Here is a 228,157-nt window from a genome sequence, read left to right on the forward strand (position 1 = left end):
CGCCTCGGCCCACGTCGCCTCGGCCCACGTCGCCTCGGCCCACGTCGCCTCGGCCCACGTCGCCTCGGCCCACGTCGCCTCGGCCCACGTCGCCTCGGCCCACGTCGCCTCGGGTCGTGTTGCCGAAGCGGTCGCAGCGGTTCTTGGCCTTCGAGACGACCTCGATGGGCCTGGACCTCAGCCATCGGGCAACTCACGGACCTCAGGCACTTCGAGGGTGTCGGCCGATGGGCAGGCGTCGGGCGGGTTGCGCGAGGCGGCTGATGCGCAGGCGTTGGCGGGGCGGGTGGCGGGGGCGTTGCGTGGGCGGGGGGCGTTGCTGGTGCTGGACAACTGCGAGCACGTGATCGACGAGGCAGCCGACTTCGTCGGGATGTTGCTGGCAGCCGCACCCGACGCCCGAGTGCTCGCGACCTCCCGCGAACCCCTCAGGCTCACCGGCGAACACCTCTGGCTGGTCCCCCCTCTCACCCTGCCCAGCGAGCCACCGGAGCGCGACGGCTTCCACCAAGCCGCAACAACCAACCCGCGGGCAGCCGGTGACGCAACGCCGAGCGGGCCAGACGGCGCCCGGCCGACGAGTAGCGCCGTCGAGCTGTTCGTAACCCGGGTGCACGCGTCGGCGCCCGGGATCGCACTCGACGACGAGGCCGTAGCGGTGATCTGCCGACGCCTCGACGGCATCCCCCTGGCTCTGGAACTGGCCGCGACCAGGGTCCGCGCCCTCGGCGTACGCGAGGTGGCCGCACGGCTGGACGACCGGTTCCGCATGCTCGGCGCCGGAGCCAGAGACGCCCCCGCCCGCCAGCGCACCCTCTGGTCGGTGATCGACTGGAGCTGGGAGCTCCTGGACGAGGAGGAACGCCTGGTCCTGCGCCGCCTGGCCGTACACGCCGACGGCTGCACCCTGGAGGCGGCCTCCGCCGTGAGCGGCTTCGACGCGGCCGCCCCGCTGGCCCAGCTGGTCGACAGATCCCTGGTCACCGTGGTCCACAACGCCGACGCCCCGAGGTACCGGCTCCTCGAATCGGTGGCCGCCTACTGCATGGAGCACGTAACCACCGACGACCGGCTGCGAGAACGCCACCGCGCCTATTACGTGGACCTGGCCGAACGCGCCGAGCGCGAACTCCGCGGCCCGGACCAGCGCAGGTGGCTGGCCAGACTCGACGCGGAGTCCCCCAACCTCCGCCTGGCCCTGGACGGCGCCCCAGCGGATCTCGCCCTGCGCCTGGTGGCAGCCCTTTCCTGGTACTGGTTCCTCCGCGGCCGCCTCAGCGAAGCCCGCCGCTCCCTCGCCATCGCCCTGAACACCCCCCACGAGGGACAAACGACGACCCGCGGCAGTGGATCCGACGACCAGCCCACCCACACCGCAGCCGCTGCCCGTCCCGCAGGCACCACCACACGGGGCGAGCCGACGGGCACCCACGAGGAGGCCGCGAAGGGGAACGCCCAGCGTGAGACGGCCACCGCACCCGGCGATCAGCCCCATCACGAGGCCACCACTCACGAGGGTGCCCTTGCGCCCGACGAGGTCGCTGTCCCCGACGGCGTCGCCCGTCACAGAAGGGCCGCCACGTCCGAGGAAGGCGCCACGCGAGAGGGAGCTGCCTCGCTGAGTGAGCGGCCCACCGCGGACGAGGAGCAAGCCGCTGGGGACGCCGTCGGCGCAAGGCACGACGCTGCGGACGCCGTCGGCGCAGGGCACGAGGTTGGGGAGGCCGTCTCCCTTGCTGGGGGCACTGGCGGTGCAGGGTTGCGGGTTGGGGTTTTGGGGTGGTTGGCGGGGATTCGGGGGGCGCTGGGGGAAGTGGTTGACGAGGCGGTGGGGGATCCTCGGGGTGAGTGGTTTCTGGCGCATGTGCGCTGGGCCTATGGGGACTTCGCCGTTCATGAGGAGCGGGTGGACGCCGTAATCCAGAGCAGCGACGACCCCTGGACCATCGCCGCTGCGCTGAGTACGAGGGCCAGGCTGGTTATGGCGCGCGGGGATCTGGCTGCCGCGAGACGCGATGCCGAGCGGGCGCTGGGTATGTTCCGGGAGATGAGTGACGCCTGGGGGCAGGTGGAGGCCGCTGAGGGGTTGAGCGCGCTCGCTGAGATCACCGGCGACTACGAGCGGGCCGAGAGCCTGCGCACCGATGCGCTCCGGCTGGCCGAGGAGCTTGGGCTGTGGACCAAGGTGTCCTTCACGCTGGCGAATCTTGGCAGGGTGGCCATGTTGCGTGGTGACTATCCGCGCGCTGAGGAGCTTCATCACCGGGCGGCCAAGCTGGCCGCGGAGCAGTCCTATCGGTCGGGGCAGGAGTTCGCCGAGGTGGGGCTGGGACTGCTGGCCAGGCGGCAGGGCAGGCTCGATGAGGCGGAGCATCGGTTGCGCGCGTGGCTGGGGTGGTTGGGTGAGGTGAAGGGTGCTGCGGGGACGGCGTTCATCCTGGCGGAGCTGGGTTTCGTCGCTGAGCAGCGGGGTGATGCGGAGGCGGCGCTGGCGTTGCAGCTCGAAGGCCACGCTCAGGCGGAGGCCACGGGCTCACCGCGGGCGATCGCTCTGGCCTTGGAGGGGTTGGCGGGCGCGTACAGCCTCGCGGCCCACCACCTCGCGACAACCACCAACCCCGTGCACCCGCGAATCACATCCCCACACGGCCAGGAAGCAAGCGAAGCGGCCGAGCACCCGCAGGAAGTGACGGCACCGCAAGCGGAGGCATCCCACCTGGAGAGCTCCGAAGCTCTGGGGGCGGTGGATGGAGCCCAAGGAGTGGCCGGGCCTGGAGAGAAAGCGGCCCATGAACACCAAGCACCTCGGAGAAAGGGGCGCGAGACGGTGGACGCGCCCCAAAGGAAGGGGCGCCAGGCGGGGGACGCACCGCAGAGGGAGGGGTATCAGACGGTGGACGCACCGCCGAGGGAGGGGCGCCCCTCGGTGGCTGCGCTTCGGGGGAAGGCGGTTGAGCTTCTCGAGCAAGCCACCCACCTGAGAACGTCCGTAGGCACCCCCCTGGCGTACGGCGAGCGGGGCGATGTAGCACGAATCCTGGCGCGCCTTGAAACGATTCGCGACGTTTGAGCGAATCCCCCCTGGGGGGCTGCAACTTCAGCGATGCCCTGTTCGTCGATTAAGTAGCGACACGGGGAGGCCGGTTGTATCCACAGGCTCGGCGGCGACGCAGTTTCGCCCCCTTCATCATCGCCATCATCCTGGCCGGCGCCCTGATCGTCGGCCTCCGCATCCTGTTCGGCATGACCAGCGACGAACCATCCAAGCCGGACGAAACCAAACGCCTGGCCTGCGGCAACGACGGCACCCAGCTCCTCATCGCCGCCTCGTCGGAGAAGGCCGAGCTGCTGCGTAAGATCGCCAACGCCTACAACGGCACCAAGGTCAACGGCCGCTGCGCCGACGTCGTCATCGAGTCCAGGGCCAGCGGCGCCATGGTCGCCCTTGCCGCCGCCGGATGGGACGCCAACAAGGACGGCCCCAGGCCGGACGTCTGGACCCCGGCGAGCAGCAACTGGCTCAACCTGCTGCGCCAGCGCCTGGCCGCCGCCGACAAACCGGCGCTCATCGCCGACGACAACCCCTCCATCGCCAGGACGCCCCTGGTCCTCGCCATGCCGAAGCCGATGGCCGAGGCGCTCGGCTGGCCGTCCAAGAAGATCGGCTGGAGCGACGTCCTGGACCTGTCGGACGACCCGAAGGGCTGGGCGAAGTACGGTCACCCGGAGTGGGGCAAGTTCCGCCTCGGCAAGACGAACCCCAACTTCTCCACCAGCGGACTCAACGCCACGATCGGCGCGTACGTCGCCGCGACCGGCCTGTCCGGCGACCTGTCGGAGAAGAACGTCGCCGATCCGAAGGTGCGCACGTTCGTCCAGGGCGTGGAGCGCTCGATCGTGCACTACGGCGACACGACGCTGACGTTCCTGTCGAACCTGCAGCGCGCCGACGACGCGGGCGCGGGCCTGACCTACATCTCCGCCGTCACCGTCGAGGAGAAGTCGGTCTGGGACTACAACCAGGGCAACCCCACGGGCGACCCGAAGACGCTGAACAAGCACCCCAAGCCCAAGGTCCCGCTGGTGGCGATCTACCCGAAGGAGGGCACGTTCCTCAGCGACAACCCCTTCGCGGTGCTCAACGACGTGGACCCGGCGAAGAAGGCCGTGGCGGCCGACTTCCTCAAGCACCTCCAGCAGCCACAGCAGCAGGAGCAGTTCGCCGACTTCGCCTTCCGCTCGTTCGACGGCAAGACGGGCAAGCTGATCACCCAGGAGAACGGCCTGCTCCCCAAGGAACCGGCCATCACCCTCAACCCGCCCGCGCCGAACGTGCTGGACAAGGTGCTGCAGAGCTGGGCGGAGCTCCGCAAGCCCGCCAACGTCCTCATGGTGATCGACACCTCGGGCTCGATGGGCGCCGACGTGCCGGACACAGGCAAGAACAAGCTGCAACTGGCCCAGCAGGCGGCGATCAACGCGTTGCCGCAGTTCGGCAAGAACGACAAGGTCGGGCTCTGGCTGTTCTCGCTCAAGCGCGACGGTGACAAGGACTACCTGGGCCTGTCCCCCATGGCGCCGATGACCAAGGAGCACGCCACCGACCTGCGCCAGCGTATCGAGGACCTGGTCCCCGAGGGCGGCACCGGCCTCTACGACACCGCGCTGGCCGCCTACCAGGAGGTTCTCAAGTCGCAGAGCGGTGACGCGATCAACGCGGTGGTCTTCCTGACCGACGGCAAGAACGAGGACAACAACAGCATCTCGCTGGACAACCTGCTGCCCGAGCTGCGCAAGGAGCAGGGCGCGGACACCGTCAGGCTGTTCACGATCGCCTATGGCGAGGACGCTGACCTGGATATTCTCAAGCAGATCTCGCAGACGACCAACGCGGCGGCTTACGATTCCCGCAAACCTGGAAGTATCGACCAGGTGTTCACAGCGGTGGTAAGCAACTTCTAATGTCCCGATTCACCGATGAGCTACGCGATCCCTGGGGATTGCTCCTGGGCGCGACCGCCGGAGGCGCCGCGTGGGCCGTCAGCGTGCACCCGGCCGGCGCGGCCTTCGTCGGCGTCGCCGTATGGCTGACGAAGGCCGGAATCGCCACGTTCCAGCGCAAACCTAAACCACAGCTGCGGGTCACCCCGGGCAGCAGCGAGGCCGACTGGATGCGCAGGGCGACGATCGCCGCCGAGGCGTTCGCCGACATGAGCGCGGCGATGGCCGAGGGCCCGATCGCCGAGCGGGTCGTGCTGATGCGGCCCAAGGCCGACGACGCCATGGCCACGCTGCAACGGCTGGCCGAGCACGCCTCGCAGACCGGGACCGCGCTCGGCAGGCTCAACCCCGGCTTCCTGCAGAACGAGCACGACCGGCTGCAGCACCAGCGCCGCATGGCCACGCCCGAGGTGGCGGCCGAGCTCGACCGCTCGCTGGCGTCGCTGAACTCCCAGCGCGAGGTCTTCGAGCGGCTCTCCAGCACCAGGGCCAGGCTCATCGCCAGGCTGGAGTCCGGCACGCTCGGACTCGAAGGGCTGGTCGCCCGGGTGGTGGAGCTGTCGGCGATGTCGGCGACCGGTTCGCTGGAGCGTACGAAGGCCCTGGACGAGCTGGCGGGCGAGCTCGAAGGCATCAGGCAGGGCCTGCACGAAACCGAAGAGATCACGCGCAGAGCGTTGGACCAATAGGAGCCCCCATGCTGAAGGTCATTCGCCGGGCCTGGCGTTACATCGTCGCGGCCCTGTCGGGCAGGCTCGACGAGCTGTCCGACCCGCGTATCCAGATCGAGCAGGCCATCCAGGAGGCCAAGGAGCAGCACCAGCGGCTGACCCAGCAGGCGGCGGCGGTGATCGGCAACGAGCGCGAGCTGGAGATGAAGTACGCCAGGGCGATCGAGGAGGCCGAGAAGCTGCAGGCCAACGCCCGGCAGGCGATCATGCTGGCAGAGCAGGCGAGTACGGCGGGCGACGCCCAGAAGGCGGCCTCCTACGAGGACTCGGCCAAGGCGTTCGCCTCCAGGCTGGTCGCGGCCGAGACCGCGATGGAGGACATGAAGACCATGCACGGCCACGCCAAGCAGGCCTCGGCGCAGGCGCGGGCGGCGGTCGAGAACAACGCGATGGCCCTGCAGAAGAAGATCGCCGAGCGGATGCGGCTGCTGTCGCAGCTCGACCAGGCCAAGATGCAGGAGCAGCTCAACAAGGCGATGGGCGACCTGACCGGCCTCACCCCGCAGGGCGAGACGCCGACCATGGACCAGGTGCGCGAGAAGATCGAGAAGCGGTACGCCAGGGCGCTGGGTGAGGCCGAGCTGAGCTCGAACTCGGTGGAGGCGCGCATGATCGAGGTCGAGCGGGCGGCGATCGACGTCGAGGGCGCGGCGCGCCTGGAGGCGATCAAGGAAAGTATGCGGCGCAAGGAAGTCGAATAATCCGCGCTGGTTTCTACGTCTCCTATAAAAGGAGGAGACATGAGAGATCAGCGAGTGGACGACTACATCGACGCCCTGCCCTCCTGGCAGCGGGACATCTGCCAGGAGGTGCGGGCGCTCGTGCACGAGGCGGATCCCGAGGTCGAGGAGACCATCAAGCGCACCCGCCAGCCGTACTTCGTGCTGAAGGGCAACATCTGCGCGTTCCTGGCCGCCAAGGACCATGTGAACATCTTCATGTACGACGGCGCGATCGTCCCCGACCCCGAGGGGATCATCACGGCCGGGCACGGCAACAAGACGGCCCGTACGGTCGCCTTCAAGGAGGGCGAGGAGATCAACAAGCCCGCCCTGCTGGCGATGTTCCGGCAGATCATCGCGAACAACCGAGCGGGCGGCTGGCGGAAGCTGAAGCAGACGTCGCCATAATGGCCGGATGACTGTTATGACCTGGATTGCTCCGGAGGTCGACCGCAGGGAAGGGTCGCTGGTAGCTCAGGAGCGGGAGATGCTCCAGGGGTACCTGACCTGGTTTCGCGAGTCGATGTTGATGAAGTTCGCGGGGCTGACCGGGGAGCAGCTCGCCCAGCGGTCGGTGCCGCCGTCGGCCATGTCGTTGCTCGGGCTGATCCGGCACATGGCCAAGGTCGAGCGGACCTGGTTCCGCATCAGGTTCGCCGGCCAGCCCGTCGCTCCCCTGCACGCGGGCAAGGACATCGACTTCGACGAGGTCGCGCCCGAGGACGCCGAGCGGGAGTACGCGCTCCTCATCGAGGAGATGCGACTGGCCGACGAGGCGGTGGCGGAGGCGTCACTTGACGACCGGTTCGTTCACAACGATGAGGAGTATTCGCTGCGCCTGATCTACCAGCACGTGATCGGCGAGTACGCCCGCCACACCGGCCACGCGGACTTCCTGCGCGAGCAGATCGACGGCCTCACGGGAGCCTGAGGTCGGCCACCAGGGCGGCGCGGCTGGGACCTCGAGACCCCGCGAAGATGTGGTCGATGCGGTGCCCACCCCAGGTGGGCGACGGTGTTGAAGTCCCCAGCCAGTACGGCGGGCCGCCCGTCGGGCACCCGCTCCAGGACCTGCCGCACCTGCCCGTGCCGGACGGCGTCCAGGTCAGGCGTCACCGGCTCGCCCCGGTCGAGCGCGCCGCACACGTCGTCCAGGTGGTGCGAGACGACGTCCTTGCCGCCGATCTCCACACCCGGGGTTCCAGGTGAGGAGGCGCGTCAGGCCTTCACGGCGCCCGCGATGGCGTCCACGATGTAGCGCTGGGCGACCACGAAGATGATCACGATCGGGGCCAGCGAGATGATCGCCCCCGCGCACAGCAGGGTCCACTTGGTGGAGGTCTCGCTGGTGAAGGCGTAGAGGCCCACGCCGAGCGTGCGCAGCTCCGGCTTGCCCAGCGTGAACACCAGCGGCAGGAAGAAGTTGTTCCACGAGCTGATGAAGGTGAACAGGCCCAGCGTGGCGGCCATGGGCTTGGCCAGGGGCAACATCACTCGGAAGAACACCACGTTGTACCCGGCCCCGTCGACCCTGGCCGCCTCCTCCAGCTCGCGCGGCATGGCGGCGAAGTACGCCATGAACATGAACGTGCCGAACACCAGCCCGCCGCCGACCTGGACGAGCACCACCGACCAGAGCGTGTTGAGCAGCCCGAGCGCCTTCACCAGGTCGAACACCGGGATGATCGTGTAGCCGTGCGGCAGCAGGAAGGTGACCGCGATGACCGCCATCAGCGTCTTCCTGCCGGGGAAGGTCTGCCTGGCCAGGGCGTACCCGGCCATCGCGGTGAAGAGCAGCGTGAACAGCACCGTGCACCCCGCGATGATCACGGTGTTCAGGAAGTACGTGCCGAAGCTGGCCTTCTCCCAGGCGTCGGCGTAGTTCTCCCATCGCACGGTCGGCGGGGTGAGGCCGAGCCCGGTGTCCAGGAAGTCCATCGGCGTCTTCAGCGAGCTGCCCACCGCCCAGAGGAAGGGATAGACGTAGGCGAAGCCGAAGCCGAGCAGCATCACGTGGGTCATCGCGCGCTTCACGCGGCCCTCCTTCTACGCATCGCGCGCATCGACAGGAGCTGGCCCAGGGTCAGCACCAGCAGGATGAGGCCGAAGAAGAACGAGGCGGCCGAGGCGTAGCCGACGTTGGGCTCGGCAGCGGACGCGCCGCCGCCGAGGCTGCCGCCGAACGCCTGGTGGTAGATGTAGGTGTTGACCACTTCCGACGCGTAGTACGGCCCGCCGCCGGTCAGCACCATGACCAGGTCGAAGACCTGGAGGCTGCCCAGGATCGACAGGAACAGGATGACCAGGCCGACCGCGCGCAGCCCGGGAATCGTGACGTGTCTGAACAGCGCCCACCGACCGGCGCCGTCGATCTGGGCCGCCTCGTAGTGCTCCTTCGGGATGGTCTGCAGCCCGGCCAGGAAGTAGATCATGTTGTAGCCGAGCGTGTTCCAGATGCCGATCGCGATGACCACCCAGAGCACGAGGTTCGGGTTGCTCAGGAAGTCGATCGGCTGGTCGGTCAGCCCCATCGCCTGGAAGGGCGTGCTGATGGTGTCGCTGAAGTTGGCGAGCATCAGCTTCAGCACGATGCCGACGATCGCGATCGAGGTGATCGCGGGTAGGAAGTAGAGAGCCCGGTAGAACGTGCGGCTGCGCAGCTTGGGGTTGTTGAGCAGCAGGGCCAGCGCGAGCGCCAGCGCGAGCTGCACGGGGACCAGGACGACGGTGTAGATCGCGGCGTTCTTGAAGGAGTTCCAGAAGAACTCGTCGGCGATCACCGCGCGGAAGTTGTCCAGGCCGATGAAGTCGGTGGGGTCCCCGAGGCCGTTCCAGTCGTAGAACGTGTACCCGAGCGAGGCGAAGATCGGGTAGATCGTGAACACCGCCGTGAGCACGACGAAGGGCGCCAGGTAGATGTACGACCAGCGGTTCTCGCGGATCTTGGACATCACTTGGGCTGGATGTACTCGGGGATGTCCCACTTGTAGGGCTGCATCAGGTCCCAGTCGGCGAAGACGTAGTCGTCCTTGCTGACCTTGTGTCCCTTCTTCTGCGCCTTCTCCAGGGCGTCGACGAAGGACTTCTCCTCCTTCTCCCCCAGCTCGGCCAGCGCGGAGTTGAGGTCCTTGATCTGCCCGTTGTAGTAGCCGGTGGTGATGGCGTTGAAGTCGGGCAGGACCGCCTTGGGCGCCACGTTGACCATGGCCGGGTTGCGCAGCGCGGGGTGGGGGCCGGGGATGATCAGCTTGGTGGTCTCCACGAAGGCGGCGAACGGCGGGAAGTCCACCTTGCTGGCGTCGTTGGCCTCGGGGTGCACCGAGATCCCGCCCTTGAGCTCCTGGACGTAGCGCGCGCCCGCGTCCTTGCCCGTCCACCACCTGAACCACTCGAACGCCTCGTCCGGGTTCTTGGTGGTGGCCGAGATGGCCAGGCTGTAGCTGGTGGCGCCGTGGTAAAAGGAGCTCTTCTGCTGCCCGTCCGGGGTGATGAGCGAGGTGAGCGAGTAGTCGGTGAAGCCGAGCTCGCTCCAGCCGACCTGGTTCCACACGCCGCCGACCGTCATGCCGAACTTGCCGCGGGCGAAGTGCTGGCGGGCGATCTCGTCGTCGATGCTGAGCGCCTGCGGGAAGATGAAGCCCTTGTTCTTCCACTCCTGGAAGAGCTGGAGGAAGTCGGTGAGGATCCGCTCCGAGCGGAAGGTGAACTTGCCGGTGCGCGGGTCCATGCCGCCGGGGAACCCGCCGGCCGTCGAGGTCGGGATGCCCGCGCAGGCCGTGAAGAGCTCGGCCCACCAGGGGATCATGGCGAAGGCGCTGTTGCCGAAGCCGATCCCGTGGACGCTGCCGTTGCTCTTCTTGGTGATCTGCTCGGCGAAGAGCGTGACCTCCGCCCACGTCTTCGGGATCTTCACGGTGCCGTCGGCCTCGACCAGCCCGGCGTCCTTGAAGACCTTGTTGTTGATGTAGAGCTGCAGCCAGGGCGAGTTGCCCGTGTACGGCGCGGAGTAGATCTTGCCGTCTGCGGCGTTGACGCCGTCGACGAAGGAGTAGGGCGGGAAGGTCTTCTGCCAGTCGAGCGTGGCGTACTTCTCCAGGGACAGCACCTGGCCGGCCTCGATGTAGTCGTCGAGCTTGCCGTTGGGGACCATGAAGACATCCGGGGCGTTGCCGCCGCGGAAGGCCAGGTCGATGACCTTCTCCAGGTCGCCGCTCTGCTGGATCTGCCGCTTGATCATCGCGCTCGGGTGGGCGGCCTGGAAGAGCTCGATCTCCTTCTTGATCCAGGACTCCTGGGCGACCATCTGGTCCCAGTGGACGATGCTGGCAGCACCCTTGCCGCCACCGCTGGTGGCGGGGCTGGAGCCGCTGCTCGTGCCGCCGGAGCAGGCGCCGAGCGCGGCCAGGCCGCCGACACCGGCGATGCCGGTGAGAAATGCACGCCGATTCATGGAGATTCCTAACGGTTGGGGGGTGCCGTCGAGGCACGCACGATCAGCTGGGGTGAAGGGGTCTCCGGCCGGGTCTCGTTGCCGTCGATCTGGGCCAGCAGCAGCTCGGCCGCTGACGCCCCGATCGACACCGGGTCCTGGCGGACGGTGGTCAGCGGCGGGTGCAGGTGCGCCGCCTCCGGGTTGTCGTCGAACCCGGTGATGGACAGGTCGCCGGGCAGGCTCAGCCCCGCCTCGCGGGCCACCGACATGCCCGCGATGGCCATCAGGTCGCTGGCGTAGACGATCGCGGTCGGCTGGTGGACGAGCAGCCGCCTGGTCGCCGCCGCGCCGCCGTCGCCGGTGAAGTGCCCGGCGTCATGCAGTACGGCAGGCAGCCCGTTGGCCGCCATCGTCGCGCGCCACGCCTCCAGGCGGGAGGCGGAGTGCGCGTAGGCGGGGGCGCCCTCGACGAACGCGATCTTCCGGTGGCCGAGCCGTACGAGGTGGTCGACGGCGGCGGCGATGCCGTCGCCGTCGCGCACGCCCACGGCGGGCAGCCCGCCGAAGTCGGCGGTGGCCGGGCCGACGGCGACGGTGGCGAGGCCGAGCTCGCCCAGCAGGGCTGGCCGCTGGTCGTCGGCGCGGATGTCGAGCAGGAAGGCGCCGTCGATGCGCCGCTCGGTCACCAGCCGGCGGTAGCACTCGGCCTCCACCTCGGCGTCCTCCCCGACGACCTGGAGGACGAGGACGGAGCCGCTGCCCGCGAGCACGGTCTCGACACCGCCGAGGAACCCGGCGAAGAACGGGTCGACGGCCAGCTGGCGCGGGTCGCGCGCCAGGATCAGGCCGACGGCGAACGCCCTGGACCTGAGCATGGCCCTGGCGTGGATGCTCGGACGCCAGTTGAGCGACGCGGCGGCCAGCTTGATGCGCTGCCGGGTCTCGTCGCTCACGCCCGGTTTGTCGTTGAGCGCCAGGGACACGGCGCCCTTGGAGACCCCGGCCAGGCGGGCGACATCGGCAATGGTGGGTGGGGTTCCCGATTCTCCCGACACATGTCCTCCGGTCCCTGATGACTTACTAAATGCATTTAGTAGTGCCAGTGACGGGATCATGTCAATAGGCCTAGCGGTTGGCGGGCTTGGCGGGTTACCTTCCGATTCGGACCCAAACGAAGGGACATGTATGCGGCGTCACATGCTTCGCGCAGTCGCGGTGCTGGCAGCCTTGGCGGTGCCTTTAGCCTCGGCTGTGCCTGCTCAGGCCAGCCCCGTCTCCGATGCGTTCGCGCACATCCTCACCAAGGCCGTCAAGCCCGACAACGTCCGCAAGCACCTCACAAAACTCCAGCAGATCGCCGACGCCAACGGGGGCACGCGGGCCGTCGGCACCCCCGGCTACGACGCCTCGGTCGCCTACGTGGGCGACAAGTTGCGCAGGGCGGGTTACCGGGTCAGCTACACCGACGTCGAGTTCCCCATCAGCTGGGAAGAGCTGGCGCCACCGGTCTTCGAGCAGGTGTCGCCGACGCCCAAGACCTACACGGTGCCGACCGACTTCGTCACCGTGCAGTCCTCGGGCAGCGGCGACGTCACCGCGCCGATCACCGTGGTCGGTCCGACCGTGCTGCCGCCCTCACCCACGCCCAGCGCGCACGCCGGGTGCGCGGCCGCCGACTTCGCCGGCTTCCCCGCTGGGAACATCGCGCTGATCCAGCGCGGCACCTGCCCGTTCGTGCAGAAGGCCGACAACGCCAAGGCCGCCGGTGCGGGTGGCGTGATCTTCTTCAACGAGGGCCAGCCAGGCAGGACCGACCCGTTCGTCTTCGACATCGGCGAGTGGCGTTACGGCTTCCCCGTCTTCTTCGCCAGCTTCACCGTGGGCAACGAGCTGGCCTCCTCGCCTGGTGCGGTCGTGCACATCAAGGCGACGACCAAGACCGTGACGGGCAAGGCCAAGAACGTGATCGCCGACAGCCTGTTCGGCAACCCGAACGAGGTCGTCATGGTCGGCGCGCACCTCGACAGCGTCCCCGAGGGGCCGGGCATCAACGACAACGGCTCCGGCTCGGCGGCGATCCTGGAGACGGCGCTGCAGATGAGCCTCTTCCCGGTCAAGAACCGGGTGCGCTTCGCGTTCTGGGGGGCTGAGGAGCTGGGGCTGCTCGGGTCCGACCAGTACGTGAAGGGCCTCTCGCAGGCCGAGCGGGACAAGATCCGGCTGTACATGAACTTCGACATGGTCGCCTCGCCGAACTACGGCAACTTCCTGTACGACGGGGACGACTCGGACGCCGTGGGCTCGCCCGCCGGGCCGCCCGGATCGGACGCCATCGAGAAGACGCTGGAGAAGTTCTACACCAAGAAGAACCTGCAGTTCGAGGGCACCGACTTCAACGGGCGCTCGGACTACGGCGCGTTCATCGAGGTCGGCATTCCTGCCGGTGGCATCTTCACCGGCGCCGAGGTCGTCAAGACCGCCGCGCAGGCGGCCCGTTATGGCGGTACGGCAGGCGTCGCGTTCGACCAGTGCTACCACGAGGCGTGCGACACGCTCGCCAACATCAACATGACGGCGCTGGACTTCAACTCGGACTCCATCGCCAACGCTACGGCCACCTACGCCTTCGACCTGACGGGCATCCCCGACAGGAACGCCGCCAAGCTGGCCGCAACCACCACCTCACCCACCCGAGCAGGCGTCTCCTAACCCGCCCCCAAAGAGCCTCACCCCCAAGGACCCAAACCACAAAGGACCCTAGAACCCCAAGGGAAGATCCCCACGTCAGGGACGGCCCCCTCCTGAGGGGCGGACCCTTCTGGGGGCGGGCTCAAGGGGGCGGGCCCTAGAGGGTGTGGTCTGGGCGGTTCGGTGCTCCCGGCAACCCGCCGGGAGCACCTCCCAGCGCCGGTACGGCGAGCACCCCGTACGGCGGCGCCCGGCGCGACGTGTGCGGCGCCCAACCCGGCGACCACGGGAAGCGGAGGGAATGCGCCGTGACGGCGAGGAGCCACGCGCCCGATGACCGTCACCCTGGACAGACGACCACCCACGACGGCGGTTGGCGCGAACCCCGGCGAAGCCGTACACAATGGTTTGTTATGGATTTACACTCGCAAACCCGCCTTCTGGTCCGCCAGAAGGTCACCATGATGGTGAACCGATACGTCGTACACACTGAGAACCCCGACGGCTCGGAAGGCCCCATGGTCGCCTTCGCCGAGCAGAAGCGCATGACCCTCAAAGAGCAGGTCACCCTCTTCACCGACGAGTCCAGACAACGCCCGCTCGCCGCCTTCAAGGCACGCAACGTCATCGACCTCGGCAGCGGCTACGACGTCACCGACGAGTCAGGCCGCCCCATCGGCATGTTCCGCAAGAACTTCGGCCAGTCCCTCGTCCGCTCCACCTGGCACCTAGAACAGCCCGGCCTCGGCACGGTCACCGGCCAGGAACGCAGCATGCCGATCGCGCTCCTGCGCAGGTTCGTCGACTCCCTGTCCTGGCTCCCCTACCACTTCGACTTCGGCGACGCCTTCTCCGTCGACAAGAAGTGGGGCCTGCGCGACCGCTACGTCGTCGACATCCGCGACCCCCGCGTCGACCGCCGCCTCGTGATCGCCATGGCCGTCGCGCTCGACGCGCTGCAGTCCCGCTGACCTAGCGGACGGGCAGCTCGTACACGCGGCGCACGCTGCTGCCCGTCGCGCTCACGTCCGCGCCGTAGACGTGCAGCGAGACGCCGATCTCGTCGCTGGTGTTGCGCACCATGTGGATGTCCCCGGGCGGCGCGAACCCGCTGACCTCGCCCGGCTTGTTGGCGGCACGCCCGATCTCCACCAGATGGTCGCCCATGTCGCGGTAGAGCGTCTCGTGCTCCACCCCGCTCAGCACCCCGAACGCACACCACGCCAGGTGATCGTGGATCACCGTCTCGCTGCCCGGCTGCCACACCACGGCCACGACGGAGAACTCCTCCTGCGTGTACAACGGGAACGACAGGTAACTACCGGGCACGCCGTTCCGCTCCTCGTCGGTGAGGATGTCGAGCGTCGGCAGGTTGTCGCGCAACATGTCCGCGACGGCGAACGCCGTCTCCCGTCCGGGCAGGCCGCGCTTCACGATCTCGGCAACGCCGGAGACGATCTCAGCAAGCCCCGGCCTGGTCAACGTGGCAGTCATGTTCATATGACCACCCTGCTATGGTTCGATCCATAGGTCCAACAGAAGTATTCGGGGTTATCTATAGATATGCTTGATGTTGTACGGCTCCGCGTCCTCGTGGCGGTCGCCAGGACCGGCTCGCTGACCGCCGCGGCCAAGGAGCTCCACTACGCCCAGCCGTCCGTCAGCCACCACCTCTCGCGCCTCGAAGCCGAGACCGGCGCCAAGCTGATCCAGCGGGCCGGGCGCGGCATCCGGCTGACCGAGGCGGGCCGGCTGCTCGCCGACCGGGCCGCCGAGATCATCACGCGGCTCGACGCCGCCTCCGACGAGCTCGCCGCGCACGTGGGCCTGCGTTCTGGCCGGGTACGGCTGGCCGCCTTCCCCTCGGCGCTGGGCACCTTCGTCCCCGAGGCCGCCAAGCGCCTGGCGCTGGACCATCCAGGGCTGCGGCTGAACCTCACCGAGACCGAGCCCCCCGAGGCGCTCCGCCTGCTGCGCGCCGGGCGGGTGGACGTCGCGGTGATCTTCCGCTACGACGACACGGCGCCCGAGGACGGCGACATCAGGACGATCCCCCTCTTCGACGACCCCAGCTACCTGGTCTCGCCCGACGAGACCTCGGCCGACCTGGCCGACCACGAGGAGTCGTCGTGGATCGCCGGGTGCGACCGGTGCAGGAGCCACCTGCTCGACATGTGTTCCCGCGCCGGGTACGAGCCGTTGATCAGCTTCACCAGCGACGACATCGTGGCGGTGCAGGCGCTGGTGGCGGCGGGCATGGGCCTGACGGTCCTGCCCGGCCTGGCCCTGCGCGCCCACCGCAACCCGGCGGTGCACACCGTCGAACTGCCCGGCTCCACCCGCCACGTCTACGCCGCGGTCTACGGCGACCCGCCGGACCCCCCGGCGACCGCGGCCCTCCTGGACGCCCTCCACTGAAAGCACGCAACAGAAGGACGCCTCACATCGAGAGCCCCAAAGAGGGGCCGGAGGGTTCTAAAACCCCTTGAGTGCGTCCCTAATATGGGCGGTATGCCGGATCTCTCAACGCTCGCGCTGTTCTGCGCAGCCACCCTCGCCCTGCTCCTGGTTCCCGGTCCAGCCGTCGTCTACATCGTCACCAGGAGCGTCGCGCAAGGCAGGGGCGCCGGGCTGGTCTCGGTGCTGGGGATCCACCTGGGCACGCTCGTCCACGTCCTGGCGGCGGCCCTGGGGATCAGCGCGCTGCTGGCCGCCTCGGCCACTGCGTTCACGATCGTGAAGTACCTCGGCGTCGCCTACCTGGTCTACCTCGGCGTGCGCGCGTTGCTGCGCAAGGACGGCGGCGACCTCGTGGAGCTCAAGGTGCACTCCAAGCGCCGCCTGTTCTGGGAGGGCTTCGTGGTCAACGTGCTCAACCCGAAGACGGCGATCTTCTTCCTGGCGTTCCTTCCGCAGTTCGTCGACACCGGCGCGCCCGTCGTGCCGCAGATCCTGCTCCTCGGCGCCGTCTTCACCGGGATGGGCATGGTGTCCGACGGCGCCTTCGCCTTCCTGTCGTCGGCGCTGGCCGGGAAGCTGCGCTCGTCAGACCGGGCCAGGCGACGGCTCGACGTCACCAGCGGCCTGGTCTACCTGGGGCTCGGCGCCTTCCTGGCCACGTCCAAGAGCTAGCTCGCGCGCCCACCGGTAGTCGGCCTTGCCCGCCGGTGAGCGGACCATCTCGTCCACGAACGCGTAGGTCCTCGGCACCTTGTACCCGGACAGCAGGCCCCTGCAGTGCGCGTCGAGCTCCTCGATGGTCGTCGAAGCACCGGGGCGCGGCTCCACCACCGCGGCCACCCTGCTGCCCCAGCGCTCGTCGGGGATGCCGGTCACCACGGCGTCGAACACCCCGGGGTGGCCCTTGAGCACCGCCTCGATCTCCTCGGGGAAGACCTTCTCGCCGCCGGTGTTGATGCACTGCGAGCCGCGGCCGAAGATGTTGACCGTGCCGTCCGCGTCCACGGTGGCCAGGTCGCCGGTGAGCAGCCAGCGGGTGCCGTCGGCGTCGGTGACGAACGTCTTGGCGCTCTTCTCCGGGTCCTTGTAGTAGCCGAAGGCGATGCGTCCCGGCTTGGCCACCGTACCCAGCTCGCCTGGACCCACGGGGCGTAACTTCTCGTCGAGTACGGCGAGCTTGGCCGTGGCGTTCGGCTGGTAGCGCAGGCCCTTCTCCGGCGAGGAGCCGGACAGGCCGGAGGCCGTGTAGCCGGACTCGGTCGAGCCGAAGCTGTCCATGATCATGACGTTGGGGAGCAGCTCCTGCAGCCGGTCGCGGACAGCGCCGGTCAGGATCGCGCCGGTCGAGCTGACCACGAACAGCGAGGAGACGTCGTAAGGGTGCTCGGCGAGCGCCTCGGCGAGCGGTCTGGCCATGGCGTCGCCGGTGATGTTCATCGTGAACACCTTCTCGCGCTCGACGGTGCGCCAGACCTCGTGGGCGTCGAACTTGCGCACGTAGACCATGGCTGAGCCCATCCACCAGGCGATGAACGTGGCCATCTGGGCGGCGCCGTGCATCAGCGGGGGTGCTGCCATCATGATCATCGGGTTGGCCTTGGTGGCTTCCTCGATGACGTGCTCGGGGGTCTCGCGTGGCTCGCCGTACGGGTTGCCGCCGCCGAAGGCCATGAACAGGTCCTCCACGTGCCACATCGCGCCCTTGGGCATGCCGGTGGTGCCGCCGGTGTAGATGATGTAGATGTCCTGGCCGCTGCGTGGGGGGAAGTCGCGGGTGTCCGGCTGGGCGGCGATGGCCTGGGGGTAGGCGCCTACGCTGAGCAGGTGTTTCAGGGTGGGCACCTGTGGGGCCACCGCCTGCACGCGGTCCTCGAACTCCTCGTCGTAGATCAGCGCTACCAGGTCGGCGTCGTTGTAGAGGTAGAGCAGTTCTGCCTCTACGTAGCGGTAGTTGACGTTGATCGGCACGGCCCGGATCTTGAGCGCGGCCAGCAGGCCTGCGACGTACTCGACACCGTTGTAGAGGTGCAGCCCGATGTGCTGTCCGGGCTCGACGCCCTGGGCCAGGAGGTGGTGGGCCAGGCGGTTGGCCTCGGCGTCGAGCTCGGCGTAGGTCCTGCGCTCGTCACCGCACACGATGGCGACCCGGTCGCCGATCGTGTCCGCGAGCGCCTCGAACAGATCGGCGTGGTTGAACTCCATCAGGGCCCTCCTCGGCGAGGCCGCATGTCTGCGGTTGAGGGGTTGAGGATCGGGGGCTTGGGTTGGCGGTCGTGGGGGGTGCGGGTCCCGGATCCGGGGTTCGGAGGTCGGGCCCCGGATCCCGGGGTTGGGGGGGTGGGCCCCCGAAGACGGATCCCACCCGGGGGGCGGGTCGGGTCCAGGGGGCCGGGGGCGGGGTCGAGTCCAGGGGGCCGGAGGCGGGGGCGGAGGCGGGGAGCGGATCCCGCCCTGGAGAGCGGGTGGGTCTGGGTGGGTGAGGCTGAGGTCTGAGGTAGGGGTCTGAGGTGGGTGGTGGGTGGGGGGCTGAGGTGGGTCAGGGTTTTTCGGAGCCGACGATCCACATGGCGAAGAACTGGGCTCCACCGCCATACGCGTGGCCCAGCGCCGTCCTGGCGCCGTCCACCTGGTGGTCCCCCGCCATCCCCCGCACCTGCAGTGCCGCCTCGGCGAACCTGATCAACCCCGAGGCGCCGATCGGGTTCGAGGACAGAACGCCGCCTGAGGCGTTCCATGGGATGTCGCCGGACAACGCCGTCGCACCCCCCTCGGTGAGCTTCCAGCCCTCGCCCTCGGCGCAGAACCCCAGGTTTTCCAGCCACATCGGCTCATACCAGGAGAAAGGCACGTAGACCTCCGCCACGTCGATGTCCCGGCGCGGGTCGGCGATCCCCGCCTGCCGGTACACGTCCGCCGCGCAGTCCTTCCCGCCCTGCGGGCTCACCGTGTCCCGCCCGGCACGGAAGATGGGTTCCGACCGCATCGCCGTACCGTGCACCCAGGCGGGCGTCCCCGTCACAGCGGCCTCGGACGACAGCACCATCGCGCAGGCCCCGTCACTCGACGGGCACGTCTCCAGGTAGCGGATCGGCTCCCACAACATGGGCGTCGCCTCGACCATCTGCCGGTTGATCCCGGGGATCTTGAGGTGCGCGTAGGGATTCTTGAGCGCGTTCTCCCGGTCCTTGACCGCGACCAGTTGCCCGATGTGCGAAGGGGCCCCCGAGCGGCGCATGTACTCGCGGATGTGCGGCGCGAAATACCCCCCGGCCCCCACCACCAGCGACGTGCCGAACGGCAGGTGCGTCGACAGCGCCCAGGTGGCGTTCGACTCCGACTGCTTCTCGTAGGCCACCACGAGCACCCGCTCGTGCACCCCGCCCTGGATCAGCGAAGCGCCGACCAGCGCGGTCGACCCGCCGACCGAGCCCGCGGTGTGCACGCGCATCATCGGCTTGCCCGCGGCGCCCAGCGCGTCCGCCAGGTACGCCTCGGGCATCATCACGCCCTCGAACAGGTCGGGCGCCTTGCCGATGACGACCGCGTCGATGTCCTTGAAGGTCAGCCCGGCGTCCTCCAGCGCGCGCAACGCGGCCTCGCGCACCAGCCCGGCCATGGACACGTCGCGGCGTTTGGTCGTGTAGTACGTCTGCCCGACCCCGATGACCGCACAGCGATTACCCATCAGGACTCCAATACCGCGACGAGGTTGTGCTGGAGGCAGGGGCCGCTGGCGGCGTGCGCGACGGTCCTGGCGGCCGTGCCGTCCATGATCGGACGCGCCGCCTCGCCCAGCCGGATGAGCCCGGTGGCCATCACGGGGTTGGCGGCGAGCGGCCCGCCGGACGGGTTGATCGCGGTCTCCTGCGGGAGCTCCAGCGCCCGGCGCAGGATGACCTCCTCGTGCGCGAACTGCGCGTGCAGCTCGGCGACGTCGACGGGCCCCTTGCCGACTCCGGCCGCCCGTCCAGCGTCGGCCGCCGAGGTCGACACGGCGAGGTCGCGCATGCCCAGGTAGTGGGGTTCGATCCGGTGCGCGATGCCCCTGATGTAGGCGGGACGCTCGCACAGCTCGCGCGCCCGGTCCCCGGCCGCCAGGACGATGGCCGCCGCGCCGTCCGTGATGGGCGGGTCCGGGTCGGTGTCGTCGAGGTCGAGCGCGTAGGGGTTCTCCCTGCCTGCCGTACGGCTGCGCCTGACGATCTCGGCGAGCTCCTTCTGGTCGGCGCCCAGCGCCGAGGCCTGGAGCGCGGCGAAGGAGAGCTGGTCGAGGCCGAGCGGCTCCAGGTAGTAGGGGTCGAGCTGCAGCGTCATGATGCTGCGCAGGTCGCCGAGCGACGACTTGCCGAAGCCGTAGACGAGCGCGGTGTCGATGTCGCCGTGCTGCAGGCGCACCCACGCCTCGTACAGCGCCCACGCTGCGTCCATCTCGACGTGGCTCTCGGAGATCGGCGGCCACGCGCCGAGCGCGTCGAGGGCGGCGACGAAGGAGAACGGCGCGCCCGCCAGGTAGTCACACGAGCCCGAGCAGGTGAAGCCGAACTTCGTGAGGCCCGTCTGCTCGCGCACCCCGTTGAGCACGGGGAGGATGAGCTCGGTCTCGTTCAGCCCGGTGTCGTGGTCGCTGTGCACGGTCTGGGCGAAGGCGACGATCGCGACGTCACGCATCTATAGCTCCACGTCCGGCTCACCCGACGGGGTGAACCATTTGATGTTCGACATGGACAGCGTCCGGTCCTCCTCGGGCACCCACTCGGCGCGCACCCGCATGCCCTGGCGTACCTGATGGGCGGGGACGCCGCCGACCAGGGCGATCATGGGGATGTCCGCGCCGTCGAGCAGGATGTAGGCGCTGACGAAGGGCACTTCAGGGGCGCGCGGGTCGGGCAGGTTGTTGATGGCGAACGTGGTGATCGTGCCGGTGTCCGGCAGCTCGACCTCGTCGGTGATCGGGTTGCCGCACTGGGGGCAGGAGGCGCGGTAGGGCACGTAGACCTTGTCGCACGTCGTGCACCGGCATCCCAGGAAATATCCGTTCTTGACGGCTTCCAGGAACTTGGTGAGCGACTGCCCGGCCTTGAGGCGATATTTCGTGCTTATCGGTGACACGATCTTCGTGACTTCGGGGGCGAAGTGCGAGATGTCGGAGATGTGGCCGCGGGTTGTCTCGCGCCAGACGGGACGCACGCGGGTCCCAGGAGGAAGGACCTTCGCGTCCACCGCGTGCACCAGCGCCGTGTCCGCGCCGTCGAGCTTGATGAGCGCCCAGGAGAACGGGCGGTCCAGGGGATGCTCCTCGCGCGGGGTCTCCACCCAGGCCGAGGCGGTGACCGTACCCGCAGGTCCGACCTCCACCCACTCGTCGGTCACCGGCTCGCCGGTGGCCGGGTCGTACTCCAGCGCCGGGACCAGCACCCTGCCCTCAGCCGTGCGCACCCCGAAGATGCGCCGGTCGCGTAACTCGGTGAGGAACCTGCCGATCACCGGGCCCGTGGTGCGGGTGTACCCGCCGGGAAATTCCAGGACATGATCAGCGGTGAGCTCAGATGGCACGGTCGTGGCCCTCCCAGTACGGCGCGCGCAGCTTGCGCTTGAGGAGCTTGCCGTTGGGTTCGCGCGGCATCTCCTCGATGAAGTCGATCGTCTTGGGCCATTTCATCCGCGCCAGCCGTCCTTCCAGGGAGGCCAGGATCTCGGCGGCCAGCTCCGGTCCAGGATCCGAGCCTGGCGCGGGCTCGACGATGGCCTTGATCTGCTCGCCCCACTCCTCGTCCGGGATGCCGAAGACGGCGACGTCGGACACCTTGGGGTGGATCATGATCTCGTTCTCGATCTCGGCCGGGTAGATGTTCGTGCCACCCGAGATGATCATGTCGGCCTTGCGGTCGCACAGGAACAGGAAGCCGTCCGCGTCCAGGTAGCCGATGTCCCCGACGGTGAAGTGGTCCCTGAGCCGGTTGGCGGCCGTCTTGTCCGGGTCGCCCTTGTACTCGAACTGGACGCCCATCATCTTCATGTAGATCGTGCCCGGGGTGCCGGTGGGAACGGGTTCCATGTCGTCGTCCACGATGAGCAGCTCGCTGATCGGCCACGCGCTGCCGACGGTCCCCGGGTGCGCCTTCCAGCCCTCGGGCGAGGCGATGGTGCCGCCGCCCTCGGTGGCCGCGTAGTACTCGTAGATGCAGTCGCCCCACCAGTCGAACATCGCCCATTTCACCGGAACGGGACAGGGGGCGGCCGCGTGAATCATCCACTTCAGCGATGACAGGTCGTACTTTTTCCGTGTTTCGTCGGGCAGAGCCAGCAACCGCTTGAAGTGCGTCGGGACCATGTGCGAGTTTGTGACCTGGTAACGGTCGCACAGGCGCAACGTCTCCTCGGCGTCCCACTTGTCCATGTAGACGAGCGTGTGCCCCATGTGCAGGGCCGTGCCACCGAACTGGGTGACGGCCGTGTGGTAGTTGGGCGAGGTGACCAGGTGCGCGTTGGGCTGGCCGGGCGTGATGCCGAACAACGTGAGCAGGAAGGTCATCAGCTCGGCGCCGTCGTCCGGGTCCATGCCGCTCAGCTTGCGCCGGACGCCCTTCGGCTTGCCCGTGGTGCCCGAGGTGTAGTGCATGGCGGCGCCGGCCGTACGGTCGCTGGGCGCGTCCGCCGGATGGCCGTCGAGGAGCTGTTCGACCGGCGTGAACCCGTCGATCGCGCCGAAGGAGAAGCGCCGCGCCCCCTCGATCGCCTCGGCGCCCCTGGCCCCCTCGGTCGCGTAGCGCTCGTGGACGAAGAAGGCCTTCGCCTCGCTGTCCTCCACGATGTAGGCGATCTCGGGGCCGGTGAGGTGCCAATTGATCGGCGTGTAGTACCAGCCCGCCTGCAGGGCGGCGAGGTACAGGACGAGGCCGTCGACGCCGTTCGGCACCAGGCCGCTGATGCCGTCGCCGGGCTCCAGGCCAAGGGAGCGTAAAGCGTGGACGAGCTGGTTGGCGCGGGCGAGCAGGTCACCGGCGCGGTGTTCCGTCCCGTCGGGATCGACGGCCGCGATCCACTCGGGATCCGCCTGTGCCAGCCTCCAGAAACCGAGCGTGCCCATCGGAGCTCCCTCATGGCGGGGATAAACAGGAACCTGTTCTCATTCGCAGCCGCAGACTAACCCGCGAGCTTGTGGCCTAGCAAGCGCTTGATCGAAGCAGCCTCTACGGCGATGCCGTACCCTCCTTGCCACTCCCTCTTGATGCACATTCGTAATGAATTGGTCAAGAAACTTGGCTTATGTCCGTTTTAGTTACTTCTGTGACGTTTGTTGCGAGATGATGCTCAGCGCGAGACGGCGTGTTCCCGAGCCACGGGGGTCTCCTGAACCCCGCGCCGTCTTGTTCGATTGGGAGAAAATGCGCTTCAACAAGTCCCTCGCGGTGGCCGGAGCACTTGGCCTCGCCGTACTGACCGCTGGTCCCGCGCTCGCCGAGCCGATCCCCTCGGATCTGACCGCCGAGACCGCCACCCCCGACCTGAAGGCCCCGGAGACTGCGGAGACGCAGGCCCCCGAGACGGCCGAGCCGGAGTCCACGAAGACTCCGGACAGCAAGCCCTCCAGGGAGACGCAGGAGACGGCCAAGCCGAAGCCGTCCGAGTCGAAGCCCCCGGTCAAGGAGGAAGTGAAGCAGGAGGGTTCCATCACCCTCAGCGACACGACCGCCAAGCCCGGCCAGGTGATCAGGGTGCACGTCACCTCCACCAAGGAGGACATCACCCAGGTCGTGTCCAACGCGACCAACCCCAACCGGGTCGACAACATCCCGTCCGGTCGCAAGAGCTACTCCTTCGACATCCGCGTCGCGGACGTCACGGGTTCGCACCCGGTCGACGCCTACTTCGCCGACGGCTCGCACGCTCGTGCGATCCTGACGGTCGCCAAGGACGAGGCCGAGGTGATCAAGCCGTCGTTCGGCTTCGACACCCAGAAGGTTCCGGCTGGCGGTGAGTTCAACGTGCAGGTCGGGGGCGACCTTCGCGCGAAGACCGTCACCATCACGTCGAAGCTGATCCCCGGCGGGTCCAAGACCGTCACGCTGGAGGACGCCGGCAAGGGCAGGGGCACCGCCCGTCTGCACGTCGCCGTTCCCGGCACCACCAAGGCTGACAAGTACGCCATCAGTGCCGACTTCGGCAACTACGGCGGCACGATCAACAGCTCGGTGGACGTCACCGGTCCCGAGATCAACGAGCCTCGCCTCGGCATGAGCTCCTACGAGCTCAAGCCCGGCCAGACGGTCACCGTCGACGCCGTGGGCAACCTCGACGCCGGAGAGGTCATCGTCAGCTCGGACGCCTTCCCGCAGGTGTTCACCAAGCAGCTGAAGGACATGGGCAACGGCCTCGGCCGCGCCACCTTCGACGTGACGATCCCCGCCGACGCCAAGGTCGGCACCTACGACGTGCGCGCCGACTTCGGTCGCTTCGGCAAGGCGCAGGGCACGTTCAAGGTCGTCGCCGACGTTCCGGTCAAGTACGGCATCACGGTCTCCCCGCGCGCCGTCGACGCCGACGGCTACGTCCGTTGGACCCTCACGGGCAAGGCGTCGGACGCCGAGATCACGTCGCCTGCCTTCGATGCGATCACCAAGGTCAACCTGGGTGCCACCCAGAGCGACATCGTCCACATCAAGCCCAAGGTCGCGCCTGGCACCTACCCCGTGTACGCCGTCTTCACCGACGCCAACAGCAAGCGGGTCGGTTCCGCCGAGACCACCGTCACCATCAAGGGTGAGGTCGCGGCCCCGGTCGTGAACCTGCGCCTCGAGCCCGGCACCGTCGCCCCCGGCCAGAGCTACTTCGCCGGCGTGACCACCAAGAACATCAAGCCCGGCACCTGGGTCACCTTCAAGGACCCGGGCGGCAAGAAGTTCTACGCCAAGCTCGACGGCTACGGCTCCGCCCGCGTCAAGCTGACGGCGCCGAAGGACACCAAGCCCGGCCGCTACACCGTCTCCGCCACCGTGGCGAACAAGACGGTGTACGCCAAGGTGACCATCGCCGCCAAGGCGAAGATCAACCTGCACCTCGACCCGAACAGGGTCAACGCGGGCGGCAACTTCATCGCCTACGTCGCGACCAAGAACGTCAAGCCCGGCACCTGGGTCAGGATCACCGACCCCGAGGGCAAGAAGTTCTACGTCAAGCTCAACCGCGCAGGTGTGGGCGGCAAGAAGTTCCACGTGCCCGCCGGCACCAAGCCAGGCAAGTACTGGTTCACCGCCGAGGTGAACGGTGCGAAGGACGCCGAGAAGCTCGTCGTCAGGCCCCGCTACTCGGCGCAGGGCGCGGCTTACACCCCGCTCGGCGGCGCGGCGACCGGTGGCGGCATCGCCCCGGCCGCTGAGGGCACCAGCAGCCTGGGCGGCGTGGCGCTCGGCGGCCTGCTGATCGCCGGTGGCGCGGGTTCCGCGCTGTTCGGCCGTCGCAAGGTCAACGAGGGCTGAAGTCGGTAACGGGGAGGGGTACGGCGAGAGCCGTACCCCTCCTTTCCAACAGGGGGAGCAGCGATGAAACGCGAGATGTCCACCGTCGTGGCGGCGACGCTGGTGTTCTGCGGCGGCCTGGCGATCGCGGGCAGCCTGCGTGACCAGCCGAAGCCCGCACAGGCAGCGGTGACCGTACAGGCACCGCCACCCATAAGCGCGCCGCTGTTCACCGAGGCGGTCAACGCGCTCGGCAAGTCGGCGCCGACGAGCCTGACGATCCCGGCGATCGGCGTCAAGAACGCACCGATCAGCCCGGTCGGCCTCAACGCCGACCAGAGCGTCGAGGTGCCGCCGCTGTCGAAGCCGAACCTCGTCGGCTGGTACAAGCACCGCCCCACCCCCGGCGAGCAGGGCGCAGCCGTACTGCTCGGCCATGTCGACGGGTACGGCAAGCCAGCCGTCTTCTACAAGGCGCACACCCTCAAGGCGGGCGACACGATCTCGGTCAAGCGCAAGGACGCCTCGACGGCGACGTTCTCCGTCGACTCGCTGGAGCGGGTGGACAAGGACGCCTTCCCCACCGACAAGGTCTACGGGGCAACGGACGCGGCGGAGTTGCGCCTGGTGACCTGCGGCGGCGAGTTCGACGCGGCGACCGGTCACTACAAGGACAACGTCATCGTCTACGCCCACCTGGTGAACTAGCGCTCGCTTGGTTACGCTGAGGCGCATGGAACTTCTGCCGATCAGCACCCCGCACTGCCGGATCGAACGCGACGGCCACGTCGTGACCGTCACCATGGACAGGCCGGAGGCGCGCAACGCGCTCTCCTCCGACATGCTGGTCGGCCTGGCCTCCGCCTGGGCGTACGTCTCGCAGGAGCAGGACGTGCGCGTCGCGATCCTCACCGGCGCGAGCGGTACTTTCTGCGCTGGCGCCGACCTCAAGGCCATGGGTTCACCGTCGAGTGATCCAGAGGTGCAGGCGCGGGCCGCGCAGATCCCCAACTTCCACTGGAAGGGCCTGCTCCGCGAGGAGCTGCCGACCAAGCCCATCGTCTGCGCGGTGGAGGGCTACGCGGTGGCGGGCGGCACGGAGCTGCTGATCGGCACCGACCTGCGCGTGGTCGCCGAGTCCTCGACGCTGGGCCTCTTCGAGGCGAAGAGGGCCCTGTTCCCCATGGGCGGCGCCGCGATCAGGCTCCCCCGCCAGATTCCCTATTGCCACGCCATGGACCTGTTGCTGACCGGCCGCTCCATCACCGCGGCTGAGGCCCTGTCGATGGGCCTGGTCAACAAGGTCGTCCCGGACGGCCAGGCCCTGGCAGCGGCGAGGGAGCTAGCCGACGACATCGCCTCCTCGGGCCCGCTCGCCGTCCAGGCCATCCTCCGCACCTACCGCGACACCCTGGGCCTGCCCGAGGTGGAGGCCCTGAAGGTGTCGGACGAGCTGGGCTGGCCCGTGATCGGCTCCGAGGACGCCCGCGAGGGCTCGCGGGCGTTCAAGGAGAAGCGCTCAGCCCTCTACCAGGGTCGATAGCCGCTCCGTCGCCTCGACGTACTCCTCGATCAGGCCGAAGACGACGTCCTTGGTCGAGCGGACCTGGTTCATGGTGCCGATGATCTGCCCGGCCGGGAAGGTGGCGAGCTCGGCCGCGTCGGAGCGGCCGATCCTGCGCAGGGCGTCGGACACCAGCATGAACTGCAGGGGCATCGGCAGCGTGCCCGGGGAGTCCTCGGCCTCCCAGGCCTCGGTCCACTCGTTCTTGAGCAGCCGCGCGGGCTTGCCGGTCCAGCTCCTGGAGCGGACGGTGTCGCGGGAGGTGGCCTCCAGGATGCGCTGCTTGGCCATCGCCGGGGTGTCCGCCTCCTCGACGGTCAGCCAGATGGAGCCCGTCCACACGCCCTCCGCGCCCAGGGCCAGGCCCGCGGCCATCTGGCGGCCGTTGCCGATGCCGCCCGCCGCCAGGACGGGGACGTCGACGGCGTCGACCACCTGCGGGATCAGGACCATCGTGGAGATCTCGCCGGTGTGGCCCCCGGCCTCGGTGCCCTGGGCGACGACGACGTCCACACCCACCTCGACCTGCTTCAGGGCGTGGCGCGGGGTGGAGGCGAGGGCGGCCACCTTGACGCCGTGCGCGTGGGCGAGCTCGACCACGTCGGCGGGGGGCGGGCCGAGGGCGTTGGCGAGCAGGGCGATGGGGTGGCGCAGGGCCACTTCGACCTGCGGGCGGGCGGTGGCGTCCGTCCAGCCGAGGAGGACCTTGCCCGAGTCGGCAGACCCGAGCTCGGGCACGCCGTGCTTGGCGAGCAGGTCGTCCACGAACTGCCGGTGACCGGCCGGGATCATGCCCTGGAGGCGGCCGACGAGCTCCTCAGGCGCGAAGTCGGCGCCCTCGTAGGAGGCGGGCATGACGACGTCCACGCCGTACGGCTTGCCGTCCACGTTGGCGTCGATCCAGTTGAGCTCCACCTCGAGCTCTTCCGGCGTGAAGTAGAGGGCGCCGAGCACGCCCATGCCTCCCGCGCGGCTGACGGCGGCGACCACGTCGCGGCAGTGGGAGAAGGCGAAGATCGGGAACTCGATACCGAACATGTCTGTGACACGGGTCCGCATGCGCCCGACGATACGACCGCCCCATGGCAAACTGCAACGCGTTCTAGTCTAGAACATTCAGTCTGTTCCGGGTTTTGGAGAACGCGTTCTAGCGGGGCATGCGGCGCCAGATCGCGCGCGGCAGCAGTTTCATGACGGCGAAGACCCAGCCGAGCTTCGCGGGCACCCAGACGCTCGCCACGCCGGAGCGCAGCGCGGCCACCGTGGCGTCGGCGACCTCGCCGGGCGTGCAGGCCATCGGCGCGGGCTTCATGCCCTCCGTCATGCGGCCGATCACGAAGCCGGGCCGGACGACCAGGACACTGGCCCCCGAGCCGTGCAGGGCGTCGCCCAGGCCCTGGCCGAAGCCGTCCAGGCCCGCCTTGGTCGAGCCGTACACGAAGTTGGCCCTGCGCACCCGCGCGCCCGCCACGGACGAGAGGACGACGAGCGTGCCGTGGCCCTGCTCGCGCAGGACGCGGGCCGCGTGCAGCCCGACGGACACGTGCCCGCCGAAGTTCACCGCGACCGCTTCGGCCGCCGCGGCCGGGTCGGCGTCATAAACGTCCTGGGTGCCGAGCACGCCGAAGGCGGAGATCACCACGTCGAGGTCCCCGACCAGCGCGACGGCCTTGTCGAACACCTCCCGGTGCGAGTGGACGTCCAGCGCGTCGAAGTCCAGCACGTGGACCTCACCGGCCAGAGAGGGCGCCTCGAGCGACCGCCCGGCCAGCACCACGCGGGACGCGCCCAGCCGCTCCACGATCGCGAGGCCGATCTCGCTCCTGCCGCCCAGCAGCAGGACCGTGTCGACCGCGCCCAGGGAGTTCTTCACAGCCGCAGCCTCCTGCCCAGGTCGGACTGGAACAGTCCGTGCGGATCGACATCGTCGCGGATCGCGCGCCACTCCGCCAACCGGGGGTAGGTGAGCGGCATCAGCGAGGCGGGCATCCGCGAGTCCTTGGCCAGGTAGAGCCGCCCACCGGCGGCAGCGACCCACTCGTCGAACGTGTGCAGCAGCCGCGCCAGCCCCGGCTGCCCGGCGGGCACGTCGAAGGCCAGCGTCCAGCCCGGCGTCGGGAACGACAACATCCCCCGCGACCCAGCGCCGAAGCGCTTGAGCACCGGGACGAAGGTCGGCATCCCCCGCAGCCGCCCCACGATCGCCCGCAGGGTCTCCTCGGCGCCGAACGGCACGACGAACTGGTACTGCACGAACCCCCGGGGCCCGTACATCCGGTTCCATCCGTCGATCCCGTCCAGCGGGTGGAAGAACGGCGAGATTCCCTGAAAAATCGTCTTACGCCGAGGCGCCTTGTAATACCAGGCCAGGTTGAACGCCTCCACGGTCGCCCGGTTGAGCAGCCCGTTCGGCGCCCACGGCGGCGCTGTCAGCCTGGTACGCGGCGCGAACTCCAGCGACCCCCGCTCGACGTGGTCGCCACGCGTCAGCACCCCTCGCCCGCGCCCCCCGATCAGGTCGATCCAGGCGACGGTGTAGCGGTAACGATCGTCTCCTGAGCTCAGCGCGGCCAGCGTCTCGTCCAGGTCGCGGGTGCGCTCGACGTCCACCCGCATCAGCGCGCTCCCGATCGGCACGCAGGCAAACTCCGCCGAGGTGACGACCCCGGTCAGCCCCATCCCGCCCACGGTCGCCCAGAACAGCGGGTCGTCCTGCCCCAGCCGCCTGGCCTGGCCGTCCGCGGTGACCAGGGTGAGCGCGCGCACGTGCGCGCCGAAGGAGGAGTCGCGGTGGTGGTTCTTGCCGTGCACGTCGGCGGCGATCGCCCCGCCCACGGTCACCTGCCTGGTGCCCGGACTGACCGGGACGAACCAGCCGCGCGGCACCAGCGCGGTCATCAGCTCGTGCAGGCTCACCCCGGCGTCCGCCGTCACCACGCCGTCGGCGAAGCTCCACGACGACAGGCCCGTGCAGTCGAGCACGAGACCGCCGGAGTTCTGCGCCGCGTCGCCGTACGACCTGCCCAGGCCCCTGGCGACGACCCCGCGCGCGCTCGCCTCGACGACCAGCTTGCGCACGTCCTCGCAGGTGGACGGGCGTGCCACCGTGGCCGGGCTGGGCGACGTGCGGCCCCAGCCAGTCAGAAACGTCATGTCAGATAGATCCCCGCGACGACCAGCAGGACCTGGGCCGCGATGAAGACCTGCAACGGCCGGTCACGCAGCACGAGCTCCTCCGGTTCCTCTCCCACACCTCTGTCGACGAGAAGACTATGCCGCAGCACGATCAGGACGAAGGGGACGATGCTCAGCCCGTAGAAGAGGCTCGGGTGTTCGTTGAGCGCCCACAGGCAGTAGGTGACGATCATCGCGCCGGAGCACATGGCCCTGACCGAGGCCAGGTAGGACGGCGAGTAGGCGGCCAGCGTGGCCCGCGTGCCGTTCGCCCCCTGGGCGCGCAGCTCTGCCTCGCGCTTGCCCGCCACGATCTGCAGCGCGCCCAGCGAGAAGACCACCAGGAACCAGCCGGTGACCGGCACGTCGACCGCGACCGCTCCGGCGAAGGCCCTGATGACGTGGCATCCGGCGACCGCGACGAGGTCGACGACCTCCTGGTGCTTGAGCCAGAAGGTGTAGGAGAAGGTGAGCACGAGGTAGCCGGCGACGACGGCGGGCAGCTTCCACGACCCGGTCAGCGCGGCTGTGGCGGGCGCCAGGGCGACCAGCACGACGCCGGCGACCCTGGCCTGCCGTACGGAGATCACGCCCGCTGCGATGGGACGCAGCCGCTTGCGCGGGTGGCGGCGGTCCGCCTCGACGTCGGCCGCGTCGTTGAGCAGGTAGGACCCGCTGGCCGCCAGGCAGAACGCGACGAAGGCCACCAGCGCCCCGAAGAACCCCGGCCAGGTGGTCAGCACCCCGGCGGCGGCCGGAGCGCCGAAGACCAGCAGGTTCTTGATCCACTGGACCGGCCTGGCCGCCCGGACGAAGCCTCGCAACACGGACCACGAAGCCGCCGGCCGAGCGGCCGGCGGCTGGGTGATCACGCTGTCAGAACCCATCAACCCTCGCGTCGCCTGCGCATCATCAGGACGCCGCCCACGATCAGCACCAGGCCCAGGACGACCAGGACCAGCGGGATCGTGGTCTTGATCAGCCCGATCTGGCCCTTGCCGTCAGAGGCGGCCTTGACGAGCGAGTCGACGGTGGCCGGGGTCATCATCGCGGTCGCGACGAACGCCTTGGAGCGCTCGACGCCGTCCGCGGACTTGAGGACCTCGTTGCGCTGCTGCTCCTGCTTGACCGGCGAGCCGGTGACGGGCTCGATCCACAGGGTGTTCTTGCCGGTGTACAGGTGGTCGAGCTGCACGTCGCCCTCGTCGGGCATGTTGAAGACCGAGGCGGGAGCCGTCACGGTCTCGAGCTTGGTCTCCGGGATGTCCTGCTCGAACTTGTAGACCGCCAGCCCGTTGACCTGGTCCTCGCCGACGTACTTGGCCTCGAAGGCCTTGCCCGTGGTGGAGTTGAACACCTTGTAGGGCTTCTTCTCCACGTCGAAGGGGAACTTGTAGATCTGCCCCTCCAGCGTGACCGGGGTCTTGTCGATGCTGACGCCGCAGCAGTTCATGCCGACGCCGGTGTACTTGTCGAAGGCGCTGCGCCGCTCGGAGAAGCTGACGTCCTCCTTGTGGTTGGTGACGTCGCGCACCGCGGTGAACTCGTCCCACACCACCCGGCTGCCCGAGGCGGCGGCGACGTCGCCACGGGTGGTCACGGTGATGTCGAGGTCGCCGGTGAGGACTTTGAGATCGCCCTTGCTGAAGTATTGGGCCGACTTCGCCTCAAGCTTGGCGACGCCGTACTGATTGGGCTTGGCCGCGATGAGCGCCGTCCCGATCTGGAACCGGACGAGCGGCCCTAGCACGAGTAGGAATGCTCCGAGACCTAGGAGCACGATTCCCGCACGGCGCATGGATCCTCCTGGAGGGGCTCAGTGGGGGGATGCTGAGACGAGCGCCCGATATGTACTGAAAACAAGTTCTACTGCGCGGTAATGTTAATGCGGCCTAGTGATCCACGTCACCGAGGGATGCGAAATAGTGACCGAAACAGGTTCTAGGTTGGCGCCTCTCGATGGTGTCCGGGCCCTGGCCGCCTTTGCCGTGCTCGTCTTCCACGTCGCCATGGAGTCCGGCGCGGCGCTGGAGAAGGGGTTCTTCGGCGGGCTGCTGTCCCGCGGCGAGATCGGGGTGCCGATCTTCTTCACCCTGTCAGGCCTGCTGCTGTACCGCCCTTGGGTGAGCGAGGTGCTGGAGGACGGCAGGCGCCCGGAGACGCAGACCTACCTGTGGAAGCGGTTCTTCCGCATCATGCCCGCCTACTGGCTGGTCGTCGCGGTCGCGCTGCTGCTCTGGGGCGAGGCGCACCGCACCGACCCGTGGACGTGGGGCGAGATGCTCCTCCTGCTCCACAACTACGACATCGAGCACTGGTGGTACGGCCTGGGCCCGCGCGGCCTCGGCCAGATGTGGAGCCTCAGCGTCGAGCTGGCCTTCTACCTCACCCTGCCGCTGATGGCGTACCTGCTGCGCCGCTTCGCCCAGCGCGGCGGCGGCGACGTGGCCAGGCGGGCCAAGCGGCTGCTGATCGGTCTGGCCGTCTTCGCCGCGCTCTCCTTCGTCTACACGATCTTCGAGTTCTACCCCGACTACCGGCCGTGGATGAACATGTGGCTGCCGCGCTCGTGGACGTTCTTCGTCCCGGGCATGGCGCTCGCCGTCATCTCCGTCTGGGCCAAGGTCGAGGACGGCCCGGCCAGGCGGATCGTCGCCGCGGTGTCGTCCTCGTGGGGCACCCTGTGGCTGATCGCGGCCCTGGCCTACGTGATCGCCGCCACGCCCGTCACCGGGCCGCGGTTCGTGGGCATCGACGGCGTCTGGACGGCGGTCAGCGAGCTGCTGCTCTACTCGATCATCGCCTTCAGCCTCGTCGCCCCGGCGGCGCTGCTGCAGCCGGGGCCGTCCACGGTCGGCAGGCTGCTGGGCGGCCGCGTGATGAGCTATCTCGGCCGCATCTCCTACGGCGTCTTCCTGTGGCAGTTCGTCGTGCTCTACCTCTGGTACGACTTCACCGGACAGCAGCCGTGGCAGGGCAACATGCCGGTGAACCTGGTGGCCGTCCTGGTGATCACCGTGATCGTCGCCCACCTGACCTACCAGTACGTCGAGGAGCCCGCCAGGCGGCTGATCCGCTACGTGCCTCAGCGCGGGGCGGGGCCAGGCTCGCCGAAGGCCACGGCCCTCAAGCAGAAGGTCTGAGGGCGCCACGAGGTCGGCGTGATCGTCATGCCCTTGCCCACCCCGTCGTGCGGCACGTAGAACAGCGCGCCCATCGGCGTGGTGGCGGGCAGCTCGGCCGCCTTCCTGACGCCGCCCAGGTCGACGGCGACGGTGACCGGCTCTGAGCTGACGTAGCCGAGCACCGCGACCGGCATCGGCCCGCCGTACGACTCCACGGGGAAGACCTTCGACTGCGCGTAGCACTTGGGCGTCGCGTCGAAGAACGGCAGCACCCGGACGACGGGCACGAGCCTGCCGTCGTCGCCGAACACGTACGGAGAACCGGTCGGGCGGGGGTTGAGCATCTTCTCCTTGACCCCGTCAGGCGCGAGCGGCGACAGCACGTAGGAGGTGAGCCTGCGGTTGCCGTTCCACGGCAGGACGATGCTCTCCGGCACCGGCCGCGAGAAGATCTCCGCGTTCTCCGGCGCCGCCGCCAGCGAGGTGCGCGCCGCGTCGAGGTAGGCCTTGACCCGGTCGCCGCTGAGCGTCTTCTCGTAGCCGTTGATGGAGATCAGCGACGCCACCAGGAACGCCGCCGTCAGCAGCGCGCCGACGATCGGCAGCGAGTTGGGCAGCCTGCGCCGGACGGCGTCCGGCTCGTCCTTGACCGGCATGGCGGCCAGCGCCAGGCAGATGGCGAAGACGAGCGCCGCGTCGGCCACGTAGCGGGTCTCGGCCCCCACGAGGTCCCAGGCGGACGCCCTGGCCAGCACGGTGGGCACGGCGTCCGCCGCCACCACGTACCCGGCCAGCACGAACCAGGCCCGCCAGGCGCGCCTGCGGTAGAAGCAGGTCACCGCGATCAGCGCCCCGATGACCACCCAGGCCGCGATCACCGCCAGTGTCGTGGGGTCCGCCAGCCCGCCGTTCGGCGTCACCCCGCCCCAGCGCAGCGGCCCGCCGACGGCGCCGGTCGGGAACGTCTGCCCGAGCAGCCGCCTGACCAGTCCAGGCACCACGTCGGCGTTCGGCGCGTTGAGCGCGTCGGCGCCCGTGGTGTCGCGGCGCAGCAGGTATAACGCCGCGTACCCGGCCAGGACGAGGCCGTGCACCCACCACACGGGCCTGCGCAGCTCGGCCAGTGCCGAGCGCCACCACATCCCGGTCCCCAGGAAGGCGCTGCTGAGCGCGAACACCAGGAAGGGGATGAAGACCCCCTTGGTGGAGAAAGCCATCCCCACGATCGTCCACAGGACGCTCAGCCACCGCCCCCTGCCCGTCTGGACGTACTTGACGTGCGCCGCCAGCGCGGCCACCACGGCGAGCTGCAGCGGCACCGCGTTGAGCGCCGCCGACCACCAGCTGAGCGCGGGCACGGTGAGCGGAGCGAACACGTAGACCGTGAGGACGGCGAGCACGCCGAACCGGTCGCCGAACAGCCGCCGCAGCAGGACCAGCATCATCCCCGAGGCGGCCGCCTGGATGGCGAGCATCACGACCGAGACCAGCGACCAGCTGTAGGGCGCCATCCTGGTCAGCGCCCACACCAGCGCCAGCGCGCCGGGCATGAGGTGCCCCTTGTGCACGTGCGTGAGGTAGTCCCAGGTCAGGCCGGTCCTGTCGGCATCGGCGACGAACAGGAAGTCGTCCTCGATGAAGTAGGCCTTGCCCAGCACGCTCGCCTTGAAGGCCAGCGAGATCACGATGAGCACGATGCCGAAGGTGATCACCGGCCCGGGGCGCAGGGCGGGCAGCGTGATCTGGAAACTAGTGGTGCGCTGCTCGTCGACGGTCACAGCCCCTCCTTCGTCGGGGCTGTGACCAAGGTGCTGTGTTTATTTGTTCTTTCGCTCTGCTCATTCACGGTTACTCCTTAGTAGGCTCCGGCGCGTGGAGACCCCAGAACGCTTCCGCGCGGATCTTGCGAGGTCGGTGCGGCTGCTGCGCGCCTTCCGGTTGGAGCAGAGCGACCCGGACTTCTTCTACGGCACGCTGGCCAGGGACACGGTCGCGCAGCTCAGCACCTACACCGACCTCGACGGCAAGACCGTGGTGGACGTGGGAGGCGGCCCCGGCTACTTCACCGAGGCGCTGAGCGCGGCCGGGGCGCGCTCGGTGTGCATCGACTGCGACGCGGGCGAGCTGCAGTTGCACCGCGACGACATGCCCGACGGGGCGATCCTGGGCAGCGCGCTCGACCTGCCGCTGGCAGACGGCTCCGTCGACGTGTGCTTCTCGTCCAACGTGCTGGAGCACGTGCCCGACCCGCTGCGCATGGCCGACGAGATGGTCAGGGTGACCAGGCCGGGCGGCGTCGTCTACCTGTCGTACACGATCTGGCTGTCGCCCTGGGGCGGCCACGAGACCTCCCCGTGGCACTACCTGGGCGGCCACCGCGCCGCCCGGCGCTACGCCGCGAAGAACGGCAGGCCGCCCAAGAACGTGTTCGGCGAGAGCATGTACGCGGCGAGCGTCGCCAAGCCGCTGGGCTGGGCCAGGCGCAACAGGGACGTCGAGATCCTCGATGCGATCCCCCGCTACCATCCCCGCTGGGCTCGCCATGTCGTGCTCCTACCTGGCATCCGCGAGATCGTCACCTGGAACCTGCTCCTCGTGCTGAGGCGCAGGTGAGGTCCGCCTGCTGAGCCAGAGCCCGGCGGCTATGCAGGCGATTCCGAGGACGGCGCCGCCGATCGGCACGATGATCTCCAGCCAGAGGATCCACCGCTGGTAGGCGGCCGCCGCCTGGAGGTTGTTCGCCACCTGCTGTTCCTGGGTCTTGAGCTGCGCGTCCAGCCGTACGACCTGGCCCTGGCCGTCGTCGGAGGTCAGCGTCTCCTTGAGCTGCTCCTCGGTCTTGACGGGCATGCCGCTGTCCGGCTCCACCCAGATCGTGCGGCGGATCTCCACCTGGCGCCACACGTGCGTCTCGCCGGGCCCGGTGAGGCCGAGCGTGCGGCGCGGCAGCGAGGTCACGTCGCCGAACGGCACGCGTTGCTGGAGGGTGCGCTGCTGGAACCGGTAGGTGTCCACGCCCCTGACCCGCTCGACGCCGTCGAAGATCGCCGGGACGGGCTTGCGCAGGCGCAGGTCGTAGACCTGGTAGTCCTTGGGCTCGGTGCTGAACGGCCAGCGGAGCGCCTGGCCGGACTGGACGGCCCTGTGGTCGTCGTCGACGTACTCGCCGCAGCAGTTGACGATGGCGCCGGTGCGCCGGTCGAAGGCGACGCGGCGCTCGTGGTAGTCGAGCCGCCTGCCCGACTCCGTCTCCAGGGAGTTCGACTCCACCCAGACGGCGGTGTCCTCGTCGCCCGCGAGGGGATCGCCCAGCACCCAGCGCGTCATCACCAGCGGACCCGTACGCGTGCGCAGCGTCTCGGGGTCGAGGAAGGTGGCCGACTTGGCGTAGGTCCTACTGAGCGCCTGCTGCTCCAGCGGCAGCCGGAGCACCTGGTCGTGCAGGACGAACCGCATCATCGGGATCATGGTCAGCAGGAAGGCGCCCATCGCGATGAGCGGGAGGGCGGCGCGCCTGCGGTCGATGACGAGTTTCATGGGCGCGGCACGGCCAGTCCGACGGTCACGTCGCCCGCGCAGAACCCGGTTCCGGCCAGCACGACCTTGTCGAGGTTGTCGGGGACCTTCAGGAAGATCTTGCCGATGCCGCTCTTCAGCGCCAGGTCCGTGGGCCGGTCCCCGATCCACAGCGTCACGGTCGTGTCGCTCCTGGCCGAGTAGCCGATCCTGACCAGGGTGCCCTCCCGCTTCGGCGCGGTGTTGAACAGCGGCACCCCGGTCTGCCCGCCGAGCGAGGGCCAGCAGCGGTCCATGGTGGGCGCCTCGCGGCGCTCACCCCAGATCTCCGCGTCGCGCAGCTTGCCCTGGTCGTCGAAGACCATGCCGCGCAGGGCGGGCGGCTGGGCGTACATCTGGGCCCGCACCTTCTCTGAGGCCAGCGGGGCCAGCAGCCGCGAGGTCTGGCTGTAGAGGCCGTAGGAGGACGGCACGACGTCCGGCGGCACCACCCGGTCGTAGACCGACGCACCTGCGGGCAGCTCGGCCAGCGCGGCGCGGGCGTTGTCCAGGTAGTCGTAGCGCCGGTCGGCGCCCATGTGGGTCTCGAAGATCGTCACCGAGGCCAGCGAGGCGGCCAGGAACCCGCCGAACACCACCCCGGAAGCCCCGAACACCAGCTCCCTGGACGGGAGTTTCCGCCTGTACGGCCTGGCCTCGCCGTCCAGGGGCAGCAGCACCAGCCCGAGCACGAGCGCCAGCACCGGCATCGCGTCGGCCACGTAGCGCGAGTCCGTCCCGGCGAACGCGCCCACCAGGTGCACCCGTCCCCAGAGCACCGGCGCCAGGTCGGCGACCAGCAGGTAGCCCAGCAGGATGCCCCACGCCTGCAGGGCGCGCACCCGGTGCAGCGAGGTGACGAGCACCACGGCGCCCAGGACGACCAGCGAGATCACCACGGCGATCGCGGGCGCGGACGTCACCCCCCAGTCGTTGCCCGCGAACCACTGCCAGGGCCCGCCGACGAACGTGGTCGCGAACGTCCTGCCCAGCAGCGCCCAGGTGAACTCGACGGCCGCCTCGATCGACGGCACACCCGTGGTGCTGGGCACCGACATCGAACGGAGCACGTAGAGGACGGCGAACCCGGCCAGCGCCACGACGTAGGCAGCCCAGGCCACCGCGTAGCGGCGCAGCGCGGTGCGCAGCCCGCCGAAGTAGACGACGGCCAGCGCGAACAGCAGCAGGGGCAGCGCGAACGCCTTCACGAAGGTGAGCAGCCCGACCAGGATCCAGAACGTCGCGGCCAGGACGTGCCTGACGCGCCGGTTGCGCAGGTACATCCAGTGCGAGGCCACCGCCATGGGGATGGCGACCTGCAGGAAGACGGTGTTCAGCGCCGCCGCCCACCACACCAGCACGGGCACGGTCAGCGGCGCGAACAGGAACACGGCCAGCGGCACGAGCGTCGCGGGCCGCCGCCCGAAGATCACCCGCAGCATGCGGTAGACGGCCAGGCAGCCCAGCGCGTGCACGACCAGCGTGCTCCCGGCCGCCAGGCCCCAGCTGTACGGGCCGAGCCTGGTCATCACCCACGTCAGCAGGAAGCTGATCGGCATGAACTGCCCGAAGTGCACGCGGGTCAGGTAGTCGAACGACAGCCCGCCCTCCATGGCCCGCGCGACGAACTCGTAGTCGTCCTCCTTGAAGAAGGAGTGCTGGACGACCTCCGCCTTCCACGCCACAGCCAGGGCGATGAGCAGCATCGCGGTGAGGAACACCCCGTGATGGCGGGCCCACAGCCCCAGCCTGACGAGCGGGGCCGGCACGGTCAGAACCACGCCGCCCTGCGCGCTGCGCTCCGTCGTCTCGGTCATCGCACGCCTCCAGAAGCCAGGGCAGGCGCCGCCACGACGGGCTGGACGTGCAGCGGCTCCCGGTCGGCCGGCACCCACGACAGCAGGTAGCCGAGCACGGGGAGGCAGAGCAGTTGCGAGAGCAGGTCCGTGACGGCTCTGCCGTCCAGGAAGGAGCCTACGGCCAGGCTGAGCGCGGCCAGCAGGAACAGGCCGATCGCCACCGGGCCGCTGAGAAGCCACAGCAGCAGGCGGCGTCGCCGCTTGGGACGCACGTGCGCGGCCAGCCGCTGCGGGCGTACGGCCGCGCCGACCAGGAAGCAGCCCGTGACGACCACGAGCCCGGCGGGCCCGCCGACCCAGAAGCCGAACAGCGCGGCCAGCACGGACACCGAGCGCACGCCCAGCTTGGCGGGCACAGCAGGAGCCAGGCGGCGCCGGTGCCTGCGCCCGAACGCCAGGGCGACCACAAACAGCACGAGCACCCCGCCGCCCGCGAGCGTGGCCCGGTAGGGCGCGTCGGGGGTGTAGGTCATGGTCACCTTTCCCGCCGCCCCCTCGGGCAGCACCCACGCCTGGCGCCAGCCGTCCAGCCGGACGGCCGCCAGCGGCACGCCTTCGAGCGTGGCCTGCCAGCCGGCGTTGAAGTTCTCGTTGACCACCAGGTAGGAGTCGCGCTCTGCCTTCACCTCGACGGTGCGCTCGCCCTCGCCCCACGCGCCGACCTTGACAGGTTCGAGCTTGGTGGCCTGCTGGGTGGCCGCGCCGGGCACGCGGCCCACGACGGCCGAGTCGATCCTGTAGGGGTCGAGCGGCGGGACGGACAGCCGGTTGGGCCCGGTCACCAGGTAGGCGCCCTGGCAGGCCTCGAAGGCGAGCGGCTTGCCGGTCACCACGTCGTTGAGCGTGCCACCGACGATCTTGGTGTTCACCGAGGTGCCGTTGACCTCCAGGGTCGGCCCGTACCCGCACGGCAGCCGCAGCTGGAACCCGCCGAGCGCGCCGAGCTTCCTCACCCCGGGGATGCTGATCTCGGCCACCTCCACCGGCCGGTTGCCCAGCGTGGTGAACTCCAGCGTGATCTTCTTGGCGCGCATCGGCGGGAACGAGATCCGCCCGCCCTCGCCGACCCACGCCTCCCGCGTTCCCCCCTCTGACCGTACGGTCACCCGCACGGGCGGCGCGCCGAGGTAGGAGTCGGGGAACAGCAGCGCGAGCCCGGCCAGCTCCTTCTGCTTGGCGAGCTCCACCGTGAGCGTCGGCCTGGCCTGCAGGGGATCGGCGAACCACACCGTCTTCGGGTCCCCGTCGAACGCCCAGCGCCCGCCGGCGGCGCCGTCAGCCACGGCGGTCGAGGACGCCTTCACCGTAAGCGGGTCCCTGGGCAGCGTGGTGAGCCGCTCGATCGTCTCCCTGTCGGTGAGTACGGCCTGGCCGGAGATGAGCGTGTCGCCCTGCGCCGAGGAGACGAAGGTGCGGTCGAAGCCGTGCCCGTCGTCGCCGAGGATCTCCTGCCTGTTGGAGCAGCTCCAGCTCAGCGAGCCCTTGACGCACCCGGCGACGTCGCCCTGCCTGCTCAGCGAGACGGTCGCCTGCTCGTCGCCCTGGTCGGGGTCGGGCACGACGACGCTGCGCCCCGGCTGGACGCCTGGGATGACCAGCTCCTTGATCCCGACGCGGCTGCCGAGCTCGCTCTTGGGCGCGTAGGCGGTCCTGGTGACCTTGACGCGCAGCTTCCTGATCTTCCCGGCGGGCAGGGCGAGGTCCTGGGCGTCGCCGGTCGGGCGCACGGCCTGCCGTACGGTGCCCGCGTCGGTCTCGACGAGCACCTCGGTGGGCGGCGGGCCGATGACGGAGTTCTCGAACGAGATCCGCACGTAGGGGATCTCCATGGGTTCCTGCAGGTCGACCTGCAGCCACTCCCCCACTGCACCGTTCCATCCCGAGGAGCGCCAGCTCGTCTTCTCGTCGCCGTCCAGGGCGGCATAGGGCTGGTGGCCCTGCTCCCTGGTGTTCGGCATGGCGCTGACGTCGGACTCCGAGGTGGAGGCCTTGACGCCCTGGATCTGGAAGTAGATGGCCGAGGAGACGTACCTGCGCCAGGCGGGTTCCACCACGTCGTTGATCGTCGCCGTGCCGCGGAACTTCTCGTCCTGGGTCATGGTCGCGCTCGAGCTCTGCCGCAGGTCGCTGAAGGCCACCTCCCTGCGGCGCAGGGTGTCGGTGACGACGGTGTCGTAGCGCGGGATCTTCGCGGCGCCCGGGTCGTCGCCGACGAGCACGGGCCGGTCGTCGGTGAGCAGGCCCTGCTCGGCGAGGGTGAGCAGCGCCTCGGGCGCACCGGTGACGCGCAGGGGGCGCCTGGCGTCGAGCGTGCCGACGAGCGGCGCCGGGTCGGTGACCTCGTAGACCTCGACGGCCGAGTAGGGCTGGTCGAGCCAGCCGGCGGCCTTGCCGTACTGCAGCTCGCCGACCAGCGCGCCGAAGCCCTGCACGGGCCTGATCCCCGGGGAGTCCGCGATCGCCTGGTGCACGCGGATGGGCCAGGCCGTGCCGATGGTGTTCCTGTCCAGGTCGTTGCGCACGACGAGGTATTTGACGCCCATGCGGCGCAACGTGCTGGTCAGGCCGGCCGAGCCCTTGCCCGCGGCGAAGCGGTCGTCGATCGCCGCGGTCAGCCTCGACACCCCGGCGGAGCCCCAGGGCACGATGGTGTGCGTCGCCCAGCGGGACTGCAGCAGCGGCTGGAGGGGTTCGTCGAGCGGGCGGCCCCACAGGTACTCGCCGCGCTTCGAGCCGGGGACGGCGAGCACCATCCCGTCGCCGGTGTGGCGGTCGAGCCAGGAGATGGCCTGCTTCCAGTAGTCGGGCACCGAGGAGAAGCCGCCCGCCGGAGCCAGTCCGGCCGACAGGATCGGCAGGCAGGACAGCGTCAGCAGGCCCGCGCCGGCCGCGACCAGCGGGGTGCGCCACCGCACCCGCACGCCCACGAGCAGCCCCGCGACGCCGAGCGCCAGCGGCAGCCGGATGAGGGCGTCGAACTTGTGCACGTTGCGGAACGCGGCCAGCGGGCCGTTCATCAGCTCGACCATGAGACCGGCCTGCGGACCGGCGATCGCGCTGATGTGCCCCGTCGTCACGATCGCCACCCCGGCGACCGCGCTGACCAGCAGGAACGTCCGTTCTGGCAGGCCTCGCCTAGCCAGGCCCGCGATGCCCATCCCGGCGACGGCCGCGGTGACCACAATGAGCCAGGCGCGCGCCGACTGCTCGTTCGCGCTCGGCAGCCACACCTGGCCGTCGACGCTGAGGAAGGAGAGCCAGCTCGACGTGCCGCGCAGCACGTTCGTCAGCGAGGTGACGCTGGTCGTGGCCGAGGCGCTCTCGATGTAGGGCAGGAAGGAGAAGGTGAACTTGCCGAGCAGCAGCAGCGGGATGAGCCACCACAGCGACACCGCCGCGACCAGCGCCAGCCACCAGGCGATCAGCCTGCGCTTGCGCGGGCCGCGCGCCCTGGTCAGCAGGTAGAGCAGCGGCACCACCAGGACGGCCAGCTCGGCTGCCGCGTTGACCCCGCCGCAGAACACGAAGGCGACGGCGGAGAGCGCGGCCGCCCGCCGGGGCGACAACTCGCCCTTCGCCCCCTTGACCAGCGGTAGGAGGATCCACGGGAGGATGGCGCTGGGCAGGAACTCCGAGGAGTTGATGCCGATCAGCGCCTGGGCGTGCGGCGCCAGCGCGTAGGCGAACCCGGCCAGGCAGCGGGTGGCCGACCCGCCGATCCCCATGGCCCTGGCCAGTTGCACGACGCCCAGGAAGGCGGCGCACAGCACGAGCGACATCCACAGCCGCTGCACGCTCCACGCGGGCATGCCGAGCTGCAGCCAGAGGCTGTAGAACGGGCCCATCGGGAACAGGTAGCCGTAGGCCTGGTTCTGCAGGTGGCCGAAGTAGTTGCCGTCCCACAGGTGCAGCGCCCTGCCGAGGAAGCCGAGCGGGTTGACCGCCATGTCGATCTTGGTCTCAGAGATGATCTTCTCTGTGGCCGTGTTGTACGCGATGGCGGCAAGGAGCAGGCAGCAGGCGAAAAGCCGCAAGCGGTGCTTGACCCGAGCCTCGAAGGGCTCGGCCGACTCACCCCGACGAGCTGGCGAGTCAAGGGTCACTGAGGCGCTCCGGCACGGCGATCTAGGAGTTCTTTCGCGATAAGTCCGGTAATGCTAGCTCCAGTCCTTCCCCACGTAAATTCCCCTGCCCACTCACGGCAGGCCCGCGCCACCTCCGCCCTGCGCCTCGGGTCCTCGAGCTCCTTTAACGCACGGTCGACCACGTCGCAGAGCCGCTCGCCCTCGCCGACCAGCCAGCCGGTGACGCCGTGCCGTACCGAGTCGCGCAGGCCGCCGACGTCATAGGCCACGGTCGGTACGCCGAGGGCGGCCGCCTCGATGACGGTCAGCCCCCAGCCCTCGAACTCCGAGGCCGTGACGTGCAGCCTGGCCGCGCCCAGCAGGGCGGCCTTGTCTGCGTCCGCCACGTAGCCGTGCAGGTGCACGCGGCCCTTGAGCGCGGGCTCCGCCGCCTGCTCGGCCAGCGGCCCCAGCTCCGGGCCGCGGCCGACGACGTGGACGTGCAGGCCGGGACGGCTCTCGGCGAGCTCCGCTGCCAGCTCGGCGACCTGGTGCACGCGCTTGTGCCTGATCAGGCGGCCGACATAGATGATCATCGGGTCGCCCTGGGCGGCCACGTCGTTGGCGACCGGCGTCGTCGCGTTGCTGCCGTTCGGCACGATGCCGATCGGCGCCAGCCAGCCGAGCCGCTCGCGGATCTCCTCCTTGGAGGACTCGGAGACGGTGATCGTCGGGCGGTTGCGGTAGAGCAGGCGCGCGACCGGGCCCTCGATGAAACAGCCGATCATCGCCAGCCAGCGCGGCAGGAAGACGTGGAACTGACGGTGGTGCACGTGGTGGATCAGGCTCAGCACCACGGTCGAGCGGCGCACGACCAGCGGCGAGAAGAAGGGGATGCCGTTCATCGAGTCGATGACGACGTCGAACCTGTTCCTGCGCAACATCAGCCAGAGCGGCACCAGCAGGTAGACGAGGTAGCAGTTGCCCATGCGGCGGAGGTCGATGCCCTCACGCGACTCGGCGCGCGCCTGGCCGGGCTCGCGTCCGGTGACGAAGGTGACCGCGGCGCCCTGCGCGAGGAGGTGGCGGCAGACCTGCCAGGCGTACTCCTCCGCGCCTCCGGCGGCCGACTGGCTCGGCTCGCGGAAGTTGAGCATCGCCACGCGCACGCCCTGCAGCATGGGCAGCGCGCCTCCCGCGTCCTCCATGCTGATTCGCGGCCGTGGCACAGTCGGCAGGACCGGAGAGGGATCCGCGCTCCGACGGGTGAGAGCCACGCTCGCTCCTTGCTGTCCGGGGCTTTTTGGGCATGGCGAAGCCACGCGCCGTACTTATGGCAGGGGAAGAGGTAGGGGTTAACGGGTGCCGTAGTTGTACAGGGGCGCGTTCGGTGGTGCGGGAACGGGCGAAGCGACATTCACCACCGCGGCCGAGGCGCCGACAGCCAGTACGGCTCCGATCACGAGGGCAATGATCACCTTGAGCACAGCGTCTCCTTCCAAACTGGGGTGGCGCAGTGTGCAGAGGCTAGAACGTGATACAGGTCATAATCCACACTCTTCGTCAAACCGTGATAAAGCAAGTTACCCTCTGGTAAGTCACGAAATCTGACGTTACTGCAGCTCAACGGCGCAACAACAGCACCTCTCGACCCTCGAAAATTGGGTCCCAGGTGGGGAGCATCGACCGGAACATGTTCTCGTTTTCAACGACCAGCACGTAGCGCACGCCTGCGGCGTCGAGCGCCTCGGCGAGGTGGCCGGTCGCCATCGCGGCGCCGATGCGGCCACTGAGCGGATCCTCGCCGCGCACGGTCAGCCTGGTGCCGTCGGATCGGCCTACAAGCAAGGAATCGTTCCAGATCACCTGGCGGGCGAACAGCTTGGTGGCGGGATCGAGCATGATTCGCCCGCCGTTCCAGGCGAAGGCCCGGTGCGCGCCCCACGGCAGCGAGAGGAGGGCGCCCGGGGTGGGGTCGTCGTTGACGATGCGCTGCACCTGGCGCCAGTCGTCGGGGTAGTCGACCGCCGCCATGCTGCCGAAGGCGCCCAGGGCGAAGGTGGGGAGGACCAGGAGGGGTACGGCCAGCGCCATCGCACCCGCTCTGGGCACGAGGGCGGCGAAGCCCATGGCGGCGGCGAGCACGAGGGGGGCGAGGTAGAGCTGCCCGTCGCGCAGCGGCCCGAAACCGGACCACAGCCCGATCAGGCCCTTCGGTACGGCAGGCCACAACGCCCCGACCACCGCGACCCCCAGCCCGACAACGGCCGCGACCGCCAACCCCGCCCACCACGAGGGCCGCTGCCCCCTCTTTGGAGGCGACCCCTCTCCGGAGGGCAACCTCTTCATGGGGGGTGTCCCCTTCATGAAGGGTGATCCCTCCTCGCGAGGGTGGCGGCGGAGGGCGGCGAAGCCGGTGAGGGCCACCAGGGCGAGTGTCAGGCGCGCTGTGGCCAGCCACCAACCGTCCTGACCGGGAACCCCTGCCTGGGCGTTCCAGATGCCTCCCAGGGACAGCAGGCTGCCCACCACGCCGAACGGCCCGTCGGCCCGCGCCGCGAAGGCGTCCACCCCCGCCGGGTCCGTCACCGCCGGAGAGGCCAGCGCCGGGACCAGCCACGGCAGGCTCAGCACCACCATGACCCCCACCGCCCAGACCGCCCGCCACCCGCGGAGCAGCAGCGCCACAGGCAGCACGGTGAGCGCAGAGACCAGCATCGCCTGGAACCCGCCCACGGCGGCGGGCAGCAACGCCACCGCCAGCCGTACGACGGAGAAGGGACGGGCGGCGACCGCCTTCACCGCCCACGGGAGCCCGGCCACGCCGAGCAGCAACGCCCACTGCCCCAGGAGCAGTCGCTGGGCGAGGTAGATGTTCCACGCGTAGAAGACGGCGGCGGCCAGCCGGGGCACCGTACGGCCGGACGGCACGAGCGCGGCGGCCCCACTCGCCGCCAGCACGAAGATCGCGAGCAGCAGCCCCTTCTCCACCAGCGGCGAGGGCAGCACAGAAGAGAGCAGCGCCGCCACCTGGTCGCTGGGCACCGCACGCGGAAATCCGCTACCGGGGAGCACGAAGGGCGGGTCGGGCACGAAGACCAGGTCGTACCGGAGCACGAACCCCGGCAACAGCGCGGGCCCCAGCGCGAGCACACCGAGTGCCAGGCCGAGCAGAGCAGGCAGCAGCACGGGGAGACGCCCGGGGAGGCTCGGGGCCAGGCGGCGGGAGAGCCGAGGACGCGCCGTCATCACCACCCCCGCATGTCCTGGAAATTTGCAGACATGCGCAGGTTAGCGGCCCGGGAGCGATACCCGGGCCGCCCCAACCGCGCTCAGTCGCGCGGCAACCCCAGCATGCGCTCGCCGATGATGTTGAGCTGCACCTCCGTGGTGCCGCCGTAGATCGTCATGGCCCTGGTCGCGAGCACCGCCCGGTTCCAGTAGCCGGGGTCACCCAGCTTCACGTCCGCTGCCACGACGGAGGCCGCGCCCTGAAGGCTCACCGCCGTCTCCGACACGTGCTGCGCGTGCGACGTCGACAGGAACTTCCGCACCGAGGCGTCCGCCCCGGGCTCGGCCCCCGCGAGCTGCTTCAGCGTCACCCGGAGCGACAGCGCGTTGATGGAGTGCCCCTCGCAGATCACGTGGGCCAGCTCCACCTCCTCCACCGGCGTCAGCGTACGGCCGAGCCGTGAGACCAGCCCGAGCAGGTCGGGCACCGACGACCCGGTGCCGCCCGACCCGGAGGACAGCGAGACGCGCTCGTTGGACAGCGTGTTGCGCGCCACCCGCCACCCGTCGTTGACCTCGCCGACCACCAGGTCGTCAGGCACGAAGACGTCGTCGAGGAAGACCTCGTTGAACAGGTTCTCCCCGGTCATCTCGGTGAGCGGCCTGACGGTGACGCCCGGCCCCTTCATGTCGACCAGGAAGTAGGTGATGCCGTCGTGCTTGGGCTTGGAGGAGTCGGTGCGGGCGATGCAGATGCCCCACTCGGCGACGTGCGCGACGGACGTCCAGATCTTCTGCCCGTTGAGCTTCCAGCCGCCCTCGACGCGCTCGGCCTTCATCTGCACGTTGGCCAGGTCGGATCCGGCGCCGGGCTCGGAGAAGAGCTGGCACCAGATCATCTCGCCGCTGAGCGTCTTGGGCAGGAAGCGCTCCTGCTGCTCGACGGTGCCGTAGGAGGCGATGGACGGCACGACCCACGCGCCAATGATCATCTGAGGCAGCTTCACGCGGGCTGCCTTGAGCTCCTGCTGGATGAGGACCTGCTCCAGCGGCTTGGCGTCGCGGCCCCACGGCTTGGGCAGGTGCGACATGACGAACCCGCGCGTGGCGAGCGCGCGCTTCTGCTCCTGACCCTCGAGGGCCGCGATTTCGGCGATCTCGGCGGCGATCCCGGCACGCAGCGTCTCCGCGTCGTCGGGGAGCTCGACCTCCATCTCCCGAGACACCCCCTGCAGCGCGAGCGCGGTCACCGAGGCGGCCCACTCCGACGAGGAGCCGAGCAGGGCGCGCAGGGTGAGGGCGCGGCGGTAGTAGAGGTGCACGTCGTGCTCGAAGGTGTAGCCGATGCCGCCGAACGTCTGGATCGCGTCCTTGGCGCACTGCACGGCCGCGTCCGGGGCCATGACCCCGGCGATCGAGGCGGCGAAGGACAACTCCTTGCCCGAGGCGCGCGTGGCGTCCCAGACCGTGGCCCTGGCCTGCTCCAGCGCGACCAGCATGCGCGACAGCTTGTGCTTGATGCCCTGGAACTGGCCGATCGGCCGCCCGAACTGCTCGCGGACCTTGGCGTACGCGGCAGCGGACGTCACGCACCACGACGCGAGCCCGACCGCCTCGGCGCCGAGCAGGATCGCGGCGAGGTTGAGCACGTCAGGACCCTCGACGCCGTCGAGCACCCGGTCGGCTGGCACGGTGACGTCCGACAGCTCGACCTTGGCCACCGCGCGGGTGATGTCGAGCGACTTGACCGGCGTCACGGTGGCGGCGGAGGCGTCGACGGCGATCCAGTCCTCGCCCTCGTCGGTGAACACGGGGAGCACCAGGATGTCGGCGAGCGCGCCGCCCAGCACCGGCTCGGCCGTACCGGAGACGACCAGGGAGCCGTCCTCGTTCCGGGTGCCGTTCAGCGCGGACGCCAGCGCAACCGCGCCGGTCACGGAGCCGTCGGCGAGGCCGGCGAGCAGGCCGTGCTGCTTGGAGGCGTGGATCACCGCGCTGGCCAGGACGGTCGGCACGTAGGGGCCGGGCGCCATCCTCTCGGCCAGCGCCTCGATCGCCACAGCCGTCTCCAGCAGGCCGTAGCCGGAGCCGCCTGACTCCTCCGGCAGGTGCAGACCGAGCAGGCCCTGATCGGCGAGCCCGGACCAGAACGCGGGGCGCCCCCCGGTGTCGGCCCGCACCACTTCGGCGGGGATGTTCCGTTCGGCCCAGCCGCTCACAGAATCGCGGAGCGCCTCGTGCTCCTCGCTCAAACCGATCGCCATGTGTCCATCCTCCAGCGGGGTTCCCGTAGTGCCAGAACCATATTCTAGAGGATACTTCTATGCGAGACGTAGACGCCCTTCCCAAAGACTTCCCAACAACGCGGGACCTCTCCCGGAGCCCAACAGAATGACCCACCCCCTCACAGAGGTGCGGCGCGGATGCGTCCATGGTCTTTCTGGCAGAGCTCTACATTGGTCTTTCTGACAGGGCTCTACAGGGGACGTAGCCCCTCGACGAGGGTGTTCAGATCGCGCCAATGGTCCTTGCCCGAGTCCGGGATCGTGGCCAGCACCATCGCGGGCTTGGTCTTACCCACTTCGACCACCGCGACCACGGCCTGTGAGGTCTTGTCGCCGTAGGAGACCTCGAACCCGAGCACCCACCCCGTCCCCGTCGCGAGCTTCTGTGAAGCGTTCCACGTGACGTCCGAGTCGGCCGGGAACTGCGTGCGCACCGCCCACTGCGCCGCCCGAGCCGCCAGCGCGCGGTAGTCGGCCTCGCTGGACGGCTTGGCGGGCGTCGCCCCGGGCAGCATCGCCGAGGCGATCATCGTGTGCGGCTGCGCGACCTTCCCCGACCGCTGCGCGATCGTGAACGGAGCGTACGACTTGAGCTTCCACGGCTTCCCCAGCCGCGGATACTCCACCTTGGACTTCTTGTCCGAGACCGTCCCCACGACCTTGGTGGCCGTCCCGGGCAGCGCGGCCAGCGGCACGCCGGCGGGCACCGGCGGCAGATCCGACCCGGGCACGCTCTCCGAGGCCGCCCCCGACTGCGAGATGCCGACCGCCTTGGGCTTGTCGCCGGAGAAGAGCGTGAACACCAGCACGACGGCCAGCACCGTCACCAGGATCGCGCCGACCAGGTAGGCGGTCTTCATCGAGACGTCGCCGAGGCGCCTCTTGGGAGGCGGCGGCGGAGGCAACGGCGGAAGCGGCGGCAGCGGACGCGGGATCCTGACCGTCTCGTCAGCGGGCAGGACGACGCGCTGGAACGGGGTCGTTGGGGCCTCGTAGGAGGGGTGGTAGGGCTCCGGCCCGGTGTTGTGGTCGCCCATGAAGTTGAGATTACGTCACGAGAAGTACCTCTTTGTGAATAGAACGACATTCTGTAGGGTCCCTCGCATGAGGGGCTTCTACGAGATCGCCGCCGCCGACCCCAGCCGACCCGCCGTCCTCAGGCCGGAGGTGTCGTACGGCGAGCTGCTCGCCAGAGCCAACCGCGCCTCCAACGCCATGACCGAGCGCGGCATCGGTCCAGGGGACGCCGTCGTCACCGTCCTGCACAACGGCCTCGACGCGCTCACCGTGATGCTGGCCACCTACCAGCTCGGCGTCTACCACGTGCCGGTCAACTGGCACTACACCGCCGAGGAGATCGACTACATCGTCGCCGACTGCGGCGCGAAGCTGGTCGTCACCGGCGAGCTCCCGCTGTCCGGCGACGAGGAGGCCCCGGAGCACCGCCGCGCCGGGTCGATGATGCTCTACACCTCGGGCACGACCGGCCGCCCCAAGGGGGTCCGGCGCAGGCTGCTCGACCTGACCCCGGAGGAGCTGCACCCGATCCTGGTGCGCAAGAGCTACCGGCACTTCGGCCTGCCGTTCGGCGGGGTGCACCTGGTGTGCTCGCAGCTCTACCATTCGGCACCGTACGGCCAGGCCATGATGGCGCTGCACTCGGGGCACACGATCGTGGCCCCCGAGCGGTTCGACGCGTCGCGGACGCTCCGTGACATCGAGGCGTTCGGAGTCACCAATGCCTTCATGGTGCCGACGATGTTCCACCGGCTGCTCGCCGTACCGGATCGCGAGAAATACGACCTGTCATCGCTCACCCACCTCTACCACGGGGCCGCGCCGTGCCCGCCCGCGACCAAGCAGGCGATGATCGACTGGGTCGGGCCCGTCGTGTGGGAGTACTACGGCTCGACCGAGGCCGCCGTGGCCACGATGGTCTCCTCGGCGGAGTGGCTGGCCAGGCCGGGCACCGTGGGCAGGGCCATCGACGGGATGCGGTTCGTCATCGTCGGCGACGACGGCGAGGAGGCGGCGCCCGGCCGGCCTGGGCTGGTCTACATCGGCGGGATCAACCGCTTCCAGTACCACAACGACCCGGCCAAGACCGCCGACGCGATGCGCGGGCAGGACTACACGCCGGGCGACATCGGCTACCTCGACGACGACGGCTACCTGTTCCTGCTCGACCGCAGGACGGACCTCATCATCTCGGGCGGCGTCAACATCTACCCGGCCGAGATCGAGGCCGTGCTGCTGGAGCACCCGTCGGTGGCGGACGTGGCGGTGATCGGCGTGCCGGACCCTGAGTGGGGGCACAAGGTCGTCGCCCTCGTGCAGCCGTCGGGAGAGGTGACCGAGGGGCTGACCGCGGCGCTGCTCGCGCACTGCGAACCCCGGCTGGCCAGGCTGAAGCACCCCCGGGTGATCGAGTACCTGGAGAGCCTCCCGCGGACCCCCACAGGCAAGCTGAGCAGGAAGAACGTGCGCGAGGCGTATCTTTCTGGGTAGGTAACGCCGCATGTGGAGGACTTGCGCAGCCATCGCGCTACTACTCGTCGCGGGTTGCTCGGCGCCCGCACCCACCGCTGCCACGCAGACGCCCTCGGCCTCCGCCCCGGCGGTCGAGCCGCAGTCGCTGGAGGCGGCCTACGAGCAGGTCATCACCCAGGTGCTCCCGTCGATCGTGCAGATCACCACGAAGGTCGGGCTCGGCTCCGGCATCGTCTACGACTCGGCAGGGCACATCGTCACCAACGCACACGTCGTCGGGGAGGCGACGGAGATGGAGGTGACGCTCGCCTCCGGCGGTACCGCGCGCACCGCGAAGCTCGTCTCGTCGTTCCCGCAGGGCGACCTCGCAGTGATCAAGGTGGACGACCCCAGCGGGCTGCGCCCGGCCAAGTTCGGCGACTCGTCGAAGCTGAAGATGGGCCAGATCGTGTTGGCCATGGGCAACCCGCTCGGCCTGTCCGGCAGCGTCACCAACGGCATCGTCTCCGCGCTGGGCCGCACGGTCAGCGAGCCGCAGGGCGAGGGGTCGCCCGGCGCCACGATCCAGAACGCCATCCAGACCTCGGCAGCCATCAACCCGGGCAACAGCGGCGGCGCGCTCGTCGACCTGCTGGGCCAGGTGATCGGCATCCCGACGCTCGCGGCCACCGACCCCGAGCTCGGCGGCGGCGCCGCCCCCGGCATCGGCTTCGCCATCCCGAGCAACACCGCGACCGACATCGTCGGCCAGATCATCAAGGACGGCAAGGTCACCAACAGCCACAAGGCCGCGCTCGGCATCAGGGGCATGACCGTGGCCGGCGCCGACGGCTCCCCAGCGGGCGTCGGCGTGGCGCGGGTGGAACCGGGCAGCGGCGCCGAGCAGGCGGGCATCAAGTCGGGCGACGTCATCACCTCGGTGAACGGCACGCCGACGCCGACCATGCAGGCGCTGTCCGAGGTGCTGTCCGGGCTGCAACCAGGCGACCAGGTCAAGGTCGAGCTCACCCACCCGGACGGCTCGACGGACACCGTCACCGTGACGCTGGGCGAGCTGAAGGTCGAGTGAGCCCTGGCACCAGGGCCGCCGTCACCGCCAGCGAGGCGACGGCGGCCAGCGCCATGGTCGGCGGCACCGGCAGCACCTCCGCGACCGTGCCGGTGAGCGCGGCCGCCAGCGCCTGGCTCGACTGCATGCCGCTGCCCGCCAGCCCGAGCGCCTGACCGCGTATCGCCTCGGGCACTGCGGCGACGTACCACTCCTGCGTCCCGAGGTGCCCGGCGAAGCCGAACGAGGCCACCGCGACCAGCACCGCGCCGAGCCACGGCCCCGGGCTCAGGAAGAAGACGAGGTACGGCACGCCGAGCAGGACGTAGAGCGGCGTGGCGAGCCTGACCCGCTGCTCCGGCGTCGTCCAGCGGCCGATCACCAGGTCACCGGCGAGCATGCCGCCCGCCGCCGCCATGAACATCACGCCCGCGTGCTCGCCCGCGAAGGGCACGTAGAGGGCCTCGGCGCCGACGATCAGCCCGTTGGGCACCCACTGCACGAGCAGCAGCCGACGCAGGCGCCGGTCGGCGAGCAGTTCCCTGACCCCGGCCATGGACGGCCGCGCCGTCGAGCGCGGCGCCCGCCGCCGCAGCCCCGCGCGGAAGACCACGGCCAGGACGACCTCCAGGACGGCGGCAGCCCACAGCCCGGCGCGCGGCCCGACCAGGGCGAGCAGCAGCCCGGCCCCGCCGAACCCGGCGATCTGCATGCCGCCGACCGCCAGGTTCAGCGCCGACCTGCCCAGCACGTACCCGTTGCCCGGCAGCACGTCGGCGGTGAGCGCCATCCCGGTGGCCCGGCTGACGGCGTCGAAGAACCCGGTGGCCATGACGACGGCGAGCGCGCCCCAGATCGGCAGCGCGCCCGACGCGACCAGGGCCAGTGAGGCGGCCCGCACCAGGCACCACCCGGCGAGCACGGCGCGCGGCGGCAGCCGGTCGGCCAGCGAGCCGAGCACCACCGATCCGAACGCCTGGGGCAGGAACCCGGCCAGATACGCCATGGCCGCCAGGAAGGGCGAGCCGGTGTCGGCGTAGACGAGCGTGGACAGGCCGAGCGTGGCCATGGTGCCGCCCGCGACGCTGAGCGTGGTGCCTGCGAAGAGGGTCCTGAACTCGCCGATGGCGAAGACTTCGCGATAGGTCCGCATGGGTCAGAGGCTCGTACGGCCCGGCCCGCGCGGGCTATTGTTTCGTCGGGAGGCGAAAGTGGCCTACTTGGAGTGCACTCCGGAGGACCTCGCCAGAACCAGGTTCGGCCTGTCCCCGATGTCACAGGTCGTCGGCGCCATCTGGGCGCTTTCCGGCCACGTCGCGCCGGGCATCGCCCCGTGGACGGCCCGCGTGCGCGACCGCTACCTCGCCCTGCGCGCCGCCGACCCGGTGCTCCACGCGCTGGAGCGGCTGCTCGGCTACACCGACTACGTCCCCGACTTCTTCTGCGTCCCGCCGTCGAGCATGGCCACCACCTTCGAGGAGGAACTGCGTGCCGTACGGCTGACGCCCTTCTCCCGCGAGCGTGCCGACCTCGTGCTGGCCCACGGAGGGCGGCCCTTCGACACGGCCTTCGACGAGCCAGGCCGGGTGGCCGACGCCTTGGAGACGGTCTGGCGCGAGCTGCTGGCCCCCGGCTGGCCCAGGCTGCGCGCCCTGCTGGAGCGCGACGTCGTGCAGCGGGCGGGCAGGCTCTCCGTGTACGGCTGGGAGCGGGTCTTCTGGTCCCTCGACATCGACATGGTGACCGAAGGCGACAAGATCCTGCTCGGCAAGGACCACGGCCAGCCTCGCCACGTGCTGGGCGGGGTCGGTGTCGTGCTCATCCCCAACGTGTTCGGGATGCGCTGCCACTACCTCGACCCGCCGCGCGCCTACGGCCACACCTACCACGCGCTCGGCGCGGCCGCCCTGTGGGAGGACGACGCACCGGCGCCTGGCAGCCTGGTGGCGCTGCTCGGCAGGGGCAGGGCGACCGTGCTGCAGGCGCTCGACGCGCCCGCGAGCACCAGCCAGCTCGTCGCCCGCCTCGGCATGACGCTCGGCGGCGTCGGCGACCACCTCGCGGTGCTGCGCAGGGCCGGTCTCGTGACGCGCAGCCGCAGCGGGCGCAACGTCCTCTACGCCCGCACCCCGATGGGCGACGCCCTCATCGACCACACCTAGCGCAGGCCGGGCGGGTGATCCGGTAGTAGGCGACCGACGCGACGGCCAGCCCGATCCCCCACAGCACGTAGCCGGGCACGGCCACCCACATGAACGCGGGCTCCTCCAGCGCCCCCTCGACCGTCTCCCGGATCATCTGCGTCATGCCGACCCCGAAGTAGGCCAGCAGCGCCACCGCGATCGCGAACCCGGGCCCGACGACCAGCCAGCGCGGCACCCGCCGTCCGGCCAGCGGCAGCACCCAGCGCGGCCAGACCTTGCCCCACCCGTGCGCCAGCGCCAGCGGCAGCAGCACCCCGCCGAGCAGGAAGCCCGCCTCGAAGACCAGCAGGGCCGGGCTGTCGGTGTAGGGGATGCTCACCCCCATGGTCGTCTGCGCCACGATCCTGATCAGACACCCCGCCACGGCCGCGTAGGCGCCGGCGTAGGCCCAGCGCGGCGTCGACTCCAGCCGCGGGATCCCCACGCACCGCCCGCACCCCTCCCGCGTGCGGCGCATCCACGACAGCGCCGTCGCCGCCGTGAGCAGCCCGACCGACAGGCACGCGCCCCTGCTCAGCAGCCCGGGAACGTCCTGCGGGATCCCCAGGCCGGGCAGGATGCCGCCGACCACGTCGAGCAGGAACATCGCCGCGGCGGAGACGAGCCCGATCCCGATCAGCCAGGCGGCCACGATGAGCACCCTGCGCCCACCGCTCGCCCGCAACCCGGCGACCACGGCCGCGGCGGCGACGCACAACACGATCACCAGCCAGGCGGGGAACGTAAGGTCCCGGCCGAACACCCAGGCGGGCGCGTGCCCAGCCGCCCAGTAACCCTGCAGGCCCGCGTAGGCGAGCGCGCCGACCAGTGCCGCACGCGGCACCCAGACCATCCATCGCGTCATGCCTCCACCCTCGCGCGGGCACGCGCGCGTAGGCTCACCCGCGCTGGGGAGGCGCCTCCCCCTACGGGGTGAAGATGATCTCGACGCGGCGGTTCCTGGCCCGGTTGGCCGCGCTGGGCCTGCCGTCGACCACGTTGGGAACCCTCGGCTTGGCCTCGCCGTACCCCTTGGCCTCGAAGGTCAGTCCTGGCAGGAGAACGGCCAGCTCCCGCTGCACGGCCAGGGCCCTGCGCTGGGACAGGCTCACGTTGTAGGCGTCTGCGCCCTGGTCGTCGGTGTGGCCCTCGATCCTGACCGTGCCCGCCGTCCTCACCTTCCGCGCCACCTGCTTCAGGCGCAGCTTGGCCTTGGGCGTCAGCACCCACTTGTCGAGGGCGAACAGCACGTCGCTGGTCAGCGCGACGGTGACCTCCTCGCCCTCGGTGGACTCCGTCTCGCTGCCGTCGAGCGAGTCGACCACGGCGATGACGTCCTCAACGGGGGCGACGACGTCCTCGACGGGCGCGGTCGGGTCGGCGCCCACGAGGAGGCTCACCGCCAGGACCAGGCTAGGAAATCGGAACATCGGTGAACACACCCAGCACTCGGAGATCCACGTTGACCTTGGTGACGTCCTGCGGCGGGGCGGCGAACGTCGCGTGGTGGGAGAGCATCTCGCCCGGGTCGGTGTAGACCTCGTAGTCGGAGCACAGGCACTTCGACCTGGGGTAGGTACCGGTGCGCGCGACGCGGTAGATCTTGCCGTTGGCGGTGTCGACCAGATTGACTCCGGCGACGGTCAGCCCCATGTCGTCCATGCCCATGCTGCTGGTCATCTCCCAGTTCTCGCTGCCGACGTTGGTGACCGTCCAGGTGAGCGTGGCCAGCTTGCCCTCGCGCTTGAGCCCGGTGATCTTCACCTCGAGCTCGGTCTTGCCCGACTTCAGCTTCCGCTGGGCGATGGCCTTGCCCTGCTCGGGCTGCGCGGTCGCCTGCTCCTTGGGCGGAGGAACCGTCGTGGCCGCGGTGGTCACGGCCTGCTTCTCCTCGCCGCTGCCGCCGCTCTGCGGCTGGCCGGGGAGCATCCCGCAGCCGGTCAGCGCAGCAGCCAGTACGGCCAGCGCCAGCGTCCTTCGCATCGTGTCGTCACCTTCGGTCGTCGGATCTCGCGAACGCGCTCGACGTTAGGCGGCCGACCTTCAGGATCCGTATAGCCCGCTATATCCGCAGACCCCGGCGGCGTCGGGCCTCTCGCGCCAGCGTTTCCGCCGCTGCCCGCCCGCGCCCATCACCGAGCCTGTCAAACTCTCCCATAGCGGATGTAACCGCATCAACCGCCCCATCTACCTCATCCGCATCAAGGTAGGCACCCGCCTGGACGAGCAGGGCGTGCGCCCGCCCCCGCCGGTCGCCGTGCCCGGTGAACGCCTCCAGCGCCTCCCCTGACGCCGCGACCGCCTCGTCCGGCCTGCCCTCAGCACCGGCGACCCGCGCGAGCACCAGCAGAGCGGCGGCTGCGGGCAACACGTCGCCGAGCCGCCTGCTGATCTCCAGGCCCCGCCGCGCGCACGCACCGGCCTCGGCCGTACGCCGCGCGTCCAGGTGCAGCCGGGACAGGTCGAGCAGCGCCTCCGCCTCGCCGCGCGGATCGCCCAGCTCGCGGTAGGCGGCCAGACCGCGCTCCAGGAGCTCCCGATCTGCTCGTACGGTGCCCAGCGCGCGCAGCGCGTCCGCCCTGCCGCGGGCGTCGGCCGCCGCTTCGAAGACGGCCAGGCACCTGACGAAGCAGCGCTCGGCCTCGCCGGTGCGCTCCTGGGCCAGCCGCACCAGGCCCAGCCGGTGGGTGACCCTGGCCAGTTCCACGCCGTCGACCAGCGGCTGGGCGGTCTGCAGCGCCATCGCGGCCGCGTCGAACCTGCCCTCGATCCTGTGCAGGTCGGCCAGGGAGCGCAGCAGCAGCGCCTCGCCGCGCCGGTCACCTGCCGCGCGGGCGGCGTCCAGGCCGGTCGCGGTGGTCTCCTGCCAGTCGTCGTGATGGGCTCCGAGCTCGAAGAACGGGGTCAGGTAGAACGCCAGCCGCCAGGCGGGCTCGTGCAGACCGGCGCGGTGCAGGTCGGCCACGGCCGCCACCAGGAACCTGCGCTCCGCAGCCAGCCAGCGCGCTTCGGCGGTGAGGCGGGTGGTCTCCAGCCGCTGCTGCTCCGCGGTCCTGGCGACGGTCAGGCCTGAGCCTGGTTCCGCGGGCAGGAGCGTGGCTCTGGCTCGCCTGGCCCGGTCGAGCAGCTCCCCGGCGAGCCCGTCGAGGACCGCGCGCGGACCGCCGTCCTCCTCCGCCAGGCGTTCCGCCGCGTAGAGCCTGGTCAGGTCGTGCCAGCCGTACCGCTCCTGGCCTGCGGCGTCGAGGCCGCGCGACTGCAGCAGCCCGGCCTCGACCAGCGCCTCGGCCTCCTTGCCCGTGATCCACGAGGCGAAGTCCTGCGCGGTGAACGCGCCCAGGCGGCGCAGCAGCCGCTGCTCGCCGGCCGTCAGCCCCTGGTAGCCGAGGGCGAGGCTGCTCCTGACCGCCAGGTCGCCCGCGCTGAGCTCGTCGAGCCTGCCGCGCTCGTCCGCGAGCCTGCCGACCAGGTGCGCGAACGTCCAGCCCGGCCGCCTGGCCAGGCGCGACCCGGCGATGCGCAGCGCCAGCGGGAGGCGTCCGCACAACTCGACCAGCCGCTCGGCCGCCTCGGGCTCCGCGCCCGTACGGTGCCCGCCAGCGACGGCGGCGAGCATGGCGAGGGCCTCTTCCCGGTCCAGCACGCCCAGCTCGTAGGCGCGGGCGGCCTCCAGGCCGTAGAGAGGGTTGCGGCTGGTGATCAGGGTCAGGCTGCCCTGGCCGGTGGGCAGCAGGGGCCGCACCTGGGCCTCGTCCCTGGCGTCGTCGAGGATGACGAGCAGGCGGCGGGTGGCGGCGAGGCTGCGGTAGAGGCGCACCCGATCGTCCAGCGCGGCGGGGATCGCGCCCTCGGAGGCGCCCAGGGAACGCAGCAGATCCTCGAGCACCGAGCTCGGCGTCCTGGACCCCAGCTCGGCGAACAACTGCGCGCCGGGAAAACCCTGCTGCCCGGGTGACGCGTGCGGGTCGGTGGAGCGGCAGTGTTCGGCGGCGGCGTGGATGACGAGGGCGGTCTTGCCGGTGCCCGGAGGGCCGTGCACCACGAGGTGGACCGGTGCGGTCCCCTGCTGGGCGCGGATCCACGCCAGGGCGTCCCGCCGCCCCTCAAAATCCGAAATATCCGGCGGCGTCTCGTAAAGCTCTACCTGCGGTGAACCGTCCAGCACGCGCTGATGCGCCTCCTGGAGCTCCTGCCCAGGCTCCAACCCCAGCTCGTCCACCAGGATCCGCCGCGCCTCCCGATAGGCGCCCAGGGCCTCCGACCGCCGCCCGCCCGCGTCGAGCGCCTCGACCAGCCGCGCCCAGGCCCGCTCGCGCAAGGGATAGGCCCCCACCAGCGCCCGCAACTCCCCGACCAGCTCGGCTCCCCGCCCCAGCCGCAGGTCGAGCGCGATCCGCTCCTCCTGCGCCGTGAGCCTGAGCTCCTCCAGCGGTACGGCGTGCGCCCTGCGCAACTCCACCGACTCCACGTCGTCCAGCGCGGGCCCGCGCCACAAGGCCAGGGCCTGACGCAACCCCTCGGCCGCCTCGCCCAGCAACCCGGCGTCCCGCGCCCGCCGCGCCTCCCGCACGAGCCGCTCGAACCGGTGCGCGTCCACCTCCAGCGGGTCGACGTCGAGCACGTAGCCGCCGGGCACCGTCCTGATGCCCGCGACCAGCTTGCGCAACGCGCTCACGTACACCCGCAGCACCGCCTCGGCCGAGGCCGGCGGCTCGTCGCCCCACACGTAACCCGCCAGCCTGTCCAGCGTGACCAGCCCGCCCGCGTGCAGCATCAGCGCGGCCAGCACGGCCCTGTGCTTGGCCGGGCCGGGCGACGGCGCCAGCGGACCGAGGACCCCGTTCATCCCTTGACCGGCTGCACCGTGAACTCGGTGAACCGCACGCGCAGCGGGTTCGCGTCGCCGGGGGCGGCGTGGACACCGGTCAGGCCGGAGGCGTACGGATGGTCGGCGTCGGCCGCCTGGCCCACGACGTCGCCGCCGACCGTCATCCTGAGCGTGACCCGCTTCCCGTCCGCCCGGCACTCGGCGGCGATGCGGACGTCCTTGGCGGCCTTCACCTTGGCCGGGCCGTACAGGACGGTGGGCTTGCCCCCGGCGACGCGCTTGGTGATGGATGCCTGCCCGTCGGCGGTCACCGCGAACTCGTAGCGGTCGCCGCCGCCCGTGCCCCTGCACCACACGCCGAAGTCGCCGGAGCCCGCCTCCAGCCTGGCCCGCGCGGCGACCACCACGCCCTCGCCGGGCTCGGTCAACGGGGCGGACTTCCACAGCCGCCATCCCGGGTTGGCGGTCAGCAGGTAGGCGTTTCCCGAACGCTGCGCCGTACCGCCTGCCGTCGCCCCCACGGCCCACGCCTCGCCGAACCCGGCCCGATAGGGCCACTCCTGCCGCGCCTGCCAGAGGACCACCGCAGGAATGGCGACCGCTAAGGCGGCGACCCCCGCACCCACGGCCCAAGGCCACTTCCTTCGACGGCGGGCGGGGGGTGGCCGGTCATCGGCCGGGGCTCCCGAGGTCCAGGTGCGCTCCACCACCTGGGTGGCGGACTCCGGGCTCGGCTGGCCGCCCACCAGCTCGGCCAGCAACTGCTGCGCTGTCGGGCGGCGCGCCGGGTCCTTGGCCATCGCCCACTCCACCAGCCCGCGCATCCGCTGGTCGAGCCCGTCGAGCGCGGGCCCGTCGTTGACTATCCGATAGAGCACCTCGGCCGGCGCGCCCCCGCCGAACGGCAGCCGCCCGGTGCCCGCGAACGCGATCACCCCGCCCCAGGCGTACACGTCGGTGGCCGGGCTCAGCGCCTCGCCGCGCACCTGCTCGGGCGCCATGAACGCGGGAGTCCCCAGGATCGCCTGGCTCGCGAGGCTGTCGGCGTCCACGAGCTGCGCGATGCCGAAGTCGATCACCCGCGGCCCGAGCGGCGACAGCAGCACGTTGGACGGCTTGAGGTCCCGGTGGATCACCCCGGCGCCGTGAATGGCGTGGAGCGCCGTCGCGATCCCCACCGCCAGGGCCTCCAGGTTCGACCCCTGCAAGGGCCCCTGCTCGCGTACGGCCAGCGCCAGGTCGGGCCCCTTGACGTACTCCGTCACCAGGAAGGCGAGGTCGCCGTCCATGCCCGAGTCGAGCACCGGCGCCGTGCAGAACCGCGCCACCCGCCGCGCCGCCGCGACCTCCCGCTCGAACCTGCGGCGGAAGGCGGGGTCGCGGGCCAGCTCCGGATGGATCACCTTGACGGCGGCGAGCCCACCGGTGGGAGTGGAGGCCAGGTGCACCTCGCCCATGCCGCCGCGCCCGAGCACCCGCGGCAGCGTGTACCCGCCGATCACCCGGCCTTGAGCGTTCATCGGGCCTACCCTAGCCAGCCCAGGTCCGCTTTATCCCCGGGGTGTGACCAAGCCGGACTCGTAGGCCAGGACCACGAGCTGAGCCCGGTCCCGGGCGCCCAGCTTCACCATCGCCCGGCTCACGTGGGTCTTGGCGGTGAACGGGCTGACCACCAGGTGCGCGGCGATCTCCTCGTTGGACATGCCGAGCCCCACCAGCGAGACGATCTCGCGCTCGCGGTCGGTCAGCTGGCCCAGCCTGCCCGGCGGCAGCGAGACCGACGGGCGCGCGACGAACTGGTCGATGAGCCTGCGGGTGATCGTGGGCGAGAGCAGCGCGTCGCCGCGCGCCACCACCTGGATCCCGTGCAGGAGGTCGGCCGGGTCGCTGTCCTTGAGCATGAACCCGGCCGCCCCGGCGCGCAGGGCGTTGAAGACGTACTCGTCCAGGCCGAAGTTCGTGAGGATCACCACGCGCACGCCGTCCAGCCGCGGATCGGCGGCGATCAGCCTGGTGGCCTCGATGCCGTCCATCACCGGCATCTGGATGTCGAGCAGCACGATGTCCGGAACCAGCTCGGCGGCCCTGTCCACGGCCTGCCGCCCGTCGGCCGCCTCGCCGACCACCTCGAGGTCGTCCTCCGCCTCCAGCAGGGCACGGAATCCGGCTCTGATGAGCGCCTGGTCGTCGGCCAGCAGGACGCGGATCATGCGGCCACCCGCTCGGTGGGGAGCCGCGCCAGCACCCGGAACCCGGCGGCCGCCGGACCCGCCTCAATGGTGCCGCCGAGCGTGTCCACCCGCTCGCGCATCCCCGTTAGCCCGATGCCCGGCGAGCCGGGAACGGTCTCCCCGTCGTCTTCGACGCACACGACCAGCTCATGCGTGCCGTACTCGACCAGCACGGACGCCTCGGCGCCCGGCGCGTGCCGCGACACGTTCGTCAGCGCCTCCTGGACGATCCGGTAGGCGGCCTGCTCGACCTCCACCGGCAGGGTCTGCGGCTCGCCCTCGACCCGCAGGCTCACCCGCTGCCCGGCCGACCGCATCCGCGTGACCAGCTCCGGGAGGCGGCCGAGGGCGGCGCTGTCGTCGCGCAGCACCTCCAGCGTCTCCCGCAGCTCGCGCATGGCCTCGCCGCTGGCCTCCTGGATCGCCGACAGGGCGGGGGCGACCGGCTCGCCGCGCTTGCCCGCCAGGTGGACGGCGACCCCCGCCTGCACCTTGATGACCGAGATCGTGTGCGTCAGCGAGTCGTGCAGCTCCCTGGCGATGCGCAGGCGCTCCTCCCCCGCCCGCCGCAGCGCCATCTCCTCGCGCGTACGCTCCGCGTCCGTGGCCCGCTGGTCGGCCTGCATCAGGGCGAAGCCCATCGCGACGGCGGCCACGAACCAGCCCGTGACCAGGGTGCCGCCCTTGAACGCGGCCAGGAGCGTCTGCCCGGCCAGCAGGTAACCGGCGACCATCCCGACGATCTGCAGGAGCGCCGCGATCTGCGCCGCCCTGCGGTGGCCGTGCCGTACGGCGCTGGTCAGGGTGATCAGGGCGGGCAGCCCGGCCGTCAGCTCCGGCTCCACCAGCAGCACGTACGCCAGGGCGACCGCGGTGGTCAGCGCCAGGACCTGCACGGGGAAACGCCGGTGCTCGGCCAGCGCCGCAGCGCCGACCGCCATCAACGCGTAGCCGCCAGGGCCGCTCACGCCGTTGAGCGCGGCGTAGGCCACCATCACCACGCCGACTACCAACGCCACCAACAGGTCAGGCCTCTTCATGCTGGCAAAACTACGCCAAACCCGGCACGAGGCGCGTCGTCCGCCGGTGCTACTCCCAGGGGAGTACACGGAGCCTCTGCAGGCAGGACGACTCGGCGGCCCCGCACGGCGAAGGTTATGGCCATGGACAACTTCACCGGACCCATCCACTACCCCAGCTCCTCCGGCTACGACCGCGCAAGGCTGCCCTGGAACCTCGCGGTGAACCCGCGGCCGGCGATCGTCGCCGAGGCCGCCAACGTCGCGGACGTCCAGGCAGCCGTGCGGGCGGCGGAGAAGCGTGAGCTTCCGCTGTCCGTCCAGGCCACCGGCCACGGCACCCTCGTCCCCTACACCGGGATCCTCCTGACGACCTCCCGGCTGAACCAGGTGCGGATCGACCCGCACCGCAGGGAGGCGCTGGTCGGCGCCGGTGCGCTCTGGTCCGACGTGATCGCCGCCGCCGCGCCGTACGGCCTGGCCCCGCTGTCCGGCACGCCCTGGATCGGCGTGACCGGTTACACCACGGGCGGCGGCGCCGGCTGGCTCTCCCGCAAGTACGGCCTGGCCGCGGACAGCCTGGTCAGCGCCCAGATCGTCACCTCGGACGGCGAGCTGCGCCGGGCGGAGGACGACCTGCTGTGGGCGCTGCGCGGCGGCAGCGGAAACTTCGGCGTCGTCACCGAGCTGACCCTCCGTCTCTTCCCCGTCGACCGCGTCGTGGCCGGGATGACCTTCCACCCGATCGACCGGGCGCCCGCGATCCTGGCCGCCTTCGATGACCTGGACCAGCCGGACTCCCTGAACACCGCGGTCATCCTGGCAGGGCCCACGGTGATCATCCGCACGGTGGCCGTCGACGGCGCGGAGCGGGCGCTGGAGCCCCTGCTCGCCGCGGCCGGAACACCTCTCCAGGGCGGCCTGGCCCCGATGACCTTCCAGGAGGCGGGGACGGCGCTCGCCCCCGAGCACCCGCCGACCGCGATCCACAGCCGGTTCGAGATGGTCGAGCGGCTGCCCGTCGACGCGCTGCTCGGCTCGGCCGCGCAGGGCATCGAGATCCGGCGCTGGGGTGGCGCGATGGGCCGCTCGGACAGCCCGGCCGGCGGCAACCTGGCCGTGCCGTTCTCCGTGATGTCCAGCGAGCCCATGGAGGTGCCAGGCGCGACCGGCGGCACCTTCCTCAACTTCCTGATGGATCCCGAGCGGACCGCCTCCGCCTACAACGCCGCGGACCACGCCCGGCTGCGCGAGCTGAAGAAGTGGTGGGACCCCGACGCCCTCTTCCGCCCGAGCCACTTCCTGGGGGAATGATGCCTTTCCTGCACGTCACTCCGGTCGACCCCAAGCACGCCACCGGGGTCGTCGCCAAGGTCTACCGCCAGCAGGCGTCCGACGCAGGGCTCAAGCGCATGCGGCCGCTGATGGCCCTCTCGCCCGTGCCCGAGCTGATGGCCGCCACCTGGTCGCTGCTCCGTGAATCATTGATCGCCGGTCCTGTGTCCAGGACCGAGCGGGAGGTGGTGGCGCTCGCGGTGTCCCGCGCCAACCAGTGCCAGTTCTGCGTGGCGGCGCACACCATGTTCCTGCACGCGACCGGTGACCACCGGCTGGGCGAGGCGATCGCACGCGGCGAACGCCCCACCTCCCCGCGCCAGGCAGCCTTGTTCGACTGGGCGACGTCGGGGGTCGGCGCCCCGCCGCCGGAGCCCGAGTTCGTCGGCACCGCACTGGCCTTCCACTTCATCAACCGGGTGGTCTCCGCGCTCCATACTCCTGACGTACTGCCCGGCGGTCTGGAGCGCTGGCGCTCCGTCCGCACCGTGGCCGGCCGCGCCATGGGCCGCGCGGCCCGCAAGAGCTTCCGCCCGGGGGACTCCCTTTCACTGCTGGCCGTCCGCCCACGACCGCCCGCGTGGGCGGGCGACTCCCCGGTCGGTACGGCTTTCGCCGCCCTGTCGCAGATCGCAGAACGCGGCGCGGACCTGGTCGCCGACGCTTCCCTGGTCCGGTCGGAGGCCGCCGAGTGGGCGGGCAAACACCCGCCCCTGACCCATGGCTTCCCCGGCGAACCAACGACCAGACTGGCGACGCTGGCCGCCCTGGCCCCATACCGGATCACGGACGCCGACGTGAACGCGTGCGGGCTCGGCGAGGCGGACTTAATCCGGCTGCTGGCCTTCGGCGCGATCACCACGGTCCGTCAGCACGAGCCGGCCGTGCGCTGACAACACAAGAACGCCCCTGACCGCACGGTCAGAGGCGTTCTTGTCACAGTGGAGCTGGCGGGCTTCGGCAAGCACGCAGTGCTATGTTGTGAGCGCCTTGTCGAGCTACGGGCTCGATGGGGTCCTGATAAGCGGGTCGGCTGGGCCGGGCTGTTGGCACTCGCTCGAGATACGAGCAACAGAGGTGTCGATGGTCATGGGTTCGATTCCCACAGCGCATGTCAACGTGCGCACGCCCGGCGGTCTCCACACGTTCGGCGCGGAGACCGTTGCGCCTTCCTTCGCCTTCGATGGCTCAGTAATGTCGTCCTATGGCACGAGTGCGAAATTTGGCCACACGCAGCCAATTCGTGAACGTACAACTGCCTGTGGCCGACCTGCGGTCACTCATCGGCTCGGCGACAGGCCGAATTCTCCGCCCCTCCTGGCCCGATCCGGAGGTCGGGCAGGAGTTCGTCCAGGGCGTGGGCGCGGTCAGGAGCCTGCCCGGGGCGGGAATGGCAGCCCCTGGATGGCGAGGAGAGCGGACCTACATTGACGCGTCGCGACTCGTCCGGTTCACGCCTGACTGGTTTGATCGTTCGGCCGTCTGGATCAAACCGACACATCGGCGCCTGCTCGGAGCCGGCATTGCCTGGCGTGTTGATCTCGGCATGGTCGTCAAGTGGCGCGAGGGAGTTGGCCCACGCACGGCCAACGCGCTCGCGACCAGGGTGCTTGGCCTGCCGATACGCATCGGCGAACTGGACCGCTCTCTCGCCGAATCCGGCAGGGTGCTGACCACCGAGCTATTGGCGCGGACCACTCACGCGGGTCACGTGCCGGACAGGCGATGGATGGTCGCCGGGCGCCCGCTCGTCCTCATCAACGAGTACGCAATCGGCCACGGCACATTGAAGATCGTTACGGCTCCGGTGAGCTGGAACAACCGACCGATGTCCGTGTTTGTCCTGCGCCGCGGTGCCTACTATTCAAGCGACGTCCGAGGACTGCGCCACGCGCTCTGGCGGGCTTATCAGGAGCTGGAGACTCTGCGCCTGGTGCTCCGGGCGTGGCGCTCGCAGCAGGTCGAGTTCGACCCCAAGCGCCTACGCGACTATCTCGCACCACAGCTGAAGTTGCTCTCGAAGCGAGCGAGAGACACCTATGACCAACCCACGCTGCTCGGCATCGCAGCGGAGGCGTCCGGGTTCGACGTCGGCGACCTCGAGGCTCTCGCCGTCGATCTCGGGCGGGAGAGCAAGGGCATAGTACGCAGCCTCAAGAACGTGATCACCACGTTGGAGGTGGCCAAGCGGGAACGAGATACGCCGAAGACGATCAACTTCCTCTCTGTCCAATGGAGGGCTCGTATGCAGGGCGACAGCTACACCTTTCACGACAAGGCAGCCGGAGTTTTCGGCCACGACAACTCCGTCTCTGGCGGAACCTTCACGGCGGGAGACACCTCGGTATCGGCACTGGACGAGCTCCTGACCGCCATCGCTGGACTGAAGGCACAGCTAGCACCCGAGCGCGCCGAATTCCTGGAGGAGGCGGCGCAGGAGCTGAGAGCCACGGACGACCCTCGACGAGTTGAAACGATCTTAGAGCGGATCGGCGGAATCGCTGCCCTGGCGGGAACCGCAGGGACCGCAGTCATCGAAGCGGTGCAGTCAGTAGCCGGAGCGCTGGGCATCGGCCGGTAGGAGCCGCGCGAAATAGCGGGCGACGTCCACAGCGGGTGGTTGACGAACGGGAGGGCATACGCGGGTGTCGGCAAGCCCGTGGTGCGCGGAAACAGTCCCTTCCTGGAACAGGGACGCAGCTAAGGTCTCACTCCGTCTGTGTGCACCCACGGACGCGGAACCGCCCCCTACCTAGCGGTGTATCCGCAGGTAGGAGGCGGTTCTTCACAGTGGAGGTGGGGGGAATCGAACCCCCGTCCTTCAACCCCAAGGCAGGGCTTCTCCGGGCGCAGCCTGCTTAACGTTTTCTCAGCCCCGGTGCTCACGCAGGCGTGTCACCGACGGGCTCAGCCACTGTTAGATTTCCCGCGAGTCCCCGTGGCCGGGGCTAACGGTTGAGCCTTCTAGCGATGCCAGGTCCTGGGCCGAAGGCGAGCTCAGGCTGACAGTGTTTTTCTCGCTGCTTAGGCGGCGAGACCCAGGGAACCCTGGGACACAGTGCTCTTAGAATTGGCACTTATTGGTTTGCGGTCACAGGATTAACGAGGTTATGTCCGCAGTCCTCGGCCCGCTTCACCTGACTTGCAAGGTCAAAGTCGAAGCCAGTCACCCCCTGTGGAATTGTCAACACGGTCCCGAAGGACCGAGCAACAAGACGATACAGGTGACAACGCGGCGAGCGCCAACTCAATTCCCGTGGACACCGGTAAAACCCCAGGCCCGTCGCCGTAACGGCGGCCGGCCACGTGCGGGTCAGCGGCCGTGCCCCTGGAGGCCCTCAGCCACATGTGGCGGGTGGGCGTCCCACGGCTCCGCCGTACAGAAAGATAACCCCGAACCCCGGAGAGGCGGCAAGACGCGCACACTCCCCGGGGCGACCGGCAGGGTCGAGCCGGTCCGGACGGCAGGACTTCCCCCGAGATGAAGTCCTAGCCCATCACGGCGACTGAGTCCGCAACCCCCCGAGCGGGCCCAGTCACCCAGTAAGACGCAGCGGCAACCCGCAATAGTTGCTCGGTGTGACTAATATTTCACTGAGAGCTACGAAGTCCCGTGAAGAACCGTCCGGCCAGCACAGCGGGGTCGGCGTTCTCCGCCAGGATCGCGATCGCCACGTCCCCCTGCCACCCCACGAACCACGACTGCGGCTTCGCCGCGTCCACCGGCCCCGCCACGATCCCGTGCACCGGCTCCCCGGGCGCCGTGGCCAGCTTGGCGCTGCCCGACGTCACCCCCGCCCGCATCATCGCGGTCAGCGTCGTGCGGACCTCAGGCGACAGCGGCCGCGTGCTCGGCTTCGTCGCGGGCACGACCTCGGCGGTGGCGTCCGGGCTGGTCGGGTTGGTGACCAGCAGCGGCGGGTGCCACGTTCCAGCGGCGACCGCCCCGGCGACCAGCGCCATCGACAGCGGCGAGACCTGCACGCTCTGCCCGGCGATCGCCCTGGCCTTGTCGGCGTCCGACGCCAGGCCGGGCACCTCGCCGCTGAACGACTTCAGCGGCAACGTCCACGGCACCCCGATGCCGTAGCGCGCCGCGCTCGCGGTCAGCTCGCTGGTCGGCACCCTGCGGGCGAGCGCGGCCAGCCCCGTCACGCATCCGGCGGCGAAGTTGCCGGTGAACGTCCTGGGCACGGTGGTGAGCGCGGTCTGCTGGAACCTGGCGCCGCCGACCGTGCGCTCGGCCGGGCACGGCAGCTTCTGCGACGGCTTGACCCCGGCGCCGAGCAACGCGTCCGCCGCGATGATCGAGAACGCGGTGCCCGCCGGGTAGTGACCGGCCAGCGCGTCCTTGTCCTGCTTCAGTCCCTTGGTCGACACGGCGAGGATCTCGCCGGACGCCGCGCTCACGGCGACCAGCGCGCTCGACTCGGTGTCGGCGAGCGCGGCGTCGGCCGCCCGCTGCGTGGAGCTGTCGATGGTCGTGTCGACCGGCCCGTTCGTCCTGCCCGGCCAGCTCTTCAGCTCGGCGGCCTCGTCGCCCGTCTTCAGATCGAGGGTGATCACCCTGGTCTGCGTGGAGCCGGTGAGATGGTCCTGGTAGGCCTGCTGCAGCCCGCTCTGCCCCACGGAGTCTCCGGCGCGCTGCGGCCCGCCGAGCCGCTGCTCGCTCTCGGCTGTGAGCGCGCTGACCTTGCCGACGATCTGCTCGGGCGCCAGCGGCGCGACCGGCTGCGGCTGGTTGTGGATCACGATGCCGTCGATGGCCCGCAGATCCTTCTCGATCGTGCGGAACTTGGTCCGCCCGAACGTCGCCAGCGGCACGAACTCGCCGGGCGGCGAGGACCTGACCCTGCTCAGCAGCCGGTCCTGGGCGAACCCCGTCACCTTGGCCAGCTGCGCGCACACCTGCGCCGGATCGGCCTTGAGCGCGCTGGGCGTCACCCCGGCCACGTAGAGCGTCGCGTCGCCCTGGAGCGGGTCGCCGTTGCGGTCCTGGATCGGCTGGCGGCCCTGCGGCTTGATGTCCACGGCGAACCGCTGGCCCTCGTGCAGCTGCGGGTGCAGCACGCTGGGCGACCAGCGCACCTTCCACTGCCCGCCGACCAGGTGCAGCGGCAGCGCGCCGTCATAGGCCCACAGCGGGTTGTTCTCCCCCAGGTCGACCTCGGCCTTGAAGGCCGCGCTCGTCCGGTCGCCGTCCGCCTTGATCGACTTGATCTTGAAGCGGAAGGAGGCGGCGTCGAGGTCGAGCTTGGCGTCGGCCAGCGCCTTGCGCACCACCGCGGGATCCCCGTCCGTACGGCTGGCCGCCAGGTCGTAGTCCTCGCGCTGCCAGCCCACCAGGAAGTCACGCACCGCGTCGTGCGGCGAGGGCTCCTCGAAGCAGGCTGTCAGCGTCATGGCCGCCGTCGTCAGCGTGACGGCGGCGGCCAGGGTCCTGCGGGTGCGGCTGCTCATTTGTTGCGCTGTCGCAGCACTCGGGCCATTTCCCGCTTGGCCTGCTGCTCAGCCAGGCTCTGGCGCTTGTCCCAGTCCTTCTTGCCGCGCGCGACGGCGATCTCGACCTTGGCCCTGCCGTCCTTGAAGTAGAGGGTGAGCGGCACGATGGTGAGCCCTCCCTCCTTGGTCTTCGCGGCGAGCTTGTCGATCTCCTTGCGGTTGAGCAGGAGCTTGCGCTTGCGCTTGGCGGTGTGGTTGGTCCACGTGCCCTGGGCGTACTCGGGGATGTGCACGTTGAACAGCCACGCTTCGCCGTCGTCGATGCTGGCGTAGCCGTCGACGAGCGATGCCCTGCCCTCACGCAGGGACTTCACCTCTGTGCCCTGGAGCACGAGACCCGCCTCGAAGGTGTCCTCGACGTGGTAGTCGTGCCGGGCACGCTTGTTCTGGGCGATGACCTTCCGCCCGGTCTCACGTGGCATGCCTCGACCTTACCGGGCGCCGGAGCAACGAGCAGGGCCGGAGAGAGCGAGCTTGCCATGCCAACGGAGGCCCGTCGGGAGTGCGACCATAAACACGGTCAGACCCTGAGGTAACGACGAAGTGTGACAAAGGACGCGAGCACACAGATGACCACACCGATGATCATGATGTACACGATCGTCTGCGCCACGGCGTCCCACCCGAGGGGCGTCCCCGCGTTGATGTAGGCCTGCACGCCGTCGAAGAGGAAGACCTTGGCCACGATGAGCGTAATGGCGGCCAGCACGCCGCCGATCATGCCGGCGATGACGCCCTCCATCACGAAGGGCAGCTGGATGTAGAGGTTCGACGCGCCGACCAGCCGCATGATGCCGGTCTCCCTGCGCCGGTTGAACGCCGACAGCCGCACCGTGTTGCCGATGAGCAGGATGGCCGCGACCACCAGCGCACCCGCCAGGATCATCGAGGCCAAACTGATCTTGTCGAGCAGCTTGAAGAACTGGCTGAGCAGGTCCTTGTGGTCCTTCACCGCCGCGACACCCGGCTGGCCGACGATCTGCTGGACGAGCGCGGCCGAACCGTTGGGGTCGGCGAGCTTGATCCGGAAGGAGGTCGGCATGTCCTCGGCCTTGGCCACGGAGGCCATGGTCTTGTCGGCCGTCTCCAGGTAGTTCTTGTACGCCTGCGCCTGGTCCTCGTAGATGACGTTCTCGACGCCGGGCATCTTCTTGAGCGCCGCCTGAAGGGTGGAGGTCTGCTCGTTCGAGATGCCCTTGCCGTTGCACGCGGGCATCGGGGCGGCCTTGTTACAGAGGAAGACTGATACTTCAACCTTGTCGTACCAGAAGTCCTTCATGAGATTGACCTGCTTGCCGACCAGCAGGCCGACGCCGAGCATCGCCATGCCGACGGCCACGGTCATCACGACCGCGATCGTCATGGTCAGATTGCGACGGAGGCCGATCCAGACCTCGGAAAGGATGAAGTTCGCCCGCATGTTCTGTCTGTAGCTCCCTGTCAGTACGCCTGGCCGTAAACGCCACGCGACTGGTCCCGGACGATCTTGCCGTCCTCCAGCTCCACGACCCGTTTGCGCATGGAGTCGACGATGGCCGCGTCGTGCGTGGCCATGACGACCGTAGTGCCGGTCCTGTTGATCCGGTCGAGCACCTTCATGATGCCGATGCTCGTCGCGGGGTCGATGTTGCCCGTCGGCTCGTCGGCCAGCAGGATCATCGGCCGGTTGACGAACGCGCGGGCCATGGCCACACGCTGCTGCTCGCCACCGGACAGCTCGTCGGGCATCCGGTGCGCCTTGCCCTCGAGGCCGACCAGCTCGATGACCTCGGGAACCACCTTGCGGATGAACCGCCTGGGCTTGCCGATGACCTCGAGCGCGAACGCCACGTTCTCGTAGACGTTCTTGTTCGGGAGCAGCCGGAAGTCCTGGAACACGCAGCCGATGCGGCGGCGCAGGTGCGGCACCTTGAAGTTGGACAGGCGAGCCAGGTCCTTGCCGGCGACGTGGATCGCGCCGGAGTTGGGCCGCTCTTCCTTGAGAATCAGTCGCAGGAAGGTGGACTTGCCCGATCCCGAGGGACCGACGAGGAACACGAACTCACCCTTGTCCACGTCAACCGAGACGTGGTCGAGGGCGGGCCTGTTCTGGTTCACGTAGACCTTGGTGACATTATCGAAATGGATCACGAGAGCATCACGGCATGCCAGTCTAGGGGTCAGGGCGGAAGCAAGGGTGGCACATGCCCACTTCCTGCCGCGGCCCATCGGGGGCGTCCATCTTTACTAATGATCGACGTTCCGATTGGCCAGAGCACAGTCTAGGGGGAAGACTGGCATGGAACGTCCATAACAGAAACAAAACGATTGTGTTCTAGACTGGGGACGACATGAGTTGCGAACACCTCGTATGCGCCCAGTGTGCCCATCCGGTCATCGAAGGCCGGTGCGCGCTCTGCCGCGCCAACCGTGAGCGCATGCACCAGCACGGTGGCATCTCACCCACGGTCGTCGTCGCGGCGCTGCTGACGTTGCTCCTGCTCGCGCTGGTGCTCAAGCACCTAGTTGGCCTCTGACTCCTGGCGGCGCATCCAGCGGATCTCGCTCTCGATGAACTCGTCGATGTCGCCGTCGAGCACCGCTGACGGGTTGCCCGCCTCCGTGCCCGTGCGCAGGTCCTTCACGATCTGGTACGGGTGCAGCACGTAGTTGCGGATCTGGGTGCCCCACGAGGTGGTGGAGGCGCCGCGCAGCTCCGACATCTTCTCCGCCTCCTCCTGCCGCTTGCGCTCCAGCAGCTTGGCCTGCAGCACGTTCATCGCCGAGGCGCGGTTCTGCAGCTGGGAGCGCTCGTTCTGGCAGGAGACCACGATGCCGGTCGGGATGTGCGTGATGCGCACGGCCGAGTCGGTGGTGTTGACGCCCTGGCCGCCGGGACCGCTGGAGCGGTAGACGTCGACGCGCAGGTCGTCCTCGTTGATCTCGATGTGGTCGGTCTGCTCGACGACGGGCACGATGTCCACACCGGCGAACGAGGTCTGGCGGCGGCCCTGGTTGTCGAACGGGCTGATCCGCACCAGGCGGTGGGTGCCGTGCTCGCCGCGCAGCGTGCCGTACGCGTAGGGGGCCTTGACGGTGAAGGTGGCCGACTTGATGCCGGCCTCTTCCGCGTAGGAGGTGTCGTAGACCTCGGTGCCGTAGCCCTTGCGCTCGGCCCAGCGCAGGTACATGCGCAGCAGCATCTCGGCCCAGTCGGCCGCGTCGACGCCGCCGGCCTGGGAGTTGATCGTGACGAGCGCCTCGCGGGCGTCGTAGGGCCCGGACAGCAGCGTGCGGACCTCCAGCGCGCCGATGTCGGAGCGCAGCGAGGCGAGCTCCTTGTCGGCCTCCAGCTTGGTGGCCTCGTCGTCCTCCTCGGCCGCGAGCTCGTAGAGGACGGTCAGGTCGTCGACCCGGCTGACCAGCCCCTCGACGCGGTTGAGATCGGCCTGCAGGTGGGACAGCTTGCTGGTGACCTTCTGCGCGGCCTCGGCGTCGTCCCAGAGGTCGGGCGCGGCAACCTGCTCCCCCAGCTCCGCGATCTGCTTGCGCATCGCCTCGAGGTCGAGCACGTCCATAATGCTGCGGAGCGTGCCGCTGAGCTCGCTGATCTCTTCTGCGGGATCGATGACTGCCACGTCTCCTAAGGGTACGCGACCCATGCACACCCCATAACATGGCGAGGTGCGTGCATACGGTCAGTGGAGAGTGCTGGCGCTCGCCGGTCTCCTGACCGTCGCGGCGTGTACCAGCAGTTCGGAGGGGTTGCCGACCCCGGTCGCCGCGGCGACGAGCGCGCCGGCCACGCCCACTCCAGCACCCACGGAACCGCCCGTCACTCCCACGGAGGCGGCGGCGGTCTTCGCCGAGTACATCGCGTCGGACGACCTGCTGCGCGCCGCGCTGCGCGCCGACCAGAACCTCACCGCCACCCTCAAGGACGCCCTCGACCTCACCTCCGGCGCCCAGGCCCAGCTGGTCATCGCGGCATACCAGCTGACCGGCTACAAGCCGCCACGGCACACGTGGGGGCCGCCGAGGCTGGTCGTGCCGAAGCTGGATCCCGGCAGCGCGATGCCGTGGTTCACCGTGCTGACCAAGCGGGACGGCAGGGAGGCGATCCTCACCTTCGCCAAGTCGCCCGACTGGCGGCTGAGCTCGCTGACGCTGCTGGAGCCCGACACGGTGCTGCCCGAGGTGAAGATCGACGCCGACGGTTACGCGGAGGCGCTGCCGCTGGACGACAAGAGCGTGCTGATCAGCCCGAGGTTCGTGTCGTCGCTGCACGCGTCGGTGGCCGAGTCTGGTCCGAAGGGGATCACCGGCGAGCTGATCGCGCCTGGGCTGTACACGACGAAGATCGCCGAGCAGATCGAGGCGGCCAGGGAGAAGGCCAGACGGATGGGCCAGGGCTTCGGCTACGACTCGATCTTCACGGCGGGCGACTACCCGATCTACGCGCTGCGCACCACGGACGGCGGCGCGCTGGTGCAGTACTCGCTGACCCGCACGTCCACCACGACGAACGACGTGGACCCCAAGGGGCCGGGCGTGCCGATCCCGGAGGCCATCCAGCGCCTGCTCCCGCCCGAGCGCGCGGGCGAGCCGAAGCAGACGGCGCAGCACCAGCTCAAGGTGTTCGAGACGCAGCAGTACACCGCCTCGATCCCGCCCGCTTCCTCGGCGACCGGCCAGGCCGCCGTCCTCGCCCACGACTCCGCGATCACCCGCGCGTCGGCGGACTAGGACCCTTTTCCCGTACGGCGGAGCCGGCGGACAGCCACCCGCCGACGCCCCTTCCCGCCGCAGCACATTGGCAGGCGCCGCAACAGCCTTCCCGCCGCTACATCGGTGCGTGACGCACCGATGTAGCGGCGGGCGCACGTCGGCGGGTGGCGATCCCCTGGCCTGCCGTACAGGAAAGGGGGGTTATGCCTCCGTGTGGGGCAGGCTCGTGGCGGACACCAGGGTGCGGATCGCGCGCAGCGCGACCGAGAGCGTGGCGAGGTCGAAGTTGTCGCTCTCCCAGATCTCCGACAACGTCTGACGAGCCCGCCCGACCGCCGCCGAGTTGGCCTCCGACCACCGCGCCAGCCGCTCCTCGGGCGACAACCCGGGCGTGCTGTGCGCCAGCACGTCCCGCGTGAGCGACGCGTGCGCCGCATACAGGTCGTCACGCAGCGCTGAGCGCGCCATCGCGTTCCACCGGTTGTCCCGGGGCAGCGCGATCACCCGCTCGCGCAGCCGCGCGAGCTGCAGCCGGTCGGCGAGGTCGAAGTACACCTCGGCCACCTCGTTGACCGGACGCCCGGTGAGCGAGGACACCTCGACCAGGTCGAACGTCGAGTAGGCGGGCACCATCGCGGCCACCCGCTCGGCCAGCTCGACCGGCACCCCGCGCCCGACGAACGCGTCGCGCCGCTCCTCGAACGCCTGCAGATCCGGCCCGGTGAGCAGCTTGGGCATGTGGGTGAGCAGCCCGTTGACGCCCTTGACGAAGAACCCGACGGACCCGGCCAGGTCCAGCGGCGGACGCCGGTTGCCCAGCAGCCACCGGGAGCCGCGTTCCGCCAGCTTGCGCGCCTCCAGCAGCATCGCGAGCTGCGTGGAGGTGTCGACCTTGTTGTCCAGCTCCTCCACCGCCCTGGTGAAGCTGGGGAAGTCGAAGACCTCCCTGGACACCAGCCAGGCGCGTACGATGTCGGGCGCCGAGGCCCCGGTCTCCTCGCCCAGGCGGAACATGAACGTCGTGCCGGTGGAGTTGACCAGCTCGTTCGTCACGCAGGTGGTGATGATCTCGCGGCGCAGCGGGTGGGCGTCCATGTAGGTGCGGAACCGCTCGCGCAGCGCCGACGGGAAGTAGGACACCAGCCAGGAGGCGAGGTAGGGGTCGTCTGGCAGGTCGGAGTCGAGCAGCTCGGCGTCCACCACGAGCTTGGTGTAGGCGAGCAGCACGGAGAACTCCGGCGCGGTGAGCCCGAGCCTGGCCTGGCGGCGCTCGGCGAGCGTCTTGTCCGAGGGCAGGAACTCCAGGTCGCGGTTGACCAGCCCCTCCCGCTCCAGCTTGCGCAGGTAGCGTGCGTGGATGTGGAGCATCTCCACGGCCTGGGCGCGGGCGGCGGCCAGCACCACGTTCTGCGCGTAGTTGTCACGCAGGACCAGGTCGGCGACCTCGTCGGTCATCTCCATGAAGACCTGGTTGCGCTGCTTGTCGGTGAGCTCGCCGTCCCTGACGACCTCGTCCAGGAGGATCTTGATGTTGACCTCGTGGTCGGAGGTGTCCACACCGGCGGAGTTGTCGATGAAGTCGGTGTTGACCAGCCCGCCGGCCAGGGCGAACTCGATGCGGGCGAGCTGGGTGAGGCCCAGGTTGCCGCCCTCGCCGACCACCTTGCAGCGCAGCTCGTTGCCGTTGACCCTGAGCGAGTCGTTGGCCTTGTCGCCGACGTCGGCGTTCGACTCGGTGGACGACTTGACGTAGGTGCCGATGCCGCCGTTCCACAGCAGGTCGACCTCGGCCTTGAGGATGGCGTTGATCAGGTCGTTGGGCGCCATCGAGGCGTTCTCGACGCCCAGCAGCGCGCGCGTCTGCGGGGAGAGCGGGATCGACTTGGCGGTGCGCGGCCACACGCCGCCGCCCGCCGAGATCAGGTCGTGCGCGTAGTCCTCCCACGAGCTGCGCGGCAGCGCGAACATCCGCTGCCGCTCGGCGAAGGAGGCGGCGGGGTCCGGGTCGGGGTCGATGAAGATGTGGCGGTGGTCGAACGCGGCGACCAGCTTGATGTGCTCGGAGAGCAGCATGCCGTTGCCGAACACGTCGCCGGACATGTCGCCGATGCCGACCACGGTGAAGTCGGTGGTCTGCACGTCCGTGCCCGTGGTGCGGAAGTGGTACTTGACCGACTCCCACGCGCCGCGCGCGGTGATGCCCATGGCCTTGTGGTCGTAGCCGATCGAGCCGCCGGAGGCGAACGCGTCACCGAGCCAGAAGCCGTACTCCTTGCTCACGCTGTTGGCGATGTCGGAGAACGTCGCCGTGCCCTTGTCTGCGGCGACCACCAGGTAGGTGTCGTCGCCGTCGTGGCGCACGACGTCCGGCGGCGGCACGACCTGGCCGTCGACCAGGTTGTCGGTCACGTCGAGCAGGCCGGAGATGAACATCCGGTAGCAGGCCACGCCCTCGGCCAGCACGTCCTCGCGGGTTCCTGAGGCGGGCGGGCGCTTGACCACGAAGCCGCCCTTGGACCCGGTCGGCACGATGACGGTGTTCTTCACCATCTGCGCCTTGACCAGGCCGAGGACCTCGGTCCTGAAGTCCTCCATGCGGTCGGACCACCGCAGCCCGCCGCGCGCGACCTTGCCGAAGCGCAGGTGCACGCCCTCGACCCGGGGCGAGTAGACGAAGATCTCGTACTGCGGCCTGGGCAGCGGCAGAACGCTGATCGCCTGCGGGTCGAACTTCAGGGAGATGTACGGCTTGCGCTTGCCGTCCGCGTCGCGCTGGTAGTAGTTGGTGCGCAGCGTGGCCTGCATCATCTCCAGGTAGGCGCGCAGGATGCGGTCCTCGTCCAGCGAGGCGACCTCGTCGAGCGCGCCGAGGATCTCCTCGGACAGCGCCTCGGACAGGTCGGTGCGCACGTCGTCGGGGCGCTTGGGGTCGAGGCGCGCCTCGAACAGCCGCACCAGGAGCCTGGCCAGCTTCACGTTGTGGGTGAGGACGCGTTCCATGTACCGCTGGCTGAAGGTGCTTCCTGCCTGGCGCAGGTACTTGGCGTAGACGCGGAGGATCTCCACCTGCTCCCAGGTCAGCCCGCCCAGCAGGATCAGCGCGTTGAAGTTGTCCGCCGTGGCGTCGCCGCGCCACAGGGCGGCCAGGCCGTCCTGGAAGAGCTTCTTGAAGCCGTTGCGGTCGACGTCGGCGGACGGCGTGTAACGCAGGCCGAAGTCGTAGATCCAGGCGTCCTTGGTGGCCGGGTCGTTGTCGCGGTCGATCTCGTAGGGGCGCTCGTCGACCACCTCGACGCCGAGCCGCTGGATCAGCGGGAGCATCTTCGACAGCGACACCGCTGAGCCGTGCTTGTAGATCTTGAGTCGGCGCTCGCCCTCGGTGGCGTCGTACGGCTCGTAGAGGTTGATGCCGATCTCGTCCTTGCCGACCAGCGACTCCAGGCGCTTGAGGTCCACGACCGCCATCTTCGGCGGGAAGTCGGCCTTGTAGCCCTCGGGGAAGGCGTTCTGGTACTGCCGGGTGAGGGCGGGGGCCTCGTCCTCGGAGGTCATCTCGGCGATCGCGGTCGCCAGGTCGTCCTCCCACGAGCGGGTGACGGCGGCCAGGCGCGACTCCAGCTCCTCCACGTCCACGCTCGGCGGCGGCAGCGGCCTGCCGCGCTCGCCGCGCACCACGACGTGCAGCCTGGCCAGCGCGGACTCGCCGATCATCGCGCTGTAGTCGAGCGTGGTGCCGCCCAGCGCCTTGATCAGCAGCTCCTGCATCTTCAGCCGCACCTTGGTGGTGTAGCGGTCGCGGGGCAGGTAGACCAGGCAGGAGATGAAGCGGCCGTAGTCGTCGCGGCGCAGGAACAGCTTGACCTGCTTGCGCTCGCGCAGCCTGAGCACGCCGAGCGCGATCGGCAGCAGCTCCTCGGTGCTGGTCTGGAAGAGCTCGTCGCGCGGGAAGGTCTCCAGGATCTCGATGAGGTCCTTGCCGTCGTGCGAGTCGGCGGTCAGCCCGGCCAGGTCGAGCACGTCGGCGAGCTTGCGCCGCAGGACCGGGATCCTGGAGATCGACTCGTTGTAGGCGACGTGGGTGAACAGGCCGAGGAAGCGCCGCTCGCCGATCACCTCGCCGTCGGGCGAGAACAGCTTCACGCCGACGTAGTCGAGGTAGGCGGAGCGGTGCACGGTGGCCCGCGAGTTCGCCTTGGTGATGATCAGCAGCTGCTTCTCGCGCGCCTTGGCCCGCAGCTCGGCGGGCAGGGAGGAGAAGCTCTCGGAGGAGACCCTGTCGTCGCGCAGGATGCCGAGCGCGGCCCCTGGCACGGCCTTCAGCGTCTCGCCGTCCGGGCTGTCCTCAAGGCGGTACTCGCGGTAGCCGAGGAAGGTGAAGTGCCCGTCGGCGAGCCAGCGCAGCAGGTCGAGGCTGTCCTCGACCTCGGCGGGCTCCAGCGGCGGCGGGTTGATCGACAGGTCCTCGGCGGTCTGTACGGCCAGCGCGCGCATTTTGGCGAAGTCCTCGACCGCGTGCCGTACGTCGGACAGCACCCGCTGGAGGTCGGCCTCCAGCCGCTGGAGCACCTCGGGGTCGGCCTGGCGGTCGATCTCGATGTGCATCCACGACTCGACCAGCATCTGGCCGGTGACGTCCTCCATGCCGCGCCCGAGCATGCGCCCGGTCATGTCGCGGCGCACCCGCATCTGCGGGTGGACGATCAGGTGGGTGCCGATGTCGTGCCTGTCGAGCTCCATCGTCACCGAGTCGACCAGGAACGGCATGTCGTCGGTGACCACCTCGACCACGGAGTGGCCGGGCTCCCAGCCGTTCTCCTCAAGCGTGGGGGTGTAGGCCCGCACGACCGCCCTGCCCTGGGGGCGGACCTCGGCCAGCTGCTTCTGCGACATGGCCGGGCCGTACACGTCGACCGGGTTGCGGTCCAGGAGGTCCTCTGGCGCGACATGCCGGTAGTAGACCCGGAGGAAGGCGAGGGCCTCCTCGGGGCTGACGTGGTCGTTGCCCACGGCGCACCTCTGTGCTGCGCGCTGGAGCAGCTCGTCCTTGGCCTCGTCGAGCGGCATTTCGCTCTCACTCCTTTGTGAGGGTTTGCCATAGTTGCGGCTGGTCATAGCCAGCCCCTTAGTTCCCACAGCAGGGGGTAGTAGTGCAGGCGCGTCCGACCTCGCAGGTAGGGCGCGCCGGTCGAGCCACCTGTGCCCGACTTGGTGCCGATCTGCCGTTCGACCATCTGGACGTGACGGGTCCGCCACAGCGCGGCGGTCTCGTCGTGCGTCAGCAGGTCTTCGGCCAGTTGCCACAGGTCGTCGTGCGTCCTGCGATCCCTCGCCACGGCCAGCAGCGAATCCATGATCTCCTCGTCGGAGACCGCGAACCCGCGCTGGGAGAGGGCGGTGAGGTAAGCATCCCACAGGGTGGGTTCCCGCAATCGCCCGCCCAGCCTGGCGAGTTCCGTGTCGGAGGCGTCGCGCAGCCTGGTCAGGTAGCTCTCGTCCTTGGCGCCGGAGAGGAACTCCAGCTCGCGGAACTGCACGGACTGGAACCCGCTCGCCGGGGCGAGCTTGGCCCTGAACTCCATGAAGTCCTGAGGCGTCATCGTCTCGAGGACCTCGACCTGCTCGATCAGCACCCGTTCCACCGCGTGCACCCGCTTGAAGAGGTGTTTCGCGTGCCACAGTTCGCCGTCGAACATGGCCTCGCGGGCGCCTTCCAGCTCGTGCAGGAGCAGCTTGAACCACAGCTCGTAGACCTGGTGGATAGTGATGAAGAGGAGCTCGTCAGGGGCCTGTGACTGCGGGAGTTGCTGGGCGAGCAGTTCGGGCAGCCGGAGGTAGCCGCCATAGGACAGACGGCCGCCCTCCTCGCCGAACTGCCTGTCGGGGGGCATGGTCGCATTACCGTCGACCCCCACAGGGCGCACCTCCCCCAAAATTGCCCATTAGCCGGGCATACCGATACCACCCGAAAAGCGCACGCGCGTCAACGTGACTCTTCGGCCGTGGTGGGGGAATGCTTGAGATCGTCGAGCTGCTCGGGGACCTCGGCGAGCTCCTTGAGCTCGGCCTGACACCGCTGGCACGTGTCGAGATGACGTTCGAACGCCTCGTTCTCCTCGTCGTCGAGGACACCGAGCGCGTAGGCAGCCACCTCTTCATGCATCAGCCGGCTACCCCCTTCTCCCGCAGCTGTTCACGGAGAGCTCGAATCCCGTAGTAGAGCCTCGATTTGACCGTGCCCGGCGGGATCCCCAGAATCTCCGCCGCTTCACTTATCGTACGGTCCCTGAGGTAAGTCTGCTCGATGACTTCTCGGTGTTCTTCGCTGAGGCTGCGCAGCGCGTCCGCGACCACGATGGCCGACAGCGCGCGGTCGCATCCGTCGGGGACGGAGACGGTGTCGGCCTCTGGGGGCTCGACCTCGGGTGGCCTGGCGCTTCTGCGGCGCCGGCCGTCGATCACGATGCGGCGGGCCACGGTAAGCAGCCACGCCCAGATGAGGCTCGGTTCCCAGTGCAGCCTTGCCGAGTTACGCCAGGCCCTGACGATCGTCTCCTGCACGACGTCTTCGGCCCATTGGAGATCGTTTCCGGTGGACTTGCGCACGTGACGTAACAGCGGGCCGCGAAACTCCTGGTAGAGCACCGCTATGCGATGTTCTGCCTCGGCGTCCGCACTCTCGAACCTGCCGTCGAGGTGACCTAGCACGGGGCACATCTTTACACCTTCGTTATCACTCCGGTAGTCACTCCGATAACTCCAGTCATTTCTGACTATCTCACCCCATGAGATGAACCGCCCCACCTGACTCCGCGTACCTCCGACCATGCACGTGCTTATGGTCGCGCCCGCTTCGCTCCTCGTTGGCTCGTCCCTCGCGCTCTCGTCACGAGCTCCTGCGCTCCGGCTTCTCTCCCGCCGCCTCGGCCTCGGGGAAATCCTCATGGCCGCGGGCTTCGCATTGGCGGCGACCATCACCATCCTGCTGGTCATCCCGCCCACGGGCACGCAGGGCCGGTCCGGGTGGACGCAGGCGGAAGGAGGTCCGCTCGGCCCCGCCGACCGCGACCTGCTGGCCAAGGTACGGCAGGCCGGGCTCTGGGAGATCCCCACCGGCCAGCAGGCCCAGCAGCGGGCGAGCAGCGAGAAGGTCAAGGACGTCGGCATGCACCTGGTCGAGGACCACACCAAGCTCGACAAGGTCACCAGGGAACTGGCGGCCAGGCTCGATGTGGTCCTGCCCAGCCAGCCCAACGCCGACCAGCAGGGCTGGATGGCCCAGCTCTCCGCGGTGACCGGCACCGCCTACGACAGGGACTTCGCCAACTTCCTGCGCCTGGCCCACGGCAAGGTCTTCACCGCCATCGCGGCGGTGCGCGCCGGAACGCGCAACGACGAGATGCGGCGCTTCGCCACGCAGGCCAACGCGGTCGTGCTCAAGCACATGACGCTGCTGGAGTCCACCGGCCTCGTCGACTTCGACAGCCTGCCAGAACCCCCCACACCCTCACCTGTTCCTGTTGCGGCAGAACCAAGGAGAGAGAACCCATGAGGAGATCCACACGCATGGCGGCGGCGCTGTCCGCGCTGGCCATGACCGCGGGCGGCCTGGTGTCCGCGGCCGTGCTCGTGGCCACCCCCGCCAGAGCCGACCACTGCGACCCGGCCAAGCAGGGTACGCAGCAGCAGGCCCAGCCCGACCAGCAGAACCAGCAGGACCAGCAGGACCAGCAGGACCAGCAAGATCAACAGGGCCAGGGCGGCGGAAGAGCCGCACCGAGCCCCGCCCCCAGTGCGACGCCGACGCCCAGCCGTACCGCCTCCGAGGAGCCGTCACAGCAGCCGACGACCCAGGACCCGACGCAGGAGCCGACAACGGAGCCCACGGCAGAGCCCAGCCAGCGACGGCGCCCCACCCCGTCACCGAGCGCCAGCCCCACGGCCAGCCCGAGTGCCAGCGCCGACCACGATGACGAGTGCGCCGACCTCGGCCCGTTCGTCACCGACTTCGTCGACATCCGCCGCGTCCAGCCCAACGGCACGGGCCTGAGCGGCGGCAGGGGCTCGTTCGTCTCCGAGTGCGGCACCAACCGCAACGGCCACAACAACCCCGACAACTTCATCGTCGCCCCCGGCGTCAGCAACGGCGCCCACCACCTGCACGACTACGTCGGCAACCTGTCCACCAACGGCTTCTCCACCGACCAGAGCCTGGCCGCGGCCGGAACCACGTGCCGGTTCAACGACCGCTCCACCTACTTCTGGCCCGTGCTCAGGGACCGCAAGGTCGACGACAACGTCCAGGACCCCGACGGCAACGTCGGCCGGGTGCTCAGGCCCCGATCGGTCACGCTGGTCTTCCGCGGCAACCCCGGCAGCAGGGTCGTGGCCATGCCGAGGTTCCTGCGGCTGATCACCGGCGACGCCAAGGCCGCCACGAACGGCGGCGCCAACGCCCGCGCCCAGTGGACGTGCACCGGGTTCACCAACCGGATCACCACGCAGTATCCGCTGTGCCCGCGCTTCAGCCAGGTGATGCGCATCCTGGACTTCCCGAGCTGCTGGGACGGCCAGAACACCGACAGCGCCAACCACCGCACCCACGTCCTCTTCCCCGAGCAGAGCGGCGCCTGCCCGCAGGGCACCAGGGCGATCCCGCAGCTGCGGATGATCCTCACCTACTCGGTGCCGCAGGGCCCGTCGTTCGCGGTGGACGCCTTCCCCGAGCAGAAGCACAACCCGATCACCGACCACGCGGACTTCGCCAACGTGATGCCTGACCGGCTGATGGCCTTCGCGGTGAACTGCATCAACCGCGGCCGCCGCTGCTAGCAGCGATCTCTCCCGGGCAACGCCCTCAACCGAACCCCTGGGAGGATCACATGCTCCACAGACGACAACCGCGCCACGCGCCGTCGAAGCTCGACTCCAGGAACATCCGCCTGGGTCTGAGCGCGTCGGGCACGGCCGTCCTGCTGTCGGTGTTCGCGCTGACCAGGTCCGAGCGCGGCATCCAGCTGCTCGGCGACGCCATGCGCTTCCTCGACTTCTACCTCGGCGTCTTCGCCCTCGTCTGCCTCACCGTGACCGTGGCGGCCGGGCTCATCGCGACGGAACGGGTCTTCCTCTCGCCGCCCAACCGGGTCAGGGCCCAGTTCGCGCACCGCATGGCCGCGGCGTCGGCGATGGTGTTCCTGGCCGGTCACCTGGCGCTCAAGTTCAGCAAGGGCTCGGCGCTCGGTACGGCGGCCACCGCCCTGCTGGCGGTGGTCGTGGTCACGGGCTTCCTGCGCGGCAGGTTCGCCGGTACGGCCCGCCCGTGGTTGTGGCGGGTGCTGCACGGCGCCGCCTACCTGGCCTGGCCGGTCGCGATCCTGCACGGCCTGAGCGCCGGTCGCGCCCCGGCCGGCTGGGTGGCGTGGTCGTATGTGGCGTGCCTGGCCGCCGTGGGCTCGGCGCTCATGGTGCGCATGGCGGCCACGCTGCTGCGCCCGCCCGCCGTACCCGAGCCTGTCGAGGCGCCGGAGGTGGCGGCTGCCCCGGCTGAGGCCGCGCCGGACCTCGTTCAGCCCATCAGCCTCGCCGACTACAGGAGGGCCGGATGATCCCGCACCGCGTGCCGCACGTGCTCAGGCTCGGCCCGGCCAGGTTGACGGCCGGGCTCGACCACTGCAGGCGGCTCGACCTGCCCGCACACAGGACCATCCACGGCGAGCCTGCCGCGCGCGACCTGGAGAACCTGCTCGCGCAGGTCGACGAGGTCGACCTGCGCGGCAGGGGCGGCGCGGCCTTCCCGTTCGCGCGCAAGCTGCGTGCGGTGGCCGAAGCTGCGGGCGCGCGCGAGAGCGTCGTGCTGGTCAACGCCGCCGAGGGCGAACCGGCCAGTTCCAAGGACGAGATGTTGCTGGTGCGCACGCCGCACCTGGTGCTGGACGGCGCGATCCTGGCGGCCGAGGCGCTGCACGCCCGCGAGGTGGTCGTCGCGACCGCCGAAGGCCACGTGGGCGAGGCGTCGATGGCCGCCGCCGTGGCAGAACGGCGGGCGGCGACGATCGCGGGGGCTTCGGAGAGCCACCTGCGGATCCGGGTGGTCGGGCTGCCCGAGCGGTTCATCTCCGGCGAGGGCGGCGCGCTGGTGCGCGGCGTCAACGGCGAGGAGGCGATGCCGCCGGGCAGGAAGAAGCGCGCCGCGCACGAGGGGGTCGACGGGCTGCCCACGCTGCTGTCCAACGCGGAGACCTTCGCCCAGCTCGCCGTACTCGCCGAGCTCGGGCCGCCCGGCTACGCCGACGTGGGCACCGCGCGCGAGCCGGGGACGCTGCTGCTCAGCGTGAGCGGCGGCGCGGCGGTCGAGGCGGTAATCGAGGTGAGCGCGGGCATGCCGCTGTGGGGGGTGCTGGAGCTGTGCGACGCGGACGTCGGCGACGGGGTGCTCGTCGGCGGTTACCACGGCGCGTGGCTGGGGCCGGAGGCGGCGCGCGACGCCGTGATCTCGCGGGAGGGCATGAAGCTGGCCGGTGGCGAGCTGGGGGCGGGCATCATCGTGCCGCTCGGCTCGTCGACGTGCCCCTTGGGCGAGTCGGCGAGGATCGCGACCTACCTGGCGGCGCAGTCGTCCGGGCAGTGCGGTCCTTGCCGGCTCGGGTTGCCTGAGGTGGCCAGGACGCTGTGCGCCCTGACCGACGGGTCCGGGTCCGCCGACGCGGTACGGCGGGCCGTGCGGGCGGTGGAGCGGCGGGGCGCGTGCTTCCATCCGGACGGCAGCGCCAGGTTCGTGCTGTCGGCGCTGGACGTCTTCGCCGACGACATCGCCCTGCACCTGGAGCACGGCTCGTGCGGGCGGCCGGTGCGTGGGGTGTTGCCGTTGCCTGAGCCGGAGGGCGAGCCCGAGTACCGGCTTGACGTCGACTGGACCCGCTGCGAGGGCCACGGGTTGTGCGCCCATCTGCTGCCGGAGTTCGTCGACCTGGACGACTACGGCTTCCCGTCGTTCCGCAACGTCCCGGGCTGGATGGCCAGGGACGCGCGGAGAGCCGTGGAGATGTGCCCCGCCCTGGCCCTCCGCCTCGCCACCCAACCCGCCTGACACCACCCCTCTCGTGCGTCACACACCCGGGCGCGCTGGCTCAGGTCCTTTTGGAGCGTCCAGGAAGCCCCACAGAGGAGACCCTTCACTTCTTTTGAGGGGAGGTGCGTGTGGGAGGTGTTGTTAGGGCCATCAGCCCGTGAGGTGGGGTTGGGTCAGGCGGTCTGGGTGATGGCGAGTTTCCTCGCCAGCCGCAGCCGGTAGGCGTCCAGGATGACGGCGACGAGGATCACGAGACCCGTGATGATCTGCCGTTCGAAGTCGGACACCCCCATGAGAAGGAGGCCGTTGGTAAGGACACCGAGGAGGCACGCGCCCAGGAAGGTGCCGATCATCGAGCCGCGGCCGCCCATCAGGGAGGCCCCGCCGATCACCACGGCCGCGATGGCGTTGAGTTCGTAGCCCTGCCCCAGGATCGGCGAGGCGATGTTGAGCCGCGCCATGTAAAGGATCGCCGCCACCCCCACGGTGAACCCCGCGATCACGAACGCGGCGATCTTGACGCGGGAGGTCCTGTGCCCCGACAGGCGCACGGCCTCCTCGTTGTTCCCCGTCGCGTAGATCAACCGCCCGAACACCGTACGCGAAAGGACGAACCACCCCACGGCGACCAGCACCGCCGCGACCCAGAACACCGCGGGAACCCCGGCGAGCGTGAGCGTCCCGAAGTCGTTCAGCGCGGGCGGCAGGTCGTAGATCGTCGCCGCGTCCGTGTACCGCTCGGCCGCACCCCTGGCGATGTTCAACATCGCCAGGGTCACGATGAACGAAGGCACCCGCCACCGCTCCGAGATGAACCCGTTGACGAACCCCACGATCCCGCCCACGACCATGCTGAGCAGGATCCCGAGCAGCAACGTTCCGACCGACCCCGACCCGGCCATCAGCGTCCCGGAAACCACCGCGCACAACGCCATGGACGACCCGACGGACAGGTCGATCCCGCCCACCAGGATCACGAACGTCATGCCCACGGCGAGCACGGTGTTCAGCGTGATCTGGGTCATGATGTTGCGCAGGTTCTGCTCGGTGGCGAAGCTGGGCGCAGCCGCCACGAAGAAGGCGGCGAGCAGCACCAGCGCCACGCCGATGCCCGCCTCTCCGAGCACGAGCCTCTTGATCATTGTGTGTCACCGTTCTTGAGATAGCCCGAGTAGGCCAGCGTGAGGATGTGCTCGGCGTCGAAGTCCGCGCGCTCGACGGAACCGGCGATCTTCCCTCGGGAGAAGACCAGGATCCGGTCGCAGATGCCCATCAGCTCGGGCAGGTCGGAGGAGACCACGAGCAGCGCCTTGCCCTCGGCCGCCAGGCCGAGCAGCAGCTCGTGGATCTCGTACTTCGCCCCCACGTCGATGCCGCGGGTGGGCTCGTCCACGATCAGCAGGTCGGAGCCCGCGTTGAGCCACTTGGCCAGCACGACCTTCTGCTGGTTGCCGCCGGACAGCGTGCGCACGTGCTGCCCGACCCCGGCGGACCGCAGGTGCAGCCGCTCCCCCAGCGCTTCGGACACCGCGCGTTCCTTGCCGAAGGACAGCAGGGCGCCGCGCAGCTTGGCCAGCGTGACGTTGGCGCTGATCGGCAGGTCGAGGACGAGGCCCTGCGACTTGCGGTCCTCGGTGAGCAGGCTGACGCCGTGCCGTACGGCGTCCTTGGGGTGCTTGATCCGCACCTTCTTGCCGAACAACGCGATATTTCCGGAGACGGCTTTGTCGGCGCCGAAGATCGCCCGCATCGCTTCCGTACGCCCGGAGCCGACCAGCCCGGCGAACCCGACGACCTCCCCCCGGCGTACGGCGAAGCTGAGCGGCCCGTCGAACCCGGCGACGCGAAGGTCGTCGACCCGCAGCGCCTCCTCGCCAGGCGACCGGTCGGGCAGCGGCGGGAACTCCTGCGCCAGGTCGCGCCCGACCATCGCGCGCACCAGGTCGGGCGCCGTGACGCCCGCCATGGTGCGGCTCTCCACGCTGCGCCCGTTGCGCAGCACGGTGACCCGGTCGGCCAGCTCCAGCACCTCCTGCAGGTGGTGCGAGATGTAGACGATGGCCACGCCGCGCTCGCGCAGGTCCTTCAGGATGCCGAACAGGCGCCCGGCCTCCCTGCTGGTCAGCGTCGCGGTCGGCTCGTCCATGATCAGCAGCTTGCAGTCGACGGACAGCGCCTTGGCGATCTCCACGAGCTGCATCTGCGCGATGCCGAGCCGCTCGACGAGCGTGTCCGGCGAGACATTCAGCCCGACCTGCTCCAGCAGCGCGGCGGCGTCGGCGCGCAGCTTGCGCCGGTCGACGACGCCCGCCTTGCGCGGCAGCCGGCGCAGGAACAGGTTCTCCGCGACCGTCAGGTACGGCAGCAGCGCCAGCTCCTGGTGCACCACCTGGATCCCGGCGGCCAGCCCGTCGGCGGCGCTCGACGGGGCGTAGGCGACCCCGTCGAACTCCATGGAGCCGCCGTCCGGCGGCTGGATCCCGGCCAGGCACTTGACCAGCGTGGACTTGCCCGCGCCGTTCTCGCCCACGAGGGCGTGGATCTCGCCCTCGTGCAGTTCGAGGTCGACCCCGTCGAGCGCCACCACACCGGGGAAGCGCTTGACGAGTCCGGTGACCTTCATCATCCGACGTTGTCCTTGGTGATGAGCTTGATCTCGGTCTTCTGCCAGCCGCTGAAGTTCTCGCCGCCGATCATCTTCATCGCGAAGTCGATGCCGTAGGAGGCCTGCTGCGCGCCGAACTGGTCGAGGGTGGACACGACGGAGCCGTCCTTGACGTACTGCTGGATGGCCGGGATGTTGTCGAAGGCCGCGACCTTGATCTGGCCCTTCTTGCCCTGCTCCTCGATCGCCTTCAGCGCGCCGAGCGCCATGTTGTCGTTGGCGGCGAGCACGCCCTTGATCGTCGGGTGCGCCGACAGGAGGTTGCCGAAGACGGTGTGCGCCTCGTCGGTCTCCCAGTGCGCGGTCTTGGAGTCGACGAGCTTGAGCCCGCCCTCCTTGATCGCGTCCTCGAAGCCGGCCTTGCGCTGGGCGGCGTTGGCCGCGCCCGGGTTGCCCTCGAGGATGATCACTTCGGCGTCCTTGCCGAGCTCCTTGGCCAGGACCATGCCGGACTGCTTGGCGCCGTCGCGGTTGTCCGGGCCGACGAACGGCACCTTGTCGGCGATGCCCGCGCTCTTCATCGCGGCCTCTTCGAGCTGGACGTCGATGTTGACGACCTTCACGCCCGCGTCCACGGCGCGCTTGAGCGGCGCGATGAGGGCGCGGGAGTCCGCCGGGGCGATGACGACGGCCTTGGCACCCTGGGTGACGCACTTCTCGACCGCGGCGACCTGGTTGTCGATGTCGGTCTCGTTCTGGATGCCGGTGACCTGGAGGGTGAGGTCGCCGCGCTTGGCCGCGTGCTCCTCGGCGCCCTTCTGCATCTGCTGGAAGAACTCGTTGGCCAGCGACTTCATCACCAGGCAGACGGCGGGCTTCTCGCCGGGCTTGGCGGCGGGCGCGCTGGCCGTGGTGCCGCCGCCCTCCTTGCCGCAGGCGGTGAGCGCGAGTGCCAGGCCCGCGACGGCGATGATCTGCTTCTTCATGGGGGTGATCTCCTTCTAGAAGGGCACGCCGGCCCGGAGGACGACATTGGCGTACGGCGTGGCCTCGCCCGTCCTGACGACGGCTCTGGCCTGGCCGGTGAGTTGCTTGAGCTGTTCGTGCGGAATGCGCTCGGCATCCGGCAGGAAGCCGGGCGGAGCCTCCGATGCCACGTAGGAGTGCTCGACGACGAGCTCCCGCCTGATGGCGTCGAGCACCGGATGGAACCCCGGCTCGCCCCTGCGCCAGACGAGGTCGACCGTCTCCACGCCGGAGGGCACCGGGAGGCCCGGGTCGGCGACGACGATCAGGTCCGTGTGGCCCATCGCGGTGATGATCTGCAGCAGGCGCGGGTGCCAGAGTCCGTCACGACGCATGGTGGAGGAGCCTTTCCACGTCTTCTCCGGTGGGCATGGCCGACTGGGCGCCGTGCCCGGTGGTGGCCAGCGCTCCTGCGGCGCAGGCGCGGGTCACCGCCTCGCGAAGGGGTTGCCGATACGTATAGCCAAGGGCGACCTGGGCGCAGAAAGTGTCTCCAGCGCCCACCGCGTCCACCGCCTGGACCTGGAACGACGGCACCTCCATCACGGCTCGGTCATCGGCCTCCGCCGCGATCGCACCGCGCGCTCCCAGCGTGATCACCGCCGCCTTCGGGCCGAGCGCGAGCAGCGCCGTCGGGTCGGCGGCGCCGCACAGGCTGACGGCCTCGCTCTCGTTCACGACGAGCAGGTCGACGTGGCGGAGCAGGGACTCAAGACCCTCCTGGTACGGCGCGGCGTTGAGGATCACGGGGATGCCCCCGGCGCGGGCCTTGGCCGCGGCAGCCGTACAGACCTCCAGGGGGACTTCGAGCTGCAGGAGCAGCGCGTCGGCTCCGGTGAGGTCGAGGTCGCGGACGTCCAGGTGGCCGTTGGCGCCCCGGGCGACGGTGATCATGTTCTCGCCGCCCTCCTCGACCACGATGAGCGCCATCCCGGTGGATTCGCTGCCGATGGAGACCTGGGAGACGTCCACGCCTTCCCGCCGGACGGCCGTCAGGAGCTCGGGCCCGAAGTCATCACCCACCCGGCCGACCAGCCGCACCTTCGCGCCGAGCCTGGCGGCCGCGACCGCCTGGTTGGCTCCCTTCCCCCCGGCCGCCTTCCGGGCGCAGGGCCCGGAGACGGTCTCTCCCGGCGCCGGCAACCGCGTGACGGGCACCGTCAGGTCGACGTTGAGTCCACCCACGACGACGAGCTCGACCGCCTCACGCATCGTCGACACCGCCGACCGGGTCCGGACAGCCGCAGGAGCCGCGCCGGATGAGCGTGGCGGGCAGGATGACCCGCTCCCCCACCGACTGGTCCTTGATCTGCCGGGCCAGCAGCTCCACCGACTGCCTGCCGAGCTGCTCCAGTGGCTGCCGCATCGTGGTGAGCGCGGGCACCGTGTAGGAGGAGGCGGCGATGCCGTCGAAGGAGCAGATCGCCACGTCCCCCGGCACGGTCAGCCCGAGCTCAGCGGCCGCGCGCATCACCCCGAACGCCTGCTCGTCGCTGGTGACGAAGAGCGCGTGCGGCCGGTTCTCGCGCGACAGCAGGTCGCGCCCGCTGAGGTACCCCTGCCTGCGCCCGAACGGCCCGTGCGCCAGCGGCATAGCGGAGGGATCCAGCCCGGCCTCGGAAAGCGCCCGCGCCCAGCCCGCCACGCGGTCGACGGTCGGGTGGATGCCGACCGGCCCGGCGACGCAGCCGATGCGACGGCGGCCGTGCTCGATGAGGTGGGTCGTCGCCTCGTGGGCGCCGCCCTCGTTGTCGATCAGCAGGTGGCTGGCCGGCACCTCGTCGAGCTCACGGTCGAGCACGATGCACGGCACGCCTGAGGCGGCGAGCAGGGACCGCCAGGTGCGGGGACCGTGGGCGGGAATCAGGATCAGCCCGTCCACCTGGCGGTCGATCAGGGTGCGGACGTAGGCCGCCTCGCGCTCGTCGTCGTCCATCGCGTTGCCGAGCAGCAGGGTGAGCCCGTGCTCGAAGGCGACGTCCTCGATCTCGCGGGCCAGTTCGGCGAAGAACGGGTTGGCGTTGTCGGGGACGACCAGGCCGATCGTGTGCGTCCTGCTGGTGCGCAGCGAGCGGGCCACGGCGTTCGGCCGGTAGCCGAGCTCGTCGATGGCGCGCAGCACCCGCTCCTTGGTGTGCGGGGCCACGTTGCGAGGGCCGTTGTTGAGCACGTAGCTCACCACGGCCTCCGAAGTGCCGGCCAGGCGAGCCACATCGCGGCGGGTGACCAATGGGGGACGTCCTATCTACTCGTGTTGACCGACACCTTGAAGGCGCTCGGCAGGCGTTAGCAACACGTGTAGATGGAGTGTTACAGGGCCGTTATCTGCAGGTATCCGACCGATCACGAAGCAGTCACTCATCGGACTCGACCGTTGTGCAACGGCCGTTGATGGCGCACATTCGGGACATTTCTACACGAGTTGAAGGGACCGCCATGCGGGTTCTCCCGATCGCCGCCGCACTCCTCCTGACCGCGGCCTTAAGTCCTCCCGCGCAGGCCACGGCGGCCGCGCCCAAGCCGAAGGTGATCATCGACGCCGACATGGGCGAGCTGAACGACGACGCCGTCGCCATGTTCATGCTCACCGCCAGGAAGCAGGTCGACATCCTCGGCGTCACCATCGTCGCGGGCAACACCTGGGCCGAGGAGGGCACCGCCTACGCGCTGCGGCAGTTGGAGCTCATCGGCCGCCAGGACATCCCGGTCGTACCCGGCGCGGTCGAGCCGCTCATGCCGGGCAGGCTCGACGGACTCAAGGGCGAGAACCACCTGTACGGCAAGGCCCCCTGGACCGGCGCCTTCGAAGGCCCGCGCCCACCCTCGTACACGCAGCTCGCCAGGGAGCCCTACAAGGGCTACGCGAAGACCAGGCCGCTGACGACGAAGGCGGCCGAGTTCATCGCCGACCAGGTGAAGCGGAACCCCGGCGAGGTCACGCTGTTCGCGATCGGCCCGGCGACGAACGTGGCGCTGGCCGTACGGACCCATCCGGAGATCGTGCCGCTGGTCAAGGAGGTCATCTACATGGGCGGCGCGTTCGACGCGCCGGGCAACGTGACGCCGGGGGCCGAGTTCAACTGGTGGTTCGACCCCGAGTCCGCCAAGATCTCGGTGCGCACGCCGTTCAGGAAGCAGACGATCGTCCCGAACGACGTGGCGATGAAGGTGCCGTTCACCAAGGCGGAGTACGACAGAGTCGTCGCGGGCGCCTCGACGCCGGTCAAGGAGATGTTCAAGGACCTGCAGAAGGGCCAGCAGACCTACGTCTGGGACGCGATCACCTCCGCGATCTTCCTGGACCGGTCGCTGATCAAGAAGTCCGAGGAGCGCTACGTCGACGTGGACGCGGGCATGGGCCCCAACTACGGCCGCTCGCTCGGCTACAACCTGGGCGAGTTCAACGCCCCTGCCAACCCGGCCGGGACGCGGAAGGCGACCATCGTCTTCGACATCGACAAGAAGCGCTTCTGGGACCTCTACGTGGACCGGATGCGCAACCAGTAATAGGACTGTGACCCAACCGCCGGGACCGTTGCGTCGTCTCACAGACCATGAACACCCGGCGCCAGTTCCTCCTGCTCCCCCTGGTCGGCGCGCTGGCCGACCCGCCGCCCGACTGGTCAGCCCTCCGCCGCGCCCTCAAGGGCACGCTCGTCCGGCCGGGCGAGGCCACCTACGACGCGTCGCGCCGGCTGTTCAACCCCGCCTTCGACCGCGTCAGGCCGAGCGCGGTCGCCTACTGCGCCACGCCCGCCGACGTCTCCACCTGCCTGACGTTCGCGCGCAAGAACCGGGTGGGGATCACCGCCCGGTCCGGGGGCCACTCCTACGCGGGCTGGTCCACCGGCACCGGGCTCGTGATCGACGTGTCGAGGCTCAACGCGGTGAGCCACTCGGGCGGGCGCGCCGTCGTCGGGGCGGGCTCCAAGCTGATCGACGTCTACGACAAGCTGGGCAGGCAGGGCGTGAGCATCCCGGCGGGCTCGTGCCCGTCCGTGGGCGTGGGCGGGCTGACGCTGGGCGGCGGCATCGGCGTGGTCTCCAGGAAGTACGGGCTGACCTGCGACGCCCTGGAGTCGATCCAGGTGGTGACCGCCGACGGGCGGGTGCTCACCTGCGACGCCGGGCACAACGCCGACCTGTTCTGGGCGTGCCGTGGCGGGGGCGGCGGCAACTTCGGTATCGCCACGTCGTTCACCTTCCGCACCCATCGCACGCGGGACGTCACGGTGTTCTTCCTGCACTGGCCGTGGGCCAAGGCCTCGGCGGCGCTGAGGGCCTGGCAGTCGTGGGCGCCCTCGGCCCCGGACGAGCTGTGGTCGAACCTGCACCTCAAGCGGGAGCGCGCCGGGCTGGACGTGATGATCGGCGGGCTCTACGTGGGCGGGCAGGCGGCGCTCGACCGGCTGCTGAAGCCGCTGGTGGACAAGATCGGCCCGCCCTCGTCCCGGTACGTGAAGCCGAAGTCGTACCAGGCGGCGATGATGGTGATGGCGGGGTGCTCGGGCAAGACCGTCGCGCAGTGCCGTACACCGGGGCGCGAGTCGTTCGTCGCCACGTCCCACCTGGCCTTCAATCGGTTGTCCGCCGACGGTGTGAAGGCGCTGGTGGCGCGGGTGGAGCGCCCTGGACAGCACGCGGTGCTCCTCGACGCGATGGGCGGCGCGATCGCCCGCGTGCCCGCGTCCGCCACGGCCTTCCCGCACCGGTCGGCTCTCTTCACCGTGCAGTACTACGACGGCGGCACCGACCGCACCTGGATCCGCGGGGCACGCGCGTCCATGAACCCCTACCTGGGCGACCACGCCTACGTGAACTACATCGACCCCGACCTGCCCGAGTGGCGCAGGGCCTACTACGGCGCCAACGCCGACCGCCTGGCCGCCATCAAGTCAGCCCGCGACCCCGACCGCCTCTTCAACCTCCCGCAGAGCCTCTGACCTCGGCAGCGTGACGAGCACGTCAAGCCCGCCCTGCTCGCCCGGCCGGGCGTCGAAGGCGCCACCGTGGGCCTCGGCGATCGCGCCCACGATCGACAGCCCGAGCCCGTGTCCCCTGCGCGGGACGACAGGGCCGGTGTTCCGTACCCTGAGCGTCGCCCGGTCGCCGTCGGCACCCGTCTCGACGTGGATCGTGCCGCCCTTCCTGTTGTGGTGGGCCGCGTTGTGCACCAGGTTGGCCGCCAGGCGGTCGATCAGGTCGGGGTCGCCGTCCAGCGCCGCCCTGCGCAACCGGCTGGTGACCCGGATGCCCAGCTGCTCAACGTGCGGGTGCACGGCGATGATCGCGTCCCGCGCCGACGCGGCGAGATCCACCTCCTCCAGGTGTTCCAGGCGCTCGCTGCGCGCCAGCATGAGCAGCCCGTCGACGAGGTGCTCGTGGCGCAGCGTCGCCGAGTGCACCCGGGCGGCCATCGTGGTGAGCGAGGCGACCGTCGGGTGGGGGTCGGCCAGCGCCACCTCGACGGCGGCGCGCTGCAGCGCCAGCGGGGTGCGCAGCTCGTGCGAGGCGTTCGCGGCGAAGCGCCGTTGCGCGTCGAAGGCGTCGGCCAGCCGGTCGAGCATCGCGTCGAAGGTGTCGGCCAGCTCCTTCAGCTCGTCCTGGCGCCCGGTCATGGCGATGCGCTCGTCCAGGTTGCGCGTGGTCAGGCGGCGCGCCGTGGCCGTCATCCGGCGCAGCGGGCGCAGCACCCGCCCGGCGATCAGCCAGCTGGCGCTCACACCGAGCAACGCCGTGATCGCGAACACCGCGATCGAGGTGCCGAGCAGCTGGTCCTCCAGGGCGAGCGTGCCCTGCGCGCGGACCCCGCTGATCATCGGGACGGGACCGGACGTCCGCATGTCGATGACGTTGATGGAGTGCTTGGTCACCACCAGGTTGACGACGATCGGCGCCGTGGCCGCCAGCAGGAACAGCCCGCCGAACAACATCGTCAGCCGGACCCTGACATCGACTCTCATGCGTCCGCCCACAGCTGGTATCCGAGTCCCGCGACGGTCCTGATCGGCTGCGGTTCTCCCAGCTTGCGCCGCAGCCGCATCACGGTGACGCGCACGGTGTTGGTGAAGGGGTCGGCGTTGGCGTCCCAGACCCGTTCGAGCAGCTCCTCGCTGGTCACGACCGTTCCCCGCGCCGCGAGCAGCACTTCGAGGACGCCGAACTCCTTGTGGGTGAGCGGCAGCCAGCGCCCCGCCCGCATCGCCGTCCGCCTGCCCGGGTCGACCACCAGGTCGCCGAGGTGGAACACGGGCGGTACGGCTGGCGCCGTGCGCCTGGCGAGCGCGCGGATCCTGGCCACGAGCTCGGCGAACGCGAACGGCTTGGGCAGGTAGTCGTCGGCGCCCAGCCCCAGCCCCGAAACCCGGTCGCCGATCGCGGCCGCCGCCGTCAGCATGAGCACCTTGGTGTCCGAGCCGCCGTCGACCAGCCTCCTGCACACCTCGTCCCCGTGTACGGCGGGCAGGTCGCGGTCGAGGACGAGCACGTCGTAGTGGTTGACGCTCAGCTGCTCCAGAGCGGCTGCCCCGTCGTAGACGGCGTCCACGGCCATGCCCTCGCACCGCAGACCTTCCAGGATGATCTCGACCAGCTCCGCCTCGTCTTCGGCGATGAGCACGCGCATGCGCTCATCGTGACTCTCCCTGCATAACGCCCGCGTAACACGGCGTGCGATGCGGGTGTTACGTCGTGATCCGTACAACTGCTGGCATGAGACACCACACGCTGATCCTCCTGGCGGCCCTGGTCACGGCCTGCTCCGCGCAGTCCCCCGCCTCCGCGCCGAGCGACGCCCGCGCCGGGTTGCTGAAGTACGCCCAGTGCATGCGCAGTCACGGCATCGCCAACTTTCCCGACCCCGAGGGCACCCAGGTCGGCGTCAAGGCGCAGGCGGGCAGCGACCTCGACCCGAAGTCGCAGCCGTTCATCGCGGCCGACGCCGCGTGCAGGCACTTCATCCCGGCGCGCCAGGGCGACCCGGCGAAGCTGAAGGCGGAGGCGCTGAAGTTCTCCGCCTGCATGCGGAAGAACGGCTACCCCGACTTCCCCGACCCCAACGCCGACGGCACCCTCGACCTCAAGGTGCAGGGAATGGACTCGCCGCAGTACAAGGCGGCCGTGCAGGCGTGCGAGAAGGAGAAGCAGTGAGCACCCGCACCCGCCTGGCCGTCGCGGGGGTCGTGGTGGCCGGGGTTCTGGTGGCCGGGGCGCAGTTGCTCGCCGACCGGCCCGCCGCCGAGGTGGTCAAGCCGCCGGCGACGAGCCTGGTGACGATCTCCCGCGGGGACCTCTCCGTGCACCTGAACGTGACCGGCTTCCTGGGGTACGCCGGGGCGGGGCAGATGACCAACCACGTGGCGGGGATCTACACCTGGCTGCCCGCCTCCGGGGCGCTGGTCAAGCCGGGCGAGGTGCTCTACCGGGTGAACGGGACGCCCGTCGTGCTCCTGGAGGGGTCGGCTCCGCCGTACAGGGGGCTGGGGAAAGGGGACAGCGGCGCCGACGTCAAGCAGCTCAACGCGGCTCTCGCCAGGCTCGGTTACGGGACGGACCCCAGGTCGAAGCGGTTCAGCGCCGCCACGGAGGCGGCCGTCAAGCGGGGCGTCGCGCCGAGCGGGCGGCTGGAGCTGGGGCGGGCGGTGTTCCTTCCCGGCACCGTACGGGTGGCGCGGGTCCAGGGGGTCGCGGGCGGCGGCGCCGTACCCGGGCAGCCGGTCATGACCGTCACGGGCACCAGCAGGGTCATCCAGGTGAACCTCCCGGCAGGGCAGCAGGCCTACGTCAAGGCCGGTGACACCGTGGTCGTCACCCTGCCGGACGGTCAGCCGGTCGACGGCAAGGTCACCCAGGTGGCGGCGGTGGCCATTCCACCCTCCCAGGAGACGGGCCCCGACGCGCTCGTGCCCGTGGAGATCGCGCCGAGTGACCCGGCGAAGACCGGGACGCTGGACCAGGCGCCCGTGCGGGTGGCCATCACCACCGAGACGACGCCCGACGCCCTGTCGGTGCCCATCAACGCGCTCGTCGCGCTGGCGGGCGGCGGGTACGCGGTCGAGGTGGTGGGCGGCGGCGGGGCGCGCAAGCTGGTGACCGTCACGCCGGGCATGTTCGACGACGTCGAGGGGCTCGTCGCGGTCAGCGGCGACCAGCTCGCCGAGGGGATGCGAGTGGTGGTGCCCGCCGCATGAACGTCCTGGAGCTGACCGGAGTGTGGCGCTCCTACCCGGGCGAGCCGCCCGTGCACGCGCTGCGCGGCATCGACCTCGCCGTCGAGGAGGGCGACCTGCTGGCTCTCATCGGCCCGTCCGGCTCGGGCAAGACGACCCTCCTGCACATCGCCGGCACCCTCGACCGCCCCAGCTCGGGCACCGTGCGCATCGCGGGACAGGACCTGTCCGAGCTGCCCGACAAGGGGCTCGCCGCGCTCCGCGCCCGCCGCATCGGGTTCGTGTTCCAGAGCTTCTTCCTCAACGAGCACGAGAGCGCCCTGGACAACGTCGCGACCGGCCTGCTCTACGCGGGAGTCGAGGAGCCCGTACGGCGAAGCCTGGCCGCTGAGGCGCTGGGACGCGTGGGGCTCGCCCACCGCGCCGGCTTCCTGCCGACCAAGCTGTCCGGCGGCGAACGCCAGCGCGTCGCGATCGCCAGAGCCCTGATCGGCTCGCCCGCGATCATCCTGGCCGACGAGCCGACGGGGAACCTCGACAGCGTCACGGGCGCCGGCATCGTCGAGCTGTTCCACGAGCTGCACGACGACGGCGCCACCATCGTCGTCGTCACCCACGACCGCGACCTCGCCGACGGCCTGCCCAGGCTCGTGGAGATGCGCGACGGCCTGATCCACCGGGAGAGATCGTGAACGAGCTGATCAAGATCGCCGCCTCGGGGCTGAGAGCCAGGCGGGGGCGGGCGTTGCTGTCGGCGCTCGGCATCGCGATCGGGGCCGCCGCGATGGTCGGCGTGCTTGGCATCTCCGCCTCCTCGCAGGCGGGCGTGCTCGCGCAGATCGACGAGCTGGGCACCAACCTGCTCACCGCCCGCCAGGGGCAGAACTACGTGGGCGAGAAGGCCAGGCTTCCTGCCGTCGCGCCCGGCATGGTGGCCCGCATCCCGTCCGTCACCGCCGTCACGTCGGTGGCGCGGCTGGCGGCCCACGTGTACCGCAACGACCACATCCCCGCCATCCACACCGGCGGGCTGACCGTCGAGGTGGCCGAGCCCTCCTTGCTGTCCACGCTCGGCGGTGCGTTGCGCGCCGGTCAGTTCCTTTCCGGCGACCTGCCCGAGGTGGTCCTGGGCGCCTCGGCGGCGGCCAACCTCGGCATCGACCGCATCTATCCGGGGGAGCGGGTGTGGCTCGGTGACCACTGGTTCTACGTGAAGGGCATCCTCCAGCCGTTGGCGCTCGCGCCGGAGCTGGACGGCGCCGCGCTGGTCGGCCCGGCCGCCGCGCGGCGGCTGCTGGGCCACGACGGCACCCTGACCGCGATCTACCTGCGCTCGGACCCCGAGCGGACGGCGGCGGTCCAGGCGCTGCTGGCCCGCACGGTCAACCCGAACCGGCCCAGCGAGGTCTCGCTCTCCCGCCCGTCCGACGCGCTGGTCGCCAGGGCGGTGGCCAAGACCGCCTTCGCCGGGCTGTTCCTCGGCCTGGGGGCGCTCACGCTGGTGGTCGGCGGGGTGGGGGTGGCCAACATCATGGTCATCGCCGTGCTGGAACGCCGGTCGGAGATCGGCCTGCGCCGCGCGCTGGGCGCCACGCGCGGCCAGATCCGCGTCCAGTTCATCGCCGAGGCCACCCTGCTGTCGGGCGCGGGCGGCCTGGCCGGATGTTGTGCGGGGGCTCTGGTGGCGCTCGTCTACGGTGTCGCGCGGGGGTGGGCGGTGGTGGTGCCCCTTCCCGCGCTGGGGGGAGCGCTGGGCGCGTCGCTGGCCATCGGCGCGGTGGCGGGCCTCCTGCCCGCCATCCGCGCCGCCCGCCAGGACCCGACGACCGCTCTGCGCACCGCCTGACTACGGGGTGACGCCGAAGAGGGGGAGGCAGGCGTCGAGGCCCTGGACGGTGATGTCCGTCCTGGGCTTCCACGCCGCCCTGTCGAGACGGAAGCGCCGCAGCACCGCCGCAGCACCCTTGCGGTTGTGCATGGTGATGCCGTCTTCCGCGTACCCGAGCTTCCTGGTCACGCCCAGCGAGGCCGGGTTGTCGGCGAACGCGTCCGTCGTCGCGTACTCGGCGCCGAGCCCATCGAAGGCCAGGTGAAGGACGGCAGCGCGCATCTCGGTGCCGATCCCGCGTCCCTGGAACTCCTTCCCGATCCACGAGCCGGTGTTGACCTCGCGCTTGACCGCGAAGTCCGCAGCGGCGAGCTCCTGCGTGCCGACCACCTGGCCGTCGACGACGACCACGAACCCGCACGACCAGCTGTCCGGCTTCCACTCGCCCCACTTGCGGAACTGGTACTGCAGCGTGCTCAGCGCCCGCTCGGCCGGTTCGCCGTCGGTCCAGGGGAAGGTGAACGGCATCGCTCCCGCGTCGTGCACTCCCGCCGCGGCCCGGTCGGCCAGCTCGTCGAGATCTGCCAGAGAGGGGTGGCGCAGCTCGAGGGCAGGGGTGGTCACGGTAAGCGCGGAAAGCGGCCAATTACGCATACCTCGGCATTGTTCCAGTTCAGGGGGTGAAGAAGCGAAGGATTTCCGGGTTGGCCATGGCGTCCGGGTTGGCCGCCTGCTCCACCGGCGTACCCAGGAGGATCTTCCGCACCGGCACCTCCAGCTTCTTGCCCGACAACGTCCGCGGGATCCCGGGCACCTCGATGATCTCGTCGGGGACGTGGCGCGGGGAGAGCTCCTCGCGCAGCGCCTTGCGCAGCCCCGAGACCAGCGCGTCGTCCAGCGACGACCCCTCCGCCAGCGTGACGTACAGCAGGAGCCGCCCGTCCTGCCCCAGCTGCCCGGTGTCGATCACGAGGCTGTCGGCGATCTCGGGGAAGCGCTCCACCACCCGGTAGAACTCGCTCGTCCCCATCCGCACGCCACCCCGGTTGAGAGTCGAGTCGGAGCGGCCGTAGATCACGCACGAGCCGTCCTCGTTGATCTTGATCCAGTCGCCGTGCCGCCACACGCCCGGGTACTCGGCGAAGTAGCTGTCGCGGTAACGCGCACCCGACGGGTCGTTCCAGAACATGACCGGCATGGACGGCATGGGCGCGGTGAGCACCAGCTCCCCCACCTCGCCGAACACCGCCTTGCCCGAGGGATCGAACGACTCCACCCGAGCCCCGAGCGACCGGCACGAGATCACCCCGGCGTGCACCGGATGCACCGGCGTCCACCCCACGAACCCCGTGCACACGTCAGTGCCGCCGGAGAACGACCCGAGCGGCACCCCGGGCAGGTGTTCCGCGAGCCACGCGAACCCCTCGGGGGGCAGCGGCGACCCGGTGGACCCGATCCCCTTGACCGACAGCCCGGTGGGCCGCGCCCCCGCCTTCATGGAGGCGATGATGTACGGCGCGCCCACCCCGAAGTAGGTGACGCCCTCAGTGGCCGCCAGCTCCCACAGCTCCACCGGCGCCCCGTCGTACAGCACCGGCGTCGCCCCCACCAGCAGCGCGCCGACGAGGTAGTTCCACATCATCCAGCCCGTGGTGGTGTACCAGAAGAACACGTCCCCCTCGCCCAGGTCCTGGTGGAACGTGAGCGACTTGAGGTGTTCCAGCACCACCCCGCCGTGCCCGTGCACGATCGGCTTGGGCAGCCCGGTGGTGCCGCTGGAGTAGAGGATCCACAGCGGGTGGTCGAACGGCACGCGCTCGAACTCCAGCGGCGCCGCCTCCGAGCGCAGCGCCTGCCACGACTCGCCACCCACCCACACGGTCGCCTCCAGCGTCGGCAGCGCGGCGGCGATCTCGCGCACGGCAGCCGAGCGGTCGAACCACTTGCCGTTGTAGGAGTAGCCCTCGACGGCGACGAGCACCTTGGGCTCGATCTGCTGGAACCTGTCCACGATGCTGGGCACGCCGAAGTCGGGCGACCCGGCCGACCAGATCGCGCCGAGCGAGGCCACGGCCAGGAAGGCGATGAGCGCCTCGGGGATGTTCGGCAGGTATCCGGCGACCCGGTCGCCGCGCCCCACGCCGAGCCTGACGAGCCCGGCCCTGACCCTGGCGACCTCGTCGCGGAGCTCGTCCATGGTGAGCTCGGAGCGCTTCCCGTCCTCGGCGCGGAAGACCAGCGCGGTGCCCGAGGGACGCTTCAGCGCGTTCTCCGCGTAGTTCAGTGAACTTCCGGTGAACCATCTGGCCTCGGGCATCGTCCCAGAGATGACGGGCCCGTCACCACGCTCACCGACCACGCCGAAGTAGTCCCAGATGGACGTCCAGAACTCCGCCGGACTGTCGACGGACCACTGCCACACGTCCCGATACTCCGAGCGGCCGATACTGTCGAAGTATCGAGTGATCCGGGTGGGTTCACCCGTCGGCTCCCAGAGCAGCGCACCTTCAGCAACCATGTGTCCATCCTGTCCTCGACCTCGGGGAAAGTCATCATCGCCCACCACATATCGGGCTACCCGCGTAGGTGGTCCACCGCCATACGCGCGGCCGTGCCGATGACCGCGTCCACGCGCGGCTGGTTCAGCGCCGGGCTGAAGGCCCGGGTGTAGACCGCCACCGCATAAGACCGGCCGTCGGGATATTCGACCACCCCCGCCTCGTTGCGGATCGTCGGGAGCGAGCCGGTCTTGCCGCTGACCGCCACGTCGTCGTACGGAAAACCGGACGACAGCCGGTGCGGCCACACCTGCAGCCCGAACAGGCTGCGCATCCACGCGCACGCCGTGCTCGACGCCGCTCTGTCCGCCCAGATGAGGCCGAACAGCCTGGTCGTCTCCCTCGCCGTGGACCGGTTGGTCGTCGCCGGGTTCAGCGCACGCAGCGACGCCAGCTCGTCGAGGTTGACGAAGGGCCACGAGTGCCCCGCGTCCTCCTCCATACCCGCGAACATCTCGCGGACGTTCTGCACCACCCTGGTGGTGCCGAGAGCGAAGCCGGTCAGCATGGCGTTGACCGCCTCCAGCCCGACGCGGGCGGCGAGCACGTCGGCCGCGGTGTTGTCGCTCACTGTGATCATGAAGTAGGCCAGGTCGCGCAGCGAGAGCGTGGCGTCGTCCAGCAGCGCGGAGACCCCGGTGGGGCCGGTGACCCGGTCGGCGTCGCCCACGGTCACCCGCTCCGCCCAGTCCAGCACCCCGCTGTCGGCCTGCCTGGCGAACTCCACCAGCAGCGGGACCTTGAAGATCGACGCGGTCACCACCGGCTCGTCGGCCCGATAGGCCACCTCGTCACCGGTGTGCAGGTCGACGGCGTGCAGCCACCCGGCGACCCCGGCAGCCCTGAACACGGCGCTCAGATCCAGTTCGCTCATGACAGCAGCCCAGGCCTTCCGCTGACGCGCCGCGCCGGCGCGGCCCCCTCGTCAGCCATCCCCGCACTCTCCTTCAGCGCCCGTACGGCTGCCGCCTCGAACTCCTCCGTCATGGGCGTGGCCGTACGCCAGGCGGTCGAAACGCGCCACGCGAGCGGCGAGCCTAGCAGCGGCCGCCAGACGACTCCCGGCACCTCCGCCCGCTCGCCGAACGCGACCGCCGATCCGGCCACGACCAGGCCGAGCCCGATGCCGTGATGCACCCGTTCCGGCAGGAATCCCTGGCGCCTGCACTCGGCCAGCGTCTCGGCGTGCAGCCCTGGTTCGCCGTCCATGGGCAGCATCACCAGCTCCCGCCCGGCCAGGTCGGCCAGGTGCACGTCGGCCGAGCGGACGAGCGGGTCGTCGGCCGCCAGGAGCACGCCAGGCGTCTGGACCAGGGTCCTGCCGAAGCTGAGCGCGGGCGCGGTGACCGGGTGGCGCACCAGGCCGACGTCGATCGCGCCCTCCTCCAGCGCGGTGACCTGGTCGGCCGTCCAGATCTCGACCGGCGCCAGCCGTACGGCGGGGTCGTGCTCGCGGAAACCGGCGACCAGGGCGGCGATGACGGCGGCGGCCAGGTCGGGCGGGACGCCCACGCGCAGCACCGCGCCGTCGCCCTGCCTGAGCAGGTCGCGCAGCCGGTCGACCCTGGCCACCACCTCCCGCGCCTCACCCAGGAGCAGCCTGCCCTCCTCGGTCAGCCTGACCTGGCGGGCCGAGCGGTCGAACAGCTGCACGCCGAGCTCGGCCTCCAGGCGCTTGATGCGCTGGCTGAGCGGCGGCTGGGCCATGCCGAGCCGGATCGCGGCGCGGCCGAAGTGAAGTTCTTCGGCGACCACGGTGAAGTACCTGAGGTGCCGAACCATGTCCATGACCAGGGATGATATCCGAATTCATATACATAGATGGTCAATATCCGTATTGGACATTAATGTCGGGTCTCTGATGTCCTCTGGGCCATGCGACTACGGTTCATCATGGCGGGGGTCCTGGTCACCGTGCTGGTGGCGGGGGGCGTGATCTGGCTGTTGCGCGACCAGCGGTCGGCCGAGGCCGACTTCCTCGCCGCCTGGGAGAAGAACGACTACGCGACCATGCGCACGCTGGTCAAGGACCCGCCGAAGGACTTCGACAAGCAGTACGAGCGGTTCCGCACCAAGCAGAAGCTCACCTCGGCCCGCTTCGAGCTGATCGAGGACGACCGCTTCCGCGCCACGCTGAAGGGCGCCGTCGACTGGAGCTACGAGGGGCGGCTGCGCCTGGACGAGCCCTGGACGCCGGCCGACATCCACCCCGACCTGACCGCAGGGCGCTCGTTCGAGGTCGTCACCAGGAAGCCGGAGACCGCGCCGATCACGGCGTCCGACGGCTCCCGCATCGACGGCAGCGACGTGCCCGGCTCGGTGCAGCAGCTGGCCGAGGGGCTCAGGGAGACGTTCGCGGCCCGGCTCACCGGGAGCGCGTCGACCAAGCTGAACCTCCTCGAAGCGGGCAAGCTCGTGAAGACCATGGCTGAGCGCGGCAAGACCCAGGGCAAGCCGCTCAAGACGACGATCGACCTGACGGTGCACAGGGCGGGCGCCTCGGCGCTCGAAGGGGTGACCAAGAACGCGTCGCTGGTGGCGCTGCGCCCCTCGACCGGCGAGATCCTGGCCGTGGTCAACAAGCCGGGCGGCTTCAACCGGGCACTGCTCGGCAAATACCCGCCGGGCTCCACGTTCAAGGTCGTCACCGCGTCGGCGCTGGTCGCGGGCGGGGTGGAGCCGGACAAGACCGTCTCGTGCCCGCCGGAGCAGAACATCGGCGGCTTCCCGTTCCACAACGCCGGATTCCACGACTACGGCACGCTGTCCTTTCGCGACGCCTTCGCACACTCGTGCAACACCACGTTCGGCTCCATGGGCGTGGAGGAGCTGGGCTCCTCCCGGCTGGGCGAGGTGGCCGCCTCGTTCGGCTTCGGCGCGCCGATCACTCCTGGTGTGCCCGCCGTACGGGCCGAGTTTCCCGAGGCCAAGGACGACACCGACCTCGCCTCCGCCTCGATCGGGCAGGGCCGGGTGCTGGCGAGCCCCCTGAACATGGCCACGGTCGCCGCCGCCATCGCCGACGGCACCTGGCGCCCGCCGCGGCTCGTCGCTGCCGACCTGGTGCCCGACGGCGGCGCGGCGCCGCGCAAGCTGGAGGCGTCCGTCGTGCGCGCCCTGCGCTCGCTGATGCCCGCGGTCATCTCCGAGGGAACCGCGCACTCGGTGCGCTTCCCCAGTGGTACGGCGGGCAAGACGGGAACGGCGGAGTACGGCGAGGGCAAGGAGCCTCCGGCGCACTCGTGGTTCATCGGCTACAAGGGTGACCTGGCGTTCGCCGTGATCGTGGAGGGTGCGGGGGCGGGCGCTGCCGTGGCGGCCCCGGTCGCCGCGCGGTTCCTGGCGGGACTTGAGTAGGGGGTACTCAGGCGTCACGGAAGGGGCCGACCCTACCTTCCGTCCCATGAGAAAGCTGATTCCCCTCGTGGTGTTAGGCGTATTGGCGGGCACGGGCGTGGCGAGCGCCGCCACGACGACGGACGGCGTGATCTACGCCTGTGCCGCCAAGAGCACGGGCACGGTACGGATCGTCGCCAAGGCCACCAGGTGCACGAGCAAGGAGCGGAGGCTCTCGTGGAACGAGCGCGGCCCCGCCGGACCTCAGGGCGAGCGCGGCAGCGACGGCCCCAAGGGCGAAAAGGGCGACAAGGGCTCCGACGGGGCCTCTGCCCCGCAGCCACAGAAGACCGCGCGCGAGGTCGTGGAGAAGACGCTCAACCTGAAGGTCACCAAGATCAACGAGAAGCTGTCCTGCCCGTCCGGCATGGTCGCCACCGGTGGCGGCTACGCCCTCGACGGTGTCGCCCCCGACCTGCAGCTCTTCTACACCAACGCCCCCGTCGTGGAGAACGGCGTCGCCACCGGCTGGAACGTCGGCATCTACAACCGCCAGACCACCGGCATCACCCCGCCCACCGGCAAGATGTACGTGATCTGCGAGACGGCCTAACCGGCCTTGCGGTCCACCGGCGAGGTGAGCCCGGCGACGGCTGCCACGACCTCCGAGGCGTTCGACAGGTCGGGCAGGACCACGTCGGCGCCCGCCTCGCGCAGCTCAGCGGCCATGGAACGGCCGGACGCCACCCCGATCATCGCGGCCCCGCCGATCCTGGCGGCCTGCACGTCGCGGGTGGAGTCGCCGATGACGACGGTGTTCGCCGAGGTGAACACCCCGCCGAAGCGCGTCTTGGCCCGGCCCTGGGCGACCTGCAGCAGCGTCGCCTTCGGGTAGACCTCCTCGCCGTAGCCGCCGATCTCGAAGTCGATGTGCCGGTCGAGGCCGAACGCCTTCAGCTTGTGCACGGCGTTGCTCTTGATCGTGCCGGTGAGCACGGTCTGGACGACTCCGTCGAGCCTGGCCACCGCCTGCAGCGCGTCCTTGGCCCCTGGCATCATCCTGCCCTCCTTGCCCAGCCGCTTGCGCCGGTCGGCGAAGGCGAGCGCGAGCGCCGACAGGAACCTGGGCAGGTGGTCGTCCTCCGACTTGATCCCGTTGACCGCGAGGGTCTCGAAGATGATCTCGGAGTCGGGGCGGCCCATCGCGGGCGCCAGCTTGACGAGAGGACGCCCGGTGACGACGCGGAACGCCTCGGCGTAGGCGTCCCGGGTGACGATCGCGACGTCGACCAGGGTGAGGTCGACGTTCCAGAGCACTAGGCGGTTGATGGCAGCCTCCTGGGGGTTCTCGCCCAGGGTACGGCTATCGCCGGGCCAAATGCTGCTGCGCGGGCGATTCAGGCATGGTTGAGGGCATCTGCGAGGGTGTCGACGACCGGGAAGCCCACGGTTTCGAGTTCCTGCCTCGTCGTCATGCCGCCGGTGTAGAGGACGGCCCTGGCGCCGACATGCCTGGCGGCGATGCCGTCGTCCACACTGTCGCCGATCACCAGGATCTCCTGGGGGCGGACGTCCATGGCGGCGAGGTGCATGGCCATGTGCTCGGCCTTCTCGCCGCCCATGCCGCCCAGCAGGCCGTCGACCCTGGTGAAGTAGGGCTGGATGCCGAACGCCTCGATCGTGGGGACCAGGTGGGCGTGGGGGGCCATCGAGCAGAGCGACTGGGTGCCCGTCCACTCCTTGACCAGGCGTTCCGCGCCTTCTGCCAGGCCGCAGGTGGTCATGAGGCGGAAGTAGGCCTCGTGGAAGCCGTTGTCGAGGGCTTCCCATTCGCCCTCGTTGAGCGGGCGGCCGAGCATGCGCTCGTAGGCGACCCAGATGGGGCGCGTGTAGACGGCGCGGAAGTCGTCTGCGGTGAGTTCGGGGAGTTCGTAGGTCTTGAAGACCTCGTTGGTCGCTCCTACCACGGCGTCGATGTCGTGGAAGAGGGTGCCGTTCCAGTCCCAGACAATATGTGTCGTCATCTACTACAGCGTATCGCGGCGGCGTCCCGCGAACGCGAACCCCACACCCTGCGGGGGTACACCCCTTCTTGGGCGGCCACCCCTCTCACGGGGCCACCTCCTCACGGAGATGACCGCCCCTTTGGGGTGACCGTCCTTCTAGAAGCGCCAGGGAAGGGCGCCCGGGAAGAAGCCCCCACGGGGCAGCCCCACCCCTCCCCCAAAAGAAGCGCCCCGTCAGAGGGGTGGCCCTCTTTGGAGAGTGTCTATGGGTTCTACGGGTGGGTCAGCCGCAGGCGCGGCCGGTGGTGCCCGCGCCGTGGTTGACGCGGCCGGTGCCCAGGCTCACCGTGGCCTTGGCCCACGCGCACACCCCGCTCGGGGCGTACACCATGTCCCCCCAGTGGTGCCCGCCGTTACCGGCCTTGTACACGAACGACGCGCTCTTCTTGCTCGTGCTCACCGTGATGCTGCCGGTGCCGTTCTTGGCGACCCACAACTCACCCCAGTTGGTGCCGCACTTGCGCGAGTAGAACAGCTTGACGACCCCCAGCGGATCGCCCAGCTCGTTCTTCAGATAAGCCTTCTTGCCCGTGTACACCTTCGTGTCGGCGCACCCGGACCGATAGGGGTCCTTACCGGCGAGTGAGTTCGCATTCGCCGGCGCCGCCAACACCGCGATCGACGCAACCGCCGCGACTGCTACTACTCGGATCTTCACGTGGAACCGACTCCTTGATCGGGGGTCTTTCGTTCCCGCGCGATCTTACCGAGATGTGTCAAGAACGTCAGGAATCTCCTGGGTCGCATACCAGAGCAACTCATGCGCCTCAGCACCATCCACCGTGAACCGGGCGTCATCATCCCCCGAGTCGGCGGCAGGCAGCGCAGCGACGGCCGCCTCGATGTCAGGAGCCGCATACCCGTCGTCCACGTGCACGGCGGCGACCTTCGCCAGCGGGATCGACTCGGCCAGCCGTACCCGCCCACGCTCCTCCAGGTCGACCCCCACGGTCAGCCCCGCGTCCGGGACCTCGACCGCGATCACCACCCGGCGCGGGGCCGCCTCGACGCCGTCGGCCCGGTCGGCGGCCAGCATGCGCAGCGAGGCCCTGGCGGCCTCGGTCAGCGCCACGTATTCAAGCTCCTCGGTGTCACCCGAGGCGTACCACTCGGTCAGCGCGGGGGTCACCGCGTAACCGACAAGGGGGGCCGGGCCGAACTCACCAGCGGCGACGGCCTTGGCCAGCGCGGGGATCGTACTCGGCAGATAGACGCGCATCACGAACCTTTCACAGCAACGGGAGACCTATCATGCCCGTCGCAGCGACAGCCGGAGGAGAGACTCGAGCTCTGCGATGGTCGTGTCCGCGTCGCGGTGGTGGATTCCGGCGATGCCGAGCGCCCTGGCCGCCAGGATGTTGGCCTCGATGTCGTCGATGAACACGCATTCCGTGCCCGCCAGGCCGACCTGGTCCAGGGCGTGGGTGAAGATCCCCGGCTCCGGTTTGCGCATGCCGACCTCGCCGGAGATCACCACGGCGTCGAACAGCCCGCCCCACTCCTCGCGCGGGTAGTCGTTGGCCCAGGAGTTGGAGAGCAGGCACGTCCTGACGCCGTTGGCGCGCAGCTCGCGGAGCAGGTCGTACATCGCGTCCACCCGGGCGAACCCGGCGAACATCCTGGTCAGCAGGCCTTCTGCGACGGGGTTGCCGCCGTCGAGGGTCCTGAGCCTGGCGGCCAGGTCGCGCTCGAAGTCGGCGGCGCTCAGCTCGCCGCGTTCGAGGGCGTGGATGAGGTTGGCCTCCTGGCCCTCGTAGGCGTGGTGGACCAGCTCGCGCATCACGCCCTTGTAGTGGGCCGCGTCGATGCGGTCGGCGCTCAGCCAGCCCGCGATGGACTCGGTGAGCCCGGTGGTGAGCACGCCGCCCCAGTCGATCAACACACCCTTGACCATCACAGTGCACACCTTACATAACCCCCTTTTCGGACGAGACATATCGCTAGTTAGGGTGAGATTCCGTTACCCCCTGAAGGGACACGCCCTTGCCGGACGTCTTCCAAGCCCCCGGCCCCGAGCTGTTCGAGCTCGGTCCCCTGATTCCCGGTGGCCCTGAGTGGCTCACCAAACCCGTCCTCCTGGCGCTGCTCGGCTCGACGGTCGTCGTCGGCTTCTGCTGGGCCGCGTTCGCCAATCCCAGGATGGTCCCCCGCGGACTGCAGAACCTGGGCGAGTACGCCTACGTCTTCGTACGAGACCAGATCGCCAGGCCGTTCCTCGGCAAGGACGCGGAGCGCTGGATGGGCCTGCTGCTCAGCATCTTCCTGCTGGTCCTCGCCTGGAACCTGATGGGCGTCGTGCCGCTCCTGCAGTTCCCCGTCGCCTCGCACATCGCGTTCCCCGCCGTGCTCGCGATCACGGTGTACATCATCAAGATCTACCTGGGCGCCAAGCACCACGGCCTGCGCCGCTACCTCGCGGACATGCTCTTCCCGGCCGATCTGCCCAAGTGGGCGCACGGCGCCTACGCGCCGATGATGTTCGCGGAGTTCTTCATCACGTCGCTGTTCACCCACGCCGTCCGCGTCTTCGCGAACATGTTCGCCGGGCACATGTTGCTGGCGTTCTTCAGCTCGGTGGGCTTCTGGTTCCTCTTCGAACGGCTCACGCCGCTCGGTGTGGGACTCGGGGTCCTCGGGGTGCTGATGACGATCCTGATGACCGCGTTCGAGTTGTTCATCATGGCCCTGCAGGCGTTCCTGTTCGCCATGCTGGCCTCGATGTTCATCGGCTCGGCCATCTCAGGCGAGCACTAACGGCTCTCGCGCACGATCCGGGCGGCCAGCTTGCGGTGCTCGGCGGATCGCACGACCTTGGCGGCCTCCTGCACGGAAGCCGGGGCCGCCGAGGTCAGGATCCCGCGCCGCTCCTTGAGCTTGAGCAGGCGGGTCACCGACTGGTCGAGCCGCTCCTTGGAGATCCTGCCCGACTTCACCGCTGCCAGCACGGCGTCGTACGCCTTGGGCAGGTTGTTGGGCATCAGCAGCAGATCGGCCCCGGCGAGTACGGCACGCACCGCGATCTCGCCGTCGTTGTACTTCGTGCGCGCCCCGCCCATGTTCAGGGCGTCGGTGGAGATGACGCCCTTGAAGCCCAGCTTGTCGCGGAGCAGCCCGGTCAGGATGGTCTTGGACAGCGTCGCCGGATCCCCGGAGGAGTCGAGCTTCGGCATCACGATGTGCGCCGACATGATGACGTCCGTCCCCGCCGCGATGGCGGCCCTGAACGGCGGGGCGTCGAGCTTCTCCCACTGCGCCCTGGTGTGCTTGATCACCGGGAGCCCGGTGTGGCTGTCGGTGTTGGTGTCGCCGTGCCCGGGGAAGTGCTTGGCCGTACTGGCGACCTTCGCGTCGTCGAAGCCCTTCACGGCCGCGGCGACCATCTTGGACACCTCGGCCGGGTCGTTCCCGTAGGCGCGCTTGCCGATCACCGGGTTGTCCGGGTTGATGTTCACGTCGGCGACGGGCGCGAAGTCGAGGTTCACCCCGAGCGCCCGCAACTCCTCGCCGGTGGCTTTGGCGGCGGCGCGCGAGAGCGACACGTCCTTGGTCGAGCCGATCACCGAGGCGCCGGGGAAGGTGGTGATGAGCGCGGCCATCCGCGAGACGAGGCCGTTCTCCTGGTCGGTGCCGACGAGCAGCGGCACGCCCCTGGACGCCTTCTGCATCCCGTTGGTCAGGCCGATGACCTGCTCGACGGTCTTGACGTTCTCCGGGAAGAGGATCGCGCCGCCGAGGTGGTACTTGCCGATCACCTTGGCGGGGGTGGCCGCGCCGTACCGCGCGTTGTTCTCGCCGGAGACGGTGTCGGCTGCCGTGCCGTACAGGACGGGCATGAACAGCTGGCCGACCTTCTCCTCGTCGCTCAGCTTCGCCAGCACCCGCTCGACCCCGCCGGCCTGCGCTGGCCTGGACTCGGGGGCGGCCGTCGTCGGGTCGGGTCGCGGTGGTGAGGCCACGCCTGCCGCCTGCCCGCCGGAGGCGCAGGCGCCGAGTACGGTCGCCATCGCCAGGAGCCCTGCTGCGCGGATGCCTCGAACCATGCCCACCACGCTATCCATGGAGAGGCGTGCTCGAACCACTCTTTGCCCGATCATGGCGATTCCTGCGAAGATCACCTATATGCGCACAGTTCTCGCGGTGCTGGCCCTGATGGCGCTCGCGGGCTGCTCGGCACCACCGCCCGCATACCTCCTGACCGACCCGGCCACCTGGCCGCTGGCCAAGCTGGACGCGGTCCCGGCCAAGCTGCCCGACACCGGCGTGCGCAGGACCGGTGTCACGAAGGCGATCGCCACCATCGAGGTCGGCGGCCACGACCTGGTGGCGTGGGTGCACACCGCGGGCGTCTGCGGCCTTTCCGACAAGGGGGGAACCAGCATGTGGTTCGACCTCACCACGAGCGAGGGCCAGACGGGCTACACGAGGGACGCCAAGGACCGCCAGGTCTTCCGCGGCCCCGACGAGCCGATGGTGGCGGCCTCCTCCGAAGGCAGCGTCATGGTGAGCTGCGGCGTGAACAAGATGCTCGTCCTCGTCACCACGGGCGAGACCTCGATCAGGACCACGGGCAGCGTCACGGCGAAGGTCGTCCACGGCCAGGTCGCCGCGGTGATCGCGGACAGGGCCACGAGGGACCGCGCCCTATAGCGCACCCACATCCAACGTATAGCCCCGATCCCTACGCTCTGCCGTCATGGCGTACGAAGACGGCGGCGGCGGTGGGGGCGCCTTCGCGCCGATCACCTACAACAGCTCGGCGGACGAGGCCGCGGCCAAGCGCGCCGCAGCGCGGAAGTTCGACGAGTGGGCGGGCCTGGTGGGCTCGTTCGTCAGCGAGGTCAACGGCAGCCTGGAGCGGGACGGCCAGCGGGTGTGGATCGGCCCCTCCTCTGAGCCCTTCTTCGCCGAGCTGCGGAACTACTCCAAGAAGATCCCCGGATACCGGAATCCCTACCTGGACACCGCCGCGAACCTCCGCAAGTCCGCCGAGGTCCTCGAAGACCCCAAGAACCGGAACACCTGACGTGACCGAGTACGTGGGCATCCACCCCGAAGGCGCCAGAGCGCTGATCACCGCCATGAACAGGGCCAGGAACCTGGTCTCCGACAGCTTCCTGGCCGAACTCAAGCAGCAGCTCGGCGTCGCCCAGTCCGACGCGGTCCTGGAGGCGCAGGCGTCCTACGCCGTCTACCAGCAGTACCGCACCTTCCTCGACACCTACACGCGCGACCTCCAGTGGCGCATCGAGGTGATCACCGGCTCCCCCGGGGCCACCGTCCAAGGCGAGATGATCTACGGCAACGTCGAGTTCGCCAACGCCAAGCAGGCGGCTGAGCAGGGAAAGAAGGACTGCGAGGAGTTCACGGCGATCTGGGAGAAGGCGGAGCAGACCGGCGACTACGGCCCGGTCTTCGCCTACATGGACTCCCACCAGAAGCAGCTCACCGACCCCGAGTACGCTGCCGCCTTCCTCAAGGCGCTGGGAAAGGAGAACCTGAAGAACCTGCTGGACAAGCTGACCGTCCTCTACGCCCCGGAGGCCTACGGGCTCTCACCCGAGCAGCTGGAGGCGTTCAAGAAGGGCATGGGCCCCCTGGCCAACGCGATCAAGGCCGCCAACGACCCGGAGATCAACGACTACATCACCGCCAACTGCAGCTTCGACGCGCTGTCCGCCCTGATCGAGTCGGCGGACTTCAGCGACGACTTCGTCGCCGCCGCCATCGTGACCATGGCGCCGCACCTGTCCTCGTCCACCACGGTCAACGACTGGAACTCCGACCGGATCATGGCGATCCTCGCCGGGAACCCCGAGGTCCTGGCGCGCGTCCTGGCCGACGAGAAGGGCGCGGAGATGCTGCTGCGGGAGAGCCTGATGGCCGACCCCGCCTACCGCGACGCGATCACCAAGGCCCTGGACAAGGCGCTCGACCAGACGACCGACAGCCCGACCGTGCTCTCGCAGGCCTGGGCGAACGTGCTGAAGGTGGGCTCGCAGGACTACTTCCAGGACATCATGGCCAAGGACCACGACCTCGCCCAGATGCTCACGGACAACTTCGTGCCCTTCCTGGAGTACGCGGGATATCTCCAGGTCGTGGCCACGGGCGACACGGACCTGCTGAAGAAGATGCAGCCGCCGGGCGGTCCGTTCCTGCCGAAGACGGTCGATCCCAAGACGATCGCCGACTTCCTCGGCGCCGCCGTACGCCATCCCGACCTGGCCGAGACGCTGGGCAAGAAGGCACAGGAGATCTCGGAGAAGAACGGCCTCTACACCTACATGAAGGAGCGCGGGGTCGACGGGGTCACTGGCGACCCGGTGTTCGTGCAGAAGCTGGCCACCGAGTTCGCGCTGACCAGCCTGCTGCTCGGCGCCTACCAGTCGGCCGACCTCGACGAGCTGCAGGACGACCAGGACCGCAAGGCCACTTACAACGCGCTGTTCGGCTTCACCCTCGGCATCTTCACCGGACCGGCGGGAACGCTGGGTGGCTCTGCCATCGGCACGGCCGCCGCGCCGTGGATCGACAAGCTGGCCGAGGCCGCCGCGGGCAAGACCAAAGGTGTCGACCCGGCCAAGCAGATGGAGGCGGCTAAGGAAGCGTTCATGCAGCAGTTCGGCGCCACGCTCACGGAGCTGGGGGGAGGCTCCCTGAGCGAGGACCAGCGGAACGCGATCATGGAGCTCGCGGTCGGCAAGTTCGAGTCCATGTACCGCGAAGCCATGATGAACCAGTACTAGAGCCCCAGCTCCGCCAGGGCGGGCAAATGTTCACGAGCCGCCGCGCGGGCCTCTTCCGGAGTAGCCGAGGCCCGTGCGGCTCCAGCGGCCGCGCGGCACTGGTCCAGCGTGTGCCGCGCCAGCACGGCCCGTACGGCGGGCAGCGCAGGAGCGCCCATCGACAGCGACGAGACGCCGAGCCCGACGAGGACGCAGGCCAGCGCCGGATCGGCGGCCGCCTCCCCGCACACCCCGCACGGCTTGCCGTGCGTGCCGACGGCGAGCGCGACCAGGTCGAGCAGCGCCGGTTGCCACGCGTCCTGGAGCCGGCTCAGCGCGCCCACCTGCCGGTCGGCGGCGAAGGTGTACTGGGCCAGGTCGTTGGTGCCGATCGAGAAGAAGTCGACCGCCGGAGCCAGGTCACCGGCGCGCAACGCGGCGGCGGGCACTTCGATCATCACCCCCGCGGAGGGCAGCCCCGCCGTACGGCAGGCGTCGGCGAACCACCGCGCCTCCTCAGGCGCGGCCACCATGGGCGCCATGACCTGCAGGTCGGCGGGGAGTCCCTTGTGCGCGCGGGCCAGCGCGGAGAGCTGCGACCGCATCACCTCGGGAAAGATCCGGAACATGCGCAGCCCGCGCTCCCCCAGCGCCGGATTCGGCTCGTCGCTCGACGGCGGCAGGAAGGCCAGCGGCTTGTCCGCACCGGCGTCCAGCGTGCGCACCACGACCTTGCCGCCGGGGAACGCCTCCAGGACCGCCCGGTAGGCGTCCTCCTGCTCCTGCTCGGTCGGCGCGGTGGCCCGGTCGAGGAAGAGGAACTCGGTCCGGTACAGCCCGACGCCCTCCGCGCCGTTGGCCAGCGCCGCCTCCACGTCACCGGGCCCGCCGACGTTGGCGAGCAGCGGGACGGCGTGGCCGTCCTTCGTGGCCCCCGGGCCGGTGACCTCCGACAGCAGCGCCAGGCGCGCCTCGGCCGCCCGCACGGCCTCGCCGACCTCGTCGTCGGACGGCTCCAGCCGTACCTCGCCAGAAGCGCCGTCGACCAGCAGCCGCGTACCCGCGGGGATCGCGGTCGCGCCGGGACAGGCCACCACGGCGGGAACGCCGAGCGCCCTGGCCAGGATCGCGGTGTGGCTGGTCGGCCCGCCCTCCTCGGTCACGAAGGCGGCCACCACGTCCTTCGACAGCAGCGCGGTGTCGGCCGGCGCCAGGTCGCGGGCGATGAGGACGTACGGCTCAGCCGCGTCGGTGGGCACGCCCGGCATGGGCAGGCCCATGAGCACGGCGATCGTGCGGTCCCTGATGTCGTCGAGGTCGGCGGCGCGCTCGCCCAGGTAGCCGCCCGCCTTGGTCAGCAGGTCGCGGTATTTGCCGAAGGACTCGTAGACGGCGCGCTCGGCGGAGACGTCCCGGTCGATGAGCGACTTGACGCCCACGATCAGTCCCGGATCGCGGGCCATGAGGGCCTGCGCCTCCAGGATGTCCCTGGCCTGGCCGCCCGCGTGCAGGCCGCGCGCCTCCAGGTCGCCGGCGACGTGGTCGAGCGCCGCCATGGCGCGCTGCTTCTCCTGGCTCGCGTCACCGTCGTACGTGGCGCCCTCGGGGGGTTCGGGCACCGACGCGGCCAGGATGTACGCGGGGCCGTGCCCGATACCCGGGCTCACCCCCACCCCCCGCCGCGTCATGGCGCTGACGCGATCTTCGCGAGCTCGTCCAGGAGCTCCTCGGCGCCCTCGCCCTCGCCCCTGATCACGATGGTCTCGCCCTGCCTGATGTCGAGGCCCATCACGGACAGGATGCTCTTGGCGTTGACCGGGCTGCCGCCGACCTTCTCGACGGTGACCTCGATCGCCGACTTGGTCGCTGCCTGCACGAACGTCGCCGCCGGGCGGGCGTGCAGTCCGACTTCCGCAACGACGGTGACCTTGCGCTCGGCCATGAAGCTCCTCCTAGGTGATAAACCGGTCCAGACCAGCTGAACCCTACGCGAATGGCGGCCAGTCAACTGAAGTCAGGTCGGCCACTACGAGGTCGGCCTGGCCGAGCTCGTCGTGCGTGTGCGTCGTCGCCACCCCTACGCACCTCATACCCGCCGCCTTGGCCGCGGCAATCCCGGCCAGCGAGTCCTCGAAGGCCACGCACTCGTACGGCGGAGCCCCCAGCTTCGCCGCGCCGAGCAGGAATCCCTCAGGGTCCGGCTTGCCCCTGTCCACGTCCTCGGCGGTGACCAGCACGTCGAACAGGTCGCGGATCCCGACCATGCCGAGCCGCTCCTCGGCCCACGGCCGCCTGGCCGAGGTGACCAGCCCGATCGGTGACCCGTGCGCGGCCACCTTGCGCACCAGCTCGGCCGCTCCTGGCACGGGGACGATCTCCGGCAGGCCGGGATGCTCGCCGTACCCGAAGACCTCGTCGATGAGCTCGTCGACGTCCTCACCAGGGAAGACCTCGGGGATGACGTCAGGCCCGCGCCGGCCCATGAAGACACGCACGTCCCGCTGCACGCCGTGGTTGTCGAGCAGCATCTGCCACATGGCCATGCTGCGCGCCTCGGTGTTGATCAGCGTGCCGTCCAGGTCGAAAAGGGCTACTGCCACTGGAAGAGCTCGTCCCCGAAGTGGACCGCGCCCTCGGCGAGGTCCGTCACCGACGCGGCTGACGCGTCGAGCGCCACCACCGGGCAGACCGGCGACCGGCCGCCCGCCTCGATCTTGCCCGGGTCCCACGCGACCACCGGCTGGCCCGCGCTGACCCGATCCCCCTCCGCCGCCAGGAGCTGGAACCCCTCGCCCTTGAGCTGCACCGTGTCGATGCCCAGGTGCACCAGCACGCCCTTGCCGTCGTCCCCCACGATGACGTAGGCATGTGGATGCAACTTCATGATTTTTCCCGAAATCGGGGCAACGGCCTTGCCCGGACTCCTGGCCGGATCGATCGCCGTACCAGGGCCCACCATGCCTGCCGAGAAAACCGGATCAGGCACGGCCGACAACCCGACCGCTGCCCCCTCAACCGGGGCCAGAACACTCGTCATTGATCCCCCTGACCACACCGAGCGCCCGCGCCCTAGCCGATGATGTCCTCGATGTCGCTGGCGATCGTGTCCGCCTCGGGACCCACGACGACCTGGACCACGTTGCCCGCGGCCATCACGCCGTGGGCTCCGGCGGCCTTCAGGGCGGCCTGGTCGACCTTGGACGCGTCGTGCACCTCGGTACGCAGTCGCGTGATGCAGGGCTCGATCTCGATGATGTTGTCGGCACCACCGAGCCCGGCAATGATCGCGTTCGCATCAGCCGCCATGCGGTCCTCCTCGCTCGTGACTCTGTGACCAGGCTAAACGACGCTCTGTGATCAGTCCGTCTGGGTCACCTTGTTGAGGCCGCGCGGCGCGTCGGGGTCGATGCCCAGGCGGCGGGCGAGCGCCTCGGTGAGGAGCTGGCCGGGGACGATCAGGCCCATCGGGGCGACCCACTCGGGCAGGTCGGGGCCGTTCAGCGCGGCCGTACCCGCCTTGGCCAGGCCAGCGCCGCCACCGATGGTGTAGGCGGCGGCTCCGGCGGCGACCACGCGCTCGGCCAGCGCGACGGTGCCCTGCAGGGTCGGGCTGTTCTCGGCGGCGACCAGCAGCGCGGGGGTGTCCTCGTCGACGACGGCGATCGGGCCGTGCAGCAGGTCGGCGTAGGACAGGCCCATGGCGTGCAGGTAGCAGGCCTCCTTGAGCTTGAGCGCGGTCTCCAGCGCGGTGGAGAAGGCCAGGCCGCGTCCGGACACGACCACGCCGGGCTTGTCGGCCAGGCCCTCGACGACGGCGTCCAGGTCACCGGGCTCGGCGATCAGCTTCTCGACCGCGTCCGGGACTTTTTTAAGATCATTTGCGTCCACGTCCGCGCCCAGACCCAGGGCGAGTACGGCCAGCGCGGCGAGCTGCGTCGTGTAGGTCTTGGTGGCGGGAACCGCCTTCTCCTCGCCGGCGAGGGTGACCAGCGCGAGGTCGGCGGCCTGGGCCAGGGGGCTGTCCGGTCCGCCGTTGGTGACGCCGATGGTCTTGGCGCCGCAGCTCTTGGCCCACTCCAGGGTCTCGACGATCTCCTCTGTCCTGCCGGACTGGGAGATGGCGACGGCCAGCACGCCGTCCAGGTCGAGCTTGCGCTTGTAGGTGGTCGCGATCGACGGCGCGGCCAGCGCCGCGAGCCGCCCCGCGTGCGATTCGACCAGGTAGCGGCCATAGACTGCGGCATTGTCGGAGGTGCCGCGCGCGATGAACAGGAGCTGGCGAGTCTGCTCGCCGAGAGCCTTCACCTCGCCGACCCTGGGGAGCAGGTCGTCCAGCGTGGCCCGCAGCGCAGCCGGCTGCTCGGCGATCTCGCTGCGCATCTTCGTCGTCATCTCGCGCCCATCCCTTGACTCGCATTTCCGAAATGTGGTCTAGTCCGGACTAGACCAGTACGAACCATACTTCATCGAATTGGACATTTCGAGAGGAGGATCCGTGGCACACATCGATCCGGACAGTCCGGTGCCCAAGTACTTCCAGCTGCGAGAGATCCTGCTCGACCTCATCGACAGCAACGAGCTCAGCATCGGCGCGGCGATCCCGTCCGAGCGCGAGCTCTGCCAGCGCTTCGGCCTGTCCAGGATGACCGTACGGCAGGCCGTCGACCACCTCGTCTCCGAGGGACGCCTGCACCGCGTGCCGGGCAAGGGCACCTTCGTCGCCCGCCCCAAGATCGAGCTGGCCCTGCAGCTCACGTCGTTCACCGACGACATGCGGGCCCGCGGCATGGTCCCAGGCTCGCGCGACCTGGACCGCAGGATCGTGCGCGCCAGCGCCCACCTGGCCAAGGAGCTGGGCATCCAGCCAGGCGAGGAAGTCCACTTCATCGAACGGTTGCGCACCGCGGACGGCGAACCGCTGTCGATCGAGCGGGCGCACATCCCGGTCAAGCTCGCCCCCGACCTCGGCGACCAGGACCTTTCCGACACTTCGCTCTACGGGCTGCTCGAAGCGCGCTACGGTCTCGTCATGGACGCCGGCGAGCTCACCATCGACGGCGGCATCGCCGACCCCAGCGACGCCGACCTGCTGAAACTTCATCGTGGCGGAGCCGTGCTGCTCCTGCAGCGCCGGTCCTTCTCCGGCGGGGTCTGCGCCGAGCTGGGTGTGTCCACCTACCGCGCCGACCGCTACCAGCTGCGCACGATCCTCGAGATGCCGTCGCGACGCGGCTGACCCCCCTGTTCCCCCCTTCTTCGCTCCCGGAGGACCCCCGGTGAACGAGACCGCCGTGATTCCCTCGCCGTTCGCTCGCGTGATGTCCGTGTTGCAGCGGCTCGGCCGGTCGCTCATGCTGCCCATCGCCGCGCTGCCCGCCGCGGCCCTGTTATTGCGCTTCGGCCAGCCCGACATGCTCGGGGCCAACGGCCCCGAGCCCGGCGGCCTGGCCGACGTCGCCGGTTTCACCTGGCTGACCCACGTCGCCGAGGTGCTGGCCGCCGCGGGAGCGGCCCTGTTCGAGAACCTGCCGATGTTGTTCGCGGTCGGCGTCGCGATCGGGTTCGCCCGCAAGTCCGACGGGTCGACCGCCCTGGCCGCCGTGGTCGGCTACCTGGTCTTCGACCGCGTCACCAAGGTGATGTTCTTCGGCTCGGCCATCAGGGACACCGTCGTCATCAAGCAGTTGGAGGGCTCCGGGTTCAAGGAGATCGTCAACTACGGCATGCAGAACCCCACCAGGGTGCTCGGCGGCATCCTGATCGGCCTGGTCACCGCCATGTTGTGGCAGCGCTTCTACCGGATCAAGCTGCCCGCCTGGCTCGCGTTCTTCGGCGGGCGGCGGTTCGTGCCGATCATCACCTCGATCGCCGCGCTCGTGCTCGGCGTGCTCATCGGCTGGCTGTGGCCGGTGCTCGGCGAGTGGATTCGCAGCGCGGGCGAGGCCCTGGCCGGGGCCGGCGCGCTCGGCACCGGGCTCTACGGGCTGTTCAACCGGCTGCTCATCCCGCTCGGGCTGCACCACTTCGTCAACTCGATCGTGTGGTACGTCGTGCCCGAGTGCACCGTCGGCGGCAAGACGCTCGGCGGCGACTGGAACTGCTACTTCGGCGGCGACCCCAACTCCGGGGAGTTCATGGCCGGGTTCTTCCCGATCATGATGTTCGCGCTGCCCGCCGCCGCGCTCGCCATGTGGCGCGCCGCTCCCCCGCACAAGCGGGCCACCGTGGGCGGCATCATGCTGTCTGCCGGGCTCGCGTCGTTCGTCACCGGGATCACCGAACCGATCGAGTTCGCGTTCATCTTCGTCGCGCCGCTGCTGCTCGTCGTGCATGCCGTACTGACCGGGCTGGCCATGGCGATCACCACGCTTATCCACGGGCAGCTCGGGTTCGGGTTCTCTGCCGGTCTCCTGGACATGCTGCTGAACGCCGGCAAGTCGAACACCCACAACCTGGTCGGCATCCTGATCCTCGGGGTGGTCTACGGGGTGGTCTATTACGTCGTGTTCAGCTTCCTGATCAAACGGTTCAACATCATGACGCCTGGTCGCGAGCCCGACGACTGAGTTTCGTGAGGGCGGGTCGGCGGTAGATACCGGGCATCCCCCGATCATGATGTCGGGGGGACAGTGGGATGAGCGCATCGACCGTCGCGAACGGGCCGGGCTTCGGTTCTTCGGCCTTCGCCGTGCTGCAACGCATCGGGCGCTCCCTCATGATGCCCATCGCGGTGCTCCCCGCCGCGGGCCTGCTGCTCCGCTTCGGCCAGAACGACATGTTGGGCTCGAACGGACCCGCCCCGGGCGGTCTGGCAGACGTGCCGGGATTCGCCTGGTCGGCGAACGTCGCCGAGGTCTTCGCCGCTGCGGGCGGTGCCCTGTTCGACAACCTCCCGATCCTGTTCGCGATCGGCGTCGCCATCGGATTCGCCAAGAAGTCCGACGGCTCCACCGCCCTCGCCGCCCTTGTCGGCTACCTGGTGTTCGACCAGGTGGCGCGGCACATGTTCTTCTCGTCGAGCAGCGAAGCGATCAAGGCGAAGGTGACGCTGACCCTGCAGGACGGCAGCACGGTCATCAACCAGGCCGCCGGAGCCCAGCCCACCGGCGTGCTGGGCGGCATCCTCATCGGGCTGACGGCCGCGTTGCTCTGGCAACGGTTCTACCGGATCAAGCTTCCCTCCTGGCTGGCCTTCTTCGGGGGTCGGCGCTTCGTCCCCATCGTCACCGCGGCGACCGCGATGATCATCGGTGTGGTCATCGGCCTCATCTGGCCGCCCATCGGCGAGGGGCTGACCCGCTTCGGCGACTGGCTGGCCACCAACTCGGTGCTCGGCGCAGGCGTGTACGGCGTGGCCAACCGTTTCCTGATCCCGCTCGGCCTGCACCACTTCATCAACTCGATCGTGTGGACCGTGATCCCCGAGTGCACGGTCGACGGCGTGCGCGCGGCAGGCGACCTCAAGTGCTACGCGATCGGCAACCAAGGCTCCGGCATCTTCATGACCGGCTTCTTCCCCGTGCTGATGTTCGCCATCCCGGCAGCCGCGCTGGCCATCTGGCGCGCGGCCCCCAAACACAAGCGGGCCGCGGTGGGCTCCATCATGATCGGCGGCGCGCTCACGGCGTTCGTCACCGGGATCACGGAGCCGGTGGAGTTCGCGTTCATCTTCGTGGCGCCGGTGCTGTTCATCGTGCACGCATTGCTCACCGGGGTGTCGATGGCGCTCCTCGCGTTCCTGGACACGCGGCTGGGCTTCAGCTTCTCCGCGGGCGGGATCGACATGCTGCTGAACGCGAGCAAGTCCAACACCTGGGGCCTGCCGCTGATCATCCTGATCGGCATCGGCTATTTCGCCCTCTACTATGTGATCTTCAGCTTCCTCATCCGCAAGCTCAACATCATGACCCCCGGTCGCGAACCCGACGAGGACGCTCCCACCGCCTAATTCTGTCTCCCCACACTGTCCAAATCGCCGGTGCCGGTGCGTCGGACAGGTAGTGGAGTCGAGGAGGCACGGTGCCCGAATACATGCTGCTGTTGTACGCGCCTGACGCCGACGATGACCGGGACCGGTGGGCGGAGCTGCCACTCTGGCTGGAGGTGACCGAGAGCCTGCGCGAGGCCGGGGTGCTCGTCGCCAACAGCCCCCTCCATCCGGTCGCCAGCGCCACCACCGTGCGGGTGCGCGACGGCGGGACGGAGCTCACCGACGGGCCGTTCGCGATGACCAAGGAGGTCCTCGCCGGCTACTACCTCCTGGACTGCGTCGACCTCGACGAGGCGCTGAGGCACGCGGCGCGGCTGCCGACGGCGCGCCACGGCTCCGTCGAGGTCCGTCCGGTCATGGGTGAGCTGCCCGGGCGGACATGAACGATCCCGCCGCGGCAGCCCTGAGCACCGTGTTCCGCGAGGAGCGGGCGGCCGTGCTGGCGACGCTCATCCGGCAGGTCGGTGACTTCCAGCTCGCCGAGGACGCCGTGCAGGACGCGTTCGCCGCGGCCCTCACCGCCTGGCGGCGCGACGGCGTTCCCGACCGGCCGGGGGCGTGGATCACGGTCGCCGCCCGGCGGCGGGCCGTCGACCGCCTGCGCCGCGACAAGTCGATCGCCGACCGGGCCGAGCGGCTCGCCCGGCTCACGCATCAGGAGCAGCCCGCGATGGAAGAGGACCGGTTACGGCTGATCTTCACCTGCTGCCATCCGGCGCTGGACGTGTCCGCCCAGGTGGCCCTCACCCTGCGCACGCTCGGCGGCCTGACCACGACCGAGATCGCGCGCGCCTTCCTCGTCGCCAAGCCCACGATGGGCAAGCGGATCGTCCGGGCCAAGCGCAAGATCGCCGACGCGCACATCCGCTACCGCGTGCCGTCCGACGAGGAGCTCCCGGCCCGGCTGCGCGGCGTTCTCCGCGTCGTGTACCTGATCTTCAACGAGGGTTACTCGGCCAGCGGGGGCGAGCACCTGGTCCGCGCCGACCTGTGCGGGGAGGCGATCCGCCTCGGACGGCTGCTGGGCGAGCTGATGCCCGGCGACACCGAGGTGCAGGGGCTGCTGGCGCTGATGTTGCTGCACGACGCGCGCCGCGCCGCCCGGGTGGACGCGCGCGGCGACTACGTCGCCCTGGAGGAGCAGGACCGCGAGCTCTGGGACCGCGAGCGGATCAGCGAGGGACTGCGCGCCCTCGCGCGGGCGAACCGTCCTGGCCAGTACCAGCTGCAGGCGGCGATCACCGCCCTGCACCTGCGGACGCCGGAACCCGACTGGGCCGGGATCGCGGAGCTCTACCGCGCTCTCGCGGACCTCAGCCCGTCACCGGTGGTGGAGGTCAACCGCGCCGCGGCCGTCGGGTTCGCCCACGGGGCAGATGCCGGTCTGGAGCTCCTTGAGCCGTTGCTGGCCGATCCCGCCCTGGAGAGTTACCAGCCGCTGCACGCCGCGCACGCCGAACTCCGCAGGCGGTCAGGCGACCGGCCGGGAGCGGAAGGGGCCTACCGGCGGGCGATCGAGCTCAGCGCCAACCCCGTCGAACGCGCCGAACTCGAACGGCGGCTGGAGTCCCTGTCCAAAGAGGTGTTCGTGCCGCGACGTATAGACGACGCATCACGACATCGAGGAGGACGACATGACTGACGACGTGGGCACCGTGGTCGAGGCGGTGACGAGAGCGTGGGCGGACAACGACGCGGTGGCGTTCGCCGGGCACTACGCGGAGGAGGGGACCGCGATCCTTCCCGGGTTCCACCTGCGGAACAGGGCGGAGATCCAGGCCAGCATGGGCGTCGCGTTCGACGGGCCGCTCAAGGGTTCGCGACGGCGGCACCTGGTGCGGAACGTGCGGTCGCTGGGCGACGACACCGCCGTCGTGATCAGCAGGAGCAGCACTCTGTTCCCCGGCGAGACGGAACCTCCGGCCGATCGGTGGTCCATGGCGACATGGGTCCTGTCCCGACGTACCGGACGGTGGCTCATCGAGGCCTACCACGACTGCCCGGCCACCTGATGGGCCGGCTAGCGGGCAAGGTGGCCCTGGTGACGGGCGGCAGCCGAGGGATCGGCGCGGCGATCGCCCAGCGGCTGGCCGCCGACGGCGCGGACGTGGCGCTCACCTACGCCAGCGCCGTGGACAAGGCGGAGGCGGTCGCGAAGCGGATCGAGGCGGACGGCGGCCGGGCGCTGGTGCTCAAGGCCGACAACGCCGATCCGCAGGCCGCCGTCGGGGCGGTCGAGGAGACGGTACGGGGGCTGGGCCGTATCGACATCCTCGTCAACAACGCGGGGATCTTCACCGGCGGGCCGCTGGAGCAGATCACCCTGGAGGAGCTGGAACGGATCCTCGCCGTCGACGTCCGGGCGGTGTTCCTCGCCTCCCAGGCCGCCGCACGGCACCTGCCCGAGGGCGGACGGATCATCACCATCGGCAGCGCTCTCACCGAACGGGTCCCCGCTGAGGGCATGACGCTGTACGCGATGTGCAAGTCGGCGCTGACCGGCCTCACCAAGGGCCTGGCCCGTGACCTCGGCCCACGGGGGATCAACGCCACGCTGATCCTCGGCGGCCTGATCGACACCGACATGAACCCCGCCGACGGGCCCGCCGCCGGGTTCTTCAGCGCCGTCACCACCCTCGGGCGGTACGGCACGGCCGAGGACATCGCGGCGACCGTCTCCCATCTCGCAGGGGACGGCGGCCGCTACATCACCGGCACCGCGATCGCCGTCGACGGCGGCTTCGCGGCCTGACCCCGCATTAGTGATCATCAGGAAGGAGGTATCAGGACCGGAAAGAATCATTCGGGGCGGTCAGGGGATCTTGGGAAATGGACTGTAACGCCAAACCGTGTCTGGTTTGCCCACTCCAACTTCCGCCGGCCTTTCACCATCAATGCGGGCGAAGGCCTGCCTCAGGACGGAAAGTTGGTGGCTGATGTATTTCTCAGGGGGGCCGAAAACTCCTAGTACCGACCGCATTTCCTTCGGTACAGGAGGCCAGAATGTCCCCCCGACTTCCGCACATCTCCGTCGTCCCCGCACCTGAGCCGCCCTACGACGACGACCGCGGCCCCACCCCGGCGCGTCCGCACGTCCAGGGGTCGCTGGCGCTCGCCATCGACCCTCCGCAGCCGCTGGTCTGGGGTGCGCCAGGGGCGATTCCCGACGAACGGCGGCTGCGGTCGCTCGGGCAGGCGCTCGCCGAGGTACTCGCCGGTCGGCGTCCCCCGGAGAGCGTCGCCGACCGGCTCACCGAGCAGGCCTACCGCGAGCTCCTCCGCGCCGGGCGCATGATCGACGCCAAGCGCGGGCCGTTCGCCGGGCTCCCCCACGTCAAGGAGCCCAGGGACGGGGCGATCGAGATGTGCCTGCTGATCCACTGCGGGGAGCGCAGCCACGTCCTGGCGCTCCGGCTGGAGCGCCGCGGCGTCCAGTGGCTGTGCACCGACTTCGAAACCGCCTGACCGCTCTCTCCACACCCGAGATGAGAGGTCCTTCTGTCAGGAGCTCTGGGAGCACCTGGCAGAAGGACCTCGGCGGTTTCCGGGGTCAGAGGACCTTGAAGGCGAGGTGCCTGCCGCGGCCCTGGCCCAGGGCGAGGGTGAACCACAACGTCATGAGCTGGTCGAGCAGGTCGTGCTGCCCGGGTCCCAGGTAGACGGGGTTGAGCCCGACTGCGGTGATGACCTGTTCGACCGTCTCGCGGTCGTCGGCGTCGGCGGAGTAGAAGAGGTCGGCCACGACCCCGTCGAAGACGGGTTCGGCGAAGTTCTCCCAGCCGAGCGCGTTGAAGGCGCGGGCATAACGGGCCCCGGGCGCCAGGGCGGCGAAGTCGGCGGCGCTGTGTCCAGGACCGTCGCCGAACTTGTTCGCGGTGTCGATGACGACCTTGCCGTCGAGCTGTCCTGCGTGGTCACGGGCGAAGTCCGCGACCACTTCGCCGGGAATGGCGACGATCACGACTTCAGCACCGTCCAGCGCCTCGTGCACTGACTTCTCCGGCGTGCGCGATCCGTAGCGGACGTCGTGTCCGGCCGCGGCGAGCGCCTTGCCCAGGGTCCTGCCGACGTTTCCCGTGCCGATGACTGCGATGTCCATGGGTACTCCTTGGTAGGTCAAGCGCGGGCGGTGAGCCGTACGACCGGGTACTCCCGGTCGGACTTGCCCTGGTACTTCGCGTAACGGGGTGAAGCGGCGGTGATGACCTTCCACGCCTCCTCGCGCTCGGCGCCTTCGAGCACGTGCGGCGTGACCGGCACGGCCTCCTTCCCCGGCAGCTCGACGGTCGCGCGGTCGGGGCTGCCCATGAGGTTGAGGTGCCAGTCCGGGTGCGTGGTGGTGCCGCCGGACGCGACGACCAGCCAGCCGTCCTTCCCGTCGCCGAACCACGCCACCGGCGTCTCGCGCGGCTGCCCGCTCCGGCGTCCCACGGTGTTGAGGATCAGCACCTCCATGCCCATGAACTGGCCGTGGCCGCGGCGGATCTTGCGGTTCAGCCGGGAGTTCATCCGATGCTGCATCCACCGCGAGAACGCGCTGTGCCCGCTTCGACGCTTCTGATCCTGTGCCATCTGCTTGCCTCCGGTCTTTCCGCGTTGACGTTTTTCACGCTAGATGCGGCGCGATGGCGGGCGCTTCTCCATTCCTGACCCATTGGAGACCCGCCTCTTTCCTGCGTGAGACCAGACTGGAGGCACGGACGAATACTTCCGCTATGCGCCGACGATGCGGCTGGATAGATCACCAACCGAGTCCGCGTAATACACCGACCCTTCGAGATGGAAAGCGATCTGCCGTACGGACCACCCCGCGCCGGGCGAGCGATCGAGCTCGTCCTCGGTCAGGGCGTCGAGCCGTACCGCCCAGATCTGCGCCAGGCGCGTCAACCGGCTGCGTGCCTCGTCCACATCCAGCTCGGTGAACGGCGCCAGGTCCGCCTCTGTCGTGATCATCGAGGCGTGCCAACGATCCTCGTACGGCTCCCGCCCGGCCAGCCGCGCCTCGACCTCGGCCAGGTGATCGACCAGATGGTCGGCCACGCGGCGGATGGCCTTGTGCGGGGTGTAGACGCGGTCGTCGACGTGGCGCGGCTGGCCGTCCCAGTGCACCCAGGTGGGGGCGAGGTTGAGCACGTGATCGACCATGCCGGTCACTACGGCGGCGGGCGAACGGTCGTCCGTACCGGGAATCTCTTCAGCCATCTTGATCTCTCCTAGACCTGACGTCCTCTGTCCCGGCCAGCCTAGGAACGAACTCCTTCGACCCCCGTCGAAGTGTCACGGCGCTTCGCCCGCCCGCCCTCTGAACGGGAACGCCAGGAAGCGATCGTCCTCGCGGTGGCTGCAGTCGTTGCTGCGGTCAGCAGATCCTTCCCATCCGCAGTGCGGCTGCCGGGACGCTGGTGCCGAGGGCGCTGGGCGATCGGGGCGCCGGTAGCGTTGTGCGGCGTGATGCGTGCTTGGGTACTGCCTGTCCTGCTTGTGGTCAGCGGGTTGCTCCTGGCGATCTCCCTGGTGGTCAGGGGGTCTCCCGTCGGCGGTGCCGTACTGCTGCTGGGGTTCGTCCTGCTGGCCGGGGTGAACTCGCCGCTGGCGTTCCCCCGGTCGGTCAGTGCGGCGGAGGCGCAGCGGCTCAGTGCCGTGGACGGGCTGCCGGTCGTCTATTGGCGGGCGGGGTGCAAGTACTGCCTGCGGCTGCGGTTCCGGCTGGGGGCCGGGGCCGGGCGGCTGCACTGGGTGAACATCTGGAGCGACCCGGCCGGCGCGGAGGTGGTGCGGTCGGTCAACGGGGGTGACGAGACGGTGCCGACCGTCGTGGTCGCGGGCCGTCCCCATGTGAACCCCGACCCCGCGTGGGTGCGTGGGCTACTCACCCCACGATCTTGACCTTGACCACCGGCTCGCCGAACACGAACTTGCCGGTGTTGCCGCCGGTGTACTCGGCGGTGATGGTGTAGGTGCCGTTGGGGACGTTGCCGATGGTGTAGCGGTTGCTGGTCTGGTTGACGACGCAGTTGGACCTGGCGAGGCTGCTGTCGGCGCGGTTGCTGCCGGCGAACATGCCGCCGGAGGAGGCGGCACGGAAGGTGATCCTGCTCAGCGGGTCGATGCCGTTGCCGCCCAGCTCGAACCCGTCGCCCCGGCGGGCGGTGATCGTGGCGACGCCGTAGCGCTGGTCGTTCTCGAATCCGGACATGTAGTTGAAGCCGGAGACGGGGTAGATGAAGTAGGCGTGCCCGAGCGTGGCGCAGGTCGCGGCGTGGACGGGCGCGGCAGTCAACGCCACACCGCCGCCGAGGACGAGGGTCAGGGCGAGGGCGGCTGAGGTGCGGTTCATGGCGGGCTCCTACGGGTTCGCGGTGGTGAGTGACACCGTGAAGGTAGGCGCAGGACCTGCCCAGCTTCGCCGCCATCTAATGCCCGATCGCCACCCACTCTCCACCCACCGACCCGTGCCCGTCCCCCCTCAGCCCCTCCAGGCCACGGCCCCCTTCCCACTAGGCCATGACCGCCACGCAACCCCGGCCTCTTCCGCCCTCGCCCCCTCCCCTCCATCGGGCCATATCCGCCGCATAGCCCTGGCCCCTCCGCGCTTGGGCCCTTCCCGGTCGCGGTCCCTTTCTTCGACAGGGACGACCTCATGTCATCGGCTCCCAAGGCCCCGATCCCCCGCGCGAGCCACAAGGGTCAGTTGCTGTGAGCGCCAGCCCTTCGCCTCCACCAACAGCCCGTCATGTCACAAAACGATGGGGCCCGGCGTCATATGGGCGACCCACTGAAGGAGCCCTCATGCCGACCACGACCGATGACGTCCGCCCGGACCCCGCCACCGAAGCGTTCGTCGCGCACCGCAACCTGCTCTTCACCGTCGCCTACGAGATGCTCGGCTCAGCCGCCGACGCCGAGGACGCTCTCCAGGAGACCTGGCTCCGATGGGCCGACGTGGATCTCGACACGGTCCGCGACCAACGCGCCTACCTGGTACGGATCACCACCCGCCAGGCCCTCACCCGCATGCGCACGCTGAAGCGGCGCAAGGAGTCCTATGTCGGCCCCTGGCTGCCGGAGCCACTGCTGACCGCCCCAGACGTCGCCGACGACGTCGCGCTGGCGGACAGTATCTCGATGGCGATGCTGCTCGTCCTGGAGACGCTGACACCCACCGAGCGAGCGGTGTTCGTGCTGCGCGAGGTGTTCGACCTGTCGTACGACGAGATCGCGGAAGCCGTCGACAAGAGCCCTGCAGCGGTCCGGCAGATCGCCCACCGAGCACGGGCACACGTCGCAGAACGTCGCCCACGGGACGTGGTTTCCTCGGCCGAGACGCGGGGAGCGCTCGCGGCCTTCCAGCGGGCGATCCAGACGGGAGACCTGCAGAGCCTGCTCGACGTACTGGCCCCGGACGTGGTGGCGTTGACCGACGGCGGCGGCGTCAGGCAGGCGCAACTCCAGCCCATCATGGGGGCCACGAACGTGGCCGGATTCTTCGCCTCCACCGCAGTCCGGTCGGGTGCGGACCTGTCGCTGGAAGCAGCGCAGGTCAACGGCAGCCCGGCACTGATCGTGAGACTCGGCGGGGAGATCGAGGGCGTGGTGGCGATGCGCATCGAGTCCGGCCTGGTCACAGGGCTGTACGTCGTACGCAACCCCGAAAAGCTGTCCCGCCTGACCTGGGAGACAGCCGTCACCCGCTAGGCGTTCTCCCAGACCGAAACATGGCTCCTGCTCTCACTGGTGAAGGCTGCACGCCCCAGTCAGCCCAGCGCTCACGCAGGGTCATCCCAGCGATCCGCGCCATGAGATCCACCCTGTCCACACCCCTGAAGAACCCGCCACCCGATTCATGGCGTACAGGTCCTCCGCCTTCCCGAGGGCCGGGCAACCCAAGGGGGTCTCACGGCTGGCGGCCAGTCCCGGTCGCCAGCCGCCAGCCGTGGTTCCTTGACGGCGCCTCACACCGCCGCACATCCTCGCCCCGCCCGGTGAGTGTCAGAGGGCTACGGGCCGCCGTCGCCTTCGTGGTCGCCGACGTAGCAGTTGGTGCAGTTGGCCTTGGAGGTGGCCGGTGCGTCGTGGGGCCACAGGTCGTCCAGGACACGAAACCCTTCTGAGCGCAGCACCTCGGCGGTCTCGCCCACGGTGTAGATGCGTCGCGTGGACAGGAGGATCTCGGGGTTGTCGTTGGGGGTGTGATGCACGAAGCTGCCGTAGCGCTGACAGTGGTGGTGATACTCCACGCTGTACAGGAAGAAGGTGTCCCAGGCCGCATCTACCGGCGCTGAGGGCGACAGTGCGCGTGAGGGGTTCCGGGCGGCGACGGTCACGAAGATCAGAGCCTGGTCCAGCGCCCTGCGCGCCGTCAGGAGGGCAAGGTCGTGCGTGCTGACGATGCGGGCCACGATCCGCTCAAACAACCGCTCAGCAGCCTGAACGTCACCGGGGTGACGGGGATCTTCCAGAAGCCCGACACCGGTCCGCAGGCCCGTCGTTGGCGTCATGGGGCAGACATCCTCTCTTTTCGCTGGATCGGGGTGGGACGTCAGGCCGCGAACTCGGTGATCGGCGCGGCCGGTCGCAGGTCGAAGACCCTGACGATGAGCTGATGGGCCAGCGTGTAGGGCAGTAGGGAGGTGTCGGTGAACCGCACCTCCACATTCCGCCGCACCCCGGCGACCCACGGCCGATAGACATCGCCCAGCACACCAACCGGGACAGCACCGCCCGCTGAGAAGACCGTGGTGGAGGCGTCTTCGAGCTGCGGGCAGGAGCCCAGCGCGTCCGGGATGCAGGCCCAGCAGGTGGGCGGGGCGTTGGTGATGATCGCGCCCGGCTGCTCCTCATCCCACCGAAACACCTTCTCCGTCATGATCCACGGATACCGGCCTTGGCTATCCCTGGCGGGCTTGCCACACACCTGACACCACAACCTGGCCATGCACAGCCACTGACGACGAGTGTTCAACCTGCGCCACTGCGGCTGGCCCTTGTGGTTAGTGCGAACGCGGGCGCGCAACACGCCGTCCACCCAATCGCCCGGCTTGGCCGCCTGATAGCTGAGCTTGACGCCGCCCGAGCGACCCGCCACGAAACAGATCGGATCCTCCACCAACTCACCGCTGTAAGCGACCACGTAAGGCACCGTGATCCGGGGCTGATGCACCAGCGTCGCGTCCGACGTCGTCACGTCGACCCCCTACGCCGAGTCCCCGACGAGAGGCACACCGTCAGCAGCCGCCCAAACGAGGAGGTCTCTCGGCTGGCCAGATCAGCAGCCTCCCGCGTCCACAAGACCGGCGGCGGGTCTGCCGGCACTGGACCTCGCTCGTCCAGTTCCTCAGCCGTAAGATCACCAACGCTCCAGACACCAGCGTCGGGAGGACTAGGTCTTAGCTGCCCGGAATACATGCCCCGACGGTAGGACCAGGATCGCTCCGGACTCCAGGGTGTTGCAGACTATTGCAGCAACTCATCTCTTGCTCGGATGATCAAACGTCGCGCGCCTTCCTCGAACTCGGCAGCACGCCGCATCTGCTCGAATACCGCGAGGTAAATCTGTATCTCTTCGGCGCGGATGATATCGAGAGCAGCAGTGAGCGTTTCCACCTTCACCAGCTGATCATCGAAGATCCAGAAAGCCGTTTGCGTATGCGCGCCCAGGCCCGCACCGGCAGGAATGATTCCGATCCAGACGTTCGGCAGGGACATCGCGGCGAGAACGTGGTCCAGTTGCTCCGCCATGATCTCAACCGACCCGACGCGTGTCCTTAACGCCTGCTCTGCCAGCAGAAACGTGAAGCGGTGCTTTCCGTCTTGGAGCACACGCTGGCGGGCCAGGCGGGCTTCCGTGGCTGCTTCACGATCGTCAGGAAGATCCAGAAGCTGGGCCCAATAGGCCATGCTCTCGAGGGAGTAACGTGCGGTTTGCAGCAGACCAGGGATGCTCCAGTGCTCATGAACGCGGAAGAGCAGGGTGCGCTCATACAAAGGCCCGATGTCCTCTTGGAGCCGCCGGAGGCCTGCACGCGCCTGCTTGCGCCATTCGCGATAGAGGGAGTCCGCCGCGCGCGCCTGAGTGATGAGCGAAGCGGCTTGATCTGCTACTCCGCACACCTCACACCAGGCTCGCAGCTCACCATCGGTGGGAACCTGGTTGCCGTGTTCTGCGCGGCTGACCTTCGTGAAATGGATGCCAATCGCAGCGGCCAACTCCCGCCCTGAAAGACCTGCGTCCAAGCGGATTTCCCGGAGACGGTTACCGAAGGCTCTCCGAGCCTGTTGCGCTGAGCTGGGCACTTGATGAACTTATCGGCTCAGTCGAGCTTGTACTGCTCGTGCGGGATGCCCAGCGGCCATACGGCATCGAACGCGGCCTTGCAGAGCCGTAGGTCGGCCGGTTCGGTGGATGTGACGAAGTCGATGATCTGGCCATTGCCCGCGTAGTTGTGGAACACCACCAAGCGGTCGTCGAAAAGCCAGAAGTCGTTGCCGGGAAAGGCGATGGAGGAAACGAGTCGCCGCGGAACCCAACGCACTTCTGAACCAGCGTCGATGTGGGGTTGCATGATGCTGTGGGACCACCGCTGATAGTCGCTCAGCGGCTCCCCGATCACGTGGGCGCGCCGAAACGACTTACCTGCTTGCGTCCCTTCCCGGACAAGGTCACACCAGTCCTGGAGCCACGCCAGGTCGTCAGGCTCCCCCGTGGCCCATTTGGCCATGTGCGGAAGTTCGATGGCGGTTCCATAGGAGTCTCGCATCTCCAGATGGATCGCGGTTCGCTCGAACTGGGTGAACAGCGCGTTGAATTCCTCGTAGTCGAGGCTCATTGGCCCTGCTCGTCGACGTCTTGCTCTCTGAAGAAGAACGGCACCATCCGGTCGGGCAGTTCTACGACCGTTTCGTGCGCCGGGATGTTCATCAGGCCAAGGACCTCGGGATCATCCACGATCCATCCCTGGACCAGCCAAGATCCACGATCGGTTTTGTAGAGGGTGGGCGAGCCTTGCGGCTGGGAATCGGGGTCTACCGCTATCCGTGTGATCTTCACAGCCACTCCTAGCGGTTGCAGGATGTTGCAGGCTTCTGCTTGATGGTGCGCTCGGATGGGGGTGTGGTCAACCCCTACGACAACGACCAACGAGAAGCCCAATCAGCTGCCTGTCTCTCAGAGAACCCAATGGCGGCGTGGGCTTGAACCGCGTCCCGTGCAAGCAGCCCATCGCCCATGGGCATCGGGGCTGTTGGGTGGGCTCCCGAGGGCCAGCCTGGGAGGTGGCTGGCGGGTGGGCGTAGTTGGGGGTCCGGGGGCTTGCCCCCGGCGGGGGGCTTGGGGGGCTCGGCCCCCCAATAAGGCCAGCCCGAAGCCCACTCGCGCGAAGCGCGCAACCAAGCGAAGGCCCATGCCCTCCCGTACAGCAAAAGGCCCCTGTATCCCGAAATAGGGGGATACAGGGGCCTCTGGCTGTGCCGTGGTTAGGCGTCCACGTGCTTGGGGTCGCCGTGGCAGCGCTTGTACTTCTTGCCCGACCCGCAAGGGCAAGGCGCATTACGCTCGACGTTGCCGTAAGCCGCACGCTCCGCCGACGTGGTCCGTACGCTCGTGTGCTCCACCTCGCCCGCCTCGCCGGGAGCGGTGTACTGCAGCTCAGCCGGACGCTCAGGCCCACGCAGCCCCCGCGCGATGATGTTGCGCGTCTCCGCCATCATCGCGTCCTCCTCCTCGACGATCGGGTTCGTCTGAACCTCGACCTCGATGTTGAAGAGGAAGCCCACCGAGTCTTCCTTGATGCCCTCGAGCATCGCGGAGAACATCTCGAAGCCCTCGCGCTGGTACTCGATCTGCGGGTCCTTCTGCGCGTAGGCCCGCATGCCGATGCCTTCGCGCAGGTAGTCCATCTCGTACAGGTGCTCGCGCCACTTGCGGTCGAGCACCGACAGGATGACCCGGCGCTCGAACTCGCGCATGGCCTCGGAGCCGAGCTCCTCCTCGCGCTTGTCGTAGGCGCGAAGGGCGTCTTCCGTCACCCGCGTGGTGATGAGCTCGGCGGTGAGCTCCTCGCGGCTGCCCGCCTCGCTGACGAGGCCGTCGACCGTGATGGCGATCGGGAAGAGCTCGCCGAAGGCCTTCCAGAGCTTGTCGAGGTCCCACTCCTCCGCGAAGCCCTCGGCGGTGGCGCCGGCGACGTAGCCGCTGATGACCTCGCCGACGAAGCCGCGCACCTGGTCGTGCAGGTCGGCGCCCTCGAGCACCTGGCGGCGCTCGCGGTAGATGACCTTGCGCTGCCGGTTCATGACCTCGTCGTACTTCAGAACGTCCTTGCGGATCTCGAAGTTCTGCTGTTCGACCTGGTGCTGGGCGGAGGCGACGGCCTTGGTGACGATGCCGGACTCGATCGGCTGGTCGTCGGGGATGTTCATGCGGAGCATGATCCCCTCGACGCGCGGCGAGTTGAACAGGCGCATCAGGTCGTCGCCGAGCGACAGGTAGAAGCGCGACTCGCCGGGGTCGCCCTGGCGGCCGGCGCGTCCGCGCAGCTGGTTGTCGATGCGGCGCGACTCGTGGCGCTCGGTGCCGAGGACGTAGAGACCGCCGAGCTCGACGACCTCCTCGTGCTCGGCCTTCGTCGCCTGGCGGGCCTTCTCCAGGGACTCGGGCCAGGCCTTCTCGTACTCTTCCGGCGTCTCGATCGGGTCGAGGCCGCGGTTGCGCAGCTCGATGTCGGCGCGGAACTCGGGGCTGCCGCCGAGCTGGATGTCGGTGCCTCGGCCGGCCATGTTGGTGGCGACCGTGACGGCGCCCTTACGGCCGGCCTCGGCGATGATCGCAGCTTCCCGCGAGTGGTTCTTGGCGTTGAGCACGTCGTGCGGGACGCCCCGGCGCTTCAGCGCCTTGGACAGCCGTTCCGACTTCTCCACCGACGTGGTGCCGACCAGGACGGGCTGGCCGTGCAGGTGGCGCTCCCTGATGTCCTCGACCACCGCGTCGAACTTGGCGTCCTCCGTACGGTAGATCAGGTCGGCCTGGTCCTTGCGGATCATCGGCCGGTTCGTCGGGATGGGCACGACGCCGATCTTGTACGTCTGGTGGAACTCGTTGGCCTCGGTGGTCGCCGTGCCGGTCATGCCGGACAGCTTCTCGTAGAGGCGGAAGTAGTTCTGGAGGGTGATCGTGGCGAGAGTCTGGTTCTCGTCCTTGATCTTCACACCCTCCTTGGCCTCGATGGCCTGGTGCATGCCCTCGTTGTAGCGGCGGCCGTGCAGGATGCGGCCGGTGAACTCGTCGACGATGAGGACCTCGCCGTCGGCGACGATGTAGTCCTTGTCCTTCTTGAACAGTTCCTTCGCCTTGAGGGCGTTGTTCAGGAAGCCGACGAGGTGGGTGTGCTCCGGCTTGTACAGGTTGTCGATGCCCAGCCAGTCTTCCACCTTGGCGACGCCCGCCTCGAGGATGCCGACCGTGCGCTTCTTCTCGTCGACGACGTAGTCGCCGGTCGACTCCTCGCCGGGGTTCTTCGCCTCGACGCCCTTGCGGAGGCGGGGAACCAGCTTGGCGAACTCGGCGTACCACTTGCCGGACTGCTCGCCGGGGCCGGAGATGATCAGCGGCGTGCGGGCCTCGTCGATGAGGATCGAGTCGACCTCGTCCACGATCGCGAAGTTGTGGCCGCGCTGCACACACTCTTCGAGCGACCAGGCCATGTTGTCGCGCAGGTAGTCGAAGCCGAACTCGTTGTTCGTGCCGTACGTGATGTCCGCCGCGTACTGCTTGCGCCGCTCGTCGGGGTTCTGCCCCGACAGGATCATCCCGACCTCGAGGCCGAGGAAGCGGTGCACGCGGCCCATGTTCTCCGCGCCGACCTGGACCAGGTAGTCGTTGACCGTGATGACGTGGACGCCCTTGCCGGCCAGCGCGTTGAGGTAGGTGGGCAGAGTACAGGTCAGGGTCTTGCCCTCACCCGTCTTCATCTCGGAGATGTTGCCCATGTGGAGGTTGGCCCCGCCCATGATCTGGACGTCGAAGGGCCGCTGCCCGAGGACGCGCCGGGCGGCCTCGCGGACCGTCGCGAACGCTTCGGGAAGGAGATCGTCGAGGGTCTCGCCGTCGGCGAGGCGCTGCTTGAACTCATCGGTCATCGCGCGCAGTTCGGCGTCGGTCAGACTCTTGAAGTCGTCCTCAATAGAGTTGACCTGGTCGGCGATCCGCTTGAGCTTGCGGAGGGTCTTACCCTCGCCGGCACGCAAGATCTTGTCGAGAATGGCTGCCACTTTATGTAAAGCTCCTCGCAGGTCTACCCCGGCGGCGCCGCCAGGAGGAGAGGCCGAGACATACTTCCCCGTTGCCATCGTAGGCGGTCCTGCTACCAGACACAGCCACTCGGCGAGCAGGCCGCTGGACCCTTCTGGGACAATGGGCTTTCGGCAGAGCGTATGCCGATGTACACCGATCTCGCACCATTGACAGGGCGAGGCGGGAAAAGAGTGGAGGGATTGGCCATGGCGGACGGGGCAAACCTGGGCAGCCACGGCGGACGTGCGTCATCGTGGCTCGCGGTCACCGTCATGCTGCTCGGCTTCATCGTGGGTGGCGTCGGTCTGACCGCCGCGAGCACGGCGATGATCTGGGTCGGCGTGGGAATCGTGGTGGTGGGCGGGATCCTCGCCCTGGTCTTCGACATCGTCTCCGACGTGGTCATCGACGCTCCTCGGGTTGGGATGACGACCGAGGAACACCGCTAAGCAGGCTTGTTTCACCCGATGGGCACCGGTGGTCTCCGCCGGTGCCCATCGTGCTCTTCACGTACGGCGGGCCGCCGCCGATTTCGCGCACGGCGATGTTCGCGCAGAGCGTCACCCGCACAGGGCGTCACTCGTACGGGGCGTCACTCGTACGGGGCGTCACTTGCGCAGGGCGGTTTTCGCGCAGGGCGTCTTTTGTGTACGGCGGTGCCGTACAGAATCGCGCCCGGCTTGGCCGTACGGTCGCCCTCCGGTTCTGTCGGTCGGCGTCGCTAGCATTCGCGGCATGGTGGAAACGGACCTCTCGGCAGCCGAGGCCCGCAGGGTCGTCCTGGGCGCGCAGGGCTTCATCGGGGCAGAGGCGCGCAAGGGCGGCGCGCACGCGATGCTGCGCAAGCTGGGCGCGGTCCAGCTCGACACGGTCTCCGTGCTGGCCAGGTCGCACGAGCTGGTCGCCTACGCCCGGCTCGGCGCCGTCGGCAGGCGCCACGTCGAGACCGCCTACTGGAACTCCCCGGCGCACAGCTTCGAATACTGGTGCCACGCCGCGTGCATCCTGCCGGTCGAGCACTGGTCGCTCTATTCCTTCCGTCGCCGCGCGTTCCGTGAGCGCAAGCAGCGCTGGCACGCCGTGCCCGACGGGGTGGAGAAGCTCCTCGACCAGGTCCGCGACAGCGGCCCCGTGACCACGGCCGACGTCGGCGGCGCGCGCAACGGCGGGCCCTGGTGGGACTGGTCGGCGTCCAAGATCGGCCTGGAATGGCTGCTGGACATCGGGGAGCTCGTCTGCGCCCGACGGGTGGGGTGGCGGCGCGTCTACGACCTGGCGGAACGCGCGATCCCTGCCGAGCATCTGGCTGAGGAGCTCACTGACGAGGAGTGCATCGTACGGCTGACGCGGATCGCCGGGCGGGCGCTCGGGGTGGCGACCCGGGGGGATCTGGTGGATTTCCTGCGGGTGACCAACCGGTACGCGGCGCTGGTGGACGCGGCGCTGGAGAGCGGGGCGGCGGGGCTGGTGCCCGTGCGGGTGGCCGGGTGGCCGGAGGTGCGTAAGAGCCCGCACAACGCTTGGGCGGATCCGGCCGCGTTGGAGACGCCGGTGAAGGGGCGGCATCGGACGACGCTGGTGTCACCCTTCGACTCGCTGATCTGGCATCGGGGGCGTACTGAGCGGGTGTTCGGGTTTTCTTACACGATGGAGCTCTATGTGCCCAAGGAGCGGCGGGTGCACGGGTATTTCACGATGCCGGTGCTGGCTGGGGGGCGGTTGATCGGGCGGGTGGACCCGGCTCGGGACGGGACGACGTTCGTGGCTCGGCAGATCGGGCTGGAGGAGGGGGTGACGGCTGCGGGGGCCGCTGAGGCTGTGCGGGATGCTTTGTGGTCGGCGGCTGCTTGGGTCGGCTGCGACTCCGTCCGCGTGGAGCGCGCGGACCCGACGCTGAAAACCCTCCTCGAAACGATCCCGTAGCCACGGCAGCGCACGTCTGCGGGGCCCCTTGATCGTGCACGCCTGCTGGCGGCGGTCGGCACACGCGCCCCGTATTGGGCTTCTGCGTGTGAAGGCAACCCCACGGCGCCGATGACTCCACTATCTCCCGCACCGACGCCTCCACCCGCACAACGCGTAGGTCGATCTGCGCGAGTGGGCTATCGCCGCTTGTGGGCGGGCCACGACCCGGCCCCACCTCACTGAAATGACGCCCAGGGACGACGGACGAGCAGTGCCTGCGATGGCCAGCCACAGCAGGACCGGGGGTGGGCGGGCGGAGGGCGGGTGGGTGCGGTTTGGGGGGTGGGCGGAAGGGGGGTGCTAGGGAGAAACCCTGGGGGAGGGTGGGAGGTCGGGGTTAGGTGATTTCCAGCATGCGTTCTCGGACCGCGTAAACCACAGCCTCCATCCGCGAATGCAACTGCAGCTTGTCCAGGATGTTCCGCACGTGGTTCTTCACCGTGTTCTCCGAGATGAACAGCTGCTTGGCGATCTCCCGGTTGTTCATCCCCTTCGCCACCAACCGCAGCACCTCCATCTCCCTCTCCGTCAACCGAGGCACAGGAAGCTGCGGCGGCCGTTCGGCCTCCTTGCGGGACATGTTGGCGAACTCGGTGATCAACTTCGCCGCCATGGCCGGGTTGATCAGCGACTGCCCCTCATGCACCCCCCGCACAGCGTCCGGCACCTCGTCGATCTGGACGTCCTTCAGCAGATACCCGGTGGCCCCCGCCTTGATCGCCTCGAAGAGGTCCTCCTCCTCGTCGCTCACCGTCAGCATGATGATCCGCGTGCTCGGCACCGAGGCCTTGATGCCTCTGGTGGCCTCGATGCCGCCCTGCCTGGGCATGCGCACGTCCATCAGCGCGACGTCCGGCATGAGGCGGTCGGCCATCTCGACCGCCTCCTGGCCATCGCTGGCCTCACCGACCACCTCGATGTCCACCTCCGCTGCCAGCGCCAACGCGAGGCTGCGCCGGATCAACTCGTGATCGTCGACGATCAGCACTCGGATGGGCTCACGGGCCTCGTCTGGCTCGGTCACGCGAACTCCTGACAGGTCGCGCAACCGAGACAGCTTCGCTCGCTCACGTCTCCTCCTCGTGGGGGGCCAGAGCCGTTGAACCGCCATGATGGCACGGGTTTCGCGGTCCAGGGTGGTCGAGAGGATCTTCAGATCCGGCGGACTAGGGCTCGACGAGCCGCAACACGCCGTAGTTGTAGCCGCGCCGGTTGTACACGACGCACGGCTGACCGCTCTCCTTGTCACGGAACAAGTAGAAGTCGTGGCCGACCAGCTCCATCTCGAGGAGAGCCTGGTCGATGGTCATGGGTTCCGCTTCGTGGAACTTTTCCCGCACGACGAGCGGGCCGTCGCCGTCCATCTCGATGGCGACGAGGTCGTCGTACTTCTTGTCGTCTGGAAGGATCTCGGGCTCTGCCGGTTCCGGCACGATCTGTGCTGCCGCCGGCGGAGGCGGAGTTTCGGAGAAGAACTCGGAAAGGGAAGGGGTTCCGTGGTTGCCATGGTGGATCTTGCGCCGGTCGGCGATGCGGCGCAGCCTGCCTTCGAGCTTGTCGAGGGCGATGTCGAGTGCGGCGAATCTGTCGTCGGCCGAGGCCTCCGCCCTGACGGCGGGACCGCGGGAGTGGATGGTCAGCTCGACGCGCTCGCGCTGATCGGCGAGGCGCGGGTTGCGTTCCTTCGACACCTCCACATCGACTCGGATGAGCTTGTTGTCCAGACGCTCGATCCTGGCCAGCTTGGTCGTCACGTGGTCTCGGAACCGGTCACTCACTCCTGTGTGCCGGCCCTTGACGATGATGTCCATGCAACAGCCCCCCTTCGTCTAACGACTGAGAAAGAGCACCGGTAGACGGGTGCGGTCTCGTGTCTGCCTTTCTGTCACAGGTACCCGCTTCCCAAACCCTGTCACCAGCAACTCCATAGGCACCCGCTCGGCCGACCTGGTCTTCGACCCCACATCCGCCTGCTGAGGGGTTCGCAGCTCTATTGCCACTACTGCCCTTCTCTCCTGACGGGGGACATCTGGACCCCCGGGAAGGCAGGACTTATCCCTAAACCGCACCGTGATCGGTCGACAAAGAGTCGCCTTACGTGGACCGTTTTGCCTGCGGCTGGCATCGGCTAGCAGAGCCGGGAGCCCCGGCCCTGCGCAACCACGGACCCGAACGGGTGCCATGTCAGAACGCTATCCGCATCCAGGGCGAATGTCAGCCTGAGGGTCGACCAAAGGATCACGTTCCGTGATTTTCCGAGGTGGGAGACCGTAGGCGAGATGTCCACATAAGCGGGTGCGAATCCCATATGCGTGCGCATCTTCGAAGGACTGAGCTGGGAGTGGGACACCAACATGTGGCGACGGAGTGAGAGAACAGAGTTGGATCTCCCTTTACCGACAGTAATCACAACGTTTTCAAGATCTTCGGCGTGTCGCGGCGATCGTGACGGCCAGCCGTACATCCACCCCTTCCACCCGAAGCGCCCTGGCCGCCTCGGCCAGGGTCGCGCCCGTCGTGACCACGTCGTCCACGATGACCACGGGCGGCGCTGAGCGGCCGCTCAGCGCCGCGACCGCCCCCTCCGCGCACCTGAGAGAGGACGCGAGGTTGGCGGCCCGCTGCGTGGCGCTCAGCCCCGCCTGATCGGCCACCCGCCGCGCCTGCACCAGCGCGGGCACCAGCGACGCGGGCCGCCCGAGCGCACGGAGATGCCGTACGGCCAGCGCCGCCAGCCTGCCCACCGGGTCGTGCCCGCGCGCCCGCAGCGTGCGGCGCGAGCTCGGCACCGGCACGATCAGTGGCGGAGCGTCGAGCAGGGCGAAGGCCAGCAGCTCGGACAGCGGCCCGGCCAGCACGGTCCTGCCGCGCTCCTTGTAGGCGACGATCGCCTCGCGGATCGTCCCCGCGTACTCGCAGGCCGACAGGCATTCGGGCAGACCCGCGGGCGCCGGGGAGGGCATGCGCCTGGCGACGGCGACAGCCGTACAGGAAAAGCAGACGGGAGCCCCGGCGGCGCCGCAGCCCGGACAGCGCTGCGGCAGGGCGAGATCGAGCAGGGCGGCGAGCACGAAAGCAGCCTGCCGAGCGGGACCGACAAAAACGGGACCGGCAAAAAGGCGAGAAGGTCAGCCGGACGGGAAGAGCGGCATCCCCTTGATGTCAGTGATCTTCTTGACCTGCTCCCAGTCCTTGCCGTCCTTCCACTCCAGGAGCGCGCCCTGGACGCTGTTCGGATCCTGGACGCCCGCCAGCAGCCGGTTCCCCGAGGCCGCGATGATCTTGGTGTTCTTGTCCGGCTGCGGAGTGACCGACTCCGTCGTCCCCTCGGCGAGGTCGATCTTCTTGACCGCGACCCCCGACTTCGGCAGGTCCACCAGGACGTACAGGTGGGTGGAGTCGCTCCAGGTGATGCTGCGGATGGTCTGGTCCGGCGTCACGGTCAGGACGGGCTGGAAGTTGCCGATCATCTGGCCGTTGTAGGCGCCGACGCTGACGTGCCCGCCGTTGGAGTCGAGGGTGACGGCCGCGACCCTGACACCGTCCCTGGCCGGCTTGAGCTGCTGCACGCCCGACTTGAGGCTGGGCGCGGCGATCGTGATGACGTGCTGCTGCTCCTTGGGCCGGTAGACGATCACCTCGGAGGTGCTCTTGTTCACCGTCCACAGGGTGCCGTCCCTGTTCCAGACGGGCGGGGTCAGGTCGGCACCCTTGATCCACTCTTCCCAGCGCGCGTCGACCGTGGTGCCCGCGACCCAGATCCCGCCCGACTTGCCCCTGGCGGCGACGAACGGCTGGTTCTGCGAGATCGCGTAGTCCTCGTAGAGGTCGGACTTCTGGCCCGCCGGGCCCTCCACCGGCTTGCCCGGGTCCTTGTCCTGCTCCGCGTAAAGGACGCCGCCGTCGACGTAGTAGGCCTGACCCGGCGTGTCCGGCGTGTAGGCGCCGGCGTCCTGGGGGTTGACCGTGAAGGATGGCTCACCGCCGACCGTCACCTCGATCGTCTTCCCCTTGGCGATGTCGTTCAGCGACCCGGCGAGCTGGGCGCGCAGCGCCCCCTCGTCCTGCGAGTCCACATGGAAGCCCGGAGCGAAGTCCATGACGATGCGCTCCTCGACCTCCTTGACGGAGTCGAGCCGCGCGCCCTGCGGGATGGCGCTGTGCACCGCCCCGGCCAGCGCGGCGCTCGGGCCCTTGATGAGCCGCTCGACGATGGTCCTGACCAGGTCGACCTTGGGGTCGATGCGCAGCCACACCGGGTCGGGGACGACCAGGTCGGCGGCTCTGGCCCGGTTGAGGTAGTAGAGGTTCGTCTGCCGGTAGGCCCGCTCCAGGTCCGCCTCCGACAGCACCAGCCCGTCGAACACCTCCGACACGCGGAAACTGTCGCCGGACTTCACCAGGCTCAGCCTCGTGTTGAACGGCTGCTGCTGCGTGGGGACGTACCTGCCGTCCTCGAACAGGTCGGCGACCTTCTTGCCGGAGATCTCGACGACCTTGACCGGCGAGTTGGGCGGGGTCTCGGACTCCTTGATGTTCACCTGGTCGAGCACCGTGATGGGCACGTTCGGCTTCCAGGTCTGCTGCTTCTCCTGCGTCAGGTACTTCTTGAGCACCTGCCACGACGGGTCGTCCACAGCGGCCATGGCGGCCTGGAGCCCCTGCACGACCTGGGTGGGCACCCAGCCCGGCTGCGGCGACGTGGCGATCATCCGGTGGTACGGCTTGCTGAGCGGCGCGGCGGGTCCCTTGGGCAGTTCCGTGGTCGGACCGCCACTGGAGATCACCGCGCAGCCGGAGCTCAGACCGGCCGCCAGGAGCACGACGAGCCATCTACTCCGCATGTGCCACCTCGTCCCCCGTGGCCGGCGAGAGCACCGGCGTGATGTGGCCGCGCCAGGTGCGTCGCATCTCGACCTCCGGCGGCACCAGCGGCAGCGGCGAGCCCTTGAGCTCGGACCCGGCCAGCCTGGGCAGCGAGAGCCTGAACTGCGAGCCGTCCCCCGGCGAGCCCCACGCCTGCAGCCAGCCGCCGTGGAGCATCGCGTCCTCGCGGGAGATGGCCAGGCCGAGCCCGGTGCCGCCGATGGTGCGCGCCCGCGACGGGTCCGCGCGCCAGAACCGGTCGAAGACCATCGTCTCCTCGCCGGGCTTCAACCCGACCCCGTGGTCGCGTACGGCTACCGCCACGGCGTCCCTGTCGGCGCCGACGGTCACCACGATGTCCCTGCCCTCGCCGTGCTCGATGGCGTTGAACAGCAGGTTGCGCAGGATGCGTTCGACCCGCCTGCTGTCGACCTCGGCCAGGCAGGGCTCGTTGGGCAGGCGCAGCTCGAACCGGGTGCCGTGCCGTTCGGCCAGCGCCTCGGAGTCGCCGACGGCGCGCAGCACGACGTCGCGGATGTCGGTGGAGTCGAGGTCGAGCGTGGCCGCTCCTGCGTCGTAGCGGCTGATCTCCAGCAGGTCGGCCAGCATCGACTCGAACCGCTCCAGCTGTGCCTGCATGAGCTCGGCCGACCGGGACGCCATCGGGTCGAAGTCCTCGCGCGCGTCGTAGAGCAGGTCGGCCGCCATGCGCACCGTGGTGAGCGGGGTGCGCAGCTCGTGCGAGACGTCGGAGACGAACTGCCGCTGGACGTGCGACAGCTCCTCCAGCTGGTGGATCTTGAGCGCGAGGTTGGCCGCCATCTCGTTGAAGGAGGTCGCCAGGCGGGCGAGGTCGTCCTCGCCGCGCACCTTGAGGCGCTCGTCGAGGCGGCCCGAGGCCAGCCGTTCCGCCGCCTGTCGGGCCAGCCGTACGGGCGTGACGACCTGGCGGGTGACCAGGAAGGCGATCGCGACGAGCAGCAGCACCAGGCCGGCGCCGACGACCACGAGGATGCCTCTGACCGAGTAGAGGGTCTCCTCCTCGGCGGTGAGCGGGAAGAAGTGGTAGATCTCCCTGATCGGCCCGTAGCTCTGCGCGAACACGCCGGTCACCAGCGTGAGCTGCGGCTTGGACTCGCCGGGGACGTTCAGCAGGGTGCGCCAGTGGCTGATGACGTTCAGCTGGTTGTGCTGGTGCTTGACCTCGAGGTCGCGCCTGAGCCCCTCCGGGATGTCGGCGGGGGTGATGCTGCCCGACGCCTGGCTCTGCCCCGGCTCGGTCGGGTTGAGGATCATGACCTCGTAGCTGCGGTCCCAGTCGCTCTGGTCGCTGCCGGTCACGGCCTCGATGGCGCGGTCGAGCGCCGGCCTGGCCGCGTCCTTGCCGCCTTCCGTCTTGGTGGTGCCGAGCGGCTCGTCCAGGATCGCCATGATCTGGACCTTGTCCGCCTTGGCGTCCTTGATGGCGGCAGCCGTACGGCCGCGCACCACGGTGTCGTTGATCTGCTGGAACAGGAAGACACCCAGGACGGCGACCACCGTCGCGGAGACGAGCAGCGTGCTGGTGATGACCTGGAGCTGCAGCGAGCGCCGCCAGGTGCGGCGGAGCTTGCCCGCCACCCGCCGCGCACGCCGACGGATTCCGCCAAGAATCTGGCGGAATGTCCTTCGACGGCGCGGTTTCGGGGGCATGGAGGTGATTTAGGCGGGTCCGGCCTTGTACCCGACACCACGGACCGTCACGACGATCTCGGGGTGCTCGGGGTCCTTCTCGATCTTGGCGCGCAGCCGCTGGACGTGCACGTTGACCAGGCGGGTGTCGGCGGCGTGCCGGTAACCCCAGACCTGCTCCAGCAGCACCTCGCGGGTGAAGACCTGGCGCGGCTTGCGGGCGAGCGCGACCAGCAGGTCGAACTCGAGCGGGGTGAGGTTGATGGTCTCCTCGCCACGCTTGACCGAGTGGCCGGCCACGTCGATGGTGATGTCGCCGATCTGCAGGATCTCGGGCGTCGGCTCGTCCGTACGGCGGAGCCGCGCGCGGACCCGGGCGACGAGCTCCTTCGGCTTGAACGGCTTGACGATGTAGTCGTCAGCACCCGACTCGAGACCGAGCACCACGTCGATGGTGTCGCTCTTGGCGGTGAGCATGACGATCGGAACCCCCGACTCAGCCCTGATCCTGCGTGCGACGTCGATGCCGTCGGCCCCCGGCAGCATCAGGTCGAGCAGGACCAGATCCGGGCGTGTATCCCGGAACGCGTCGAGGGCCTTGTCGCCGTCGGAGACAAAGGATGGTTCGAAGCCTTCTCCGCGCAACACGATGCCAAGCATCTCGGCGAGAGCAGCGTCGTCGTCGACGACCAGCACGCGACCTTTCATGGCCCCTCATTCGTTCTACGCATTGTGGGACATACCCGCACGATTACTGAAGGTTACCCTTGCCCTGGTCATGGATGGGACGTGACGTAACGTTCAGCACAGTAAAAGCTGAATTTTAGACTCGATGGGACGACCGCAATCTCAGTCTGCGGTAACGGGTCATGATTCGGCCATCCCCGAGGGAGATCCTTGACCTGAATCGTCCGGGAATGCCGTCAAGATGCCACGGGGAATCGCCATCGCCCGACCGCGAGACCCCAATGAGTCCCCCACCATGCCAGGATTGGGATATGTCAGACGGTCACGGTTCAGCGCCCGAGACGCCGCCCCCGGGCTGGGCGGCCGAGCAGCCTCCGCCCTATGGCGCTCCCCAGTGGGCCGCGCCGGGTTCGCAGCCGCAGATGCCTCCGCCTGGCCAGCAGCCCCCTCCCCCGCCGCCCGGCCAGTACCAGTACCAGCAGCCACCGCCGCCGCCGGGTTACGGCTACATGCCGCCGCCCCCGCCGCCGCTGCGCCCCGGCATCATCCCGCTGCGCCCGCTCGCGCTCGGCGACCTGCTCGACGGCGCGATCAAGCTGATCCGCTCCAACCCGAAGGCCGTGCTCGGCCTGTCCGCCGTCGCCGCGCTGCTCGCCGCCATCCCGGTGGCCATCGGGCAGGCGCTGCTGCTCGGCGACATGGGCAGCCTGCTGACCGACCCGACGACGCCCGTGCCCGACATGGAGAGCACCTACGGCATGATGATCGGCTCCTACGGGGCCACGTTCCTGTCGATGGCCATCAGCTTCGTGCTGGTGACGCTGCTGACCGGGGTCATCACCAGGATCCTGGGCCGCGCGGTGTTCGGCGGGAAGATCACCGCCGGTGAGGCGTGGAACCTGGTCAAGGGGCGCGTCGGTGCCCTCTTCGGCGTGGTGGCGCTGCTCGCGGCGATCATGCTCGCGCCGCTGGTCGTCATCATCCCGCTCTTCGTCGCGCTCACCACGGCGCTGGAGGGCGGCTCGGGGGCGGCGGGCGCCGGCGGGCTGCTGCTGCTCGTGGTGGTGCTCTACATTCCCTACGCGTTGTTCTTCAACACGCGCTTCTCCTTCGCCACCCCGGCCGTCGTGCTGGAGGGCAGGGGTCCGATCGACGCCATGAAGCGCTCCTGGAACCTGGTGACCGGCGACTTCTGGCGGGTCCTGGGCATCCTGCTGCTCACCGCGCTGCTGGCCGGGCTCGTCAGCAGCGTGCTCAGCGTGCCGTTCACGCTGATCGGCACGTTCGCCGGGATGCTCGGCGGCGGCTCGACCGCCTCGGCCGTCGTGTCCGCCATCATGATCGCCATCGGCACCACGCTCGGCGCGATGATCACCTACCCGCTGCAGGCGGGCGTCGCCGGGCTGCTCTACACCGACAGGCGCATGCGCAGCGAGGCGTTCGACCTCGTGCTCCAGACCGCCGCGATCGAGCAGCAGCGGCAGGGCTGGGTGCCGGCCACGGCCGACGAGCTCTGGCACCCGTCCAACGCCGCCCGACAGTGACCGTCACAGCGCCGATCGGCCGGGACGAGGCCCAGCGCCAGGCCGCCGAGGAGCTGGCCAAGCCCGGCTACCAGCACGAGTCGTTCGTCGACACCGCCTTCCGCCACGTCCAGCAGTTCCTCGGCGACCTGTTCGACTCGGCGGCGGGCGGTGGCTCGGCCGGCGGGGTCATCGCGGCCGTCGTGATCGTGCTGGTCCTCGCGGCGATCGTATTCGTGATCGTCTGGAGCCTCCGCAAGACCTCCAGGGGTACGGCGGGCAGGGGCGGAGAGCTGTTCGGCGCCCAGGCCATGACCGCGGCAGAGCACCGGGCGGCGGCTGAGGCGCTGGCCGCCGAGGGCCGCTGGGGCGAGGCCGTACAGGAACGCCTGCGGGCGATCGCCCGCGACCTGGAGGACCGCGCCCTGGTCGACGGGGCGCCGGGCCGTACGGCCGACGAACTCGCCACGGACGCGGCGCGTGCGCTGCCCGCCTTCGCCGGCGAGCTGGCCAGGGCCGCGCGCGACTTCGACGACGTCACCTACGGCGGCGTGCCCGGCACGCCGCAGGCGTACCAGGTCATGAGCGCGCTGGACGAGAAGCTGCGCCAGGCCAGGCCGGTGGCGCTGACATGAGCGTCTCCACCTCCCCCACCGCCCGCTCGGTGTGGCGCGGCGCCCGCGGCTCGGTGCTGATCGGGCTGCTGGTCGTGCTCGTCGGCGTCTTCGTCGCCCTGGTGACCGGCGGTGGCGGCCCTGCGCGGCACCTCGACCCGCACGACGCCAGCGTCGTCGGCGGCAAGGCGCTCGCCCAGTTGCTGCGCGCGCGTGGCGTCCAGGTGGACCGGGCGGACTCTGTCGGCAGGGCCGAGGAGCTGGGCCGCGAGAGCGGCCGCCTCCTCCTGGTGAGCACCACGAGGGGCTACAGCTCCGAGGACCAGGCCCGGCTGACCAAGATCCCCGGCGCTCGCCTGACCGTCGGCGCGAACCCCGATCTCGACCTCGGCGAGCCTTCCGTGCGCAACCGCTCCAGGGAGCCGAGGTGCGACCTGGAGGCCGCGCGGCTGGCCGGGAGCGCCTACATGGGCGGCTTCACCTTCAAGGGCGCCACGTGCTACGACGGCACGCTGGTCCGCCAGGGTGCGCTCACCGCCGTCGGCAGCGGCGAGTTCATGACCAACCTGCGCCTGGCCGAGGACGGCAACGCCGCGCTGGCGCTCAACCTGCTGGACGGCGTGCGCGCCGTCACCTGGCTGGTCGAAGCGCCGCCCAGCGGCGAGCTGGCCGGGCCTGAGGGCAAGACGCTCACCGAGCTGATGCCGCCGAGCATCCCCTGGGCCGTGCTGATGGCCGTGCTCGCCGTCCTCGTCACCGCGTTCTGGCGGGGCAGGCGGCTCGGTCCCGTGGTGACCGAGCAGCTGCCCGTGGTCGTCCGGGCCGCGGAGACGGTCGAGGGCAGGGGCAGGCTCTACCGGGCCAGGCGGGCGCGCGGCAGGGCGGCCGACGCGTTGCGCGCGGGTGCGCTCGACCGGATCGTCCCGAGGCTGGGGCTGGCCTCGGGGGCCGGGCGCGAGGCCGTGGTGTCGGCGATAGCCGTACGGACCGGTCATGACCCTCGCCAGATCGGCGACGCCCTGTACGGCGGGCCACCGGCCGACGACGCGGGGCTGGTGGCGCTGGCCGGATATTTGGACTTCTTGGAAAGGACGGTTGTGACCCAGTGAGCATGGATCCTGTGGAGACGACGCGCGTGGCCAATCGCGGCGACGCGGCCCGCGAGGCGCTCGGGACGTTGCGCGCCGAGGTGGCCAAGGCCGTGGTCGGCCAGGACGCCGTCGTGACCGGGCTGGTGATCGCGCTGCTGTGCCGTGGGCACGTGCTGCTCGAAGGCGTGCCTGGCGTGGCCAAGACGCTGATGGTGCGCACGCTGTCGGCGGCGCTCGCCCTCGACTTCAAGCGGGTGCAGTTCACGCCCGACCTGATGCCGGGCGACGTGACCGGCTCGCTGATCTACGACGCCAAGACGGCCGAGTTCGAGTTCCGCGAGGGGCCGGTCTTCACCAACCTGCTGCTCGCCGACGAGATCAACCGCACGCCGCCCAAGACGCAGGCGGCGCTCCTGGAGGCCATGGAGGAGCGCCAGGTCAGCGTGGAGGGCTCGGCGCGGCTCCTCCCCGACCCGTTCGTGGTGTGCGCGACGCAGAACCCGGTCGAGTACGAGGGCACCTACCAGCTTCCCGAGGCGCAGCTCGACCGGTTCCTGCTGAAGCTGACCGTGCCGCTGCCGCCGCGCGAGCACGAGATCACCGTGCTCGAACGGCACGCGCAGGGCTTCGACCCGCGCGACCTGTCGCAGGTCAAGCAGGTCGCCACCGCCGACGACCTGGCCGCGGGGCGCGAGGCCGTGGCCAAGGTGCACGTGGCCCCCGAGGTGCTCGGCTACATCGTCGACGTGGCCAGGGCGACCCGGCAGTCGCCCTCGCTGCAGCTCGGCGTCTCGCCCCGTGGCGCGACGGCACTGCTGGCCGCCGCCCGCGCGTGGGCGTGGTTGTCCGGGCGTCCCTACGTCACGCCCGACGACGTGAAGGCGCTGGCCAGGCCCGCGCTGCGGCACCGCATCCAGCTGCGGCCCGAGGCCGAGCTGGAGGGCGCCACCTCCGACGGCCTGCTCGACGGCATCCTGGCCTCGGTGCCGGTCCCGCGCTGATGGTGCTCACGGGGCGCGCCGCGCTGGTCGCGGCGATCGGGGTCGTGGTGGTGCTGCTGGCGCCGGCGCCCGGCTTCGCGCTGGCCGGGTTCTGCCTGCTGCTGGCCGCAGCGATCGTGGTGGACCTGGCCTTCGCCGGCGCGGTGCGCCCGCTGGCGTTCCACCGCTCTGGCGACACCCTCGTACGGCTGGGCCAGCGGGCGACGGTCGAGCTCCTGGTGGAGAACCCCGGTTCGCGCCGGGTGCGCGGCCTGCTGCGCGACGCCTGGCCGCCCTCTGCCGGCTCGTCGCCGCGATCGCTGCCCGTGGACGTTCCCTCGGGCGAGCGGCGCAAGCTCGTGGTCACGCTGCATCCGACCAGGCGGGGCGACCGGGCCAGCGTCGCGGTGACCGTACGGTCCATGGGGCCGCTCGGGCTGGCGGCGCGGCAGGGCAGGCACAGCGTGCCGTGGTCCGTACGGGTGCTGCCGCCGTTCCTGTCGCGCAAGCACCTGCCCTCGCGCCTGGCCAGGCTGCGCGAGCTCGACGGGCAGCATCCCGCGCTGGTGCGCGGTCAGGGCACCGAGTTCGACTCGCTGCGCGAGTACGTCGTGGGCGACGACGTGCGCTCCATCGACTGGCGGGCCACCGCGCGCCGCCACGACGTGGTGGTGCGCACCTGGCGGCCCGAGCGCGACCGGCGGGTGCTGATCGTGCTGGACACCGGGCGCACCTCGGCGGGCCGGGTCGGAGCGGCGCCCGTGCCGCTGGCCGGGGCGCAGCCGAGCGGCGGCTTCCTGTCGCCCACCAGCGCGCTGCCCGCGCCCGGCTGGCCGCGCCTGGACTGGTCGATGGACGCGGCGCTGCTGCTGGCCGCGCTGGCCGCGAAGGCGGGCGACCAGGTGGACTTCCTCGCCTACGACCGCGCCGTGCGCGCCTGGGTGGCCGGAGCCTCGCGCACGGAGCTGCTGTCGACGCTGGTCAACGTGATGGCGCCGATCGAGGCCTCGCTGGTCGAGGCGGACTCGGCCGGGATGGTGGCCGCCGTGCTGTCGCGGGCCAAGCGGCGCTGCCTGGTGGTGCTGCTCACCGACCTGAACCCGGCGGCGCTGGACGAGGGGCTGATGCCGGTCCTGACACAGCTCTCGTCCCGCCACCTGCTGCTGGTCGCCGGGGTGTCCGACCCGCGCGTGGCGGCGATGGCCGCCACGGCGAACAGCACGCCGGAGGAGGTCTACGACGCCGCTGCCGCCGAGCACGCGGCGGGCGAGCGTCGCAGGATGACCGCGCGCCTGCGCAGGCACGGCGTCGAGGTCGTCGACGCGCCTCCAGAGGACATCGCGCCCGCGCTGGCCGACGCCTACCTCGCGCTGAAGGCGGCCGGCCGCCTCTAGACCGTGGGCGCGAGGTCCGGGGCGCGTTCGAGGTCGCCGGTCTCCTGCTGCTGCTCCGCCCTCCTGCCGAAGTAGATGACGTAGGTGAGGAAGGCGGCCCAGGCCACGAAACCGATGCCGACGCGCGCCCACGTCGGCAGGCCGGACGGGGTGACCAGCGCCTCGATCAGGCCGGACACGAACAGCACCACGACCAGACCGAGCGCCACGCTGATCACCGCCCTGCCCTGCTCGGCCAGCGCGTCCAGCCGCCTGCGCGGGCCCGGGTCGATGACCGTCCAGCCCAGGCGCATGCCGACGGCCGCCGCCAGGAAGACGGCGGTGAGCTCCAGCAGGCCGTGCGGGGTGATCAGGCCGAAGAAGATGTCGAGCTTGCCGCGCGAGGCCATCAGCCCGCCGGACACGCCCACGTTGGCCGCGTTCTGGAACAGCACCCAAGGGATCGGGATGCCGAGGAAGATCGCGTAGATGATCACCTGCGCCGAGACCCAGGCGTTGTTGATCCACACGCGGCTGGCGAAGGAGGCTGCCGGGTTCTCCGAGTAGTAGTCGGCGAAGTCGTGGTCGACGAGCTGGGTGATGTCCTCCTGCGAGGCGATCGCCGCCTGCACGTCCGGGTTCCCGGCCACCCACGCCCCGATCACCCAGGCCACCGCCAGACACGCCAGCGTCGCGCCCAGCCACCACCAGCGCGCCCGGTAGGCGACCACGGGGAAGGAGACGGTGAAGAACCTGACGAACTCCCGCCAGGCGGGCGCGTGCGCGCCCGTCACCGCCGACCGCGCCCTGGCGACCAGCGCGGACAGCCGCCCGACCAGCAACAGGTCGGTGGAGGCAGAGCGCACGATGGACAGATGCGTGGAGACCCGCTGGTAGAGGTCCACGAGCTCGTCGACCTCCGCCCCGGTCAGCGACGAGCGGCGCTTGACGAGCTGCTCCAGCCTGTCCCAGGCAGGTCGGTGTACGGCGACGAACGCATCTATGTCCACCAGGCTAGGCTGCCACATATGTCGGAGGTCGTGACCGGGGATGCCGTCGTCGTCGAGGTCAGGGTGGCGCAGTTGCCCACCAGGGCGGTGGCGCTGTTCATCGACATGGTCCTGCAGGTCGTCGTGCTCGCCGGAACGCTCATCCTGCTCGGCCTGTTCGCCGTCTTCTCCGACCCCGCCATGTTCGCAGCCGTCGCGATCCTGCTGGTCGTGCTGGTCACCATCGGCTACCCGGTGCTGGTCGAGACGCTCACCCGCGGGCGCAGCCTGGGCAAGCTGGCCATGGGGCTGCGCGTGGTCAGCGACGACGGCAGCCCTGAGCGGTTCAGGCAGGCGATGTTCCGCGGTCTGGCCGGGTTCGTGGAGTTCTGGATGCTGTACGGAGCACCCGCGCTGATCAGCTCGCTGGTATCGCAGCAGGGCAAGCGGCTCGGCGACGTCTTCGCCGGGACCATCGTGATCTCCGAGCGCGGCCCGGCGGCCTCGACGACGCCTGCGGTGATGCCGCCGCAGCTCGCGCAGTGGGCTTCCACGCTGGAGCTGTCGCAGCTGAACTCCGAGGTGGCCGCGGCGGCGCGTCAGTACCTGCTGCGGTGGCACCAGCTCTCGCCCGCCATGCAGTACGAGATGGGAGTGCGGATCTCGACGCAGGTCGCGGCCGTCGTGTCACCCGCACCGCCGCACGGGGTGCCGCCGCACGCCTACCTGAGCGCGGTGCTGGCCGAGCGGCGGCGGCGGGACGAGGCACGGCTGGCCTCGCGCTCTTCCTACGCTCACCTTTCTCAGGGACCGTCCGTTCAGGCTTACGTGCCGCCCGTTCAAGCGCCTCCGCCCGGGTTCGGGGCTCCCTTGGCGGCTCCGCCGTACCCTCAGACGCCTGTGACGCCTGAGGGGCCGCGGACCACGCCGGGCGGGTTCGCCCCGCCGGTCTAGTAGGCGTACTGCGTCTGGGTGTTGAGCACCTTCAGCCTGACCTTGGCCGCCGGGTCGGTGCGGCTGTCGGAGATCTTCAGCACGTCCAGGCCCTTCTGGATGTCGCTGCTGTAGATGTAGCCGTTGTAGTAGTACGCCGACCACGAGCCGCCGAGGTCGCGCGGCTTGAGCGGGCCGCGGTCGAAGAAGCCGATCTCCTTGGCCTTCGTGGAGTCGGTGAAGTCCCAGATCGACACGCCGCCCTGGTACCAGGACTGGACCATGATGTCGCGCCCCTTGACCGGGATCAGCGAGCCGTTGTGCGCGACGCAGTTCTCCGCGTTCGTCTGGGCGCGCGGGATCTTGAAGTAGCCCTTCTGGACCAGCTCGCCCGCCTCGATGTCGTAGATCGCGTCGGCGCCGCGGTGCGGGCCGACGGTCTTGTTGCACGTGGCGGAGCCGCCGCCGCCGAGCTCGTCGGTGAAGACGACCTTGGTGCCCGCGTTGTTGAACGTCGCGGAGTGCCAGAAGGCGAAGTTGTCGTCGGTGACCCTGGCGGTGACCTTCGGGTGCTCGCGGTCGGAGATGTCCATGAGGATGCCGTCGCCCATGCAGGCGCCCGCCGCGAGGTTCTTCTTCGGGAAGACCGTGATGTCGTGGCAGCCGCTGGTGGGGGCGAGCAGGCCGTTCTGGGTCTCGTTGCCGCCCTCGGGGAAGAGCACGGGGGTGGAGACGACCTTGGCTGCCTTGGGCTTGTCCAGGGGGACCTTGACGATGGAGATCTTGTCGTGCGGGGGCTTGCACTCGGGGAAGATGTCACCCGGCATGTACGAGGACACGTACAGGTAGACCGACTTGCCGCGCTTGTCGGGCACCAGCGTGTGGGTGTGCGAGCCGCAGGCGGTCTCCACGGCCTTGATGTACTTCGGGCGGGACTTGTCGGTGATGTCGAAGATCCGGATGCCCTCCCAGGAGGACTTGTCCGTCGTGGATCCGGCGTCGCTCCTGCAGGAGTCGCTGGTGCGGGACTCGTCGACGGACAGGAAGAGCAGGTTGCCCTTCACCGACACGTCGTTCTGGGCGCCTGGGCAGGCGACGCGGCTGACCACGGTGGGCTTGGCCGGGTTCCTGATGTCGTAGATCGTCAGGCCCTCGTAGTTGCCCTGGTAGGCGTAGTCACCCTGGAAGGCGAGATCGGTGTCGTAGGCCTCGGTGTCGGCGAACGGCGCCTTCTTGGGGACGTTGGCGACGTGCTTGACGTTGGGGCTCGTCTGGACGCCGTCCGCGGCGCCGGCGGGGGTGGCGGGGGCCAGCAGGACGAGCGCCGCTCCAGCCAGCGCGAGCACGCGGCCGAGGGATGACGCCACAGGAACCTCCGTACAGGGGAATTTTGAGCGGATCCCACTATGTCAGGATCTCAACCCCAAACGCGCCGCCATCACCACTCCGCATAACCCCTCCAGAGAGGAGACCCTCCCCTCCCTGCTCCTCTTTACGAGAGGAGAGGTGCTCTAAGGACCCCAGCCCCGCAGGGACCTCCAGAGGTAAGGCCCTAGCACAGTGATCCCGAGGGCGGGCGGGCTCCCCGGGGGCGGGGCTCGGGATAGGGGATCCCAAGGCCCGTGAAAAGACCTCAACCCCCTGAGGACCCGAATGCCGGGTTCTTAGGGGGTTGAGATCCCTGGGGGGGTTAAGGGGTGGTCAGTTGTGTCCGTGTCCGTAGCGGACCTGGGTCTGCGCGTTCAGACGGTCGAGCTTGACGCTCCGAGCCTGGTTCGTGCGCGGGTCGTTGAGCCGCAACACATCCAGCCCGAGGTTGAAGTCCGACCCGTAGATGTATCCGTTGTAGTAATAGGCAGACCAGAACCCACCATCCAGCGGCGGCGCGGTGTTGTCAGGCCCACGCTCGAAGTAGGCGATCTCCTCCGGGTGCGCCGAGTCCGTGAAGTCCACGACCGAGACACCACCCTGGTACCAGGCCTGGACCATGATGTCCCGCCCCTTGACCGGGATCAGCGACCCGTTGTGCGCCACGCAGTTCTCGGTGTCGTCCTGATGCCTGGGGATCTTGAAGTAGCTGCGGAACTGCAGCTGCCCACCCGCGATGTCGTAGTAGGCGTTCGCCCCACGGTTGGGCCCGATCGCCTCGTTGCAGGTCGCCCGCGTCCCCCCACCGAGCTCGTCGGTGAAGATGACCTTGGTCCCGTCGTTGTTGAACGTCGCCGAGTGCCAGAACGCGAAGTTCTGGTCGTCCCTGACCTGGGCCGTCACCCGCGGGTGCTCCCGGTCCGAGATGTCCATGAGGATGCCGTCACCCATGCAGGCGCCCGCCGCGATGTCCTTCTCCGGGTATGCCGTGATGTCGTGGCAGCCCGTCGTGGCCGAGGTGCGGTCGGGGTACGGCAGGCTCGGCTCGCCCGGGTTGCCCCCGTCCGGGAAGATCACCGGCGTCGAGACCACGGCAGCGGCAGCCGGGTTCGCCAGCGGCACCTTGATGATCGAGATCAGGTCGTGCGGCACGTTGCAGTCGGGGAAGGTCGCATTGGGGTTGTAGGAGGAGATGTAGAGGTAGACGTTCTGCCCCGTCTTGTCGGGGACCAAGGTGTTGGTGTGGGATCCACAGTTCGTCTCGACCGACTTGACGTACCGGGGGTTCGCCTTGTCGCTGACGTCGAAGATCCGGATGCCCTCCCACGACTCCTTGATCGACGCGCTCTGCGACGTGCTGTTGCACGAGTCGTTGTTGCGCGAGGAGTCGACGGACCCGAACAGCAGGTTGCCGTAGACGGACATGTCCATCTGGCCACCGGGACAGACCACCGAGCTGACCAGCGAGGTCTTCTTCGGGTGCCTGATGTCGTAGATGGAGAAGCCGGAGTAGTTACCGACGTAGGCGTAGTCGCCCTGGAAAGCCATGTCCGTGTGGATGTCGGCGAGCGCGGCCGGCTTGGGCACGTTGGTCACGTGCTCGAAGTTGGGGCTCATGACGATCTCACCCGGCGCCGGGATGTCCGCCGCCATGGCGGGCAGGCCGGTCGCGGCTAAGACGACTGCGGCGCCGAGCGCGGTGAGGGCTCTGCGGGGGGTGAACACTCAGATCCTCCTAAAGGGAACATAAATATACGCATCCTGACTCGGGAGTCGACAAAGAGCTAGGGCGCAATCTGTCAATTTTCATACGTATATGACCTCTTTGCACGGGTCGTCCCGGTGTTCTAGAGTGCGCACTCTCGACAGACCCGGTCAGGAGGATCAGGTGCGCGCCGCGCTCATCGTCATCGCGGGCACGGCGATTGCCCTCAGCGGGTGCTCAGCCGACCCGCCCCCGGCCAGGCAGGCTGACTCCACCGCGCCGGTGATCGCCCCTGGCAAGCCGGGCGAGGAAGCCAAGACGCTCTCGCCGGGCGAGGCTGCGACAGCCGTACCCCCCGACAAGGCCAACGCGGCCGACGTGACCTACGTCCAGGACATGATCGTCCACCACCGGCAGGCCATCGACATGGCGCTCCTCGCGCCGTCGCGGGCGCGGGCGGACAAGGTCAAGCGGATCGCCGCGCGCATCCAGGACGCGCAGGGGCCCGAGATCCAGTACATGACCTCATGGCTGGAGCAGCAGGGCCAGAAGGTGCCCGACCACCACGCGGGACACGAGGGAATGCCGGGCATGGCCACGCCCGAGCAGATGGAGCAGCTCAAGGCGGCCACCGGCGACGCGTTCGACCGGCTCTTCCTCACCCTGATGATCGCCCACCACCGGGGTGCGATCGAGATGTCCACCAAGGCCATCACCACCGGCTCCCACCAGCGGATCAACGAGCTGGCCACCGAGGTCGGCGTCGAGCAGACGGCGGAGATCCGCCGCATGCAGGACATCCAGGCGGCGCTCTAGGAGCCCACCCGCCACGAGTGCAGGTATTCCTCCTGCTCGTCCGTCAGCAGGTCGATCGAGATCCCGGTCGCGGCCAGCTTCAGCCTGGCCACCTCCACGTCGATCTCCTCGGGTACGTCGTAGACGCCGGGCAGCAGCCGCGACCGCTCACCGGCCAGCCAGGCCACGGCCAGCGCCTGGGCCGAGAACGACATGTCCATCACCGCGGCAGGATGCCCCTCGGCCGCGGTGAGGTTGACCAGCCGCCCCTCGGCCAGCAGCAGCAGGCGCCGCCCGTCGGCCAGCACGTACTCGTCGGTGTTGGGCCGCACCCCGCGGTGCACCTCGACGGCCAGGTCGTCCAGCGCGCGCACGTCGATCTCGACGTCGAAGTGCCCGGCGTTGGCCAGGATCGCGCCGTCCTTCATGAGCACCAGGTGCTCGCCGCGGATCACGTCGCGGTTGCCGGTGACGGTGATGAACAGGTCGCCGGTGAGCGCCGCCTCGTCCATCGGGCGCACCTCGTACCCCTGCAGCGTGGCGTCGAGCGCCTTCACCGGGTCGATCTCGGTGACGATCACCCGGGCGCCCAGCCCCTTGGCCCGCTCGGCCACGCCGCGCCCGCAGTAGCCGAACCCGGCCACCACGACCGTGCGGCCGGCCAGCATGAGGTTGGTGGCGCGCATGACGCCGTCGAGCGTGGACTGCCCGGTGCCGTAGCGGTTGTCGAACATCCGCTTCGTCCGCGTGTCGTTGACCGCCACGACCGGGAAGCGCAAAGCGCCCTCCGCGGTCATCTGGCGCAGCCTGATGATGCCGGTCGTGGTCTCCTCGCAGCCGCCGCTGACGTGATCCAGCAGGTCGGTGCGCTCGGTGTGCAGGATGTTGACCAGGTCGCAGCCGTCGTCGAGCACGAGGTCGGGCCCGACGTCGAGCGCCTGGTGGATGTGCCGGTAGTAGGTGGCCCTGTCCACCCCCGCCCTTGCGTGTACGGCGATGCCGTACGTGCCGAGCGCCGCGGCGACGTCGTCCTGCGTGGACAGCGGGTTGGACGCGGCCAGCGCGATCTCCGCCCCGCCCGCCTTCAGCGCGCCCATCAGCACGGCGGTCTCCGCGGTCACGTGCAGGCAGGCAGCGATCTTCAGCCCCTCCAGGGGCCGCTCGCCGGCGAACCGCACGCCGATGGCCGACAACACGGGCATGGACCGCCCGGCCCAGGCGATGCGCTTCTCTCCTGCCTCAGCCAACCCGTCCATTTATCCCCTTTACCCAGAAGAGCCCCGCACGGCCGCGCGGGGCTCTCTCGCTACCGGAAGTAGATCAGTAACGGTAGTGGTCGGGCTTGTACGGGCCCTCGACATCCACGCCGATGTACTCGGCCTGCGCCTTGGTGAGCTCGGTGAGCTTCACGCCCAGCGCGTCGAGGTGGAGGCGGGCGACCTTCTCGTCGAGGTGCTTGGGCAGCACGTAGACGCCGATCGGGTATTCGTCGGTCTTGGTGAACAGCTCGATCTGCGCGATCACCTGGTTGGTGAAGCTGTTCGACATGACGAAGGAGGGGTGCCCGGTGGCGCAGCCCAGGTTCATCAGGCGGCCCTCGGCGAGCACGATGATCTGCTTGCCGTTCGGGAACTTCCAGGTGTGGACCTGCGGCTTGACCTCGGACTTCTCGATGCCCGGGATACGCGCGAGCCCGGCCATGTCGATCTCGTTGTCGAAGTGGCCGATGTTGGAGACGATCGCGTTGTGCTTCATCTTCGCCATGTGGTCGGCGGTGATGATGTTGAAGTTGCCGGTCGTCGTCACGAAGATGTCGACCAGGTGCACGACCTCGTCGAGCGTGGTGACCTGGAAGCCGTCCATGGCCGCCTGCAGGGCGCAGATCGGGTCGACCTCGGTGACGATGACGCGGGCGCCCTGGCCCTTGAGCGCGTCGGCGCAGCCCTTGCCGACGTCGCCGTAACCGGCCACGAGGGCGACCTTGCCGCCGATGAGGACGTCGGTGGCGCGGTTGAGACCGTCGATGACGGAGTGGCGGCAGCCGTACTTGTTGTCGAACTTCGACTTGGTGACCGAGTCGTTGACGTTGATCGCCGGGAACAGCAGCGTGCCCGCCTTGAACATCTCGTACAGGCGGTGGACGCCGGTCGTGGTCTCCTCGGTGACGCCCTTGATCTGCGAGGAGATCTTGGTCCACTTCTTCTCATCGGTGACCGTGCGCTTGAGCAGGTCGATGATGATGTGCCACTCCTCCGGGTCGTCCTCGGTGGCGGAGGGTACGACGCCGTTCTTCTCGTACTCGGTGCCCTTGTGGACCAGGAGCGTGGCGTCGCCGCCGTCGTCGAGGATCATGTTCGGGCCCTCGCCGCCGGGCCAGGTGAGCGCCTGCTCGGTGCACCACCAGTACTCCTCCAGCGTCTCGCCCTTCCAGGCGAAGACCGGGATGCCCTGCGGGTTGTCCGGGGTGCCGTTGGGGCCGACGGCCACGGCCGCGGCCGCGTGGTCCTGGGTGGAGAAGATGTTGCAGGAGACCCAGCGCACCTCGGCGCCGAGCGCGACCAGCGTCTCGATGAGGACGGCTGTCTGGATGGTCATGTGCAGGGAGCCCATGATCTTGGCGCCGCGGAGGGGCTGCGAGGCCGCGTACTCCTTGCGCACCGACATGAGGCCGGGCATCTCGTGCTCGGCGAGCAGGATCTCCTTGCGGCCGAAGTCGGCTAGTGAAAGGTCGGCGACCTTGAAGTCCATCTGTTTACCCCTCGCATCACGTCGTTGTCGCGTTGAGTTTAGGCGCGACTTGACCAAGGTCGCATCTCCAAGTGCTCGAAACTGACGTAAGAATGTAAGAATGCGAATCACCGAGGCCGCAAAGCGGCTGGGGATGTCTCCGCGAATGCTCCGATACCGGGAGGCACTGGGCCTCCTGCCGCCCGTCAGGGAGCGCGGCGCCCACCGCCGCTTCGGCGACGAGGAGCTCGCGGCCGTGGCCCAGGGCGTGGAGCTGGAGCGGCGCTTCGACATCTCCCCCGCCGAGCTGGCGTTCGCGCTGCGGGTGATGAGCGAGCCCGCGGCGGCTCAGGCCGTACGGGAGTTCGGGTTGCGGATCGGGCGCATCCAGGCCCCGAGAAGAGCCCTCGACTTCGAGAAAGAAAAAGCGCTCCGGCTGTTGTCCAACAGACCATGAAGGAACTCATGATGGCCGCCGTCCTCGCGCTGTCGCCCGTCTCGACCCCCACCACCGTCAAGGTCTACTTCTCGGCCGACCAGGAGATCCCCGGCAAGGTCGTCGCCGTCGAGAGGAAGGCGCCGCACGGCGGCGTCGCCAGGTTCGCCGTCGAGCAGCTCATCAAGGGCCCCACCCAGGCGGAGAAGCGGCGCGGCCTGCACTCGGAGCTGACCGGGCGGATCCGCGGCCGGTCAGACTGCGGCGCCGACTTCCAGCTCAAGATCAGGTCGGGTACGGCGACGCTGCGTTTCTGCCGCACGGTCTGGGGCTCGGGCGTCGGCGGCGACGCGCGTGCCCTGCACAGCATCGACGCGACGCTCAGGCAGTTCCCGTCGATCAAGAAGGTCATCACGCTCGCCAAGGACGGGCGCTGCCTGTTCGACGAGACGGACGCGGGGACTTCGTGCATCACCGGGCACGAGTAAGTCACTCGAAAGAGTGACGCTGACCTGCGGGTAGCCTCGCCACTATGGCAGCCATGGACACGAGCCTCAACAACGCATGGGCCTACGTCAGGGGCTTGCCACAGGCGGACCTCGTCATCGCGGCCGCCCTCGCCTTCGTCGGCCTGGTGCAGCCGGGATACGGCGCGCCGCTGCCCGCGCACCTGCTGGGGGTGCTGCTCGCCACCCTGCCCCTCGCCCTGCGGCACCGCCAGCCGTACATCGCGGTGTTCCTCCCGCTCACCGGGCCATTCCTGCTCGTGTCGACCGGCGAGAGCGTGTTCACCATGCCCGTCGCGGTCTACCTGGCGGGAATGCTCTGCTTCTACACGCTCCTGCGCCAGCTCAGCAGGCAGCAGGCTTGGCTGCTCGGCATCCTGGCGGCCTTGGGCTGGCTCGCGGTGGCGGCGTTCGACACCCTGCGCGGCGGGCTGACCCTCGACCTCGGCGACCTCCTCGGCACCCTGTACGGCTCCGCGTTCTACCTCGGCGCGGCCGTGGCATCGGTGGTGATCACGCTCGTCAGCGACCTGCGGCGCACCCGCACCGAGGTGACGCAGGCCAAGGCCGTCAACGTGGAGACGCTGCGCGAGCAGGCGGCCATGGCGGAGCGGGCCAGGATCGCCCGCGAGATGCACGACGTCGTGGCGCACTCGATCTCCATGATCGCGGTGCGCGCGGAGTCCGCGCCGTACACGCTCGACAACCTCGGCGACGCGGCCAAGGAGGAGTTCGCCGAGATCGCCGCCGACGCCAGGACGACGCTCAGCGAGATGCGGCGGCTGCTCGGGGTGCTGCGCGCCGACGTCAAGACCACGCCGGAGACCGCGCCGCAGCCGGGGCTGGCCAGGCTCGGTGAGCTGATCCAGCAGCACGACGGCGAGGTGGACCTCGACGTGGTCGGCGAGCAGGCGTCGCTGCCGCAGGCGGTCGACGTGTCCGCCTACAGGATCATCCAGGAGTGCCTGGCCAACGCCAGGAAGCACGCTCCCGGGTCGCGGGTGTCGATCGAGATCGCCTATCGCCCCGGGCTGCTGGCGATCCGCGTCGCCAACGACGGGCCGCCCGCCACGGTCGCCGAGGGCGGGCACGGGCTGATCGGCATGCGCGAGCGCGCCCTGTCCATGGGCGGCTGGTTCAACGCCGAACCCATCGCTGGCGGCGGCTTCCTGGTCAAAGCGGGCCTCCCCCTGGAGTGAAGGACCTGGCGCGCCGGGCAAGGCCATACCGGCGCGCCTTGAAACCACGCCCGGCGCCGGACGCCCCGCTGTTGCGGCGCGCACCCCGTCCGGCGCGTGCCATGAAAGAAGGACGGCCACCCGCGTCGGCGGGTGGCCGTCCCCTGGCCTGCCGTACTTACTTGGTCGTAGCCCTGTCCAGGTCGGGCTCCAGATAGATGACCCTGGCGATCGGTACGGCGGCGCGGATGCGCTGCTCCGCCTCGTCGATCCCCCGGGCCACCTGGGCAGCCGTGTCGTCGTGGTCCACCGCGATCTTGGCGGCCACCAGGAGCTCCTCGGGGCCCAGGTGCATCGTCTTCATGTGGATGACCCGCGCCACCTCCGGCGCGTCCTCCAGAGCCTTGCGGATCTGGTCCTCCACCTCGGGTGTAGCCCCCTCGCCCAGCAGCAGCGACTTCGTCTCGATCGCCAGGATGACCGCGATGATCGCCAGCAGCACGCCGATCATCAGCGTGCCGATGCCGTCCCAGACGCCGTTGCCCGTGACGACCGCCATCGTGACGCCGAACAGCGCGAACACCAGACCGAGCAGCGCGCCCAGGTCCTCCAGCACGATCACCGGCAGCTCCGGCGACTTGGACCTGCGGATGAACGACACCCACGACTGCTTGCCGCGGACGAGGTTCGACTCCTTGATCGCGGTGCGGAACGAGAAACCCTCGGCGATGATCGCGAAGATCAGCACGCCGAACGCCCAGGCCGGGGAGTCGAGCGGGTGCGGGGTGATGATCTTCGTGACGCCCTCGTACAGGGAGAAGGCCGCACCGATCGTGAACAGCACCACGGCGACCACGAAGGCGTAGAAGTAGCGCTCACGGCCATAGCCGAACGGGTGGGACTTGTCGCCGACCCGCTGCGCCCGCTTGCCGCCGATGAGCAGCAGGAGCTGGTTGCCCGAGTCGGCCACCGAGTGGATGCCCTCGGCCAGCATCGACGAGGAACTGGTGAAGAACGCCGCCACGAACTTCGCTACCGCGATCGCCAGGTTCGCGGACAACGCCGCGATGATCGCCTTAGTGCCGCCGTTCGCGCTCACCGGTCTACTCCACTCAATAGCTCTGCAAATCCCGAAGTGGGATCTTATTGGGAAATTCTGGCGGCAAGCTCAGTGATCGCCGACACCGGGGTCGGGTCGATGCCGTAGCCGAGCGCCAGGTAGGCGCTGGCGTAGTCGCCCAGCTCGATCAGCGTGGCCAGCCGCTCGACCGGGTGCTCGCCCTGCGTGGCCAGCTCGGTGACCGGCACGCCGCGGTCCTGCGCCATCCGCATGGCCGCCTCGCGCCGCCTGGCCACCCGCGGGTGCTCGTCCACGTCGCGCAGCAGCACCAGGCGCAGCGCGCGCTCCGCCGTGTCGGCGAAGATGTCGCGCTCGGCGAACGGCCCGTCGAACAGCGACACTCCGGGCACGTCGCCGAGGAGCGCCGGATATTTCGCGTTCATCTCCAGCTGCGCGGCCATCCGCTCGGCGGCCACGGCGGCGACCGGCGAGGAGCCCCAGATCATCGGCACGCTCTCGGCCAGCTCCATGGCCAGTGTCTTGCCCGGGTTGATGAACGACTCGCTGGACGGCCTGCACCGGTGCGCGACGTCCTCCAGCGACTTCGCGACGTTCTCGAACAGGTCGGCGCCCGCTTCCACGAGCCGGAGCGACGCCGCGGCCATGATCAGCGGTACGGCGAGCAGCCACAGGTTCGCCCGCTCCTGCCCCGTGACGGGCACCGGCACGAACAGCCCTGACCCCTGCGTGGCGATCGCGTTCAGCGGCGAGTCCGGCTTGCCGACGGCCAGCAGGAACGCGCCCCGCCGTACGGCCTCGGAGGCCACGGCCAGCGACTCCTCGGCGTCCGAAGCGGCGATCACCAGGTCGGCGGCGCCCACCCAGCCGGGCAGCGCGTGCGAGCGCACGGTCACGAGCGGGATCGGCGTGCCGCGCCCGCAGACGGCGGCCAGCAGGTCGCCGGCGATCGCCGCCGTGCCCACCCCGGCCACCGCGACGGCCCTGGGCCTGAGCTGCTCGGCCACCCCGGCGACGCCGCCCTCGACGGCGCTGCGGTAGCCGGTGCGCACGTGCGCGGCCGCCGAGGCGATGGCGGGCAGCATGCCACCCGCGTCGGCCTCGCTCAGATAGGTCTGATCGTCGAGCCGGTCCGGCTCGAAGTTCACGGCCGCCTGGCCTCGTCGACGAGCAGCACCGGGATGTCGTCGCGCACGGGATAAATCAGGCCGCAGGACGTGCAGGCCAGCTCGTCGGCTTCGAGGTCGGCGCGCAGCGGGGACTTGCACGCCGGGCAGGCCAGGATCTCAAGCAGCCAGTCGTCGATCTTCACTTCGCATCTCCTCTTACGACGGCGAGGACTTCGTCCCTGATCGCCGTCATCGTGCTCTGCTCCGCCGCTTCGGCGTTCAGCCTGAGCAGCGGCTCGGTGTTGGACGCTCGAAGATTGAACCACCACCCGGACCCCGTGACGGTCAGGCCGTCCAGCTCGTCGAAGGTTCCGCGATCGGCGAACACCCGCCGGACCGCCCCGAGCGCCGCGCCCTGGTCCGGCACCGTGCTGTTGATCTCGCCTGACGCGTGGTAGCGCGAGTAGGAGGACAGCAGCTCCGACAGCGGCCCGTCCTGCTCGCCCAGCGCGGCCAGCACGTGCAGGGCGGCCAGCATGCCGGAGTCGGCGAACCAGAAGTCGCGGAAGTAGTAGTGGGCCGAGTGCTCGCCACCGAAGACCGCGCCGGTGCGGGCCATCTCCGCCTTGATGAAGGAGTGGCCGACCCTCGTGCGCTCCGGCTTGCCGCCGTGCTCGGTGACGATCTCGGGGACGGCGAGCGAGGTGATCAGGTTGTGGATGATCGTCGAGCCGGGGTGCTTGGCCAGCTCGCGCACGGCCACCAGGGCAGTGATCACGGACGGCGAGACGGACTCGCCGCGCTCGTCGACCACCCAGCAGCGGTCGGCGTCGCCGTCGAAGGCCAGCCCGATGTCCGCGCCGGTCTCCAGGACCGCCTTCTGCAGGTCGCGGATGTTGTCCGGTTCGAGGGGGTTGGCCTCGTGGTTGGGGAAGGTGCCGTCGAGCTCGAAGAAGAGCGGCGTCAGCTCCAGCGGCAGCCCGTCGAAGACGGCGGGGACGGTGTAGCCGCCCATCGCGTTGCCCGCGTCGACGACGACCTTCAGCGGGCGGATCGCGCTCAGGTCGACCAGCGTGCGCAGGTGGTCGGCGTAGCCCTGCAGCAGGTCCTTCTCGACCACGCTGCCGGTCGGCTCGCCGAGGTCGGTTCCCAGGAGTTCGGCCGCCCTGTCGCGGATCGCGGTGAGCCCGGTGTCCGTACCGACGGGGACGGCGCCCGCGTGGCACATCTTCATGCCGTTGTACTGGGCCGGGTTGTGGCTCGCCGTGAACATGACGCCGGGCAGGTCGAGCGAGCCGCTGGCGTAGTAGAGCAGGTCGGTGGAGCCCAGCCCCGCGTCGATGACGTGCACGCCCCTGGAGACGGCGCCGCGGATGAAGGCCCTGGACAGTGGGACGGACGACTCGCGCATGTCGTGCGCGACGACGCAGGACTCGGCGCCCGTGACCTCGGCGAAGGCAGCACCCACGGCCTCGGCGGCAGCCTCGTCGAACTCGTCAGGCACTACGCCACGTACGTCGTAAGCCTTGAAGATCCTGGCGAGATCGCCCACCTGCTTGTGGCGCCGCTCCGCGTCGCTGCTCGTTCGCTCGGACCCGGTCTCTTCCCTCGTCACTCCGGTCGCTCCGCTCCCTGCGTTCCTCAGTCCAGAGACCGGCGCTCACTCGCGGCTCCGCCCTAGGTCGACTGCTGGTAACCCCGACCCTACCGGTCGCGCTGCTGCTGGGCGGACCTCAGGACACGCAGATGGCCGCGACGGCCGACCTCGACACCTTGACCGACGGGCTCCTGGCCGCCGGACGGGGTGGGCCTGGCCGCCTCCCTGACGGCGTTGGCGAGCGCCTCGAGGTCGTCGGAGCTGGGCGAGCTCCCGTCGGTGGGCAGGCGCACGACCTCCCACCCGCGGGGGGCGGTCAGCCGCTCGGCGTGTTCTGCGCACAGGTCATAGCAGTGTGGCTCGGCGTACGTCGCCAGGGGGCCCAGAACAGCGGTCGAATCGGCGTATACGTACGTGAGCGTGAAGACGGCAGCCTGGCTGCAGGCGGTGCGGGAACAGCGGCGGACGGGGCTCACGGAGGGACCGTATCTGCTAAGCGTGCCAGGCGCCACTACCTGAGCGCTCTTAACGAGCGTGTCGCCACAATTCGGACACCTGTCACAGCATTTCCATCAGCCTGTACCGATGTCGGCACCCCCTAAACTCGAAGAGTGACACCAAAGCGCGGCCCCCGGCGCCGTGACCGGCACGGTCGTGGGCTTCGCGGCCCGCTGGCCCCTTCCCACGTGCCCATCGCCAGATCCCGCAGCGAGCGCTTCGACGACCTGGTCCTCGACGCCGTCGACCGCCTGCGCCCGCAGTGGGGCAAGCAGCTGGCGGCGGTGGAGTTCGCGGTGGAGGACGTGCCGCCGCTCGACGAGCTGGGCGACGGTCCAGGACGCATCGGCACCGACCCGATCCCGTTCGGCCGCGCCGACGCGGCGGCCGGGGCCGACCCGGCCTCGGTGGTGGTCTACCGCCGTCCCCTCGAAGCCCGCGCCCGCGACCGCGACACGCTGGGCGCGCTGGTCCACGACACGGTGGTCGAGCAGGTCGCGACCTTGCTGGGCCTGTCCCCGGAGACCGTCGACCCCGGCTACGACGACCGCCGCTAGGGCAGCACGACGGCGGGGTCGGCGGTGAGCGTGGGGAGCATGGCCCAGGTGCGTCCTGGCGCCAGGGGGCTCACGGTGAGGAGCAGTCCTGACTTGAGGCGTTCCTCGGTGACCCTGGCGCCGTAGACGGTTCCGGACACCGGGGTGACGACGACGCCGAAGTCGCCCTTGGCCGTCAGCTTCACGTTCTTGGTACGGCCGGCCGCGACGTCGACCTCGAAGGGCTTGCCACCGGGCACCACCTCCACCCGCACCTTCCCGGCCGCTCCCGGCGCGGTCAGGACGAGCTTGGAGCCCTTGCCGTTGTCGGCGACCACGCTGCCGAGGTCCAGCGGAGCCGTACCCGCGGTGAAGGCCACGTCCTGCGACGCGCCCGTCCCCGTGGCGACGACCCCGGCCACGACCGGCTGGTCCGAGGTGAGGACCAGCGCGGCAGACTGCCCGCCCAGGCCGGTCGTGACGTCGAGCGCGGCCACGGAACCCGCGGGCACCTCCAGGGTCTCGCGGCCCTTCATCGCGTACGACGAGTCCTCGCTCACCACCTTGATCGACACCACCGCGTCCGCCTCGCCTGGCGCGGCGACCAGCAGCTCGCGCCGCCCGCCGCCCCCGGGTACTCCGGGGACCACCAGGCTGGTGGCGGGGGGCGTCGAGGAGGGCAGCCAGTCGACGCCCTTGCCGCCGTAGGACGCCCTGGCCGCGACGGCGAGCCGTCCCGTCGTGGTGACCACGCCGACGGCGAGCACGTCGGAGGAGGGGGCGAGCGTCTTGAGGTCGACCGCCCGGTGCTCGCCGGGAGCGATCACCACACCGGCGGCCTTGTCGCTGAGCACCGGCCCCTCGGCCGCGTAGAGCAGGATGTCGGCGATGGCCGGGGCGCGGTCGGCGTTGGTGAGGTGCAGTACCACGTCAGCCGTCGCTGGACCAGGGCCGATGAGCCACGTGGTGGCCGCGGGCTCGGCGCAGCGGACTCCGGCCAGGCCGCGGTCCTTGCCGGACGTCTCGCGGACGGTGTAACCGGCCTCCAGGGTTCCCGGGCCGGAAACCGGTCCCTTGACCGCCTTGCGTACCAGCGCGCCCTGCTGGAACACGCTGACCTTCTGCCCGGCCGGCGGGCAGGCGACGGTGACCGACTCGACGGCCACCTTGCGCGGGCCCGGCGGCTGCGGCCGCGCCGGCGCGGGCCTGGTGACGTAGGCGACGCCGTACAGGCAGCCGAGAGCGATGAGGACCAGCAGGAACAGCCCGAACCTGTTCTCCACGAAGCCCTTCACGCGGTCACCAGCCCGGCGGCGGCCCGCTCCTCCACCGGTCGCGCGCCCGGCGCGGCGAGGATGAGGACGAGCAGCACGAGCGCCGCCTGCGCCCACAACCACGGGACGTGCAGCGGGTTCTGGGGTGGCGCGTGGATCTGCGCGGGCGGGTCGGCGAGCCGCCACAGCCCGCCGACCTCGGACAGGCTCATCCGGACCAGCGCGGGCTGCGAGTCGAGCGCCCTGGCGAGCGCCGGGTCGACCGGCGGGGCGACCGCCACGAACGTGATGCCCGCCGCGCCCAGCGCCGCCGCGTCGTCGCCGCCGCGCCCGGCGACGAGCCCGGATGCGGCCGTGGCGACCCGGGCGCTCGCCTCGGGAGCGGTCGCGAGCTCGGACTCCCCCAGCAGGGGCGTACGGCCGTGCAGGACGGTGAAGGAGTGCCCGCGCAGGACCAGCGTGCGCTCGCCGTGCCGCGTCTCGACGGCCGCGAGCGGCGGCATCACGTCGGGCGCGTCGCCGCCGAGCGGTCCGCGCACGCCGTTCGCGATCCAGAACCCGGCGGACAGCAGCGGCGTGGTGAACGCCACGGTGACGACCACCATCGCCCCGAACCGCCGGACCCCTCCAGCGGCGCGCAGCTCGGGCAGGCGGTGCGCGGTCAGCGCGGCGAGCACGAGCAGCCCGGTCGCCGCGAACGCCAGCGGCACTCCCGGCCAGGCCCGAGCGCCCTCGACGGTGACGCGGCTGGCCAGGATCGCGACCAGCACGCCGTACACGCCGACGCCCCAGCCGATCGCGACGATCATCCGCTGGCGCCGCATGAGCAACGCGGCCAGCGCGGCCGCGATGAGCCCGGCGGTGACCCAGTACGGCGGCAGCCCCGGACCTCCCGGGCTGAACGTCAGCAGCGACTCGCCGGGCAGCGCAGAGTCGACCAGCTCGGGCCGGTGCAGCCCGGCCTCCAGCAGCAGGCGCTGCGGATCGCGCACCAGACCGGCGAGCCAGGGGCCGAGCAACGCGACCGGTACGACCAGCGCGATCGCCATCGAGGTCACCACGCCCCGCCGTACCCCGCCGAAGGCCACGGCGGCCAGCACGCCCAGCACCGCGAACAGCGGGTAGACCAGCGGGACGAACGCCGTCCCCACGGCGAGCAGCAGGCCGAGCCCCCAGGCTGCGCGCCTGCTGCCCGACAGCAGGCTCGTGCCCAGACCCGCGTAGACCGGCAACAGGACGAACACCACGGCGGTGCCCAGCCGTCCTGACGCGATCGCGCCGGTCGCGACGGGCAGCAACGCGTAAGTGGCGGCCAGCCAGAGCCGCGCCGAGGGCGCGGGGACGATCCTGCGCGTGGCCAGGTATGCGGAGACGCCGGCCAGCGGCACGCAGCCGAGCAGCAGCACGGACACCGCCAGCCACGTCTTGCCGAAGGCCAGCGTGGACAGCGCGGCGAGCACCGCGACGTACGGCGGCGCCCACTCGGTCGAGCCGAGCCCGACGTCGTGGAAGCTCTCGGTGTAGAAGCGCCACAGGTCGGCGGCGTCGCCGGTGACGGGGACGAGCGCGCCGCCGCCCAGCCTGGCGCCGCCGAGGACGCCGCGCTCGGCGACGACCGTGATCGCGGTGAGCGCGAGGACCAGCAGGACGCCTGGGCGGCTCAGCGTGCGCTTGACGAACCCCTCGTCCGCCGGGAGCTCGTCCTCCGCCTGGTGGCTTCCCTCGGCGGGTCCCGTGCCCGCGATGAGATCCTGGATGAGGTCACTCAGCCGCCTGAGGGTCGCCCCCCTCGGCGTGAGCAGCGTCTTCACGACGAAATATCCGGCCTTGCGGCCCTTCCTGCGCCGCCTGCGCGCCTTCATCAGCCGGAACGGGTGCGCGAGGATCGAGCCCAGCGCGCCCAGCTCGTCCAGCGCGTGGCCCGGCTGCTTGGTGACCAGGAACACCAGCGCCTTGACGATCGAGCTGACGACGTTGCGCGGCAGGGCCAGCATCAGCGCGCCGAGAGGCAGGTTCGCGAGGACGGTGAACATGCCGTTGCGCCGGTCCAGCCTGCGCGGATGGTCGCCGCTGACCGTGATGCGCCGCCGCCTGCGGGCGGCAGCCTCCGCGTGCCAGGCCACCGCCCCCGGTACGGCCAGCACCTTGAACCCCGCGTTCCGCACCCGCCAGCACAGGTCGAGGTCGTCGCGGAAGAGCGGGAGGAACGGGTCGAGCCCGCCGACGCGCTCCCACACGTCGCGCCGGATGAGCATGCCCGCCGTGGAGACGGACAGGACGTCGCGCACGCCGTCGTGCTGGCCCTGGTCGAACTCGCGCGGCTCCAGCCCGGTGTCGCGCCGTCCCGTCAGGTTGACGGTGGCGCCCACTTCGAGCAGGACCTTCCTGTCCAGCCAGTCGCGCAGCTTGGGGCCGAGGACGGCCGCCTTGGGGTCGCGTTCCGCCGCGGCGAGCAGGTGGGCCAGCGCGTGCCTGTCGGGGGCGCAGTCGTCGTGCAGGAGCCATAACCAGTCGGTCTCGGGGAGCTTCTCCACCGCGGCGGACACGGCCTGGCCGAAGGAGGTCGAGCGCGGCAGCCTGAGCACGTTGTCGTGGCCGAGACCGTGGCCCAGCAGGTCGGCCGAGCCGTCCGTGCTGCCGTTGTCGACGCCGACGGCGACGTCCACGGGCCGGCTCTGCCGGCGCAGGGCCGTGACGGTCTCCACCAGCCAGCGTCCGCCATCATGGGCGACGATGACCGCGGTGACGTGGGGCTGGGACATCTTGCTCCAGGGGGTCGCGCAGGCGCGCAACACCATACATGCAGAAAAAGGGTCACACAGATGTGTGACCCTTTTTCCGCAATATCTCTAAACGGCTGCCCGCTTGATCCGGCGGCGTTCCCGCTCGGACAGGCCGCCCCAGATGCCGAACCTCTCGTCGTGCTCGAGCGCGTACTCCAGGCACTCCGCACGCACCTCGCAGGTCCGGCAGACCTTCTTCGCCTCTCGGGTGGAACCACCCTTCTCCGGGAAGAACGCCTCCGGGTCAGTCTGCGCGCACAACGCACGCTCCTGCCAGCCGAGTTCTTCAGCCTCAAGCTGATCCTGTGCGATGACCAGATCGGTCACTGCACACCTCCCTGCCGCCCGCCCGCAATGGAGCCCCCCATGGACGCCTTCCGTCTTACCCACCCAATGGAAGGCGTAACAACATGGCTGTAATTACACGCGCGTACCGTGCGTGACGTCAAGCGGCATGCCGGTATCCGGGGAAAGACCAGCTCGCCCCGGTGTGCATGTGATGTGGTGTTCAAGCCAGGTTCCATGGGGTGAGCCTGACTCTGTTCATCGCTCTCAGCGGTCGGAACCGTACCAGGGACGGCTTGACGCCCTCCCGTGGCTCACCTTCTCTCTAGCTTTGCTTTGCGAGATCATTACCTGCGCGGATCGGTGTTCGGGGTGTAGATGGCCGTCGGATCTATGGGGTCGTCGCCGGGGTCGTTGAGCGCGTCTCCGCGGAACATCGACGGGTCCAGACGCATTGTTGACTCGGCGGCCTCGTGATGTTGAGGCTGGTACCCCTGCTGCTGGTTCTGCTGGGGGTGTCCGAACGGGTCGTCGTACGACCTTGACTGGTGCTGCCCGGTGTAGTCGGGCACGCGCAGGTCGGACGGCTGCTGGTGGGCGCCCGACTGCTGGTAGCTCTCCGCCTGCTGGTAGGCGTCGAGGATCTGCTGGGAGCGCGGGTCCACGGGCGGGTCGGGCTCGTGGTACGGCGTCGCGTATTCCTGGCCCGAGTAGCCGGTGAACGGCTGGCCGCCCTGGAACGCGGGGGGCTGCTCGTAGTAGGCCTGCTGGTTGTTCTGGTCCTGCTGGGGGTACGGCGCGCCGGGGGCGGTCTCGGAGGGCTGGTACGGCTGGGCGTACTGGCTGTCGGGCTGGGGGGCGTAGGCGTTGGGCAGGGTGCCCGCGGGGGTGTAGCCGTTGCCCTGGTACGGCTCGGCCGGGGGGTATCCACCGGGCTGGCTGTCGGCCGGGGTGTAGCCGTTGTCCACGGGGGCGTAGAGGCGCGGCTGGCTGTCGGCGGGGACGTAGGGGGGCGGGGTGTAGCCGCTCTCCGGCATCGTCTCGGACGGCGCGTAAGCACTGGGAGCCTCGGGCGCCGGGTAGGCGCTGGGGGTGTCCAGCGGGTTGTAGGCGCTGGGCGTCTCTACCGGACTGTAGGCGTTGGCGGCCTCAGCCGGGCTGTAGGCATTGACGGCCTCAGCCGGGTTGTAGGCGTTGGGGGCCTCGGCCGGGGTATACGGACTCGGCGTCTCTACCGGGGCATAGGCGCTCGGAGCCTCCGCCGGGTTATACGCGGCGGGTGCCTCCGGCGGGGTGTACGCGTTGAGGGTCTCCACTGGCGGGAAGGCGCTGGGGTTCTCCTGCTGGGCGTATGCGTTTTCCACGGGCGCGTAACCGCCGGGGGCGGGCAGCGTCTCAGCGGGCGCGTAGAGCTGCTGCCCGGTGTGGAACTGCGGCTGCTCGGCGTGCGGTTGCTGCTCGGCGTGCACCGGCGCCGGGGGCAGTGCCGCCCTGGGCTGAACGACCTCGGGCTGCTGAACAACGGGCTGCTGCTGCTGAACAACAGGCTGCTGCACCGCCGCCTGTGGGACGGGCGGCTGCTGGACCGGCGGCTGCTCCTGCGCGCCGAACCCCGGAGGCTGCTGGCCATACCCGGCCTGCTGGTCGGGCTGGCCGTATCCGGGCTGCTGGCCGTACACGGGCTGTTGCTGCGACGGCGGCTGCTGACCATAGGCAGGCTGCTCATTACCGGGCTGACCAAAGGCGGCCTGACCGTTGCCGGGCTGACCAAACGCCTGGCCGTTGGCGGGCTGGGCGTAGGCGGGCTGTGCCGGTGGCTGGCCGTACGACGGGTCCTGCTGGCCGTAGCCCTGCTGCACGAACCCCTGCGGCGGCACGTACCCCCCGGGCACGCCGTACGTGGGCCGCTCAGGAAGCGCCTGCGGCAGGAGGTACATCAGCGCGACCCCCGCCAGCGCGAGCTGCGTCCCCCCGTTGAGCAGGCTCTGGATGATCCCCCAGAAGCTCGACGCCGCGAACAGCGACAGGATCAGCCCGACCGCCCCGAGCAGGATCCCGAGCGCGAGTCCCGCCGCCGCGCCGTACGTGATCATCTTGGCGCTCTTGGTCGGCTGCCCGAACCTGGTGCACACGATCACGGCCCCGACCAGCAACGCGGTGTTGATCGGGTGGGACGGCCCCACGAGCCAGCCGGAGCTTCTTTCGGCGAAGGACAGCGCGGAGTCACCGGACAGCGATCCACCGACGGCCGCCAGGATGTCCGCCGCCACGCTGGCGAGCATGATCCAGGCGGCCGGTTCTCTCAGCCGAGCAACGTCGATTTTGCTCACAACTACCCCCAACGAACCCCTTTGGTCCGGAGTGGAGTTTGCCACATCACCGACTTTGACGGCGGGAGTCCCAGCAACCTCATCTATCCCAATTGCGTGCAATCACCTCACATATCGGGATATTGCAGGCGATGAGGGTGTCCGCAGGCGAGCTTGTCGGAGGCCGGTGCAACACTGGTGACCATGCGAATCGTGTCCCTCGCCGGTGGTATCGGCGGCGCCCGCTTCCTGCGCGGCCTGCGCGCGGCGGCCCCCTCAGCAGAGATCACCGTCATCGGCAACACCGGTGACGACATCACCCTTTTCGGGCTGCGCGTGTGCCCTGACCTCGACACCGTCATGTACACGCTGGGCGGCGGCATCAACGAGGAGCAGGGGTGGGGGCGCGAGAAGGAGACCCACGTCGTCAAGGAGGAGCTGGCCGCCTACGGGGTCGAGCCGCAGTGGTTCGGGCTGGGCGACCGCGACTTCGCGACGCACATCGTGCGCTCCCAGATGCTCGAAGCGGGGTTCCCCCTGTCCCAGATCACCGAGGCGCTGTGCGCGAGGTGGCAGCCGGGCGTCCGCCTGCTCCCCATGAGCGACGACCGCTGCGAGACCCATGTGGTGATCACCGACGACCGCGGGCGGCGCGCCGTCCACTTCCAGGAGTGGTGGGTCCGCCTCCGCGCCTCGATCCCCGCCGAATCCATAGCCCTGATCGGCGCGGAAACCGCCAAGCCAGCCCCAGGCGTGTTGGAAGCGATCGAGGAAGCCGACGTAGTCATCCTCCCCCCCTCCAACCCGGTGGTCAGCATCGGCACAATCCTCCAGATCCCCGGCATCCGCGACGCACTGCTCCCCAAGACCGTCGTAGGCGTCTCCCCCATCATCGGTGGCGCCCCGGTCCGCGGCATGGCCGACGCCTGCCTGACCGCGATCGGCGTGGAGACGAGCGCCCAGGCGGTGCTGGACCTTTACGGCGCGGACCTGATCAACGGGTGGCTGGTGGCGGAGGAGGACGCCGAGGTTTCCCTGGACGGCGTCGTGGTCCAGGCCCGCCCGCTCCTGATGCACGACCCCGACTCCACCCGCGCCATCGCCGAAGCCACCCTCACCCTGGCCAACTCCCTGAACCCTTGACCACCCCACGCACGAGGGGCCGCCACGCGCGAGTCTCCCAACCGCGCTCCTCTCAAGCGCGGGGCCACTCAACCGCGGGGCCTCTCAAGCGCGGGTCTCCCAAGCGCGGGGTCTCCCAAGCGCCGGTACGGCGAGCAGGGGCGACGGTGGAGCCCGGCGCAACGCGTGCGGAGGGAAACCCGCGTGGCGCGGCGCGGATGGATGTGAGGCGTGGGCAGCGATGCCCGGGAAGCACACGCGTGAACGGCGTGTTGGAAAGCGCACGTGGGAGTGACGTGTGAAGCGGCGCGCTCGGTAGTGCTCGCCAGGCGCGAAGCGCTCCCGGGGCGGCACGTGAGTGCCTCCCCGACAGCAGCGAAAGCGCACCAACAGGAGCACGGTGACAAGACAGCATGGACGAGCGAGGAGAAGCTGTGAGCACCACAGAAGGTCGGTTGGAGATCTTCGGGATAAAGGGCATCGGCGAAGTACGCCCAGGTGACGACATCGCCACCCTCCTCAAAGACACCGACCTCCAAGACGGCGACATCCTCGTCATCACCTCCAAGATCGTGAGCAAGGCGGAGGGCCGCATCCGCCAGGCCCCCGACCGCCACTCCGCCATCATGGAAGAAACAACCCGCGTAGTAGCCAGACGCGGCGACACCGTCATCTCCCAGACCAGACACGGCTTCGTCATGGCCGCCGCCGGTGTGGACGCCTCCAACACCGAACCAGGCACCGTACTCCTCCTCCCAGAAGACTCCGACGCCTCAGCCCGCAAGATCAGAAAGTCCCTCCCCGCCACCGTGGGCGTCATCATCTCCGACACCTTCGGCCGCCCCTGGCGCCACGGCCTCACCGACGTCGCCATCGGCGCCGCAGGCGTCCAGCCGCTCGAGGACTTCCGCGGCGGCGTCGACACCCACGGCAACCCGCTCAGCGCCACCGTCACCGCCCTCATCGACGAGATCGCCGCCGCGGCCGAGCTGGTCAAGGGCAAGCTGTCCGGCGTCCCGGTAGCGGTGGTACGCGGGCTGAGCCACCTCGTCACCCCAGAAGACGGCCCAGGCGTCCGTCCGCTGATCCGCCCGGCGGACGAGGACATGTTCAGGTACGGCTCCCGCGACGTCGTCCAGGCCCGCCGTACCGTCACCGACTTCACCGACGCCCCCGTGGACCACCAGACGGTACGGCGAGCCGTGTCGGCAGCGCTCACCGCCCCGACGGTGGACGGCGAGGTGCCGTGGCGACTCGTCCTCGTCGACTCCCCCGACGTCAGGTCAGCCCTGCACCCCGCCCCCTACCTGGCGGTCCCATGCCTGGTGGACGGCGTCCGAGACCGCGACACCCGCGTCGCCCTGCTGGGGGCAGCCGTGGAGAACCTGCTGATCCAGCTCGCGATGGAGGGCCTGGGCTCGTCCTGGACCCCGAAGGACCCCCGGGAGGTCGCCGCGCTCCTCGACCTGCCGGAGTCGTGGGAGCCCATGGGCGTCATCGCCATCGGCCACCCCGCCACCCCACCCGCCGACCACCCACCCGCCGACCCCGAGCCGTACCTCCTCACCCGCTGACCCCGCGCCACCAAAAGGACGCCCAGCAGGATGACCTCCCGCACCCTCACCGCGAGCGCGCCCAGACCCCTTCAGGGAGGAGACCCTCCCACCTCTGCCCTTCTCTCCCCGTGAGGTGAGGAAAGGGAGCCCTTGAAGAGAAGGGAATGTCCTCCGTAGGAGGGTTCAACAGTTCGGGTGGGTCCGCCGTCTGAGGAAAGACAGCAAAGACGGAAGGGCGACCACCACGTGGATGACGACGCGCGGTTCGCGGAGTTCGTCGCCGAGCGGGCCGACGCATTACTGCGCTACGGCTACGTCCTCAGCGGCAACCCCCACGACGCGGCAGACCTCACCCAAGAGGCGCTGATCAGGCTGCACCGCGCCTGGCCCAGGGTGCGCAGGAAGCAGGACCCCGAGAGCTACACCCGCGTCATCATGGCCAGGCTGCACATCAGCACCTGGCGCCTGCGCAGAAGAGAGCGCCTCGCCTGGGACCCGCCCGAGAGCACCCACCTGGACGCCCTCCCCTCGGACGTGGAGCGCGACCTGTGGCTGGCGCTCAGGGATCTGCCGAAGAAGCAGCGCGCCGTCCTGGTCCTGCGCTACTACGAGCAGCTCACCGACGCCGAGATCGCCGGCGTCCTGGGCATTTCCCGCGGCACGGTGCGCAGCCACGCCTCGCTGGGACTCGGCAAGCTGCGCGACACCGTCGCCCACCCCAAGACCTCCAACGGGAGCCCGCGATGAGCCTCGAAGACGACCTCCGCCGCACCCTGGGGTACGCCGCGGGTCAGGCCCCTCAGGCCCCGGCAGACCTGAAAGACCACGTCGTCAGAAGGTCGAAGCGCCGCAAGGCGAGGGGCACCGCGTTGCTGGCCGCCGCCGCGGTGGTCATCGTGGCGGGCGGGGCCGCGTTCGCCGTACGGACCGCGGGCCAGCAGGACAGGGCTGCCGTTCCCGCACCCACAGAAATAGGCATCGAGAAAGTGTGGCCGCACGCGGTGTGGAAGATCCCGGCGAAGCTGCCCGGCATCAAGAGATACCAGCCGCGCCGCTTCATCGACGACCACAGCGTGCTGCTGGAGACCGCCGACGCGATCTACGCCTGTGACTTGGAAACCGGCCAGGTGCGCAAGATCGCCGCGATCCCCACCCCGGATGCCAACGAGTTCACCATCGGCGCAGGCAGGGTCGTGTGGCAGACGTTCGGGGGCCGCAGCCGCTTCTGGTCGGTCCCGCTCGAAGGCGGCGAACCAGCGGAGATCCGTACCGACAAGCCGATCGACGGCATGGCGGACGAGCTCGAAGTGGTAGGTGAGAAGCTCGCGTTCTCCCTGTTCGACGGCGGCGTCTTCACCGTGCCCCTGACCGGCGGCGAGGTGGACCCGATCAAGGGCGCGGAACGCGACCACCTCATGGCCTGGCCGTGGGTGGGTACCTCGCGCGAGTACGCGCCGAACGTCGAAACCACCTTCGCGGAGATCCACAACGTCGAGACCGGCGAGCGAAGCAAGGCCGTCATCCACCCAGGCGACCGATATGTCCGGTGCTCGAGGAAGACCTGCACAGGCCTGGCAGCAGGCAAGAAGCCATTCATCCGTCAAAGGGATGGCTCGCGACAGCGGGAGCTGCCCCAGGCGCCGACGATGGGCATCGCGGCCGACCGCTTCATGACCGTCTGGCGGGACGGGAGGAACGGCCAGGAGCTCCTGGACCTGTCCACCGGACGCAGGGGTGACCTCGGCATCCGCCGCGACACCCCCAAAGGCCCGCCGGTGTCCGTCCATCCAGGGTTGGGCGACGGCCGCATGATGGCTTACCCGCTCAAGGACACGTACGTGATCATCGACCTGTCGAAGATCTAGGGCGACTTGCAGGTCGGGTGGCAGAGGCGCCGGGCGAGCGCGGCGAGGAAGACGTCGATGATCTCACCCGGCTGCTGCGCCACGTGCAGAGACCCGTTCGTCGCCGAGCTGATCTCGGTGAGCCCCGCCTTGTCCACGTCGCTCCCGAAGGCGATCATCACGATCTGCACCGGCTTGTCGGGGTCCCACTCCTTGCGTAGCTGCGCGAGCAGCTCCTGCCGGGTGAGCCCGCCCCCGTCGTCCTTGCCGGCCGTGATGACCAGCAGCGCGTTGTTCATCCGCTCGTCGTACTTCGCGGTCACCCGGCGGAACCCGCTGAGGATCGTCGAGTACAACGAGCTGTTCAGCGCCGAGTGCGCCTTGAGCGAGGTCGTGAGCTGGTCGAGCTTGCTCCGCCTGATGACCTGCCCCCGCTCGGGCTGGTCGACCGGCCCGAGCCCCACCCACTCGTGGTAGCCGGTGGCGGGCTCGAGCTTCTCGGCGAACTCCCACATCCCCATGTGCGTGGAATTGGGGAAGAGCTGCAGCCCCAGCCGGGCCGCCTGCAGCGCCACGCTCAGCCGCGTGGCCCCCTTCTGCCCGGTGATCGGCTCGGCCATGTGCTTGGACGTGTCCGCGATCACCAGGATGTTGGACGGCGGAGCCAACCGGCTCCACGCCTGCAGCGCCGCGTCGATGTCCTCCGCCGACACCGACGGCCGCGTCTTTGGCGTCTCCGTCGGGATCTCGGGGCCGGGCGAGATCGGCCCCTGTGTCCCGTCGCCCGAGCGGAACCCGGCCCGCCGTACCATCTCCTGCGCCTGGGCCCCGCGCAGCCAGTCGGCGAACACGGTCGAGGCCTCGGCCACCGCGGGGTCGGTGGCGGTGACGACGTAGGGGTAGTCGAGGTTGATCGTGCCCTCGCGCGGATGCAGCGCCACCACCGGGTCAGCCGAGGGCTGAAGGTTGTGCGTCCACACCGACTGCTCGGGCACGATGACCACGGGACGCTGCCAGAACCCGCGGTCGTCCACCGCGGCCAGCATGCTGCGGTAGTCGGGCGCCGATCCCGCCTGCGCCCAGCGCACGAAGGCGGTCAGCGCCTTGTCGGCCGCGGGGCCGCTGCCGACGACGTCGCGCGCCGCCGCCACAGTCGCGATCCCCGCACCCGCCAGCGACGGGTCAGGCACGCGCACCACGTCGGGCTCCCCCGAGGTGGGCAGCAGCCGGCCGCGGATGGTCGAGGGGAACACCATCCGCCAGTTCATCTCGGTCTTGCTGACCGCGAACTTCTGGGCCAGCGACGACCGCGTGGCGAACACCAGCGGCGACGTCGCCACCACGCTCTCCCCGGAGGGCAGCGAGCCTGCGCCCTGCTTGCGCGCCAGCCTGATCCAGGCGGAGGAGTCGGCGATCCAGCCGTCCGGCCGCTCCCTAAGCACCCCGGCCTTCTCCCCGATCAGCGTACGGAGCACCGTCGCGGGCGGCTGCTCGGTCACCTGGACCAGGATGCACCGCCCGCCCACCGAGGTCTTCGTCTCGTTGAAGGTCCCCGCCGCCTCCATGGCCACGGGCGCGACGTCCACCGCCGCGGCCACGCTGACCAGAACAGGCTCTCGTGCGCTGCACAGCGCTCCGCCCCCGCCGAGGAGGACGACGAGGGTGGCCGCGACGATCGCGACCACCGTCAGCCCGGCGAGCACGCCTCGCTGGAGTGCCTTCCTCCGTCGCTGCTCAAGGTTGAGCGCGGCGCGGTGTCGACCCAGCCGCACGGTGAAACCTCTCTCCACGGGAGAGTTGATTGTCCCAGCAACTCCCGTATTAGACGCAAGGGGTACTAGAACTTGTTATAGGAAGGGATCGAAGCACGCTCCGGCAGACTCCGTCACTCGCCGCGGACGCCGCGAGCCGCTCCTCGGACGGCACGCCGTACTCGGTCGTCCGCTGCCTGATCACGCGGCCGGTGGGGGCGGCCATCGCGCGGATCTCGCTGATCGTCTTGTAGGAGCCGTTCTCCGACCCGGCCATGCGGCTGATCGTCTCCTCCATGAGCGTGCCACCGAGGTCGTTGACCCCGCCCTGGAGTACGGCCCGGCAGAGGTCGTCCTGCAGCTTGACCCACGAGCACTGGATGTTCTTGATCGCGCCGTGCAGCAGGATCCTGGCCAGCGCGTGCACGGCCCGGTTCTCGTTCGCCGTGGGCCCTGGTCTGGCGATGCCGGCCAGGTAGATGGGCGCGCTGTGGTGCACGAACGGCAGCAACACGAACTCGGAGAACCCGCCGGTCTCCTGCTGGATGCTCCTGATCAGCTTGATGTGCTTGACCCAGTGCAGGTGGTTGTCGACGTGCCCGTACATCATGGTGGACGTTGTCGGGATGCCGACCTTGTGCGCCGTCGTGATGACCTCGACCCATTCGCGGGTGGGCAGCTTGCCCTTGGTCAGCACCCACCGCACGTCGTCGTCCAGGATCTCGGCCGCCGTGCCGGGCAGCGAGTCCACGCCCGCCTCCCTGGCCGCGATCAGCCAGTCCTCGATGGACAGGTTCGTACGGCTGGCGCCGTTGATGACCTCCATCGGGGAGAACGCGTGGACGTGCATGCCCGGCGTCCTGGCCTTGACCGCCCGCGCGATGTCGAAGTACGCGGTGCCCGGCAGGTCGGGGTGGATGCCGCCCTGCATGCACACCTCGGTCGCCCCGGCGTCCCAGCCCTCCTGGGCGCGGTCGGCGACCTGGTCGAGAGAGAGTGTGTAGGCGTCCGCGTCGGTGCGCCGCTGGGCGAACGCGCAGAACCGGCACCCGGTGTAGCAGACGTTGGTGAAGTTGATGTTCCTGTTGACGACGTAGGTGACGTCGTCGCCGACGGCCTCCCTGCGCAGGTGGTCGGCGATGCGGGCGAGCTCGTCGAGCGCCTCCTCCTCGGCGCCGAGCAGCGCCACCGCGTCGTCGTCGCTCAGCCCGGCCGGGTCCGCCTCGGCGCGCTTGAGCGCCTGGCGCAGGTCACCGGGGATCGCCGACGACGCCGCGGGCAGGCGGTCACGCAGCGCGTCCCAGTCGCCGTAGACGTTGTCGAAGTCGTCGCGCCGGTCGTTGGTCCTCCCCGAGGTGTCCACCTCGACGTGGAGGTCCACGCGCCCGGACGCGGCGAAACCGCCGTCGGGCTCCTGCCACGGACGGCCTTCGAGCACGGCGTCCTCGCGGGCGAGCCCGGTGGCGGGGTCGGCGAGCGCCTGGACGTGGGCGAAGAGCCGGGGGTCGAGCCACGGCTCACCGGCCTGGACGTACTCGGGGTAGATCGTCAGCCGCTCGCGCAGCGTGAACCCCTCGGTCAGCGTGCGGGCCGCCAGGTCGTCGATCTGCGGCCAGGGGCGCTCGGGGTTCACGTGGTCGGGGGTTAGCGGCGAGACACCGCCCCAGTCGTCGATCCCGGCCCTGACCATCAGCGAGAACTCGTCGCCGATGAGGTTCGGCGGCGCCTGCACGCGCATCTTCGGTCCGAGCACGAGGCGGGTGACGGCGATCGTCGCGGCCAGCTCCTGGAGGTCGGCGTCCGGCATGCCGCGCATGGCGGTGTCCGGCTTGGCGCGGAAGTTCTGCACGATCACTACCTGGATGCCGCCGTACTCCCTGGCGACGCGGCGGATCGCGAAGATCGACTCGGCGCGGTCCTCGATGGTCTCGCCGATGCCGATGAGGATGCCGGTGGTGAACGGCACGTTGGACCGGCCGGCGTCCTCCAGGACGCGCAGCCGTACGGCGGGGTCCTTGTCGGGCGAGCCGTAGTGCGCCTCGCCCTTCTCCTCGAACAGCCGCCTGGACGTCGTCTCCAGCATCATGCCCATCGACGGGGCGACCGGCTTGAGCCGCTGCAGGTCACGCCAGGTGAGCACGCCGGGGTTGAGGTGCGGCAGCAGGCCGGTCTCCTCCAGGACGCGGATGGCCATGGCTCTGACGTACGACAGGGTGTCGTCGTAGCCGTGGGCGTCGAGCCACTCGCGGGCCTGGTGCCAGCGGTCCTCGGGGCGGTCGCCGAGGGTGAACAGCGCTTCCTTGCATCCCATGGCCGCGCCCTGCCTGGCGATCTCCAGCACCTCGTCGGGGCTGAGGAAGGGGGCGGGGAGCTTGCCTGGGGCGGTGGCGAAGGTGCAGTAGCCACACCTGTCCCTGCACAACCGGGTCAGCGGGATGAACACCTTCCTGCTGTAGGTGATGACCCCCTCCCGCCCAGCGGCCAGCAACCCGGCATCACGGACGCGGGAGGCATGGTCCAGGAGGGTGTCCAGGTGTTCACCTCTGGCCTGCAGCAACACAGTGGCCTCGGTGACGTCGAGGGTCTTGCCGTCTCGGGCACGGGCAAGGGCGCGGCGGAAGGCGGAGTCGCTGACAACAGTCATGCCCCGCAGATTACGTCCCCCTGGGTTTCCCCACCGCACCCAGGTCCCACCCCACGGAACACCCAGCCCCTCCGCCACCCCACGAAAACCCGAAAGGTTGTGGGGCTAGAAGGAGCGGTAGTCGCGGGCTGGGACGCGGGGGCCGCGGGCGGGTGGGCGGATGCCGGTGAGGCCGATGAGGATCGTGGCGCGGTGCCGGTGCCCCTCGTAGGGGGCCAGCAGGCGCATCATCTCGTCGTCGTCGACCTTCTGGCCGGTCAGCGCGTAACCCACGTGGTTGGCCAGGTGGTAGTCGCCCACGCTCACCGCGTCGGGGTCGCCGAAGACGCGTTGCCGTACCTCCGCCGACGTCCACACCCCGATGCCCGGCAACGCACGCAAGAGCCGGTCGAGCTCCTCGGTGGAAGGGGCCGCCTCCAGCTTGGACACGTGCCACGCCGCCGTGGCGATCGTGCGCGCCCGTACGGCTTCCGCCCCCGCCTTGTGCCAGTGCCACGAAGGGATCTGCCGCCAGACGACGGGCTCAGGAATCACCCGCATCCCCTCCGGCGCAGGTCCAGGCGCGGGCGTGCCGTACTGCCACAGCAGCCACCGCCAAGCCCGATGAGCCTCGCGGATCACGACCTTCTGCTCGAGTACGGCCGGCACCAGGGCCTCCATGACCAGCCCCGTCCGGCCGATCCGCAACCCCACGTGCTTACGCGCCACATCCCGCAAAACCTCGTGTTTCACGGAAAATCCGGAAACGTCGTCAAAAGCCCCCAGTAACCCCGGCATCCCGTCCAGCAACCAGGAAGCCCCAGGCCCCCACGCCTGCCCCAGCACCGAACCGGCCGTCACGCACACCCGCAACGTCCCAGGCCCGTCAGGCGTCCGGGACGCCAGCCACACCGACCCGTCGTTGACAGCGCGAAACGTGGGATCCCCACCCCCGTGGCGCCGAGGCGCGAGCACCATGCCCACGTCCAGCGCCCACGACGGCGTCCACGTCCGCGAGAGCACTAGACGTCGCTGGAGTAGCGAACCGCACACTCGGGAAGCTCGACCCCCGGCCACACCCGGACCCCGGCCTGCAGCTCGTTGCCGGAACCGACCACGGCCCCGTCGCCGATCACCGCGTCACGCACGACGGCTCCCGCGCAGATCCGCGCCCGGTCGCCGATCACCGAGTCGGTGACCGACCCCGCGACCACACACGCGTCACCCACCACGCTGCCCACCACCGAGGCCCCTGCCTCGATCACGGAGCCCCTGCCGACCGTCGACCCGCCCATGACCTTGGCCTCCGGCGAGATGACCGCGCCGGGCAGCGCCAGGAACTCCCCGGAAGGACCGGGAAGCGCGGGCGAGGCGAGGCGGCCGAGCACCAGGTCGCGCGAGCCCTTCACGAACGCGGCGGGCGTGCCGACGTCGAGCCAGTAGGTGCGGTCGGCGTAGCCGAGCACCAGCGCCCCGTCGTCGATCAGCCCGGGGAACGTCTCGCGCTCGACGGACACGACCTCGCCGGCCGGAATGCCGTCGATCACCGACCGGGTGAACACGTAGCACCCGGCGTTGATCCGGTTCGTCACCGGGTTGGGGGTCTTCTCCAGGAACGCGGTCACCCGCCCGGACGGATCCGTCGGCACGCAGCCGAACCTGGACGGGTCGTCCACCTCGGTCAGGTGCAGCGTCACGGCAGCGGAGCGGTCCACATGCTGACGTATCTGGTCACCGATGTCGTGCCCGGACAGGATGTCGCCGTTGAGGATCAGCACCGGGTCGTCCGGCGCGCTGGTCAGCGCCTGCGCGGCGTTGCGGATCGCACCGCCCGTGCCCAGCGGCGTCTCCTCCGTCATGTAGTGCAGCGAGAGCCCGAACGAGGAGCCGTCGCCGAAGACGGGCTCGAACATGGACGCCTTGTAGGAGGTGGCGAACACGATGCGCCGCACGCCGAACGAGCGGGCCCTGGCCAGCTGGTGGGCCAGGAACGGCACCCCCGCGGTGGGCAGAAGCGGTTTCGGCGTGCCCAGCGTCAGCGGGCGCAGGCGAGTGCCCTGCCCTCCTACCAGGAGGATCGCCTCGAGGTCTGGCAAAGAGCTCTCCATCACTCCGTGAGGTTACCTAACTATTCGACTGCACGTTGATAAGTGAGGAGATGTGCCTCGGCCGAGGCGTCCCAGGTGAATTCCCTCGCCCTTGCCAGCCCCGCCTCGCTGAGCTGTTTCCTGCGTTCGGCGGAGGCGAGCAGCTGCCCGAGCGCCGCCGCGATGCTCCCGGCGTCCGGCTCGGTGTAGGCGACGGCGTCGCCCCCGACCTCGGGCAGCGAGGTGCGGTGCGTGGTCAGCACGGGCGCGCCGCACGCCATCGCCTCCAGCACCGGCAGCCCGAACCCCTCGCCGCGCGACGGGAACGCCACCACGACCGCGCCGCCGAGGAATCCGGCCAGCTCGCTCAGCGACAGGTACCCGGGCCTGACGACCTTCACGGTCGCCTCCACCTCGCGGCACGCGGCGTCGACGTCCTCCTCGTGCACGCCGCCGCCGATCACCAGCGCGGGCGGGTCGTCGAGGTGCTTCACCGCGCTGGCGAACCCCCTGATGAGGTTGGGAACGTTCTTACGCGGCTCCAGCGCGCCGAGGAAGGCGACGTACGGCCGGCCGTGCAGCCCGTAGCGCGCCGCGACCGTGATCTTCTCCACCTCGCTCGGCCGGTGGAAGAGCGCCTGGTCCACGCCGTGGTAGGCGACGTCGATGCAGGTCGGGTCGGCGGCGAGCACCCGGACGAGCTCGTCCCTGGTGGCCTTGGACGGCACGATGACGCGCCTGGCGTGCCGCGCCGCCGTACGGGTCGCCGAGCGGAAGAAGGCGGCTTTGTCCGGGCTGTGCACGTCGGGGTCGGTGAACCAGGTGACGTCGTGCACGGTCACCACCGTCGGCAGCCCGGAGCGCAGCGGCATCGAGTAGTGCGGCGCGTGGATCACCTGCGCGCCCACCTGCCTGGCCAGCAGCGGCACGCTGGTCTGCTCCCACGCCAGCCGCGCGGCCCTGTTGGTGATCGCGACGGGCCCCGGCATGATCCGCGCCGAGGGCGCGATCCGGCCATAACGCTCGGCGTCCGCCCGCTGGCACACGACGGCGAGGTCGGCCCCCGCCCGGCCGAGCGCTCCGACCAGCCCGTCCACGTATCGGTTGAGAGCGCCGCGGTCCGCAGGAACGGCGGCCGCATCGATGATCACCCGAGGCACCACGAAGATCTCTCCCCTCAAGACCTTGCGTTCCCATTACTCTATGGCGAGCCTCCCCAAAAAGGTGGGGCAAATCACACCGTGTCGCGCTCCACAGTTTTGCGCGCGGCGAGCCCCGCGATCCCCGCGCAGATCAGGTCGCCGACGATGATGACGATGCGCGAGCAGAGGGCAGCCGCGATCGCCGAGCCCCGGTCGAGCACGGGAGCGAGCACCGCCACCATGGCCACCTCGCGCACCCCGGCCCCCGCCGGCACCACGAAGGTCATGATGCCCAGACACCAGGACAACGCGAACGCGCCGACGCAGAAGACCAGCCCGGCGTCGACGATGAAGTAGAGGCTCACGCCGTAGGCGATCCAACCGGCCAGCGCCCACACCAGGGCGGTGAGCATGCCGCGCCTGGTGAGCGGGCGCTCCAGCGGCTCGCGCTTGAGCTTGCGCAGGCCGAAGCCGATCACCCGGTTGATGACCTTGGGTTCGAGCAGCACGAAGATGACCGGGAGCAGCAGGAGCAGCCAGCCGTACTGGTCCCAGCCGAGCGTCACCAGCGTGACCAGCAGGCCGCTGGCGAGCTGGATCGGCATCATCAGGAAGAAGGCCGCCGCGCTCCGCGACCGGGGAACGCCCAGGTCGCGGCCCATCTCCATCTGCGCGAGCACGGGCCAGACGGCGCCGGGGATGTATTTTCCGAGCTGCCCGACGAAGAAGACCTTGGCGCCCTGCCGTACCGACAGCGGGGAGCCCAGGTCGGAGAGCAGCGTGCGCCACGTGAACATGGCGCCGAGCAGGGCGACGATCACCGCGGCCAGCGAGCCCGCCAGCATCGGCCAGGTCAGGCGGCCGAAACCGGCGACCACCGCGTCCCACTGCGAGGCCACGGCCCAGGCGCCGAACCCCAGGGCGACCAGCAGGAACCCGGCGCGTACCAGCTTCTTGGTCACTGGACGCGCTCGGGTGGCTGGGGCAACGCGACGCCGCGCGGCCGGCGCGGGTTCTTCGTGGCCACCCACAGGTAGGTAGGCACGAGCGGCAGCATGAGGCGCAGCACCGCGCGCGGGGTCCTGGCGAGTACGGCCTGCGCGATCCGCCCGACGGCGCCGGGGAACAGCTCGGACCCGGCGAACCGCGTGGGCGCGGCGAGGACGGGGATCGAGTAGTCCCACACGTGGAAGGCGCGCAACATCCTGCGCAGCCCGCGCCTGGTGCGGAACCGCTCGTAGTAGTGGTCGGCGCGACCCGAGGCGCGCACGTAGCGGTCGGCGAGCTTTTCCGGCAGGTAGGACAGGAACGGCAGCTTGTAGTGCGGCTCCATGATGCCCAGCTTGTTGCCCAGGCCCAGGTAGAGGACGCCGTCGTCCTTGAGCACCCGGTGCATGTCGGCGACCACCGCGTCCGGGTCGACCACGTGCTCGTAGATGTGGTTGAAGACCAGCACGTCGATCGACTTGTCGGGGAACGGCAGCGCCGTGCCGTCGCCGCAGACGAACGCGACCCGCTCGCCGAACCGGTCGGCCGCCTTGCGCAGGCCGGGCACGTCGATGTCGACGCCGAGCGTGTGCCCGGCACCCGCCCCGGCCAGCTCGTCGGCGATGAACCCGGCCGAGCACCCGACGTCGCCGACGGTCAGCCCGTCGAGCGGCCCGTGGAAGTGCTCCAGGACCGCGATGATCTTCGCGGCCTTCCTGCGGCGCTTCTGCTCGTCGAGCATCGCCGACTGGAACTCGGAGTACTCCAGTTGCGCGACCCGTTCCTTACTCACCCCGCAACACTACCGACGTCAATCGTTCGCCAAGCCGCCCTTAGGCACCGTGACCGCTCACCGGAGGGGGCAAAGTGCCACTTTTCTACGCGATTCGCAGCGATTTCCTCGACATCGCCACACACCCAGGACGTGCCGATCGACGTACGGGTTCGGCCCGCCGTTCGAAGCCGAGAGGAGACTGGTGGCGATTGCCCTGGTCGTCTGGTCCTTCCTGGTGAACAGGGGTTAGCGTGAGCGGGTGCTCAGACGCCTGTTAAGGATCGTGCTCGCCCTGGTCGCTCTGGGCTTTCTCGGGTACGGCATAGCCAGGAACTGGACGGACACCGTCGCGGCCCTGTCCAGCCTGTCCCCGTGGGCGGTCGCCGGCGCGTTCCTCGCGGTGCTCGTCGGGCAGTTCTGCATGCTCCTGGCCTGGCGTCAGGTGCTGGCCGGGCTCGGCTCGCCGCTGCCGGTGCGGGTGTGCGGGCGGATCATGTTCGTGGGCCAGCTCGGCAAGTACATCCCCGGCTCCGTCTGGGCCTACGCGGCCATGATGGATCTCGGCCGCGACCACGGCAGCCCGCCCCGCCGTACCTTCGCCTGCATCTCGCTGGCGCTGGTGATCAACCTCGGCGTGGCGCTCTCCATCGCCGCGGCGACCGCCTACCAGGCGTTCGCGCAGGCCTGGTACCTGCTGCTGCTCGTCCCCGTGATCATCGTGTGCCTGCATCCCCGCGTGCTCACGTGGGGGCTCAACCTGGCGTTGCGCATCGCGCGGCGCGAGCCGCTGGACACCGTGCTGCCCGGCCGTTCCGTCCTGACCGCCGTCGCGTGGACGGTGCTCGGCTGGTTCGTGTACGGCCTGCACAGCACGCTGCTCGTCGGGCGCTGGGACCTCTACCTGGTCTGCACCGGCGCCTACGCGTTCGCGTGGTCGACCGGGCTGCTGGCGTTCTTCATCCCGGCGGGCGTCGGGGTGCGCGAGGGCGCGATGGTGCTCGTCCTCGGGCCCATCGTCGGCGCCGGGCCCGCGCTGGTGGCGGCGATCGCGTCGCGCCTGGCGTTCACCGCGGCAGACCTCGCGGCCGCGGGGATCGCCGTGCTGCTTCAGAGGCCGAGCAAGACCTTGACGTACGAGTCCCAGAACGGCTCTGGGTCGACCGCCTTGACGCCCGAACGCAACCGCTCGGGCTCGCCCGGCGCGTAGAACCGCTCGATGGCGTCCCTGAGCGCGCCGACGTCGTCGGGGCGGACGAGCAGCCCGTCGACGCCGTCCGTCACGTGGTCGGCCAGCGCGCCGACGCGCGTCGCGATCACCGGGACGCCGTGCTCGTGGCCGAGCCACACGTTCTGGCTGGCGGTGGCGCTGCGGTACGGCAGGACCAGGGCGTCGGCGTTCGCGAACAGCCCCTGGACGTCCTCGGCGGGCACGTAACCGGGCCTGAGCTCGACGCGGTCGCCCAGGCCGAGCTCGGCGACCAGCGCCTTGGTCTCGTCGAGCCCGCCCCAGAACTCACCGGCCACGGTGAGCCCCACGCCGTCGGGGAGCGCCCTGAGCAGCAGGTCGAGCCCCTTGTACGGCCGGACGATGCCGAAGAACAGCAGCCTTCTGTGGATCTGCGAGGATCGCGAGGCGTTCGTCGAGGGCAGGTGCGGGGCCATCGCGGCGACCTTGACCGGGGTGCCGGACAGGCTGAGCGCCACCTCTTCCTGCAGGCCGCTGTGCACGAGCACGCCGTCGACGCGCTTCAGGAGCGCCCGCATGAGGGGCTCGTCCCACGGCTTGCGCTCGTGCGGCAGCACGTTGTGGCACAGGGCGACCGTGCGCGCCTCACCGGCTATGCCGTACAGGATGCCGAGGTAGGCGGGGACCTGCACGGGGCTCAGGACGGCCAGGATCACCAGGTCGGCCTTGCGCAGGCGGCGTCCTGCCGCGACCCAGCCGCCGGGCTTGCGCCAGTCGAGCTTCCTGAGCGTCTTGGGGTAAGGGGTGCACTCGGGCGCGTCTATCGTCTGCTGGCCCGGGTAGAGGAAGCCCGGGTACTGCCTGTTCCACGACTCGATCACCACGTCGTGGCCCTGAGCGGCCAGCCGATGCGCCAGCTCGGTGGTGTGCTGAGCCCCACCGCCCTTGTAGGGGAAGGTGGGGCCGACGATCGCGATTCTCATGGTCGAGTCCGCCTCACCTTGCACCATCCCATCGGACGGGCTGATGTCTGTGTCCGGTTCGACTCCCTCTCCGCTCTCATTCGCCGCGCGACCTCACGATCAGGTCGGCGAGCAGCGCCACAGACCCGATCAGCAGGCCGGACAGGAAGATCATGACCGTGCTCGCCGGGAAGTAGAACGGGTGCCGGACCATGTCCACGATGCCCTTGACGAACCCGATGCCGACCAGCCACAGGGCGGGCGGCATGAGCACCTTGAGCGGGTTGAAGTACATGATCATCCGCAGCACCTGCAGGATGTAGCGGTAGGCGTCGGAGACGAAGCTGAACTTCGACGTGCCCGCCCGCTTGGCGTAGTCGATCGGCAGGTAGTAGATGTCGTGCTGGTTCGACAGGAAGCTCAGCGTGATCGTCGTGACGCACGAGAACCCGGGCGGCAGCAGCCGCAGGTAGGGCCGCGCCACCGACTTGCGGAACGCGCGCAGCCCCGAGTTGAGGTCGGGGATCTTCTGCCCGGCGAGCTTCTCCGCCACCTTGCGGATCACCCACTTCGCCGGGACCCGGAGGATCTTGTGCGACCCCTCCTCCGTCGTGCGCGCCCCGACCACCTGGTCGATCGTGAGGTCCTTCTCCAGGATCTGGACCAGCTCGGGGATGCGCTCGTTCGGGTAGGTCATGTCGGCGTCGGTCCACACGACGATCTCGCCGCGCGCCTCCTGCGTGCCGATGCGCCGGACCGTGCCCGAGCCGCCGTTGCGGTGGAAGGCGCGCACGCGCATGTGCGGGTAGCGCGGGGCCGCGTCCTCGAGCCTGGCCAGCGTCTGGTCGGTCGAGCAGTCGTCGACGGCGACCAGCTCGTAGGTGTAGCCGCTGGAGTCCATCGCCTTGGTGATGCGCTCGATCTCGTCGATGACGTGATCCTGCTCGTTGTAGCACGGCAGGACGATCGTGACGTACGGGGCGTTTTCCACGGCGGTTCCACTCTCAGGCGTGCTCACGACGGTCGAGGCTACCCTGCCTGGCCGATGACTACCGCGTGACCAAGGATACCGGCCGATCAGGATGCCTCGATGAGCGTGACGACGGCCACGCCCGGCATGTCCTTCACCGCCTCGCCGACGGCCCGCGCACGGGCGGGATCGTCCACCTTGACGTAGAGCGCTTCGAAGGAGTCGCGGCCCGGACCTGCTCCCATGAGCTTGTTCCTGAACGCCTGGTCCTCCAGATAGACCTCCTCCACGTTGTCCAGCCTCTTCAGCGCGGCCGCGATCGCGTTGCGCTGCTCCAGGGTGGCCGCCTGGTTCTTGCAGACGCCAGGCCAGTCCTTCGCACACAGCCCGACGAAGACCTGGGCCTTGCCGCGCCAGAAGTGGGGACCGTTCGCGAAGACCTGCGCCACCCCGGGGACGCCGCTCACCTTTTCCCGCAACACCGCGATGTCCTCAGCGCGACGCACCTTGCCCCTGAAGGAGCCGCCCTCCGGCGGTTCGCCGACCTCGCGCCAGGGCGAGATCACCAGGGCACGCGTCTCCTCGCTGCTCCGCGCGTAGGTCACGTACTCAAAGGACTCAACCTGAGGCAGCCTCCCAAGCAGCTCCTCCACACTCTCCCGCACTGTCACCTCACCCTGCGGACAGACAGCACAGAGCGCCACCTCGAAGTCCAGGACCGCCGGAATCGGACCGTCGGGCGGCGGCACGGGTAACAGCGACCGCTTGAACGTGGCCACCCCGGCAATCACCACAACCACCGCAAGCAGGACCACCCCTATGAGGACGCCCACCAGCCGAGCATGCTCCGCCAGCCACGGCCCCAGCCGCACCTCCCGCTCCGGCCCCTCATCCCCAAACCCCAACTCCTCGTACGACACAGCGCTGAATATCGCGACAAAGGGAATGAGGCGTCAATGGACGATGGACATCCAGACGTTCACGGTCAGGGTCCAGGTGCCGTTCGGGGGTTCGGTCAGGGAGCGTTCGTCCTGCTTGGTCACCAGGTTCATCACGTGCGCGGGTGAACCGTACGGTGCCACCTGGTCGTCCTGCGCCGCCAGGATCACCGGGGTTCTGCCTGCCTCGCGGATGCGGGCGGCCAGACGGTCGACGTCCGCCGCCGGGGCCACGTCGCTGCCGTCCTCGCGCTTCACCTGCGCGGCGGGCAGGTCGCACATGCCGCGGACCAGCTGCGTGAAACGGTCCCCGGTCACGCGTTCCACCAGCAGCACCGAGCCGTCGCGCGGCAGCGCGGCGCACAGGGAGCGCACCGCGGCCACCTCGCCCCGCTCGACCGGGCTGAAGGCCGTGCCGATCGAGGTGATCGCGGGCGGCACGAGGATCAGGACCGTGCCGATCCCGGCGAGCCACTGCTGGGTGCGCGTGCCGTACCCCATCCTGCGCGCCTTGTCGCGCACCCACCCGAGCCCCCACACGGCCAGCAGGATCAGCCCGGGGATGACCAGCGGCACCAGACGCCGCGAGGCCCACGGCTGGTCGGGGGTGATCTCCGGCCGCAGCAGCGTGGTGACGGTGGTCCACCCGATGACGGCCAGCGGCAGCAGCCACTCGAACGACGCGCCGTTGCGCAGCAGCCGCCTGGTCAGCACTGCGGCGCCGATCGTCGCGAGCACCACGACCGGCACCCCGACGTACCAGATCACCCAGTAGAGCGAGTCCTCGAAGTAGAGCCGCGTCCCGTCCACGGGCAGGCGGTTGGCCGCCTGCGTCTTCTGGATGAACTCGTAGGTCAGCCAGTCTTCCTTCGTCGTGGGCGTGCGCCGCACGGTCTGCACCCAAGGCCGTACGGCGAAGCCGACCATCACCAGCGCCACCAGCGCCGCCCCGAGCTCGGGCACCCGCCGCGGCACCCTCAACCGCGCCAGCCGCGGCGCGAGAGCCGTACCCAGGAGCGTCAGCACCAGCACGGCGCCGCAGATCAGCAGCAGCGGCACCACGGAACGCGACAGATAGTTCAGGTACGGCCGAGCCAGCAGGTAAGCGGCGAGAAACCCCAGCCCTGCCCCCACGGCCAGCCCGCCCATGAGCGAGGCCCCGCGCCGCCTGGCGATCAGCAGCCCGGCGAACGCCACGACGGGCAGGATGTCGCGCAACCCGTCCACCCTGACCAGCACGGCCATCCCGAACACCAGCCCGGCCAGCCCGTAGTCGAGCCGCGACCGCGCCTCGTGCACCAGCGAGAGCCCGCCGACCAGCAGGATGAGCGACGGGATCTCGCTGAAGGTCGTCCGCGAGGTGTAGAGGATCGGCAGGCTGATCCCGAACGCCAGCGCGGCCACCGGAGCCCACCGCGGCCCGGCGAGCCGGGCGACCGTACCGGAGAAGACCAGGACGGCGAGCGCGCCGAGCACGGCCGGGCCCAGCACCAGCCCACCCAGCCAGTCGCCCACCGCGAACAGCAGCGGCGGCCCCGGCATGAACTGCGGCACCACCGCCCCGCCGAAGTCGTAGAACCCGACGCTGCCGAAGATCAGCGACGGGTCCGCGCCGCCGAACGCCGCCGCCTGTGTCGGGATCGGCAGTGACCCGTGCCGAGCGATCCACGCCGTGTACTGCGCGTAGGTGGCCGGATCGCGCCTGACGATCAGTTGCTCGCTGTGCATCAGCAGGTTGAAGACGAGGGAGCCGCCGGCGACGGCCAGCACCCCCGCGACGTGCCAGGCGGTCGCGTCGACGATCTCCGGCAGCCGGGGCAGCACGGCCCGGCACAGCAGCCCGACCACCACGAGCCCCGGCAGCACCGCCCAGGGCGAGAACCAGCCGAGCAACAGCAGCGGCAGCCCGGTGATCAGCCATCCGGCCACGGCGAGCACGGGCAACACGCTCGCCACGGCAAACACCCGGCCGGCCGTGGGTCTGCGCATCACGATCGCGAGCGTATCCAACGTCGGTGACAACACGCCGATGCGACGCCGTTCCCGGTATGGCCGGTAACGTACGGCTGGTGAGGAGGCACGGGTGGTTCCTTGGCGTCCTGGGCATCGGTGCGCTCCTTCGGGTCGTCACGATGCTCGGCTACCGCCCGGCGTTGTGGTTCCCCGACTCCTACACCTACATCGTCACGGTGATGCGCCCCAGGCCCGACCTGGTGCGCCCGGCCGGATACTCGATGTTCATCAAGCTCTTCGAGCCGTTCCACAGCTTCGCCGTGGTGACCGCGGTCCAGCACCTGCTCGGGCTGGCGACCGGCGTGCTGATCTACGTGGCGGCGCTGCGCACGAAGCGCTGGATCGCGACGCTGGCCGCCGTGCCCGTCCTGCTCGACGCGTACCAGATCGAGCTGGAACACCTGCTGGTCTCCGACACCCTCTTCCTGTTCCTGGTCGTGTGCGCCGTCTTCCTCGCCTTGAGGACAGAGCTTTCCTGGCGTACGGCTCTCGCCATCGGGCTGCTCCTGGCAGCCGCCTCCCTCACCAGGACCGTCGGGCAGCCGCTGATCCTCCTGCTGGCCGCCTGGCTGCTCGTGCGGAAGAAGGTCAGGCTGACCGGCGTGATGCTGGCTGCCGCACTGGTCCCGATCGTGGCCTACGGGGCCTGGTTCTACGCCACCTACCAGCGCGTCGGCATCGTCGGCGCCAACGGCGTGTTCCTCTACGCGCGCACGATGTCGTTCGCCGACTGCGCGAGGATGCGGCCGCCGCCCGACCTCGCGGTCCTCTGCGACCCGCGCCCGCCCTCTGAGCGGCCGCCGTCCCAGGAGTACGTGTGGTCGCGCGACTCGCCCCTGGTCAAGCTGCCCGGTGACACGTTCACCGCGCACAACGACGCGCTGGCCGGGCGCTTCGCCAGACTGGCGATCATGAGCCAGCCGCTCGACTACGCCGGATCGGTGCTGTCGGAGCTGGCGCGCACCTTCACCTGGGGCCGTCCGGTCTATCCGGATCTGGAGATCTACACCTATTACCAGTTCCCCGCCGCCACGCCGCCCCCGCCTGGACGGCACGCGGCCCAGCTCGGCGTCGAGCTGGCCGGGAAGTACGAGCAGGGCGACATCTCCACCCAGGTCGTCGAGCCCTTCGCGGGCTGGATGCGCGCCTACCAGTCCTTTGCGCGGCTGCCAGGGACGCTGCTGCTGGTGATCGTGCTGGCCCCGCCCGTGGTGTGGGTGGCGCGCAGGCGGCGCGGCTCGGTGCCCGAGTGGGTGCTGCCTTGGACCGGCGCGGTCGCATTGCTGGTCATGCCGCCGATGCTGGCCGAATTCGACTACCGATACGTCCTGCCGGCCGTACCCCTGGCCTGCCTGGCGGCGGCGCTCTGCACCCGAGCTCCGCGGGATTCGTAAAGTCTGGCACCTGGTTATTCCACGAAATGTCCGGGTCTGAGTATGCTCTGTGCCTGGAACATCACGCCTGGGTCACGGTCGATTCCACCGATCATGGCTCCGGGCACGCTGTACGTGACCTAGTCTCGTGGCGCGATGTGCGAACGACCCTGCCAGCGTGATACGGCCTGGCTCATCTCCGGAGAAGGAGGCCGTGTGGAGCGCAACTGGCCAGGTGAGGGGGGCATATGAGTGACCACAGGAGCGTGTCCGTCCAGGACCGCAGAGTCGCGCCGACGGACCCGGGCCACCGCTCGTCACGCCGGGCCTCCTCGCCCCCTCCCCCGCCGGACGACCCCCCGCGTGGACGCCGCAGCGGCGGCTCCGGCGGCGGCAAGATGCGGGTCTTCGCCTGGATCAGCATCGTCCTCACCGCCCTGCTGGTCGCCGGGTCGCTCACCGGATACGCGCTCGTGCGCAACACCCTGGGCGCGATCAACAAGAAGGGCTTCAAGGAAGACCTGATCAACAACGTGCCGAAGAACGCCACGGGCGCTCTCAACGTGTTGATCGTCGGTTCCGACACCCGCGAGGGCGACAACGCGAAGTACGGCCGCGACGCCTCCAAGGACGTGGGGTTCGGCAAGCGCACCGACACGATCCTGCTCATGCATATCTCGCCCAACCGCGACAACGTGCAGGTCCTGAGCTTCCCCCGCGACTCCATGGTCAACATCCCGCGGTGCAAGGACCCGAAGACCAAGACGATCATGAACGGCCGGCTGGACATGATCAACTCCGCCTACAACTCGGGCGGCATCTCCTGCACCATCGAGACCATCCAGACGCTGACCCAGATCCACATCGACCACTACGTCGAAGTCGACTTCAGCGGCTTCAAGAGCATCATCAACGCCATCGGCGGCGTCTCCATGTGCTTCAAGCAGCCGATCGACGACAAGAACTCCAAGCTGCACATCACCGCGGGCAACCACAAGCTCACGGGTGAGCAGGCGCTGGCGTTCATGCGCCTGCGCCACTACGGCGACGGCAGCGACCTGTCCCGCATCACCCGCCAGCAGCAGCTGCTCAGCAAGATGGTCCAGCAGGTCACCAAGGACGGCCTGCTCGGCAACCCGACCAAGCTCCTCGACATCGTGAGCAAGGTCGCGACGTCCGTGACCATGGACCCCGACCTCGGCGACGACCCGCAGAAGCTGATCAGCATCGCAGGAAGCGCCAAGTCGCTGTCCGCGAGCGGCGTCAAGTTCATCAAGATCCCCGTGACGGCCTACCCCGCCGACCCCAACCGGGTGATCTGGCTGCAGCCGGTGGCCAACGAGCTCTTCCAGCAGATCTCCCAGGACATCGAGGTCGCGCAGCCCACGCCGACCGCGACGAGCAAGGTGACGATCAAGCCGGAGCAGGTCAGGATCCAGGTGCTGAACGGCTCGGGCAAGGTCGGCGAGGGCCAGCGGGTGGCCGACCTCCTGACCAAGCACGGGTTCACCGTCGAGAGCGTCGGCAACGCGGCGGACGCCGGCGGCGCCAAGGTGGCCACGACGAAGGTCCTCTACTCGCAGAAGTCGGCCGGTGACGCCGACTTCGCGTCGGTGGCGGCGGCCAAGCTCAGCGGCACGGTCACGGCCAGCGCCAAGAAGGTCAAACCGACCGAGTCGCACGACTACGTGCCGACCGCGGGGGTCACCCCGCCCGAGGGCACCAAGCCCGCCACGTCAGGCCCGATCGTCCAGGTGGTCATCGGCGCCGACTTCAGGGGCGTGCGGGTGCCGACGGTGGTCTCCAAGACCGTGCAGAACAACACCGTCACGGCTGACACCAAGAACATCTGCGCCTGAGTCAAGGCGGGGACCGATCACCAGAAAAGCCGCGATCACCTCAGAGTTCCCTGTGTAACAAGGGTTTCTGAGGTCTCTCCCGCGACATGCGCGTCAGCTACGGATAAGGTTGTCGGGTCGGCGAGACGGGTTCGCCTGACGCTGTCAAGGCGTCTGTCAAGCTCGCTTCGCCGGTGCACCCCCCGGCCCCGAGCGAAGCTGAGCAGCCCTCCGTGACTGACACGCGCACCCCTCCCCCGATCGCGGCAGAGCCCTGGCCGAAGCCGGTGGCCAGTCCGCTGTGGGACGAGAACACCTCGCCGGAGGGGTTGCAGCCGCCGCCGCAGAAGCGGGTCCGCGAGCCGTACCTCGACAACGTGAAGTTCCTGCTCATCGCGCTGGTCGTGGTGGGGCACTCGCTGGTGCCGACGCTGAAGACCAACTCCTCGTCGTCGCTGTACATCTTCATCTACACCTTCCACATGCCGCTGTTCGTGATCATCAGCGGCTACCTGTCGAAGAACTTCTGGAACTCCACCGCCAAGGTCAACAAGCTGGTCGACACGTTCGTCGTGCCGTACGTGATCGTCGAGGTCGGCTACGCCGCGCTGCGGTTCGCCGTCGGGCAGAAGTGGAGCCTGACGATCATCGACCCGGCCTGGCTCAACTGGTACCTGCTGGCGCTGCTGTTCTGGCGGCTGTCGACGCCGGTGTGGGGGCGGATGAAATACTCGATCCCGGTGGCGATAGTCATCTACCTGTTCGCCGGGTTCTCCCAGATCAGCGGTGACTTCAGCATGGACCGCTTCTTCGGGCTGCTGCCGTTCTTCGTGATCGGCCTGTGGCTGAAGCCGGAGCACTTCGAGCTGATCAACCGCAGGTGGATCAAGATCGTGGCCGCCGTGGTGCTGGTCGGGGCGGCCGGGGCGGCGATGTTCCTGTCATGGCGGGGTGTCAGCCTCGACCCGCTCTACTTCAAGCACAGCTACAAGGACCTCGGGCTCAACTGGTGGAAGGGCCTGGGCATGCGCAGCGCGCTGCTGGTGGCCGCGCTCACCATGTCCGCGGCCGTGCTCGCGCTCGTGCCGCGGCGCGAGACCTGGTTCACCGACCTCGGCACCCGCACCCTCTACTGCTACCTGCTCCACGGCATCATCGTCCTGGTCGCCAAGGACCAGGGCTGGCTCGACTTCCCGTGGCTGCACGGGCCGCTCGGCGTGCTGGCCATCTCCTCCAGCGCGTTCGCGCTGGCGATCGTGTTGTGCCTGCCCGAGACGCGCACCGTCTTCAAGTGGATGCTGGAGCCCAAGCTCACCTGGCTCTACAGGCGACCTTCTGGAAGTTAAGCGGCAGTTCCGCCCGCATTAACGTCGCGGAATTGCTGGGCGCTCAGCATCGACATATGCGGGTATGCGTCGCCACCACCGTCCACCACCCCGAGGACGCCCGGATCATGCATCGGCAGATCAGGGCGTTGCTCGACGCGGGCCACGAGGTGACGTACGTGGCCCCCTTCACCTACTTCAACGTCACCCCGATGCCGCCGATCACCCCGATCGACGTGCCCTACCGCGGCAGCGGCCGGTCGGCGCTGCGGCGCGGGGTGCGCGGCGCCGACCTCCTCATCGTGCACGACCTGGCGCTGCTGCGGTCACTGCCGTTCCGGCGGCCGCCCGTCGTCTGGGACGACAGGGAGAGCGCGCCGAGCTTCGCCAGGTCCAGGGCCCGGCGGCGGCACCACCTGCTCGTCGCGCCCGAGGCCACCCAGGTGTCCTCCGCGCCGCCCAAGCCGGGCGACACGCGGCTGGTGCACATCGGGCGGCTGTCGGCAGAGCGCGGCGTGAGCGAGCTGATCGGCGTCGCGGAACGGCTGATCCCGCACGGGATCCGGCTCGACCTGATCGGCGCCGCCGACCCGGCCATCCGCCCCTTGCTGCGCGACGCGCAGCGGGTGGGGCTGCTCGACTGGTTCGGCTACGTCCCCAACCGCCACGCCCTCCGCATGGCCGAAGGCGCCCTGGCCGGTCTGTCCCTGGCACATCCCGAGGTCGAGGGTGCGCCGACGAAGGTGCTGGACTACATGGGACGCGGGCTGCCCGTGATCACGACCCCGCAGGCGGCGCCGCTCGTCGAACGTGCCCGGTGCGGGCTCGTCGTGCCGCTGGACGTGGACGCGGTCGTGCAGGCCGTGCTCGACCTCAAGGAAGATCCGGTACGGCGGGGCGAGATGGGGGCGCGGGGGCACCTGGAAGCCAGCCTGCACCACCACTGGCCGGACCACGCGCCTGCCTTCGTGGCGGGGATGGAGGAGTGCGCTGCGCCTAGGGACGTTCGAGGTCGAAGGCCAGATCGGCCAGCCGCACGGTACGCACGCGTGGGTCCTCGATGAGCTTGCGCAGGTCGGCGACGTTCTCGTCGGTGACGAAGGCGTAGGCGAGACCGTCCTTGGCCGCCTTGCGCAGCCGGGCGAGATCCAGGTCGAACCTGCGCAGATTGGGCTCGTCATGATCCTGCAGCTCGCCGACCCAGGCACGGAAGCCGGACAGCGCCGTCTCCTCCAGGAAATCCCAGGTGATGGGCACGGATCCGGTCCTGACCTCGTAGGCGACGCGCTCGGCGCCCGTGCCCGCCTGGACCAGGAAGTCGCGGAACGCCTGGTCTGCCATCGGCTGCGCCAACTCCACCACGGCCAGCGCGTTCATGTCCTGGGGCAGCCTCGCCAGCACCTTGCGTATGTTCTCCCTCCTCTGCAGGGTTCCGCCCACGTTGGCCAGCATCGTGGTCAGGTCGGTGTTGCCGAGCTGCGCCCACGGCAGCTCTTCGACCCGCCCGAAGAAGTTCTGCCGCACCTCGTAGGTGGAGCCCCCGCCAACGTTGAACGCGCCTATGGCGCGGATCGGCTGGGCGGACACCCGCAGCGACATCGACAGCGGGCCCACGTCGCAGCACGGCTCGATGTCGAGGTGGTAGGCGGGCTTGGCGATCTGCAGCGCCGTGCCCAGCACCTTCTCCATGCGCTCCTCCCTGTCGCCCCTGGTCTGCAGCAGGCGGAGGCCGCCGATCAGCATCACGGCCACCACGGCGAGGGCGAGCGCCGACGTCAGTGCTGTCCTGAGCACACCGCGCCGGACGGCCCTGCGGGTCTTCTTGGGGTCGAAGTCGGGGATCATGTTCGTTCTCCGTACAGGTCGGCGAAGGCGGCTCTGGCGCGCCACACGGCGGTCTTGACAGCGGCGGGGGACTTGCCGGTCATCGCGGCCACCTCGACCAGCGAGAAACCCTCGAAATACACCAACGTGAGCAGCCTGCTGTGCTGCTCCGGCAGCCGGGCGAGGGCGTCGCGGATCTCCAGCGTCTCGATGGCCAGCGACGGCACCCCGAGCTCGTCCGCGTCCGGCAGCGCCAGCTCCTTGCGGCTGCGCCGTACGTGGTCGACCAGGACGTTGCGGGCGATGGTGAGCAGCCACGCGGCCGGGTTCTCCCCGCGCCACCCGAGCAGCGCCCTGGTCGCCTTGACGAACGTCTCCTGGGCCAGGTCCTCGGCCAGGTGGGGGTCGCGGGTCCTGCGCAGGAGGAACCCGCACACGAGCGACCAGTGCTCGCGGTAGAGCTCCTCGATGATGATGGCCTCCGCGCTCTTACGACAGTCACATCACACCAGACGGGATCCGGCGAGGAATGGTCACACGGCTTTCCGGTTGATGTACTGGTCTCATGGCATCGCATCTGATCCAGGGCCGTACGGTCACCATGCCCGTCAGGATTCGCGACGCGACGGTCTGCAGCGCCATGTACCCGGTCAGAGCGGACGCCGCCCGTGCGGTCATCGCCTACTCCGGGCTCGACGTGGCCGAGATCTTCCCCGGCAAGGGCGTCTGCGTGCTGGTGTTCGTCGACTACCGCGACGGCGACCTGGACGCCTACCACGAGTTCGGCGTCGCCTTCCTCACCCGCCCGCCGGGTTCCTCCGGTTCCGTCGGGCTGTCCGATCTGCGGCACGCCGGGGCCTTCGTCCACTGGCTGCCGGTGGACCAGCGGTTCACGCTGGAGGCCGGGCGGTCGATCTGGGGCTTTCCGAAGGAACTGGCCGACATCGATCTACGGCTCAGCTCGCCGTACAAGCGTTGCATCGTCCGTAAGGACGGGCGGCTGGTGCTCGACCTGCTCATCAAGCCGGGTTTCCCCGTCCCGGCGGGTGGCTCGTCGGCGCCCATGACCGCCTATACGCACCGGGACGGTGTCACCCAGCACATTCCCGCCCAGATGGCGGTGCGTGGCACCCGGATCCGGCCGGGCGGGGCGCTGATCCGGCTCGGCAACCATCCGATCGCCAAGGAGCTGAGCGAGCTCGGCCTGCCCAAGCGCGCCCTCCTGACCACCACGTCGACGCACGCCACGATGGCGTTCGGCGCGGCGGAGCCGGTCTAGGTCACCAGGAGAGCCTCCGCTCCCACCGGCTGGAATCCGGCGGCCAGGAAGGCGCGGACGCTCGCGGCGTTGCCCGGGGCGATCTGCGCCCAGAGCGGCTCGCCGACGTGCCCGCGCGCCGCCTTCGCGAGCGTACGGCCCAGCCCGCGCCCGTGGTGCGTCTCGTCGACCTCGACCGCCACCTCCCACCGCCCGGCCACCCCGCGTCCGACGGTGACCATGCCGCCGTCGCACGTCCACACCCGCACGTCGTCGCGGTAGCTCCTGGCCCGCACGACCCGCGGATGCCCGTGGTCGACGACCTCAGTTAGAGGGACATCTCCCTCGAGAAGCGGTGTAGCGACCATGAGCAGGTCGACGTTGTCCACATGACGCCCGGTCTCGATCTCCAGCGCCCGCAGGAACCTCGGCCCGAGCGGCGCGGACAGATCGTCATCGGGAAGCTGGGCGAGGACCCAGGCCGGGTCGAGGTCCGCGAAGATCACGCTGTGCCCGGTGAGCGCGAGCACCCCGAGGTCACGCGGCGACGGCTGCCCCACCACCGTCACCGTCCCGGGCAGCTCGGGGAACGATCCGTTGGCCACGTTCGCGAAGATCTCAGTCAGCGTCTCCATCCTGACATCTCACCAGGCGTCGTACGGCTTCCGCGAGATCGGGCAGCGCCGCCGTCGCGCCGAACGTGAGGCGCACGTAGTCACCGGGAGCCTCGGCGGCGAAATAGCGATCCCCCGCACTGACGGCCACGCCGTACCGCCTGGCCGCCCCGGCAATGCGGACGGCGCTCGACGGCGCCCTGGCCCACAGGTGCAGCCCACCGGCAGGGACCCGGGTGACCGTCCACGACGGGAGGTCGCGGGCCACCGCGGCCGCCAGCGCCACGGCCCGCTCACCCAGCGCCGTGCCCAGCGTCCGCACGTGGCGTTCCCACGCGGGCGAGGTGACCAGCTCCAGCGCCGCCTCCTGCAGCGGCCTGGCGACGAAGAAGTCGTCGACCCGCCGGATCGCCCGCATCCGCTCCATGACCGGTCCGCGCGCGATCAGCGCCCCGATGCGCAGGCTCGGCGCGCCTGGTTTGGTGAGCGAGGTCACGTACACGACCGTTCCGTCCCGATCGTCGGCGAGCAGGGGGCGCGGGGGCGCTCCGGCGTGGCCGAGGTGGCGTCCGAAGTCGTCCTCGACGACGAACGCCCCCGCCGCCCTGGCCACGTCGAGCACCTGCGCCCTGCGCGAGGCCGCGAGCACGGTCCCTGTGGGGTTGTGGAAGGCGGGCTGGCAGTAGAACAGCCGCGCCCCGGTCATCGCGAACGCCTCGGCCAGCAGGTCGGGCAGCACCCCTTCGTCGTCGAGCGGCACCGGCACCGGGCGCAGCCCGGCCGCCCTGGCCGCCGCCAGCGCGCCCGGGTAGGTGGGCGACTCCACCAGCACGGGGTCGCCGGGCCCGGCGATCGCGCGGAACGCCATGGACAGCGCGCTCTGCCCGCCACCGGTGACCAGCACGTCGGAGCCGGACACCCCGGCGCCGGTGAAGGCGGCGAACGCGGCGCGCAGCCCGGTCAGCCCGGCGGTCGGCGCCCGGTCCCAGACGTCGGGGCCGCGCCCGGCCCTGGTCAGCGCCGCGTTGAGTGCGCGCACGGGCTGTAGCGAGCGGTGCAGGTAGCCGCCGTCGAGCATCAGCGTGGACTCCGACGGGGTGCCGAACACGTCCGTGACCGACCGGACGTCGACCGTGCGGTCGGTGAGCGCGACGGTCTGCCAGGCGGTGTTCGCGACCCGGGCGTCCAACCTGGCGCGCTGCGCCACGAACGTGCCGCTGCCCGGCCTGGTGACCACGGCCCCCTCGGCGGCGAGTACGGCTATCGCCCGCGACACCGTGCCCGGCCCCACGTGGAAGCGCTGGATCAGCTCGCGGCTGCTGGGCAGGCGGTCGCCAGCCGCCAGCCCGGCGATCAGCCCGCGCAGGCTGTTCACCAGCTCCACAGAAGTGCTACCGTCTGACATGAGAGATCACAATAGCGCTACCAGCCTGGATGTAGAAGCGCTACGAGCAGACACCCCGGGCGCCGAGAAGGTCGTGCACTTCAACAACGCGGGCTGCGGCCTGCTGGCCACCCCCGTGCTGACCGCGATGCTCGACCACCTGCGCCTGGAGGCCGAGATCGGCGGCTACGAGGCCTCGGCGGCCCGAGCCGACCAGGTGCGCGGCTTCTACACCGAGCTGGGTGCGCTCATCAACTGCGCTCCGGACAACCTCGCCTTCGCCGGGAGCGCCACCCACGCCTTCGCCACCGCGCTGTCCGCGATCCCCTTCGAGCCCGGCGACGTCATCCTGACCACCCGCAACGACTTCATCTCCAACCAGATCGCGTTCCTGTCGCTGCGCAAACGGTTCGGCGTCGAGATCGTCCACGCGCCGGACGCCGCTGAGGGCGGCGTGGACGTGGCCGCCATGGCCCAGCTCATGCGGACGCTCCGCCCCAGGCTGGTCAGCGTCACGCACATCCCGACGAACTCCGGCCTGGTCCAGCCGGTCGCCGAGATCGGCGCGATCTGCCGCGAGCTCGACCTGCTCTACCTGGTGGACGCCTGCCAGTCGGTCGGCCAGTTCCCGATCGACGTGGCGGAGATCGGCTGCGACCTGCTCACCGCCACCTGCCGCAAGTTCCTGCGCGGCCCGCGCGGATCCGGCTTCCTGTACGTCTCCGACCGGGTGCTGCGCGAGGGCTACGAGCCGCTCTTCATCGACATGTACGGCGCGCGCTGGACCGCACCGGGGCAGTACGAGCCTGTGGAGACCGCCGCCCGGTTCGAGGACTGGGAGTTCCCCTACTCCACCGTCCTGGGGTGCGCCGCTGCCGCCCGCTACGCCCGCGAGGTCGGTGTCGAGGCCATCGCGCACCGCACTCCCGCGCTCGCCGCCTCCCTGCGCACGCAGCTCGCGGCCGTGCCCGGCGTGCGGGTGCTCGACCGGGGGCCGCGGCTGGGCGCCCTGGTGACGTTCGCGATCGAGGGGTGGGAGGCGCGGCCGTTCAAGGCGGCGATGGACGCCCGGGGGATCAACTCGGCGCTCAGCTTCCGCGACCTCGCCCAGTTCGACTTCGGCGACAAGGACGTCGACTGGTGCCTGCGCCTGTCACCGCACTACTACAACACCGAGGAGGAGGTGGCCAGGGTCGCCGCCGAGGTGGCCGAGCTCGCCTGACCCGTTCTTTCCCCTTGGGGGAACATCCCAGCACCCGTCCTTGGGGATCACCGGCACATGAGTAACGAACGCGTGACCGGGTGGGTGGGCTGGATCTGGTTCGCCGGCATCATGATGATCGTCGACGGCATCCTCAACGTCATCCACGGGCTGACCGCCATCTTCAACAACGGCTTCTTCATCGGCGCCAGGGGGCTGGTGCTCAACGTCGCCGGCTGGGGCTGGGTCCACCTGATCATCGGCATCCTGCTGCTCGTGGTGGGCACGGCGCTCGCGGTCGGCAAGGAGTGGGCGCGGATCATCGGCGTGGTGCTGGTGGCGGTCAACCTCATCACCCAGGTGCTGTCGATCCCGATCTACCCGTGGTGGTCGCTGATCGCCATCGTCATCGACGGCCTCATCCTGTACGCCCTGATCGTCCACGGCGACGAAGCAAGAACCCTGCGGGAGGGTTTCTAGCGCACGGGCTGACTTGTCGCCGTTACGGCGGCCAGCCCCGTCCGCTCGGTGAGCGTCACCCTCCCGACGGGCCCAGCCACGTACGGCGGGCGGCGCATCTGGCGGCTCCGCCGTACCCCTTCTAAACGATCGGCGGGCGGCCGAGTTTCATCATGCGCCAAGCCGTCGCCCAGGCCATCGGGCGGCGTTCGCCCGCAGGCGTGCGCAGTCCCTCGAAGAACCCGCGGAACCACGACTTGAGCGCCACCCCCGACCGCTCGCGCACCAGCGTCAGCACCACCCAGTCGATCAGGTAAAGCGCCGCCAGCGGCCAAGGCAGGTTGCGCCGCGCCAACCACACCCGGTTACGCGCGTTCAGCCGGTAGAACTCCGCGTGCCGCGTAGGCGGCACCTGCGGGTGGTACATCACCGTCTCCGCGTCGTACTCGATCCGGTACCCCTCGCCCAGCAGCCGCCAGGCCAGGTCCGTCTCCTCGTGCGCGTAGAAGAACCGCTCAGGCAACCCGCCCACCTGCAGGAACGCCGACCGCCTGATCGCGGAGGCACCCCCGAGGAACGTGGTCACCGGCGACGACCGCTCGGGGTCGCCCGCCCGCAGCCTCGGCACGTGACGCCGCTGCGACCCGCTGCCCTCGGGGTCCATCACCCGGAACGAGATGACCGCAAGATCGGGCTCGGTCGCGAACCGGTCGCGGACGTGCGCGACCACCTTCTGGTTGGCGTACCAGCCGTCGTCGTCGAGGAACAGCACGACATCGCCGGAGCACTCCTCGACGCCGCGATTGCGGCCTGCGGGAATGCCGGCGTTGTGCTCCAGCCTGACCGTTTTCACGGTCGCGGCAGAGCCCTCGGGTGGCGTCGCCGACACCTCGGGCACGTCGGCGCCGTTGCCGACGATCACCACTTCGACGTCGCCGTCGATCTGGTTGAGCGCGGACTCGACCGCCCGGTTCAGCTCCGCGACCCGGTTGCCCATGGTGAGGATGACGCACGAGATCTTCAACGGGTCATCGCCTTGACGCGTCGAGAACACGGGCGGAGCATTCTTTCATGATCACCGAGTCTGCTGGTCTGCCTATTTCCTGATTTTGACGAGTGTGCTGCGGCTAAGCGTATCGGAACCGACAGTGAACCCCTACCGAACGGCGGACGTCCGATCAATACGACGGGCGCCACGCCCAGACGGTTCCGATTCAACCCAACCGCCTCGAAGCCATGATGCTCACCAGGTGCAGAACCGTCTGCAGCGCGGCGGCGATCGCGCACGCCACCACCAGCACCCGGGTCGCCGTCAGGTCCCCCATCGCCAGGTCGATCACCGCCGCCACCAGCGCGAGCATCGACAGCTCGATCGGCTGCACGATCCGGTGGAACTTCGTCGCCGACAGGATCCGGCGGCCCAGCCCCAGCAGCCCCGAGCGGAACTGGGCGACCGACGCCTCGGTAGCGGTGGACAGCCCGCCCTTGGCCCTGGCCACGTCCACCAGGTCGGTCTCCGCCTTGATCAGGATCGCGCCCAGCGCCGCTGCCACACCCAGCACCGTGTACCAGTCGGGCAGCACGGCAGAAGCGCGCCAGCCCAGCCCGACCAGCAGGGCGGCCTCGGTGAAGTAGGCGCCGACGCGGTCGAGGTAGACCCCGGCCAGCGACGTCTTGCCCGTCCACCGGGCCAGCTCGCCGTCGGAGCAGTCGAGCAGCAGGTAGACCTGGATGAGCAGCGCCGCGCCCACCGCGGCCCACAGGCCGGGCAGGGCGATCACGAACCCGGCGGCCACGCCTGCCAGCGTCATGATCCAGGTGAGCTGGTTGGGCGTGACGGGCGTCTTGGTCAGCAGCCACGTGACCCGGATGGAGATCGCGCGCATGTAGAGCACGCCCGCCCAGTGCTCGCCGTTCTTGCGCTCCAGGTGGCCGGGGGGCTGCGCCACATCCCGGATCGCTGCTACCGATGGTCGCGGCCGCTCCCCGCTCGTTGGCATCGTTCCTCGCTCTCTCACGGGGAGCTCCTCCGCTCAGTGAGCGACGGCCCGGACATAGTCCTCCACCCGATCCCGAACCTCGTGCTCTGACAGGCGCAGATGCTCGAGGATCGTGTAGCGGCCAGGTCGGGTGGCGGGAGCCAGCATGACGGCCTGAGTGAACTGCTCGGTGCTGAGCCCGATGTCGCCGGGGGTGATCGGCAACTGGTGCTGGCGCAGGCAGTCTGCCACCTGCGTCAGCCGGGGGGCGTCTTCCCTGAGGAAGAAGCAGAAGGCGGCACCGATCCCGGCGAGCTCGCCGTGGTTGGAGGTGCCGGGGAAGAGCTGATCCACGGCATGAAGGATCTCATGGTCTCCGCCACTGGAGGGCCGAGACGAGCCAGCCACCACCATCGACATGCCGGAAAGGATCAGCGCTTCGGCCAGAACCGTCAGGAACGCATCGCTCTCGATGGAGTCGCGCCTGCCGACCAGCGCCTCTGCCGAGGTGCGCGCCATGGAGCAGGCCAGCCCGTCGATGGGCTCGCCGCGCTCCAGGTTGGCCAGCTGCCAGTCCTCGATCGCGGACAGGTTGCTGATCACGTCGCCGACGCCCGACCGCACCAGGGCCGGGGGCGCACTGTGCACGAAGTCGAGGTCGACGAGGATCGCCAGCGGCATCGGCACGCCGAAGGAACCCTTGCCGCCCTCGTACGTCAGCGACGCCGTCGGCGAGCAGATGCCGTCGTGCGACAGGTTGGTCGCCACGGCCACCATGGGGATGCCGGCGAGCGAGGCCGCGTATTTCGTGGCGTCGATCGTCCTGCCGCCACCGACCCCGACGACCACCTCGTAGGCGCCCTTGCGCAGGTCGGCGCCGAGCGAGACCGCCGCGTCCACGGAACCGTCGCAGACGCGGAAGACGTCCGCCTCGCTGAGCGTGGGCGCGATGAGGCCCTCGATGTGGTCACCCTGGCCGGGGCCCACCGCCACGGCGACCCTGCCGGAGGTCGCCACCCTGCTGTCGGCGAGCAGCGCGCCGAGCTGCGCGACAGCGCCGCGCCTGACCTCCATGGTCAGCGGGGCCGGCAGCATCCTGGCGAGAAGCGGCATCTGGGCTCCTCTTTAGTAGGTGGAGGCGATCGTGCGCGCCTTGGCGAGGTCGTCGTGGTTGTCGACCTCGACCCAGTCGACCTTGCCGATCGGGGCGACGTGGATGGACTCGCCGCGCTCGACGAGCTCCTGGTAGCCGTCCTCGTAGTAGAGCTGGGGGTCGCGCTCGAAGGTCGCCTGCAGCGCGTCGGCCAGCCGCTCGGCCGCGCCGGGCCTGAGCAGCGTCGCGCCGATGTACTCGCCGTAGGCCTCGGCCGGGTCCATGAGCTTGGTGATCTTCTTGAGGTTACCCTCGGAGAGGGTAACCTTCATCTCCTCGTCGGCCAGCGACTTGACGTCGTCGACCGCGAGCAGGATGTCGCTGGTCACCGGGGCAGACAGCAGCGTCTCCTCGACGGAGACGGGGTGCACGGTGTCGCCGTTCACCATGAGCAGGCCCTGCGCGAAGTAGTCGCGGGCGCACCACATGGAGTAGGCGTTGTTCCACTCCTCGGCCTTGTCGTTGTGCACGAGCTCGATCTTCACGCCGTAGCGCTTCTCGAATCCGGCCTTGCGCTCGTGTACGGCTTGCGCCGCATAGCCCACCACGATGATCACATCACGCAGATCCACCGCGGCGAGGTTGCGCAGCGAGATGTCCATGATCGTCGTATCTCCGTCGACCGGCACGAGCGCCTTGGGCAGCGTGTCGGTGTACGGCCGCAGGCGTCGTCCGGCTCCAGCGGCCAGCACCATTCCCAGCAACGTGCACTCCTAGGTCGAGCATGACTACGTAGCACCCAAAGGTTAGTTGCCTGGAGGCCCTGATCGGGTAATCCGCTCTTAGTCTTGCGTTTCCAAATCGGTAGCTTCCATCCCGGATCGGGGTACGGCGAGCCAGCACGTGACGCTCTCCCAGCCGAACAGCCCCCACAGGTAGACCGACAGGATCGCGAACCCCCACGCCACCTGCCCGGCGATCACCGCGAGCGCCACCGCGAGCATCCTGCCGTCCCACCCGAGCCCGAACGTGGCCAGCCACGCGGGCGGATAGACCCGCTGCCGGAGGCGATAGACCAGGTCATAGTGGTGGAACGCCATCGCGCCGAGCAGCAGGAAGATCAGCGCGGGCGGCAGGTCGTGCGCGAAACCCACGGCTGCGATGAAGACGTACTCGGTGATGCGCAGGATCGGCGGCACCAGCCAGTCGAGCCTGCCGTCGTGCGGGTGCGAGCTGCCCGGCCCGGCCAGCAGCAGCGTCACGGCGGGCGCGAACACCGCGAGCCCGTCGCTGCCCGCCACCCCGATCACGAGCAGGACGGCGCTGACGAACGTCCCGGCGATCAGCGGCGGCAGCGGCGGCAACTGCCCCGCCACCAGCACGCCCATCCCCCGCGAGAGCGGCCCGTCGTCCCGGTAGGCCACCACGGTGCTACTCGGCACCGGCGTCATGTGGACTGAAATCACGACAACGACCTCGCTATCCGCCCGACGAGCGAGTAGAGCGCGGCCACGCCGCCCCAGCCGAGCAGCGCCACGAAGGTCGCCCGCGCGTTGAACACCCCGGCGGTGATCGCGATCAGCGCCATCCGCTCCCCGATCGGCAGCACGATGATCTTCTTGATCCACCGCAGGACCGTCTCGCGCTCGAACCGCTGCGAGAGCCCCAGCACGCCGCGCCTGGTCACCGGGTGGTCTGAGGCCTCCATGAGCGAGCGCGGCGGCCTGGCCCACGAGGATCCCACCCGGGCCGCGTCGGCGATCGCGCCGGAGAAGGAGAAGTCGATCGAGTGCCTGACGACCTGCAGGACCATCGCCGCGACCGCGAGCTGCCAGATGTGGTCGGGGTTGCCGAGCCCCGCCGCGTAGCCGAAGGCGAGCCCGACGTAGACGACGAACTCCTTCAGCCGGTCGGCCATCGCGTCCACCCACGCGCCGAGCGGCGTGAACCCGCGCGTGTAGCGGGCGAGCTGCCCGTCCACACAGTCGAGCACGAACGAGAGATAGAGCAGCACGGCACCGGCGACCTGTGCCTCCCGCGTGCCGGCTGAGAACCACACGGCGGACAGGACGGCCAGGCCGATCGAGATGCCGGTGACCGAGTTGGGGCTCAGCTTGAGCTTGGCGGCCAGCCGTACGATCCATTTGGACCAGGTCGAGACGAAGTAGGTGGAGAAGAAGCCGTCGTCGGTCTTGACCGCGGTGTCCAGCCGTACCTTGGCCTCGTCGACGTCGGCCAGCCGGGTGAAGGCCAGGTCGGCCGAGGACTGGCCGGTGACGCGGTCGCAGTGGAGCGGGCCGATCGCGGCCGCCCTGACCGGCACGCCCGACCTGACCAGCCCGACCAGCAGCAGGTCCGCCGCCTCGACGGCGCTGACCGGGCCGATCCTGCCGGTGTCCGCGAGCTCGGCCAGCTCGTCGGCGATGTCGGCGAGCGTGGCGAGGTCGGCCTCGCCGACCTGGAGCACGCCCCTGAAGGTGGCGTTCGCCTCAGGCACGACGTGGAAGGAACTGCCCGAGGCGACGACCTTGCCGCTCTCGACGCGCACCGGCGGGCGCAGCGGGCCACCGGCCGCGTCGAGGCTGACCAGCGCCCCTGTGTCGCGCGCCGGGTGTTCGAGCAGCGAGGCCAGCGCCTCGGTGTGGGCGACCAGGTCGGCGGGCAGCACGACCACGGGTCCTGTGGAGATGCGGGCGATCTTGGCCACGCCGCGCAGGTCGGCGCCGAGCCCGCTGCTGGGCGGCACGATGTGCACGTCGCGGACGGGAAGCGTGACGAGTTGGTCGCTGATCCGGTCGAGGAGCGTGCCGTCCGCACAGGAGAGCCTGGAGGCGGGAGTGGTGGCGAGCACGACAGCGGCAGTCGTCACGTTCTCACGGGTTTCCGCAGCTCGCGCGACCATGAGCAAAGCGTAGCGACACGACTGCCCGATATCACGGATTGAACAGCCGTGGCTTTACGCTCAGCACATGCCTACCGAATCTCGTCTGCGTTCCGTCGGTGTGGTCCTGGCGGGTGGTGTCGGGCAACGGGTCGGTCTGAACACCCCCAAGCAGCTCATCAAGATCGCCGGGAAGACGATCCTGGAGCACACGCTCGGGCTCTTCGATCGGAGCCCCGAGATCGACGAGATCATCGTGCTGATGACCCCGGGCTTCACCTCGGACGTCGAGGACATCGTGGCGCGCGGCGGGTTCGGCAAGGTCAGCCAGATCATCGAGGGCGGCGAGAGCCGTACCGAGACCACCTGGCGGGCGCTCAAGGCGCTCGGCCCGCACGAGTGCAACGTGTTGCTGCACGACGCCGTGCGCCCCCTGCTCGAACCGCGCATCATCACCGAGTGCGTCAACGCCCTGCAGACCTACCAGGCGGTCGACGTCGCCATTCCCAGCTCGGACACGGTCGTCGTGGCCGCCCCCGGGCCGCGCGGAGAGATCATCCGCGACATCCCGGACAGGTCCCGCATCAAGAGGGGGCAGACGCCGCAGTGTTTCCGGCTGTCGGTGATCCGCGAGGCCTACGAGCGCGCCTTCAACGACCCGGACTTCGACAAGCACCCGGCCACCGACGACTGCGGCGTCGTGCTGCGCTACCTGCCCGACGTGCCGATCGTGCTGGTGCCGGGCAGCGAGCACAACATCAAGGTCACCCACCCGGTCGACGTGCACATCGCCGACAAGCTGTTTCAGCTCGCCGCCGCGACCGCGCCCAAGCCGACCCCGCAGGCCTACCGCGAGGCGCTGCACGGCAGGTCGCTCGTCGTGTTCGGCGGCAGCTACGGCATCGGCGCCGACATCGTCGACCTGGCCGGATCGTACGGCGCGCAGGTGCACTCCTTCTCCCGCACCCAGAACGGCGTGCGCGTCGAGGACTACGCCTCGGTCGCCAAGGCGCTGGCCGAGGTCGGGCACGTCGACTACGTGGTCAACACCGCGGGCGTCCTGCACATGGGCAAGCTGGCCGAGGTCACCGACGACACGATCGCCGACACCGTCAACGTCAACTACCTGGGCCCGGTCAACGTCGCCAGAGCCTCCTACGAGTACCTGCGCGCCTCGCGCGGCCGGCTCCTGCTGTACACCTCCAGCTCCTACACGCGCGGGCGCGCGAACTACAGCCTCTACTCCTCCACCAAGGCCGCCGTCGTCAACCTCACCCAGGCGCTGGCCGACGAATGGGCCACCGACGGCATCAGGGTCAACTGCGTCAATCCCGAACGCACCAGCACGCCCATGCGCGAGCGCGCCTTCGGCGAGGAGCCCGCGCACACCCTGCTCTCCCCCAGGGCCGTCGCCCAGACCAGCCTTGACGTGCTCATTTCCGACCTCACCGGCCAGGTCATCGACGTCAGGCTGGATGGAGTGATTACCGTGTGATCACATGAGGAGACTGTCCGCGATCGCCCTGTTGCTCGGTTGCTATCCCGCGTTGCTCGTCGCCGCCCTGTGGCCGTCGCCGATGGCGTTCGCGGCGATCGCCATGGTGTCGTACGCGGCCGAGTTCCTCGCGCCGCGCGTCGCCAGGCCGCTGGTGGACCTGCTGTCGAAGGTGCATCTCGGGGTGACGTTGCGTTTCGTCATCCGGGAGATGGCCGCGATCTTGCTGGTGGCGCGGACGACCGGGCCTGACTCGGTGTGGTTCATCGCGCTGGCCTGCGGGCTGTTCGCCATGCACGGGGTGCGTGCCGTACAGACCGGGCTGGCGATGCGGTTCCGGCAGTCGCTCAACCAGATGCCGGTGACGGCCCGCAATCTGGACGTCTCGGCGCTGCGCATCCCGTCGATGCCGCCCGAGCTGCTGGTCAACTACCGCGGCGTGCGCTTCCTCTACCTCGACGTGCTGCCGGTGCTCGGGGCCGCGCTCGGCGGCTTCGCCGCCGCCATGGGCGCGGGGCTGGGGCTGGCGCTGGGGTCCTGCGGCGTCCTGGCCCTCATCCCCTATGTACGGCGGGCGGCGCCGCTGGGCAACGCCGCCCGCGTGCTGGACGTCGTCGGCGCGCAGGTCACGGCGTACGCGCCCGAGGTGATCCTCTACTTCTCCGGCGCCCCCGACGCCGTCTACCAGGCCAGGATGTGGCTCAGCACGCTGGAGCGCATCGACCGCCGGGCGATCGTGGTGCTGCGCGAGCGCGGCATGGCGGAACGGCTCGGGCCCACGTCGCTGCCGGTGGTGTGCATCCCGTCCTCGGCGGACCTCATGGGCTTCCACGCGCTGGGCAGCGCGCGGCTGTGCCTGTATGTCGCCAACGTCGGCAGGAACATCCACATGCTGCGCATCCCCGGCCTGCGCAGCGCCTTCATCGGGCACGGCGACAGCGACAAGGAGGCCTCGTTCAACCCCTTCTCCAAGGTGTACGACGAGGTCTGGGTGGCCGGGCAGGGCGGCAGGGACCGCTACCTGCGCGCCAAGGTCGGGGTGCGGGACGAGGACGTGCGCGAGGTGGGGCGTCCGCAGCTCGACGGCATCGCGCACGACGGGCCGGCGCTGCCGTACCGGACGGTTCTCTACGCCCCCACCTGGGAGGGCTGGACCGACGACCTGTTCCACACGTCGCTGATCACGATGGGGCAGCGGATCGTGCGCAGGCTGCTGGACCACGATCCGGCGCTGCGGGTGATCTACAAGCCGCACCCGCTGACCGGGCACCGGGACAAGGCGGCCGCCCGCGCCAACAAGAAGATCATCCAGATGATCGAGGCGGCGAACCTGCGCGCCGCCAAAGCCCGCCACCCTTCATCCGGAGGCGGTCCTCGCGGGGCGCACATCGGACATCTCATCGTGACCGGGGCGGAACCGCACCTCTACAACTGCTTCAACCAGTCGGATCTGATGATCAGCGACATCTCCAGCGTCGTGGCCGACTTCATCGCCAGCGGGAAGCCGTACGCGGTCACCAACGTCTCCGGGCAGCCCGAGCGGGCCTTCCACGAGCGGTATCCGAGCACGGAGGCGGGCGTGCTGCTGACGCCGGGCCTGGAGGAACTCGCCGGGCTCCTGGACGGGCCGGACGAACTCGCCGAGGCCAGGAGGAAGCTGAAGTGCTACCTCCTGGGCCCCGACTATCCGGACGCGATGACCAGGTTCAGCGCTGCGGTCGAGCGAGCTTTCTCGGACTCGTGAGGAAACCCCAGCCCCACGAGACGTGCATGGTGGCGTAGACGATCGGCAGCCTGGCCAGGGCGCTCGCGGGAAGCCCGCGGCCGGTCAGGACCGAGCCCACGACGATCGCCGCGGCGTAGCCTCCCGGGACGATCAGCGTGATCGGGAGGAACGGCGCGGCCACCAGGCCCAGGATGATGCCCAGGACGGCGGCGGGTGGCGCGAGGTAACGCAGGTTGATCGTGCCCTCGTGGGTGCGGGCCACCACCCTGCGCCAGCGTCCGTAGTGGAAGTATTGCTTGGCCAGCGCCTTGACGCTGGGCCTGGGCCGGTAGGAGACGCGCATGGCCGGCTGGAACCACACCAGGCCGCCGCTCTCGCGGATGCGGTGGTTCATCTCCCAGTCCTGGGCGCGCTGGAAGTGCTCGTCGTAACCTCCGACGCGCTCCAGCGCCTGGCGGCGGAAGACGCCCAGGTAGACGGTGTCCGCCGGCCCCGCCGTACCTCCGACGTGGAAGGCCGCGGCGCCCACCCCGATCTTGGAGGTCATCGCGCGGGCCACGGCCTGCTCGAACGGCGTGACGCCCTCGGCGGCCATGATGCCGCCGACGTTGTCCGCACCCGTCTGCTCCAGCGTCTCCACGGCCACCTTCAGGTAGTCGGCGGGCAGGATGGCGTGCCCGTCGACTCTGGCGATGATCTTGTTGCGGGCGACACGGATGGCGGCGTTGAGCGCGTTGGGGGTGCGGCCCGTCGGGTTGGGCACGAGCGTCACCCTCGGGTCGGCCGCCGCGATGGCGTCGGCGACCTCCTGGGTGCGGTCGGCACAGGGCCCGATGGCCAGCACGACCTCGATCTCACCCGGGTAAGCCTGGGCGAGGACCTGGTCGACGGCGTCGCGGAGGTGCCGTTCCTCGTTGAGGATCGGCATGATCACGGAAATCGGCGGCCACGCGCGGGTCTCCGCGGGCGCGTGCGGCGAGTCGGGGAACTGCTTCATGGCGGCCCTCACGCTACTGTACGACCAGGGGAGGAAGGCAATCTCCGCCAGCATTTTAAGGGGGCACGGCATGCGCGACCCGGCCGAGGAGGACGCTGGAGTCCACGTCGGCGGTGACGCCTACGGCGGCGTCAAGCTCAATCCTTCCGGCGGGCGCCCGCGCAGGAACGCGCGCAAACGCAGGCGCAACCTCACGCTGGCCGGTGCCCTGTCCGCCGTCGTGCTCGCCGGGTCTGGCGTGGTGTGGGCGACCAACACCTACGGCCTGGGCGGCATCCAGTCCGTCGAGGCGGGCGCCGCCGGCATCGAGTCGAGCGGCGCGATGAACATCCTGCTCGTCGGCGTCGACAAGCGCGACAACCTCAGCAGGCAGGACCAGAACCGGCTCAAGCTGGGTCACGAGGTCGGGCAGCGCACCGACACGATGATGCTCATCCACCTGTCCGCCGACCACGACAAGGTGACCGTCGTGAGCCTGCCGCGGGACACCTGGACGACCATTCCCGGGCAGGGCCAACACAAGATCAACTCGGCCTACCAGTTCGGCGGGCCGAAGCTCACCATGAAGACGGTGCAGCAGGCGACTGGCCTGCCGATCAACATGTACGTCGAGGTCAACGTGCTGGGCTTCATCGATGTCATCGAGGCGCTGCACGGGGTCACCGTGTGCACGCCGGTGCCGATCGACGACAAGAAGCTCAACTTCGTGCTGCAGCCGGGCACCCATGAGCTCGACGGGGTGCAGGCGCTCGCCTACGCGCGGACCCGGTCGACGGCGCGCTCCGACTTCGACCGCATCGACCGGCAGCAGCAGGTGATCTCCGCGTTGCTGAACAAGGCGCTGAGCAGCTCCACGCTCGCCAATCCAGCCACGCTGGGCGCCTTCGTCCGGACCATGAAGGACACGATCAGAATCGACCCGGCGGGCGACCTGACCTCGCTGGCCGGTCAACTCAGAGACACCTCCCTGGACAACGTGAAGTTCACCAACGTCCCCATTTCCGACGTCGACTTCAAAACCCCCTCAGGCGAGTCAGCCGTCCTCTGGGACAAGGCAGGCGCAGCCGAACTTTTCCGCCGCATAGCCGCAGACCAGGATTTGTCCGCCAAGCCCACCCCTTCGCCCACTGTTTCCGCATCTGTCGCCGCCATCCCGCCTGGCCAGATCACCGTCAAGGTCCTGAACGGCACGCTCATCACCGGCCTCGGCGCCCGCACCAAGGCGGGCCTGCTCGCGGCCGGCTTCCAGGTGCCCGGCGAGCCGGGTAACACCAGCAAGAAGGACTTCAAGCAGACCATCGTCCGGTACGGCCCAGCCCGTGCGGACGCCGCCCGCGTGGTCGCGGCGGCGATTCCTGGAGCTGCGTTGCGCCAGGTCGACATCCAAGGCATCGAGGTCGTTGTAGGCAGCGACCAACCCAAAATCCGCAAGGCCAAGCCCGCTGCGACACCCACTCCCATCACAACGGCCACGCCTACGACTCGGACCGCGACCCAGAACATCTGCAAGAAACCGGCATAGTCGGCCTTACTCCGGGCACTGTTCAGGCCGGAGGTGGGCGTCATGGTCGTCAGATCCTGGACCGAGGACCCTTGCACAGTGGTGAGGGTTAGCGGGGAACTGGACATGACGGGGGCGCCGAGGTTACGCGCGATCCTGGAGAGGGCGTCGGCGGGCAACCTGGTGATCGACCTGACCGAGGTGCCTTTCTGCGACTCGGTGGGTTTGGGGGTTTTGGTGGAAACCCTGAACCGCATCCGGTCAGCGGGCGGCAGGCTGATCCTCGTGGTGTCCCCGGGGATGATCGCCAACCTGCTGGTGATCACCAACCTGGACCAGCACTTCGACACCCGAGCCTCCATGGACGAAGCCCTGGCCGCCATGCCCCACCCCTCCTAACCCCACCCCACCCTCACCCGCCCAAACCCCACCCCACCGCACCCGCCCAAACCACCCACCTGCCCAAACCCCCTCCCCACGCGCCCAAGCCCACACCCCGCGTGCCCAAGCCCCCTCCCCACCACCCGACCCAGCGCACGCCACCCAACCCGCCCTGCCCACCCCGGCCCCACACTCCGCACGCCCAGCCCGCCCCTATGCCCGCGCCCTTCCCAGCACGTCCCACCCAGCCCTGTGCGTCCCCACTCAGCCCAGCCCCCGCCCGGCACCCTCACCCTCGCCCACCTGGCCCCACCCCACCGCAGCCAACCCAGCTCGACCCCACACCCCTGCACGCCCCACGCCCCGCCCAGAGTCCGGGCACACCCCACCCAGTCCGCCCCCACGCCCCGCGCGCCCCGAATACGACCTCAGGCCACCCGCGCCCTCGCTCGCACCCAGCGCCGAGAAGGGCCCTTCCACAGCAGCCCACACCCGAGCGCCAGCCCCTGCGCCCGGCACGATGCGACACCTCACGCCTCCTCCAGGGAGAGCGCCGCCTAAGATCGCAGGCATGAGGCTAGGCGTCATGTTCGATCGGGACCTCCCTCCCGAGCAGCTCATCCCCTTCGCCCGTCAACTGGACGACACGTCAGTCGACGACCTATGGGTGGTCGAGGACCTCGGCTGGACAGGCGCCATCTCCGCCGCTGCCACAGCCCTGGCAGTCACCTCACGACTCCGCGTCTGCATCGGCATCACCCCCGCCCCTCTCCGCAACCCAGCCCTGCTAGCCATGGAACTGGCCAACCTGGCCCGCCTCCACCCCGGCCGTCTCGTCGCAGGGATAGGCCACGGCGTCCAGTCCTGGATGCGCCAGGTAGGAGCCGCAGCTGCCTCCCCCCTGGCCCTGCTCGAAGAAACCCTGATCTCCGTCCAATCCCTGATGCGCGGCGAACAGGTGACCCTGCACGGCCGAGAAGTTACCCTGGACGGCATCCGCCTGGTACACCCCGCAGAGGCGATCCCCCCAGTGATGGCCGGAGTCCTGGGCCCCCGATCCCTCGCGGTGTCCGGACGAGTAGCCCAGGGCACGATCGTCCCCGAGGGCTTCGGCCCCAAGGAGATCCGCGACGCCCTCACCCACATAGCGGCCCCTGGGGACCACGAGCTGGTGGTCTTCACCCACCTGTACGTCGGCGACTCCCCAGACCTCCTGGACCCGATCCGCAGAGATGTTGGCGAGTTCGTCGGCAAGGCCCCAGCCGACGTCCCCATGGCCACCGGATCCCCAGCCGAGATCACCGCCTACATAAAGACCCTCCACGACGCAGGCGCCGACACCGTGGTGCTCCGCCCAGTGGGCCCCGACCCCCTCCCCCACGTACTCGCCATCCTTTAACCCACCCCAACGCATCACCGCCCCTCACCCCAACCAACCCACCCCCCAGTCCACCCACCCTCCGAACAACCACCGCTCCCCCAAACAGCACCTCCCAAGAAGCACCCCGGGCATCGCCACGCCGCGCCCCCTGCAGGCGCATCGCCTCAGCTCCCCGTATCGCCCCGTATAGCGGCGTTGCCCGCGCGGCCCGTTGTAGCCGCGTTGCCCCGCGTCACCACGCGCCACACGCGCTACACGCGCCACACGCGCTACACGCGCCACACGCGCTACACGCGCCACACCCACGCGATACCAGGCCCTCTCGCCCCCGCCCCACACATTGGGCATGGAAAGTGCCCCAAGAGGCACTCAGCCCCCTCGGGCGAGCGCCCCCTCGGGCATGCGCCCCCTCGGGCATGCGCCCCCTCGGGCATGCGCCCCCTCGGGCATGCGCCCCCTCGGGCATGCGCCCCCTCGGGCATGCGCCCCTTCGGGCATGCGCGCCCCCCGACAAGCGCGCTCGGACAAACGCGCGTCAGCCACGCACCGGAGCGCGAGACGCCTCCGGATGCCCAAGCACGAAGGATGCCCAAGCACAAAGGACACCCCAGTCCGGGGGACACCCAAAGTCCGGGGACGTCCCCAGTCCGGGCGAGGTGCCTCCGCTCGACAGGAGATCCTCGACGAGAAAAGGCCGAAGGGCTGAGGTGGGGTCGGTCGGATGGACGATGGCGGGCGGTGCGCGAGGCGCGACGATCATCGGCATGAAGAGGATCCTGACCGCCGCAGCGGCCCTACTGGTCCTGACAGGCTGTGGCTTCGAGCTCGACGCCACCCCCGTCCGCTCCACCCAAACCTTCCCCCTCACCAGCACCCGCCTCACGATCACCTCCGGCCTCGGCGCCCTGCGCATCTCACAGGGCAGCGCCAACCAGGTGGTCGTCACCCGCTGGCTACGCGGCAAGGCCGCCAACGACAACAGCTGGGCGCTCAAGGACGGCACCCTGGCCCTCACCGCCCGCTGCCAGCTCGTCTTCGGCGACTGCGGGGCCGAATACGCGATCAACGTCCCTCCAGGAGTCGAGCTGGTGGTCGAGGCAGGAGACGACCCGGTGAGCGTGTCGAGCCTGTCCCAGCGCGTGGCGGTCACCACCACCGGCGGCACGATCAAGGTCAACGGCGGCTCAGGCCAGCTGCGCCTGCTCAGCAAGGACGGAGCCATCCACGCCGAGGGCATCACGTCGTCCGAAGTGCGGGCGCGCACCTCAGACGGCGAGATCCTGCTGGCGTTCGCCACCCCGCCCACCAATGTCGACGCACTCTCCAGGGAGGGCAGGGTGATCACCACCGTCCCCGACGCGCCGTACAAGGTGACGGTCTCCAGCAAGTACGGCAAAGCCACCTCCGACGTGAAGCAGACCGGCGACGGTCGGACGATCATCGCCAAGAGCATCGACGGCAACGTACGAGTGTCGAACCGCTAGCACCATCGCTGGAGATGGCCACAGCCCCCGCAGCGGCAGAACCCATCCCGGACCACACGCGAGACACAGGGAATCAACAAGGCAAGGAGACGGGAACGGCTGCCAGCCAGCCCCAGACGGCCCTCGCTAATCTGTCGATCATGACTTTTCACCTCAGAGCAGCAGAAGCAGGAGACATCGACGCCATAGCCGAGCTGATGGCCGCCCGCAGGGAGGTCTACGAACGGTTCCAGCCCGTCTTCTGGCGCCGAGCGGAGAACGCGACCCAGGGCCACGCCGCCTTCCTCACCACGTTGATCACCAAAGCCAACGTCATCGCACTGGTCGCCGAGCGCGATGGCGTGTTCGCCGGTTTCTCGGTCGCGTCACTCGTCCCCTCCCCGCCTGTCTACAACCCGGGCGGCCCGACGTGCACGCTCGACGACTACGCGGTGGTCGACGACGCCGACTGGCCCACCGTCGGCCTCGCCCTACTCACCGCGACCACGGACCAAGCGCAGGAGAGAGGCGCCGCGCAGGTCGTGGTCGTGTGCGGCCATGCCGACGAGCCCAAGCGCGCCGCCCTCAGGCAGGCAGGCCTGACGATCGCCTCAGAGTGGTGGACTGCCCCACTAAACCCGCCCACCAGCGGTGGAAGTTGATCACGTTGTACTCCTTGTCCGGCGACAGCGGCCCCGGCAGGTAGGCAGAAGAGCGCACCCCGCGCTGCTGCCGTTCGCAGATCTCCCAGTCCTGCTCCGAAGTGAGCTGCCAGAACGGCATCAAGTCCTCAAGCCGGTAGTCGTCCGCGTCGCCGTCGACGAGCCACGTCACGCGCACCCTGGTCACGCCGAACCCGGCAGGCGTCAGCCTGGTGATCACCGAGTGGTCGCAACTGCCGTGCTGCCAGAAGTTGGGCAGGGTGCGCAGGCGAAGCACGCCCACGTCTTCGCTGGTGTAGCCGCCCATGAGCGGGGCGACGCGCGTGCCGTCCATGCTCTCGCTCACGTAACCCTCGACCATGGGCGTTCTGTTCGCCGAGTACCAGATCTGGCCCGTCGCGTCGGGGAACTCGGCCAGCCCCGCCTCCGCGTGGGTGACCTCGAGGCCGCAGCGCTCGGCCGCCTCGGCCATCCTGAGCTCGATCCGCTCGTTCATGTCTATCGCGTCGTACCGGTCGAAATTGGCCTTGATGTATTGCGGATGATTGACGTCACAGTGGTAGCACTCGCGGTTGTTCTCCCAGACCAGCTTCCAGTTCGCCGCGATCTCGTAGTCGACCGACGCCGCCACCTTGGCCGCGCCGAACCCCTGCACAGCCGCCATCGGCCCCATCAACCGCGCGGCGGGTTCGAAGTCGGGCGGATCGTCGGCCAAGCAGATATAGATAAGCCCTTCCAGCTCCCGTACCTGGACAGGCCGCAGCCCGAGCACGGATCTGTCGGTCTCCTTCGGCATACTGCGGCAGGCGCGCAGCGAGCCGTCCAGATCGTAGACCCACTGGTGATAGGGACAGACGAAGGAACGCACCCTGCCCGACGCCTCGGTCGCCACCAGCGACCCTCGGTGTCGGCAGACGTTATGGTGGGCAGCCACCCCGCCGTCGGGCAACCGTACGATGAGCACGGACTGGTCGCCCACGTCGTAGACCACATAATCGCCAGGTTCGCGCAGCTCACCGCCCACAGCGGCGAACAGCCACGAACGTTGCCAGATCAGCTCGAACTCCGCCCTGTACACCTCGGGATCGAGGTAGGAGCGTTGGTCAAGTGCGTAGCCTGGCCTGTAGGTTTCCAGCACCGTACCCACCTTCTCGGATTTGGTACGGTGAATCTACCGACCATTTATCGAGAGGTCAAGTCGTGTTCGTGGAACGGATCGGCCCACTGGAGCTCGACGAGGACGGCGGTCCGCTCTACATGCAGATCGCCGAGGCCATCGCGGCCGCCATCGCCGACGGCAGGCTCGCCACCGGCGACAGGCTCCCCGCCGAGCGCGATCTGGCCGTCGAGCTGGAGGTCAGCCGCGACACGGTCCGCCAGTCGCTCGGCGAGCTCCAGCGGCACGGCAGACTTGTGCGTACGGTGGGCCGTTCCGGGGGCACGTTCGTCGCAGAGCCCAAGGTCAGCAGGGATCTGTCGCGCTATGCCGGGCTCGCGGACCAGTTGAGAGAGCAGAGCATCCAGGGCGGCGCGCGCGTGCTGTCGGCGCGCGAGCGGGCCGCCAGCCCGGCGATCGCCGCAGCGCTCGAGGTCGGCGCGGGTGAGCGGGTCTATGAGATCGTGCGGGTACGGCTGGCGAACGGCAAACCGGTCGCGCTCGAGCACACCTATTACGCTGTCGGCCGACTGCCCGGGCTCATCGACCATCCGCTCGACGGTTCGCTCGACGAGCTGGTGCGCACCCACTATGGTCAGGACCCCGTGCGCGCGATCGAGTATCTCGAGCCGATCCTCGCGGGGCCGGAAGAGGTGGCCGCGCTGGAGGTCGAGGAGGGTGCGCCGCTGATGTTCGTGGAGCGCATCGCGTTCACCTCGGACGGGTCGCCGCTGGAGTTCGGGCGCGACGTGTTCAGAGGAGACCGCACGCGAATGGTCGTGATCGCCTTGCCATACCATTAGCCAACCATTAATGTTTGGCGGCATGGCCCTCCCCTCCCGCAGTGAGATCGTGATCATCGGTGGCGGCGTGATCGGTTGCAGCATCGCCTTTCACCTCGCAGAACGCGGCAAGACAGACGTGGTGGTGATCGAGCGACTCGGTCTCACCCATGGCACGACCTGGCACGCGGCCGGGCTGGTGGGGCAGCTGCGCAGTTCGAGCAATCTGACCAGGTTGATGAAGCACAGCGCCGAGCTCTACGCGGGGTTCGGCGAGGAGGCGGGCTGGCGCGGGGTCGGCAGCATCCGCGTGGCGTCGAGCGAGCAGCGCTGGCAGGAGCTGAGGCGCGCGGCGACCACGGGCAAGAGCTTCGGTTTCGACGTGCATCTGATCACGCCGAGGGAGGCGCAGGAGCTCTATCCGCTGCTCGACCTTTCCGGCATTGTGGGCGCGACCTGGATCCCGTCGGACGGTTACACCGATCCCTCCCAGCTCACCCATACCTTCGCAGCGGCGGCGAGGGCGCGCGGGGTGCGGATCGTCCAGCACTGCAGGGTCGAGGGCATGGAACGGGTGGGGCGCCGGGTGACCGCCGTGCGCACCGAGCAGGGCAGGATCGAAGCGAACGTGGTGGTCAACGCGACCGGTATGTGGGGTGACGAGACGGCGCGCATGGCTGGAGCGTCCGTGGCGGTTTGCGCGCTTGAGCATCAATATCTGGTGACCGAGAAATCCGATCAGATCCCGTGGGACCTGCCGACCTTCCGCGACCCTGACGGGCGTTTCTACATCAAGCCGGAGGCGTCGGCCCTGGCGGTCGGTGGCTGGGAGAGCGGCACGGCCTCGTTCGGTCGCGGCGGCATCGACCGAGACTTCGGCCCGCGGCTTTTGCCTGGAAACTACGAGCGTTTCGAGCCGTTGGGAGAGGCGGCCACGGCCCGCGTGCCGTTCCTGGGCGAAGTGGGCATCAGGGAGATGGTGAACGGGCCCATCCCCTTCACTCCGGACGCCGAGCCGCTCATGGGCACGACGGGCGACCTCGACAACCTCTTCCACTGCTGCGGCTTCTCCTCCGGCATCGCCGCGGCCGGCGGCGCCGGGCTGGCCATGGCCAACTGGATCATCGACGGCGACCCTGGCATGGATCTGTGGCCCTTCGACGTGCGCAGATTCGGACAACCCCACCTCGTCCGGTCAGCGCTCTACGAGCGCGCGGTCGAGGCCTACTCCCGCTACTACGCGATCGCCTATCCGCAGCACGAGCAGGGGGTGGTCCGCGGCCAGCGCCGCAGCCCGCTGTACGACCGGCTCGCCGGACGCGGCGCCGTCTACGGGGCGAAGTTCGGTTACGAACGCCCTCTCTGGTACGGCGGGCCGGGCGAGGAACCGTCGTTCGGCAGAACCGCGGCCTGGGATCGGGTGGCCGCCGAGCACCGGGCCGTGCGCGAGGGCGTCGGCCTGATCGACATGAGCTCGTTCAGCACCTACGAGATCAACGGCCCAGGCGCGCTACCGCTGCTCCAGCGGCTGGCGGGCGCCGAGATGGACGTCGCCGTCGGAAAGATCGTCTACACGCAGCTGCTCAACAGAAGGGGCGGGATCGAGGCGGACGTGACGATCACGCGGCTGGCCGAGGAGCGCTTCTACCTGGTCACCGGGAGCGCCTTCGGACCGCACGACACCGCGTTCCTCCTGGCCCACAGCACACCCGACGTCGCGATCACCGACGTCAGCTCCGCGACGGCCGTGATCAACGTCTGTGGTCCGCGTTCGCGCGACGTGCTGTCCCACCTCACACACGACGACCTGGCCTTTCCCTACATGACGGGCCGGGAGCTCGATCTGGGATACGCCCCGGTGCTCGCCTTACGCGCCACCTACGTGGGCGAGCTGGGCTGGGAGCTGCACGTGCCCACCGAGTACGCCCGCGACCTCTACGACCGGCTGCTCGGCGCGGGCTCCGCCTTCGGGATCAGGGACGTCGGCTACCGCGCGGTGCAGACCCTGCGGATGGAGAAGCAGTATCTCGCGTGGGCAGCCGACATCACCTCGGACAACAACCCGTTCGAGGCCGGGCTCGACTTCTGCACCCGTCCTGACAAGCCGGAGCTACTGGCGGGTCCCGCGCTGCGCGAGATCCGGGATCGGGGGGTGAGTCAGCGCTTGTGCTGGTTCACCACGGGTGCTGAGCCGGTGATGCACGGGGGTGAGCTGGTGGCGTATGAGGGGCGAGCGCTGTCCAGCGTGAAGAGCGCGGGCTTCGGGCACACGGTGGGGGCGACGGTGTTCTCGGCCTACGTACCGGTGGAACTGGCGGGTGAGCGGGAGTTCGAGGTGGAGATCATGGGCGAGCGCTTCTCCGCGGTACGGCACGACGGACCTCGCTACGACCCCAAGGGCATCCGCATCCGCGCCTGACCCTCTGGTACTAGCTTCTCGGCGGGGCTGCGGCGGTCCCGTGGGAATCGGCGTGGGTTTCGAGCAAGTGACGGACTTCGGCGGCGTCCTCCAGCAGGTGGAACCGCTCGAAGATGGCGAGGGAGGCGTGGAGACTGCCATGGGCGGCGGTGTGGTCCGCGGTTGCCAGCTGGGTTTTGGCCAGCGCGACCAGAGCCATGGCCTGGCGTGGCTGGTCGGCGGTGTGGCGGGCGAGGTCAAGTGCGGTTCTGGCGTGGGCCAGGGCCAGGTCGGTGTTGCCGAGCGCGAGGTGCGGTTCGGCCAGCCGGTAGTTGATCGTCGTTCTGATGCCGGAGACGGTGTCCGCACCGCACAGGCGCTCCGCCTCGGTGAGCGCTGCGACCGCCTCCCTGAACAGGCCGGCGCGGCACTGCACCTTGGCCATGTCGCTGTGGAGCATCGCGGCTACCAGGTGGTCGACGTCGTGGCGGGCGGCGTAGGCGAGGGTGTGGAGGTAGAAGGTCAGGGCTTCCTCGGTGCCGCCGGTGGCGGCCAGCAGGACGCCGAGGTAGCTGCTGGCGCTGAGGACGTGGTTGGGGCTGCCGAGGCGTTCGGCAAGCTCGATCTTGCGCTCGGCGTGGACTCGGGCTTGGGCCCATTCGCGGCGGTTGACGAGGGCCGCGGTCAGCTCACCAAGCGCCAGACACACCACGTACTCGGGCACGTCACCATTTCCGTGCTCATGGACGGCATCTCCCCACCGACCGGGCCCTGCTTGCTCGGCGACGCCCGGCTCACTCGACGCCTGATCCCGCAGCGCGTCAACCCATCCCGCCGAGGTCTCCTCCGCCTGCGCCACCTCCCACGACACCGAGGCTCTCTCGTCCCGACCCTCCGGGATCTCTTCTCCCCCAGTCGCGCCCCACCCCCTCGGGATCCCCTCCCCTCGCCCAGTCGCATCGGGGGTCGTCTTGCCGGGGGTCACATCGTGGGCGCCGGAGTCCCCCTCGCCGGGAGTCGTTTCCTTCAGGGCTCTGCCGTTCTGGAGCGCGATGGGCCTGGCCGAGGTCGTTCTCCCCCGGGGCGCGCCTGATCCCTTTCGCGCCTCGATCCTGAGGGCTGCGTTCTGGGCGGGCGGAAGGGCGGCGAGGAGGTAGGGCTCGGCGTCCTTGTCCTGGCCTTCGTCGAGGAGGAGCGCGCCGAGGAGGTAGGAGGCTCTGGCCTGGTCGTAGGGGTCGTTCGCGGCGATGGCGAGGTTGAGGAGTCTTGTGGCGTGCGGGCGGAGGGTGGATACCGGGATGTAGCGATCGGCGGTGGTGTAGAGGAGCTCCACAAGGTCACCCAGTTGCTCCGGGGCGCAGTGGGTCAGGGCGGCGAAGATGGCTTCGCGTTCCTCTTCCATCCAGGTCCAACCGGCTTGCCTGGTCGGGGCGATGGTGGCGCCTGCCGTACGGACTGGATGTCTTTGTCCGTAGCAGCGGTAGATGGGGTCGTTCGGGGCGACGCTGGCCATCACGGTGCGCAGGGAGGCGATGTAGAAGTCGGCCAGGGCGCGGTTGACTGCCTCTTCGCTGGACCTGTCGGCGAATGTCGCGGGTGAGGGTGGGGCTGCGGGGGCTTGAGGCGTCGGCGCTGGAGGGGTGAGGCCGGGGGCTGGGAAGGCTTGGGGCAGGTGGGGCGTGGGTGCGGAAGGTGTTAGTCCGAAGAACGCGGGCGCGAAGGGCCCAGGTGCGGAGGACGCGGGCGCGAAGGGCCCAGGTGCGGAGGACGTGGGTGCGATGGACTTCGGCACGGAGGGCTTAGGCAGGGAGGGCATCGGTGCGAAGGGCGTCGGTGCGAAGGGTTGGCGGGCGTAGAGCTTGAGGAGGTCGTGGTAGCGGTAGCGCCTGGGGGCTGGGGACTGGAGGAGGGCCACGTCGACGAGGCTTTCGAGCAGGTCTTCCGCGGCGTCTTCCGGGAGGTCCAGGACGGCGGCGCAGGCGGCTAGCGGGAGTTCCACCGCGTCAGGAATGGCCAAGAGGCGGAAGGCTCGGGCCTGCTCCGGGGTGGCTTCTGCGTACGAGAGGGCGAAGCAGGCCTCGACGGCGAGGTCGCCGGAGCGGAGTTCGGCGAGTCTGCGGCGTTCGTCGGCCAGGCGGGTGGCCATGGAGGCGAGGGTCCAGGAGGGGCGGGCGACCAGGCGGGTGGCGGCGATCCTGATCGCCAGCGGGAGGCCGCCGCATGCGGCCACCAGGGACCTTGCTTCCTGCTGCTCGGCGGCTACGCGGGAGGTGCCGAGGATGGAGGTCAGCAGATGCATGGCTTCCGTTGGGGGCAGGGCGTCCAGGGCGATGTGGGTCGCTGACGAGAGGGAGACGAGCATGCGGCGGGAGGTGATCAGGGTGGCGCAGGTGGAGGTTCCGGGGAGGAGCGGGCGCACCTGGTCGGCGTCGCGGGCGTTGTCGAGGATGAGCAGCATGCGCTTGTCTGCGATCAGCGAGCGGAACAGGTCGCCGCGCTCGGTCTCGCTGTCGGGGACGGACCCGAGGGGGACGCCGAGGGCGGTCAGAAAGCGGGTTAGCGCGTCGACGGGGGTGGGCGCAGAGGGCGACTCGGCGCGCGTAAGGGCGTGCGAGGAGGGCGACTCGGCGTACGTAGGGACGTGCGAGGAAGGCGACTCGACACTCGGTGGGGTGTGCGAGGAGGGCGACTCGGCGTACGTAGGGACGTGCGAGGAAGGCGACTCGACACTCGGTGGGGTGTGCGAGGAGGGCGACTCGACGAGCGTAGCTGCAGGGTCGGAGGGCGTAGGGGCGTGCGGGGGTGTGTGAGTCGACAGGGAAGCGAAGGTCTGCGACGGGGTGACGGTTGGTGGAGTGGTTGGAGAAACCGTCGCGGGGTGGGAAGCCTGGATGGGCGAAAGGCCGAAGGCTGGGGTCTCTTGGGCGTACGCGGAGAGTGGCTGGGTGCGCGCGGAAGCGGGTGGGGGTGTGTGGGCAGGGGCGAGAGAAGTAGTGGCGAGAGTGGGTGGAGCGGTTAGGGCGGGGGTGGTGGGAGTGGGTGCCGCTGGGGTGACACAGATGGGTGCCGTTGGGGTGAGAAGGGTGGGTGCCGCTGGGGTGCCAGGGGTGGGTTTGGTCGGGGTGGGGGTGGGTGCCGTTGAGGTGACGGGGGTGGGTGCCGTCGGGGTGGGGGTGCCGCGGAGGTCTATGTAGAGCTGGCCGTCGGGGAAGAGGTGGCGGGCCTGGTGGGCGGCGTGTACGGCCAGGGCTGTCTTGCCTACGCCGCCCATACCGCTCACGGCCACCACCGTCGGGGAGGCGTCTCGGCCCGTCTGTTGCAGGGTCTTCAGTAGGTCTGCCAGCACGTCCTCTCGTCCGGCGAAGCCGGCCACCGAGGCGGGGAGCTGGCGTGGGCGGGCGAAGGAGGAGGGGAGGTCGAGGCTGCCTTCGGTGGCCAGGATCATGGCGTGGAGGTCGGTCAGTTCGCGGCCTGGGTCTACGCCGAGTTCCTCGGCCAGACTTCGGCGGACCGAGTCGTAGACGGCTAGCGCTTCGCCCTGGCGTCCCGCGCGGTAGAGGGCCAGCATGCGGATGGCGTGCAGGCGTTCTCTGAAGGGGTACGAACCGGCGGTGCCCTGGAGTTCGGCTGCGACCATGTGGTGGTCGCCGAGTTCGAGGGAGATGGCCAGGCGCGACTCCCACGCGGCCAGCCGTCGTTCTTCGAGGGCGGCGCGTTGCCGGGCGGCGTACGGGCCTGGCACGTCGGCCAGTGCGTCGCCGCGCCAGAGTCCTTCTCCCTCGCGGTACAACGCCAGTGCGTCGGCTGGGGGTGAGGTGGCGGCTCTGGCGATGAGCTCTGCCAGGCGGTGTACGTCTACGTGGTTCTGGGGCAGGTCGAGCCGGTAGCCGCCGGTTACCGAGACGAGGACACCTGGGCCGAGGACGGCGCGGAGCCGGGTCACGTAGGTGGAGACGGTGGTGTGGGCGCTGCGTGGCGGCTGGTCGCCGAAGACGCCGTCGACCAGGTCGGCGATGGCGACGAACTCGCCCGCGCGCATGGCGAGCATGGCCAGTACGGCTCGCTGTTGTGGGGTGCCGGGGGGCGGGGTGCGGTCGTCGTCGCGCAGGCGGACCTGGCCGAGCAGGTCGATCAGCATTACCGCGTCCCTCGCACCCGGCACTCGGCGGGGTCGACAGCCTGCAGTCCTCGCGCCCGGCACATAGCGGGGTCGACAGCCTGGGGTCCTCGTGCCGGGCACATAGCGGGGTCGACGACCTGGGGTCCTCGCGCTCGGCTGACCGTGCTGCTCGCCGTCCGAGCCTGGCGGGCTGAATGCGGTGACTGGCGCTCAAGGGCGTGTGACAGGGCTGCGATCTGGCAGGCCGCGTTGGGAATCTGGCGCTCAAGGAAGTGCGGAAGACGTGGGGCGCGGCAGGTCGCGTTGCGAGTCCGGTGCTCAAGGGCGTGCGGCAGGCGCGAGGTTCGTGGTCCTCTGGTTGCTCGCACTCGGTTGTCGAGCGGCAACCGGGACACCCGCTCGCCGCGCTGCCCATGAGCGACATGCGGACCATGGCCTAGGTGCAGGTCAGCCTCCAAAGCCCAGGAAATGGGGCAAAACAGATGTTGAGCTCGGCGCCAAGCCCGGGGCGTGGAGCAAGGCGGGACGCCACGCCAACCGGTGGACACGGAGCAAAGCGGGTCGCGGCGTCCGACGCTGGGCGGGGAGCCAAGCGGGCTAAACCAAGTGGCAGGTGCGTGGTGCGGCGGGACCTGTAGGGCGGCGCGCGGGGAGCGCGAGCCGCCAGTGGCGCAAGAGATATCGATCATGC

Annotated in this window: 201 protein-coding genes, 1 other RNA gene and 1 pseudogene; 83 read left to right on the top strand and 120 right to left on the bottom strand. The window is 69.7% G+C overall.

The window, feature by feature from the left end; genetic code table 11:
- The 7 genes from ACIBG8_RS22315 to ACIBG8_RS22345 form a co-directional block, all read left to right on the top strand.
- A partial coding sequence (locus ACIBG8_RS22315; protein ID WP_397344792.1) for an ATP-binding protein occupies positions 1-3,070 on the top strand: 3,070 nt, incomplete at its 5' end.
- A 74-nt stretch (positions 3,071-3,144) separates the two neighbouring features.
- Positions 3,145-4,962 carry an extracellular solute-binding protein gene (locus ACIBG8_RS22320; RefSeq protein WP_397344793.1) on the top strand — a complete coding sequence of 606 codons (1,818 nt, stop codon included), beginning with the start codon at positions 3,145-3,147 and terminating at the stop codon, positions 4,960-4,962.
- Positions 4,962-5,690 carry a hypothetical protein gene (locus ACIBG8_RS22325; protein ID WP_397344794.1) on the top strand — a complete coding sequence of 243 codons (729 nt, stop codon included), beginning with the start codon at positions 4,962-4,964 and terminating at the stop codon, positions 5,688-5,690. The genes ACIBG8_RS22320 and ACIBG8_RS22325 overlap by 1 nt, the downstream gene beginning before the upstream one ends.
- Before the next feature lie 8 nt (positions 5,691-5,698).
- Positions 5,699-6,433, top strand: a complete 735-nt coding sequence (locus ACIBG8_RS22330) for a PspA/IM30 family protein (RefSeq protein ID WP_397344795.1) — start codon at positions 5,699-5,701, stop codon at positions 6,431-6,433.
- 39 nt (positions 6,434-6,472) lie between these two features.
- Entirely contained in the window at positions 6,473-6,862 is a 390-nt protein-coding gene (locus ACIBG8_RS22335) for a DUF1801 domain-containing protein (protein WP_397344797.1), read from the top strand.
- 7 nt (positions 6,863-6,869) lie between these two features.
- Positions 6,870-7,385, top strand: coding sequence for a DinB family protein (locus tag ACIBG8_RS22340; RefSeq protein WP_397344798.1), 516 nt, complete (start codon positions 6,870-6,872; stop codon positions 7,383-7,385).
- A gap of 56 nt (positions 7,386-7,441) precedes the next feature.
- Positions 7,442-7,663 (top strand): hypothetical protein, encoded by a 222-nt coding sequence (locus ACIBG8_RS22345; protein ID WP_397344800.1) that lies wholly within the window; start codon positions 7,442-7,444, stop codon positions 7,661-7,663.
- A gap of 9 nt (positions 7,664-7,672) precedes the next feature.
- Here the strand turns inward: ACIBG8_RS22345 and ACIBG8_RS22350 are convergent, their stop codons facing one another.
- From ACIBG8_RS22350 to ACIBG8_RS22365, 4 genes are read right to left on the bottom strand one after another with little or no spacing between them, the layout of a single operon-like run.
- Positions 7,673-8,488 carry a carbohydrate ABC transporter permease gene (locus ACIBG8_RS22350; protein ID WP_397344801.1) on the bottom strand — a complete coding sequence of 272 codons (816 nt, stop codon included), beginning with the start codon at positions 8,486-8,488 and terminating at the stop codon, positions 7,673-7,675.
- Positions 8,485-9,405, bottom strand: a complete 921-nt coding sequence (locus tag ACIBG8_RS22355) for a carbohydrate ABC transporter permease (RefSeq protein WP_397344802.1) — start codon at positions 9,403-9,405, stop codon at positions 8,485-8,487. Before ACIBG8_RS22355 ends, ACIBG8_RS22350 begins: the two co-directional genes overlap by 4 nt.
- Positions 9,405-10,904, bottom strand: a complete 1,500-nt coding sequence (locus ACIBG8_RS22360) for an ABC transporter substrate-binding protein (protein ID WP_397344803.1) — start codon at positions 10,902-10,904, stop codon at positions 9,405-9,407. Before ACIBG8_RS22360 ends, ACIBG8_RS22355 begins: the two co-directional genes overlap by 1 nt.
- A gap of 8 nt (positions 10,905-10,912) precedes the next feature.
- A complete protein-coding gene (locus tag ACIBG8_RS22365) occupies positions 10,913-11,941 on the bottom strand; it encodes a LacI family DNA-binding transcriptional regulator (protein ID WP_397344804.1) in 1,029 nt (342 codons plus the stop codon).
- A 142-nt stretch (positions 11,942-12,083) separates the two neighbouring features.
- Between ACIBG8_RS22365 and ACIBG8_RS22370 the strand changes: the two genes are divergently transcribed.
- Both ACIBG8_RS22370 and ACIBG8_RS22375 read left to right on the top strand, forming a co-directional pair.
- Positions 12,084-13,595 carry a M28 family peptidase gene (locus tag ACIBG8_RS22370; RefSeq protein WP_397344805.1) on the top strand — a complete coding sequence of 504 codons (1,512 nt, stop codon included), beginning with the start codon at positions 12,084-12,086 and terminating at the stop codon, positions 13,593-13,595.
- Positions 13,596-14,035: 440 nt separating this feature from the next.
- Positions 14,036-14,545, top strand: coding sequence for a hypothetical protein (locus tag ACIBG8_RS22375; protein WP_397344806.1), 510 nt, complete (start codon positions 14,036-14,038; stop codon positions 14,543-14,545).
- Between the two features lies 1 nt (position 14,546).
- On the opposite strand, the gene ACIBG8_RS22380 is transcribed toward ACIBG8_RS22375, so the two are convergent.
- A complete protein-coding gene (locus ACIBG8_RS22380) occupies positions 14,547-15,074 on the bottom strand; it encodes a cysteine dioxygenase (RefSeq protein WP_397344807.1) in 528 nt (175 codons plus the stop codon).
- A gap of 63 nt (positions 15,075-15,137) precedes the next feature.
- On the opposite strand from ACIBG8_RS22380, the gene ACIBG8_RS22385 reads away from it, so the two are divergent.
- Entirely contained in the window at positions 15,138-15,992 is an 855-nt protein-coding gene (locus ACIBG8_RS22385; RefSeq protein WP_397344808.1) for a LysR family transcriptional regulator, read from the top strand.
- Between the two features lie 93 nt (positions 15,993-16,085).
- Positions 16,086-16,706: a LysE family translocator gene (locus tag ACIBG8_RS22390; RefSeq protein ID WP_397344809.1), complete on the top strand. Its 621-nt coding sequence runs from the start codon at positions 16,086-16,088 to the stop codon at positions 16,704-16,706.
- On the opposite strand, the gene ACIBG8_RS22395 is transcribed toward ACIBG8_RS22390, so the two are convergent.
- The 5 genes from ACIBG8_RS22395 to ACIBG8_RS22415 form a co-directional block, all read right to left on the bottom strand.
- A complete protein-coding gene (locus ACIBG8_RS22395) occupies positions 16,620-18,236 on the bottom strand; it encodes an acyl-CoA synthetase (protein ID WP_397344810.1) in 1,617 nt (538 codons plus the stop codon). The two genes, ACIBG8_RS22390 and ACIBG8_RS22395, sit on opposite strands and share 87 nt — an antisense overlap.
- Positions 18,237-18,570: 334 nt before the next feature.
- Positions 18,571-19,719, bottom strand: a complete 1,149-nt coding sequence (locus ACIBG8_RS22400; protein ID WP_397344811.1) for a thiolase domain-containing protein — start codon at positions 19,717-19,719, stop codon at positions 18,571-18,573.
- Positions 19,719-20,702: a thiolase domain-containing protein gene (locus ACIBG8_RS22405; protein ID WP_397344812.1), complete on the bottom strand. Its 984-nt coding sequence runs from the start codon at positions 20,700-20,702 to the stop codon at positions 19,719-19,721. The genes ACIBG8_RS22400 and ACIBG8_RS22405 overlap by 1 nt, the downstream gene beginning before the upstream one ends.
- Positions 20,703-21,587 carry a Zn-ribbon domain-containing OB-fold protein gene (locus ACIBG8_RS22410; RefSeq protein ID WP_397344813.1) on the bottom strand — a complete coding sequence of 295 codons (885 nt, stop codon included), beginning with the start codon at positions 21,585-21,587 and terminating at the stop codon, positions 20,703-20,705. It lies immediately after the preceding gene.
- Entirely contained in the window at positions 21,577-23,121 is a 1,545-nt protein-coding gene (locus tag ACIBG8_RS22415; RefSeq protein WP_397344814.1) for an acyl-CoA synthetase, read from the bottom strand. Before ACIBG8_RS22415 ends, ACIBG8_RS22410 begins: the two co-directional genes overlap by 11 nt.
- Positions 23,122-23,419: 298 nt before the next feature.
- Between ACIBG8_RS22415 and ACIBG8_RS22420 the strand changes: the two genes are divergently transcribed.
- From ACIBG8_RS22420 to ACIBG8_RS22430, 3 genes are all read left to right on the top strand, one after another.
- Complete coding sequence (locus tag ACIBG8_RS22420; protein ID WP_397344815.1) at positions 23,420-25,510, top strand: hypothetical protein; 2,091 nt, start codon at positions 23,420-23,422, stop codon at positions 25,508-25,510.
- Positions 25,511-25,573: 63 nt separating this feature from the next.
- Positions 25,574-26,197 (top strand): class F sortase, encoded by a 624-nt coding sequence (locus ACIBG8_RS22425; protein ID WP_397344816.1) that lies wholly within the window; start codon positions 25,574-25,576, stop codon positions 26,195-26,197.
- A 25-nt stretch (positions 26,198-26,222) separates the two neighbouring features.
- A complete protein-coding gene (locus tag ACIBG8_RS22430) occupies positions 26,223-27,032 on the top strand; it encodes a crotonase/enoyl-CoA hydratase family protein (protein WP_397344817.1) in 810 nt (269 codons plus the stop codon).
- On the opposite strand, the gene ACIBG8_RS22435 is transcribed toward ACIBG8_RS22430, so the two are convergent.
- The 5 genes from ACIBG8_RS22435 to ACIBG8_RS22455 all read right to left on the bottom strand — a co-directional run bounded on the left by ACIBG8_RS22435 (position 27,009) and on the right by ACIBG8_RS22455 (position 32,025).
- The gene (locus tag ACIBG8_RS22435; protein ID WP_397344818.1) at positions 27,009-28,112 is read right to left on the bottom strand and encodes an NAD(P)H-dependent flavin oxidoreductase; all 1,104 of its coding nucleotides are present in this window, start codon (positions 28,110-28,112) and stop codon (positions 27,009-27,011) included. The two genes, ACIBG8_RS22430 and ACIBG8_RS22435, sit on opposite strands and share 24 nt — an antisense overlap.
- Positions 28,113-28,200: 88 nt before the next feature.
- Entirely contained in the window at positions 28,201-28,926 is a 726-nt protein-coding gene (locus ACIBG8_RS22440; RefSeq protein ID WP_397344820.1) for an SDR family NAD(P)-dependent oxidoreductase, read from the bottom strand.
- Complete coding sequence (locus ACIBG8_RS22445; RefSeq protein ID WP_397344821.1) at positions 28,923-30,206, bottom strand: FAD-binding protein; 1,284 nt, start codon at positions 30,204-30,206, stop codon at positions 28,923-28,925. Before ACIBG8_RS22445 ends, ACIBG8_RS22440 begins: the two co-directional genes overlap by 4 nt.
- Positions 30,203-31,114 (bottom strand): decaprenyl-phosphate phosphoribosyltransferase, encoded by a 912-nt coding sequence (locus ACIBG8_RS22450; RefSeq protein WP_397344822.1) that lies wholly within the window; start codon positions 31,112-31,114, stop codon positions 30,203-30,205. The genes ACIBG8_RS22445 and ACIBG8_RS22450 overlap by 4 nt, the downstream gene beginning before the upstream one ends.
- Positions 31,114-32,025: a DUF3068 domain-containing protein gene (locus ACIBG8_RS22455; RefSeq protein ID WP_397344823.1), complete on the bottom strand. Its 912-nt coding sequence runs from the start codon at positions 32,023-32,025 to the stop codon at positions 31,114-31,116. The genes ACIBG8_RS22450 and ACIBG8_RS22455 overlap by 1 nt, the downstream gene beginning before the upstream one ends.
- Before the next feature lie 148 nt (positions 32,026-32,173).
- On the opposite strand from ACIBG8_RS22455, the gene ACIBG8_RS22460 reads away from it, so the two are divergent.
- Positions 32,174-33,370 carry an acyltransferase family protein gene (locus ACIBG8_RS22460; protein WP_397344824.1) on the top strand — a complete coding sequence of 399 codons (1,197 nt, stop codon included), beginning with the start codon at positions 32,174-32,176 and terminating at the stop codon, positions 33,368-33,370.
- Here the strand turns inward: ACIBG8_RS22460 and ACIBG8_RS22465 are convergent.
- On the bottom strand, positions 33,313-35,130 hold the full coding sequence (locus ACIBG8_RS22465) for a hypothetical protein (RefSeq protein ID WP_397344825.1): 1,818 nt from the start codon (positions 35,128-35,130) through the stop codon (positions 33,313-33,315). The two genes, ACIBG8_RS22460 and ACIBG8_RS22465, sit on opposite strands and share 58 nt — an antisense overlap.
- Positions 35,131-35,224: 94 nt before the next feature.
- Here ACIBG8_RS22465 and ACIBG8_RS22470 point away from each other — a divergent pair, with 94 nt between their 5' ends.
- Positions 35,225-35,965, top strand: coding sequence for a class I SAM-dependent methyltransferase (locus ACIBG8_RS22470; RefSeq protein ID WP_397344826.1), 741 nt, complete (start codon positions 35,225-35,227; stop codon positions 35,963-35,965).
- Here the strand turns inward: ACIBG8_RS22470 and ACIBG8_RS22475 are convergent.
- From ACIBG8_RS22475 to ACIBG8_RS22510, 8 genes are all read right to left on the bottom strand, one after another.
- Positions 35,906-36,889 (bottom strand): DUF3068 domain-containing protein, encoded by a 984-nt coding sequence (locus ACIBG8_RS22475; protein ID WP_397344827.1) that lies wholly within the window; start codon positions 36,887-36,889, stop codon positions 35,906-35,908. The genes ACIBG8_RS22470 and ACIBG8_RS22475 overlap by 60 nt on opposite strands.
- Complete coding sequence (locus ACIBG8_RS22480) at positions 36,886-38,724, bottom strand: hypothetical protein (RefSeq protein WP_397344829.1); 1,839 nt, start codon at positions 38,722-38,724, stop codon at positions 36,886-36,888. Before ACIBG8_RS22480 ends, ACIBG8_RS22475 begins: the two co-directional genes overlap by 4 nt.
- Positions 38,721-42,869, bottom strand: a complete 4,149-nt coding sequence (locus ACIBG8_RS22485; RefSeq protein WP_397344830.1) for an alpha-(1->3)-arabinofuranosyltransferase — start codon at positions 42,867-42,869, stop codon at positions 38,721-38,723. Before ACIBG8_RS22485 ends, ACIBG8_RS22480 begins: the two co-directional genes overlap by 4 nt.
- On the bottom strand, positions 42,866-44,038 hold the full coding sequence (locus ACIBG8_RS22490) for a glycosyltransferase family 4 protein (RefSeq protein ID WP_397344831.1): 1,173 nt from the start codon (positions 44,036-44,038) through the stop codon (positions 42,866-42,868). Before ACIBG8_RS22490 ends, ACIBG8_RS22485 begins: the two co-directional genes overlap by 4 nt.
- 147 nt (positions 44,039-44,185) lie before the next feature.
- A complete protein-coding gene (locus ACIBG8_RS22495) occupies positions 44,186-44,317 on the bottom strand; it encodes a hypothetical protein (RefSeq protein ID WP_397344832.1) in 132 nt (43 codons plus the stop codon).
- A 136-nt stretch (positions 44,318-44,453) separates the two neighbouring features.
- On the bottom strand, positions 44,454-46,079 hold the full coding sequence (locus tag ACIBG8_RS22500; RefSeq protein ID WP_397344833.1) for a hypothetical protein: 1,626 nt from the start codon (positions 46,077-46,079) through the stop codon (positions 44,454-44,456).
- An 83-nt stretch (positions 46,080-46,162) separates the two neighbouring features.
- A complete protein-coding gene (locus ACIBG8_RS22505; RefSeq protein ID WP_397344834.1) occupies positions 46,163-48,325 on the bottom strand; it encodes an acyl-CoA dehydrogenase in 2,163 nt (720 codons plus the stop codon).
- 212 nt (positions 48,326-48,537) lie between these two features.
- Positions 48,538-49,383 (bottom strand): hypothetical protein, encoded by an 846-nt coding sequence (locus ACIBG8_RS22510; RefSeq protein WP_397344835.1) that lies wholly within the window; start codon positions 49,381-49,383, stop codon positions 48,538-48,540.
- Between the two features lie 67 nt (positions 49,384-49,450).
- Here ACIBG8_RS22510 and ACIBG8_RS22515 point away from each other — a divergent pair, with 67 nt between their 5' ends.
- Positions 49,451-50,854, top strand: a complete 1,404-nt coding sequence (locus ACIBG8_RS22515) for an AMP-binding protein (RefSeq protein ID WP_397344836.1) — start codon at positions 49,451-49,453, stop codon at positions 50,852-50,854.
- A 10-nt stretch (positions 50,855-50,864) separates the two neighbouring features.
- Complete coding sequence (locus tag ACIBG8_RS22520; RefSeq protein WP_397344837.1) at positions 50,865-51,905, top strand: S1C family serine protease; 1,041 nt, start codon at positions 50,865-50,867, stop codon at positions 51,903-51,905.
- On the opposite strand, the gene ACIBG8_RS22525 is transcribed toward ACIBG8_RS22520, so the two are convergent.
- A complete protein-coding gene (locus tag ACIBG8_RS22525) occupies positions 51,871-53,037 on the bottom strand; it encodes an MFS transporter (protein ID WP_397344838.1) in 1,167 nt (388 codons plus the stop codon). The genes ACIBG8_RS22520 and ACIBG8_RS22525 overlap by 35 nt on opposite strands.
- 58 nt (positions 53,038-53,095) lie before the next feature.
- Between ACIBG8_RS22525 and ACIBG8_RS22530 the strand changes: the two genes are divergently transcribed.
- Positions 53,096-54,046: an ArsR/SmtB family transcription factor gene (locus tag ACIBG8_RS22530; protein ID WP_397344839.1), complete on the top strand. Its 951-nt coding sequence runs from the start codon at positions 53,096-53,098 to the stop codon at positions 54,044-54,046.
- Here ACIBG8_RS22530 and ACIBG8_RS22535 read toward each other — a convergent pair.
- The 7 genes from ACIBG8_RS22535 to ACIBG8_RS22565 all read right to left on the bottom strand — a co-directional run bounded on the left by ACIBG8_RS22535 (position 54,030) and on the right by ACIBG8_RS22565 (position 62,166).
- Complete coding sequence (locus ACIBG8_RS22535; protein WP_397344840.1) at positions 54,030-54,932, bottom strand: hypothetical protein; 903 nt, start codon at positions 54,930-54,932, stop codon at positions 54,030-54,032. The genes ACIBG8_RS22530 and ACIBG8_RS22535 overlap by 17 nt on opposite strands.
- A gap of 61 nt (positions 54,933-54,993) precedes the next feature.
- Positions 54,994-55,497 carry an OmpA family protein gene (locus ACIBG8_RS22540; RefSeq protein WP_397344841.1) on the bottom strand — a complete coding sequence of 168 codons (504 nt, stop codon included), beginning with the start codon at positions 55,495-55,497 and terminating at the stop codon, positions 54,994-54,996.
- Positions 55,481-56,050, bottom strand: a complete 570-nt coding sequence (locus tag ACIBG8_RS22545) for a hypothetical protein (RefSeq protein WP_397344842.1) — start codon at positions 56,048-56,050, stop codon at positions 55,481-55,483. Before ACIBG8_RS22545 ends, ACIBG8_RS22540 begins: the two co-directional genes overlap by 17 nt.
- Positions 56,051-56,129: 79 nt before the next feature.
- Positions 56,130-58,913, bottom strand: coding sequence for a BTAD domain-containing putative transcriptional regulator (locus ACIBG8_RS22550; RefSeq protein ID WP_397344843.1), 2,784 nt, complete (start codon positions 58,911-58,913; stop codon positions 56,130-56,132).
- A complete protein-coding gene (locus tag ACIBG8_RS22555; protein ID WP_397344844.1) occupies positions 58,910-60,415 on the bottom strand; it encodes a protein kinase in 1,506 nt (501 codons plus the stop codon). The genes ACIBG8_RS22550 and ACIBG8_RS22555 overlap by 4 nt, the downstream gene beginning before the upstream one ends.
- 30 nt (positions 60,416-60,445) lie before the next feature.
- On the bottom strand, positions 60,446-61,105 hold the full coding sequence (locus ACIBG8_RS22560) for a response regulator (protein WP_397344845.1): 660 nt from the start codon (positions 61,103-61,105) through the stop codon (positions 60,446-60,448).
- The gene (locus tag ACIBG8_RS22565) at positions 61,102-62,166 is read right to left on the bottom strand and encodes a sensor histidine kinase (RefSeq protein WP_397344846.1); all 1,065 of its coding nucleotides are present in this window, start codon (positions 62,164-62,166) and stop codon (positions 61,102-61,104) included. The genes ACIBG8_RS22560 and ACIBG8_RS22565 overlap by 4 nt, the downstream gene beginning before the upstream one ends.
- A gap of 123 nt (positions 62,167-62,289) precedes the next feature.
- Here ACIBG8_RS22565 and ACIBG8_RS22570 point away from each other — a divergent pair, with 123 nt between their 5' ends.
- The 3 genes from ACIBG8_RS22570 (at position 62,290) to ACIBG8_RS22580 (ending at position 66,061) form a co-directional block, all read left to right on the top strand.
- The gene (locus ACIBG8_RS22570) at positions 62,290-63,459 is read left to right on the top strand and encodes an FAD-binding oxidoreductase (protein WP_397344847.1); all 1,170 of its coding nucleotides are present in this window, start codon (positions 62,290-62,292) and stop codon (positions 63,457-63,459) included.
- Positions 63,456-64,373 (top strand): carboxymuconolactone decarboxylase family protein, encoded by a 918-nt coding sequence (locus ACIBG8_RS22575; RefSeq protein WP_397344848.1) that lies wholly within the window; start codon positions 63,456-63,458, stop codon positions 64,371-64,373. Before ACIBG8_RS22570 ends, ACIBG8_RS22575 begins: the two co-directional genes overlap by 4 nt.
- Before the next feature lie 350 nt (positions 64,374-64,723).
- Positions 64,724-66,061: a hypothetical protein gene (locus ACIBG8_RS22580; protein ID WP_397344850.1), complete on the top strand. Its 1,338-nt coding sequence runs from the start codon at positions 64,724-64,726 to the stop codon at positions 66,059-66,061.
- 207 nt (positions 66,062-66,268) lie between these two features.
- Here ACIBG8_RS22580 and ssrA read toward each other — a convergent pair.
- The 6 genes from ssrA to prfB form a co-directional block, all read right to left on the bottom strand.
- Positions 66,269-66,654, bottom strand: a transfer-messenger RNA (tmRNA) gene (gene ssrA, locus ACIBG8_RS22585).
- Positions 66,655-67,071: 417 nt separating this feature from the next.
- On the bottom strand, positions 67,072-68,940 hold the full coding sequence (locus ACIBG8_RS22590; protein WP_397344851.1) for a penicillin-binding transpeptidase domain-containing protein: 1,869 nt from the start codon (positions 68,938-68,940) through the stop codon (positions 67,072-67,074).
- Entirely contained in the window at positions 68,937-69,404 is a 468-nt protein-coding gene (gene smpB / locus ACIBG8_RS22595) for an SsrA-binding protein SmpB (protein WP_397344852.1), read from the bottom strand. The genes ACIBG8_RS22590 and smpB overlap by 4 nt, the downstream gene beginning before the upstream one ends.
- A gap of 98 nt (positions 69,405-69,502) precedes the next feature.
- Positions 69,503-70,402 carry a permease-like cell division protein FtsX gene (gene ftsX / locus ACIBG8_RS22600; RefSeq protein WP_397344853.1) on the bottom strand — a complete coding sequence of 300 codons (900 nt, stop codon included), beginning with the start codon at positions 70,400-70,402 and terminating at the stop codon, positions 69,503-69,505.
- A 20-nt stretch (positions 70,403-70,422) separates the two neighbouring features.
- Positions 70,423-71,112 (bottom strand): cell division ATP-binding protein FtsE, encoded by a 690-nt coding sequence (gene ftsE, locus ACIBG8_RS22605; RefSeq protein ID WP_327087309.1) that lies wholly within the window; start codon positions 71,110-71,112, stop codon positions 70,423-70,425.
- Positions 71,113-71,483: 371 nt separating this feature from the next.
- On the bottom strand, positions 71,484-72,599 hold the full coding sequence (gene prfB / locus ACIBG8_RS22610) for a peptide chain release factor 2 (protein ID WP_397344854.1): 1,116 nt from the start codon (positions 72,597-72,599) through the stop codon (positions 71,484-71,486).
- A 46-nt stretch (positions 72,600-72,645) separates the two neighbouring features.
- Between prfB and ACIBG8_RS22615 the strand changes: the two genes are divergently transcribed.
- Positions 72,646-73,707 (top strand): hypothetical protein, encoded by a 1,062-nt coding sequence (locus tag ACIBG8_RS22615; RefSeq protein ID WP_397344855.1) that lies wholly within the window; start codon positions 72,646-72,648, stop codon positions 73,705-73,707.
- A 183-nt stretch (positions 73,708-73,890) separates the two neighbouring features.
- Here ACIBG8_RS22615 and ACIBG8_RS22620 read toward each other — a convergent pair whose 3' ends face one another.
- The 4 genes from ACIBG8_RS22620 to ACIBG8_RS22635 form a co-directional block, all read right to left on the bottom strand.
- Positions 73,891-78,753, bottom strand: a complete 4,863-nt coding sequence (locus ACIBG8_RS22620; RefSeq protein WP_397344856.1) for an NAD-glutamate dehydrogenase — start codon at positions 78,751-78,753, stop codon at positions 73,891-73,893.
- A 44-nt stretch (positions 78,754-78,797) separates the two neighbouring features.
- Complete coding sequence (locus ACIBG8_RS22625; protein ID WP_397344857.1) at positions 78,798-79,577, bottom strand: tryptophan 2,3-dioxygenase; 780 nt, start codon at positions 79,575-79,577, stop codon at positions 78,798-78,800.
- A gap of 92 nt (positions 79,578-79,669) precedes the next feature.
- Entirely contained in the window at positions 79,670-79,849 is a 180-nt protein-coding gene (locus ACIBG8_RS22630; RefSeq protein ID WP_397344858.1) for a zf-HC2 domain-containing protein, read from the bottom strand.
- Entirely contained in the window at positions 79,849-80,403 is a 555-nt protein-coding gene (locus ACIBG8_RS22635; protein ID WP_397344859.1) for a sigma-70 family RNA polymerase sigma factor, read from the bottom strand. Before ACIBG8_RS22635 ends, ACIBG8_RS22630 begins: the two co-directional genes overlap by 1 nt.
- Positions 80,404-80,629: 226 nt before the next feature.
- Between ACIBG8_RS22635 and ACIBG8_RS22640 the strand changes: the two genes are divergently transcribed.
- Genes ACIBG8_RS22640 through ACIBG8_RS22655 form a run of 4 tightly spaced genes read left to right on the top strand, consistent with a single transcriptional unit; the run spans position 80,630 to position 84,772 of the window.
- Complete coding sequence (locus ACIBG8_RS22640; protein WP_397344861.1) at positions 80,630-81,238, top strand: DUF4142 domain-containing protein; 609 nt, start codon at positions 80,630-80,632, stop codon at positions 81,236-81,238.
- Positions 81,235-82,518, top strand: a complete 1,284-nt coding sequence (locus ACIBG8_RS22645; protein WP_397344863.1) for a DUF1996 domain-containing protein — start codon at positions 81,235-81,237, stop codon at positions 82,516-82,518. Before ACIBG8_RS22640 ends, ACIBG8_RS22645 begins: the two co-directional genes overlap by 4 nt.
- Before the next feature lie 50 nt (positions 82,519-82,568).
- A complete protein-coding gene (locus ACIBG8_RS22650) occupies positions 82,569-83,291 on the top strand; it encodes a hypothetical protein (RefSeq protein ID WP_397344864.1) in 723 nt (240 codons plus the stop codon).
- Positions 83,288-84,772 carry an NADH-ubiquinone oxidoreductase-F iron-sulfur binding region domain-containing protein gene (locus ACIBG8_RS22655; protein WP_397344865.1) on the top strand — a complete coding sequence of 495 codons (1,485 nt, stop codon included), beginning with the start codon at positions 83,288-83,290 and terminating at the stop codon, positions 84,770-84,772. The genes ACIBG8_RS22650 and ACIBG8_RS22655 overlap by 4 nt, the downstream gene beginning before the upstream one ends.
- A 155-nt stretch (positions 84,773-84,927) precedes the next feature.
- Here the strand turns inward: ACIBG8_RS22655 and ACIBG8_RS22660 are convergent, their stop codons facing one another.
- The 6 genes from ACIBG8_RS22660 to ACIBG8_RS22685 are packed head-to-tail and all read right to left on the bottom strand — an operon-like array spanning position 84,928 to position 90,597.
- Positions 84,928-85,896, bottom strand: coding sequence for an ABC transporter permease (locus ACIBG8_RS22660; RefSeq protein WP_397344867.1), 969 nt, complete (start codon positions 85,894-85,896; stop codon positions 84,928-84,930).
- Positions 85,893-87,380, bottom strand: a complete 1,488-nt coding sequence (locus ACIBG8_RS22665; RefSeq protein ID WP_397344869.1) for a sugar ABC transporter ATP-binding protein — start codon at positions 87,378-87,380, stop codon at positions 85,893-85,895. The genes ACIBG8_RS22660 and ACIBG8_RS22665 overlap by 4 nt, the downstream gene beginning before the upstream one ends.
- Positions 87,377-88,345 (bottom strand): sugar ABC transporter substrate-binding protein, encoded by a 969-nt coding sequence (locus ACIBG8_RS22670; protein WP_397344870.1) that lies wholly within the window; start codon positions 88,343-88,345, stop codon positions 87,377-87,379. The genes ACIBG8_RS22665 and ACIBG8_RS22670 overlap by 4 nt, the downstream gene beginning before the upstream one ends.
- A gap of 15 nt (positions 88,346-88,360) precedes the next feature.
- The gene (locus ACIBG8_RS22675; protein WP_397344871.1) at positions 88,361-88,720 is read right to left on the bottom strand and encodes an RbsD/FucU domain-containing protein; all 360 of its coding nucleotides are present in this window, start codon (positions 88,718-88,720) and stop codon (positions 88,361-88,363) included.
- Complete coding sequence (locus tag ACIBG8_RS22680) at positions 88,710-89,597, bottom strand: ribokinase (protein ID WP_397344872.1); 888 nt, start codon at positions 89,595-89,597, stop codon at positions 88,710-88,712. The genes ACIBG8_RS22675 and ACIBG8_RS22680 overlap by 11 nt, the downstream gene beginning before the upstream one ends.
- On the bottom strand, positions 89,590-90,597 hold the full coding sequence (locus tag ACIBG8_RS22685) for a LacI family DNA-binding transcriptional regulator (protein ID WP_397344873.1): 1,008 nt from the start codon (positions 90,595-90,597) through the stop codon (positions 89,590-89,592). The genes ACIBG8_RS22680 and ACIBG8_RS22685 overlap by 8 nt, the downstream gene beginning before the upstream one ends.
- Positions 90,598-90,821: 224 nt before the next feature.
- Between ACIBG8_RS22685 and ACIBG8_RS22690 the strand changes: the two genes are divergently transcribed.
- The gene (locus tag ACIBG8_RS22690; protein WP_397344874.1) at positions 90,822-91,892 is read left to right on the top strand and encodes a nucleoside hydrolase; all 1,071 of its coding nucleotides are present in this window, start codon (positions 90,822-90,824) and stop codon (positions 91,890-91,892) included.
- A gap of 47 nt (positions 91,893-91,939) precedes the next feature.
- Positions 91,940-93,328, top strand: a complete 1,389-nt coding sequence (locus ACIBG8_RS22695) for an FAD-binding oxidoreductase (protein ID WP_397344875.1) — start codon at positions 91,940-91,942, stop codon at positions 93,326-93,328.
- Here the strand turns inward: ACIBG8_RS22695 and ACIBG8_RS22700 are convergent.
- Together ACIBG8_RS22700 and ACIBG8_RS22705 are read right to left on the bottom strand one after the other, a co-directional pair.
- Positions 93,281-94,348, bottom strand: a complete 1,068-nt coding sequence (locus ACIBG8_RS22700) for a sensor histidine kinase (RefSeq protein ID WP_397344877.1) — start codon at positions 94,346-94,348, stop codon at positions 93,281-93,283. The genes ACIBG8_RS22695 and ACIBG8_RS22700 overlap by 48 nt on opposite strands.
- Positions 94,345-95,010, bottom strand: a complete 666-nt coding sequence (locus tag ACIBG8_RS22705) for a response regulator transcription factor (protein WP_397344878.1) — start codon at positions 95,008-95,010, stop codon at positions 94,345-94,347. The genes ACIBG8_RS22700 and ACIBG8_RS22705 overlap by 4 nt, the downstream gene beginning before the upstream one ends.
- An 86-nt stretch (positions 95,011-95,096) precedes the next feature.
- Between ACIBG8_RS22705 and ACIBG8_RS22710 the strand changes: the two genes are divergently transcribed.
- The 4 genes from ACIBG8_RS22710 to ACIBG8_RS22725 are packed head-to-tail and all read left to right on the top strand — an operon-like array spanning position 95,097 to position 98,399.
- The gene (locus ACIBG8_RS22710; RefSeq protein ID WP_397344880.1) at positions 95,097-95,534 is read left to right on the top strand and encodes a hypothetical protein; all 438 of its coding nucleotides are present in this window, start codon (positions 95,097-95,099) and stop codon (positions 95,532-95,534) included.
- Positions 95,531-96,574: a peptidoglycan-binding protein gene (locus ACIBG8_RS22715; RefSeq protein ID WP_397344881.1), complete on the top strand. Its 1,044-nt coding sequence runs from the start codon at positions 95,531-95,533 to the stop codon at positions 96,572-96,574. The genes ACIBG8_RS22710 and ACIBG8_RS22715 overlap by 4 nt, the downstream gene beginning before the upstream one ends.
- Positions 96,571-97,245 (top strand): ABC transporter ATP-binding protein, encoded by a 675-nt coding sequence (locus ACIBG8_RS22720; RefSeq protein ID WP_397344882.1) that lies wholly within the window; start codon positions 96,571-96,573, stop codon positions 97,243-97,245. Before ACIBG8_RS22715 ends, ACIBG8_RS22720 begins: the two co-directional genes overlap by 4 nt.
- Positions 97,242-98,399: an ABC transporter permease gene (locus ACIBG8_RS22725; RefSeq protein WP_397344883.1), complete on the top strand. Its 1,158-nt coding sequence runs from the start codon at positions 97,242-97,244 to the stop codon at positions 98,397-98,399. The genes ACIBG8_RS22720 and ACIBG8_RS22725 overlap by 4 nt, the downstream gene beginning before the upstream one ends.
- Here the strand turns inward: ACIBG8_RS22725 and ACIBG8_RS22730 are convergent, their stop codons facing one another.
- From ACIBG8_RS22730 to ACIBG8_RS22745, 4 genes are read right to left on the bottom strand one after another with little or no spacing between them, the layout of a single operon-like run.
- Complete coding sequence (locus tag ACIBG8_RS22730) at positions 98,400-99,035, bottom strand: GNAT family N-acetyltransferase (RefSeq protein WP_397344884.1); 636 nt, start codon at positions 99,033-99,035, stop codon at positions 98,400-98,402.
- Positions 99,036-99,054: 19 nt separating this feature from the next.
- Positions 99,055-100,899 carry an acetoacetate--CoA ligase gene (locus ACIBG8_RS22735; protein ID WP_397344885.1) on the bottom strand — a complete coding sequence of 615 codons (1,845 nt, stop codon included), beginning with the start codon at positions 100,897-100,899 and terminating at the stop codon, positions 99,055-99,057.
- Positions 100,900-100,955: 56 nt separating this feature from the next.
- Entirely contained in the window at positions 100,956-101,813 is an 858-nt protein-coding gene (locus ACIBG8_RS22740; protein ID WP_397344887.1) for a serine hydrolase, read from the bottom strand.
- Positions 101,810-102,727 carry a LysR family transcriptional regulator gene (locus tag ACIBG8_RS22745; RefSeq protein ID WP_397344888.1) on the bottom strand — a complete coding sequence of 306 codons (918 nt, stop codon included), beginning with the start codon at positions 102,725-102,727 and terminating at the stop codon, positions 101,810-101,812. The genes ACIBG8_RS22740 and ACIBG8_RS22745 overlap by 4 nt, the downstream gene beginning before the upstream one ends.
- Before the next feature lie 87 nt (positions 102,728-102,814).
- On the opposite strand from ACIBG8_RS22745, the gene ACIBG8_RS22750 reads away from it, so the two are divergent.
- Both ACIBG8_RS22750 and ACIBG8_RS22755 read left to right on the top strand, forming a co-directional pair.
- A complete protein-coding gene (locus ACIBG8_RS22750) occupies positions 102,815-104,296 on the top strand; it encodes a penicillin-binding transpeptidase domain-containing protein (protein ID WP_397344890.1) in 1,482 nt (493 codons plus the stop codon).
- A 46-nt stretch (positions 104,297-104,342) separates the two neighbouring features.
- Complete coding sequence (locus ACIBG8_RS22755; RefSeq protein WP_397344892.1) at positions 104,343-104,888, top strand: hypothetical protein; 546 nt, start codon at positions 104,343-104,345, stop codon at positions 104,886-104,888.
- On the opposite strand, the gene ACIBG8_RS22760 is transcribed toward ACIBG8_RS22755, so the two are convergent.
- The 5 genes from ACIBG8_RS22760 to ACIBG8_RS22780 all read right to left on the bottom strand — a co-directional run bounded on the left by ACIBG8_RS22760 (position 104,885) and on the right by ACIBG8_RS22780 (position 108,235).
- Positions 104,885-105,592, bottom strand: coding sequence for an HAD family hydrolase (locus tag ACIBG8_RS22760; RefSeq protein WP_397344894.1), 708 nt, complete (start codon positions 105,590-105,592; stop codon positions 104,885-104,887). The genes ACIBG8_RS22755 and ACIBG8_RS22760 overlap by 4 nt on opposite strands.
- Before the next feature lie 80 nt (positions 105,593-105,672).
- Positions 105,673-106,299 carry an HAD family hydrolase gene (locus tag ACIBG8_RS22765; protein WP_397344895.1) on the bottom strand — a complete coding sequence of 209 codons (627 nt, stop codon included), beginning with the start codon at positions 106,297-106,299 and terminating at the stop codon, positions 105,673-105,675.
- A gap of 265 nt (positions 106,300-106,564) precedes the next feature.
- Positions 106,565-106,999, bottom strand: coding sequence for a DUF2690 domain-containing protein (locus ACIBG8_RS22770; RefSeq protein WP_397344897.1), 435 nt, complete (start codon positions 106,997-106,999; stop codon positions 106,565-106,567).
- A gap of 45 nt (positions 107,000-107,044) precedes the next feature.
- Positions 107,045-107,560 (bottom strand): DUF6912 family protein, encoded by a 516-nt coding sequence (locus tag ACIBG8_RS22775; protein ID WP_397344898.1) that lies wholly within the window; start codon positions 107,558-107,560, stop codon positions 107,045-107,047.
- Between the two features lie 30 nt (positions 107,561-107,590).
- The gene (locus ACIBG8_RS22780) at positions 107,591-108,235 is read right to left on the bottom strand and encodes an HAD family hydrolase (protein ID WP_397346160.1); all 645 of its coding nucleotides are present in this window, start codon (positions 108,233-108,235) and stop codon (positions 107,591-107,593) included.
- 89 nt (positions 108,236-108,324) lie between these two features.
- On the opposite strand from ACIBG8_RS22780, the gene ACIBG8_RS22785 reads away from it, so the two are divergent.
- A complete protein-coding gene (locus ACIBG8_RS22785; protein WP_397344899.1) occupies positions 108,325-109,095 on the top strand; it encodes a F0F1 ATP synthase subunit A in 771 nt (256 codons plus the stop codon).
- Here ACIBG8_RS22785 and ACIBG8_RS22790 read toward each other — a convergent pair.
- On the bottom strand, positions 109,092-110,381 hold the full coding sequence (locus tag ACIBG8_RS22790) for a glycoside hydrolase family 3 protein (protein ID WP_397344900.1): 1,290 nt from the start codon (positions 110,379-110,381) through the stop codon (positions 109,092-109,094). The two genes, ACIBG8_RS22785 and ACIBG8_RS22790, sit on opposite strands and share 4 nt — an antisense overlap.
- A 79-nt stretch (positions 110,382-110,460) precedes the next feature.
- Between ACIBG8_RS22790 and ACIBG8_RS22795 the strand changes: the two genes are divergently transcribed.
- Genes ACIBG8_RS22795 through ACIBG8_RS22805 form a run of 3 tightly spaced genes read left to right on the top strand, consistent with a single transcriptional unit; the run spans position 110,461 to position 113,087 of the window.
- Entirely contained in the window at positions 110,461-110,988 is a 528-nt protein-coding gene (locus ACIBG8_RS22795; protein ID WP_397344901.1) for a hypothetical protein, read from the top strand.
- Between the two features lie 46 nt (positions 110,989-111,034).
- Complete coding sequence (locus ACIBG8_RS22800; RefSeq protein WP_397344903.1) at positions 111,035-111,364, top strand: hypothetical protein; 330 nt, start codon at positions 111,035-111,037, stop codon at positions 111,362-111,364.
- 1 nt (position 111,365) lies between these two features.
- Positions 111,366-113,087, top strand: a complete 1,722-nt coding sequence (locus ACIBG8_RS22805; protein WP_397344905.1) for a hypothetical protein — start codon at positions 111,366-111,368, stop codon at positions 113,085-113,087.
- Here the strand turns inward: ACIBG8_RS22805 and ptsP are convergent.
- From ptsP to ACIBG8_RS22835, 6 genes and pseudogenes are all read right to left on the bottom strand, one after another.
- Complete coding sequence (ptsP, locus tag ACIBG8_RS22810) at positions 113,084-114,754, bottom strand: phosphoenolpyruvate--protein phosphotransferase (RefSeq protein WP_397344906.1); 1,671 nt, start codon at positions 114,752-114,754, stop codon at positions 113,084-113,086. The two genes, ACIBG8_RS22805 and ptsP, sit on opposite strands and share 4 nt — an antisense overlap.
- The gene (locus tag ACIBG8_RS22815) at positions 114,751-115,008 is read right to left on the bottom strand and encodes an HPr family phosphocarrier protein (RefSeq protein WP_397344907.1); all 258 of its coding nucleotides are present in this window, start codon (positions 115,006-115,008) and stop codon (positions 114,751-114,753) included. Before ACIBG8_RS22815 ends, ptsP begins: the two co-directional genes overlap by 4 nt.
- 43 nt (positions 115,009-115,051) lie before the next feature.
- Positions 115,052-115,666 carry an HAD family hydrolase gene (locus ACIBG8_RS22820; protein WP_397344908.1) on the bottom strand — a complete coding sequence of 205 codons (615 nt, stop codon included), beginning with the start codon at positions 115,664-115,666 and terminating at the stop codon, positions 115,052-115,054.
- A complete protein-coding gene (locus tag ACIBG8_RS22825; protein ID WP_397344910.1) occupies positions 115,657-116,103 on the bottom strand; it encodes a PTS glucose transporter subunit IIA in 447 nt (148 codons plus the stop codon). Before ACIBG8_RS22825 ends, ACIBG8_RS22820 begins: the two co-directional genes overlap by 10 nt.
- Positions 116,104-116,135: 32 nt before the next feature.
- Positions 116,136-116,375: pseudogene (locus ACIBG8_RS22830) on the bottom strand (glucose PTS transporter subunit EIIB); the annotation flags it as partial.
- A 48-nt stretch (positions 116,376-116,423) separates the two neighbouring features.
- Positions 116,424-117,458, bottom strand: coding sequence for an SIS domain-containing protein (locus ACIBG8_RS22835; RefSeq protein ID WP_397344911.1), 1,035 nt, complete (start codon positions 117,456-117,458; stop codon positions 116,424-116,426).
- Between the two features lie 103 nt (positions 117,459-117,561).
- Between ACIBG8_RS22835 and ACIBG8_RS22840 the strand changes: the two genes are divergently transcribed.
- The 8 genes from ACIBG8_RS22840 to ACIBG8_RS22875 all read left to right on the top strand — a co-directional run bounded on the left by ACIBG8_RS22840 (position 117,562) and on the right by ACIBG8_RS22875 (position 124,521).
- Complete coding sequence (locus ACIBG8_RS22840; protein WP_397344913.1) at positions 117,562-118,302, top strand: GntR family transcriptional regulator; 741 nt, start codon at positions 117,562-117,564, stop codon at positions 118,300-118,302.
- A 40-nt stretch (positions 118,303-118,342) separates the two neighbouring features.
- Positions 118,343-119,632, top strand: a complete 1,290-nt coding sequence (locus ACIBG8_RS22845; RefSeq protein ID WP_397344914.1) for a PTS transporter subunit EIIC — start codon at positions 118,343-118,345, stop codon at positions 119,630-119,632.
- Positions 119,633-119,700: 68 nt separating this feature from the next.
- Positions 119,701-121,014 (top strand): PTS transporter subunit EIIC, encoded by a 1,314-nt coding sequence (locus tag ACIBG8_RS22850; RefSeq protein WP_397344915.1) that lies wholly within the window; start codon positions 119,701-119,703, stop codon positions 121,012-121,014.
- 71 nt (positions 121,015-121,085) lie between these two features.
- Positions 121,086-121,439, top strand: a complete 354-nt coding sequence (locus ACIBG8_RS22855; protein ID WP_397344916.1) for a YciI family protein — start codon at positions 121,086-121,088, stop codon at positions 121,437-121,439.
- A complete protein-coding gene (locus tag ACIBG8_RS22860) occupies positions 121,436-122,698 on the top strand; it encodes an RNA polymerase sigma factor (protein ID WP_397344917.1) in 1,263 nt (420 codons plus the stop codon). The genes ACIBG8_RS22855 and ACIBG8_RS22860 overlap by 4 nt, the downstream gene beginning before the upstream one ends.
- Positions 122,691-123,068 carry an SgcJ/EcaC family oxidoreductase gene (locus ACIBG8_RS22865; RefSeq protein ID WP_397344918.1) on the top strand — a complete coding sequence of 126 codons (378 nt, stop codon included), beginning with the start codon at positions 122,691-122,693 and terminating at the stop codon, positions 123,066-123,068. Before ACIBG8_RS22860 ends, ACIBG8_RS22865 begins: the two co-directional genes overlap by 8 nt.
- Positions 123,068-123,808 (top strand): SDR family NAD(P)-dependent oxidoreductase, encoded by a 741-nt coding sequence (locus ACIBG8_RS22870; protein ID WP_397344919.1) that lies wholly within the window; start codon positions 123,068-123,070, stop codon positions 123,806-123,808. Before ACIBG8_RS22865 ends, ACIBG8_RS22870 begins: the two co-directional genes overlap by 1 nt.
- A gap of 251 nt (positions 123,809-124,059) precedes the next feature.
- Positions 124,060-124,521, top strand: coding sequence for an Rv3235 family protein (locus ACIBG8_RS22875; protein WP_397344920.1), 462 nt, complete (start codon positions 124,060-124,062; stop codon positions 124,519-124,521).
- An 85-nt stretch (positions 124,522-124,606) separates the two neighbouring features.
- Here ACIBG8_RS22875 and ACIBG8_RS22880 read toward each other — a convergent pair whose 3' ends face one another.
- The 3 genes from ACIBG8_RS22880 to ACIBG8_RS22890 form a co-directional block, all read right to left on the bottom strand.
- On the bottom strand, positions 124,607-125,155 hold the full coding sequence (locus ACIBG8_RS22880) for an NADPH-dependent F420 reductase (RefSeq protein ID WP_397344921.1): 549 nt from the start codon (positions 125,153-125,155) through the stop codon (positions 124,607-124,609).
- 17 nt (positions 125,156-125,172) lie between these two features.
- Positions 125,173-125,565, bottom strand: a complete 393-nt coding sequence (locus tag ACIBG8_RS22885) for a nitroreductase/quinone reductase family protein (RefSeq protein ID WP_397344922.1) — start codon at positions 125,563-125,565, stop codon at positions 125,173-125,175.
- A 204-nt stretch (positions 125,566-125,769) separates the two neighbouring features.
- Positions 125,770-126,258, bottom strand: coding sequence for a hypothetical protein (locus ACIBG8_RS22890; RefSeq protein WP_397344923.1), 489 nt, complete (start codon positions 126,256-126,258; stop codon positions 125,770-125,772).
- Positions 126,259-126,504: 246 nt separating this feature from the next.
- Between ACIBG8_RS22890 and ACIBG8_RS22895 the strand changes: the two genes are divergently transcribed.
- Positions 126,505-126,942, top strand: coding sequence for a glutaredoxin domain-containing protein (locus ACIBG8_RS22895; protein WP_397344924.1), 438 nt, complete (start codon positions 126,505-126,507; stop codon positions 126,940-126,942).
- Here ACIBG8_RS22895 and ACIBG8_RS22900 read toward each other — a convergent pair.
- A complete protein-coding gene (locus ACIBG8_RS22900) occupies positions 126,926-127,393 on the bottom strand; it encodes a hypothetical protein (RefSeq protein ID WP_397344925.1) in 468 nt (155 codons plus the stop codon). The two genes, ACIBG8_RS22895 and ACIBG8_RS22900, sit on opposite strands and share 17 nt — an antisense overlap.
- A gap of 452 nt (positions 127,394-127,845) precedes the next feature.
- Here ACIBG8_RS22900 and ACIBG8_RS22905 point away from each other — a divergent pair, with 452 nt between their 5' ends.
- On the top strand, positions 127,846-128,751 hold the full coding sequence (locus tag ACIBG8_RS22905; RefSeq protein ID WP_397344926.1) for an RNA polymerase sigma-70 factor: 906 nt from the start codon (positions 127,846-127,848) through the stop codon (positions 128,749-128,751).
- Positions 128,752-129,053: 302 nt separating this feature from the next.
- Here ACIBG8_RS22905 and ACIBG8_RS22910 read toward each other — a convergent pair whose 3' ends face one another.
- The 6 genes from ACIBG8_RS22910 to secA all read right to left on the bottom strand — a co-directional run bounded on the left by ACIBG8_RS22910 (position 129,054) and on the right by secA (position 135,321).
- The gene (locus ACIBG8_RS22910; protein WP_397344928.1) at positions 129,054-129,554 is read right to left on the bottom strand and encodes a hypothetical protein; all 501 of its coding nucleotides are present in this window, start codon (positions 129,552-129,554) and stop codon (positions 129,054-129,056) included.
- 41 nt (positions 129,555-129,595) lie between these two features.
- Entirely contained in the window at positions 129,596-130,240 is a 645-nt protein-coding gene (locus ACIBG8_RS22915; protein ID WP_397344929.1) for a hypothetical protein, read from the bottom strand.
- Positions 130,241-130,509: 269 nt separating this feature from the next.
- A complete protein-coding gene (locus tag ACIBG8_RS22920; RefSeq protein ID WP_397344931.1) occupies positions 130,510-131,349 on the bottom strand; it encodes a helix-turn-helix domain-containing protein in 840 nt (279 codons plus the stop codon).
- 17 nt (positions 131,350-131,366) lie between these two features.
- On the bottom strand, positions 131,367-131,882 hold the full coding sequence (locus ACIBG8_RS22925) for a DUF6879 family protein (RefSeq protein ID WP_397344933.1): 516 nt from the start codon (positions 131,880-131,882) through the stop codon (positions 131,367-131,369).
- A complete protein-coding gene (locus ACIBG8_RS22930) occupies positions 131,879-132,103 on the bottom strand; it encodes a hypothetical protein (protein WP_397344935.1) in 225 nt (74 codons plus the stop codon). The genes ACIBG8_RS22925 and ACIBG8_RS22930 overlap by 4 nt, the downstream gene beginning before the upstream one ends.
- Positions 132,104-132,528: 425 nt before the next feature.
- On the bottom strand, positions 132,529-135,321 hold the full coding sequence (secA, locus tag ACIBG8_RS22935) for a preprotein translocase subunit SecA (protein ID WP_397344936.1): 2,793 nt from the start codon (positions 135,319-135,321) through the stop codon (positions 132,529-132,531).
- A gap of 228 nt (positions 135,322-135,549) precedes the next feature.
- On the opposite strand from secA, the gene ACIBG8_RS22940 reads away from it, so the two are divergent.
- Positions 135,550-135,792, top strand: a complete 243-nt coding sequence (locus ACIBG8_RS22940) for an HGxxPAAW family protein (RefSeq protein ID WP_397344937.1) — start codon at positions 135,550-135,552, stop codon at positions 135,790-135,792.
- Positions 135,793-136,078: 286 nt separating this feature from the next.
- Entirely contained in the window at positions 136,079-137,266 is a 1,188-nt protein-coding gene (locus ACIBG8_RS22945; protein ID WP_397344939.1) for a winged helix-turn-helix domain-containing protein, read from the top strand.
- A gap of 379 nt (positions 137,267-137,645) precedes the next feature.
- Here the strand turns inward: ACIBG8_RS22945 and ACIBG8_RS22950 are convergent, their stop codons facing one another.
- The 6 genes from ACIBG8_RS22950 to mtrA all read right to left on the bottom strand — a co-directional run bounded on the left by ACIBG8_RS22950 (position 137,646) and on the right by mtrA (position 144,553).
- Positions 137,646-138,332, bottom strand: coding sequence for a response regulator (locus ACIBG8_RS22950; protein WP_397344940.1), 687 nt, complete (start codon positions 138,330-138,332; stop codon positions 137,646-137,648).
- 142 nt (positions 138,333-138,474) lie between these two features.
- A complete protein-coding gene (hpf, locus tag ACIBG8_RS22955; protein ID WP_397344941.1) occupies positions 138,475-139,119 on the bottom strand; it encodes a ribosome hibernation-promoting factor, HPF/YfiA family in 645 nt (214 codons plus the stop codon).
- A gap of 606 nt (positions 139,120-139,725) precedes the next feature.
- Positions 139,726-140,379: a ComF family protein gene (locus ACIBG8_RS22960; RefSeq protein WP_397344942.1), complete on the bottom strand. Its 654-nt coding sequence runs from the start codon at positions 140,377-140,379 to the stop codon at positions 139,726-139,728.
- A gap of 57 nt (positions 140,380-140,436) precedes the next feature.
- Complete coding sequence (locus ACIBG8_RS22965) at positions 140,437-142,152, bottom strand: LpqB family beta-propeller domain-containing protein (protein ID WP_397344943.1); 1,716 nt, start codon at positions 142,150-142,152, stop codon at positions 140,437-140,439.
- On the bottom strand, positions 142,142-143,866 hold the full coding sequence (gene mtrB / locus ACIBG8_RS22970) for an MtrAB system histidine kinase MtrB (RefSeq protein ID WP_397344944.1): 1,725 nt from the start codon (positions 143,864-143,866) through the stop codon (positions 142,142-142,144). Before mtrB ends, ACIBG8_RS22965 begins: the two co-directional genes overlap by 11 nt.
- Positions 143,867-143,875: 9 nt before the next feature.
- Entirely contained in the window at positions 143,876-144,553 is a 678-nt protein-coding gene (mtrA, locus tag ACIBG8_RS22975) for an MtrAB system response regulator MtrA (protein ID WP_043620615.1), read from the bottom strand.
- Between the two features lie 290 nt (positions 144,554-144,843).
- On the opposite strand from mtrA, the gene ACIBG8_RS22980 reads away from it, so the two are divergent.
- Genes ACIBG8_RS22980 through ACIBG8_RS23000 form a run of 5 tightly spaced genes read left to right on the top strand, consistent with a single transcriptional unit; the run spans position 144,844 to position 150,134 of the window.
- Positions 144,844-146,076 (top strand): glycerophosphoryl diester phosphodiesterase membrane domain-containing protein, encoded by a 1,233-nt coding sequence (locus tag ACIBG8_RS22980; protein WP_397344945.1) that lies wholly within the window; start codon positions 144,844-144,846, stop codon positions 146,074-146,076.
- The gene (locus tag ACIBG8_RS22985; RefSeq protein ID WP_397344946.1) at positions 146,073-146,690 is read left to right on the top strand and encodes a DUF4129 domain-containing protein; all 618 of its coding nucleotides are present in this window, start codon (positions 146,073-146,075) and stop codon (positions 146,688-146,690) included. Before ACIBG8_RS22980 ends, ACIBG8_RS22985 begins: the two co-directional genes overlap by 4 nt.
- Entirely contained in the window at positions 146,687-147,778 is a 1,092-nt protein-coding gene (locus tag ACIBG8_RS22990; RefSeq protein ID WP_397344947.1) for a DUF4350 domain-containing protein, read from the top strand. The genes ACIBG8_RS22985 and ACIBG8_RS22990 overlap by 4 nt, the downstream gene beginning before the upstream one ends.
- Positions 147,779-147,780: 2 nt before the next feature.
- Positions 147,781-148,761, top strand: a complete 981-nt coding sequence (locus tag ACIBG8_RS22995; RefSeq protein ID WP_397344948.1) for an AAA family ATPase — start codon at positions 147,781-147,783, stop codon at positions 148,759-148,761.
- Entirely contained in the window at positions 148,761-150,134 is a 1,374-nt protein-coding gene (locus ACIBG8_RS23000; protein WP_397344949.1) for a DUF58 domain-containing protein, read from the top strand. The genes ACIBG8_RS22995 and ACIBG8_RS23000 overlap by 1 nt, the downstream gene beginning before the upstream one ends.
- On the opposite strand, the gene ACIBG8_RS23005 is transcribed toward ACIBG8_RS23000, so the two are convergent.
- Positions 150,131-151,123, bottom strand: coding sequence for a stage II sporulation protein M (locus tag ACIBG8_RS23005; RefSeq protein WP_397344950.1), 993 nt, complete (start codon positions 151,121-151,123; stop codon positions 150,131-150,133). The genes ACIBG8_RS23000 and ACIBG8_RS23005 overlap by 4 nt on opposite strands.
- Positions 151,124-151,141: 18 nt before the next feature.
- Here ACIBG8_RS23005 and ACIBG8_RS23010 point away from each other — a divergent pair, with 18 nt between their 5' ends.
- Entirely contained in the window at positions 151,142-152,056 is a 915-nt protein-coding gene (locus ACIBG8_RS23010; protein WP_397344951.1) for an RDD family protein, read from the top strand.
- On the opposite strand, the gene ACIBG8_RS23015 is transcribed toward ACIBG8_RS23010, so the two are convergent.
- The gene (locus tag ACIBG8_RS23015) at positions 152,053-153,402 is read right to left on the bottom strand and encodes an LVIVD repeat-containing protein (RefSeq protein ID WP_397344952.1); all 1,350 of its coding nucleotides are present in this window, start codon (positions 153,400-153,402) and stop codon (positions 152,053-152,055) included. The two genes, ACIBG8_RS23010 and ACIBG8_RS23015, sit on opposite strands and share 4 nt — an antisense overlap.
- 334 nt (positions 153,403-153,736) lie before the next feature.
- The gene (locus ACIBG8_RS23020) at positions 153,737-155,128 is read right to left on the bottom strand and encodes an LVIVD repeat-containing protein (RefSeq protein WP_397344953.1); all 1,392 of its coding nucleotides are present in this window, start codon (positions 155,126-155,128) and stop codon (positions 153,737-153,739) included.
- A gap of 163 nt (positions 155,129-155,291) precedes the next feature.
- On the opposite strand from ACIBG8_RS23020, the gene ACIBG8_RS23025 reads away from it, so the two are divergent.
- On the top strand, positions 155,292-155,924 hold the full coding sequence (locus ACIBG8_RS23025) for a DUF305 domain-containing protein (protein ID WP_397344954.1): 633 nt from the start codon (positions 155,292-155,294) through the stop codon (positions 155,922-155,924).
- On the opposite strand, the gene ACIBG8_RS23030 is transcribed toward ACIBG8_RS23025, so the two are convergent.
- Both ACIBG8_RS23030 and ahcY read right to left on the bottom strand, forming a co-directional pair.
- Positions 155,921-157,159, bottom strand: coding sequence for an adenosylhomocysteinase (locus ACIBG8_RS23030; protein ID WP_397344955.1), 1,239 nt, complete (start codon positions 157,157-157,159; stop codon positions 155,921-155,923). The two genes, ACIBG8_RS23025 and ACIBG8_RS23030, sit on opposite strands and share 4 nt — an antisense overlap.
- Before the next feature lie 64 nt (positions 157,160-157,223).
- Positions 157,224-158,651, bottom strand: a complete 1,428-nt coding sequence (gene ahcY, locus ACIBG8_RS23035) for an adenosylhomocysteinase (protein WP_397344956.1) — start codon at positions 158,649-158,651, stop codon at positions 157,224-157,226.
- 100 nt (positions 158,652-158,751) lie between these two features.
- On the opposite strand from ahcY, the gene ACIBG8_RS23040 reads away from it, so the two are divergent.
- Genes ACIBG8_RS23040 through ACIBG8_RS23050 form a run of 3 tightly spaced genes read left to right on the top strand, consistent with a single transcriptional unit; the run spans position 158,752 to position 160,771 of the window.
- Positions 158,752-159,087, top strand: a complete 336-nt coding sequence (locus tag ACIBG8_RS23040) for a MerR family DNA-binding transcriptional regulator (RefSeq protein ID WP_397344957.1) — start codon at positions 158,752-158,754, stop codon at positions 159,085-159,087.
- The gene (locus ACIBG8_RS23045) at positions 159,084-159,554 is read left to right on the top strand and encodes a GerMN domain-containing protein (RefSeq protein ID WP_397344958.1); all 471 of its coding nucleotides are present in this window, start codon (positions 159,084-159,086) and stop codon (positions 159,552-159,554) included. Before ACIBG8_RS23040 ends, ACIBG8_RS23045 begins: the two co-directional genes overlap by 4 nt.
- Before the next feature lie 44 nt (positions 159,555-159,598).
- Positions 159,599-160,771, top strand: coding sequence for a sensor histidine kinase (locus ACIBG8_RS23050; protein WP_397344959.1), 1,173 nt, complete (start codon positions 159,599-159,601; stop codon positions 160,769-160,771).
- A 157-nt stretch (positions 160,772-160,928) separates the two neighbouring features.
- On the opposite strand, the gene ACIBG8_RS23055 is transcribed toward ACIBG8_RS23050, so the two are convergent.
- The 5 genes from ACIBG8_RS23055 to ACIBG8_RS23075 all read right to left on the bottom strand — a co-directional run bounded on the left by ACIBG8_RS23055 (position 160,929) and on the right by ACIBG8_RS23075 (position 165,010).
- Entirely contained in the window at positions 160,929-161,849 is a 921-nt protein-coding gene (locus ACIBG8_RS23055) for a cation diffusion facilitator family transporter (protein WP_397344960.1), read from the bottom strand.
- 44 nt (positions 161,850-161,893) lie between these two features.
- A complete protein-coding gene (locus tag ACIBG8_RS23060) occupies positions 161,894-162,976 on the bottom strand; it encodes an SIS domain-containing protein (RefSeq protein ID WP_397344961.1) in 1,083 nt (360 codons plus the stop codon).
- Entirely contained in the window at positions 162,973-163,140 is a 168-nt protein-coding gene (locus ACIBG8_RS23065; RefSeq protein ID WP_397344962.1) for a Trm112 family protein, read from the bottom strand. Before ACIBG8_RS23065 ends, ACIBG8_RS23060 begins: the two co-directional genes overlap by 4 nt.
- Positions 163,137-164,489: a phosphomannomutase/phosphoglucomutase gene (locus ACIBG8_RS23070; protein ID WP_397346161.1), complete on the bottom strand. Its 1,353-nt coding sequence runs from the start codon at positions 164,487-164,489 to the stop codon at positions 163,137-163,139. The genes ACIBG8_RS23065 and ACIBG8_RS23070 overlap by 4 nt, the downstream gene beginning before the upstream one ends.
- Before the next feature lie 152 nt (positions 164,490-164,641).
- Positions 164,642-165,010 (bottom strand): DUF3499 domain-containing protein, encoded by a 369-nt coding sequence (locus ACIBG8_RS23075; protein ID WP_397344963.1) that lies wholly within the window; start codon positions 165,008-165,010, stop codon positions 164,642-164,644.
- Between the two features lie 210 nt (positions 165,011-165,220).
- Between ACIBG8_RS23075 and ACIBG8_RS23080 the strand changes: the two genes are divergently transcribed.
- On the top strand, positions 165,221-165,589 hold the full coding sequence (locus ACIBG8_RS23080; protein WP_397344964.1) for a metallopeptidase family protein: 369 nt from the start codon (positions 165,221-165,223) through the stop codon (positions 165,587-165,589).
- Here the strand turns inward: ACIBG8_RS23080 and ACIBG8_RS23085 are convergent.
- The 4 genes from ACIBG8_RS23085 to ACIBG8_RS23100 form a co-directional block, all read right to left on the bottom strand.
- On the bottom strand, positions 165,586-166,863 hold the full coding sequence (locus ACIBG8_RS23085; protein ID WP_397344965.1) for a DUF5719 family protein: 1,278 nt from the start codon (positions 166,861-166,863) through the stop codon (positions 165,586-165,588). The genes ACIBG8_RS23080 and ACIBG8_RS23085 overlap by 4 nt on opposite strands.
- A complete protein-coding gene (locus ACIBG8_RS23090; protein WP_397344966.1) occupies positions 166,860-169,604 on the bottom strand; it encodes a glycosyltransferase in 2,745 nt (914 codons plus the stop codon). The genes ACIBG8_RS23085 and ACIBG8_RS23090 overlap by 4 nt, the downstream gene beginning before the upstream one ends.
- A gap of 87 nt (positions 169,605-169,691) precedes the next feature.
- Positions 169,692-169,952 carry a WhiB family transcriptional regulator gene (locus ACIBG8_RS23095; RefSeq protein WP_397344967.1) on the bottom strand — a complete coding sequence of 87 codons (261 nt, stop codon included), beginning with the start codon at positions 169,950-169,952 and terminating at the stop codon, positions 169,692-169,694.
- Positions 169,953-170,257: 305 nt separating this feature from the next.
- Positions 170,258-172,240: a hypothetical protein gene (locus ACIBG8_RS23100; RefSeq protein WP_397344968.1), complete on the bottom strand. Its 1,983-nt coding sequence runs from the start codon at positions 172,238-172,240 to the stop codon at positions 170,258-170,260.
- A gap of 183 nt (positions 172,241-172,423) precedes the next feature.
- Here ACIBG8_RS23100 and cofD point away from each other — a divergent pair, with 183 nt between their 5' ends.
- From cofD to ACIBG8_RS23120, 4 genes are all read left to right on the top strand, one after another.
- Positions 172,424-173,362, top strand: coding sequence for a 2-phospho-L-lactate transferase (cofD, locus tag ACIBG8_RS23105; RefSeq protein WP_397344969.1), 939 nt, complete (start codon positions 172,424-172,426; stop codon positions 173,360-173,362).
- A gap of 392 nt (positions 173,363-173,754) precedes the next feature.
- Positions 173,755-174,915 (top strand): coenzyme F420-0:L-glutamate ligase, encoded by a 1,161-nt coding sequence (locus tag ACIBG8_RS23110; protein WP_397344970.1) that lies wholly within the window; start codon positions 173,755-173,757, stop codon positions 174,913-174,915.
- Between the two features lie 228 nt (positions 174,916-175,143).
- A complete protein-coding gene (locus ACIBG8_RS23115) occupies positions 175,144-175,644 on the top strand; it encodes a SigE family RNA polymerase sigma factor (protein WP_397344971.1) in 501 nt (166 codons plus the stop codon).
- On the top strand, positions 175,641-176,762 hold the full coding sequence (locus ACIBG8_RS23120; protein ID WP_397344973.1) for a hypothetical protein: 1,122 nt from the start codon (positions 175,641-175,643) through the stop codon (positions 176,760-176,762). Before ACIBG8_RS23115 ends, ACIBG8_RS23120 begins: the two co-directional genes overlap by 4 nt.
- On the opposite strand, the gene ACIBG8_RS23125 is transcribed toward ACIBG8_RS23120, so the two are convergent.
- The 7 genes from ACIBG8_RS23125 to ACIBG8_RS23155 all read right to left on the bottom strand — a co-directional run bounded on the left by ACIBG8_RS23125 (position 176,759) and on the right by ACIBG8_RS23155 (position 186,124).
- Complete coding sequence (locus ACIBG8_RS23125; RefSeq protein WP_397344974.1) at positions 176,759-178,513, bottom strand: substrate-binding and VWA domain-containing protein; 1,755 nt, start codon at positions 178,511-178,513, stop codon at positions 176,759-176,761. The genes ACIBG8_RS23120 and ACIBG8_RS23125 overlap by 4 nt on opposite strands.
- Positions 178,514-178,562: 49 nt before the next feature.
- The gene (locus ACIBG8_RS23130; protein ID WP_397344975.1) at positions 178,563-181,136 is read right to left on the bottom strand and encodes a bifunctional FO biosynthesis protein CofGH; all 2,574 of its coding nucleotides are present in this window, start codon (positions 181,134-181,136) and stop codon (positions 178,563-178,565) included.
- A 105-nt stretch (positions 181,137-181,241) separates the two neighbouring features.
- Entirely contained in the window at positions 181,242-182,138 is an 897-nt protein-coding gene (locus ACIBG8_RS23135) for a DNA-3-methyladenine glycosylase family protein (RefSeq protein ID WP_397344976.1), read from the bottom strand.
- A complete protein-coding gene (locus tag ACIBG8_RS23140) occupies positions 182,138-183,223 on the bottom strand; it encodes a sugar phosphate nucleotidyltransferase (RefSeq protein WP_397344977.1) in 1,086 nt (361 codons plus the stop codon). The genes ACIBG8_RS23135 and ACIBG8_RS23140 overlap by 1 nt, the downstream gene beginning before the upstream one ends.
- A 20-nt stretch (positions 183,224-183,243) precedes the next feature.
- The gene (locus ACIBG8_RS23145) at positions 183,244-184,353 is read right to left on the bottom strand and encodes a glycosyltransferase family 4 protein (RefSeq protein WP_397344978.1); all 1,110 of its coding nucleotides are present in this window, start codon (positions 184,351-184,353) and stop codon (positions 183,244-183,246) included.
- An 83-nt stretch (positions 184,354-184,436) separates the two neighbouring features.
- On the bottom strand, positions 184,437-185,306 hold the full coding sequence (locus ACIBG8_RS23150; protein WP_397344979.1) for a lysylphosphatidylglycerol synthase domain-containing protein: 870 nt from the start codon (positions 185,304-185,306) through the stop codon (positions 184,437-184,439).
- Positions 185,303-186,124 carry a methyltransferase domain-containing protein gene (locus ACIBG8_RS23155; protein WP_397344980.1) on the bottom strand — a complete coding sequence of 274 codons (822 nt, stop codon included), beginning with the start codon at positions 186,122-186,124 and terminating at the stop codon, positions 185,303-185,305. Before ACIBG8_RS23155 ends, ACIBG8_RS23150 begins: the two co-directional genes overlap by 4 nt.
- 241 nt (positions 186,125-186,365) lie before the next feature.
- Here ACIBG8_RS23155 and ACIBG8_RS23160 point away from each other — a divergent pair, with 241 nt between their 5' ends.
- Positions 186,366-187,313 carry a lysylphosphatidylglycerol synthase domain-containing protein gene (locus tag ACIBG8_RS23160; protein ID WP_397344981.1) on the top strand — a complete coding sequence of 316 codons (948 nt, stop codon included), beginning with the start codon at positions 186,366-186,368 and terminating at the stop codon, positions 187,311-187,313.
- Here the strand turns inward: ACIBG8_RS23160 and ACIBG8_RS23165 are convergent.
- From ACIBG8_RS23165 to ACIBG8_RS23180, 4 genes are all read right to left on the bottom strand, one after another.
- Positions 187,214-188,275 carry a glycosyltransferase family 4 protein gene (locus tag ACIBG8_RS23165; RefSeq protein ID WP_397344982.1) on the bottom strand — a complete coding sequence of 354 codons (1,062 nt, stop codon included), beginning with the start codon at positions 188,273-188,275 and terminating at the stop codon, positions 187,214-187,216. The genes ACIBG8_RS23160 and ACIBG8_RS23165 overlap by 100 nt on opposite strands.
- Before the next feature lie 76 nt (positions 188,276-188,351).
- Entirely contained in the window at positions 188,352-189,272 is a 921-nt protein-coding gene (locus ACIBG8_RS23170) for a glycosyltransferase family 2 protein (RefSeq protein ID WP_397344983.1), read from the bottom strand.
- 59 nt (positions 189,273-189,331) lie between these two features.
- Positions 189,332-190,144 carry a hypothetical protein gene (locus tag ACIBG8_RS23175; protein WP_397344984.1) on the bottom strand — a complete coding sequence of 271 codons (813 nt, stop codon included), beginning with the start codon at positions 190,142-190,144 and terminating at the stop codon, positions 189,332-189,334.
- 33 nt (positions 190,145-190,177) lie between these two features.
- Positions 190,178-192,151, bottom strand: coding sequence for a hypothetical protein (locus tag ACIBG8_RS23180; RefSeq protein WP_397346162.1), 1,974 nt, complete (start codon positions 192,149-192,151; stop codon positions 190,178-190,180).
- 80 nt (positions 192,152-192,231) lie between these two features.
- On the opposite strand from ACIBG8_RS23180, the gene ACIBG8_RS23185 reads away from it, so the two are divergent.
- From ACIBG8_RS23185 to ACIBG8_RS23200, 4 genes are all read left to right on the top strand, one after another.
- Positions 192,232-193,569 (top strand): hypothetical protein, encoded by a 1,338-nt coding sequence (locus tag ACIBG8_RS23185; protein WP_397344985.1) that lies wholly within the window; start codon positions 192,232-192,234, stop codon positions 193,567-193,569.
- 227 nt (positions 193,570-193,796) lie between these two features.
- Positions 193,797-195,407: an LCP family protein gene (locus ACIBG8_RS23190; protein WP_397344986.1), complete on the top strand. Its 1,611-nt coding sequence runs from the start codon at positions 193,797-193,799 to the stop codon at positions 195,405-195,407.
- A gap of 212 nt (positions 195,408-195,619) precedes the next feature.
- Positions 195,620-196,732, top strand: coding sequence for an acyltransferase family protein (locus tag ACIBG8_RS23195; protein WP_397344987.1), 1,113 nt, complete (start codon positions 195,620-195,622; stop codon positions 196,730-196,732).
- 56 nt (positions 196,733-196,788) lie between these two features.
- On the top strand, positions 196,789-197,775 hold the full coding sequence (locus ACIBG8_RS23200; RefSeq protein WP_397344988.1) for a glycosyltransferase: 987 nt from the start codon (positions 196,789-196,791) through the stop codon (positions 197,773-197,775).
- Here ACIBG8_RS23200 and ACIBG8_RS23205 read toward each other — a convergent pair.
- Entirely contained in the window at positions 197,708-198,556 is an 849-nt protein-coding gene (locus ACIBG8_RS23205) for a hypothetical protein (RefSeq protein WP_397344989.1), read from the bottom strand. The genes ACIBG8_RS23200 and ACIBG8_RS23205 overlap by 68 nt on opposite strands.
- Positions 198,553-199,011 (bottom strand): RNA polymerase sigma factor, encoded by a 459-nt coding sequence (locus ACIBG8_RS23210; protein ID WP_397346163.1) that lies wholly within the window; start codon positions 199,009-199,011, stop codon positions 198,553-198,555. Before ACIBG8_RS23210 ends, ACIBG8_RS23205 begins: the two co-directional genes overlap by 4 nt.
- Positions 199,012-199,100: 89 nt before the next feature.
- On the opposite strand from ACIBG8_RS23210, the gene ACIBG8_RS23215 reads away from it, so the two are divergent.
- Complete coding sequence (locus ACIBG8_RS23215; RefSeq protein ID WP_397344990.1) at positions 199,101-199,814, top strand: acetoacetate decarboxylase family protein; 714 nt, start codon at positions 199,101-199,103, stop codon at positions 199,812-199,814.
- On the opposite strand, the gene ACIBG8_RS23220 is transcribed toward ACIBG8_RS23215, so the two are convergent.
- Both ACIBG8_RS23220 and ACIBG8_RS23225 read right to left on the bottom strand, forming a co-directional pair.
- Positions 199,811-200,428, bottom strand: a complete 618-nt coding sequence (locus tag ACIBG8_RS23220; protein WP_397344991.1) for a GNAT family N-acetyltransferase — start codon at positions 200,426-200,428, stop codon at positions 199,811-199,813. The two genes, ACIBG8_RS23215 and ACIBG8_RS23220, sit on opposite strands and share 4 nt — an antisense overlap.
- Positions 200,412-201,812 (bottom strand): PLP-dependent aminotransferase family protein, encoded by a 1,401-nt coding sequence (locus ACIBG8_RS23225; RefSeq protein ID WP_397344992.1) that lies wholly within the window; start codon positions 201,810-201,812, stop codon positions 200,412-200,414. Before ACIBG8_RS23225 ends, ACIBG8_RS23220 begins: the two co-directional genes overlap by 17 nt.
- Here ACIBG8_RS23225 and ACIBG8_RS23230 point away from each other — a divergent pair.
- Positions 201,811-203,013, top strand: a complete 1,203-nt coding sequence (locus ACIBG8_RS23230; RefSeq protein ID WP_397344993.1) for an aminotransferase class V-fold PLP-dependent enzyme — start codon at positions 201,811-201,813, stop codon at positions 203,011-203,013. The two genes, ACIBG8_RS23225 and ACIBG8_RS23230, sit on opposite strands and share 2 nt — an antisense overlap.
- 57 nt (positions 203,014-203,070) lie before the next feature.
- A complete protein-coding gene (locus tag ACIBG8_RS23235) occupies positions 203,071-203,472 on the top strand; it encodes a hypothetical protein (RefSeq protein ID WP_397344994.1) in 402 nt (133 codons plus the stop codon).
- Between the two features lie 121 nt (positions 203,473-203,593).
- Here ACIBG8_RS23235 and ACIBG8_RS23240 read toward each other — a convergent pair whose 3' ends face one another.
- The 6 genes from ACIBG8_RS23240 to ACIBG8_RS23265 all read right to left on the bottom strand — a co-directional run bounded on the left by ACIBG8_RS23240 (position 203,594) and on the right by ACIBG8_RS23265 (position 209,425).
- Positions 203,594-204,475: a glycosyltransferase family 2 protein gene (locus tag ACIBG8_RS23240; protein ID WP_397346164.1), complete on the bottom strand. Its 882-nt coding sequence runs from the start codon at positions 204,473-204,475 to the stop codon at positions 203,594-203,596.
- Between the two features lie 190 nt (positions 204,476-204,665).
- Entirely contained in the window at positions 204,666-205,451 is a 786-nt protein-coding gene (locus tag ACIBG8_RS23245) for a CDP-alcohol phosphatidyltransferase family protein (protein WP_397344995.1), read from the bottom strand.
- Between the two features lie 33 nt (positions 205,452-205,484).
- On the bottom strand, positions 205,485-206,525 hold the full coding sequence (locus ACIBG8_RS23250) for an iron-containing alcohol dehydrogenase family protein (RefSeq protein ID WP_397346165.1): 1,041 nt from the start codon (positions 206,523-206,525) through the stop codon (positions 205,485-205,487).
- Positions 206,526-206,555: 30 nt separating this feature from the next.
- Entirely contained in the window at positions 206,556-207,287 is a 732-nt protein-coding gene (locus ACIBG8_RS23255; RefSeq protein WP_397344996.1) for a sugar phosphate nucleotidyltransferase, read from the bottom strand.
- A 78-nt stretch (positions 207,288-207,365) separates the two neighbouring features.
- The gene (locus ACIBG8_RS23260; protein WP_397344997.1) at positions 207,366-207,989 is read right to left on the bottom strand and encodes a DUF5941 domain-containing protein; all 624 of its coding nucleotides are present in this window, start codon (positions 207,987-207,989) and stop codon (positions 207,366-207,368) included.
- The gene (locus ACIBG8_RS23265) at positions 207,986-209,425 is read right to left on the bottom strand and encodes a CDP-alcohol phosphatidyltransferase family protein (protein WP_397344998.1); all 1,440 of its coding nucleotides are present in this window, start codon (positions 209,423-209,425) and stop codon (positions 207,986-207,988) included. Before ACIBG8_RS23265 ends, ACIBG8_RS23260 begins: the two co-directional genes overlap by 4 nt.
- A 67-nt stretch (positions 209,426-209,492) precedes the next feature.
- On the opposite strand from ACIBG8_RS23265, the gene ACIBG8_RS23270 reads away from it, so the two are divergent.
- Positions 209,493-210,899, top strand: a complete 1,407-nt coding sequence (locus ACIBG8_RS23270; RefSeq protein ID WP_397344999.1) for an SDR family NAD(P)-dependent oxidoreductase — start codon at positions 209,493-209,495, stop codon at positions 210,897-210,899.
- Between the two features lie 4 nt (positions 210,900-210,903).
- The gene (locus ACIBG8_RS23275; protein ID WP_397345001.1) at positions 210,904-212,643 is read left to right on the top strand and encodes a CDP-glycerol glycerophosphotransferase family protein; all 1,740 of its coding nucleotides are present in this window, start codon (positions 210,904-210,906) and stop codon (positions 212,641-212,643) included.
- Here the strand turns inward: ACIBG8_RS23275 and ACIBG8_RS23280 are convergent.
- The gene (locus ACIBG8_RS23280; RefSeq protein ID WP_397345002.1) at positions 212,606-213,622 is read right to left on the bottom strand and encodes a glycosyltransferase family 2 protein; all 1,017 of its coding nucleotides are present in this window, start codon (positions 213,620-213,622) and stop codon (positions 212,606-212,608) included. The two genes, ACIBG8_RS23275 and ACIBG8_RS23280, sit on opposite strands and share 38 nt — an antisense overlap.
- A gap of 70 nt (positions 213,623-213,692) precedes the next feature.
- Here ACIBG8_RS23280 and ACIBG8_RS23285 point away from each other — a divergent pair, with 70 nt between their 5' ends.
- From ACIBG8_RS23285 to ACIBG8_RS23305, 5 genes are all read left to right on the top strand, one after another.
- On the top strand, positions 213,693-215,144 hold the full coding sequence (locus ACIBG8_RS23285; RefSeq protein WP_397345003.1) for an LCP family protein: 1,452 nt from the start codon (positions 213,693-213,695) through the stop codon (positions 215,142-215,144).
- 42 nt (positions 215,145-215,186) lie between these two features.
- Entirely contained in the window at positions 215,187-215,522 is a 336-nt protein-coding gene (locus tag ACIBG8_RS23290; RefSeq protein ID WP_397345004.1) for an STAS domain-containing protein, read from the top strand.
- Positions 215,523-216,075: 553 nt separating this feature from the next.
- A complete protein-coding gene (locus ACIBG8_RS23295; RefSeq protein WP_397345006.1) occupies positions 216,076-216,903 on the top strand; it encodes an LLM class flavin-dependent oxidoreductase in 828 nt (275 codons plus the stop codon).
- 746 nt (positions 216,904-217,649) lie between these two features.
- Positions 217,650-218,369 carry a DUF4097 family beta strand repeat-containing protein gene (locus ACIBG8_RS23300; RefSeq protein WP_397345007.1) on the top strand — a complete coding sequence of 240 codons (720 nt, stop codon included), beginning with the start codon at positions 217,650-217,652 and terminating at the stop codon, positions 218,367-218,369.
- A gap of 140 nt (positions 218,370-218,509) precedes the next feature.
- The gene (locus tag ACIBG8_RS23305) at positions 218,510-219,010 is read left to right on the top strand and encodes a GNAT family N-acetyltransferase (RefSeq protein ID WP_397345008.1); all 501 of its coding nucleotides are present in this window, start codon (positions 218,510-218,512) and stop codon (positions 219,008-219,010) included.
- Here ACIBG8_RS23305 and ACIBG8_RS23310 read toward each other — a convergent pair.
- Positions 218,934-220,148, bottom strand: coding sequence for an aromatic ring-hydroxylating dioxygenase subunit alpha (locus ACIBG8_RS23310; protein ID WP_397345009.1), 1,215 nt, complete (start codon positions 220,146-220,148; stop codon positions 218,934-218,936). The genes ACIBG8_RS23305 and ACIBG8_RS23310 overlap by 77 nt on opposite strands.
- Positions 220,149-220,210: 62 nt before the next feature.
- On the opposite strand from ACIBG8_RS23310, the gene ACIBG8_RS23315 reads away from it, so the two are divergent.
- Both ACIBG8_RS23315 and ACIBG8_RS23320 read left to right on the top strand, forming a co-directional pair.
- Positions 220,211-220,969, top strand: a complete 759-nt coding sequence (locus ACIBG8_RS23315) for a GntR family transcriptional regulator (protein WP_397345010.1) — start codon at positions 220,211-220,213, stop codon at positions 220,967-220,969.
- Between the two features lie 22 nt (positions 220,970-220,991).
- Positions 220,992-223,367, top strand: a complete 2,376-nt coding sequence (locus tag ACIBG8_RS23320; protein ID WP_397345011.1) for an FAD-dependent oxidoreductase — start codon at positions 220,992-220,994, stop codon at positions 223,365-223,367.
- Positions 223,368-223,377: 10 nt separating this feature from the next.
- On the opposite strand, the gene ACIBG8_RS23325 is transcribed toward ACIBG8_RS23320, so the two are convergent.
- The gene (locus tag ACIBG8_RS23325) at positions 223,378-227,484 is read right to left on the bottom strand and encodes a BTAD domain-containing putative transcriptional regulator (RefSeq protein WP_397345012.1); all 4,107 of its coding nucleotides are present in this window, start codon (positions 227,482-227,484) and stop codon (positions 223,378-223,380) included.
- Positions 227,485-228,157 lie beyond the last annotated feature (673 nt).

The sequence above is a fragment of the Nonomuraea sp. NPDC050556 genome (assembly GCF_044457355.1).
In the GTDB taxonomy this organism is placed as follows: domain Bacteria; phylum Actinomycetota; class Actinomycetes; order Streptosporangiales; family Streptosporangiaceae; genus Nonomuraea.

Bases quoted from the DNA above. Each gene is read 5' to 3' on its own strand.
- ACIBG8_RS22640 (WP_397344861.1), top strand. From the start codon at position 80,630: ATGGCCGCGGGCTTCGCATTGGCGGCGACCATCACCATCCTGCTGGTC.
- ACIBG8_RS22360 (WP_397344803.1), bottom strand. From the start codon at position 10,904: ATGAATCGGCGTGCATTTCTCACCGGCATCGCCGGTGTCGGCGGCCTG.
- mtrB (WP_397344944.1), bottom strand. From the start codon at position 143,866: ATGCCCCCGAAACCGCGCCGTCGAAGGACATTCCGCCAGATTCTTGGC.
- ACIBG8_RS22515 (WP_397344836.1), top strand. From the start codon at position 49,451: ATGAGGGGCTTCTACGAGATCGCCGCCGCCGACCCCAGCCGACCCGCC.
- ACIBG8_RS23205 (WP_397344989.1), bottom strand. From the start codon at position 198,556: ATGATCCCCGACTTCGACCCCAAGAAGACCCGCAGGGCCGTCCGGCGC.
- ACIBG8_RS23225 (WP_397344992.1), bottom strand. From the start codon at position 201,812: ATGTCAGACGGTAGCACTTCTGTGGAGCTGGTGAACAGCCTGCGCGGG.
- ACIBG8_RS22710 (WP_397344880.1), top strand. From the start codon at position 95,097: ATGAGACACCACACGCTGATCCTCCTGGCGGCCCTGGTCACGGCCTGC.
- ACIBG8_RS22445 (WP_397344821.1), bottom strand. From the start codon at position 30,206: ATGACGTTTCTGACTGGCTGGGGCCGCACGTCGCCCAGCCCGGCCACG.
- ACIBG8_RS22490 (WP_397344831.1), bottom strand. From the start codon at position 44,038: ATGGAGGACGCGGGAGGCGCGCTGCCCATGCTGCAGGGCGTGCGCGTG.
- ACIBG8_RS23235 (WP_397344994.1), top strand. From the start codon at position 203,071: ATGAGTAACGAACGCGTGACCGGGTGGGTGGGCTGGATCTGGTTCGCC.
- ACIBG8_RS23230 (WP_397344993.1), top strand. From the start codon at position 201,811: ATGAGAGATCACAATAGCGCTACCAGCCTGGATGTAGAAGCGCTACGA.
- ACIBG8_RS22385 (WP_397344808.1), top strand. From the start codon at position 15,138: ATGCTTGATGTTGTACGGCTCCGCGTCCTCGTGGCGGTCGCCAGGACC.
- ahcY (WP_397344956.1), bottom strand. From the start codon at position 158,651: ATGGACTTCAAGGTCGCCGACCTTTCACTAGCCGACTTCGGCCGCAAG.
- ACIBG8_RS23110 (WP_397344970.1), top strand. From the start codon at position 173,755: ATGGACGAGCGAGGAGAAGCTGTGAGCACCACAGAAGGTCGGTTGGAG.
- ACIBG8_RS22565 (WP_397344846.1), bottom strand. From the start codon at position 62,166: ATGAAGAGGCCTGACCTGTTGGTGGCGTTGGTAGTCGGCGTGGTGATG.
- ACIBG8_RS23285 (WP_397345003.1), top strand. From the start codon at position 213,693: ATGCGCGACCCGGCCGAGGAGGACGCTGGAGTCCACGTCGGCGGTGAC.
- ACIBG8_RS22730 (WP_397344884.1), bottom strand. From the start codon at position 99,035: ATGCGTAATTGGCCGCTTTCCGCGCTTACCGTGACCACCCCTGCCCTC.
- ACIBG8_RS23290 (WP_397345004.1), top strand. From the start codon at position 215,187: ATGGTCGTCAGATCCTGGACCGAGGACCCTTGCACAGTGGTGAGGGTT.
- ACIBG8_RS23300 (WP_397345007.1), top strand. From the start codon at position 217,650: ATGAAGAGGATCCTGACCGCCGCAGCGGCCCTACTGGTCCTGACAGGC.
- ACIBG8_RS22660 (WP_397344867.1), bottom strand. From the start codon at position 85,896: ATGATCAAGAGGCTCGTGCTCGGAGAGGCGGGCATCGGCGTGGCGCTG.
- ACIBG8_RS23320 (WP_397345011.1), top strand. From the start codon at position 220,992: ATGGCCCTCCCCTCCCGCAGTGAGATCGTGATCATCGGTGGCGGCGTG.
- ACIBG8_RS22875 (WP_397344920.1), top strand. From the start codon at position 124,060: ATGTCCCCCCGACTTCCGCACATCTCCGTCGTCCCCGCACCTGAGCCG.
- ACIBG8_RS22880 (WP_397344921.1), bottom strand. From the start codon at position 125,155: ATGGACATCGCAGTCATCGGCACGGGAAACGTCGGCAGGACCCTGGGC.
- ACIBG8_RS23220 (WP_397344991.1), bottom strand. From the start codon at position 200,428: ATGGAGACGCTGACTGAGATCTTCGCGAACGTGGCCAACGGATCGTTC.
- ACIBG8_RS22380 (WP_397344807.1), bottom strand. From the start codon at position 15,074: ATGAACATGACTGCCACGTTGACCAGGCCGGGGCTTGCTGAGATCGTC.
- ACIBG8_RS22475 (WP_397344827.1), bottom strand. From the start codon at position 36,889: ATGAAACTCGTCATCGACCGCAGGCGCGCCGCCCTCCCGCTCATCGCG.
- ACIBG8_RS22720 (WP_397344882.1), top strand. From the start codon at position 96,571: ATGAACGTCCTGGAGCTGACCGGAGTGTGGCGCTCCTACCCGGGCGAG.
- ACIBG8_RS22575 (WP_397344848.1), top strand. From the start codon at position 63,456: ATGATGCCTTTCCTGCACGTCACTCCGGTCGACCCCAAGCACGCCACC.
- ACIBG8_RS22740 (WP_397344887.1), bottom strand. From the start codon at position 101,813: ATGAGCGAACTGGATCTGAGCGCCGTGTTCAGGGCTGCCGGGGTCGCC.
- ACIBG8_RS23165 (WP_397344982.1), bottom strand. From the start codon at position 188,275: ATGAGAATCGCGATCGTCGGCCCCACCTTCCCCTACAAGGGCGGTGGG.
- ACIBG8_RS22790 (WP_397344900.1), bottom strand. From the start codon at position 110,381: ATGGTTCGAGGCATCCGCGCAGCAGGGCTCCTGGCGATGGCGACCGTA.
- ACIBG8_RS22780 (WP_397346160.1), bottom strand. From the start codon at position 108,235: ATGGTCAAGGGTGTGTTGATCGACTGGGGCGGCGTGCTCACCACCGGG.
- ACIBG8_RS23180 (WP_397346162.1), bottom strand. From the start codon at position 192,151: ATGCGCAGACCCACGGCCGGCCGGGTGTTTGCCGTGGCGAGCGTGTTG.
- ACIBG8_RS22500 (WP_397344833.1), bottom strand. From the start codon at position 46,079: ATGACGGCGCGTCCTCGGCTCTCCCGCCGCCTGGCCCCGAGCCTCCCC.
- ACIBG8_RS22860 (WP_397344917.1), top strand. From the start codon at position 121,436: ATGAACGATCCCGCCGCGGCAGCCCTGAGCACCGTGTTCCGCGAGGAG.
- ACIBG8_RS22455 (WP_397344823.1), bottom strand. From the start codon at position 32,025: ATGCGCCGTGCGGGAATCGTGCTCCTAGGTCTCGGAGCATTCCTACTC.
- ACIBG8_RS23120 (WP_397344973.1), top strand. From the start codon at position 175,641: ATGAGCCTCGAAGACGACCTCCGCCGCACCCTGGGGTACGCCGCGGGT.
- ACIBG8_RS23030 (WP_397344955.1), bottom strand. From the start codon at position 157,159: ATGGACGGGTTGGCTGAGGCAGGAGAGAAGCGCATCGCCTGGGCCGGG.
- ACIBG8_RS22705 (WP_397344878.1), bottom strand. From the start codon at position 95,010: ATGCGCGTGCTCATCGCCGAAGACGAGGCGGAGCTGGTCGAGATCATC.
- ACIBG8_RS22870 (WP_397344919.1), top strand. From the start codon at position 123,068: ATGGGCCGGCTAGCGGGCAAGGTGGCCCTGGTGACGGGCGGCAGCCGA.
- ACIBG8_RS23010 (WP_397344951.1), top strand. From the start codon at position 151,142: ATGTCGGAGGTCGTGACCGGGGATGCCGTCGTCGTCGAGGTCAGGGTG.
- ACIBG8_RS22630 (WP_397344858.1), bottom strand. From the start codon at position 79,849: ATGCATGAAGAGGTGGCTGCCTACGCGCTCGGTGTCCTCGACGACGAG.
- ACIBG8_RS22545 (WP_397344842.1), bottom strand. From the start codon at position 56,050: ATGCGAAGGACGCTGGCGCTGGCCGTACTGGCTGCTGCGCTGACCGGC.
- ACIBG8_RS22355 (WP_397344802.1), bottom strand. From the start codon at position 9,405: ATGTCCAAGATCCGCGAGAACCGCTGGTCGTACATCTACCTGGCGCCC.
- ACIBG8_RS22680 (WP_397344872.1), bottom strand. From the start codon at position 89,597: ATGCGTGAGGCGGTCGAGCTCGTCGTCGTGGGTGGACTCAACGTCGAC.
- ACIBG8_RS22645 (WP_397344863.1), top strand. From the start codon at position 81,235: ATGAGGAGATCCACACGCATGGCGGCGGCGCTGTCCGCGCTGGCCATG.
- hpf (WP_397344941.1), bottom strand. From the start codon at position 139,119: ATGGACATCATCGTCAAGGGCCGGCACACAGGAGTGAGTGACCGGTTC.
- ACIBG8_RS22540 (WP_397344841.1), bottom strand. From the start codon at position 55,497: ATGTTCCGATTTCCTAGCCTGGTCCTGGCGGTGAGCCTCCTCGTGGGC.
- ACIBG8_RS23250 (WP_397346165.1), bottom strand. From the start codon at position 206,525: ATGCTGCCGGCCCCGCTGACCATGGAGGTCAGGCGCGGCGCTGTCGCG.
- ACIBG8_RS22675 (WP_397344871.1), bottom strand. From the start codon at position 88,720: ATGCGTCGTGACGGACTCTGGCACCCGCGCCTGCTGCAGATCATCACC.
- smpB (WP_397344852.1), bottom strand. From the start codon at position 69,404: ATGCCACGTGAGACCGGGCGGAAGGTCATCGCCCAGAACAAGCGTGCC.
- mtrA (WP_043620615.1), bottom strand. From the start codon at position 144,553: ATGAAAGGTCGCGTGCTGGTCGTCGACGACGACGCTGCTCTCGCCGAG.
- ACIBG8_RS23045 (WP_397344958.1), top strand. From the start codon at position 159,084: ATGAAGGAACTCATGATGGCCGCCGTCCTCGCGCTGTCGCCCGTCTCG.
- ACIBG8_RS22815 (WP_397344907.1), bottom strand. From the start codon at position 115,008: ATGGCCGAGCGCAAGGTCACCGTCGTTGCGGAAGTCGGACTGCACGCC.
- ACIBG8_RS22390 (WP_397344809.1), top strand. From the start codon at position 16,086: ATGCCGGATCTCTCAACGCTCGCGCTGTTCTGCGCAGCCACCCTCGCC.
- ACIBG8_RS23190 (WP_397344986.1), top strand. From the start codon at position 193,797: ATGAGTGACCACAGGAGCGTGTCCGTCCAGGACCGCAGAGTCGCGCCG.
- ACIBG8_RS22590 (WP_397344851.1), bottom strand. From the start codon at position 68,940: ATGAGCAGCCGCACCCGCAGGACCCTGGCCGCCGCCGTCACGCTGACG.
- ACIBG8_RS22885 (WP_397344922.1), bottom strand. From the start codon at position 125,565: ATGAACTCCCGGCTGAACCGCAAGATCCGCCGCGGCCACGGCCAGTTC.
- ACIBG8_RS22980 (WP_397344945.1), top strand. From the start codon at position 144,844: ATGTCAGACGGTCACGGTTCAGCGCCCGAGACGCCGCCCCCGGGCTGG.
- ACIBG8_RS22945 (WP_397344939.1), top strand. From the start codon at position 136,079: ATGGTGGAAACGGACCTCTCGGCAGCCGAGGCCCGCAGGGTCGTCCTG.
- ACIBG8_RS22655 (WP_397344865.1), top strand. From the start codon at position 83,288: ATGATCCCGCACCGCGTGCCGCACGTGCTCAGGCTCGGCCCGGCCAGG.
- ACIBG8_RS22555 (WP_397344844.1), bottom strand. From the start codon at position 60,415: ATGAACGCTCAAGGCCGGGTGATCGGCGGGTACACGCTGCCGCGGGTG.
- ACIBG8_RS22795 (WP_397344901.1), top strand. From the start codon at position 110,461: ATGCGCACAGTTCTCGCGGTGCTGGCCCTGATGGCGCTCGCGGGCTGC.
- ACIBG8_RS22620 (WP_397344856.1), bottom strand. From the start codon at position 78,753: ATGCCGCTCGACGAGGCCAAGGACGAGCTGCTCCAGCGCGCAGCACAG.
- ACIBG8_RS22650 (WP_397344864.1), top strand. From the start codon at position 82,569: ATGCTCCACAGACGACAACCGCGCCACGCGCCGTCGAAGCTCGACTCC.
- ACIBG8_RS23270 (WP_397344999.1), top strand. From the start codon at position 209,493: ATGCCTACCGAATCTCGTCTGCGTTCCGTCGGTGTGGTCCTGGCGGGT.
- ACIBG8_RS22665 (WP_397344869.1), bottom strand. From the start codon at position 87,380: ATGATGAAGGTCACCGGACTCGTCAAGCGCTTCCCCGGTGTGGTGGCG.
- ACIBG8_RS22420 (WP_397344815.1), top strand. From the start codon at position 23,420: ATGCGCTTCAACAAGTCCCTCGCGGTGGCCGGAGCACTTGGCCTCGCC.
- ACIBG8_RS22800 (WP_397344903.1), top strand. From the start codon at position 111,035: ATGGCGTACGAAGACGGCGGCGGCGGTGGGGGCGCCTTCGCGCCGATC.
- ACIBG8_RS22745 (WP_397344888.1), bottom strand. From the start codon at position 102,727: ATGGACATGGTTCGGCACCTCAGGTACTTCACCGTGGTCGCCGAAGAA.
- ACIBG8_RS22345 (WP_397344800.1), top strand. From the start codon at position 7,442: ATGCGGTGCCCACCCCAGGTGGGCGACGGTGTTGAAGTCCCCAGCCAG.
- ptsP (WP_397344906.1), bottom strand. From the start codon at position 114,754: ATGACGCGGCGGGGGGTGGGGGTGAGCCCGGGTATCGGGCACGGCCCC.
- ACIBG8_RS22400 (WP_397344811.1), bottom strand. From the start codon at position 19,719: ATGGGTAATCGCTGTGCGGTCATCGGGGTCGGGCAGACGTACTACACG.
- ACIBG8_RS22625 (WP_397344857.1), bottom strand. From the start codon at position 79,577: ATGCCCCCCGACAGGCAGTTCGGCGAGGAGGGCGGCCGTCTGTCCTAT.
- ACIBG8_RS23245 (WP_397344995.1), bottom strand. From the start codon at position 205,451: ATGCCAACGAGCGGGGAGCGGCCGCGACCATCGGTAGCAGCGATCCGG.
- ACIBG8_RS22330 (WP_397344795.1), top strand. From the start codon at position 5,699: ATGCTGAAGGTCATTCGCCGGGCCTGGCGTTACATCGTCGCGGCCCTG.
- ACIBG8_RS22940 (WP_397344937.1), top strand. From the start codon at position 135,550: ATGGCGGACGGGGCAAACCTGGGCAGCCACGGCGGACGTGCGTCATCG.
- ACIBG8_RS22965 (WP_397344943.1), bottom strand. From the start codon at position 142,152: ATGCGGAGTAGATGGCTCGTCGTGCTCCTGGCGGCCGGTCTGAGCTCC.
- cofD (WP_397344969.1), top strand. From the start codon at position 172,424: ATGCGAATCGTGTCCCTCGCCGGTGGTATCGGCGGCGCCCGCTTCCTG.
- ACIBG8_RS22890 (WP_397344923.1), bottom strand. From the start codon at position 126,258: ATGGCTGAAGAGATTCCCGGTACGGACGACCGTTCGCCCGCCGCCGTA.
- ACIBG8_RS22550 (WP_397344843.1), bottom strand. From the start codon at position 58,913: ATGAACGGGGTCCTCGGTCCGCTGGCGCCGTCGCCCGGCCCGGCCAAG.
- ACIBG8_RS23050 (WP_397344959.1), top strand. From the start codon at position 159,599: ATGGCAGCCATGGACACGAGCCTCAACAACGCATGGGCCTACGTCAGG.
- ACIBG8_RS23325 (WP_397345012.1), bottom strand. From the start codon at position 227,484: ATGCTGATCGACCTGCTCGGCCAGGTCCGCCTGCGCGACGACGACCGC.
- ACIBG8_RS22340 (WP_397344798.1), top strand. From the start codon at position 6,870: ATGACTGTTATGACCTGGATTGCTCCGGAGGTCGACCGCAGGGAAGGG.
- ACIBG8_RS22435 (WP_397344818.1), bottom strand. From the start codon at position 28,112: ATGCGGACCCGTGTCACAGACATGTTCGGTATCGAGTTCCCGATCTTC.
- ACIBG8_RS22735 (WP_397344885.1), bottom strand. From the start codon at position 100,899: ATGGTTGCTGAAGGTGCGCTGCTCTGGGAGCCGACGGGTGAACCCACC.
- ACIBG8_RS22695 (WP_397344875.1), top strand. From the start codon at position 91,940: ATGAACACCCGGCGCCAGTTCCTCCTGCTCCCCCTGGTCGGCGCGCTG.
- ACIBG8_RS22415 (WP_397344814.1), bottom strand. From the start codon at position 23,121: ATGGGCACGCTCGGTTTCTGGAGGCTGGCACAGGCGGATCCCGAGTGG.
- ACIBG8_RS22535 (WP_397344840.1), bottom strand. From the start codon at position 54,932: ATGACGCGATGGATGGTCTGGGTGCCGCGTGCGGCACTGGTCGGCGCG.
- ACIBG8_RS23140 (WP_397344977.1), bottom strand. From the start codon at position 183,223: ATGGAGAGCTCTTTGCCAGACCTCGAGGCGATCCTCCTGGTAGGAGGG.
- ACIBG8_RS22995 (WP_397344948.1), top strand. From the start codon at position 147,781: ATGGATCCTGTGGAGACGACGCGCGTGGCCAATCGCGGCGACGCGGCC.
- ACIBG8_RS22525 (WP_397344838.1), bottom strand. From the start codon at position 53,037: ATGCGGACCTATCGCGAAGTCTTCGCCATCGGCGAGTTCAGGACCCTC.
- ACIBG8_RS23305 (WP_397345008.1), top strand. From the start codon at position 218,510: ATGACTTTTCACCTCAGAGCAGCAGAAGCAGGAGACATCGACGCCATA.
- ACIBG8_RS22835 (WP_397344911.1), bottom strand. From the start codon at position 117,458: ATGACGACGAAGATGCGCAGCGAGATCGCCGAGCAGCCGGCTGCGCTG.
- ACIBG8_RS22775 (WP_397344898.1), bottom strand. From the start codon at position 107,560: ATGCGCGTCTATCTGCCGAGTACGATCCCCGCGCTGGCCAAGGCCGTC.
- ACIBG8_RS22430 (WP_397344817.1), top strand. From the start codon at position 26,223: ATGGAACTTCTGCCGATCAGCACCCCGCACTGCCGGATCGAACGCGAC.
- ACIBG8_RS22370 (WP_397344805.1), top strand. From the start codon at position 12,084: ATGCTTCGCGCAGTCGCGGTGCTGGCAGCCTTGGCGGTGCCTTTAGCC.
- ACIBG8_RS22425 (WP_397344816.1), top strand. From the start codon at position 25,574: ATGAAACGCGAGATGTCCACCGTCGTGGCGGCGACGCTGGTGTTCTGC.
- ACIBG8_RS22450 (WP_397344822.1), bottom strand. From the start codon at position 31,114: ATGGGTTCTGACAGCGTGATCACCCAGCCGCCGGCCGCTCGGCCGGCG.
- ACIBG8_RS22905 (WP_397344926.1), top strand. From the start codon at position 127,846: ATGCCGACCACGACCGATGACGTCCGCCCGGACCCCGCCACCGAAGCG.
- ACIBG8_RS22750 (WP_397344890.1), top strand. From the start codon at position 102,815: ATGCGACTACGGTTCATCATGGCGGGGGTCCTGGTCACCGTGCTGGTG.
- ACIBG8_RS22505 (WP_397344834.1), bottom strand. From the start codon at position 48,325: ATGGCGATCGGTTTGAGCGAGGAGCACGAGGCGCTCCGCGATTCTGTG.
- ACIBG8_RS22990 (WP_397344947.1), top strand. From the start codon at position 146,687: ATGAGCGTCTCCACCTCCCCCACCGCCCGCTCGGTGTGGCGCGGCGCC.
- ACIBG8_RS22325 (WP_397344794.1), top strand. From the start codon at position 4,962: ATGTCCCGATTCACCGATGAGCTACGCGATCCCTGGGGATTGCTCCTG.
- ACIBG8_RS22765 (WP_397344895.1), bottom strand. From the start codon at position 106,299: ATGACGACACATATTGTCTGGGACTGGAACGGCACCCTCTTCCACGAC.
- ACIBG8_RS22560 (WP_397344845.1), bottom strand. From the start codon at position 61,105: ATGATCCGCGTCCTGCTGGCCGACGACCAGGCGCTCATCAGAGCCGGA.
- ACIBG8_RS23200 (WP_397344988.1), top strand. From the start codon at position 196,789: ATGCGGGTATGCGTCGCCACCACCGTCCACCACCCCGAGGACGCCCGG.
- ACIBG8_RS22700 (WP_397344877.1), bottom strand. From the start codon at position 94,348: ATGAGAGTCGATGTCAGGGTCCGGCTGACGATGTTGTTCGGCGGGCTG.
- ACIBG8_RS23265 (WP_397344998.1), bottom strand. From the start codon at position 209,425: ATGGTCGCGCGAGCTGCGGAAACCCGTGAGAACGTGACGACTGCCGCT.
- ACIBG8_RS23215 (WP_397344990.1), top strand. From the start codon at position 199,101: ATGGCATCGCATCTGATCCAGGGCCGTACGGTCACCATGCCCGTCAGG.
- ACIBG8_RS22395 (WP_397344810.1), bottom strand. From the start codon at position 18,236: ATGGAGTTCAACCACGCCGATCTGTTCGAGGCGCTCGCGGACACGATC.
- ACIBG8_RS22865 (WP_397344918.1), top strand. From the start codon at position 122,691: ATGACTGACGACGTGGGCACCGTGGTCGAGGCGGTGACGAGAGCGTGG.
- ACIBG8_RS22850 (WP_397344915.1), top strand. From the start codon at position 119,701: ATGAGCGCATCGACCGTCGCGAACGGGCCGGGCTTCGGTTCTTCGGCC.
- ACIBG8_RS22335 (WP_397344797.1), top strand. From the start codon at position 6,473: ATGAGAGATCAGCGAGTGGACGACTACATCGACGCCCTGCCCTCCTGG.
- ACIBG8_RS22570 (WP_397344847.1), top strand. From the start codon at position 62,290: ATGGACAACTTCACCGGACCCATCCACTACCCCAGCTCCTCCGGCTAC.
- ACIBG8_RS22635 (WP_397344859.1), bottom strand. From the start codon at position 80,403: ATGTGCCCCGTGCTAGGTCACCTCGACGGCAGGTTCGAGAGTGCGGAC.
- ACIBG8_RS23275 (WP_397345001.1), top strand. From the start codon at position 210,904: ATGAGGAGACTGTCCGCGATCGCCCTGTTGCTCGGTTGCTATCCCGCG.
- ACIBG8_RS22825 (WP_397344910.1), bottom strand. From the start codon at position 116,103: ATGACGAGTGTTCTGGCCCCGGTTGAGGGGGCAGCGGTCGGGTTGTCG.
- ACIBG8_RS22900 (WP_397344925.1), bottom strand. From the start codon at position 127,393: ATGAACCGCACCTCAGCCGCCCTCGCCCTGACCCTCGTCCTCGGCGGC.
- ACIBG8_RS22690 (WP_397344874.1), top strand. From the start codon at position 90,822: ATGCGGGTTCTCCCGATCGCCGCCGCACTCCTCCTGACCGCGGCCTTA.
- ACIBG8_RS22925 (WP_397344933.1), bottom strand. From the start codon at position 131,882: ATGAGCCTCGACTACGAGGAATTCAACGCGCTGTTCACCCAGTTCGAG.
- ACIBG8_RS22375 (WP_397344806.1), top strand. From the start codon at position 14,036: ATGATGGTGAACCGATACGTCGTACACACTGAGAACCCCGACGGCTCG.
- ACIBG8_RS22405 (WP_397344812.1), bottom strand. From the start codon at position 20,702: ATGCGTGACGTCGCGATCGTCGCCTTCGCCCAGACCGTGCACAGCGAC.
- ACIBG8_RS22755 (WP_397344892.1), top strand. From the start codon at position 104,343: ATGAGAAAGCTGATTCCCCTCGTGGTGTTAGGCGTATTGGCGGGCACG.
- ACIBG8_RS23040 (WP_397344957.1), top strand. From the start codon at position 158,752: ATGCGAATCACCGAGGCCGCAAAGCGGCTGGGGATGTCTCCGCGAATG.
- ftsX (WP_397344853.1), bottom strand. From the start codon at position 70,402: ATGCGGGCGAACTTCATCCTTTCCGAGGTCTGGATCGGCCTCCGTCGC.
- ACIBG8_RS22510 (WP_397344835.1), bottom strand. From the start codon at position 49,383: ATGGGCGACCACAACACCGGGCCGGAGCCCTACCACCCCTCCTACGAG.
- ACIBG8_RS23280 (WP_397345002.1), bottom strand. From the start codon at position 213,622: ATGAAGCAGTTCCCCGACTCGCCGCACGCGCCCGCGGAGACCCGCGCG.
- ACIBG8_RS22480 (WP_397344829.1), bottom strand. From the start codon at position 38,724: ATGACCGAGACGACGGAGCGCAGCGCGCAGGGCGGCGTGGTTCTGACC.
- ACIBG8_RS23295 (WP_397345006.1), top strand. From the start codon at position 216,076: ATGAGGCTAGGCGTCATGTTCGATCGGGACCTCCCTCCCGAGCAGCTC.
- ACIBG8_RS22670 (WP_397344870.1), bottom strand. From the start codon at position 88,345: ATGAAGAAGCAGATCATCGCCGTCGCGGGCCTGGCACTCGCGCTCACC.
- ACIBG8_RS22910 (WP_397344928.1), bottom strand. From the start codon at position 129,554: ATGACGCCAACGACGGGCCTGCGGACCGGTGTCGGGCTTCTGGAAGAT.
- ACIBG8_RS23090 (WP_397344966.1), bottom strand. From the start codon at position 169,604: ATGTCCCAGCCCCACGTCACCGCGGTCATCGTCGCCCATGATGGCGGA.
- ACIBG8_RS23130 (WP_397344975.1), bottom strand. From the start codon at position 181,136: ATGACTGTTGTCAGCGACTCCGCCTTCCGCCGCGCCCTTGCCCGTGCC.
- ACIBG8_RS23000 (WP_397344949.1), top strand. From the start codon at position 148,761: ATGGTGCTCACGGGGCGCGCCGCGCTGGTCGCGGCGATCGGGGTCGTG.
- ACIBG8_RS22520 (WP_397344837.1), top strand. From the start codon at position 50,865: ATGTGGAGGACTTGCGCAGCCATCGCGCTACTACTCGTCGCGGGTTGC.